At 67.6% G+C, this 229,438-nt stretch carries 214 protein-coding genes and 1 pseudogene (2 of these 215 only partly in view); 105 read left to right on the top strand and 110 right to left on the bottom strand.

The window, feature by feature from the left end; translation table 11 throughout:
* The 3 genes from xylB to DMB37_RS38885 form a co-directional block, all read left to right on the top strand.
* Positions 1-493, top strand: partial view of a xylulokinase gene (gene xylB / locus DMB37_RS38895; protein WP_135236997.1) — the 3' end only. Its footprint begins 971 nt before the window's first position; 493 of the gene's 1,464 nt are visible here — the last part of the coding sequence; its start codon lies off the left edge, out of view; the stop codon is at positions 491-493.
* A gap of 87 nt (positions 494-580) precedes the next feature.
* Positions 581-2,305 (top strand): amidohydrolase family protein, encoded by a 1,725-nt coding sequence (locus DMB37_RS38890; protein ID WP_135236996.1) that lies wholly within the window; start codon positions 581-583, stop codon positions 2,303-2,305.
* Positions 2,306-2,493: 188 nt separating this feature from the next.
* Positions 2,494-3,156 (top strand): maleylpyruvate isomerase family mycothiol-dependent enzyme, encoded by a 663-nt coding sequence (locus tag DMB37_RS38885; protein ID WP_135236995.1) that lies wholly within the window; start codon positions 2,494-2,496, stop codon positions 3,154-3,156.
* Here DMB37_RS38885 and DMB37_RS38880 read toward each other — a convergent pair.
* On the bottom strand, positions 3,153-4,583 hold the full coding sequence (locus DMB37_RS38880; protein WP_240772061.1) for a cytochrome P450: 1,431 nt from the start codon (positions 4,581-4,583) through the stop codon (positions 3,153-3,155). The two genes, DMB37_RS38885 and DMB37_RS38880, sit on opposite strands and share 4 nt — an antisense overlap.
* Between DMB37_RS38880 and DMB37_RS38875 the strand changes: the two genes are divergently transcribed.
* Positions 4,503-5,075, top strand: coding sequence for a maleylpyruvate isomerase family mycothiol-dependent enzyme (locus DMB37_RS38875; protein WP_240772059.1), 573 nt, complete (start codon positions 4,503-4,505; stop codon positions 5,073-5,075). The genes DMB37_RS38880 and DMB37_RS38875 overlap by 81 nt on opposite strands.
* A gap of 51 nt (positions 5,076-5,126) precedes the next feature.
* Positions 5,127-5,651: a DinB family protein gene (locus DMB37_RS38870; protein WP_135236992.1), complete on the top strand. Its 525-nt coding sequence runs from the start codon at positions 5,127-5,129 to the stop codon at positions 5,649-5,651.
* Positions 5,652-5,655: 4 nt separating this feature from the next.
* Here the strand turns inward: DMB37_RS38870 and DMB37_RS38865 are convergent, their stop codons facing one another.
* Positions 5,656-7,947: a LuxR C-terminal-related transcriptional regulator gene (locus tag DMB37_RS38865; RefSeq protein WP_240772057.1), complete on the bottom strand. Its 2,292-nt coding sequence runs from the start codon at positions 7,945-7,947 to the stop codon at positions 5,656-5,658.
* 114 nt (positions 7,948-8,061) lie between these two features.
* On the opposite strand from DMB37_RS38865, the gene DMB37_RS38860 reads away from it, so the two are divergent.
* Positions 8,062-8,877, top strand: a complete 816-nt coding sequence (locus DMB37_RS38860) for an ABC transporter ATP-binding protein (protein WP_240772051.1) — start codon at positions 8,062-8,064, stop codon at positions 8,875-8,877.
* 32 nt (positions 8,878-8,909) lie between these two features.
* Here DMB37_RS38860 and DMB37_RS38855 read toward each other — a convergent pair whose 3' ends face one another.
* Complete coding sequence (locus tag DMB37_RS38855; protein WP_135236990.1) at positions 8,910-10,274, bottom strand: cytochrome P450; 1,365 nt, start codon at positions 10,272-10,274, stop codon at positions 8,910-8,912.
* Positions 10,275-10,463: 189 nt separating this feature from the next.
* Here DMB37_RS38855 and DMB37_RS38850 point away from each other — a divergent pair, with 189 nt between their 5' ends.
* The 3 genes from DMB37_RS38850 (at position 10,464) to DMB37_RS38840 (ending at position 12,666) form a co-directional block, all read left to right on the top strand.
* A complete protein-coding gene (locus DMB37_RS38850) occupies positions 10,464-10,814 on the top strand; it encodes a YciI family protein (RefSeq protein WP_135236989.1) in 351 nt (116 codons plus the stop codon).
* Positions 10,815-10,829: 15 nt separating this feature from the next.
* Positions 10,830-12,104, top strand: a complete 1,275-nt coding sequence (locus DMB37_RS38845; protein ID WP_135236988.1) for an RNA polymerase sigma factor — start codon at positions 10,830-10,832, stop codon at positions 12,102-12,104.
* Between the two features lie 88 nt (positions 12,105-12,192).
* Entirely contained in the window at positions 12,193-12,666 is a 474-nt protein-coding gene (locus tag DMB37_RS38840; protein ID WP_135236987.1) for a hypothetical protein, read from the top strand.
* Here the strand turns inward: DMB37_RS38840 and DMB37_RS40880 are convergent.
* The 4 genes from DMB37_RS40880 to DMB37_RS38825 all read right to left on the bottom strand — a co-directional run bounded on the left by DMB37_RS40880 (position 12,660) and on the right by DMB37_RS38825 (position 14,648).
* Entirely contained in the window at positions 12,660-12,821 is a 162-nt protein-coding gene (locus DMB37_RS40880) for a hypothetical protein (protein ID WP_159080367.1), read from the bottom strand. The genes DMB37_RS38840 and DMB37_RS40880 overlap by 7 nt on opposite strands.
* Before the next feature lie 116 nt (positions 12,822-12,937).
* The gene (locus tag DMB37_RS38835; protein WP_135236986.1) at positions 12,938-13,702 is read right to left on the bottom strand and encodes an alpha/beta fold hydrolase; all 765 of its coding nucleotides are present in this window, start codon (positions 13,700-13,702) and stop codon (positions 12,938-12,940) included.
* A 71-nt stretch (positions 13,703-13,773) separates the two neighbouring features.
* Positions 13,774-14,283 carry a hypothetical protein gene (locus tag DMB37_RS38830; protein WP_135236985.1) on the bottom strand — a complete coding sequence of 170 codons (510 nt, stop codon included), beginning with the start codon at positions 14,281-14,283 and terminating at the stop codon, positions 13,774-13,776.
* Complete coding sequence (locus DMB37_RS38825; protein ID WP_135236984.1) at positions 14,280-14,648, bottom strand: hypothetical protein; 369 nt, start codon at positions 14,646-14,648, stop codon at positions 14,280-14,282. Before DMB37_RS38825 ends, DMB37_RS38830 begins: the two co-directional genes overlap by 4 nt.
* 21 nt (positions 14,649-14,669) lie before the next feature.
* Here DMB37_RS38825 and DMB37_RS38820 point away from each other — a divergent pair, with 21 nt between their 5' ends.
* Positions 14,670-15,284 (top strand): TetR/AcrR family transcriptional regulator, encoded by a 615-nt coding sequence (locus tag DMB37_RS38820; protein ID WP_135236983.1) that lies wholly within the window; start codon positions 14,670-14,672, stop codon positions 15,282-15,284.
* 80 nt (positions 15,285-15,364) lie between these two features.
* Here DMB37_RS38820 and DMB37_RS38815 read toward each other — a convergent pair whose 3' ends face one another.
* Positions 15,365-16,021: an HAD family phosphatase gene (locus DMB37_RS38815; RefSeq protein WP_135236982.1), complete on the bottom strand. Its 657-nt coding sequence runs from the start codon at positions 16,019-16,021 to the stop codon at positions 15,365-15,367.
* A gap of 200 nt (positions 16,022-16,221) precedes the next feature.
* Here DMB37_RS38815 and DMB37_RS38810 point away from each other — a divergent pair, with 200 nt between their 5' ends.
* Entirely contained in the window at positions 16,222-16,896 is a 675-nt protein-coding gene (locus DMB37_RS38810) for a PaaI family thioesterase (protein ID WP_135236981.1), read from the top strand.
* Between the two features lie 185 nt (positions 16,897-17,081).
* Here DMB37_RS38810 and DMB37_RS38805 read toward each other — a convergent pair whose 3' ends face one another.
* From DMB37_RS38805 to DMB37_RS38795, 3 genes are read right to left on the bottom strand one after another with little or no spacing between them, the layout of a single operon-like run.
* Complete coding sequence (locus DMB37_RS38805; RefSeq protein ID WP_370465439.1) at positions 17,082-18,245, bottom strand: sulfotransferase; 1,164 nt, start codon at positions 18,243-18,245, stop codon at positions 17,082-17,084.
* A gap of 40 nt (positions 18,246-18,285) precedes the next feature.
* Positions 18,286-19,062 carry an SDR family oxidoreductase gene (locus tag DMB37_RS38800; protein ID WP_135236979.1) on the bottom strand — a complete coding sequence of 259 codons (777 nt, stop codon included), beginning with the start codon at positions 19,060-19,062 and terminating at the stop codon, positions 18,286-18,288.
* Complete coding sequence (locus tag DMB37_RS38795) at positions 19,062-20,225, bottom strand: hypothetical protein (RefSeq protein WP_135236978.1); 1,164 nt, start codon at positions 20,223-20,225, stop codon at positions 19,062-19,064. The genes DMB37_RS38800 and DMB37_RS38795 overlap by 1 nt, the downstream gene beginning before the upstream one ends.
* Positions 20,226-20,320: 95 nt before the next feature.
* On the opposite strand from DMB37_RS38795, the gene DMB37_RS38790 reads away from it, so the two are divergent.
* From DMB37_RS38790 to cysC, 3 genes are read left to right on the top strand one after another with little or no spacing between them, the layout of a single operon-like run.
* Positions 20,321-21,253, top strand: coding sequence for a helix-turn-helix domain-containing protein (locus DMB37_RS38790; RefSeq protein WP_135236977.1), 933 nt, complete (start codon positions 20,321-20,323; stop codon positions 21,251-21,253).
* Complete coding sequence (gene cysD / locus DMB37_RS38785) at positions 21,250-22,182, top strand: sulfate adenylyltransferase subunit CysD (RefSeq protein WP_135236976.1); 933 nt, start codon at positions 21,250-21,252, stop codon at positions 22,180-22,182. The genes DMB37_RS38790 and cysD overlap by 4 nt, the downstream gene beginning before the upstream one ends.
* Positions 22,182-24,017 carry an adenylyl-sulfate kinase gene (gene cysC / locus DMB37_RS38780; RefSeq protein WP_135236975.1) on the top strand — a complete coding sequence of 612 codons (1,836 nt, stop codon included), beginning with the start codon at positions 22,182-22,184 and terminating at the stop codon, positions 24,015-24,017. Before cysD ends, cysC begins: the two co-directional genes overlap by 1 nt.
* Positions 24,018-24,145: 128 nt before the next feature.
* On the opposite strand, the gene DMB37_RS38775 is transcribed toward cysC, so the two are convergent.
* On the bottom strand, positions 24,146-25,051 hold the full coding sequence (locus tag DMB37_RS38775; protein ID WP_135236974.1) for a PHB depolymerase family esterase: 906 nt from the start codon (positions 25,049-25,051) through the stop codon (positions 24,146-24,148).
* Positions 25,052-25,561: 510 nt separating this feature from the next.
* On the opposite strand from DMB37_RS38775, the gene DMB37_RS38770 reads away from it, so the two are divergent.
* From DMB37_RS38770 to DMB37_RS38725, 10 genes are all read left to right on the top strand, one after another.
* Positions 25,562-26,683: a CaiB/BaiF CoA-transferase family protein gene (locus DMB37_RS38770; RefSeq protein WP_135236973.1), complete on the top strand. Its 1,122-nt coding sequence runs from the start codon at positions 25,562-25,564 to the stop codon at positions 26,681-26,683.
* A gap of 115 nt (positions 26,684-26,798) precedes the next feature.
* On the top strand, positions 26,799-28,595 hold the full coding sequence (locus DMB37_RS38765; protein ID WP_135236972.1) for an acyl-CoA dehydrogenase: 1,797 nt from the start codon (positions 26,799-26,801) through the stop codon (positions 28,593-28,595).
* Positions 28,596-28,630: 35 nt separating this feature from the next.
* On the top strand, positions 28,631-29,257 hold the full coding sequence (locus tag DMB37_RS38760) for a QsdR family transcriptional regulator (RefSeq protein ID WP_240772039.1): 627 nt from the start codon (positions 28,631-28,633) through the stop codon (positions 29,255-29,257).
* Position 29,258: 1 nt separating this feature from the next.
* Positions 29,259-30,251: a 1-aminocyclopropane-1-carboxylate deaminase/D-cysteine desulfhydrase gene (locus DMB37_RS38755; RefSeq protein ID WP_135236970.1), complete on the top strand. Its 993-nt coding sequence runs from the start codon at positions 29,259-29,261 to the stop codon at positions 30,249-30,251.
* Positions 30,252-30,446: 195 nt separating this feature from the next.
* On the top strand, positions 30,447-31,220 hold the full coding sequence (locus DMB37_RS38750) for a GntR family transcriptional regulator (RefSeq protein WP_135236969.1): 774 nt from the start codon (positions 30,447-30,449) through the stop codon (positions 31,218-31,220).
* Positions 31,221-31,448 (top strand): ferredoxin family protein, encoded by a 228-nt coding sequence (locus tag DMB37_RS38745; RefSeq protein ID WP_040734564.1) that lies wholly within the window; start codon positions 31,221-31,223, stop codon positions 31,446-31,448. It begins immediately after the preceding gene.
* Positions 31,449-31,460: 12 nt separating this feature from the next.
* A complete protein-coding gene (locus DMB37_RS38740; RefSeq protein WP_135236968.1) occupies positions 31,461-32,888 on the top strand; it encodes an ABC transporter substrate-binding protein in 1,428 nt (475 codons plus the stop codon).
* Positions 32,885-33,787, top strand: coding sequence for an ABC transporter permease (locus tag DMB37_RS38735; RefSeq protein ID WP_135236967.1), 903 nt, complete (start codon positions 32,885-32,887; stop codon positions 33,785-33,787). Before DMB37_RS38740 ends, DMB37_RS38735 begins: the two co-directional genes overlap by 4 nt.
* Positions 33,784-34,521, top strand: a complete 738-nt coding sequence (locus tag DMB37_RS38730; RefSeq protein ID WP_135236966.1) for an ABC transporter ATP-binding protein — start codon at positions 33,784-33,786, stop codon at positions 34,519-34,521. The genes DMB37_RS38735 and DMB37_RS38730 overlap by 4 nt, the downstream gene beginning before the upstream one ends.
* Entirely contained in the window at positions 34,518-37,205 is a 2,688-nt protein-coding gene (locus tag DMB37_RS38725; RefSeq protein WP_135236965.1) for a fumarate reductase/succinate dehydrogenase flavoprotein subunit, read from the top strand. The genes DMB37_RS38730 and DMB37_RS38725 overlap by 4 nt, the downstream gene beginning before the upstream one ends.
* Positions 37,206-37,249: 44 nt before the next feature.
* On the opposite strand, the gene DMB37_RS38720 is transcribed toward DMB37_RS38725, so the two are convergent.
* Positions 37,250-37,834 (bottom strand): NAD(P)-dependent oxidoreductase, encoded by a 585-nt coding sequence (locus DMB37_RS38720; protein WP_135236964.1) that lies wholly within the window; start codon positions 37,832-37,834, stop codon positions 37,250-37,252.
* A gap of 68 nt (positions 37,835-37,902) precedes the next feature.
* On the opposite strand from DMB37_RS38720, the gene DMB37_RS38715 reads away from it, so the two are divergent.
* The 4 genes from DMB37_RS38715 (at position 37,903) to DMB37_RS38695 (ending at position 42,239) form a co-directional block, all read left to right on the top strand.
* A complete protein-coding gene (locus DMB37_RS38715) occupies positions 37,903-39,369 on the top strand; it encodes a carboxylesterase/lipase family protein (protein WP_135236963.1) in 1,467 nt (488 codons plus the stop codon).
* Positions 39,370-39,439: 70 nt separating this feature from the next.
* Positions 39,440-40,471, top strand: a complete 1,032-nt coding sequence (locus DMB37_RS38710; protein WP_135236962.1) for a fused (3R)-hydroxyacyl-ACP dehydratase subunits HadA/HadB — start codon at positions 39,440-39,442, stop codon at positions 40,469-40,471.
* Positions 40,472-40,951: 480 nt separating this feature from the next.
* Complete coding sequence (locus tag DMB37_RS38700; RefSeq protein ID WP_135236961.1) at positions 40,952-41,614, top strand: molybdopterin-dependent oxidoreductase; 663 nt, start codon at positions 40,952-40,954, stop codon at positions 41,612-41,614.
* A 25-nt stretch (positions 41,615-41,639) separates the two neighbouring features.
* Entirely contained in the window at positions 41,640-42,239 is a 600-nt protein-coding gene (locus DMB37_RS38695; protein WP_135236960.1) for a DUF6508 domain-containing protein, read from the top strand.
* A gap of 1 nt (position 42,240) precedes the next feature.
* Here DMB37_RS38695 and DMB37_RS38690 read toward each other — a convergent pair whose 3' ends face one another.
* The 5 genes from DMB37_RS38690 to DMB37_RS38670 all read right to left on the bottom strand — a co-directional run bounded on the left by DMB37_RS38690 (position 42,241) and on the right by DMB37_RS38670 (position 47,559).
* Positions 42,241-43,140, bottom strand: a complete 900-nt coding sequence (locus DMB37_RS38690; protein ID WP_167769077.1) for a DMT family transporter — start codon at positions 43,138-43,140, stop codon at positions 42,241-42,243.
* An 8-nt stretch (positions 43,141-43,148) separates the two neighbouring features.
* A complete protein-coding gene (locus tag DMB37_RS38685; RefSeq protein ID WP_167769076.1) occupies positions 43,149-44,117 on the bottom strand; it encodes a fatty acid desaturase family protein in 969 nt (322 codons plus the stop codon).
* Between the two features lie 447 nt (positions 44,118-44,564).
* Positions 44,565-46,958: an excinuclease ABC subunit UvrA gene (locus DMB37_RS38680; RefSeq protein ID WP_135236957.1), complete on the bottom strand. Its 2,394-nt coding sequence runs from the start codon at positions 46,956-46,958 to the stop codon at positions 44,565-44,567.
* Positions 46,959-46,984: 26 nt separating this feature from the next.
* Positions 46,985-47,215 carry a hypothetical protein gene (locus tag DMB37_RS38675; protein ID WP_135236956.1) on the bottom strand — a complete coding sequence of 77 codons (231 nt, stop codon included), beginning with the start codon at positions 47,213-47,215 and terminating at the stop codon, positions 46,985-46,987.
* A gap of 53 nt (positions 47,216-47,268) precedes the next feature.
* Positions 47,269-47,559, bottom strand: a complete 291-nt coding sequence (locus tag DMB37_RS38670; RefSeq protein ID WP_135236955.1) for a hypothetical protein — start codon at positions 47,557-47,559, stop codon at positions 47,269-47,271.
* A 73-nt stretch (positions 47,560-47,632) separates the two neighbouring features.
* Between DMB37_RS38670 and DMB37_RS38665 the strand changes: the two genes are divergently transcribed.
* Positions 47,633-48,619 (top strand): LysR family transcriptional regulator, encoded by a 987-nt coding sequence (locus tag DMB37_RS38665; RefSeq protein WP_206055122.1) that lies wholly within the window; start codon positions 47,633-47,635, stop codon positions 48,617-48,619.
* Between the two features lie 5 nt (positions 48,620-48,624).
* Here DMB37_RS38665 and DMB37_RS38660 read toward each other — a convergent pair whose 3' ends face one another.
* Both DMB37_RS38660 and DMB37_RS38655 read right to left on the bottom strand, forming a co-directional pair.
* Positions 48,625-49,035, bottom strand: a complete 411-nt coding sequence (locus DMB37_RS38660; protein ID WP_135236954.1) for a VOC family protein — start codon at positions 49,033-49,035, stop codon at positions 48,625-48,627.
* Positions 49,036-49,040: 5 nt separating this feature from the next.
* Positions 49,041-49,490 carry a helix-turn-helix transcriptional regulator gene (locus DMB37_RS38655; RefSeq protein ID WP_135236953.1) on the bottom strand — a complete coding sequence of 150 codons (450 nt, stop codon included), beginning with the start codon at positions 49,488-49,490 and terminating at the stop codon, positions 49,041-49,043.
* A gap of 128 nt (positions 49,491-49,618) precedes the next feature.
* Between DMB37_RS38655 and DMB37_RS38650 the strand changes: the two genes are divergently transcribed.
* The 3 genes from DMB37_RS38650 to DMB37_RS38640 all read left to right on the top strand — a co-directional run bounded on the left by DMB37_RS38650 (position 49,619) and on the right by DMB37_RS38640 (position 52,370).
* Positions 49,619-50,368, top strand: a complete 750-nt coding sequence (locus DMB37_RS38650) for a DUF6882 domain-containing protein (protein WP_206055121.1) — start codon at positions 49,619-49,621, stop codon at positions 50,366-50,368.
* 199 nt (positions 50,369-50,567) lie between these two features.
* Entirely contained in the window at positions 50,568-51,860 is a 1,293-nt protein-coding gene (gene aspS, locus DMB37_RS38645) for an aspartate--tRNA(Asn) ligase (protein ID WP_135236952.1), read from the top strand.
* A gap of 165 nt (positions 51,861-52,025) precedes the next feature.
* Positions 52,026-52,370, top strand: coding sequence for a hypothetical protein (locus tag DMB37_RS38640; RefSeq protein WP_135236951.1), 345 nt, complete (start codon positions 52,026-52,028; stop codon positions 52,368-52,370).
* A 9-nt stretch (positions 52,371-52,379) separates the two neighbouring features.
* Here the strand turns inward: DMB37_RS38640 and DMB37_RS38635 are convergent, their stop codons facing one another.
* Positions 52,380-52,733, bottom strand: coding sequence for a hypothetical protein (locus tag DMB37_RS38635; RefSeq protein ID WP_135236950.1), 354 nt, complete (start codon positions 52,731-52,733; stop codon positions 52,380-52,382).
* A gap of 346 nt (positions 52,734-53,079) precedes the next feature.
* Between DMB37_RS38635 and DMB37_RS38630 the strand changes: the two genes are divergently transcribed.
* A complete protein-coding gene (locus tag DMB37_RS38630; protein ID WP_107656260.1) occupies positions 53,080-53,574 on the top strand; it encodes a phosphoribosyltransferase in 495 nt (164 codons plus the stop codon).
* 9 nt (positions 53,575-53,583) lie between these two features.
* On the opposite strand, the gene DMB37_RS38625 is transcribed toward DMB37_RS38630, so the two are convergent.
* The 3 genes from DMB37_RS38625 to DMB37_RS38620 form a co-directional block, all read right to left on the bottom strand.
* Positions 53,584-54,120, bottom strand: a complete 537-nt coding sequence (locus DMB37_RS38625) for a MarR family winged helix-turn-helix transcriptional regulator (RefSeq protein WP_135236949.1) — start codon at positions 54,118-54,120, stop codon at positions 53,584-53,586.
* Between the two features lie 285 nt (positions 54,121-54,405).
* Positions 54,406-54,567 carry a hypothetical protein gene (locus DMB37_RS40875; RefSeq protein WP_167769075.1) on the bottom strand — a complete coding sequence of 54 codons (162 nt, stop codon included), beginning with the start codon at positions 54,565-54,567 and terminating at the stop codon, positions 54,406-54,408.
* Positions 54,568-54,596: 29 nt separating this feature from the next.
* The gene (locus tag DMB37_RS38620) at positions 54,597-54,872 is read right to left on the bottom strand and encodes a hypothetical protein (RefSeq protein ID WP_107660396.1); all 276 of its coding nucleotides are present in this window, start codon (positions 54,870-54,872) and stop codon (positions 54,597-54,599) included.
* Between the two features lie 373 nt (positions 54,873-55,245).
* Here DMB37_RS38620 and DMB37_RS38615 point away from each other — a divergent pair, with 373 nt between their 5' ends.
* Both DMB37_RS38615 and DMB37_RS38610 read left to right on the top strand, forming a co-directional pair.
* On the top strand, positions 55,246-56,073 hold the full coding sequence (locus DMB37_RS38615; protein WP_135236948.1) for an SAM-dependent methyltransferase: 828 nt from the start codon (positions 55,246-55,248) through the stop codon (positions 56,071-56,073).
* A 96-nt stretch (positions 56,074-56,169) separates the two neighbouring features.
* Positions 56,170-56,526 (top strand): hypothetical protein, encoded by a 357-nt coding sequence (locus DMB37_RS38610; protein ID WP_135236947.1) that lies wholly within the window; start codon positions 56,170-56,172, stop codon positions 56,524-56,526.
* Here DMB37_RS38610 and DMB37_RS38605 read toward each other — a convergent pair.
* On the bottom strand, positions 56,523-57,542 hold the full coding sequence (locus tag DMB37_RS38605) for an NADP-dependent oxidoreductase (protein WP_135236946.1): 1,020 nt from the start codon (positions 57,540-57,542) through the stop codon (positions 56,523-56,525). The two genes, DMB37_RS38610 and DMB37_RS38605, sit on opposite strands and share 4 nt — an antisense overlap.
* Positions 57,543-57,663: 121 nt before the next feature.
* Between DMB37_RS38605 and DMB37_RS38600 the strand changes: the two genes are divergently transcribed.
* The 5 genes from DMB37_RS38600 to DMB37_RS38580 all read left to right on the top strand — a co-directional run bounded on the left by DMB37_RS38600 (position 57,664) and on the right by DMB37_RS38580 (position 60,770).
* Positions 57,664-57,999, top strand: a complete 336-nt coding sequence (locus DMB37_RS38600) for a hypothetical protein (protein ID WP_135236945.1) — start codon at positions 57,664-57,666, stop codon at positions 57,997-57,999.
* 47 nt (positions 58,000-58,046) lie between these two features.
* On the top strand, positions 58,047-58,775 hold the full coding sequence (locus DMB37_RS38595; protein WP_240772031.1) for a hypothetical protein: 729 nt from the start codon (positions 58,047-58,049) through the stop codon (positions 58,773-58,775).
* A gap of 110 nt (positions 58,776-58,885) precedes the next feature.
* On the top strand, positions 58,886-59,623 hold the full coding sequence (locus DMB37_RS38590; protein ID WP_240772029.1) for a hypothetical protein: 738 nt from the start codon (positions 58,886-58,888) through the stop codon (positions 59,621-59,623).
* A 119-nt stretch (positions 59,624-59,742) separates the two neighbouring features.
* Positions 59,743-60,072: a helix-turn-helix transcriptional regulator gene (locus DMB37_RS38585; protein WP_135236944.1), complete on the top strand. Its 330-nt coding sequence runs from the start codon at positions 59,743-59,745 to the stop codon at positions 60,070-60,072.
* On the top strand, positions 60,072-60,770 hold the full coding sequence (locus DMB37_RS38580; RefSeq protein WP_206055120.1) for a cation transporter: 699 nt from the start codon (positions 60,072-60,074) through the stop codon (positions 60,768-60,770). The genes DMB37_RS38585 and DMB37_RS38580 overlap by 1 nt, the downstream gene beginning before the upstream one ends.
* A 10-nt stretch (positions 60,771-60,780) precedes the next feature.
* Here DMB37_RS38580 and DMB37_RS38575 read toward each other — a convergent pair whose 3' ends face one another.
* Positions 60,781-61,794: a hypothetical protein gene (locus DMB37_RS38575; RefSeq protein WP_135236943.1), complete on the bottom strand. Its 1,014-nt coding sequence runs from the start codon at positions 61,792-61,794 to the stop codon at positions 60,781-60,783.
* Positions 61,795-61,840: 46 nt separating this feature from the next.
* Here DMB37_RS38575 and DMB37_RS38570 point away from each other — a divergent pair, with 46 nt between their 5' ends.
* Both DMB37_RS38570 and DMB37_RS38565 read left to right on the top strand, forming a co-directional pair.
* A complete protein-coding gene (locus DMB37_RS38570) occupies positions 61,841-62,506 on the top strand; it encodes a TetR/AcrR family transcriptional regulator (RefSeq protein WP_167769074.1) in 666 nt (221 codons plus the stop codon).
* 115 nt (positions 62,507-62,621) lie between these two features.
* The gene (locus DMB37_RS38565; protein ID WP_135236941.1) at positions 62,622-63,950 is read left to right on the top strand and encodes a cation:proton antiporter; all 1,329 of its coding nucleotides are present in this window, start codon (positions 62,622-62,624) and stop codon (positions 63,948-63,950) included.
* Positions 63,951-64,030: 80 nt separating this feature from the next.
* Here the strand turns inward: DMB37_RS38565 and DMB37_RS38560 are convergent, their stop codons facing one another.
* From DMB37_RS38560 to DMB37_RS38530, 7 genes are all read right to left on the bottom strand, one after another.
* The gene (locus DMB37_RS38560) at positions 64,031-65,083 is read right to left on the bottom strand and encodes an N-acetylglucosamine kinase (protein WP_107660393.1); all 1,053 of its coding nucleotides are present in this window, start codon (positions 65,081-65,083) and stop codon (positions 64,031-64,033) included.
* Between the two features lie 44 nt (positions 65,084-65,127).
* Complete coding sequence (locus DMB37_RS38555; RefSeq protein ID WP_135236940.1) at positions 65,128-66,417, bottom strand: 6-phospho-beta-glucosidase; 1,290 nt, start codon at positions 66,415-66,417, stop codon at positions 65,128-65,130.
* Positions 66,417-67,304: a carbohydrate ABC transporter permease gene (locus DMB37_RS38550; protein WP_135236939.1), complete on the bottom strand. Its 888-nt coding sequence runs from the start codon at positions 67,302-67,304 to the stop codon at positions 66,417-66,419. The genes DMB37_RS38555 and DMB37_RS38550 overlap by 1 nt, the downstream gene beginning before the upstream one ends.
* Positions 67,305-67,307: 3 nt before the next feature.
* Positions 67,308-68,324 carry a carbohydrate ABC transporter permease gene (locus DMB37_RS38545; protein ID WP_135236938.1) on the bottom strand — a complete coding sequence of 339 codons (1,017 nt, stop codon included), beginning with the start codon at positions 68,322-68,324 and terminating at the stop codon, positions 67,308-67,310.
* Between the two features lie 7 nt (positions 68,325-68,331).
* Positions 68,332-69,672 (bottom strand): ABC transporter substrate-binding protein, encoded by a 1,341-nt coding sequence (locus tag DMB37_RS38540; RefSeq protein ID WP_135236937.1) that lies wholly within the window; start codon positions 69,670-69,672, stop codon positions 68,332-68,334.
* Positions 69,673-69,709: 37 nt separating this feature from the next.
* Complete coding sequence (locus DMB37_RS38535) at positions 69,710-70,891, bottom strand: ROK family transcriptional regulator (protein WP_135236936.1); 1,182 nt, start codon at positions 70,889-70,891, stop codon at positions 69,710-69,712.
* A gap of 415 nt (positions 70,892-71,306) precedes the next feature.
* Positions 71,307-72,314, bottom strand: a complete 1,008-nt coding sequence (locus DMB37_RS38530) for an RDD family protein (RefSeq protein ID WP_135236935.1) — start codon at positions 72,312-72,314, stop codon at positions 71,307-71,309.
* Positions 72,315-72,703: 389 nt separating this feature from the next.
* Between DMB37_RS38530 and DMB37_RS38525 the strand changes: the two genes are divergently transcribed.
* Entirely contained in the window at positions 72,704-73,018 is a 315-nt protein-coding gene (locus DMB37_RS38525) for an NIPSNAP family protein (protein ID WP_135236934.1), read from the top strand.
* Here the strand turns inward: DMB37_RS38525 and DMB37_RS38520 are convergent.
* Positions 73,015-73,917 (bottom strand): aromatic prenyltransferase, encoded by a 903-nt coding sequence (locus DMB37_RS38520; protein WP_135236933.1) that lies wholly within the window; start codon positions 73,915-73,917, stop codon positions 73,015-73,017. The two genes, DMB37_RS38525 and DMB37_RS38520, sit on opposite strands and share 4 nt — an antisense overlap.
* Positions 73,918-74,080: 163 nt before the next feature.
* Positions 74,081-75,811 (bottom strand): DUF3556 domain-containing protein, encoded by a 1,731-nt coding sequence (locus DMB37_RS38515; protein ID WP_135236932.1) that lies wholly within the window; start codon positions 75,809-75,811, stop codon positions 74,081-74,083.
* Between the two features lie 325 nt (positions 75,812-76,136).
* Here DMB37_RS38515 and DMB37_RS38510 point away from each other — a divergent pair, with 325 nt between their 5' ends.
* Complete coding sequence (locus DMB37_RS38510) at positions 76,137-76,691, top strand: DUF4760 domain-containing protein (RefSeq protein WP_167769073.1); 555 nt, start codon at positions 76,137-76,139, stop codon at positions 76,689-76,691.
* Positions 76,692-76,930: 239 nt separating this feature from the next.
* Here the strand turns inward: DMB37_RS38510 and DMB37_RS38505 are convergent, their stop codons facing one another.
* Positions 76,931-78,541, bottom strand: a complete 1,611-nt coding sequence (locus tag DMB37_RS38505; RefSeq protein WP_135236930.1) for an alkaline phosphatase D family protein — start codon at positions 78,539-78,541, stop codon at positions 76,931-76,933.
* 151 nt (positions 78,542-78,692) lie between these two features.
* On the opposite strand from DMB37_RS38505, the gene DMB37_RS38500 reads away from it, so the two are divergent.
* Positions 78,693-79,772 carry an ADP-ribosylglycohydrolase family protein gene (locus DMB37_RS38500; protein WP_135236929.1) on the top strand — a complete coding sequence of 360 codons (1,080 nt, stop codon included), beginning with the start codon at positions 78,693-78,695 and terminating at the stop codon, positions 79,770-79,772.
* Between the two features lie 29 nt (positions 79,773-79,801).
* Here DMB37_RS38500 and DMB37_RS38495 read toward each other — a convergent pair whose 3' ends face one another.
* On the bottom strand, positions 79,802-80,200 hold the full coding sequence (locus DMB37_RS38495; RefSeq protein ID WP_370465280.1) for an NUDIX domain-containing protein: 399 nt from the start codon (positions 80,198-80,200) through the stop codon (positions 79,802-79,804).
* 122 nt (positions 80,201-80,322) lie between these two features.
* Here DMB37_RS38495 and DMB37_RS38490 point away from each other — a divergent pair, with 122 nt between their 5' ends.
* From DMB37_RS38490 to DMB37_RS38465, 6 genes are all read left to right on the top strand, one after another.
* A complete protein-coding gene (locus DMB37_RS38490) occupies positions 80,323-81,090 on the top strand; it encodes a thioredoxin domain-containing protein (RefSeq protein WP_167769072.1) in 768 nt (255 codons plus the stop codon).
* A gap of 77 nt (positions 81,091-81,167) precedes the next feature.
* Complete coding sequence (locus DMB37_RS38485) at positions 81,168-81,830, top strand: peptidylprolyl isomerase (protein ID WP_135236926.1); 663 nt, start codon at positions 81,168-81,170, stop codon at positions 81,828-81,830.
* An 87-nt stretch (positions 81,831-81,917) separates the two neighbouring features.
* Positions 81,918-82,706 carry a 2-phosphosulfolactate phosphatase gene (locus DMB37_RS38480; protein ID WP_135236925.1) on the top strand — a complete coding sequence of 263 codons (789 nt, stop codon included), beginning with the start codon at positions 81,918-81,920 and terminating at the stop codon, positions 82,704-82,706.
* 80 nt (positions 82,707-82,786) lie between these two features.
* On the top strand, positions 82,787-83,242 hold the full coding sequence (msrB, locus tag DMB37_RS38475) for a peptide-methionine (R)-S-oxide reductase MsrB (RefSeq protein WP_107656227.1): 456 nt from the start codon (positions 82,787-82,789) through the stop codon (positions 83,240-83,242).
* Positions 83,239-83,754: a peptide-methionine (S)-S-oxide reductase MsrA gene (gene msrA / locus DMB37_RS38470; protein WP_167769071.1), complete on the top strand. Its 516-nt coding sequence runs from the start codon at positions 83,239-83,241 to the stop codon at positions 83,752-83,754. The genes msrB and msrA overlap by 4 nt, the downstream gene beginning before the upstream one ends.
* Positions 83,755-83,903: 149 nt before the next feature.
* Entirely contained in the window at positions 83,904-84,062 is a 159-nt protein-coding gene (locus DMB37_RS38465; RefSeq protein WP_206055119.1) for a hypothetical protein, read from the top strand.
* On the opposite strand, the gene DMB37_RS38460 is transcribed toward DMB37_RS38465, so the two are convergent.
* Positions 84,059-85,309 carry an ROK family transcriptional regulator gene (locus DMB37_RS38460; protein WP_135236924.1) on the bottom strand — a complete coding sequence of 417 codons (1,251 nt, stop codon included), beginning with the start codon at positions 85,307-85,309 and terminating at the stop codon, positions 84,059-84,061. The two genes, DMB37_RS38465 and DMB37_RS38460, sit on opposite strands and share 4 nt — an antisense overlap.
* Positions 85,310-85,410: 101 nt before the next feature.
* Between DMB37_RS38460 and DMB37_RS38455 the strand changes: the two genes are divergently transcribed.
* Positions 85,411-86,934, top strand: coding sequence for a carboxylesterase/lipase family protein (locus tag DMB37_RS38455; protein WP_135236923.1), 1,524 nt, complete (start codon positions 85,411-85,413; stop codon positions 86,932-86,934).
* 180 nt (positions 86,935-87,114) lie between these two features.
* On the opposite strand, the gene DMB37_RS38450 is transcribed toward DMB37_RS38455, so the two are convergent.
* Complete coding sequence (locus tag DMB37_RS38450; protein WP_135238081.1) at positions 87,115-87,681, bottom strand: hemerythrin domain-containing protein; 567 nt, start codon at positions 87,679-87,681, stop codon at positions 87,115-87,117.
* Positions 87,682-87,804: 123 nt separating this feature from the next.
* The gene (locus tag DMB37_RS38445; protein WP_135236922.1) at positions 87,805-89,076 is read right to left on the bottom strand and encodes a sodium:proton antiporter; all 1,272 of its coding nucleotides are present in this window, start codon (positions 89,074-89,076) and stop codon (positions 87,805-87,807) included.
* Between the two features lie 349 nt (positions 89,077-89,425).
* On the opposite strand from DMB37_RS38445, the pseudogene DMB37_RS38440 reads away from it, so the two are divergent.
* A pseudogene (locus DMB37_RS38440) lies at positions 89,426-89,884 on the top strand (thioesterase family protein); the annotation flags it as partial.
* A 95-nt stretch (positions 89,885-89,979) separates the two neighbouring features.
* Positions 89,980-90,408, top strand: coding sequence for an SRPBCC family protein (locus tag DMB37_RS38435; RefSeq protein ID WP_135236920.1), 429 nt, complete (start codon positions 89,980-89,982; stop codon positions 90,406-90,408).
* A gap of 72 nt (positions 90,409-90,480) precedes the next feature.
* Here the strand turns inward: DMB37_RS38435 and DMB37_RS38430 are convergent, their stop codons facing one another.
* Positions 90,481-91,590 (bottom strand): NADH:flavin oxidoreductase, encoded by a 1,110-nt coding sequence (locus tag DMB37_RS38430; RefSeq protein WP_135236919.1) that lies wholly within the window; start codon positions 91,588-91,590, stop codon positions 90,481-90,483.
* Positions 91,591-91,822: 232 nt separating this feature from the next.
* Between DMB37_RS38430 and DMB37_RS38425 the strand changes: the two genes are divergently transcribed.
* Positions 91,823-92,269 (top strand): MarR family winged helix-turn-helix transcriptional regulator, encoded by a 447-nt coding sequence (locus tag DMB37_RS38425; protein WP_135236918.1) that lies wholly within the window; start codon positions 91,823-91,825, stop codon positions 92,267-92,269.
* Positions 92,270-92,537: 268 nt separating this feature from the next.
* Positions 92,538-93,143 carry a hypothetical protein gene (locus DMB37_RS38420; RefSeq protein WP_135236917.1) on the top strand — a complete coding sequence of 202 codons (606 nt, stop codon included), beginning with the start codon at positions 92,538-92,540 and terminating at the stop codon, positions 93,141-93,143.
* A 436-nt stretch (positions 93,144-93,579) separates the two neighbouring features.
* On the opposite strand, the gene DMB37_RS38410 is transcribed toward DMB37_RS38420, so the two are convergent.
* Positions 93,580-93,915: a hypothetical protein gene (locus tag DMB37_RS38410; RefSeq protein ID WP_370465279.1), complete on the bottom strand. Its 336-nt coding sequence runs from the start codon at positions 93,913-93,915 to the stop codon at positions 93,580-93,582.
* Positions 93,916-94,310: 395 nt separating this feature from the next.
* Between DMB37_RS38410 and DMB37_RS41120 the strand changes: the two genes are divergently transcribed.
* The 6 genes from DMB37_RS41120 to DMB37_RS40870 all read left to right on the top strand — a co-directional run bounded on the left by DMB37_RS41120 (position 94,311) and on the right by DMB37_RS40870 (position 97,667).
* A complete protein-coding gene (locus tag DMB37_RS41120) occupies positions 94,311-94,466 on the top strand; it encodes a hypothetical protein (RefSeq protein ID WP_206055118.1) in 156 nt (51 codons plus the stop codon).
* Between the two features lie 147 nt (positions 94,467-94,613).
* Positions 94,614-96,095 (top strand): phospholipase D-like domain-containing protein, encoded by a 1,482-nt coding sequence (locus tag DMB37_RS38400; RefSeq protein ID WP_135236915.1) that lies wholly within the window; start codon positions 94,614-94,616, stop codon positions 96,093-96,095.
* A gap of 69 nt (positions 96,096-96,164) precedes the next feature.
* Entirely contained in the window at positions 96,165-96,569 is a 405-nt protein-coding gene (locus DMB37_RS38395) for a GerW family sporulation protein (protein ID WP_135236914.1), read from the top strand.
* 118 nt (positions 96,570-96,687) lie between these two features.
* Positions 96,688-96,987, top strand: coding sequence for a hypothetical protein (locus DMB37_RS38390; protein WP_135236913.1), 300 nt, complete (start codon positions 96,688-96,690; stop codon positions 96,985-96,987).
* An 83-nt stretch (positions 96,988-97,070) separates the two neighbouring features.
* Positions 97,071-97,466, top strand: coding sequence for a hypothetical protein (locus DMB37_RS38385; protein ID WP_135236912.1), 396 nt, complete (start codon positions 97,071-97,073; stop codon positions 97,464-97,466).
* A 48-nt stretch (positions 97,467-97,514) separates the two neighbouring features.
* Positions 97,515-97,667, top strand: coding sequence for a hypothetical protein (locus DMB37_RS40870; protein ID WP_167769070.1), 153 nt, complete (start codon positions 97,515-97,517; stop codon positions 97,665-97,667).
* Between the two features lie 155 nt (positions 97,668-97,822).
* Here the strand turns inward: DMB37_RS40870 and DMB37_RS38380 are convergent, their stop codons facing one another.
* Both DMB37_RS38380 and DMB37_RS38375 read right to left on the bottom strand, forming a co-directional pair.
* Complete coding sequence (locus tag DMB37_RS38380; RefSeq protein ID WP_135236911.1) at positions 97,823-98,803, bottom strand: aldo/keto reductase; 981 nt, start codon at positions 98,801-98,803, stop codon at positions 97,823-97,825.
* Between the two features lie 2 nt (positions 98,804-98,805).
* On the bottom strand, positions 98,806-99,681 hold the full coding sequence (locus tag DMB37_RS38375) for a DMT family transporter (protein WP_135236910.1): 876 nt from the start codon (positions 99,679-99,681) through the stop codon (positions 98,806-98,808).
* Positions 99,682-99,810: 129 nt separating this feature from the next.
* Here DMB37_RS38375 and DMB37_RS38370 point away from each other — a divergent pair, with 129 nt between their 5' ends.
* The gene (locus tag DMB37_RS38370; RefSeq protein ID WP_240772017.1) at positions 99,811-100,239 is read left to right on the top strand and encodes an Lrp/AsnC family transcriptional regulator; all 429 of its coding nucleotides are present in this window, start codon (positions 99,811-99,813) and stop codon (positions 100,237-100,239) included.
* 14 nt (positions 100,240-100,253) lie between these two features.
* Here the strand turns inward: DMB37_RS38370 and DMB37_RS38365 are convergent, their stop codons facing one another.
* From DMB37_RS38365 to DMB37_RS38345, 5 genes are all read right to left on the bottom strand, one after another.
* A complete protein-coding gene (locus DMB37_RS38365; RefSeq protein WP_135236909.1) occupies positions 100,254-100,526 on the bottom strand; it encodes a hypothetical protein in 273 nt (90 codons plus the stop codon).
* Positions 100,527-100,586: 60 nt separating this feature from the next.
* A complete protein-coding gene (locus tag DMB37_RS38360; protein WP_206055117.1) occupies positions 100,587-101,429 on the bottom strand; it encodes a hypothetical protein in 843 nt (280 codons plus the stop codon).
* A gap of 6 nt (positions 101,430-101,435) precedes the next feature.
* On the bottom strand, positions 101,436-101,645 hold the full coding sequence (locus tag DMB37_RS38355; protein ID WP_135236908.1) for a hypothetical protein: 210 nt from the start codon (positions 101,643-101,645) through the stop codon (positions 101,436-101,438).
* A 60-nt stretch (positions 101,646-101,705) separates the two neighbouring features.
* Positions 101,706-102,653, bottom strand: coding sequence for an ADP-ribosylglycohydrolase family protein (locus DMB37_RS38350; protein ID WP_240772015.1), 948 nt, complete (start codon positions 102,651-102,653; stop codon positions 101,706-101,708).
* 64 nt (positions 102,654-102,717) lie between these two features.
* Complete coding sequence (locus DMB37_RS38345; RefSeq protein WP_135236907.1) at positions 102,718-103,587, bottom strand: LLM class flavin-dependent oxidoreductase; 870 nt, start codon at positions 103,585-103,587, stop codon at positions 102,718-102,720.
* Between the two features lie 198 nt (positions 103,588-103,785).
* Between DMB37_RS38345 and DMB37_RS38340 the strand changes: the two genes are divergently transcribed.
* From DMB37_RS38340 to DMB37_RS38325, 4 genes are all read left to right on the top strand, one after another.
* Entirely contained in the window at positions 103,786-104,358 is a 573-nt protein-coding gene (locus DMB37_RS38340) for a MepB family protein (protein WP_135238076.1), read from the top strand.
* A gap of 166 nt (positions 104,359-104,524) precedes the next feature.
* Positions 104,525-106,243, top strand: a complete 1,719-nt coding sequence (locus tag DMB37_RS38335; protein WP_240772007.1) for an FAD-dependent oxidoreductase — start codon at positions 104,525-104,527, stop codon at positions 106,241-106,243.
* A 30-nt stretch (positions 106,244-106,273) separates the two neighbouring features.
* Positions 106,274-106,873: a hypothetical protein gene (locus DMB37_RS38330; RefSeq protein WP_135236905.1), complete on the top strand. Its 600-nt coding sequence runs from the start codon at positions 106,274-106,276 to the stop codon at positions 106,871-106,873.
* A gap of 89 nt (positions 106,874-106,962) precedes the next feature.
* Entirely contained in the window at positions 106,963-107,409 is a 447-nt protein-coding gene (locus tag DMB37_RS38325) for a nuclear transport factor 2 family protein (protein ID WP_107656206.1), read from the top strand.
* Positions 107,410-107,416: 7 nt separating this feature from the next.
* Here DMB37_RS38325 and DMB37_RS38320 read toward each other — a convergent pair whose 3' ends face one another.
* Positions 107,417-107,671 carry a DUF6886 family protein gene (locus DMB37_RS38320; protein WP_370465278.1) on the bottom strand — a complete coding sequence of 85 codons (255 nt, stop codon included), beginning with the start codon at positions 107,669-107,671 and terminating at the stop codon, positions 107,417-107,419.
* Positions 107,672-107,739: 68 nt separating this feature from the next.
* Here DMB37_RS38320 and DMB37_RS38315 point away from each other — a divergent pair, with 68 nt between their 5' ends.
* Positions 107,740-107,937, top strand: a complete 198-nt coding sequence (locus DMB37_RS38315) for a hypothetical protein (protein WP_135236904.1) — start codon at positions 107,740-107,742, stop codon at positions 107,935-107,937.
* Positions 107,938-108,111: 174 nt separating this feature from the next.
* Here the strand turns inward: DMB37_RS38315 and DMB37_RS38310 are convergent, their stop codons facing one another.
* Entirely contained in the window at positions 108,112-108,507 is a 396-nt protein-coding gene (locus DMB37_RS38310; protein WP_135236903.1) for a nuclear transport factor 2 family protein, read from the bottom strand.
* A gap of 263 nt (positions 108,508-108,770) precedes the next feature.
* On the opposite strand from DMB37_RS38310, the gene DMB37_RS38305 reads away from it, so the two are divergent.
* Complete coding sequence (locus DMB37_RS38305) at positions 108,771-109,253, top strand: hypothetical protein (RefSeq protein ID WP_135236902.1); 483 nt, start codon at positions 108,771-108,773, stop codon at positions 109,251-109,253.
* A 4-nt stretch (positions 109,254-109,257) separates the two neighbouring features.
* On the opposite strand, the gene DMB37_RS38300 is transcribed toward DMB37_RS38305, so the two are convergent.
* From DMB37_RS38300 to DMB37_RS38250, 12 genes are read right to left on the bottom strand one after another with little or no spacing between them, the layout of a single operon-like run.
* Positions 109,258-110,046: an ABC transporter permease gene (locus DMB37_RS38300; RefSeq protein ID WP_107656203.1), complete on the bottom strand. Its 789-nt coding sequence runs from the start codon at positions 110,044-110,046 to the stop codon at positions 109,258-109,260.
* The gene (locus tag DMB37_RS38295; protein WP_135236901.1) at positions 110,033-110,992 is read right to left on the bottom strand and encodes an ABC transporter ATP-binding protein; all 960 of its coding nucleotides are present in this window, start codon (positions 110,990-110,992) and stop codon (positions 110,033-110,035) included. Before DMB37_RS38295 ends, DMB37_RS38300 begins: the two co-directional genes overlap by 14 nt.
* Positions 110,955-112,502, bottom strand: a complete 1,548-nt coding sequence (locus DMB37_RS38290) for an SDR family NAD(P)-dependent oxidoreductase (protein ID WP_135236900.1) — start codon at positions 112,500-112,502, stop codon at positions 110,955-110,957. Before DMB37_RS38290 ends, DMB37_RS38295 begins: the two co-directional genes overlap by 38 nt.
* Positions 112,499-112,747: an acyl carrier protein gene (locus tag DMB37_RS38285; protein WP_167769067.1), complete on the bottom strand. Its 249-nt coding sequence runs from the start codon at positions 112,745-112,747 to the stop codon at positions 112,499-112,501. Before DMB37_RS38285 ends, DMB37_RS38290 begins: the two co-directional genes overlap by 4 nt.
* Positions 112,737-114,485: an HAD family hydrolase gene (locus tag DMB37_RS38280; RefSeq protein WP_167769066.1), complete on the bottom strand. Its 1,749-nt coding sequence runs from the start codon at positions 114,483-114,485 to the stop codon at positions 112,737-112,739. Before DMB37_RS38280 ends, DMB37_RS38285 begins: the two co-directional genes overlap by 11 nt.
* Positions 114,486-114,487: 2 nt before the next feature.
* Positions 114,488-115,447: a BtrH N-terminal domain-containing protein gene (locus tag DMB37_RS40865; protein WP_167769065.1), complete on the bottom strand. Its 960-nt coding sequence runs from the start codon at positions 115,445-115,447 to the stop codon at positions 114,488-114,490.
* Positions 115,444-117,210, bottom strand: coding sequence for a fatty acyl-AMP ligase (locus tag DMB37_RS38275; RefSeq protein ID WP_135236897.1), 1,767 nt, complete (start codon positions 117,208-117,210; stop codon positions 115,444-115,446). Before DMB37_RS38275 ends, DMB37_RS40865 begins: the two co-directional genes overlap by 4 nt.
* Positions 117,207-122,846: a non-ribosomal peptide synthetase gene (locus tag DMB37_RS38270; protein WP_135236896.1), complete on the bottom strand. Its 5,640-nt coding sequence runs from the start codon at positions 122,844-122,846 to the stop codon at positions 117,207-117,209. Before DMB37_RS38270 ends, DMB37_RS38275 begins: the two co-directional genes overlap by 4 nt.
* The gene (locus DMB37_RS38265) at positions 122,839-125,808 is read right to left on the bottom strand and encodes a type I polyketide synthase (protein ID WP_135236895.1); all 2,970 of its coding nucleotides are present in this window, start codon (positions 125,806-125,808) and stop codon (positions 122,839-122,841) included. Before DMB37_RS38265 ends, DMB37_RS38270 begins: the two co-directional genes overlap by 8 nt.
* The gene (locus DMB37_RS38260) at positions 125,805-130,817 is read right to left on the bottom strand and encodes a condensation domain-containing protein (RefSeq protein WP_167769064.1); all 5,013 of its coding nucleotides are present in this window, start codon (positions 130,815-130,817) and stop codon (positions 125,805-125,807) included. The genes DMB37_RS38265 and DMB37_RS38260 overlap by 4 nt, the downstream gene beginning before the upstream one ends.
* Positions 130,801-134,103: a type I polyketide synthase gene (locus DMB37_RS38255; RefSeq protein ID WP_135236893.1), complete on the bottom strand. Its 3,303-nt coding sequence runs from the start codon at positions 134,101-134,103 to the stop codon at positions 130,801-130,803. Before DMB37_RS38255 ends, DMB37_RS38260 begins: the two co-directional genes overlap by 17 nt.
* 16 nt (positions 134,104-134,119) lie before the next feature.
* Positions 134,120-134,956: a type II CAAX prenyl endopeptidase Rce1 family protein gene (locus DMB37_RS38250; protein ID WP_135236892.1), complete on the bottom strand. Its 837-nt coding sequence runs from the start codon at positions 134,954-134,956 to the stop codon at positions 134,120-134,122.
* A gap of 637 nt (positions 134,957-135,593) precedes the next feature.
* Here DMB37_RS38250 and DMB37_RS38245 point away from each other — a divergent pair.
* Positions 135,594-137,006: an MDR family MFS transporter gene (locus tag DMB37_RS38245; RefSeq protein ID WP_135236891.1), complete on the top strand. Its 1,413-nt coding sequence runs from the start codon at positions 135,594-135,596 to the stop codon at positions 137,004-137,006.
* Between the two features lie 48 nt (positions 137,007-137,054).
* Here DMB37_RS38245 and DMB37_RS38240 read toward each other — a convergent pair whose 3' ends face one another.
* The 6 genes from DMB37_RS38240 to DMB37_RS38215 form a co-directional block, all read right to left on the bottom strand.
* The gene (locus DMB37_RS38240; protein WP_135236890.1) at positions 137,055-138,041 is read right to left on the bottom strand and encodes an endonuclease/exonuclease/phosphatase family protein; all 987 of its coding nucleotides are present in this window, start codon (positions 138,039-138,041) and stop codon (positions 137,055-137,057) included.
* A gap of 291 nt (positions 138,042-138,332) precedes the next feature.
* On the bottom strand, positions 138,333-139,085 hold the full coding sequence (locus DMB37_RS38235; RefSeq protein WP_135236889.1) for a hypothetical protein: 753 nt from the start codon (positions 139,083-139,085) through the stop codon (positions 138,333-138,335).
* A complete protein-coding gene (locus DMB37_RS38230; protein ID WP_135236888.1) occupies positions 139,082-139,291 on the bottom strand; it encodes a hypothetical protein in 210 nt (69 codons plus the stop codon). The genes DMB37_RS38235 and DMB37_RS38230 overlap by 4 nt, the downstream gene beginning before the upstream one ends.
* Positions 139,292-139,796: 505 nt before the next feature.
* Positions 139,797-140,057 (bottom strand): 2Fe-2S iron-sulfur cluster binding domain-containing protein, encoded by a 261-nt coding sequence (locus DMB37_RS38225; RefSeq protein WP_135236887.1) that lies wholly within the window; start codon positions 140,055-140,057, stop codon positions 139,797-139,799.
* On the bottom strand, positions 140,054-141,397 hold the full coding sequence (locus tag DMB37_RS38220; protein ID WP_135236886.1) for an oxygenase MpaB family protein: 1,344 nt from the start codon (positions 141,395-141,397) through the stop codon (positions 140,054-140,056). The genes DMB37_RS38225 and DMB37_RS38220 overlap by 4 nt, the downstream gene beginning before the upstream one ends.
* 3 nt (positions 141,398-141,400) lie before the next feature.
* Positions 141,401-142,420 (bottom strand): oxygenase MpaB family protein, encoded by a 1,020-nt coding sequence (locus tag DMB37_RS38215; RefSeq protein ID WP_135236885.1) that lies wholly within the window; start codon positions 142,418-142,420, stop codon positions 141,401-141,403.
* A 47-nt stretch (positions 142,421-142,467) separates the two neighbouring features.
* On the opposite strand from DMB37_RS38215, the gene DMB37_RS38210 reads away from it, so the two are divergent.
* Positions 142,468-143,133, top strand: a complete 666-nt coding sequence (locus DMB37_RS38210; protein ID WP_240771992.1) for a TetR/AcrR family transcriptional regulator — start codon at positions 142,468-142,470, stop codon at positions 143,131-143,133.
* 100 nt (positions 143,134-143,233) lie between these two features.
* Here DMB37_RS38210 and DMB37_RS38205 read toward each other — a convergent pair whose 3' ends face one another.
* Positions 143,234-144,679 carry an amino acid permease gene (locus DMB37_RS38205; protein ID WP_135236884.1) on the bottom strand — a complete coding sequence of 482 codons (1,446 nt, stop codon included), beginning with the start codon at positions 144,677-144,679 and terminating at the stop codon, positions 143,234-143,236.
* A gap of 449 nt (positions 144,680-145,128) precedes the next feature.
* Positions 145,129-145,956 carry an NADPH-dependent oxidoreductase gene (locus tag DMB37_RS38200; RefSeq protein ID WP_240771979.1) on the bottom strand — a complete coding sequence of 276 codons (828 nt, stop codon included), beginning with the start codon at positions 145,954-145,956 and terminating at the stop codon, positions 145,129-145,131.
* A gap of 140 nt (positions 145,957-146,096) precedes the next feature.
* On the opposite strand from DMB37_RS38200, the gene DMB37_RS38195 reads away from it, so the two are divergent.
* Entirely contained in the window at positions 146,097-146,867 is a 771-nt protein-coding gene (locus DMB37_RS38195) for a siderophore-interacting protein (RefSeq protein ID WP_135236882.1), read from the top strand.
* Between the two features lie 177 nt (positions 146,868-147,044).
* On the opposite strand, the gene DMB37_RS38190 is transcribed toward DMB37_RS38195, so the two are convergent.
* The 7 genes from DMB37_RS38190 to DMB37_RS38160 form a co-directional block, all read right to left on the bottom strand.
* Positions 147,045-147,779, bottom strand: a complete 735-nt coding sequence (locus DMB37_RS38190; RefSeq protein ID WP_135236881.1) for an HD domain-containing protein — start codon at positions 147,777-147,779, stop codon at positions 147,045-147,047.
* Positions 147,780-147,821: 42 nt separating this feature from the next.
* A complete protein-coding gene (locus DMB37_RS38185; protein ID WP_135236880.1) occupies positions 147,822-148,766 on the bottom strand; it encodes a GlxA family transcriptional regulator in 945 nt (314 codons plus the stop codon).
* Between the two features lie 53 nt (positions 148,767-148,819).
* The gene (locus DMB37_RS38180) at positions 148,820-149,455 is read right to left on the bottom strand and encodes a TetR/AcrR family transcriptional regulator (protein ID WP_135236879.1); all 636 of its coding nucleotides are present in this window, start codon (positions 149,453-149,455) and stop codon (positions 148,820-148,822) included.
* 10 nt (positions 149,456-149,465) lie between these two features.
* On the bottom strand, positions 149,466-150,611 hold the full coding sequence (locus tag DMB37_RS38175; protein ID WP_135236878.1) for an aromatic ring-hydroxylating dioxygenase subunit alpha: 1,146 nt from the start codon (positions 150,609-150,611) through the stop codon (positions 149,466-149,468).
* 162 nt (positions 150,612-150,773) lie between these two features.
* Positions 150,774-151,823, bottom strand: a complete 1,050-nt coding sequence (locus DMB37_RS38170; protein WP_135236877.1) for an ABC transporter substrate-binding protein — start codon at positions 151,821-151,823, stop codon at positions 150,774-150,776.
* Positions 151,824-151,826: 3 nt separating this feature from the next.
* Positions 151,827-152,714 carry an ABC transporter permease gene (locus DMB37_RS38165; RefSeq protein WP_135236876.1) on the bottom strand — a complete coding sequence of 296 codons (888 nt, stop codon included), beginning with the start codon at positions 152,712-152,714 and terminating at the stop codon, positions 151,827-151,829.
* Entirely contained in the window at positions 152,704-153,510 is an 807-nt protein-coding gene (locus DMB37_RS38160) for an ABC transporter ATP-binding protein (RefSeq protein ID WP_135236875.1), read from the bottom strand. Before DMB37_RS38160 ends, DMB37_RS38165 begins: the two co-directional genes overlap by 11 nt.
* Before the next feature lie 146 nt (positions 153,511-153,656).
* Between DMB37_RS38160 and DMB37_RS38155 the strand changes: the two genes are divergently transcribed.
* On the top strand, positions 153,657-155,345 hold the full coding sequence (locus DMB37_RS38155; protein WP_206055116.1) for a sensor histidine kinase: 1,689 nt from the start codon (positions 153,657-153,659) through the stop codon (positions 155,343-155,345).
* Positions 155,327-156,010, top strand: a complete 684-nt coding sequence (locus tag DMB37_RS38150; RefSeq protein WP_135236874.1) for a response regulator — start codon at positions 155,327-155,329, stop codon at positions 156,008-156,010. The genes DMB37_RS38155 and DMB37_RS38150 overlap by 19 nt, the downstream gene beginning before the upstream one ends.
* A gap of 179 nt (positions 156,011-156,189) precedes the next feature.
* Here DMB37_RS38150 and DMB37_RS38145 read toward each other — a convergent pair whose 3' ends face one another.
* Complete coding sequence (locus DMB37_RS38145; protein WP_135236873.1) at positions 156,190-156,756, bottom strand: carboxymuconolactone decarboxylase family protein; 567 nt, start codon at positions 156,754-156,756, stop codon at positions 156,190-156,192.
* A 64-nt stretch (positions 156,757-156,820) separates the two neighbouring features.
* On the opposite strand from DMB37_RS38145, the gene DMB37_RS38140 reads away from it, so the two are divergent.
* Positions 156,821-157,174: a helix-turn-helix domain-containing protein gene (locus DMB37_RS38140; protein WP_135236872.1), complete on the top strand. Its 354-nt coding sequence runs from the start codon at positions 156,821-156,823 to the stop codon at positions 157,172-157,174.
* Between the two features lie 130 nt (positions 157,175-157,304).
* Here the strand turns inward: DMB37_RS38140 and DMB37_RS38135 are convergent, their stop codons facing one another.
* The 4 genes from DMB37_RS38135 to DMB37_RS38120 form a co-directional block, all read right to left on the bottom strand.
* Positions 157,305-157,847 (bottom strand): LppP/LprE family lipoprotein, encoded by a 543-nt coding sequence (locus DMB37_RS38135; protein ID WP_135236871.1) that lies wholly within the window; start codon positions 157,845-157,847, stop codon positions 157,305-157,307.
* Positions 157,848-157,903: 56 nt separating this feature from the next.
* The gene (locus DMB37_RS38130; RefSeq protein ID WP_135236870.1) at positions 157,904-158,596 is read right to left on the bottom strand and encodes an HAD family phosphatase; all 693 of its coding nucleotides are present in this window, start codon (positions 158,594-158,596) and stop codon (positions 157,904-157,906) included.
* On the bottom strand, positions 158,593-160,149 hold the full coding sequence (locus DMB37_RS38125; RefSeq protein WP_135236869.1) for a mannitol dehydrogenase family protein: 1,557 nt from the start codon (positions 160,147-160,149) through the stop codon (positions 158,593-158,595). The genes DMB37_RS38130 and DMB37_RS38125 overlap by 4 nt, the downstream gene beginning before the upstream one ends.
* A gap of 689 nt (positions 160,150-160,838) precedes the next feature.
* The gene (locus tag DMB37_RS38120) at positions 160,839-161,801 is read right to left on the bottom strand and encodes a DUF998 domain-containing protein (RefSeq protein WP_135236868.1); all 963 of its coding nucleotides are present in this window, start codon (positions 161,799-161,801) and stop codon (positions 160,839-160,841) included.
* Between the two features lie 74 nt (positions 161,802-161,875).
* Between DMB37_RS38120 and DMB37_RS38115 the strand changes: the two genes are divergently transcribed.
* The 6 genes from DMB37_RS38115 (at position 161,876) to DMB37_RS38090 (ending at position 169,094) form a co-directional block, all read left to right on the top strand.
* Positions 161,876-162,925 (top strand): Gfo/Idh/MocA family oxidoreductase, encoded by a 1,050-nt coding sequence (locus DMB37_RS38115; RefSeq protein ID WP_135236867.1) that lies wholly within the window; start codon positions 161,876-161,878, stop codon positions 162,923-162,925.
* A 125-nt stretch (positions 162,926-163,050) separates the two neighbouring features.
* Positions 163,051-163,944: a bile acid:sodium symporter family protein gene (locus tag DMB37_RS38110; RefSeq protein WP_135236866.1), complete on the top strand. Its 894-nt coding sequence runs from the start codon at positions 163,051-163,053 to the stop codon at positions 163,942-163,944.
* Between the two features lie 111 nt (positions 163,945-164,055).
* Positions 164,056-165,945, top strand: coding sequence for a serine/threonine-protein kinase (locus DMB37_RS38105; RefSeq protein WP_135236865.1), 1,890 nt, complete (start codon positions 164,056-164,058; stop codon positions 165,943-165,945).
* 46 nt (positions 165,946-165,991) lie between these two features.
* Complete coding sequence (locus tag DMB37_RS38100) at positions 165,992-167,539, top strand: AMP-binding protein (protein WP_135236864.1); 1,548 nt, start codon at positions 165,992-165,994, stop codon at positions 167,537-167,539.
* Positions 167,540-167,577: 38 nt separating this feature from the next.
* Entirely contained in the window at positions 167,578-168,366 is a 789-nt protein-coding gene (locus DMB37_RS38095) for a M50 family metallopeptidase (RefSeq protein WP_135236863.1), read from the top strand.
* Between the two features lie 164 nt (positions 168,367-168,530).
* Positions 168,531-169,094: a type 1 glutamine amidotransferase domain-containing protein gene (locus tag DMB37_RS38090; RefSeq protein WP_135236862.1), complete on the top strand. Its 564-nt coding sequence runs from the start codon at positions 168,531-168,533 to the stop codon at positions 169,092-169,094.
* A gap of 56 nt (positions 169,095-169,150) precedes the next feature.
* Here the strand turns inward: DMB37_RS38090 and DMB37_RS38085 are convergent, their stop codons facing one another.
* Both DMB37_RS38085 and DMB37_RS38080 read right to left on the bottom strand, forming a co-directional pair.
* Complete coding sequence (locus DMB37_RS38085; RefSeq protein ID WP_135238073.1) at positions 169,151-169,624, bottom strand: gluconokinase; 474 nt, start codon at positions 169,622-169,624, stop codon at positions 169,151-169,153.
* 251 nt (positions 169,625-169,875) lie between these two features.
* On the bottom strand, positions 169,876-170,763 hold the full coding sequence (locus DMB37_RS38080; RefSeq protein WP_135236861.1) for a dihydrodipicolinate synthase family protein: 888 nt from the start codon (positions 170,761-170,763) through the stop codon (positions 169,876-169,878).
* A 110-nt stretch (positions 170,764-170,873) separates the two neighbouring features.
* On the opposite strand from DMB37_RS38080, the gene DMB37_RS38075 reads away from it, so the two are divergent.
* Entirely contained in the window at positions 170,874-171,794 is a 921-nt protein-coding gene (locus tag DMB37_RS38075; protein ID WP_135238072.1) for an LLM class F420-dependent oxidoreductase, read from the top strand.
* 22 nt (positions 171,795-171,816) lie between these two features.
* Entirely contained in the window at positions 171,817-172,683 is an 867-nt protein-coding gene (locus tag DMB37_RS38070; protein WP_135236860.1) for a class I SAM-dependent methyltransferase, read from the top strand.
* 108 nt (positions 172,684-172,791) lie between these two features.
* On the opposite strand, the gene DMB37_RS38065 is transcribed toward DMB37_RS38070, so the two are convergent.
* Positions 172,792-173,502, bottom strand: coding sequence for an alpha/beta fold hydrolase (locus DMB37_RS38065; RefSeq protein ID WP_135236859.1), 711 nt, complete (start codon positions 173,500-173,502; stop codon positions 172,792-172,794).
* Between the two features lie 131 nt (positions 173,503-173,633).
* On the opposite strand from DMB37_RS38065, the gene DMB37_RS38060 reads away from it, so the two are divergent.
* Entirely contained in the window at positions 173,634-174,233 is a 600-nt protein-coding gene (locus DMB37_RS38060; RefSeq protein WP_135236858.1) for a TetR/AcrR family transcriptional regulator, read from the top strand.
* A gap of 12 nt (positions 174,234-174,245) precedes the next feature.
* Here DMB37_RS38060 and DMB37_RS38055 read toward each other — a convergent pair whose 3' ends face one another.
* Together DMB37_RS38055 and DMB37_RS38050 are read right to left on the bottom strand one after the other, a co-directional pair.
* Positions 174,246-174,668: a LiaF domain-containing protein gene (locus DMB37_RS38055; protein WP_135236857.1), complete on the bottom strand. Its 423-nt coding sequence runs from the start codon at positions 174,666-174,668 to the stop codon at positions 174,246-174,248.
* Positions 174,669-174,714: 46 nt separating this feature from the next.
* Entirely contained in the window at positions 174,715-175,968 is a 1,254-nt protein-coding gene (locus tag DMB37_RS38050) for a YhgE/Pip domain-containing protein (protein ID WP_135236856.1), read from the bottom strand.
* Positions 175,969-176,214: 246 nt separating this feature from the next.
* Between DMB37_RS38050 and DMB37_RS38045 the strand changes: the two genes are divergently transcribed.
* Entirely contained in the window at positions 176,215-177,252 is a 1,038-nt protein-coding gene (locus DMB37_RS38045; RefSeq protein ID WP_135236855.1) for an alpha/beta hydrolase family protein, read from the top strand.
* Positions 177,253-177,490: 238 nt separating this feature from the next.
* Here DMB37_RS38045 and DMB37_RS38040 read toward each other — a convergent pair whose 3' ends face one another.
* Positions 177,491-178,168, bottom strand: a complete 678-nt coding sequence (locus tag DMB37_RS38040; protein WP_135236854.1) for a TetR/AcrR family transcriptional regulator — start codon at positions 178,166-178,168, stop codon at positions 177,491-177,493.
* A gap of 99 nt (positions 178,169-178,267) precedes the next feature.
* On the opposite strand from DMB37_RS38040, the gene DMB37_RS38035 reads away from it, so the two are divergent.
* Entirely contained in the window at positions 178,268-179,248 is a 981-nt protein-coding gene (locus DMB37_RS38035) for an SDR family NAD(P)-dependent oxidoreductase (protein WP_135236853.1), read from the top strand.
* A 403-nt stretch (positions 179,249-179,651) separates the two neighbouring features.
* Complete coding sequence (locus DMB37_RS38030) at positions 179,652-180,092, top strand: hypothetical protein (RefSeq protein WP_135236852.1); 441 nt, start codon at positions 179,652-179,654, stop codon at positions 180,090-180,092.
* A gap of 12 nt (positions 180,093-180,104) precedes the next feature.
* On the opposite strand, the gene DMB37_RS38025 is transcribed toward DMB37_RS38030, so the two are convergent.
* A complete protein-coding gene (locus DMB37_RS38025) occupies positions 180,105-182,084 on the bottom strand; it encodes a CocE/NonD family hydrolase (RefSeq protein ID WP_135236851.1) in 1,980 nt (659 codons plus the stop codon).
* Between the two features lie 350 nt (positions 182,085-182,434).
* Between DMB37_RS38025 and DMB37_RS38020 the strand changes: the two genes are divergently transcribed.
* A complete protein-coding gene (locus DMB37_RS38020; RefSeq protein ID WP_135236850.1) occupies positions 182,435-183,340 on the top strand; it encodes a dienelactone hydrolase family protein in 906 nt (301 codons plus the stop codon).
* A 451-nt stretch (positions 183,341-183,791) separates the two neighbouring features.
* Here the strand turns inward: DMB37_RS38020 and DMB37_RS38010 are convergent, their stop codons facing one another.
* The gene (locus DMB37_RS38010) at positions 183,792-184,691 is read right to left on the bottom strand and encodes a LysR family transcriptional regulator (RefSeq protein WP_135236849.1); all 900 of its coding nucleotides are present in this window, start codon (positions 184,689-184,691) and stop codon (positions 183,792-183,794) included.
* A 118-nt stretch (positions 184,692-184,809) separates the two neighbouring features.
* Here DMB37_RS38010 and DMB37_RS38005 point away from each other — a divergent pair, with 118 nt between their 5' ends.
* From DMB37_RS38005 to DMB37_RS37995, 3 genes are all read left to right on the top strand, one after another.
* The gene (locus DMB37_RS38005) at positions 184,810-185,931 is read left to right on the top strand and encodes a sorbosone dehydrogenase family protein (protein ID WP_135236848.1); all 1,122 of its coding nucleotides are present in this window, start codon (positions 184,810-184,812) and stop codon (positions 185,929-185,931) included.
* Between the two features lie 546 nt (positions 185,932-186,477).
* A complete protein-coding gene (locus tag DMB37_RS38000; protein ID WP_135236847.1) occupies positions 186,478-187,197 on the top strand; it encodes a hypothetical protein in 720 nt (239 codons plus the stop codon).
* A gap of 174 nt (positions 187,198-187,371) precedes the next feature.
* Positions 187,372-187,809, top strand: coding sequence for a DoxX family protein (locus DMB37_RS37995; protein ID WP_135236846.1), 438 nt, complete (start codon positions 187,372-187,374; stop codon positions 187,807-187,809).
* 223 nt (positions 187,810-188,032) lie between these two features.
* Here DMB37_RS37995 and hutI read toward each other — a convergent pair whose 3' ends face one another.
* The 5 genes from hutI to hutH form a co-directional block, all read right to left on the bottom strand.
* Entirely contained in the window at positions 188,033-189,190 is a 1,158-nt protein-coding gene (gene hutI / locus DMB37_RS37990; RefSeq protein ID WP_135236845.1) for an imidazolonepropionase, read from the bottom strand.
* Positions 189,178-190,482, bottom strand: a complete 1,305-nt coding sequence (locus DMB37_RS37985) for a formimidoylglutamate deiminase (RefSeq protein ID WP_135236844.1) — start codon at positions 190,480-190,482, stop codon at positions 189,178-189,180. The genes hutI and DMB37_RS37985 overlap by 13 nt, the downstream gene beginning before the upstream one ends.
* Positions 190,479-191,678, bottom strand: coding sequence for an allantoate amidohydrolase (locus DMB37_RS37980; protein WP_135236843.1), 1,200 nt, complete (start codon positions 191,676-191,678; stop codon positions 190,479-190,481). The genes DMB37_RS37985 and DMB37_RS37980 overlap by 4 nt, the downstream gene beginning before the upstream one ends.
* A 37-nt stretch (positions 191,679-191,715) precedes the next feature.
* Positions 191,716-193,368, bottom strand: a complete 1,653-nt coding sequence (gene hutU / locus DMB37_RS37975; RefSeq protein WP_135236842.1) for a urocanate hydratase — start codon at positions 193,366-193,368, stop codon at positions 191,716-191,718.
* A gap of 63 nt (positions 193,369-193,431) precedes the next feature.
* Positions 193,432-194,991: a histidine ammonia-lyase gene (hutH, locus tag DMB37_RS37970; protein WP_135236841.1), complete on the bottom strand. Its 1,560-nt coding sequence runs from the start codon at positions 194,989-194,991 to the stop codon at positions 193,432-193,434.
* 87 nt (positions 194,992-195,078) lie between these two features.
* On the opposite strand from hutH, the gene DMB37_RS37965 reads away from it, so the two are divergent.
* Positions 195,079-195,861, top strand: a complete 783-nt coding sequence (locus tag DMB37_RS37965; protein WP_135236840.1) for an IclR family transcriptional regulator — start codon at positions 195,079-195,081, stop codon at positions 195,859-195,861.
* On the opposite strand, the gene DMB37_RS37960 is transcribed toward DMB37_RS37965, so the two are convergent.
* Positions 195,858-196,658 carry an SAM-dependent methyltransferase gene (locus DMB37_RS37960; RefSeq protein ID WP_135236839.1) on the bottom strand — a complete coding sequence of 267 codons (801 nt, stop codon included), beginning with the start codon at positions 196,656-196,658 and terminating at the stop codon, positions 195,858-195,860. The genes DMB37_RS37965 and DMB37_RS37960 overlap by 4 nt on opposite strands.
* 251 nt (positions 196,659-196,909) lie before the next feature.
* On the opposite strand from DMB37_RS37960, the gene DMB37_RS37955 reads away from it, so the two are divergent.
* From DMB37_RS37955 to DMB37_RS37945, 3 genes are read left to right on the top strand one after another with little or no spacing between them, the layout of a single operon-like run.
* Entirely contained in the window at positions 196,910-197,377 is a 468-nt protein-coding gene (locus DMB37_RS37955; protein WP_135236838.1) for a MarR family winged helix-turn-helix transcriptional regulator, read from the top strand.
* A gap of 2 nt (positions 197,378-197,379) precedes the next feature.
* Complete coding sequence (locus tag DMB37_RS37950) at positions 197,380-197,802, top strand: organic hydroperoxide resistance protein (protein WP_135236837.1); 423 nt, start codon at positions 197,380-197,382, stop codon at positions 197,800-197,802.
* Positions 197,803-197,817: 15 nt separating this feature from the next.
* Positions 197,818-198,801 (top strand): zinc-binding dehydrogenase, encoded by a 984-nt coding sequence (locus DMB37_RS37945; protein ID WP_135236836.1) that lies wholly within the window; start codon positions 197,818-197,820, stop codon positions 198,799-198,801.
* A gap of 2 nt (positions 198,802-198,803) precedes the next feature.
* Here the strand turns inward: DMB37_RS37945 and DMB37_RS37940 are convergent, their stop codons facing one another.
* The 3 genes from DMB37_RS37940 to DMB37_RS37930 form a co-directional block, all read right to left on the bottom strand.
* The gene (locus DMB37_RS37940) at positions 198,804-200,357 is read right to left on the bottom strand and encodes an NAD(P)/FAD-dependent oxidoreductase (RefSeq protein WP_135236835.1); all 1,554 of its coding nucleotides are present in this window, start codon (positions 200,355-200,357) and stop codon (positions 198,804-198,806) included.
* Positions 200,358-200,480: 123 nt separating this feature from the next.
* Positions 200,481-201,188, bottom strand: coding sequence for a hypothetical protein (locus DMB37_RS37935; RefSeq protein ID WP_135236834.1), 708 nt, complete (start codon positions 201,186-201,188; stop codon positions 200,481-200,483).
* A gap of 81 nt (positions 201,189-201,269) precedes the next feature.
* Positions 201,270-202,202 (bottom strand): PDR/VanB family oxidoreductase, encoded by a 933-nt coding sequence (locus tag DMB37_RS37930; protein ID WP_135236833.1) that lies wholly within the window; start codon positions 202,200-202,202, stop codon positions 201,270-201,272.
* Positions 202,203-202,347: 145 nt separating this feature from the next.
* Here DMB37_RS37930 and DMB37_RS37925 point away from each other — a divergent pair, with 145 nt between their 5' ends.
* The 10 genes from DMB37_RS37925 (at position 202,348) to DMB37_RS37880 (ending at position 212,253) form a co-directional block, all read left to right on the top strand.
* A complete protein-coding gene (locus tag DMB37_RS37925) occupies positions 202,348-203,505 on the top strand; it encodes an acyl-CoA dehydrogenase family protein (protein ID WP_135236832.1) in 1,158 nt (385 codons plus the stop codon).
* A 53-nt stretch (positions 203,506-203,558) separates the two neighbouring features.
* On the top strand, positions 203,559-204,083 hold the full coding sequence (locus DMB37_RS37920; protein ID WP_135236831.1) for a YiiD C-terminal domain-containing protein: 525 nt from the start codon (positions 203,559-203,561) through the stop codon (positions 204,081-204,083).
* Positions 204,080-204,970 (top strand): alpha/beta fold hydrolase, encoded by an 891-nt coding sequence (locus DMB37_RS37915; RefSeq protein ID WP_135236830.1) that lies wholly within the window; start codon positions 204,080-204,082, stop codon positions 204,968-204,970. The genes DMB37_RS37920 and DMB37_RS37915 overlap by 4 nt, the downstream gene beginning before the upstream one ends.
* Before the next feature lie 9 nt (positions 204,971-204,979).
* On the top strand, positions 204,980-206,113 hold the full coding sequence (locus DMB37_RS37910) for an ABC transporter ATP-binding protein (RefSeq protein WP_135236829.1): 1,134 nt from the start codon (positions 204,980-204,982) through the stop codon (positions 206,111-206,113).
* Positions 206,114-206,158: 45 nt separating this feature from the next.
* Positions 206,159-207,532, top strand: a complete 1,374-nt coding sequence (locus DMB37_RS37905; RefSeq protein ID WP_135236828.1) for an ABC transporter substrate-binding protein — start codon at positions 206,159-206,161, stop codon at positions 207,530-207,532.
* Positions 207,529-208,392 (top strand): metallophosphoesterase, encoded by an 864-nt coding sequence (locus DMB37_RS37900; RefSeq protein WP_135236827.1) that lies wholly within the window; start codon positions 207,529-207,531, stop codon positions 208,390-208,392. The genes DMB37_RS37905 and DMB37_RS37900 overlap by 4 nt, the downstream gene beginning before the upstream one ends.
* A gap of 4 nt (positions 208,393-208,396) precedes the next feature.
* Positions 208,397-209,356: a carbohydrate ABC transporter permease gene (locus tag DMB37_RS37895; RefSeq protein ID WP_135236826.1), complete on the top strand. Its 960-nt coding sequence runs from the start codon at positions 208,397-208,399 to the stop codon at positions 209,354-209,356.
* Positions 209,346-210,158 (top strand): carbohydrate ABC transporter permease, encoded by an 813-nt coding sequence (locus DMB37_RS37890; protein ID WP_135236825.1) that lies wholly within the window; start codon positions 209,346-209,348, stop codon positions 210,156-210,158. Before DMB37_RS37895 ends, DMB37_RS37890 begins: the two co-directional genes overlap by 11 nt.
* Positions 210,159-210,367: 209 nt before the next feature.
* Entirely contained in the window at positions 210,368-211,540 is a 1,173-nt protein-coding gene (locus tag DMB37_RS37885) for a lipase family protein (protein WP_135236824.1), read from the top strand.
* Positions 211,537-212,253 carry a DUF998 domain-containing protein gene (locus DMB37_RS37880; RefSeq protein ID WP_135236823.1) on the top strand — a complete coding sequence of 239 codons (717 nt, stop codon included), beginning with the start codon at positions 211,537-211,539 and terminating at the stop codon, positions 212,251-212,253. The genes DMB37_RS37885 and DMB37_RS37880 overlap by 4 nt, the downstream gene beginning before the upstream one ends.
* A 63-nt stretch (positions 212,254-212,316) precedes the next feature.
* Here DMB37_RS37880 and DMB37_RS37875 read toward each other — a convergent pair whose 3' ends face one another.
* The 10 genes from DMB37_RS37875 to DMB37_RS37830 all read right to left on the bottom strand — a co-directional run.
* A complete protein-coding gene (locus tag DMB37_RS37875; RefSeq protein ID WP_135236822.1) occupies positions 212,317-213,321 on the bottom strand; it encodes an acyl-ACP desaturase in 1,005 nt (334 codons plus the stop codon).
* 99 nt (positions 213,322-213,420) lie between these two features.
* On the bottom strand, positions 213,421-214,803 hold the full coding sequence (locus DMB37_RS37870) for an acetyl/propionyl/methylcrotonyl-CoA carboxylase subunit alpha (protein WP_135236821.1): 1,383 nt from the start codon (positions 214,801-214,803) through the stop codon (positions 213,421-213,423).
* Positions 214,800-215,348, bottom strand: a complete 549-nt coding sequence (locus tag DMB37_RS37865; RefSeq protein ID WP_135236820.1) for a biotin/lipoyl-containing protein — start codon at positions 215,346-215,348, stop codon at positions 214,800-214,802. The genes DMB37_RS37870 and DMB37_RS37865 overlap by 4 nt, the downstream gene beginning before the upstream one ends.
* Positions 215,345-217,030 (bottom strand): acetyl-CoA carboxylase, carboxyltransferase subunit beta, encoded by a 1,686-nt coding sequence (gene accD / locus DMB37_RS37860; protein ID WP_135236819.1) that lies wholly within the window; start codon positions 217,028-217,030, stop codon positions 215,345-215,347. The genes DMB37_RS37865 and accD overlap by 4 nt, the downstream gene beginning before the upstream one ends.
* Positions 217,027-218,589: a PfaD family polyunsaturated fatty acid/polyketide biosynthesis protein gene (locus DMB37_RS37855; RefSeq protein ID WP_135236818.1), complete on the bottom strand. Its 1,563-nt coding sequence runs from the start codon at positions 218,587-218,589 to the stop codon at positions 217,027-217,029. Before DMB37_RS37855 ends, accD begins: the two co-directional genes overlap by 4 nt.
* Positions 218,586-220,661: a beta-ketoacyl synthase gene (locus tag DMB37_RS37850; RefSeq protein ID WP_135236817.1), complete on the bottom strand. Its 2,076-nt coding sequence runs from the start codon at positions 220,659-220,661 to the stop codon at positions 218,586-218,588. Before DMB37_RS37850 ends, DMB37_RS37855 begins: the two co-directional genes overlap by 4 nt.
* Positions 220,658-227,062, bottom strand: a complete 6,405-nt coding sequence (locus DMB37_RS37845) for a type I polyketide synthase (protein ID WP_135236816.1) — start codon at positions 227,060-227,062, stop codon at positions 220,658-220,660. Before DMB37_RS37845 ends, DMB37_RS37850 begins: the two co-directional genes overlap by 4 nt.
* 29 nt (positions 227,063-227,091) lie before the next feature.
* Positions 227,092-227,697 (bottom strand): SGNH/GDSL hydrolase family protein, encoded by a 606-nt coding sequence (locus DMB37_RS37840; RefSeq protein WP_135236815.1) that lies wholly within the window; start codon positions 227,695-227,697, stop codon positions 227,092-227,094.
* Positions 227,694-228,944: an NAD(P)/FAD-dependent oxidoreductase gene (locus DMB37_RS37835; RefSeq protein ID WP_135236814.1), complete on the bottom strand. Its 1,251-nt coding sequence runs from the start codon at positions 228,942-228,944 to the stop codon at positions 227,694-227,696. Before DMB37_RS37835 ends, DMB37_RS37840 begins: the two co-directional genes overlap by 4 nt.
* A 147-nt stretch (positions 228,945-229,091) precedes the next feature.
* Positions 229,092-229,438: the final stretch of a long-chain fatty acid--CoA ligase gene (locus DMB37_RS37830; RefSeq protein ID WP_240771978.1), read on the bottom strand. Its footprint extends 1,345 nt past the window's final position; only the last 347 of its 1,692 coding nucleotides appear in the window; its start codon lies beyond the right edge, outside the window; it ends in the stop codon at positions 229,092-229,094.

Here is a 229,438-nt window from a genome sequence, read left to right as displayed (position 1 = left end):
GCCCTATCTGTCCGGTGAACGGACCCCGAACCTGCCGCACGCCACCGGCAGCCTGCACGGTTTGCGTCCGGAAACCATGCGGCCCAGCCATATTGCCCGGGCCGCGTTCGAGGGCATGCTCTGCAATATGGCGGAGGCGCTCGATCATCTGCGCTCGCGGGGCACCGGTGTGCGGCGCATTCTCTTGATCGGCGGGGCCACCCGGTCCGCGCTGGTCGCCGAGATCGCCGCGCAGATCTTCGGTGTCCCCGTCACCGTGCCGCAGCCGATCGAATACGTCGCGCTCGGCGCGGCCAGGCAGGCGGCTTGGGCGCTCAGCGGTGCGGCGGAACCACCGGCCTGGCCCGCCCGGACCGCCGCCGAGATCCCGGCCCCGGACCTGCCCACTGTCGGCCGCCGAATCCGTACCGAATATCAACGGGCACACAACGACCTCTACGGCATGGGAGTGCCCGCGTCGCGGCAGCAGCGCCGCCGACGTGGTCATGCGTGATCGACCTCAACAAACACGGCGAACCCGTGCGACGATGTAGTCATTACCGGTAGTACCGGATACCGGCGGTTAGTCGAGGGAGCGCAGATGCAACCGTGTGACGTGGTGATTCGCGGCGGATCGGTCTTCGACGGTGCGGGTTCCGCGCCGCGCACGGCCGATGTCGGCATCAAGGACGGCAAGGTGGTTGCGGTCAGCGCCGAGTCGCTGCCCGATGGCGCACGGAACCTGGACGCCTCGGGCAAGTGGGTCATTCCGGGCATGCTCGACGTGCACACCCATTACGACGCCGAGGTGCTCGGCAGCCCCGGACTCGGTGAGTCGGTGCGCCACGGCGTCACCTCCGTGGTGATCGGGAACTGCTCGCTGTCCACGGTCTACGCCGAGGCCGACGACTGCGCGGACATGTTCGCCCGGGTCGAGGCGCTGCCCTGGGACGCGGTGCACTCGGCGGTCAAGGAGCACAAGACCTGGGACGGCCCGCGCGCCTACGTCGATTCGCTCGCCGCGCGCCCACTCGGCGCCAATGTGGCTGCGCTGCTGGGACACTCGGATATCCGGGTGGCAGTCATGGGTCTCGGTCGCGCCACCGACCCGCAGGTCCGGCCGACCGGCGATGAGCTCGATCGCATGCGGCGGATGCTGACCGACGCGCTCGATGCCGGATTCCTCGGCCTGTCCACGATCCGCAGCTCGTTCTCGAAGCTGGAGGGGGCGCGCTTCCCCACCAGGCAGCTACCGTCGACCTACGCGAGCTGGCGCGAGTACGCGGCGCTGAACGCTATTCTGCGGCAACGGAATCGGATTCATCAGAGCACGCCGAACCTCACCTCGCGGCTGGAGATCGCCCGCTACTTCGCACAGAGTGCCGGACGCTTCCGTAAGCCGCTCAAGACGACGCTCATCGCGGGCATGGATGTGAAGGCCGATCGCACCACGGCCCGCGCCGCGACCACCGCGGCGTGGATCGCGAATACCTTGGGCAAGGCCGCTTTCCGATGGCAGCATCTGCCCGTGCCGTTCGAGGTGTACGCCGACGGCGTCGATCTCGTTGTGTTCGAAGAGTTCGGCTCGGGGGTCGCGGCGCTCAACATCCGCGACGTGCTGAAACGAGGCGAGTTGCTGGCCGACGAGGACTACCGGAGGCAGTTCCGCAAGGACCTCGCGAAGAAGTACGGTCCGCGGGTGTGGCATCGGGATCTGTACGACGCCCAGATCATGGCTTGCCCCGAGCCCGAGGTGGTCGGCAAATCGTTCGGCGAGGTGGCCGACGAGCGCGGCATCCATCCGGCCGACGCGCTGCTCGATCTCGCCGTCGCGCACGGGGCGAAGCTGCGCTGGCGCACCGTCATCGCCAACGATCGCGACGACGTGCTCGACTGGCTGCAACGCTCCCCGCACGTCCAGGTCGGATTCGCCGATTCCGGTGCACACCTGCGCAATATGGCCTTCTACAACTTCGGCCTGCGCATGCTGGAGCGGGTGTACGAGCGCAAGTTCATGCCGATCGAGGCGGCGGTGCATCGGCTCACCGGTGAGCTGGCCGACTGGTACGGGCTGGACACCGGCCGCCTGCACGAGGGTGCGCGCGCCGATATCGCCGTGATCGACCCGGCCGGGTTCGACGGTTCCAGTGCCGCCTATGCCGAAGCCCCATTTCCCGGCATTGCGGGTCTGGAACGGATGGTCAACCGCAACGACCGCGCCGTCGCCGCCACGCTGGTCGGCGGGCAGGTCGTCTACGAGTACGGCACCTTCGCTCCCGGCTTCGGCAGCACCCTGCACGCCGGAACTTTCCTCACACCCGCCTGATCTCCTGCGCGACACGCCGGTGTGAAACGCCGAGAACCCACTCCGCTCCGTCGAGGCATACCATCACCCGAACGGGACAATCCCGACAATTCGCAGCTCAGTCCACCGCCGGGCACCGCTCGGCCGGACGACGGGCGCGGTCGGGTGGCATCTCACGGCGTGGGGGGAGACCACGGCGAGGAGACACAATGACCGATAGCGACGTGCGCAGGGCGATCACGGCCGAACGAACCGACCTCGCCGAAATTCTGACCGGCCTCGACGCCGACAGCTGGAACGCACCGACCCTGTGCCGCGGCTGGCGGGTGCGCGAGGTCCTCGCGCACATCACCCTCCCCTTCCGCCTCTCCGAACCCCGCTTCGCCTACGAAATGCTCAGAGCAGCAGGCGGTTTCAACCGCATGGCCGACCACGCCGCCCGCCTGGACGCCGCCGAGTTCACCGCCGAAGATCTCCTGAAATCCCTGTGGGACAACGTCGCCCACCCCTGGAAGCCGCCCGGCGGCGGTTTCGCCGCCGCCCTCGGCCACGACGTCGTCCACGGCCTGGACATCACCGTCCCCCTCGGACTCGACCGAAAAGTCCCCGAAGACCGACTCCGCCCGGTCCTCGACGCCATCAACCCCCAGTGCCTGAAGTTCTTCGGCGTCGATCTCGACGGCATCCAACTCCGCGCCGAAGACATGGACTGGCACTACGGCACCGGCGAAATCCTCTCCGGCCCCGCCCAAAACCTCCTCCTCGTCCTCTGCGGCCGCATCCTGCCCGACGGATCCCTACACGGCCTCAAAGCCAACCGCTTCACCCGCGCCGGCCAACGCGGCCGCCACCGCAGGCACCTCCCGGTCTAGACACCGAGGGTTACCGGCAACGCCTGTAGGCCATGTTCCCGGAACGAGGGACACCAGCGGATTTCCTCCCGTGGGATCGCCAGCTCGATGCGTGGAAAGCGGTGCAGGAGACTGCCGATCGCGATGCGAGTCTCCAAACGAGCCAGCGGAGCACCTAGGCAGTAGTGGATGCCGTGACCGAGTGCGAGATGCGCGTTGTCGGCTCTCATCAGGTCGAGGGTGTCGGGGTCGGGGACGAACGCAGGATCCCGGTTGGCAGACGCAGTACCGAGTAGGACGGTGTCCCCCGCGGGGATACGGACACCGCCGATGGTGATGTCCTCCGTAGGGAACCGACGGATGGCGAATTGGCTCGGATGGGCGTAGCGCAGCAACTCCTCGACCGCCGAGCTGCTCACCGCAGGCGCGGTACGCCGGAGCAGGGCGAGTTGCTCAGGGTTGTCGAGCAACGCTAAAACGGCCTTCCCGATGAGCTCGACGGCACTTTGGTACCCGGCCCAGAAAATGAGGAATGCCAGCGAAACCAGTTCGTTCTCGGTGAGCACCTCGCCCGCGTCGCGCACGGCGATCAGGTCGGACAGGAAGTCGTCAACGGGCGCGGCGCGCTTGATGGCGACCAGGTCCACGATGAATTGCTCCATGTTGACGATGGCTTGTTTCGCTTGCTGCGGGTCGTTCGGATCGGCGGCGAGCATGGTATTCGTCCAGGTACGAAATCGCTCGCGATTCTCGTTCGGAACGCCCAACAGATCGCTGATTACCGAGAGCGGCAACGGAGCGGCGAAGTCGGCGACGAGGTCGGACTGTGCGCGGTCGGCGATGCGGTCGAGTAAGACATCGACTTCGCCTTGGACCTTATCGTGAAGGCTCTCAATGCGTTGACGAGTGAAGGCGTGGGATACCAAGCGGCGCAGACGAGTGTGGTCGGGTGCGTCGAGGTTGAGCAGGTTCGCGTCCAATACCGGTGGCAGTTTGAAGCCGGTGTAGCCGGCCCGGGATGAGCGCCTGTCGATCGACAGGCGCGGATCGGTGTGCGCACGCCGCACATCAGCTTCCCGAGTGACCAACCACGCTTCCGCGCCACCAGGCAGCGCAATCCGATGCACCGGTGCACTTTCGCGGAGTTTGCGATGCACGACGTGCGGATCGAGGAGATAGTCCTCATCGAAGGGCGCGATGGGTGAAGTCAAAGCTCTACTCCCGGATAGCATGCGGCGGTCGGCCGGTAATTTACTCGTCCTCTGGCGTCTCGGAGCGGTAGGAGGGATGATCTCCGGCGAGGAGAGACGATGACCGATACCGGGGTGCGTAGGGCGATTACTGCTGAGCGGACCGAGCTTGCCGAGTTGCTGGCGGGGCTCGACGCCGAGCGGTGGGATGGGGCGACGTTGTGCCGAGGGTGGCGGGTGCGGGAGGTGGTCGCGCATATCACCATGCCGTATCGGTTGTCGGGGGCGCGGTTCGCGGTCGAGATGGTGCGGGCGGCGGGGAGTTTTCATCGGATGGCGGATCGGGTGGCGCGCCGTGATGCGGCGGAGTTGACGGCGGAGGACTTGTTGAAGTCGCTCTGGGACAACGTTGCTCATCCGTGGAAGCCGCCGGGTGGTGGGTTCGCGGGGGCGTTGAGTCATGACGTTATTCATGGGCTGGATATCACGGTGGGGCTCGGGCTGGGGCGGAAGGTGCCGGAGGACCGGTTGCGGATAGTGCTGGATGCGATCAATCCGAAGAGTGTCAAGTTCTTCGGGGTCGATTTGCAGGGGATCGAGTTGCGCGCCGATGATGTGGATTGGCGGTATGGGTCCGGCGAGGTGGTGTCCGGTGCGGCGCAGGATCTGCTGTTGGTGTTGTGCGGGCGCAGGCTGCCCGCCGGGACACTGCACGGGGCCGAGGCACAGAGGTTCACCCGGTCGGGCTAGCACGCGATAATCGCGGGGCGGCGATGACGGTGCGGCGTTAGAGTCAGCGGCGTGAACTGGATCGCGCCCGACCTCATCCGCACCGATGCACCGCGGATCGCCGACGAGCGGCCGATGTTGCAGGCCTGGCTCGATTTTCACCGGGACACGCTGCTGCTCAAGTGCGCGGGACTGAATGAGGAGCAGCTCAAACGGCGTTCCGCCGAACCGTCCACGTTGTCGCTGCACGGCCTGGTCCGGCACATGACCGAGGTGGAACGCGGCTGGTTCCGGCTCGCCGCCGCGGCCCAGCCGGTGCCGTACGTCTACGGCAGCGAAGACAACCTGGACGGCGACTTCGACGACACCGAAAACGCCGATCCCGCCACCGATTTCGCGGCACTGCGGCGCGAGATCGAACTGGCCGATGCCGCGGTGGCCGACCTGCCGCTCGACCACACTTTCAAGCATCCGAGGCGGCCCGACCTGGAGTACAACCTCCGCTGGGTCTACCTGCACATGATCGAGGAGTACGCCAGGCACAACGGGCACGCCGACCTGCTGCGCGAACGCATCGACGGCGCGACCGGCGACTGACCGGTCAGGGGCTGTGCCTGCTGACCCACGCCGCGATCTGGGCGCGCGAGGTGTAGCCGAGCTTGGTCAGGATGTGGTCGACGTGGCTCTCCGCGGTACGAATCGAGATGACCAGTTCGGCGGCGATGCGTTTGTTGCTGTAGCCGGCGGCAACCAATCGCGCCACGTCCCGTTCGCGGCGCGTGAGTTGTTCGACGGCAACGGATTTCGGCGGTACGTCGGCCTGCTCGGCGCCGAGGGCGTAGCGCACCGCCTCGTCGAGGCCGAGCGCGGCACCACTGTCGAAGGCGGCCCGGAACTCCTTGTCCCCCATGGCTTCGTAGACCTGCGATCGGACCTTGTCACCGACCACGTCGGTCATCGCGTGCGCGAGCCGCTGCGTGCTGCCGTGCCGCACGGTCGCCGCGGCACCCATCAGCCGAGCGGCACGGTTCAGGTCACCGCCGGCCGCCGCGACCCAGGCGAGCCCATCGAAGGCGGAGGCGGTCCACACGCACCGATCGAACAGTCGCAGTAGCTCGACCGCGCGCCGGAGCTCCTCGATCGCCTTGTCCTCGTGCCCGTTTCGCCAATGATTGGTCCCGACCGCCCACGAGGCGAGTCCGCCGAGCAGATGCGAACCGTGCTGGGTGGACTTCGCCAGGAACTGCTCGGCCAACGCCCCCGCACGCTCGTCCGCCAGCACCATCGCGCAGACGTAAGCAAAGGCCAGGCATTCCATCTCGGTACCGTGGTGCGCGCATGCCCGCGCCCGCACGGCCGCCTCCTCGGCGATCTCGAGCGCACGCACCGGTCCCGACTCGGCGAAGGCCAGCACCGCCGCCAGCAGCGTCGCCTCGACCAGCACCTCCTCGGCACCCAATTCCGTGGCTATCGACACACATTCGCGCAGATACTCGTTCGCCGACTCGGTGTCCGACAGCATGGCCGCGATGATCGACGCGGCGGTCAGCGCCCGCGCCCGGTCGCTGGTGCGCTCGGGATCTTTGCCGAGCGCGTCCATCAACCAGCGGTACCCCTCCAGCAGGAACCGATAGTGCTCCCAGAACGGCCGCAGCTCGGCGGCGATCTGTAACCCGCGGTGCGCGCCGTCCGGGTCGGCGAGCGCGAACTGTAGCGCCGCACGCAGATTCGCGTGTTCGCGGGTGACGTCCCGGAACCAGACGACGTCGGCCGCACCCCAGTATTCGGTGCGCCCGCGCTGCGCGACGCGGTGATAGTGATCGCGGTGCCGGATACGGACCGCGTACTCGTCGCCGTGCGCCGCGAGCCGCGCCAGCGCGAACTGGCGCAGTGGCTCGAGCACGGTGTAGCGGCCGGTGCCGTCGTTGTCGTGGCGATGGCTCAGCACCGACTTCTCGACCAGACCGGTCAGCGCGTCCACCAGCACGCCCGGCGGCTCCAGCACGCACACCGCCTCGGCGGCCGCCAGGTCGAAGCCGCCCGCGAACACGGCGAGCTGCTCCCAGAGGCGTTGTTCGTCCGGGGTGCACAGGTCGTAACTCCAGCGGATGGCGGCCTCGAGCGTCTGCTGCCGCTCCGGTGCCGTGCGCAGTCCGGTGGTGAGCAGGCGCATGGTGTCGTCGAGGCGTTCCAGCACCTGGTCGGGGGTGAAAGCCCGCAGCCGCAACGCCGCGAGCTCCAAGGCCAGCGGAATGCCGTCCAGCCGAAGGCAGATCCCGGCCAGCGCACCGAGATTGGCGGTGCTGACCCGGAATTCGGGATTCGCGGCGGTGGCCCGATCGATCAGCAGCCGCAGCGCCGCGTTGTCCGCGGCGTCGACCTCGCCGGAGTCCTCGTCCAGCTCGGGCACCGGCAGCGGCGCGATCGGCAGCACCTGCTCACCCAGCACGCCGAGCGGCTCCCGGCTGGTCGCCAGCACCCGCACCTCGGGCGTGCGCGCGATCAGCCGGTCGACGAGTTCGGCGCAGGCGTCGATGAGGTGCTCGCAGTTGTCGAGGACGAGCAGCAGGTGCTTGCCGCCGAGGTAATCGGTGAGACCGGCCAGCGGCGCGCTGGTGTCGTCGCGCAGGCCGAGCGCCTGGGCGACGCTGAGCGCCACCAGCTCACCGTTGTTGACGTGGGCCACCTCGACCAGCCACACCCCATCCGGGAAGGCGCGCCGCACCGTGTCGCCCACCCGCCGGGCCAGCCGGGTCTTGCCGACGCCGCCCGGCCCGGTCAGCGTGAGCAACCGCGTGCTGGACAGCAGTTTCCTGGCGGCGGCGACTTCACCGGCCCGCCCGACGAAGCTGGTCACTTCGGCGGGGAGGTTTCCAGTCACGTGCCGCGCCACGCCGATTACCTTCGCACGGACGACCGTGGCCCCCGGGCGTTTTGCCGGAAGATGCCGGGTGCGGCGGTGGTGTCCGTGCTGGCTAGACTGCCCCTTTCCGAAGGAGGTATGCACGTGACCGGCGCACCGGTGCTCGAACTGACGGATGTGACGTTCCGCCGCGAGGGCAAGAAGATCATCAACGGTATCTCGCTGACCGTGCGCGCGGGCGAACACTGGGCGCTGCTCGGGCCGAACGGGGCGGGCAAAAGCACTCTGCTCGGCTTCTGTGGCGCGGTCATGTTCCCCACCTCGGGCACGGTTCGGGTGCTCGGTGAACAGCTGGGCCGCGTCGAACTGCAACGCCTGCGCCATTCGATCGGGCATGTGAATCCGCGCCACCCGCTGCGTTATCCGCTGACCATTCGTGAGGTGGTGCTGACCGGTCTCACGGCGACCATCGACACCCCGATGCGCTGGACGCCGACGCCCGATCAGCTCAGCCGCGCCGATGCGATGATCGATACGGTCGGCCTCACCGGGAAGGCCGACAACACCTGGCCGACGCTGTCCCAAGGTGAACGCGGCCGCACGTTGATCGCCCGCGCGCTCATCGCCGAACCACGCCTGCTGCTGTTCGACGAGCCCTCCACCGGCCTGGATCTCGCTGCCCGCGAACAACTCCTGGAGACCATCGATACCCTCGGCGATACCCACCCAGAGGTCGCGTCGGTGCTGGTCACCCACCATCTGGAGGAGCTTCCGAGCACCACGACGCACGCGCTGCTGATCGCCGACGGCCACACCGTCGCCGCGGGTCTCGCGCGCGACATCCTCACCACCGAGAACGTCACCAGCGCCTTCGCGCATCCTGTCGAAGTCCGCTACGACGGCAGGTGGACCGCGCGTGCCGCACACGCCCGAGCCGTCTGGCCTGGCGAACAGCGCTGAGCCGCAAGCAGAACCGCGGGCACCAGAGCAGATCAGGTGACGCGTGGCGTGAGGTTCATCCGGATGTCATCGGCCGCCCACAGGACGAAGCGTTCGACGGGAACCACCGAATGCCCAGGGGCAAGCTCTAATCGGAAGCGCCGCAGCAGAACCGCGAGCACCAGTTGTGCTTCGACCATGGCCAGCGCGGCGCCTTCGCAGCTGCGCGGGCCGAGGCCGAAGGGGATGTACGCGAGCCTGGGACGTCCGGCCGATTCCGCTGCGGAGAACCGTTCGGGACGGAAAACCTCTGGCTGCGGCCAGTATTCGGGGTTGAGGTGCACGGCCCAGATCGGGTAGAAGATGGTGGTCCCGGCCGGGATCGTGTACTCGCCCACGCGAAGGTCTTCCGAGATTTCGCGGGCGCCGTAGGGGCCGGGCGGGTAGAGCCGCATCGATTCCTCGAGCACCATCTTCAGATACGTCAGGCGTTTGAGATCTGCGTAGTCGGGCGCGGGCCTGTCCCCTAGTACGTCGGCGAGTTCTTCGGCGACGCGGTCGGCGACGTCTGGGTGCTGCGCGAGTAGATACAAGGTCCAGGAGATCGCGACTCCGGTGGTGTGGTGTGCGGCCAGCATGGTCATCAGCACGGTGTCGCGGATCCGCGCCGGGGGTTGGCCGGCCGCGGCCAGTGCGGCGATCAGGTCGCTGCCGTCGGTCCGGTGCGCGTCGGTCTGCCGTGCGCTGTCCTGGTGCGCGGCGAGCACGTCGTTCACCGTCGTACGAAGAAAGGTCAAGGCACGCTGCGCGCGGGCACCGCGTTCGTCCTCGGTTCCCGGCAGATCGGCCTGATAAAGCCGAGCCAACTGGTCGGTCAGCACATCCTCGAAGGCCGACACGATCCGCCCGGCCTGCTCCGGCGAGTCCGCACCGGCACCGAGCGCGTAATCACAGATCATCCGCAGCGACAACTCACTCAGGTGCTGCTGCAAAGCAATCGGCCCGTCCGAGGCCGCCCACCGACCGGCCATGTCGCAAGTCAGCGCGACGAACTGCCCGAAATGCGCCTCGTGCGAACGCCGCCCGGCCAGCACCGACAGCAACACTCGCCGCCACGGTGTGTGCTGCTCGGCGGAGAACGTCTGCAAATTGTCCGATTCCTGCAGCGGCGCCAGGAACTCGAACAGCTTCTCGGGCCGCTTGTCGACCTTCGCGGTGGCCTCCAGCAGCACCGGATCGGCGATCGACACCGCCGTGTCCGCGCCGGGCAACCGGAAACGAACGACGGGACCGTAGTCGGCATGCAGTTTCAGCTGGTAGTTGTGCAGGCCACCCGCCGCCACGATCTCGGCGAGGCCGTCACCCGCGCCGCCGGGTCCGGGGATCACTGCGAAGGCATCGCCGCCACCAGGTTCCATGACATCCCTCCACCGCCATGCTCCCCGCCGCGAATGCTTCCCGCAATACCGCGGAAACCGTGGCCTGCCGTCCCGCACCGAAAATATTCGAGGAGAATTTTTCGCAGGAGTGTCGATCCGGGTGGTGGCCGTTCGATGCAGTGAGGTGAGGATCGGACGATCCTGACGACGACGAGCAAAGGACCCGAGATGCGCTACATGATGCTGATCCACCTCGACCCGACCACCGCGCCCGAGCCGGACGCGGCGCTGATGGACCGGGTGGGCAAGGTGATCGAGGAGATGACCAAGGCAGGCGTGCTGCTGGACACCAATGGCTTGAGCCCGGTCAGCGAGGCCACCACGATCAGGCAGTCCGGCGGCAAGCAGACCGTGCTCGACGGCCCGTTCACGGAGTCCAAAGAAGTAGTCGGCGGGTACTGCATCTTGCAGACGAAGACCAAAGACGAAGCGGTCGAGTGGACCTCACGCTTCCTCGACGTGCACGGCCCCGAGTGGGAGATCGAGGTCGAACTCCGGCAGATCGCCGAAGAGGCCTGATCGGCGCGGCGGACGATGAGCCAGGACCGGTCGCCCGAGCAGACCCACCGCGCCGTGGAAACGGTGTGGCGGATGGAATGGCCGCGACTGGTCGCGGGGCTCACCCGCGTCGTCGGTGATATCGACGCGGCCGAGGAGCTGGCGCAGGACGCGCTGGTCGCGGCGCTGGAGCAATGGCCACGCGACGGGGTGCCGCCTAATCCGGGCGGCTGGCTGATGCTCACCGCCAAGCATCGGGCGATCGACCGGATCCGCCGGAATCAGACCTTCGCCCGCAAGCTCGCGCTGCTCGGTCACCAGCTGGTGACCGAGCAGGCGCCGGAGGAACCCGAGCCGGACGCCGCCGTCGCGGACGATCTGCTCCGGATGATGTTCACCGCCTGTCATCCGGTGCTGCCGGAGCAGGCGCGGGTGGCGTTGACGCTGCGACTCCTCGGCGGCTTGACCACCGAGGAGATCGCCCGTGCTTTCGTTGTCGCGGAATCCACGGTGGCACAACGCATTGTGCGCGCCAAGCGCACGATCGCCGCGAAGCGAGTGCCCTATGAGGTGCCCGGTGGCGAGGAGCTGACCGCGCGGCTGGCCTCGGTGCTCGCGGTCGTCTATCTGATCTTCAACGAGGGATATGCGGCGACCGCGGGCGAGGATTGGATCCGCGTCGAGCTGTGCCAGGACGCACTGCGATTGGCCCGCATCCTGGCCGAGCTGCTGCCCGCCGAACCCGAGGTGCACGGGCTGGTCGCGCTGCTGGAACTGCAAGCCTCGCGACTGCCCGCGCGCACCGGCCCGGCGAATGATGTTGTGCTGCTTGCCGATCAGAACCGGGCACGGTGGGATCGGCTGTTGATCCGGCGTGGTTTCGCGGCGTTGGGGCGCGCCAACGCGGTCGCCAGGGAGCGCGGCCTGCTGCCGGGCAGTTACGCGTTGCAGGCCGCGATCGCCGCCGTGCACGCCATGGCGGCGACGCCGCAGGACACCGATTGGCGGCGCATCGCCGGGCTGTATGCCGTGCTCGCCGAACGCTTTCCGTCACCGATCGTGGCGTTGAACCGCGCGGTGGCGGTGAGCAAGGTGCACGGTCCGGCGGCGGGCCTGGACCTCGTCGACGCGCTCGCGGCGGGCGTGCTGGACACCTACCACCTCTACTACGCCGTGCGCGGTGATCTGCTCGGCCAACTCGGTCGGCACGCCGAAGCGGGTGCCGAATTCATCCGCGCCGCCGAGCTGACCGGTAACAAGGCCGAGCGCGCGCTGCTGCTCGACCGCGCGGAGGACAGCGGGGCCCGCTAGTTCGGTTGTAACGCCGCGGTAATCGCCACACCGCAATCGAGTGTGAGCATGCTACGAAACCGCTTACCTCCGAAAGGAATCCGGCCGCGTGCGACAGTTCTATCGAGCAGTGCTCCTGGACGACGACTACCGGCTGATCGGATATGTGGAGCCAGGTGCGCGGCTGGTGGAACACGCCTGGATCGGCAATCACAGCGTGCAGGGCATCGAACGGCTGCTGTCCGTGCCCGCCCGGGTGGTGTGGGCTCGGCGGCAGCTGGGCGCGGAAAATCTGTATGCGGCCGCGGCATCCGTCGCGGCGCTGCGGCCGCCGGAGCACGGCTGCACCGGGCGATACCTCCTCAACCACGATCAGCTCGGATACGTGGACAAGGCGGCCGCGGTGGAGCAGGCCGGGCGGCGGCGCACCCATCCGCTGCCGATTCTCACCGCCGCGGGTGGCGCCGAGCCGCACGCATTGGCAGGCACGTGGGCGCGCGACCGGATTTCGGTCAGCGACACCGTGCCGGACGGGTTCGAGTTGTGGAAGTTCGATGTAGCCGAACTTCACCAGTTTCAGTAAATAGTGGGCAACCCGCCGACGACACGCGGCATCTCGACGGTGTCGTCGATATATTCGGCGCGCACGTCGGCCAACCGGTCCAGGAACGCTTCCGCAGAGCCGAACTTCGCCGCGACCTGCGCCAACAGTTGCTCGGCTGGTTTCATGAAGTCCATGCGTTCAGCATGACTGGTCGGATGCCCAGCAGCGATACTGTTAGCACATAGTTTGCCCAAATATCTTGCGCCGCCGGGATCCTGCTACCGGATAGAAACGTTCGGGACACTCCCCCTCAGGCGCGGCGGATCGGCTGCCAGGTTCGGGCCGCGTCGGTCGTGAGGAAACTGCCGACGACGCGGTAGACCTCGGCGGGCTTCTCCACCACCAGCAGATGCGAGGTGCCCGGGATGATGGCGAGCTCGGAATCGGGGATGGCCCGATAGAGGGCGATCGTGTGCTCCAGGCTCATCGCGTCGTCGTCGGCGGCGATGACGAGGGTGCGGCTGGCGATGCCCGCGAGCTCCTCGACCGTCAGTGTGGGCTCGGCGCGCGCCATCGACAGCAGTTTCTCGGCGACCACGCGGAAGTGCTCCTCGCCGTCGGGCGACACCTCGCCGTACCGAGCGGCCAAGCGCCGCATCGGCTCTTCGTGCGCGAAACCGTCGAGCACGCCGGGCAGCAGGCCGTCGTGGTGGAAGTTGCCGCTGATCGAGACGAGCTTGCGGACCAGATCCGGCCTGCGGAGCGCGACCAGCAAGGCGACGACCGCGCCGTCGCTGTAGCCGACCAGATGCGCGGCGCCGCCGACGACCGTGTCGAGGAACGCGATGGTGTCCTGCGCCATCAGGTCGTAGGAGATCGGTCCCGCGACGTCGGGGGTGCGGCCGTGTCCGCGGCGATCCATCCGGTAGACGCGGAAGTGCTCGGCCAGTCCGGCGACGGCGGGTTCGAACGAGCGGGAGTCCACGAAACCGCCGTGCAGCAACAACACCGGCTCGCCGTCGCCGGTCTCGTCGTACCAGGTGCGGACGGCACCGAGCTGAACATCTTTTGCCATGGGCAGATCATCCTCGAACGTCGGCAGACCGCATGCACCAGACCCGGCGCACTGTGCAGCGCGACACAGTCCTATTGCAGTTCGACCCGCGGCTCGGCGCGGTCCTCGGCTTCGGCCAGCTCTTTCAGTGTCAACAGCTGTTTGCGCATCATGATGACGTCGCCGAAGGCCAACAGTCGTCCGATAATTCGCGGACCGCCCATGCGCACCCGGACCACCAGGCGAGTGCCGTCACCCTCGGGACGGACCGCGTAGGTGACGGCGATTTTCCCGGTGACCAGGGTGATGTGCTGGCTCAGCGCGAAGGAGACCAGGTCGAACTGGCCCATGAAGCGTTGTCCCACTTCGAGTTCCGCGAGCTGCGGATCGCGATTCCGTGGGCTGGGGCGGCCCCAGCGGTCGAGCAGGTCGTAACTGTATGGCGCGACCCGTAATTGGCAGAGCCAGGCATAGACCAGGCCGTGGGGTGCGTCGATGCTGATGGCTCGATCAGCTTGCACCCCGGTGGGTTGCAGGGCGTCGCACGGGAGTGGGTGTCCGCGCTCGGCGTCGGTGGCGCCCCAGACCAGTCCGGGGATCATGCGGCGGCCGCGATCTGGCGCAGCAGCCGGCGGACCACGATCTTGTGCCCGCCGCTGCCGACGACGAGCGCGCGGTAGATCTTGCCGTGCAGCCCAGGGAAATTGCCCCACGACTTCGCGCGGACACGGGTCTGGCTCGCCCCTTCGTCCTCCAGCTCGAAGACCAGGGCGTACTCCGAAAACCAGTGCCGCCCTTTCATCGCCAGCCGGGCGGGGACTTCCGCGGCCTCGAGTTCGAAGCCGCTCGGTACGGTGGACGGATCCGCCGGGTCCTTGCAGACGACTTTCAGCAGTGCCTGCCAGGCCCGGTCGCGATTCGCGTCGACGGATCTGGCATGCTCATCAATATAGGACAAACGCTCCATATAGAAGGAACGTACTAGTATATGGCACCTCCCCGCAAGCACGACACCGACGTGATCCTCGACGCCGCACGCACCCTGGTGCTCGCCGAGGGACCCCGCGCCGCCAGTGTCGCGGCGATCGCCGAGGCCAGTGGCGCGCCGGTCGGCACGCTGTACCACCGCTTCGGCAACCGCAACGGTGTGCTGACCGCCGCCTGGCTGCGCGCCCTCGAACGTTTCCAGAGCGGCGTACTCACCGCCGCCGAGCACCCCGACGCGATCGAAGCGGGCGTCGCGATGGTCCGCGCCGCCCTCACCTTCGGACGCGAACTACCCGACGACGCAAGGCTTCTCCTGAACCTGCGCCCCAGCGACCTCCTCGACGGCGGCCCCGACGACGACTTCCGCGCCCGCCTGACCACCATGAACGCCCCCCTCTTCGACCACCTCCGCCGCATCGCCACCGCCCGCTTCGGCCGTGCAGGCGACCGCGAAATCGACGCGATCAGCCGAGCCGTCGTAGACCTCCCCTACGCCGCCCTACGCCGCCACGCCCACGCCCCGACCCTCCCCGCCTGGCTGGACACCGACCTCCCCACCGCGGCCCGCACCCTGCTCGCCTCCTACCACCCGGACGAGTCGCCGACCGCGACCTGACGACAGCGCCACCCACGATTCGACGCCACCATGTCCCGCTCCACCCGACCACCCGCAAACGGGAAGCCGCGTCCCTGCGGTCAGGCCGGTTCGGTGACCAGGGTAGGGGTTAGTTCGTCCAGGTCCGTGATGACGTGAGTGGCGAGGGCCAGGGCGTCGGGGGCCGGTGGATATTCGGGGCGGGGGGCGGCGATGACGCGCATGCCCGCGGCGTGCGCGGAACGCATGCCGTTGCTCGAATCCTCTACTGCGGCACAGTCGGTGGGGCGTTGGCGGAGGAACGCGGCGACGGCGACGTAGACGTCGGGGGCGGGTTTGCCGCGGTCGACCTCTTCGGTCGAGAAGGTGACGGTGAAGAATTCGATCAGGCCGGTGCGTCCGAGCACGACGTCGATCAGCGTTCGCGGGGAGGAGCTGGCCACGCCGAGCGGCCACTTCTCGCTCATGCGTTGCACGGCGTCGATCGCGCCGGGTAGCAGCGGGACCTTGCGGTCGTATTGCGCGGCCATCCGCTCGATCACCTCGCGAGCCACCGTCTCCGGCGGTGCGTCGACGCCCAGATCGGTGCTGAGGTATTCCGACCATTCGCGGGTGCTCATGCCCATCAGCCGTTGCTGAGTATCGGGCAGCCACTGCCCGCCCCGCTCCGCGACATAGTCCCGGCGCACCCGCTCCCACACCGGCTCGGAGTCGATCAGTACGCCGTCCATATCGAAGACAACTGCCGTAATACCCATCTAATCAATGCCTTTCGCCAGCGGACTCGTCCTTGCGCCGAGCGGCCGAGCTGCGCCACCCACCTGCTGATTCTCGTCGCGTCACGCGATCGGTGATCGCGAACCAGCCTAGGCCACATCGCTCGTTTCGGGCCCGATCCGCCGATCCACCGGACGACCGTGCCGAGAGCATTCGGTGGGCAACCGATAACGTGTTCCGCATGAACGAACAGCAGGCCGGTGACTCGCTACCGAACGCGGAGCACCATGAGGGCGCGTTCCGGCCGATGACCGAGCTGATGAACGCGCACGACGACGGCACCATCGACATCACCAGGGGCGGGCCGCACTACGGGGAGTTCGTCGAGCAGGTGCGCGGACTGATGGATCGCGCGCGGCTCGCCTGCCCGTCGGACGAGCAGGCCCTGGAAACGATCGGCATTCTCAAGCAGCTGAACGACAAGCTGGACGCCGCGATCGTCGACGAATGGTCCACGCCGACCTGGACCCGCCACGATCTGCCCGCCCGCGGCAACATCACCCTGCCGCCGTTCGTCGTCGATCACGCCGACCGCGAGGGCGTCGACGCGCGCATCACCTTCCGCAACTTCCATCTCGGTGGCAACAATGCCGCACATGGCGGCCAGATCGCGATCGGCTTCGACGATCTGCTCGGCTTGGCCGCGGCCGTGCACGCCGGCGCGGTGACCAGGACCGCCTCGCTCACCGTCGACTACCGCTCCGTCACTCCGCTGAATACGGAACTGAAGGTCCGCGCTTGGGCCGAGCGCCAAGAGGGCCGCAAGGTCTATGTCCGCGCCACCCTGCACGACGGGGACCGCCTCTGCGCCGAAGCGCACGGCTTGTTCATCGTCCTCAAGCCCGGCCAGCCGTAACGCCGAGTGGCTGCGGCGTGCACCCTCGGAATTGCGCACGCTGCATCCATGCACGAGATGCTCTGATACCCAAGCTATTCCGAATTCGGGCCCGTGGGGCGACAGCAGCCGCCCACGGGCCCGAAAACTGCGCACCATGCAAGCATGCACGAAACGCCTTGCCTGACTTGTTCTCCGGATGACGCTCAGCGCCCCGGGAAGTGTGCCTCCCGATACGCCGCGAACCGTTCGTCGACTTCCTCGGCGGTGAGGCCGAAGTCGGCGAGGGTGTATCGGTGCGCGGGACGGGCGGCCCCGGAGGTGCTTTCGGCGTGCAGCGCCGCCATCGCCGCGGTCGCCTCCTCGGTCAGTGGCAGATCGAAGTGCCGGTAGATCGAGGCGACGGTGCCGATCGGGTCGGCGACGAAGTCGTCGTAGTCGACGTCCCAGAACTGAGCGGCATTGTGCTGCTTGCGGTCTGCCAGGAAACGATCGGCACCGCGGGCCCAGAGGTCGAGCTGGCTGGCGCCGACCACCGAGCCGCGGAACTTGTCGGACCAGCCCGCCGACGCCTGCTCGTTGAGACTGCACACCGAGGCGATGATGGTCCGCGGATCGCGATGCATCTGGATGACGAGCGCGTCCGGATACACCTCGAAAATGGCATCGAGTGCGAACAAGTGGCTGGGGTTCTTCAGCACCCAGCGCCGCCCGGCGTCCGGCAGGCCGATCAACTGCAGGTTGCGCCGATGCCTGCGGTAGGCCGGAGTCCAGTCCTGTTCGCGCAGCCACTCGGAGTAGCTGGGCAGGTAGCCCAGGCACTCGTAGGACACCGACATGGCCGACTGCCGCAGCAGCTGCCAGCACTCCTCCACCTGGTCGGCGGAGATGTGGTGCACGCCCATGAATTCCGGATGCTCCACGTGGTGCTGCTCGAACGCGGCTTCGATCCGCTGGTACACCGGATTGCTCGCCCACGTCTCGCGCGGCGGGCGCGGCTGCGGCATCTCGGTGAGCCACATCTCCAGGCCCTGGTGCGCCGGGTCCGCGTTGAGCAGCCGGTGCACCGCCGTCGTGCCCGACCGCGGCAGCCCGGTCACGAAGATCGGCCGCTCGATCGCCACCTCGGCGTGCTCCGGAAAGCGTTGCCACGCGGCCTCGCTGAGCAGCCGGGCGATCAGCGCCCCGCGCAGGAAAGCCCGATTCACCTTGTTGCCGAACGGCGTCAGCTCCGCATCCTTGGCATAGGACTCGAGCAGTACCTCGAGCCCGGTGCGGTAGTCGTCGGCCCCGAAATCGTCCAGCCCGACGACCTTGGTCGCCGATGCGTGCAGATCATCGATGGTCCCGACATCGTCCCTACCGATCAACGTCATCTCCTCAATAGTGGTGCGAGCCGGCCGCACCCGGTCAGTGGTGGTATTCGCCGCCGTTGACATCCAGACAGGCCCCGGTGATCGCGCGCGCCATCGGCGAGGCGAAGAACACCACGGCGTCGGCGATCTCGTCGGGTTCGGGCAGCTTGCGCAGGTCGATGGTCTTCGCCGTCTCGGCGTAGACCGCCTCGGCGGTGATGCCGCGCTGCTCGGCGAGGTAGTTGAAGTACCACTTCAGGTTGTCGGCCCAGATGTAGCCGGGGGCAATGGTGTTCACCCGGATGCCGCGCGGCCCGAGCTCGGTGGCCAGGCTCTGCGCCAGCGCGAGCAGGCTGGCCTTGGCCATCTTGTAGGGGCCGAAGGTTCGCCGGGAGTGCCGCAGCACCGCCGAGTTGATCATCACCACCGAGCCGTTGGTTTCGGCCAGCGCGGGGATGAACAGCCGCGTCAACCGCAGCGCCGCAAGCACATTGGTCTCGAAGCCGGCCCGCACCTGATCCAGGTCCACGTCGGCGAGGTCAACGATCGGCGGAATCGCGAAGGCGTTGTTCACCAGCGTGTCCACCCGGCCGAACGCATTGTGCGCGGCCGCCACCAGATTCGCCGCGGCCGCTTCATCGTTGATGTCGGTCGGCACCACGACCGCGCGCCTGCCGAGCTCGGTGATTTCCTTGGCCACCTCGGTGAGCCGCGACTCGGTTCGCGACGCGAGCACCACATCGGCGCCCGCCCTCGCACTCTGCACCGCGATGGCGCGACCGAGCCCGGGACCTACCCCGGAGACCACAACAACCTTGTCCTGCAACAACATCAGCCGAGCATCCTCTCCGCGACGGCGGCCTGCCGTACCGCGATTCGTGCGCGCCATTGGTCCGGCGTGACGCGCGCCTGGTCGTAGAACGGCAGGCGCTGCGCCAGTTCGTCGACCGTCACCACCTCGACGGTCGGCCCGTCCTCGGGCTTCATCTCGCGCGCCAGCCGCTGCCAGCGGAACTGGAGATAGCCGCGGTCGTGCCCGGTGCGTTCGATCCAGTTCGCCAGCCCCGGATCTCGCTCGCTGACCACCAGCCGGATCATCCCGTCGGGGTCCACGTGCGCCTGGTCCGCGGTGAGGCTGGTCTGGTGGTTGATGTAGTCCAGCGACAGGTACCACATGCTGCCGAGCTGGAAACCCTGATACGGGGCATCGGATTTCGGCACCGTGATGATCATCGCCTGGTCGTCGGTGAGCTCGTAGTGACCGGCCGAGGAGAACTGCGTGGTAAGACCGCCCGGCGTGGACCGGGGTTCGGTCATCGCATTCACCGGCAGGTTCAGGTAGAACCACTCCGGGAAGGCCAGGAAGGTTTTGATCCGGGAGATCAGCATCTTGCCCGCGACGCCGTAGCGCTTGGTCAGCTGGTCTTTCGTCAGCGGCGGCGGTGCGTCACCGATGCCGTCGACCCGCGCGATCCGGATCGTACCCGGCTTCTCGACGGCCCAGTCGCTGTAGACCTCCCGGACCACCAGCATCGCGGAGTCGGCGGCGAGGTGCACATAGCCCGGCCGGGCCTCGCCGGGGCCGAGTCGGAGTTCGTAGGAGCCGTCCGGCCCGACTTCCAGGGCACGGTCGTCGAAGGCGGTGAGGCTGTCCGGCACGTCCACCGGCGAGTAGTTCCCGTTCAGCACCTGGAAGCTCAAATCCCTGGTGGTGCCGCGCTTTCCGATGACCACATACTCCGCGTCCGGGCGCAGATACGAGTGGTAGTAGAGCGTGTCCGGGTTGTCCAGGCCCATCTTCGTGTACGGCCCGGTGGACTGGACGAAGAACGGGAAGTCTCGCTCATAGGCCCACGCCATCTGTAAGGCGGCGCGAATGCTGCCCGCCAGATAGTCGTAGCCCTCGACGAGGTCCTGCTCGGTGCGGATGTGCGCGGCTCCGGTGATGATCTGCTCGGCGGCGGCGATGGCATCCGCGAACGGCTGTGTCAGCAAAGGGTCTCCAGTGGATCGGCAGCGGTGTTCCAAATATGTACCGCTCTGGTACATTCCGTGTGAGGCAAGATTAGAACGTGTTCTAGGAGTGGTCAATGGTCGGCCGTAGATCCGCACCCACGGTGCGGGTGGTGCAGGTACTGGATTTCCTCGTCGAGCAGCGCGGCAAGCGGTTCGGCCTGTCCGAGCTGGCGCGGGCGCTCGACCTGGCGAAACCGACCTGCCTCGGCATCCTCACCGAGCTCACCGCGGGCGGCTACCTGGTGCGCGACGCCGACACGCTGACCTACGGCCTCGGACCCGCGCTCATCGCCGCGGGCCGGGTCGCCCAGGACAGCTTCGCCATCTCCGCCCTCGCCCGCACCGAGTTGGAGCGACTGACCGCGCGATACCGCACCACCTGCACCGCATCCGCCGTGGTCGGCGAGCAGATCATGGTCCTGGAGAGCACCGGACCGGGGATGGTCAAGGTCGGCGCGGCCTACCACTTCGCGCCGCCGGTCGGCCTGATGTACGTGCTGTGGGACACCGACGCGGCGTTCGACGCCTGGCTGGCCAAGCCCTCTACGGTGCCGTTGCAGCAGGACGAGGCGCGGCTGCGGCAGGTGGTCGCCGAATGCCGCGAGCGCGGCTATCTGGTGGAGAGCCTCACCGCGGCGGGCCGCAGGCTGTACTCCATGCTGGCCGGCTTCGCCGCCCACGATCTCCCCGATGAGCTGCGTGAACTGGTCGGTGAGCTGGTCACCAGCCTCGGCGAGCGGGTGTACCTCGGCACCGATCTGCGGCCGCGCAAGGAGCACCCGGTCAGCCTGCTCGCCGCGCCGACCTACGGCGGGGACGGCAGGCAGAACATGGTGCTGACCATGTATGTCGGCGCGTCCATCACCGGCGCCGAAATCGACCGGCGCGGAACGGCTCTGGTTGCCGCGGCGGACGCCGTGACCGCCGCGTCGGGCGGGCGCAAACCTGCCCTCAGCCCCGCCGAGCTGTTGCCAACAACCGAAACGTGTTCTAGTTTTGCGGTGTGAGCCAGTACGCGAAGTCGACGGCGAGCACCTACGAGCTGCCCCATCTGGACGTGCTCGAGGCCGAGTCGGCACATATATTCCGTGAAGTAGCGGCAACTTTCGAACGTCCGGTGTTGCTGTTCTCCGGCGGCAAGGACTCGGTGGTGATGCTGCACCTGGCGGCCAAGGCCTTCTGGCCCGCGCCGCTGCCGTTCCCGGTACTGCACATCGATACCGGACACAACTTCGACGAGGTGATCGCCTTCCGCGACGAGACGGTCGCGCGGTTCGGGCTGCGGCTGGTGGTCGGCAGCGTGCAGGACGACATCGACGCGGGCCGCGCGGTCGAGGAGACCGGACCGCGCGCCTCCCGTAACCGATTGCAGACCACCACACTGCTGCGGTCGATCCAGGAGGGCGGATTCGACGCGGTCTTCGGTGGCGCGCGCCGCGACGAGGAGAAGGCCCGCGCCAAGGAGCGGGTATTCAGCTTCCGCGACGAGTACGGCCAGTGGGACCCGCGCAGCCAGCGACCGGAACTGTGGAACCTCTACAACGGCAAACACCGTGCTGGCGAACATATTCGGGTGTTCCCGCTGTCCAACTGGACCGAGCTCGACATCTGGACCTACATCGCCGCCGAGGGCATCGACCTGCCGCCGCTCTATTACGCACACCGCCGCCCGGTGGTGCAGCGCGACGGAATGCTGTTGGCGCACACCCGCTTCCTGCAACTCCTCGACGGCGAGCAGCCGCACGAGACCACGGTGCGCTTCCGCACGGTCGGCGACGCCACCTGCACCGGCTGCGTGGAATCCACCGCCGCCACCCCCGCCGAGGTGGTCACCGAGGTGGCCGCGGCCCGGGTCACCGAGCGTGGCGCCACCCGCGCCGACGATCGAATCTCCGAGGCGGGCATGGAAGATCGCAAACGAGAGGGCTACTTCTGATGACCGCAACACTGCTGCGCCTCGCCACCGCGGGCAGCGTCGACGACGGCAAATCCACCCTCATCGGCCGGCTGCTCTTCGATTCCAAGACGATCTTCACCGACCAGCTCGCCGCCGTGGAGCGGACCAGCCGTGACCGCGGCGACGACTATCCGAACCTGGCCCTGCTCACCGACGGACTGCGCGCCGAACGCGAACAGGGCATCACCATCGACGTCGCCCACCGCTATTTCGCCACGCCCCGGCGCAAATTCATCATCGCCGATACCCCCGGCCACATCCAGTACACCAGGAACATGGTGACCGGCGCGTCCACCGCCGACCTCGCACTGATCCTGGTCGACGCCCGCAAGGGCGTGGTGGAGCAGACCCGCAGGCATGCGTTCCTGGCCAGCCTGCTCGGCATCCCGCACTTGGTGCTGTGTGTCAACAAGATGGACCTGGTGGACTGGTCGCAGGCCCGGTTCGAGGAGATCCGCACCGAATTCGCCCAGTTCGCCTCGAAACTCGACATCTTCGACCTGACCTTCGTGCCGATGTCGGCGCTGGACGGCGAGAACATCGTGCATCGCGGCGCGAGTATGCCGTGGTACGAGGGCACTCCCCTGCTGCACCACCTCGAAGAGGTGCACATCGCCTCCGACCGCAACCTCATCGACGCGCGCTTCCCGGTGCAGTACGTAACCCGCAGTCACGCACAGGATTTCCGTGGGTATGCGGGCACGGTGGCCGGTGGCGTGTTCAAGCCCGGGGACGAGGTCGCGGTGCTGCCTTCGGGTTTCACCACCACCGTCGAGGCCATCTGGGGTCCCGGTGGCAAGCCCGTCACGGAAGCCTTTCCGCCACAGGCGGTGACCATGCAGCTCGCCGACCACCTCGACGTGTCCCGCGGCGACATGATCTGCCGGCCGAACAACCGCCCCACCGCCGGACGCGATCTCGACGCGATGGTCTGCTGGTTCGCCGACGAGTCGCAGCTGACCCCCGGCGCGACCTACACCATCCGGCACACCACGCGCACCGCCACCGTCGAGGTGCGCACGCTGGACTACCGGCTCGACGTCAATACGCTGCACCGGGACGAGCAGGCGGAGTCGTTGTCGCTCAACGAGATAGGCCGCGTCCAGCTACGGACTCGGCAGCCGCTGCTGTTCGATCCGTACCGGCGCAATCGGTTCACCGGCAGCTTCATCCTGGTCGACGACACCACCAACAACACCGTCGGCGCGGGCATGATCACCGGCCCGAGCCTGCCGTCCTCGCGGGTGGTCTGGCACTCCACCGCGGTCGGCCGAGACGAGCGGGCGACCCGTGGCCTCACCGTGTGGCTGACCGGCCTGTCCGGTTCGGGAAAGTCCACGGTGGCAGTGGAACTCGAACGCCGACTGGTCGCGGCGGGTCGCCCCGCCTTCCTGCTCGACGGCGACAACCTGCGGCACGGACTGAATGCCGACCTCGGCTTCAGCGCCGCCGACCGGGTGGAGAACGTCCGCCGGGTCGGTGAGGTGGCCCGGCTCTTCGCCGAAGCCGGTGTGGTCGCGGTGGTTTCGCTGATCAGCCCGTACCGCGTCGACCGGGACCGTGTCCGTGCGACACATCTCGCGGCAGGCATTCCGTTCGTGGAGGTCTTTGTCGATACGCCCTTGGAGATCTGCGAAGCCCGGGATCCGAAGGGCATGTACGCCAAGGCGCGCGCGGGCGAGATCCGCGGCTTCACCGGCATCGACGACCCGTATGAGTCGCCCACCGAGGCCGAACTCGTGCTGCGTCCCGACGACGGCGATCCGGCGGCGATGGCGGCCACCATCCTCGCCCGGCTGTCGGGGCTCGACTGAAGAACACCCGGCAACGAGGAGGGGGCAGGCAGCGGATCGCTGCCTGCCCCCTCCTCGTTCGTGCTTCAGCTCAGCGAGCTTGGTGAGGATGACACACCAGCTGGTGGCGACCGAGGGCTGATCAGCGGTCATTTCGGGTGAGCCGCGAAGAACTCCCACAGCAGATCGGTCGCGTTCACCCCGGCGTCCGGCTCGGACAGTGTGCCCTGCGCCGCGCCCGGCCACCCGTGACCCATCTCGGGAATCCGGTAGACCTGGACCTCGCTGCCGTCGCCGCACCTGGCTGTCGTGCGGGTGATCCGCTTGGTCAAGGCTGCGGCCGGTTCCGCGGGCGCGCACGAAAGCCGCTGCTGCCACTGCGTGATTCCGGCTTCGAACTGGTCGTTGTAGCGGTCCCGGCCGCCGAGGAAGGTGATCACCGAAACCGGCACGGCCGGCTTGTATGCCGCTTCCTCGGTCTTCGCGCCGATGAAGCCGCCGCTGACCGGAGCGATGGCGGCGAAGGTACCGGGTAGTTCCACCGCGAGCTTGTAGGACATGTCGCCACCATTGGACATGCCGGTGGCGTAGACGCGCTTCGGATCGGCCTTCCACTCGGCGACCATCGCGGCGACAACCGTCCGGATGAAACCAACGTCGTCTTCCGTACCGCAGCAGATCAGGGCGTTGTACGCGCGGGAATACCCCTCTGGGTAGACGACGAGGAAGTTCTCCTTGTCCGCCTTGGCATTCAAGCCGGAGGTGGTGGCGATCTGGGCCGCAGCACTCGGGTAGGAGTGCATGGCAACTACCAGCGGCAGGGCGGCACTGTCCTGATAACGCGGCGGCGTATGCACCACGTAAGACCGCTGCTTACCACCGAATTCGAGGCGGATGGTTCGATCCTGATCGGTACTGCCAGTGGTGCTGAGTGGTGTCGACGGTGGCGGCTGAGCAGTCGGGGTGTCCTCCGGCGCGGACGAGTCCGTGCACGCCGAGATACTGAGCAGACAAACAACACTGGCGATGGCGGCGAAGCCACGAAGCCGACCCATCGAATCACTATGACACCGACGGCCGTTCCGCGAGGCGACTCGCCGTCGGGTTCCGGCACGTATTCTCGCGTACAGGGCGTCGGACGTTCGGAGACAGCAGGTTTCGGCGTCGTCGAGGCCGTGTGTCACCCCCGCAGGTGCGGGTGCGCGCGACGAAGATCTCGATAACCAGATCGGTGGTGGCGGATTCGCCGGCGTCCTCGGGGATGCCGGGGGCGATCCGCTCGGCGAGTGCTTTGCGGGCGGGGAGGTCGGCGCGGTCATGCTCTCCGTCGCGCTGCTGCGGATCTCGACCTACCTCGACATGGGTGACCTGTCGGCCGTCGCCCGTCTGGAGTTATTGCTCGGCGGGTGGCGTAGGCGGCACATGAGCGCTACGGTCACCCCCTTCCGAGCGCGACGGTCATTGGCGCTACCCCGGAGCAGGCCTAGCCTCGGGAACACCGATCCGGACGGGCGGGGTTCGGCCGTGGCCGCGTGCCCTCGTCGAGGACGACAGAGAGCGGAGACATGGGACCCCTGCACGGAGTGAAAGTCATCGAGATCGCCAGTCTCGCGCCAGGCCCGTTCGGCGCGATGATCCTGGCCGATCTCGGCGCGGAGGTGCTGCGCGTGGACCGTGGCGGCGCGCCCGGCGAGGGCATCGTCTCGCCGGAGGGTCCGTTGGATCGCGGAAAGCACAGCATCACACTGGATCTCAAGCAACCCGCGGATCGCGAGACGCTGCTCGGGCTCGCCGACCATGCCGATGTGCTCATCGAGGGGTTCCGTCCCGGTGTCGCCGAACGCCTCGGCTTCGGCCCCGCCGAGCTCGCCGCGCGCAACCCGCGCCTGATCTACGGCCGGATGACCGGCTGGGGCCAGGACGGCCCGCTGGCCCGCACCGCCGGGCACGACATCGATTACATCGCGATCTCCGGCGCGCTCGGGTTGGTCGGCCGCGCCGGGGAGCCGCCGGTACCGCCGGCCAATATGCTCGGCGACTATGCGGGCGGTGGCCTGCTGCTCGCGCTCGGTGTGCTCGGCGCGCTGTACGAACGGGAACGGTCCGGCAAGGGGCAGGTGATCGACGCGGCCATGGTCGACGGGTCCGCCCTGTTCACCGCGTCCATGCACGGGCTGCACCACCTCGGCCTGTGGAACTTCCCGCGTGGCGAGAACATGCTCGACGGCGGCGCCCCGTTCTACGACACCTACGAGTGCGCCGACGGTGGGTACCTCGCGGTCGGCTGCGTGGAGATCCCGTTCTACAACCAGATGCTCGCCATCCTCGGCATCGACGACCCCGAGCTGCCGTTCCAGCTCGACAAGAACGGCTGGCCGCAGCTCAAGGAGGTGCTCGGCGCGAAGTTCAAGGAGCGCACCCGGGACGAATGGGCCGAGATCTTCGCGGGTTCGGACGCCTGCGTCGCGCCGGTGCTGAGCCCGTGGGAGGCGCATGAGCATCCGCACAACAAGGCCCGCAACGCCTTCATCGAGGTCGACGGCGTGCTCCAGCCCGCACCGGCGCCGCGGTTCGACCGTACCCCCGTCGACGTCCCCGCGCCGCTCAGCTCGGACCCGGAGCAGGTGCGAAAGCTGCTGTCCGGCTGGGGTGTTCACGCCGACCATATCCAACGGGTGACCAGCTGATCCGAGTTCGACTCGAAGGCCGCTCCCGTCCGCTACCTTCGATCCATGGCCGACCCACTGCATCCGCGCGAACCGTAAGATACAGTGGTCGGCACATGTCTCGAAAGGACGGCTGATGCGTTCGACGCTGCTTTCCCGGCGCGATCTCGATTTCCTGCTCTACGAGTGGCTGAATGTCGAGGAGCTCACCAAACGTGGGCGCTACGCCGACCATTCGCGCGAGACCTTCGACGCCGTGCTCGAGCTCAGCGAGCAGCTGGCCACCAAATACTTTGCACCGCACAACAAACTCAACGACGCGAACGAGCCGACCTTCGACGGCGAACGGGTCACCATCATCCCCGAGGTGGCCACGGCGCTGGCCGCCTTCGCCAAGGCCGGATTGCCCGCCGCGGCAATGGATTACGACCTCGGCGGCGCGCAGTTGCCGGTCACCGTCGCACAGGCCAGCTACGCCTGGTTCCAGGCGGCCAACCCGGGCACCTCGGGTTACTCGTTCCTCACCGTCGCGAACGCGAACCTGCTGCTCAGCCATACCGGCCCGGAGTTCACCGAGCGGTTCGTCCGCCCGATGCTGGAGGGCCGGTTCTTCGGCACGATGTGCCTGTCCGAGCCGCAGGCCGGTTCGTCACTGGCCGACATCGTCACCCGCGCCGAACCGCAGGGCGACGGCACCTACCGGCTGTTCGGCACCAAGATGTGGATCTCCGGCGGCGATCACGAGCTCGGTGAGAACATCGTGCACCTGGTGCTGGCGAAGATCCCGGGCGGCCCGGCGGGCACCAAAGGCATCTCGCTGTTCGTCGTGCCGCGGTTCCTGGTCGACGACGACGGCGCGGTCGGTGAGCGCAACGATGTCGCGCTGGCCGGACTCAATCACAAGATGGGTTTCCGCGGGACCGTCAACACCGTGCTGAACTTCGGCGAGGGCCGCTGGACCCCCGGCGGCGCGGCGGGCGCCGTCGGCTACCTGGTCGGTGAGCCGCACCGCGGGCTGTCCTACATGTTCCACATGATGAACGAGGCGCGCATCGGCGTCGGCCTGGTCGCGACGGCGCTCGGCTACACCGGCTACCTCGAATCCCTCGACTACGCCCGCACGCGCACGCAGGGCCGAGCCAAGCTGCCCGCCGACCCGTCGGCACCGCAGCGGCCGATCATCGAGCACGCCGACGTCAAGCGAATGCTGTTGGCGCAGAAGGCCTACACCGAAGGCGCGCTGGGGCTGGTGCTCTACTGCGCCCGGCTGGTCGACGAACAGCACACCGCCGACTCGGACGAGGAGAAGCGGGCGCTCACCCTGCTGCTCGACATCCTGACCCCGATCGCCAAGAGCTGGCCCTCGCAGTGGTGCCTGGAGGCGAACAACCTCGCCATCCAGGTGCTCGGTGGTTACGGCTACACCCGCGAATACAACGTCGAGCAGCACTACCGGGACAACCGGCTCAACCCGATCCACGAGGGCACCCACGGCATCCAGGGCTTGGATCTGCTGGGGCGCAAGGTAACCCAGCAGGGCGGTGCGAGCCTGATTGCCCTCGCAGGCCGGGTGCAGAACACTGTGGCCGCCGCCCGCGCGGCCGGTGGCGAGGCGGCCGAGCTGGCCGGTCAGTTGGACGCGGCGTGGCAGCGGCTGATCGAGGTGACCGCGGGATTGTTCGCCGGCGGTGACGTCGAGGTCGCGCTGGCGAACAGCTCGGTCTACCTCGAAGCCTTCGGCCATCTGGTGCTGGCCTGGATCTGGCTCGAGCAGCTGCTGGCCGCCGCCGGGCACACCGGCGACTTCTACGACGGCAAGCGGCATGCGGCGCGGTATTTCTACCGGTTCGAGCTGCCCAAGACGGCACCGGCATTGGATCTGCTCGCCCGCCTCGACACCACTACCCTCGAGATGCGGGACGCCTGGTTCTGATTCGGTACACGCATGGGAGGATGTACCATTTTTCGATGACCACCCCGAGCCAGCGAACCACCCGCCCACCAGGACGACCGGCGTCGGCGACCCGCGAACAGGTCATCGCGCTGGCCCGACAGGCGTTCCTGGCCGGTGAACGGGTGGACATCCAGGCCATCGCGGCCGAGCTCGGACTCAGCCGCGCCTCGGTCTATCGCTGGTTCGGGTCCCGCGAGGGGGTACTCGGCACGGTGCTGGCCGGCGAGTTCGCCGCGCTGCTCACCCGCGCCGACGCCCGGCGGCGCTCGACCGGGGCCCGGCGCATCCTCGACGTGCTGTACCGGGTCAATCGCTGGATGACCGACAACGTGCCGTTCCGGCGGTACTTCGAGAACGAGCCGCTGTCCGGTCTGCGGATTCTCACCGCCAGCGACGGGCCGGTGCAGCCCTTGGTGGTCACCACCGTGCGCGAGCTCATCGCCCGCGCCGAGCGCGAGGACGGCTACCGGCCGCCGGTCGAACCGGACCTGCTCGCCTACGCGCTGGTCCGCCTCGGCGAGGCTTTCCTGTACAACGATAATGTCGCAGGCATCAGCGGGGATGTCGACCGGCTGCACGAGGTGCAAGCCGCGCTGCTCGGCATCCCCGAGGCGATCACGAGACCTGCCACGGGAAGCTGACATGTCGGACGCACTGCTGCACAAGCGTTTTCCTGAACTCACCGACTCGCTGCCGTATGTGCGGCTCGGTACCTCGCCGACCCCGATCCGACGGCTCGACGTCGGCACCGGAGTTCCGCTGTGGTGCAAGGACGACGGTCGCTACGGCGACGGCGGCTGGGGCGGCAACAAGGTCCGCAAGCTCGAATGGCTACTGCCCGAGGCGCATCGACGCGGCGCGCGAACGATCTTCACCGTCGGTGGCACCGGCACCAACTGGGGGCTCGCCACCGCACTGTACGGCCGCGAGCAGGGCATCGAGACCGTGCTCGCGCTGGTCGACCAGCCGATGGACGACCATGTCCGCGCGCAACTGCGGCGCCTGGAGAACTCCGGTGCCACAGTGCATTTCACGCACACCAAGCGGCGCACCCTACTAACGGCTCCGTGGTTGTACCTGCGGCACATGCGGGGCCGCAAGCGGCCCTACTACCTGCCGGTGGGCGGCTCGTCGCCGATCGGCGCGCTCGGCTATGTCGAGGGCGCGCTCGAACTGGCCGAGCAGATCGCCGCGGGTGCGGTGCCCGAGCCGAGCCACATCGTGACAGCCGTCGGATCCGGCGGCACCGCAGCAGGTTTGGCGCTCGGCCTGCGGCTGGCCGGGCTGAGCACCCGGGTTGTCGGCGTTGTAGTGAACGACGCACTCCCCCTCGATGCCTCGCACATCGCCCGCCTGGCCGGGCGCGCGGAGCGGCTGTTGCGTTCGCGCGGTGCCCGATTCCAGCCGATCGGCCTGCGCCCCGACGACCTGACCATCACCACGGACTGGCTCGGCCCCGGCTACGGCCACCCCACCCCCGCCGCCCACGAGGCGCAGACCCTCGCGACGCAGGACGGGCTCCAGCTCGAAACCGTGTACACCGCCAAGGCATTGGCGGCGGTCCTGCACCTCGATACCGCTGACTTTTTCGGTGCGGGGCCAGTGCTGTTCCTCAACACGTACGGTCCCCGGTAGCACGCACTCGTCTTCCGCATTCCGATCGGCATGATCCGAATCCGGTCCCGCCGCGCCAAGGTGGCGTATTGGCGTGCGGGCCGGACATTTCACCAGGTCGGAGCGAGGGAGCGCACGGCGCAATAACATCCCTTGATTTTCGCGCGGTCCCGCGCCGGGATTCGGGCCGCCGAATCCGCACTATCGTCGCTGTCCATGCAGGTCAGCGATGGAAAGGCGGCGGAACCCACGCCGATGCGGCGCTCGCGCGCCGATCAAGCGCGGCGGGTCGCCGATCTGCTCCGGCATCAAGTGCACGCGGGCGCGTTCGACGACGGGGTGCCGAGCGAACAACAGCTCGCGACAGAGTTCGAGGCATCGCGCAACACCGTGCGTGAGGCGCTCGCTCTGCTCAAGGACGAGGGGCTGATCGACCGGCTGCCGAAGGTCGGCACCCGGGTGGCGACCCGTAAGTACGACCACGGTCTCGACGCGCTGCTCGGCCTGCAGGAGACGTTCAAGGGTTACGGCACCGTGCGCAACGAGGTGCGGGCCGCCATGCACGTCACCGCGCCGGCCGCCGTCGCGCGCCGCCTACAGCTGGCTCCCGGGGAACGCGTTGTCTACCTCGAACGGCTGCGATACCTCGCGGATCTACCACTCAGCCTGGATCTCACCTACCTGGCGCCCGATATCGGCACCGAAATCCTCGGCCACGACCTGGCGCACACCGACATCTTCGTGCTGCTCGAGCAGATCAGCGGCCACTCACTCGGGCACGCCGAGCTCGCGCTGGAGGCGGTGCCCGCCGACCCGCACACCGCCTCCACCCTCGACATCCCCGGCGGCGCACCGCTGTTGATGCTCGAACGGCTGACCCACCTCGACGACGGCCGTCCGGTCGATCTCGAGTACATCCGCCTGCGCGGTGACCGAATCACCATGCGCGGCAACCTGACCCGAAGCACCCCCGAATGGAAGGTCCGCTAGATGGCACTCGTGAACCAGCGCACCGATATCCCCGTGACCATCGACGAATCTCTGTGCATTCAGGGCTGCACGCTGTGCGTCGAGATCTGCCCGCTCGATTCGCTCGCGATCAACCCGGAGAACGGCAAGGCCTTCATGCACGTGGACGAGTGCTGGTACTGCGGCCCGTGCGCCGCCCGCTGTCCCACCGGCGCGGTCACCGTCAACATGCCCTACCTGCTCCGCTGATCTGGAAGTCTGATGAAAGTACGCCTCGTTCCCCTCCTGCTCGCCACCGCGCTCACCCTCGCGGGCTGCTCACTCGAGAGTTCCGGCGACACCCCGTCCGGCACCGTCAAGGTCGTCATCGGCTATCAGTCCAAGACCATCAACACCGTCACCGCCGGCACCTTACTGAAGGCACAGGGGTATCTGGAACGGCGACTGCAACAGCTCACCGACCGGGGTGGTGCGAAGTATCACGTCGAGTGGCAGGACTACGACACCGGCGCGCCGATCACCGCGCAGATGGTCGCGGAGAAGATCGATATCGGGTCGATGGGCGATTATCCGTTGCTGATCAACGGATCTCGCACCCAGGCCAATGAGCGAGCCAAGACCGCGCTCGTCTCGGTGACCGGGTACAACCCGAAGGGCGCGCTCAATATGGTCGTCGTGCCGCCGGATTCGGCCGCGACGAGCATCAATGACCTCGCCGGGCAGAAGGTTTCGGCCAGCGTGGGCTCGGCCGGGCACGGCACGCTGGTGCAGGCGCTGACCCGGGCGGGCATCGATGCGAGCAAGGGGGTCGAGGTGCTGAACCAGCAGCCGCAGATCGGCGCGACGGCGCTGGAATCGCATCAGGTGCAGGCACTTTCGCAGTTCGTCGCATGGCCGGGGCTGCTGGTGTTCCAGAACAAGGCCAAACTGCTCTACGACGGCGCGGAACTGGGTGTGCCGACCTTCCACGGCGTCGTGGCCCGCCGGGCGTACACCGCCGAGCACCCGGAGGTGTTGCAGGCGTTTCTGGCGGCCCAGCTGGATGCGACCGCGTTCCTGCGGGACAAGCCGTTCGAGGCCGCGAAGATCGTCGCCGACGGTTCGGGGCTGCCACAGGAGGTTGTCTACCTCTACAACGGGCCGGGCGGAACGCATTTCGACACCACGCTCAAGCCGAGTCTGATCGACGCGTTCAAAGATGACGTGCGGTACCTGAAGTCGATCGGTGACTTCGCCGAGCTGGATATCGACGGCTTCGTCGACAGTACGCCGCTGCGCAAGGCGTTCGCCGAGAACGGGTTCGGCGACTACGACAGATCGATGGCGTCGACCGCCAATCCGAGTCAGGTCAGCGGCACCGATCCGATCTGCGGTCGGGCCGTGACGGATGCTGCCGCGGCGGGCGAGATCTGGCTGGATGGTGCCGAACGGCCGCAACCGGCTGCCGACGCGGTGTGCCTGCTGCGGGCGGTGCAGGTCGCCAAGGCGCAAGGCAAGGTCATCCGGGCCGCTTATCTCCCCGATGCCGAACTCGGTACGCGGTGGTTCGCCGACAAGGCGATCTGGGTACGCGACAGTGCCGCTTTGCTGCCGTTCACGACACCGGCTGCCGTGCACCGGTATCGGCAAGGGCATCCGGGCGCGGTCACTGTTTCTTATGAGCAAGCCGTCACGGAAGTTCGCGGATGACCACCGAAGCCCCGGCGACCAATGCTGCCACTGAGCGAACGCAAGCGCTTCCCGCGAATGCGGTAACAACTCCTGCTACCGGCTCGATCGACGACTACAGCACGGACACCGCACGCACGGGACTCCCCCTCTGGCGGTCCCGCGCGATCCGCGTGGCATCGGTCGCCGCCGCGGTCGGCCTGTGGCAACTGCTCACCGCCAACAACGTCCGCGCCGGACTGCGTTTCGACACGCTCCCCACCGTCACCGAGATCATCGCCGAATTCGGCGAACACCTGGGCTCGCACCAGTACTACCTGGACATCGCCCAGTCACTGATCCGGATCGTGACCGGCTTCGGTCTCGCGGCGGCGGTCGGCATCCTCGCCGGAATCGGGCTCGGCCGCTCCCGGCTGCTGGCCGACATCTTCGGCCCGCTCACCGAACTGGCGCGCCCGATTCCCGCGATCGCGCTGGTCCCGGTGGCGATCCTGATGTTCCCGAGCGACGAATCCGGCATGGTGTTCATCACCTTCACCGCGTCGGTGTTCCCGGTACTGGTCAGCACCAGGCATGCGGTGCGCGCGCTGCCGACCGTCTGGGAGGACGCGGTACGCACGCTGGGTGCATCGCGTGCGGGCGTCCTTGTGCGCGTGGTCTTTCCGGGAATTCTGCCCGGTGTATTCAGCGGTCTCTCGGTGGGGATGGGCGTGGCGTGGATCTGTCTCATCTCGGCCGAGATGATCTCGGGCCGGCTCGGCGTCGGCTATCGCACCTGGCAGGCCTACACCATCGTCGATTATCCGGCCGTGTTCGTCGGCATGATCACCATCGGCATCCTCGGCTTCGGCACCTCGGGAATCGTCGAGTTGACCGGCCGCAGAATCACCCGCTGGCTCCCCAGAGAGGTGTCCGCATGACCACGACCGCTCCGCTCGACACCATCGGAATGCGGCTGAGCCTCAACGGTATCCGGATCTCCTACGGTGACCGGACCGTCATCGATCAGCTCGATCTCGAGATCGCGCCCGGCGAAATACTGGTTCTGGTCGGCAAATCCGGCTGCGGCAAGTCCACCGTGTTGCGCGCGCTCGCCGGATTGCGGACCCCGCAGGCGGGCGCCGTGCTGGCCGATGACGCAACGGTCACCGGGCCCTCGGCCGAGCGCGCGCTGGTGTTCCAGGACGACGCGCTGCTGCCGTGGCGCACCGTCCGCCAGAACATCGAATTACCGCTGCGGCTGCGTGGCCTGCCGCGCGGCATCCGCAAAGAGCGGGTCGAGCATTGGCTGCGCGAGATCGGGCTGACCGGTTATGCCGACTTCCTGCCGCGGGATCTGTCCGGCGGCATGCGCCAACGAGTGCAGTTGGCGCGCAGCCTCGCCGGTGCGCCCCGCGCAGTACTCATGGACGAACCGTTCGGCGCCCTCGACACCCAAACCCGGGCGACCATGCAGCGCTTGCTGATCGACACCTGGCGCGCACACCCGACCACCATCGTCTTCGTCACCCACGATCTGGACGAGGCACTGCTGCTCGGCGATCGCATCGCCGTGCTCGGCGGCGGCACGCTCCGTGCGGTCGTCGAGGTGCCGAACCCGCGTCAGCAGGTCGACCGGCGCGCTGTGCGGGCCCGAATCTTGGAGAAACTGTGAACATTCCGGAGCTGTCCGATCGGATCCGGCTGGACTGCGATGTGCTCGTCATCGGCGGCGGCACCGCCGGCACCATGGCCGCGCTCACCGCCGCCGAGGCAGGCGCGGATGTGCTGCTGCTGGAGAAGGCGCACGTACGGCACTCGGGGGCGCTGGCGATGGGGATGGACGGTGTGAACAATGCCGTCATCCCCGGCAAGGCTGAGCCGGCGGATTACGTCGCCGAAATCACCAGGGCCAACGACGGAATCGTCGACCAGCGCACGGTGTATCAGACCGCGACCCGCGGCTTCGCCATGGTGCAGCGGCTGGAGCGCTACGGCGTGAAGTTCGAGAAGGACGAGTACGGCGAATACGCGGTGCGCCGGGTGCATCGCTCCGGTTCCTACGTGCTGCCCATGCCGGAGGGCAAGGACGTCAAGAAGGCGCTGTATCGCGTACTGCGGCAGCGGAAGATGCGGGAGAAGATCCGGATCGAGAACCGGCTGATGCCGGTCCGCGTACTCACCGACGGTGGACGCGCGGTGGGCGCGGCCGCATTGCATACGCGCACCGGTGCATTCGTGGCGGTCGGCGCCAAGTCGGTGATCCTGGCCACCGGCCCGTGCGGTCGACTCGGCCTGCCCGCCTCGGGTTATCTGTATGGCACCTACGAGAATCCGACGAACGCGGGTGACGGCTATTCGATGGCCTACCACGCGGGCGCGGAACTCAGCGGGATCGAGTGCTTTCAGATCAACCCGCTCATCAAGGATTACAACGGGCCGGCCTGCGCCTATGTGGCCAACCCGTTCGGCGGCTATCAGGTGAACGCACAGGGTGAGCGTTTCGTCGACTCCGACTACTGGTCGGGGGCGATGATGGCGGAGGTGAAGCGAGAGATCGAATCCGCGCGCGGCCCCATCTATCTCAAGGTTTCGCATCTGCCGGACGAGACGCTCACGACGCTGGAGGGGATTCTGCACACCACCGAGCGGCCGACCCGGGGCACCTTCCACGCCAACCGTGGGCACGACTACCGCACGCACGACATCGAGATGCACATCTCCGAAATAGGCCTGTGCGGCGGGCATTCCGCATCGGGCGTGTGGGTGGACGAGCATGCGCGCACCACGGTGCCCGGCCTCTACGCGGCGGGCGACCTGGCGTGCGTGCCGCACAACTACATGATCGGCGCGTTCGTCTTCGGCGATCTCGCCGGCGCGCATGCCGCGTCGACACTCGCCGAGATCGCGGCACCGGAGGTATTGCCCGAGGATCAACTGGCCGAGGCGCACGAGCTGATCTATCGGCCGCTGCGTCATCCGGAGGGTCCGCCGCAGCCGCAGGTGGAGTACAAGCTGCGCCGGTTCGTCAACGACTATGTGGCGCCGCCGAAGACCGCCGCCAAGCTCTCGATCGCGGTCGAGACCTTCGACCGGATGCGTGCGGAGATCGCCGAGATCGGGGCGCAGACCCCGCACGAGCTGATGCGGGCCGTCGAGGTGTCGTTCATCCGCGACTGCGCGGAAATGGCCGCCCGCAGCTCGCTGACTCGCACCGAATCTCGGTGGGGGCTCTATCACGAGCGGGCCGACCTGCCCGAACGTGACGATGTGGCGTGGCGCTACCACCTCAACCTTCGCAAGAACGCCAACGGCACAATGGAATTCCACAAGCGTCCCGTCGCGCCGTACCTGGTTCCTGTTCCCGGCCTCGACGATCTGACCTCCGCCGATGCCACGATCATCCCGGTGCACCAGCCCGCCCCACGCGGCGGCCGTGCGCCACAGCAGGCCGATGCGGTCGGCCCGATTCGGGAGACCGTCGCGCCCCCGTCGCCTCGCCACGTCGCGCTGCTCGCCCTCGATGCGCCGACCGTGTCGGAGTTGTCGAGTTACCTCACCGATGAAGACAGCGGCGTGCGGGTCGCGGCGATCTCCGTGCTCACCGAGAACACACCGGACGGGTTCGCGGCGGTGCTTATCGACGCGCTCGACGATGACGCTGCCTCGGTCCGCCGGGCGGCCGCGGCGAGCCTGCGGGAGCTCGTCGAGGTATTGCCCTCGCCAGTCGGGCTGTCCGACCGACTCGGGTCGCCGGATCCCGTCGTGCGTGCCACCGTCATCGATCTGCTGCGTGCGTTGCGCGCCGGGCCGGCACCGGACTATGTAGCGGCACTGTCGGATTCGGACCATCGCGTGCGGATCGAAGCGGTGCGCGCGCTGGTGTCGCTCGATGATCGGGCGGCGGTCGCTTCCGTGGCCGGTGACGACATCCGTGAGGTCAGGATCGCGGTGGCGCAGGGTCTGGCCGCCATCGGTGACGGCGGTACCGAGGTCATCCGGAGGCTGGCCGGGGACCACGATCCGCTCGTCCGTGCCGCCGCCCTCGCGGCATTCGCCGTGCTCGGCGCGGACTCGGCCGATATCACCGAGCTGTCTGCCGCACTGCGTCATTCGGCCTGGCAGGTCCGCGTCGGTGCGGCCCGTGGCCTGGCCGGTGGCGGCGCGGAGGCCGCCGTGCCCGTCTTGGCAGCAGCTTTGGGAGACCCGCATCTCGACGTTCGCAAGGCGGCGGTGCTCGCGTTGACCACCTGGCCGGACAGCAGCGAGGCGTTAGCGGCGCTGGAGCGGGCCGTCGACGATGTGGACGCCGATGTCCGTGCCTATGCGCGCCGCGCATTGCCGCAGCCTATCGCCTGACGCGGACAACGGATTCGCTGCGCCGCAGCGCGAGGCCCGGCGGGTTAGGCCACGTCGGCGACGATGATCACGCCGGTCGACGCCTCGAGTAGCGGAATGGTCCGTGCCGCAGCGTCGTATACGTGCACCCGAGGATGTGGTGGGTGCTGGTCTTCGTAATAGGTGCCGGGGCCGTAAAACTGGCCGTATTTCACGACGACACCGTCGATGTCGAGGACGGCGGCCTCGTGGTCCTGGATGACCTGTCCGCGGCCGCCCGCCGGTTCCCAGGCGATGCTCTGCGCCAGGAACCGCTTGGCTCCGGCGGCGCGGGCGGCGGCGATGAGGTTGCGGGTGCCCTCGGTGCGGATGCGTGCGTTCGCCTCGGCGCGGTCCGGGAGCAGGGTGGCGTCGTCGGGGAGATCGGTCAGCTGGTGCATCACCAGGTCGGGGCGGAAGTCGATGACGGCCGCGGTCAACGCGTCCAGGTCGTAGACGTCGCAGATCACCGGTACCGCCCCGGCGTCACGTACCTGGTCGGCTTTGGCGGCCGATCGGGTCATGCCCGCGACCTCGTGCCCGGCCTCTACCAGCAGCGGGACCAACCGTGTTCCGATGACGCCGGTCGCGCCGGCCAGAAAGATCCGCATCATTCCACCCTAGTGACCCGGTCCGGTGTGAGACGTTCAAGGTGTCGTCGGCGAGGTGAGGAATCTTGATGCATGCGTCAGTAGTCGCGCTATCCCAGGGCAAAGTCCGCGGCAATGCCACCGGGTCGGTGTCCGCTTTCCTCGGAATACCCTATGCGGCAGCGCCATTGGGTGCCGCGCTGTTTCAGGCGCCGGGACCCGCGCCCAGCTGGGATGGGGAACGGGATGCGACCCGCTTCGGGCCGACCGCGCCGCAACTGGGCTACCCGGAGCCATTGAGCTCGATCTTGCACAACCCGATCATCGACGGGCCCGAGTTTCTGAATCTCAATGTGTGGACCCCCGATCCGACGGCCTCGGACCTGCCGGTGATGGTGTGGATTCACGGTGGGGCCTTCCGGGTCGGCTCCAGCGCCGTCTCGGTGTACGACGGGCACGCCTTCGCCCGTGACGGCGTGGTGCTGGTCAGCATCAACTATCGCCTCGGGGCTATCGGTTTCGCGGCGATCGACGGGTACCCGGCCAATCGCGGTCTGCTCGACCAGATCGCCGCCTTGCAGTGGGTTCGCGACAATATCGCGTCGTTCGGCGGGGACCCCGAGCGAGTCACCATCTTCGGCGAATCCGCGGGTGCCATGAGCGTCGCCACGTTGATCGCCTCACCGTTGGCCACGGGTTTGTTCCAGCGCGCGATCATTCAGAGCGGCAACGGCACCATCGCCTCCACTCTCGAGGACGCGCGCCTGGTCGCCGCCGATTTCGTCAGGCGACTCTCGACTGCTCCTGAAGACGCCGATATCCCCGCGCTGCTCGAGGCAGAGCGAAATTTAGTGCTCGACTTCATGTTCCAACAGCTCCCCCGCCGTTGGGGCGAGTCATCCATTGCCGCAGGGTTGGGCATGATGGCTTTCGTTCCCACGATCGACGGCCACAGCCTCACCCAACTCCCCCTCGACGCCATCGCCGGGGGCGCGGCGCACGACATCCCGCTCATCGTCGGCAGCACCACCGACGAATTCCGGCTGTACACGGCGGCCGCGGGACTCACCGCCACGCTGACTCCGGAACTGCTCGCCAAAACGCTCGCTGCCCGAGGACTCGACCCCGCCATCGCCGACATCTATGCAGCCAACCGTCCCACCGCGAGCCCCGGCGACCTGCTGTCCGCCATCCTCACCGACTGGGCGTTCCGGCTCCCCGCAGCCCGCGTGGCCGAAGCCGCCGCCACCGCGCACGTCTACGAATTCGCCTGGCCCACTAGTCATCTGGACCTGCGCGCCTGCCACGCACTCGAAATCGCCTTCGTCTTCGACACGTTGACCGCCGAGGGCACACCGATGCTGGTCGGCGCCGACGTTCCGCCGCAGACGCTCGCCTCCGAAATGCACCACATCTGGGTCGATTTCGCGTACGGACGTACACCCTGCTGGGCTCCCTACGACGCAGGCACCCGGACCGTCATGACCTTCGACGCTCCGCGGTCCCACGCCGTGTCCAACCCGCGCGCCGACGAACTCGCGATCTGGCTCGATTGACCGCCAGTGGGTTCCGTGCTGCATGGGCCGTTTACGATGTGCGCGGGGATCTGCAACGAGGAGCGGCTTGATGGAAGCGACGTTCGATGTGGCCGCATTGGTCGGGCATCACTATCGTGCTGACGACTACTACGAGGTCGGCCGGGAGAAGATCCGCGAATACGCGCGTGCGGTGCAGGATTTCCATCCGGCGCACTGGAGCGAGGACGCCGCCGACGAGCTCGGCTACGCCGGTTTGGTCGCGCCGACCACGTTCGTCTCGATCCCCGCGATGCTGGCCAACCGCAAGCTCTTCGAGTCCGTCATCACCGGATACGACGTCTTCGTGCAGACCGATCAGGTCTTCGAGATGTACCAGCCGGTAGTGACCGGTGATCGGCTGACCAGCGATGTCGAGCTCGCGTCGGTGCGCCGCATCGCGGGCAACGACCTGCTCACCATCAAGAACACCTTCACCGACCAGACCGGGCGGGTCGTGCAGGTCATGCACACCACCGTCGCGGGCATCACCGGCAACGACGTCGCCGCCGGGATCGGCGACGCGATCGAGCGCGTGATCATGCACGGCATCGAAATCCCCTCCCGCGCCGCGGCCGCCGCGCGCACCCCCGGCGACTCCACCCGGACCACCGCCCCCAGCACGAGCCTGTCCGAGGTCTCCCGAACGCGACTCCCACGCACCACGATCCGTTTCGAGGATCTCACCGTCGGCGACGAACTCCCGCCCCGCACCAACCAACTCACCCGCGGCGACCTCGTGAACTACGCCGGTGTCGCCGGCGATGCCAACCCCATCCACTGGCACGACGCCATCGCCACCCTGACCGGCCTGCCCGACGTGATCGCCCACGGCATGCTCACCATGGGCCTCGGCGCCGGCTTCCTCACCGACTGGCTCGGCGACCCGGGCGCCATGACCCGCTACGGCGTCCGCCTCTCCAACTACACCGTCGTCGACGCCCGCTCCATCGGCACCGTCGAATTCACCGCCCGCGTCAAATCCCTCGACCCCGAAACCCGCTCCGCCGTCCTCGTCCTCGTCGCAAAATCCGCAGGCCGCAAAATCTTCGGCCTCGCCACGGCCGAAGTCCGCCTCGCGTAAGCCAGACGAAAGGCTGGGTTCAGCCGCGATGAGTGCAGACTTTCGCACTGACCGTATAGGCAGCGCCCTGCGCGGCGAAAACCCTACTGTGCTGCGGAGATTGGACGCCGGGTTTGCAGTACCCCCGCGAAAATTGGAGCGACGAGCGATACGCGCTCGGTCCGCGGCATTCCGCACTGCGGCAGGCAATCGCGGCCGAGCTGGACCGGACCGCACGCCGGTCATCCTGACCAGCTGGGGAACGAACCGAATGGTGGGCATACATCTTCGCCCGCGACAAACCGCCACGATACGACAGCACACCGGGCCGGATAGTCATCTCTCCGAAACATGACAAAGCCTAGTCCCCCTTCGACGAATCCCTAACTGCTCCACCCACGTTAGGTTTCTCACAGCGCACTGATAGGTGCCTATCGCCCAGAATACTCATAGCGCCCAACGCGTCCCGCATATACAACGTCGTATAGAACGAGGATCGACATGACACTTCCCCCGGGCCAACGAGCCGTCGACGGATTCCCGCGCTTCGGCACCCATCTGCATCACCCTCCGCCGCCGGTCCCCGCCGACCCCGCGATCGAGATCAGCGGACCCCTGACCGAGACCCTCACGCTGTCGGTGGCCGAACTCGCGAACATGCCGCGGAAGCAGCTCGATGCCGACTTCCACTGTGTCGCAGGATGGTCGGCCACCGGCCTGCGCTGGGAAGGAACCGCGTTCGAGCCCCTCTACCGCACGCGGATCGAACCGCTGCTCCAGTCCGGCGCGATCATCAGCCACGTTGTCTTCGAAGGCCTCGACGGCCACCGCGCGATCGTGCTGCTCGAGGACGCCCTGACCGCCGATGTGCTCATCGCCGACCGTCTCGACGGCCAGCCTTTGAACGGCGACCACGGCGCTCCCATCCGACTGGTCAGCCCCCACCAGTACGGCTACGTCAACACGAAGCACCTGTGCCGCATCGAATTCCACGCCACCGAGCCCGTGGATCCGGAACGCTGGTCCCCCCTCGCCGCCCACCGCAGAGCCCGCGTCTGGCAGGAGGAACGTCACCGCTACCTCCCCGGCCGCTTCGTGCGCCCCATCTACCGCACACTCATCGGCCCGATCCGCGCCCTGAGCGCCCGAGGCAGTCGCGAATGACCGCATGATCTGACAGGGTGTCACCGTGGCGGGATTGTGGAAACGACTGTTCGGCAAGAGCGCGGCAGAGGTCTACCCCGGCCACACCGTTGCGGAAACAGCGAGGATCAAGGCGCAGTTCGAGGAATTCAACCGAGAACGACAGCGCGCCGAGGCCGAATTACGCGCCAACCCCTACCATCCGGATCCCAGCGACAATCCCGCCATCGAATCGGCCCTGCGCGCCGCGCCCCAGGAAGCCTGGCACCAATTGTGGTCTGCCGTAGACGAAATCCACACCGAGGACCCGCAATCCCTGGGGAGCTGGCGGACGAATAGTCACGACGGCTCGTTGTGTATGCCCTACGTCCAGTACAGCGAAGCGGTCGATCGCATGACCCAGGCCGTCTACGCCGTCGGTGCCATCGTGGGCTTCGAGTGGATGAAATGGGACATGAAGAGCACGTACCCGGGCGGTCTAGGCCTAGAGACCGCTCCCGTCGCCGATGCCGCCCGGGTGCTCACCGCAGTGATCCGCGGCGAGCGCTTCGGCGACGGCATCATCCTCGCGGCGCTGAACGACGGCACCCTGCCTGCTGCTCTGCAACGGTTGCGCACCTGGTACGAGCAGCAGGCGATCGATTGACCTAGGGCGACCCCGCCGCGCTGACCTGCCGGGCCCCTCGGGCGGCGAGCACCACTCCGATACCAACTATCCCGGCGCCGACGAACCGCAGTGGCGAGCTTTCCGAGACGCCCAGCAGTACGCCGGTCACCAACGCGCACACGGGCACCACCCCGGCGAAGGCACCGGCGGTTTCCACCGGGATGCGATCCAGCGCCGCGTACCACAGGAGGAAGGCACCGGCCGACGCCACCACGGCGAGATAGAGGATCGCCGCCGATTCCCCCATCGTGGGCAGCCGGGCGGCCGGCACCTCGATCAGCACCGCGACGATTCCGCAGAGAACCGCGCCGGCGGTGGCGGCGTAGGTAGCCGTAGCTTTCGCTCCGATCTCCCGCACCAGCGGAATGGCCACGAGCGAGAAGGCGCACTCGCCCGCGAGGGCGCCCGCCGCGAGGAGCAGTCCGACCGGATCGGCTGCGGCACCGGACCATTGCACGACGACCGCGCCCGTGGTCACGATGCCCGCGGCCAGCACCGCCCGCATCGAGGGCGAGCGACGAGCCATGAGCGGACCTGCGAGGGCGAGCACCACCGGCACCGCACCGACAACCGCACCGACCACACCCGCATCGACCCGTTGCAGCGCCAGCACCAGGCAGATATTGAAGCCGGCGAGTCCGGTCGCCCCCAGCACACCGATCCTGGTGGCCTGCGCCGTGCTGACCCGAGGCAGCCGCCCCCAGAAGAGGGCGAACATCAACGCGGCGGCGATCCCGTACCGCACGGCTTGCCCGGTCATGATCGGGAACGCGGTCAGCGCCGTCGTCGCGGCTATCGCGGAGCCGACCGCGACACTGGAGCCCAAGGCCAGCAGCGTCCCGAGCCAAGCACCGGAGCGTTGCTCAGCGGCTCGGGACACACTGAGGCTCATACGATTTCGCTCGGATCCGCTGAACGCAGCGCGGTCACCGGGCAGCTCTGCGCGCATCCGGCCATCATCTCGCGGCGATGTTCGCAGAGTTCGGGATGACGGGCCCGGAGCTCGGCCAATCGTTCCGGCTGGAGCACGTCCTGCACGACCGCGGGTTGACACCGGTTGCGAGCGAACAGGAAACCGTCACAGTGGTGGGCGTCCTGGTAGGACGGTGTCGCCTGCAAGGTCTCGTGCAGCTGGCGAATCCGGTAGTGCGGGACCGCCGGGTACAGGTGATGTGCGAGGTGCCAATTGGAATTGTGCGGTGCGAGGAATTGCCGCACCAACCACGGCGCGTCCCAACTACGCGTCGCCTGCCATGGATTGTCCGACCGCAATCCGGCGTGATCGGCGATATCACTCCAGTACCGCAGAATTTGATAGAAGGTCACGTATGGGACCACCCACAGCAGCAGAAATTCCAGACCGGCACCGGTCACCAAGAAGGCTACGGACACCGCAAACAGGAAAAGGAATCGCAGGCGAGTTTCCTTACGATCCTCGTCTCGTCCGATGAGGTCCGCCGTCACCTGATACGGCACATGCGTCATCAAGAGCGGCTTCAACAGGTGCCTGCGCACGAATTGCTTCATATCGCGGGGATTCACCAGCCCGAGCCGCATATAGCCGAGTAATTTCGGATCGCGGCGATCGTCCCAGAGGTGACGGTGATGTTCGCAATGCGCACAGGTGTACGCCGACAATCCGGAGAAGATCGGCCATGCGATGAACACCCGCCCGAGCCACGTGTTGGCCGGCCCGTGACGAGTGAGTTTCAGGTGGCTGGCCTCGTGCATCAGGCTACGCAGCGCGCGCTGTCTGCCCGCGATGATGATCACCCCGGCCAGGTACACCAACGGTTGATAATCGAAGTGGACCACAACTACGGCCGAGCCGATGATGACCAGCCAGTCGGCCAACAATCCGAGCGGTCCGTGCCAATTGTCCCTGCTGTTATGGATATCTTTGACGGCTTCTTTGGTCTCCGGAGAAAGTTCCCTTTTGAAGCCACCACTCGACGGTCTCGAAGCTCGACATCTTTGCTGAACTCTGTCTTCTTGCGGCATTGCCGTATGTCCCCACTCGAATCACCACACGGCATCGACCCGGTCGACGCCGCGGCCGGATAGTGCAGGTCCAGCGAATTCCAGGCAGCCACGATAGCGATGTCCCCCGTGAATTGAACGCATTTCTCCCCGACTCCACCCGGCTGAATTACCAGAGCCCAGACTACGCCCGAGACATGTCATATGTCGAAGAAATAACGGCAATTTTCCAAAAACCGGCCGGTCGGCATTTACAAGCGACTCGACGGCTAACGCAACGGACCAGCGGAGCCGATATCGGCTCCGCCGGTCCGCGGTGCTGACTCAGGCGCCGACGTACTCGGCGAGGTGCTCCCCGGTGAGGGTGGAGCGGGCCGCGACCAGATCGGCGGGGGTGCCCTCGAAGACGATCTTGCCGCCGTCGTGCCCGGCGCCGGGCCCGAGGTCGATGATCCAGTCGGCGTGCGCCATCACGGCCTGGTGATGCTCGATCACGATGACCGACTTACCGGACTCGACCAGCCGGTCGAGCAGGGCGAGCAGGTTCTCCACGTCGGCCAGGTGCAGGCCGGTGGTCGGCTCGTCGAGGACGTAGACCCCGCCCTTGTCGGCCATGTGCGTGGCCAGCTTCAACCGCTGCCGTTCGCCGCCGGAGAGCGTGGTGAGCGGCTGGCCGATGGTGAGGTAGCCGAGCCCGACATCGACCAGGCGCTCGAGGATGGCGTGCGCGGCCGGAATACGCGATTCGCCTGCGCCGAAGAACTTTTCGGCCTCGGTCACCGACATGGCGAGCACCTCGCTGATGTCGCGGCCGCCGAGGTGGTACTCGAGCACCGAGGCGTCGAACCGCTTGCCCTCGCACACCTCGCAGGTGGTTTCCATGCTCGCCATGATGCCCAGGTCGGTGTAGATGACCCCGGCGCCGTTGCAGTTGGGGCACGCGCCCTCGGAGTTCGAGCTGAACAGCGCGGGCTTCACGCCGTTGGCCTTCGCGAACGCCTTGCGGATGGGTTCGAGCAGCCCGGTGTAGGTCGCCGGGTTACTACGCCGCGAACCGCGGATCGGTGTCTGATCGACCGCCACCACACCCGCCGAGGCCGGGATCGACCCGTGCACGAGCGAGCTCTTACCGGAGCCCGCAACGCCGGTGATCACACAGAGCACGCCGAGCGGGATGTCGACATCGACGTTCTGCAGGTTGTGCCGGTTGGCACCGCGAATCTCCAACGCGCCGGTCGACTTTCGCACCGTCTCCTTCAGCGCGGCCCGGTCGTCGAAGTGCTTGCCGGTGATGGTGCCGCTGGACCGCAGCCCCTCGACCGTGCCCTCGAAACAGACTGTGCCGCCGCCGGAACCGGCGCCCGGGCCGAGATCGACCACATGGTCGGCGATGGCGATCGTCTCCGGCTTGTGCTCCACCACGAGCACCGTGTTGCCCTTGTCGCGCAATTGCAGCAGCAGGTCGTTCATCCGCTGGATGTCGTGCGGGTGCAGCCCGATGGTCGGCTCGTCGAACACGTAGGTGACGTCGGTGAGCGCGGACCCGAGGTGACGAATCATCTTGACGCGCTGGGCTTCACCGCCCGACAGCGTGCCGGAGGGCCGTTCGAGCGACAGGTAGCCGAGACCGATGTCCACGAAGGAATCGAGGGTATGCACCAGCGAGTCGAGCAACGGTTTCACCGAGGGCTCGTCCAGCGCACGGACCCATTCGGCGAGGTCGCTGATCTGCATCGCGCAGAGATCGGCGATGTTCTTGCGCTTGATCTTCGACGAGCGGGCCTCCGCGCTGAGCCGGGTGCCGTCGCAGTCGGGGCAGGTGGTGAAGGTGACCGCCCGGTCCACGAATGCCCGGATGTGCGGCTGCATCGCCTCGCGGTCCTTGGACAGGAACGATTTCTGGATCTTCGGGATCAGGCCCTCGTAGGTGAGGTTGACGCCGTCGACCTTGACCTTGACCGGCTCTTTGTAGAGGAAGTCGTTGAGTTCTTTCTTGGTGTACTTGCGAATCGGCTTGTTCGGATCGACGAAGCCGGACTCGGCGTAAACCCGTACCGTCCAGAAGCTGTCGGATTTCCAACCGGGAATGGTGAACGCGCCCTCGGCGAGCGATTTGGAGTCGTCGTAGAGCTGAGTCAGGTCGATATCGGAGACCGAGCCCCGGCCTTCACAGCGCGGGCACATGCCGCCGGTGATGCTGAAGCTGCGCCGCTCCTTCACGGTCCGGCCGGCCTTCTCGATGGTGACCGCGCCCGCGCCGCTGATCGAGGCGACGTTGAACGAAAACGCCTGGGGCGAACCGATATGCGGCTTACCGAGCCGGCTGAACAGGATGCGCAGCATCGCGTTGGCGTCGGTCGCGGTGCCGACCGTGGAGCGCGGGTCGGCGCCCATCCGCTGCTGATCGACGGTGATCACCGTGGTCAGGCCTTCGAGCACGTCGACCTCGGGCCGGGCCAGCGTGGGCATGAATCCTTGCACGAAGGAGCTGTAGGTCTCGTTGATCAGCCGCTGCGACTCCGCGGCGATCGTGCTGAACACCAGCGAGCTCTTACCCGAGCCGGAGACGCCGGTGAACACCGTCAGCCTGCGCTTGGGGATCTCGATGCTGACATCGCGCAGGTTGTTCACCCGTGCACCGTGCACCCGGATCAGATCGTGGCTGTCGGCGGCCGGCAGCGCGGGCTTGGTGCTCTTCTTCTTCGTGGCGGTGGTCATGGTGTCTCCATCTAACCTGATCAGGACTATTGGGCGAGGTTCGGGCGCGCGGCGCGGCGCTTGGTGCGGTAGGGCTGCGCGAACATGTACAAGCCGGTGCCCATGAGCAAGAACAGTGGGGGCAGCGGCAGGTAGAACAGCCACATCGCGGTCTCGGTGAGGCCGAGGGCGGCGCCGATGAAGGCGACGATGACGGTCGTGGTGAAGATGATGGACAGCTGGCGGTGCAGCTGGCGGTTTCGCTTGCTCCAAGCCATGATGATCTCCTTTTCTGCGCACGGTCCGCAGGTCGTGCAGTGAATGTTTCGGTTTATCGATCGTCGAGGACTTTGCCGTCGACCACGCTGTGCTGGGTGGTCAGCGCCGCGGCCGCCGTCGCGAGGGGGCAGCTCTGCGCACTCGCCGTCGCGCCGCGCATGCCCTCGGCCGACTCCCAGCGCCAGATGTCGAGGTAGGACCCGTCTTCCTGGCGGATCAAGGTGGCGGCGGTGAAGGCCGCGTTCGCCGACCGAATGGCCCGCAGCACCAGCGTGCGCTGCTCGAGCAGCTGGGCCAGCTTGCCGGTCACGACGGTGTATCGGTGCGTGCGTACGACTGCCATCGTGTCGTGCCCTCTCGTCTCGGATCGGTTTTCCTTGTGACTCATAGTTTTCCGCCGCGGCAACCTGCGAACAATGAGCAATCACGAAACGACAGTTGCGCTCGGGGTTAACGATCGCAACGATGACGGAGTGGAATTGCGTGACATCGAGATCTTCCTGACCCTCGCCGAAGAGTTGCATTTCGGCCGTACCGCGGAGCGGTTGCATATTTCGACGCCCCGGGTGAGTCAGACGATCGCCAAGCAGGAGCGGCGAATCGGTGCGCCACTGTTCGAGCGAACCAGCCGCAAGGTGACCCTGACGCCGCTGGGCGAACAGCTCCGCGACGACCTGCAAGCCGGTTACCGCCGCATTCTCGACGGCGTCGAATCGGCGACGAACCTCGCGCGGGGCGGCCCGGACACGCTGACCTTGGGTGTGCTCGGCCCGATGTGGCAGGACCTGGCGCCGATGACCGCGCTGTTCCGTAACCGTTTCCCGCACGTCGAGTTCCGGATGCGCGAGGTGCGCATCGATGACCCGTTCGCGCTGATCCGCAGCGACGAGGTCGACGTGGCCCTGCTCGCGCTGCCCGTGCGCGAACCCGACCTGCGCGAAGGACCCGTCGCGTTCAGCGAGCCCATCGTGCTGGTCGTCGGGCGGACGCACCCGCTGGCCGGGCGCGCCTCGGTGTCACTGGCCGAGCTGTCCGGCTACGACGTCCTGCCGTCCGGGCTGCCGATCCCGGAGTATTGGGAAGAGTCGTTCTCGCCGCTGGCGCCGGACGCCCGCCCAGCCGGTGCGCCCTCCCCGACCCGCGAGGAAGTGTTGTGGTCGGTAACCTCGGGCGACGCGGTGGCCTTCGCGTGTGGGCAGGCGATCAAGTACTACGACCGTGGCGAGGCGGTGTACCTGCCGATCGACGAGAATCCCACGCTGAGCTGGGGTTTGATCCACCGCGCCGAGACCGCCAGTCGCTGGGGGACGGAGTTCGCGCGCATCGCGACCGAACTCGGGCCGATCGAACTGACCCTCGATCTCGATCCGTCCACCCTGCACCGGCTGCGTTCGGTGAGCTGACCGGCTCAGCTCACCTGCTGGATCCGGACCATGTTGCCCGCGGGATCACGGAAGGCACAGTCGCGGACACCGTACGGCTGGTCGGTCGGCTCCTGGACCACCTCGGCGTCGCCGGCCTGCAGGCGTTCGAAGGTGCCGTCGACATCCTTGGTTGCCAGCAGGATGCTGCCGTAGGTGCCCTTGGCCATCATCTCCTCGATGGTGCGCCGCTCGTCGTCGGTGATGCCGGGGCTGGCGGCGGGCGGGTACAGGACGATTGAGGTGCCCGGCTGCTCCGCCGGGCCGACCGTGATCCAGCGCATCCCGTTGTATCCGACGTCGTTGCGCACCTCGAAGCCGAGGATGTCGCGGTAGAAGGCGATGGCGGCTTCCGGGTCGTTCTGCGGGAGGAAGCTCGATTGAATGGTGATTGTCATGCTGATCAGGCTAATTCCGGTGCACTCGCCGGCGCTTCTCGATTCCTGATCGGTCTGGTGACCTGTTTGGCCACGCAGGACGGCATCCCCGCGGTCGCCTCCGCCGCCTCGCGCCGGTAGGTGCTCGGCGGCACGCCGACCAGCTCGGTGAAGCGGGTGCTGAAGGTGCCCAACGATGAGCAGCCGACCGCGAAACACACCTCGGTGACGCTGAGGTCGCCGCGGCGCAGCAACGCCATGGCACGCTCGATCCGCCGCGTCATCAGGTAGCTGTACGGCGACTCGCCGTAGGCGAGCCGGAACTGGCGGCTGAGGTGGCCTGCGGACATGTGCGCGTCCCTGGCGAGGGCCTCGACGTCGAGCGGCTGGGCGTATTCACGATCGATTCGGTCGCGAACACGGCGCAGCCGCGCGAGATCGCGCAGGGTCTGCGCTTCGTCGGGCTTGCTGGTCACTCGAATGATCGTGCCATGTCGTCTCGGAGTTGCCTAGCGCCCGCCTTCTTACCCAATTCGCCGGGGCGTGAAGGACGTCATTTCTATGGGGGTGCACCGCACCCGCCGGTAAGACAGTATCGGGGGTCGTGACCGCTTATCTTCACCACGAATCACCCACGCTCGAACAGTTACTCGACGATGCCGCACTGATGTCTTTCGAACATCAAGAGCACAGTATCGAGGTGCTGGGTGAGCATCGGTGGCAGGTGAGTTACGAACCGCCGCGGTTCGAGTTCTTCGGCGAAAAGCCGTTGGTGTGCACGCGATTTCATGTGCTCGGCACGGCAGCGCCCGGTCCCCGCAGTTGGCTGTGGAGTTGGGCGAACAACGACTGGTATCCGCCCGAGGTAACCGAGCTGGCCCGCTCGGTGCGCGATTACGGACTGCGGCACGGGATTTCGGCGCTGTGCACCGACGAGGTGCCGTTCGCGGAGTTGCCCGGCGCGCCCACCGACCCGAACCGAGCCACCTGGCTGATGGGCGAACTCGCCAAAGCGGTATCCGGCAGTTGGACCTGGTACAGCTGCGACGTCGGCGGCGGCACCCGCCTCGCCGTGCTCATCGAACACCCCGACCTCGCCCTCCCCGCCCCCGACCTGATGCACACCATGCAGGCACTCACCGGCGTCTTCAAACTCGACCTACCCGACCACAAACGCGCACTGCACAGCTATGCGATGCAACGCGGACTGACCGCCACGTTCGCCACCGACGGCTCGACAATGCGCATCGCAGGTCCGGGAATCGAAGTCGCCATCGCGTTCAACGAGCGCGGCCTCGTCACCGCGATGTCGTCATCGACCGGCGCCGAGCCCAGGGCCGTCCCGGCCGAATAATCACTGGCGCCGCCGAATCTGCTCGCTAAGCTCGCAGATATGCGGCGATGACGAGCGTGACGAACTTCGAGCCGCGTCGGCCGGTCACCGAGAATTCGACCAGTAGAGGCAGTGCGCATCGCGCTGCGAAGGTGTGGTGGCACCGCGACGGACCCGATCGCCCACACCTCCCGGGGATAGCAACCTGGAGGTGAAGCTGATGCCACGCACGCTCTGTTCGGCATTGCCGACAACACGCAAGGACGGCGGATCGGTGACCGTCGAGGGATGGATACACCGGCGCAGGCAGCTCGCGACCGTCACATTCCTCGTGCTGCGCGACCGATCCGGCCTCGCGCAGGTGGTGGTAACGGATCCACAAGTCCGAGAACAGGTTTCGGTGCTGCCGGAGGAGACCGTGGTCCGGGTGACCGGCACCCCGATCGGCAATGCGAAGGCACCCGGCGGCGTCGAGATCATCGAGCCGGCGTTTCTGCCACTGAGTGCACCGGCCGAGCCACCGCCGGTCGAGCTGTGGCGGCCCGGCCTCGGGGTCACCCTGCCGACCATGCTCGACCACGCCGCGATCAGCTGGCGCCATCCCGCCCGGCAGGCGGTGTGGCGGATCGCGGCCGCCTCGATGGCCGGGTTCCGCCGCCACCTGGACGAAGCGGGATTCACCGAGGTCACGACACCCAAGATCGTCGACCAGTGCACCGAGTCCGGCGCGAATGTGTTCGCGCTGGACTACTTCGGCGCGACCGCCTATCTCGCCCAGTCGCCGCAGCTGTACAAGCAGATGCTCACCGGCGTCTTCGAGCGGGTGTACGAGGTGGGGCCGGTCTTTCGGGCCGAACCGCACGACACCGCGCGGCACCTCGCCGAATATGTCTCGCTCGACGTCGAATTCGGTTTCATCCGCGACCATCGCGACGTACTCGGCCAGCTGCGTGACACACTCGCCGCGATGATCGAGGCTGTTCGCGAAAAGGCCGGTGCCGCAATGGTAACCGTGGGTGCCGAGGTGCCGGTGGTGCCCGAGCGGATCCCGATCATCCACTTCCGGGAAGCCCTCGAACTGGTCGGGGCGGCGCCCACCGAACCCGACCTCGCGCCCGAGCACGAACGCCTCCTCGGCACGTGGGCCAAGGAGCGGTTCAACTCGGATTTCCTTGCGGTAGAGGGTTATCCGGCGGTCAAACGCCCCTTCTACACGCACCCGCAACCGAGCGACCCGCGATGGACGAACTCCTTCGACCTGTTGTTCCGCGGACTCGAACTGGTGACCGGTGGCCAACGGCTGCACAACCACGCCGACTACCTCTCGGCGCTTGCCGCCCGCGGCGTGGACCCGGCGGCGTACGCCCCCTACCTCGCGGCTATGCGCCACGGCATGCCGCCACACGGTGGCTTCGCCATCGGTTTGGCACGGTGGGTCACCCGCTTGATCGGCGCGGACAACATCCGCTACGCGACCCTGTTTCCCCGCGACATTCACCGCCTCCGTCCGTGAGCCCGGCGGCAGCTGCCCACATCACGGCAGCTGCCGCCGAACGGACGGCGGTGGCGCGTTGCGTCTTTCGGCGCGAACCAGTCCCCTCGCCGCGATTTCGGCGGGTACGGTGGGGGCAGTGGGCTGGGCTTCGATGTCGCGGGGACCGCGGCGAAAGTGGGGAAAATGACGATCATCGGTAGGTCGGTGCGACGGCTGGAGCCCAGTGCGAAAGGCGTGCAGGTGTTCGGTGAGCCCTACGAGACGGCCGACGGGTCGACCGTCATCACCGTTACCAGGGTGGGTGGGGGTCCGTTCGCGGCGTCACCGCAGGGCATCTTCGTCATTCACAACGGCAAGGTGCACTGGGAAGCCGCGGTCGATGTCACCCGGGTGGCGTTGCTCGGTGAGTTCATCGGGTTGGTGGCGACGGTGATCACCACGCTGGCAATTCTGCGCCGACCGCCGTGGCCCGACGTGTCCGCTGCCGGAATGGCCGCGATGAAGCGCATGAAGTCCGCCTGGAAGTAATACGCACTCTCAGCGCATTTCATAGACGTAGCAACCGAACCCGTCGACTTTCGCAGGCAGCGCCGCTTCACCGAATCCGTTCTGGGATTCACCCTCACAGACGGCAACCATCCCGGGTTTCGGTTGCACACCGCGCTGGTGCAGTTTGAATTTCTGTTTGATCGGACCGGTCGCGGGCGCACCGTGCTCCGCTTGGCAATTCCCGGTGCCCTCCGCGCCGACGTCTTCGGGCTCCTCGATCTCGTCACAGACGTAGGTCCACGTCTCGTCCGCGCTGGCCACCGAGGCGAGGAAGGTCAGACCGGCGGCCGCCGCGACGAAGACGACTGCGAGGGCGGCGATCCGAGTCGGACTGATGCGCATGACAATCCCCATTCTCTCTGGATTCGGTCATTCGGCCGCGGTTCGCACGAGCACCGGCATGTGCGGATCGACGCGGCCAAAAGAATTCCGGATAACACGCGATAGCGCGAACCGTAGCGGAATCGAGCGACGGTTCGGCCGATTTGAAACCGGGTGTCGCGGGCGAATCGCTGCCCACCGAAAAGCAGGATGAAAACTCCAGCAAATACACACCGGCAAAGCCCATAAATCGCGGTCACAGACAAAACAATGTTTGCCGATACCGCGGACCGGGTACGTGCCGACGGCCACATCCTGGCTACTCGTATGCTCTGTGCGCAGTCGCATCGAGGGAGACGGAGCATCCATGGCGGATCGGGAAGTGCTGAGCTGGGAGTTGTTCGGTTCGGCGAGCCGGGAGTTGGCGACCATGATCGCGGACGACGGGTTCGAGCCCGATCTGATCCTGTCGATCGCGCGCGGCGGGCTGTTCGTGGCCGGCGCGCTCGGGTACGCGCTGGACGTGAAGAACCTGCACGTGATGAACGTGGAGTTCTACACCGGCATCGACCAGCGCCTCGATATGCCGGTGATGTTGCCGCCGGTGCCGCAGGCGGTGGATCTCGCCGGAGCCACCGTGCTGGTGGCCGACGATGTGGCCGACACCGGCGCCACCCTCAAACTGGTGCGCGACTTCTGCGAGCACCACGTCGCGGAGGTCCGCTGCGCGGTGATCTACCAGAAGCCGCGCTCGGAGGTCGATTGCGAGTACGTCTGGAAGCACACCGACCGCTGGATCAACTTCCCGTGGTCGACCGAGCCGCCGGTGGTGCAGCGCAAGGTCAAGGTGCTCGACGCGTAACCGGCGCGCTCAGGCTTCTTTTCGCGCCTCGGCGATCGCGTCCAACCGTTCGCCGAGCGCGTTGACCTGATCGCGGAGGGCGATGAGGTGCTCGATCGGGTAGCCGACCCCTTCCATCACCGACTCGATCATCTCCCTGGCCTGATGTTGCAGGGCGACACCGGCTTCGGTCGCGCGGAGCTCTACCGCGCGGCGATCGTGGATTCTGCGCACGCTTTCCACGAACCCGTGCGCCTGTAGTCGCTGGATCAGCGGCGAGACGGTGCCGTAGTCCAGGCTCAGCTGTTCGCCCAGTTCCTTCATCGTCATGCCGGGCCGTTCCCACAGCGCGAGTAGCGCAAGGTACTGGGGATAGGTGATGTGCATCTGCTCGAGAAAAGGCCGGTAAGCGGCGGTCATCGAGCGCGATGTGGAGTACAGGGCGAAGCACAGCTGATTCGCCAACGACAGCAGATCGGGATCGGAGTCCCTGGCGGTTGCGGTGGTGCCCGGCGCTGCGGCCGGTTCGACACGCACCGCGGAACTTGGATGCGCTACCTCGGGCATACCTGCACTGTACGCATTGCTACCGACGAATTTCGCATCGTCGGGCCGGGACGCCGGCTCCGTTACCGCGGTGTAGCCCATGATGATCCGCTATCGGTCCGCATCGCGCGATATTCCGCCGAGGTGCGGGACCGCCATACACGCGGGGTGCACTATCGCCGCCCGGGCTTCCGCGGCCGAGGCCGACCGCGTCGGCGTCGGGCGGCACTTTCCGCCCCCTCCGTACTCGAACCGCCGAGCCGACCTCGACGACCGCTCGCGCTCGGTGGTGCTCAGCACCGACGGTCACTCCCCCGGCGAATGGGTGGATACCGGCGAGGTCTTGTCGCAGATGCTGATCCGGATCGGCACCGCCGCGCCGGACCATGGCCGCGCCCCGACACCGAGGCGCGCACTGTCCGACGTATTCCACGACAGCACAATCGAATCCGGCTCAACGAGGGACATTTCGCCGAGCCGGTGGCCTCAGTATCCGATCAGATGACGGCGTTCATGATGGTGCCGGCGCTGGTCGCTACCGCGCCGCCCGCCATCGCGCTGGCGATCATCTTCGGCGATTGCAAACCGCCGCCGTTCCACTTCTCCCACGCGAATCGGCCGCCGCCGTAGGTGATGGCGGTGATACCGGACAGTTGGACCAGCCAGGTGAAGTAGCGACCCATTTGCAGCAATTTGTCCGCCAGCGGCGGCGCCTCCGGTGTCGGATTTCCGACCTCCGCGAGAACGGTGTCGTGTAGCGCGGCCAGAATCATGCTCACGTGCGTGCTCCTTTTCGCAGGGTGGGGTGGGCCGTCTCCTGCTTTCCGCTCGGCGCCGGAAAAACTCGTGACCTGCGCAATTCAACCCCATCAAGATCACGGATGCGGTGCGACACACCGCACGGCGACACACCGTCCGAGCGAGACGACCGCCCGGATCGAAGGCAGCCGGTGCGGTATCGAAGAAAGTTCGCCGAAACCGGATGGTTCCCCGAAAATCCACCCTCATCCGGCCGAAGCGCCGCATGCCAGCCATTCGCTGGAATATCCTTGGCGGGCAAGATTCGCAGTAGCAGTCGCCGTCCCATCGGCGACTCGGCGGTCACCGGGCCCGACTCTCCCGTGACCGCCACAGGAGGGAATCCCCATGTCGGACAGTCGTGCACAGACCCCCACCGCATTACCTACCAAGATCGATACGAGCGTCGCGCACGAAGCGCGAGTCTACGATTACTGGCTGGGCGGAAAAGACAATTACCCGGCCGACCGCGCGCTCGGCGACGCCATTGCCGGCCACATCCCCGCCATTCAGACCATGGCGCGCGCCAATCGGGCGTTCCTCGGCCGCGCGGTGCAGTATCTGACCAGCGAGGTGGGCATCAACCAGTTCCTGGACATCGGCACCGGCATTCCCACCGCGGGCAACACGCACGAAGTGGCGCAGCGGCTCGATCCGGCGGCCCGGGTGGTTTACGTGGACAACGATCCGATCGTGCTCGCGCACGCCCGCGCCCTGATGGCGAGCAAACCGCAAGGCAAGACGGCCTTCATCCATGCCGACCTGCACGACCCCGGCGCCATCCTGCGCAACGCGACCCTCGGCGCCACCCTCGATTTGACGCAACCGGTGGCCATCATGCTGGTAGCGATCATGATGTACTTCCGGGACAGCGACGATCCGCACGGCATCATCCGCAACCTCCTGGACGTGGTGCCGTCCGGCAGCTACCTCGTACTCACCCACCCCACCGCCGATTTCGACGAGCGCGCGATGGCCCGGGTGGCGGCCGCCGCGGAAGACGCGGGCATCACCTTCTACCCGCGCAGCCGCACCGAAACCGAGGCGCTGTTCGCGGGCACCGAACTGATCGAGCCGGGCGTCGTCCCGGTGGTCACCTGGCATCCCACGCCCGGCGAGGAACCGGTCGACCCGGAGTCCGCCTGGTACTGGGCAGGCGTCGGCCGCAAGCCCTGACCAGCGCGCCTGCGCTGAGCAGGCGATGTTTGGCCTGCGCCAGGTCGGCAATGCCGGGAAGACCCTAGGCGGACCCGAGACCGGTGAGGTGCAGACATGGTCAACGACGTGCGGAAACGCCAACGCGACCCCAAAACCTATCGCCGCGCCGCGACCTACGTCCTCATCGTCAACGCGGCCGCCGCCCTGGCCTTCGCGGTGGCGGCCATCTGGACGGCGAACCGCAGCGCGTGCGCCGCTGCGGACACCCTGCTCTGTGACACCGGCGCGAAAACCGCGATGCTGCTGGTGCCCACCGCGATCCTGCTGCTCGGCGGCGTCGGCGCGTTCATCGAGACCTACCTCGAGTGGCGGCGCGGCAAGGCCTGGCCGATCTGGCAGGGCGCGGGCTGGTTCCTGTTCATGGTGATGGTGGTCTACCTGGCGATCGGCGGCAGCACGGTCGCGCGCTAGTCGGCGACCTTGACGACCACCTTGCCGAAATTACGACCCTCGAGCATGCCGATGAACGCCTCGGGAGCGTTCTCGAACCCCTCGGTGATGTCTTCGAGGTAGCGGACGCGACCGTCGCCGACCCATTCGCCCATCTCACGCAGGAAGTCCGGGTACAGCTCGCGGACGAACTCGGTCTGAATGAAGCCGCGGACGGTGAGGCTCTTGACCAGGATGCGGCTGTAGAAAGCGGGCAGGCGGTCCGGGCCGTCCGCGTCGCCGGTCGTGTTGTAGTTGGCGATGAGCCCGCACACCGGGACGCGCGCGTAGGTGTTCAACAGCGGATATACCGCGTCGGCGACCGCGCCTGCCACGTTCTCGAAGTAGACGTCGATGCCATCGGGCACCGCCGCCTTCAGCTGTTCGGCGAAGTCGGGCGCGCGGTGGTCGATCGCGACGTCGAAACCCAGCTCGTCGAGCAGGGCCGCGCACTTGCGCGGTCCGCCCGCGATGCCGACCGCGCGGGCCCCTTTGATCTTGGCGATCTGGCCGACCGCCGAGCCGACCGGCCCGGTGGCGGCGGCGACCACGACGGTCTCCCCCGCCTGCGGCTGCCCGATCTTCAGCAGCCCGGAGTACGCGGTGAAACCGGGCATACCCAGCACGCCGAGCGCCGTCGAGACGGGCGCCGTCTCGGGATCGAGCTTGCGCACGCTGGTCGCGGCGACCACGTCGTGCGTCTGCCAGCCCGAATAGGCCAGCACCACATCGCCTTTCGCCAGCTCGGCGGCCCGGGAGTCGACCACCTCGGCCACGGTGCCACCGACCATCACGCCACCGACCTCGACCGGTTTCGCATACGACTTCGCGGCGCTCATCCGGCCACGCATGTACGGATCCAGGGACAGATACAACGTGCGCAGCAGCACCTGCCCTTCCTCGAGCGGCGGCAGCTCGGCGGTCTCGGTGCGGAAGTTCGCCGCGGTAGGCGCACCTTCCGGGCGGGAAGCAAGCACGATTCGCGTCGTCTCGACCATGGAATCGAGCTTAGACCCGAGCGCGTTCGCGCCCGGCCAAGCTAACGGCACTGCCGGTGCGGCCGATAGAGCGATTGTCGGACACCACGACACCGGCTCTTCCACGTCGAAGGGAAAAACCGTGAAATCAGCAATGAAACGCGCGCTCGTCGGTACCGCCGCTGCGAGTTTGCTCACGCTGGCACTCGCGCCCGCCGCCTCCGCCTACCCCGTCGGGCCGTGGGGCGTGGAAGGTCCGTGCAAGGGCCTGCAACCGAACGAATGTCCGTGGAGCCACTCGGACGACGGCCTGACCTGGTCGTATAAGGGCCACTCGTCGAACTACGACAAGCAGGGGAACTTCGTCTGCGGCACCGGCGACACGCCGCTGGACAACCTGTACTGCGACCCGATCATGCTCGCGGTGCGCGCCCTGCCCTCGCTGCCGATCGGCAAATGGCTGCACCCTGGTAGCTGAGCTCCACCTCTGTCTCGGATCCGACCACCTTGCTCGAGGAGTTTCTTTTGGCACGCCTACGTCGCACCCGCGTCGCATTCACGATGACCACCGCCACCCTGGCGGTCCTGCTCACCGCGGGCACCGCGGCCGGACGGCCGATCGGGCCGTTCGATGTCGGCGGGGCGATCGAGGTCGAGTACGACCAGGCCGGCGGTGGCGCGGTCTTCGGTGACCCGGTCATCCCCGAATCCGACGCGGGCCGCGGCGGCAAGTACCAGGCCTTCGAACGCAACTCCTCCATCTACTGGCACCCGGCCACCGGGGCCAACCAGGTCGGCGGCGCCATCCGCGACAAATGGGGCAACCTCGGCTGGGAGAACGGCTTCCTCGGCTATCCCGTCACCCGGGAAGCGGCGACGCCGTCGAAACCGGGTCGCTACAACCACTTCCAGGGCGGCTCGATCTACTGGTCCGTCGGCACCGCCGCGCACCAGATCGGCGGTGCGATCCGCGACAAGTGGGGCTCCTACGGCTGGGAGAACAGCCCGCTCGGCTTCCCGATCACCGACGAGGCCCCCGCCAAGAACAACGGGCGCTACAACCTGTTCAACGACGGCGCCATCTACTGGTCCGGTGCCACCGGTGCGCACGTCGTCTGGGGAGCGATTCGCACCACCTGGGAAGCCAGGGCAGGCGTGAACGGTGGCTACGGCTACCCCACCAGCGACGAATACGACTACCAGAACGGCAAAGCTCAGGACTTCCAGGGCGGCCGCATCACCTGGCAGCCCTGACCCGCCGCCGAGCTGTTCGGACCGGGGCGCGTGCGCGGAGGTCGAGTCGTCGTGCCATCATCGCCTACCGACGCTCCGCCCTGTCTCAGCACACCTGACTAGGAGTTCTCTTGGTTCGCCTTCGTGGTATCCACCGCACGTCCGCACCGCTGGCCACGGCCGCCGTCGCACTGGCGGTGCTCCTGACCGCGGGCACCGCGGCCGCGCGCCCGATCGGGCCCTTCGAGGTCGGCGGCGCGATCGAGGTCGAATACGACCAGGCCGGCGGTGGCAACGTCTTCGGCGACCCGACCTCGCCGGAGTCGGATGCCGCCGATGGTGGCAGGTTCCAGACCTTCGAACGCAACGCCGCCATCTATTGGCACAACGACACCGGCGCCCATCAGATCGGCGGACCGATCCTGGACAAGTGGCGCGCACTGGGTTCGGAGACCGGCGGGCTGCGCTACCCGGTGACCCGCGAAGAGTCGACACCGGCGAAGCCCGGACGCTTCAGCCACTTCCAGGGTGGTTCGATCTACTGGTCGGTGGGTACCGCGGCGCACCAGGTCAGCGGCGTGATCCGGGACAAGTGGTACGCCCTCGGCGCGGAGAACAGCCCGCTCGGGTTCCCGATCACCGACGAGGCCCCCGCCAAGAACAACGGGCGCTACAACCTGTTCAACGACGGCGCGATCTACTGGTCGCCGCGCACCGGTGCGCACGCCGTCTGGGGCGCGATCCGAACGAGCTGGGAGGCAAGGGCCGGCGCGGACGGTGTCTACGGCTACCCCACCGGTGACGAATACGACATCGAGGGCGGCAAAGCCCAAGAGTTCCAAGGTGGCCGAATCACCTGGAAGCCTTAACAATTCAATACCTGCCAGACTGAGCCACCCGAGCTGTCCGCCGGGTGGCTCAGTTGTTCGAGCACGACCCCGTCGATACACCCTTTTCTGAATACAGAAATTTCTGTACAGTTGGCGTCGTGGACACGACGCTGCACAGTGGCGCGCTCTCCCGGTTCGGGTACGCGCTGTCGGATTCGACTCGAACGCGGATCCTGTTGAGCCTGCGGACGGCGCCCGGGTACCCGTCCGAGTTGGCCGACCAGATCGGGGTGTCGCGGCAGATCCTGTCCAACCACCTGGCCTGTCTGCGCGGTTGCGGACTGGTGGTCGCGGTGCCGGACGGTCGGCGGAGCCGGTACGAGCTGGCCGATCCGCGCATCGGCCGGGCCCTCGACGACCTCGTCGGCCTGGTGCTGGCGGTCGATCCCACCTGCTGTGCCGCCTCCGAAACCGAGGACTGCTGCTGATGCCGGACCTCGGCACTCCCCTCTTCGCGCCGAATCTCACACGGCGGCAAGTATTGTCGCGACGCATCCGATGGTTCGTCGCCGCGACGATCAGCTACAACATCATCGAGGCGATCATTGCGCTCACCGAAGGGACGCGGGTTTCCTCGACGGCGCTGATCGGTTTCGGCCTCGACTCGGTGATCGAGGTGTCCTCCGCGGCCGCGGTGGCATGGCAGTTCAGCGGCCGGGATCCCGAAGCGCGCGAAAAGATCACGCTGCGCATCATCGCCTTCTCGTTCTTCGCCCTCGCCGGCTACGTCGCGGTCGACGCCGTCCGGTCGCTACTCGGCGTCGGCGAGGCCGAGCATTCGCCGATCGGGATCGGTTTGGCGGCAGCGAGTTTGGTGATCATGCCGGTGCTGTCCTTGGCACAGCGCCGCGCGGGACGCGAACTCGGATCCGCCTCCGCGGTCGCCGATTCCAAGCAGACCCTCCTGTGCACCTACCTCTCGGCGGTGCTCCTGATCGGCCTGGTCCTCAACAGCCTGTTCGGGTGGTCCTGGGCCGACCCGATCGCCGCACTCGTCATCGCGGCCATCGCGGTCAAAGAAGGCCGCAACGCCTGGAAAGGTGACACCTGCTGCCCCACACCATCATTCGTGGACCCGGCGCAAAAGCGAACCCCGGCGTGCGACTGCTGCGACGACGAGCGGTGACACCGGCTGGTCAACCTTCTGCCGTAGCAGGTGAACTCAGTCGCCGCCCCATCCAGATGTAGGCCGCGATGAGCGCGACACCGACGGCGCACTGAAAGGCAATGTTCGCGAGGCGTCCGTCCAAGGCAACCAGGAGCAGCCCGAACAGCGCCGCCGACAGGCCCGTACCGAAGCAGAGGGCGAGCTGGTGTCGCGGCGTCCACTCGCGCCGGGTCCACCGCCGCAGCACCAGCGCCACCGCGGCGGCGAAGGTCAGCGCGCCGACGGTCCACCACACGAACGAGATCGGGCCGCCGATGAACGCGGCCAGGAACAACACGAACCACACCGTGCCTGCCGCCACCCCGAACAGCGCGACCCGCTTGGGTTTCGGCACACGCCCGGCAAGCACAACACGTCCGTTGTCCCGGCATCGCGTACTCGCCCAGACGAGACCGGCCGCCACGACGATCGTGACAGCGGCATGCCCAAGCGGGAGCCTGAAGTCGGAGCGCAGCAGCGAGATCGTTACGAATAGGGCGGTGCCGCAGGCGAAGACAGCGGCGAACGCTCCAGCCGACCGTCGGGATAGCCACGGCGCGCGACTGCTGCGCGGAAAGACCAGATGGGCCGCTGCAATCGGCAGCAGCACGCTCCACACGACGTGGTATCCGGACACGACCACCGCCCAGAACCAGTTGACCCCGAACGCGTTTCCATGCACCGGCTCGCCGTCCATCCCGACGGGGTTGAAGATCGTCTGCAAGGCCAGCCCCTCCTCGATCAGCGCAAAGGCGCAGCCGAGCAACACAATTCCCCAGCCGGACAGCCGCCACCGTTGCGCGAGCTCACGGATCAACACCACGCCGGCACCGTAGAAGCAGGCGATGGCCACCACCCGCAGCGGCTGCACGAAATAGCTCAACCGCAAGGAAGCGCCGAGCACCTCGCCCAGCACGGGAGCGAGGACGAAAAGGGTGAGCACTGCGCGCCGGCGCTCGCGTGCACTACTGGCGATGGCAGCCGGACGTGAGGACGAACCCATGCCCCGACATTAACAGAGTGGCTACTCTATTAACTATGCTGAACATGTGCCCCGTCCCATCGATCCGCAGCGACACCAGGCCCGACGACTCGAAATCATCGACGCGGGGCTGACCGCCTTCGCCGAGCACGGCTATGCCGGCGCCACCACCGCGATCATCTGCCGCATCGCCGGGATCGGCTCGGGCACCTTCTTCCACTACTTCCCCACCAAGGACGCGCTGCTGGTCGCGATCCTCGAACACAACACCGTGGAGACCCGCGAGTTCTTCGAGCAGCAGGCCGATCCGGACGATCCCCGTCGGCTGGTCCTCGGCTACGTCGAGCACGCCGCCGCCGGGCTGCTGGATCCGCGGGCCGCCGGATTCATCTCCGTCGTCGGCGGCCTGACCCACCGACCGGAAATCGCCCTGGCGCTGCGCGCGGACGACGAAACCGCCCGTACCGCACTGCAAGCCGCCGTGCGCGCCGCTCAGCAGGTTCGGCGGGTCCGCGGCGACGTGACGGCCGAACGGCTCGCGGAATGGATCCTGCTGCTGCTCGACGGTTTCGCCGCCAGGGTCGTCACCAGCGACGGCTTCGTCGCCGAACAGGAAGTCGACATGCTGAACGAACAGGCGGCACTCCTGCTCGACGGTCCGCGGGCATCCGAGGACCGTCGTCTTGCCCCAGCCCGCCGCGCTGACCACGGCTCGGCACCGATCAGCTTGTAGGCCTTGGCAATCCACCGCTGCGTCCGGTGGCCGGTGCGGGTGATCCGGTCGTGCGCGGCGGGATGCTTTGGGAGACTGCGCTTATCCGATACCGCACGGTCGGCAAGGAGAGCGTATGTCCACGGATACGGTGGGATCACTGACTTTGGCGTTGTTGCTGCTGATCGCCTGCGCCAATCTGTTCGGCCAACTCGCCGCGCTGCTGCGGCAGCCCAAGGTCGTCGGCGAGATCGCGGCGGGCATTCTGCTCGGCCCGTCGCTGTTCGGTCTGCTGGCGCCCGATACGGCGGCGCGGATCTTCGGCAACGGCGGCGACGACCCCTCCACGGTGGTGATCGGCTTCCTCTACCACCTGGGTTTGCTGTTGCTGATGTTCGTCTCCGGTGCGAGCGCCCGGAACGTGCTCGGCAAGGAGAATTGGAAGCCGACCGCCTGGATTCTGGGTCTCGGTACGCCGCTGCCGTTCTTCCTGGCCCTCGCGGTGGCCCCGCTGCTGCCGCTGGAGGATTTCATGGGCGACGCGGGCAGCGAGCCCGCGGTGATCCTGGTGTTCGCGGTCGCGACGGCGGTCACCTCGATCCCGGTGATCACCAAGATCTTCTACGACCTGGGCATCCTGCACACCCGCTTCGCCAGCCTCATCCTCGGCGCCGCCGTCGTGGAGGACATCGTGCTCTGGGGCGTGCTGGCGCTGGCCACCGCGATCGCCTCGGCCACGGTGGCCGCGGGCGGTGACGCGCTGGCCGAAACGGTGTCGGTGCATGTGGTGGCCAATGGTTTGTATGTGCTGGTCGCGATGACCGTACTGCCGCCGTTGCTGCGCAGGCTCAGCCGCGCCCGGTGGAACGTCCTCGCCGCACACACCCCGATCGCCTGGATCATGGTGGTCGTCCTCGGCTACGTCAGCGTCGCGGCGGCGCTGGACGTCACGCTGGCCTTCGCCGCGTTCCTCGCGGGCTTCGGCATCGTCGGCGGCATCAAAAGCACCGAGCACCAACGCTTCCGCGTCCCGCTGGAGGCGATCGAACACGTCTCCGCGGCGGTGTTCATCCCGATCTACTTCGCGGTCGTCGGCTACCGGCTCGACTTCACCAAGGGCTTCTCGCCGGTCATGCTGATCGCGTTCCTGCTCGGCTCCTCGGCGGTGGTGCTGCTGTCGACCGGGCTGGCCGCCCGGCTGGCGGGCTTTCGCCGCCTCGACATCGTCAACCTGGCGGTGACGTGCAATGCCCGCGGTGGGCCCGGGATCGTCTTGGCCAGTGTCGCGTTCGACGCGGGCATCATCAACGCCCCGTTCTTCACCACGCTCGTCCTCACCGCCGTGCTGACCTCCCAGGCCTGCGGCGCGTGGCTGGACTTCGTGCTGCGCAAGGGCTGGCCGCTGCTGTCCAGCGAAGGGGCCGAGCAGCAGCGCAAACCACCACACCAGTTCGTGCCTGAGTGAGCCAACCCGACTTATGCTGCGTCACAATGCATTAGACCGAACGTAGGCTGGACCGCCCGATTCACCTGGCGGTCCAGCGTTCAAGCAGGCTGGCCCATTTCGCTCGGGAACTCAGGCCGACCATCGGACGCGGACAGCGTCGGATAGGCGGAGCGAAGCCGTTGGCGGGCAGCCGCGGACGCACCGAGATGATCGAGCCCGAGCAGCGCGGCCCCGAGAACCGGTGGGGCAACGACGATTCGAGGCTCGGCCAGCGGTGCGACCTCGGCAAGCCGGGCCTTCACGTTCTCGACCAGTAGCGGCTGGCGCGCCGCGAGGACACCACCACCGAGGATCACCGGGGTCGGCGTATCGAGCAGATCGAGCTTGCGCAAGGCGACCAAGGCAAGCCGGGTGATCTCATCGGCCTGCCGATCGATGAGCCGCAGCGCGGTCGGATCCCCGGCCTCGGCGGTGGCGAACAGCACCCGGACCAGCTCGTGCAGCCGCTGCTCCGCGAGCTGGCCGAGATGGATTGCCTCGGCGACCGCATTGGCACCGGCGAGCCCGAAATACGCACCGATAGCGGCGGATAGCGCGGTCGGCTCGCCGCGGCCGTCCTCGGCCCTGGCCGCGTGCCACATCGCCTCGGCCGCCATGCCGCCGCCACCGCCCCAGTCGCCGGTGAGCACACCGAGCGCCGGGAAGCGGGCGGTGCGGCCGTCCGGCAGCAGCCCGGCACAGTTGATGCCTGCACCGCAGACCACCGCGACCCCGCGCGGCCCGTCGGTGCCCGCGCGGAGCAGACCGAAGGTGTCATTGACGACGCCCACCGTCAAACCCCAAGGGCGCGCGGCGATCGCGGCATGTAATCGCTGCTCCTCGATGGGCAGATCGACATTGGCCATGCACGCGCTCACCCGGGTGGTGAGAATCCCGCCGCGGGTCAATCCGGCCTGCCTGGCCACCGATTCGACCAGCGGCGTGAGCCCCTCGATCGCCTGACGGGCCCCGGTGCGGTGCGGTTGGTAACCGCCGCCACGCGCGGCGCCGAGCACCGACCCGTCGATCCCGACCAGCGCCACATCGGTCTTGCTGTTGCCCGCATCGATGGCGAGGACGCCCGGAATCTGCTCGTTCTGTGGGATTTTCATCAGACGCTTCCCCCGCCAACAGTTCACGGTGTTTTTCGGCATGATCACGCCCAGCCCAGGTAGGCGCGGTTATGCGCGATCAGCCGATCGGTCAGCTGGTCGGCCAGCTCGTTCTGGCCGATCAGCGGGTGCGCTAGTAGTGCGCGGAAAACACGGTCGCGACTGCCTTCCAGCGCGGCCTGCACTGCGAGTTGCTCGTACGCGGTGACGTGCGCGATCAGGCCCGCGAAGAGCGGTTCGATCGGGTGCTGCGGCAGTGGGCGCACCCCTGCGGCGTCCACCGCCGCAGGCACCTCGATCACGGCATCGTCGGGCAGGAACGGCAGGACGCCGTCGTTGCGGGTGTTGACCACCTGGACCGTGGTGCCGCCGCCGGTGCCGAGTAGCGCGGCGAGCAGCTGTACCGCAGCCTCGGAATAGAAAGCGCCGCCGCGCTGTCCGAGCAGTTCGGGCTTGGTGTCGAGGGTGGGGTCGGCATACATGTCCAGCAATTCCCGCTCGATGGCCGCCACTTCGGCGGCCCGTGAACCGGTGGTCGCGGACTCCTCGACCACCACGTCGTGCTGATAGAAGTAGCGCAGGTAATACGACGGGACGACGCCGAGCCGCTGGATCAGCGCCAACGGCAGCCGCACGTCGGCCGCGATGTCCGCGCCGAAGTCGGCGAGGAGCTTGGGCAGCGCCTCATGGCCGGTGCCCGCGCCGGGGTGGTCGAGCACGGTGACCCCGCGCACCCAGGTGAGGTGATTGAGGCCGACGTGGTCGAGCAGGATCAGCTCCGGGTCGACACCCAAGTGCGCGGCGAACTTTCGCTGGAACCCGATCGCGACATTGCACAGACCGACGGCCTTGTGTCCTGCCGATTGCAGTGCGCGAGTGACGATCCCGACGGGATTGGTGAAGTCGATGATCCAGGCGTCCGGGTTGGCCCGGCGCACCTGCTCGGCGATGTCGAGCACCACCGGGACAGTGCGCAACGCCTTCGCCAGACCACCGGCCCCGGTCGTTTCCTGTCCGACGCAACCACATTCGAGTGGCCAGCGTTCGTCCTCGTTGCGGGCGGCCTGCCCGCCGATACGCAGTTGCAACAGCACGGCATCGGCACCGTCGACCCCGTCGGCGACCGAGGTGGCCGTGCTGACCGTGGCCTGGTGTCCCTGTTTGGCGAAGATCCGGCGGGCCAGCCCGGCGATCAACTCCAGCCGGTCCGCGGCGGGGTCGATGAGGACGATCTCACCGATCGGGAGCGTGTCACGGAGCCGGGCGAATCCGTCGATCAACTCCGGCGTGTAGGTGGAACCACCACCGACTATGCAAAGTTTTAATGCGCGCATCAGCCTTTGACCCCTGTCAGTGTCACGCCTTCGATGAAGGCCTTCTGTGCGAAGAAGAAAAGGAGGATCACCGGCGCCATCACCAGCAGGGTGGCGGCCATGGTGAGGTTCCAGTTGACGTGGTGGGCGCTCTTGAACGACTCCAGGCCGTAGCTCAGCGTCCAAGCGGCCGGGTTCTCGCTGGCATAGATCTGCGGCCCGAAATAGTCATTCCAGCAGTAGAAGAACTGGAACAGCGCGACCGCGGCGACGGCGGGCTTGGCCATCGGCAACACGATCCGCAGCAGGATGCGCACTTCACCGCAGCCGTCGATGCGAGCCGCCTCCAGGTAGTCGTCGGGGATGGTCAGCAGGAACTGCCGCAGCAGGAAGATGGAGAAGGCGTCACCGAAGGCCAGCGGAATGATCAACGGCCACAGCGAGCCGGTGAGATGGAACTGCTTGGACCAGATCATGTACATCGGGATGACCGTCACCTGCGGCGGCAGCATCATCATCGAAACAACGGCCATCAGCGCGAGATTGCGACCGCGGAAGCGAAACTTGGCCAGCGCGTAGGCCACCGGGATGCTGGAGAGCAGCGTCAGCGCGGTGCCTGCCGCCGCGTACAGCAGGGTGTTGCGCCACCAGGTCAGGAATCCCGGCGTCTCCCAAACCTTTACGTAGTTTTCCCAGTGCCACGAGGCCGGCCAGAGGTCGGCGGTGAGTGCCTGCCGGTCCGACATCACCGAGGTGAGCAGCACGAAGGCGAACGGCATCAGGAACAGCAGCGCGGCGGCGATGGCGAGCGAGTGCACGGCAACCCAGTGCAGCGCGTCCTTGCGGCGGGCACCCCTGGCTTCGGCGGTCGGCATGGTGGGCACCGGGCGGGCGGGAGTCATGGTCATCGCTCAGTCCTCCTGCAGGAAGCCGGATTTGCGCCGCAGCAGCAACGCGGTGAACGCCATCGAGATGGCGAACAGGATCACGGCGACCACGCACGCGGAGCCGATATCGAAGCGCTGGAAACCGAGGTTGTAGACCATCTGCGGCAGCGTCCAGGTGGAACCGTGCGGGTAGCCGGGTACGAACGGCTCACCGGAGTTGCCCGCCTTGCCGCTGGCGACCTTCCCCGCCACGATCGCCTGCGTGTAGTACTGCATCGTCTGGATCACGCCGGTCACCACGGCAAACAGCACGATGGGCGTGATGTTCGGCAGCGTGACGTACCGGAACCGCTGCCACGGACCGGCACCGTCGAGCTCGGCCGCCTCGTACTGCTCCTTGGACACGTCCAGCAGTGCCGCCGTGAAGATGACCATCAGATCGCCGATGCCCCACAGCGCGAGCATGGTCAACGCGGGCTTGGACCACTCGGGGTCGGTGAACCAACCCGGCTGCGGCAGACCGATTGTGCCGAGCAGGTGGTTCACCGGGCCGGTCCCCGGGTTCAGCAGGAAGGCGAAGGCCATCGTGGCCGCCACCGGTGGCGCGAGGAACGGCAGATAGAACACCGTGCGGAAGAAGCCGAGTCCGGTCTTGATCTTGGTGACCAACAGCCCGATACCGAGTCCGAAGGCCGCCCGCAGCGTCACCATCACCAACACCAGCCACAGGGTGTTGCCCAGCCCCTTCCAGAAGAACGGGTACTTGTCGAGGACGTAGTTCCAGTTCTTCAGGCCGGTAAAGGTCGGCGCGGCGAACCCGTCGTACTTCATGAAGGAGAAGTAGAGGGTGGACAGCAACGGATAGGCGAAGAAGAAGCCGAACCCGATCAGCCACGGCGCGAGAAATGCCAAGGTGCGCAGAGTCCTCCGGCGGCGCTTGTGTTTCAGTGCCGCCGGAGCGGGCCGTTTCGATGCCACCCGGGTAGCGGGCTCGAGCGTCGGCTCGAGTGCCGCCGGGACGGACGTGCTCGACAGTGCCATCGCTACATCACTTCGCCTGGTCGATCGCCTCGTCGATTTCCTTCGCGGTCGCGGCCAGTCCCGCGGCGAGGTCGACCTTGCCCGCCTCGTAGTCGTAGCCGAAGTTGTTCAGCGAAAGCTGGTACGCGCCACCGTTGATGCTGGCCGGCGTGGTCGAGGAGTTGGGGTTCTTCGCGATGTCGATGAAGGTCTTGAAGTTCGCATCGGCCGTCAGCTTCGGCGAATCCAAGGCCTCGTTGGTGCTCGGCACGTTATGGATAGCATTGGCGAAACTGACCAGCGCATCGGTGTTCGTGGCCAGGTACTTCACCAATTCCCAAGCCGCGGTCTGCTTTTGGCTCGACTTGGCGACGCCGATGATGGTGCCGGTCTGGTAGCCGCGGCCGTAGGTCTCGGCCTGGTCGTCGGGCACCGGGAAGGGCGCGGTGGCCCACTCGAAGCCCACCGGGAATTCGGCCAGCGACGCGGTGCGCCATTCGCCGTCGAGCGACATGGCCACCTGGCCGGTGTGGAAGGGGTTCTTGGCGCTGAACTCCTCGCCGAAGGTGGTGCGGTACCGCTCCAGCTTGTCGTACCCGCCGAGCTTGCCGATCAGATCTTTTTGCCAGGAGAACATCGCGGCGACCTTGGGATCGGTGGCGATGTTCGACTTACCGTTCGCGTCGAAGTATGTCGCGCCGTACTGGCCCAGGTAGTGCGTGGGACTGGTCTCGTAGCCGTGGTAGTTCGGCATGAAGCCGAGCTGTTTGTAGCCGTCACCCTCGGCGATGGTCAGCTTCAATGCCGCGGCCTCGAACTCACTGAATGTCTTCGGTGGCGAGGTGATTCCGGCGGCAGCGAAAGCGGTCTTGTTGTAGTACAAGCCATAAGAGTCGCTGAGCAGCGGCAGCGCGCACTGGTTGCCTTGGAACCGGCTGTACTCGAGCATGGCGCGCGGGAAGGTCGCGGCGGGGTCGATGCCTGACTTCTTCAGGAAGGGGTCGAGATCGGCCCAGACATTGGCGGAGCAGAACTTGCCGACCGAGTCGGTGGTGAAGGAGGAGACCGCGTCCGGCGCGTCCCGGCCGCCGGCCCGCAGCGCCTGTTCGAGCTTGTCGTCGGCGATATTGGCGACCGCCTTGACGCGGATGTTGGGGTGCAGTTTCTCGAAGGCGGCGATGTTGTCGTTGATCGCCCTGACCTCGTGGTCCTGACTCCAGCCGTGCCAGAACGTGATGGTGACTTCTTTGCCTTGGTCGGAGCCGTCGCTGCCACCGGTGGAGCTCTGCCCGGTACAGGCGGTGACGAACAGCGCGGCGGACGCGCATGCGGTGAGGGCGGCGAGGATGCGGCGTGTCGTTCTGCGCATGTGCGGTTCTCCTGGGTACTGCTCGAGGTGCGGTGGATCAGTGAGTCGAGAACACGGTGTCCCTCGTGGTGGCCAAGGCGCGTTCCAGCGCTCCGTGTAGTACGGGCGACCCGGGTACGGTGCTGGCGCGCACCGCGGGTCGTGCGAAGGTGAGTTCGGTCAGGGCGTCCTCGACCAGCGCGGCCAGCCGTTCGCCGCCGGCCCGTGGCACGTCACCGCCGAGGATCAGCAGCTCCGGGTCCACCACCGAGACGATCGAGGCGATCCCGAGGGCCAGGCGGCTGGCGAACTCGACCAGGAACGCATCGCCGGACCCCGGCGTCTCCAGTGCCTCGGCGACCACCCGCGCGGCCGTCGGCGCGGACAGGCCGTGCTTCTTCGCCAACGCCAGAACCGCTGGGGCTCCGGCCAATTCCTGGAAGCCGCCGGAATTCTTGCGGCGGACGTCGTGCACGATCGGCGCGCCGGGCAGTGGCATGTAGCCGACTTCGCCTGCGCCGCTGTGGAAGCCGCGGTGCAGCCGACCGGCGATCACGATCGCGGCGCCGACACCGACGCCGGTCCACAGCAGCACGAAGTCCTCGCTGCCCTGCGCCGCGCCGTGCGCCTGCTCGGCGATGGCGGCGAGGTTGACGTCGTTCTCGACCGATACCGAGCAGCCGATGGCCGCCTCCAGTTCGGCGACCAGTCGCGGGGAATGCCAGCCGGGAAGGTGTGTGGCGTAACGCAGTTTTCCGGTGGCCGGGTCGAGCGCGCCGCCGATACCGATGACCACCTCGCCGCAGACCCCGTCGCCGATCTCGGCGAGGGTGACCGTCTCGGCGACCGCCTCGCCCACCCTGGTGATGGTCTCGGCGGCGGGCCAGCCCTTGGTGGCGACCTCGTGTTCGGCGAGCACCCGACCGGTGATGTCGGCGACGGCGATGCGGATCCGATAGGCGGTGACGTCGAGCCCGGCCACATACCCTGCCGTCGGATTCACCTGGTACAACTGGGCATTCGGCCCGGGCCCACCCGGCATGGTGCCGACCGGGACCACCAGTCCGGCCGCCTCCAATCGTGACAGCAGCTGGGAGGCGGTCGGCTTGGAAAGGCCGGTGAGCGTGCCGATTTGGGTGCGGGACAGCGGGCCGTTGGCGAGCAGCAGTTCCAGCGCGGCGCGGTCGTTGATCGCGCGCAACAGGCTGGGCGTGCCTGCGAGGGTCTGGCGCGTATTCACGTGACGCCCCTCCCCTCACCGCGACCGGTGAACTATTAGGAAAGTTTCCAATTACTGTGAGGAGGGACACTATGTCCGGTTCGTCTGGCTGTCAATCGCTGTCCGCGTGGCGGATACCCACACGTCACGTGTCGGACGCCGCCGTTGACCTCAACCATCGTTGCGGATCCAGGGTCGTTTCCGAACGAACGACACCGAAGGGCTGCCCCGGAAATTCGCGAAGTCGCAATCGGCACAACAGATCTCGCTGCAGCAGCGGACTTCTACCGGAACGTGTTACGCCTTCCGGTCACTGCGGAGCGTTCGGAATTTCCCCAGATGATTTCGAGCTCGCCTCAGAACTGGGTACGCGCATCGACGCACCCAGGAGGGCGGCAAGCTCATGCTCACCTCGGCGGCGCACATCGAAAGCTGATCAGCGGCGTCGCCGCGCGAAGGTCGCCCGCAGATTGGTGCCGACCTTCTTGGCTGTGGCCTGAGCTTGCTGTCCACGTTCGGAATCGAGCAACTGCCGGACGGTCTCGCCGGTGTGTTTGCCCGCACTCTGACTCAGGAGACGCAGCTGCGTCGCCTGAGTCGACGCACGCAGCTCGCGGAAGCGTTCGTCCTCGGAAAGGTGTTGGGCGTGTTGCTTCATGGCCTGCGAGACGGCCTGCACGCGTTCGAGGCCGAGTTGCGTGCCGCGATCGATGATCGCCGTGTCCTTGGCGGCCCGCCATGACTTTTGGTACAGGCCCGCGCGGACGACCGTGGTGCCCGCGATGTGATCGATCACGGTGCGACGGCTCGCGCTCGCCATCGGGGCCGCGTTGAGCACCAGCGCGAGGACGGCGACGTGCCAGAGGGCAAGTGACAGCACGAACTTGCCTGCGAGCAGGGCGATGCAGGCGGCGGAGTACAGGCCGACATCCACCACGGTGCTCGCCAGTGCCCGGCGGGCCGACTGCCACTTCCCCAGCCTGCCGCGGGGACCGGCGAGTGCGTGAACTCTGATGTCCAGCAAGAACTTTCCGAGCGTACGACCCTTCCAGAGCAGGCAGGCGAAGTGATACACGAACACGATCAGCACTAGCGCGAGGAACGCCTCGGTGATCAGTAGCAGGACTTCGCCGAAGACGTCCCAGCCGAACGCCCTACCCGCGCCGCCCCAATCTCCGTTGGCGCGGAACAGGTTCCAGCCACCCGACTGGGCAAGGCCGGGCCAGCCGGACAGGTAGTCGGCGATCCGGTAGTGCGTCACCGAGCCGAGCAGGACCGCCGCCGCCACGATCACGGCGAAGTCGACCGCCCACGCGACTATTCGCCGGTTCGCCGGTGCCGTTTCGGGCGTGGGGGTGGGCTCGGCCATGATGTGCACCTCTTCGCAATACCGGCTGCGCGAGTCCGGAAATCCGCGCGCCGGCGCGTTCTTCTTGCGTCTCACAGACTCCTCGGACGAGGCAGGTCGCACAATCGGCCGAACAGCCGACAGGACTGAGACTCGCGCGCTTGCCCTGGGTTAGGCGGAGACTCGCGTCGAGGAGACGGGGCGGACGTCCACGGCCACCCGGCGGCGCGGGGCAGCACGGCGCTGCGCCAAATGCGCGGCCACCACCATGGCATGCGCTGCGATCACGACGGCTGACGCAGTACCGATTCCCACCAGCAGCAGAACCACGACAGATACCGATCCTTCCGAAGCACTGTTTCGACGGCGCGCACTGTGCGTCGCCCGACGGGCTGTATGCCCCGGGTTCAGTAGGCCAAACAGTGTGTGACCCACGACACAATGCCGCGGCAACTTGGCGGCCGGTGCGGTCGTAGCCTGGGGCCATGATCACCTGTGTTGTGGAGTATGTGATCGATCCCGCGAAGATCGACACGTTCGAGCGGTTCGGCCGCCGGTGGATGGAGCTGGTCGAGCGGCACGGCGGCACCCATCACGGCTATTTCCTGCCCGCGGAAGGCGCCAGTGACAAGGCGATGGCCTTGTTCAGCTTCGCCGGCCTCGGGGCCTACGAGCAGTATCGGGCGCTGTTCGGCGTCGACCCCGACTTCATCGAGGCCGATCGCATCCGCGATGAGAGCGGCTGTGTGCTCCGCTACGAGCGCACCTTCATGCGGCCGCTGCTTCCCGGCAGCGGCTAGTCCCGAGTGACCTGCGGTTCGGTGCCGCCGGGGAAAGCCGGACGTTGGGCGGCGAGATACTCGGCCTGGATCTTGTAGTAGCGGGAAGTGGCGTCGTAGGCGGTGTAGAACACGAAGCCGCGGGTTTCCGGGTCGGCGAAGGGGGCTTCCTCGACGAAGCGGGCCAGTACCGGGTCGAGGTGGGTCGGGAAGGTCGTGGCGGTGCAGCGCAGCGGGAAGCAGATGCGTTGCATGCGTGGCGAAGTCCAGGAGAACGTGCGGTACAGGTTGAAGGTGCGGCCGAGCAGCGCCAGTTCCTCGTCGGTGGCCGGCACGAAGTCGAGGTCGGCCAGGATCGTGCTGATGTCGGCGGCGGTGAGTTGGCCCGCTTCGAACACCTGTGAGTACAGGTTCATCGTGCGGGCGGCGAAATCCACGCCGAGGATGCCGATTCGGCCGCCGTAGCGCGACAGGTGCGCGGCGTGCGCGCGGGCGGATTCGGGCATGCCGGGGAAGGCGAGTATCCGCTCCACACCGACGAGTTCGGGGAAGATCAGCCAGATTTTCTCCACGCCACCGGCGAGCGCTACATCGACGCCCGCGCGCACGGGCAGGGCCGCACAGATCTCGGCCAGCAGCTGTTCCATCGGATGGCCGGTGTAGGTGAGCAGTCCGGCGTCACGCAGGGTCTGGATCAGCTCGGTCGGTTCGCCGGGGTGCATCACCCGTGCGTTGACCTGCCGTTCCGGGACCGGCTGTGTGGTGGTTCGCACGGCGACGAAGGAGCCGGTCCACAGATCGGACAAGGTATCCAGCACCGGATCCATCACCGCCGGGTCGTAGCGGGCCTCGGCGATGCGCGCGTATGCCCGCAGGTCTTGCCGGAAGCGATCGAGAGTCGGAACGGCGGATGTGCGCATGAGTCACCTCGAATACCTAACCGCCACAGGCGGTCCGCAGCCGCCGATGGCTCAGGAACAAGAATGTCGAACACAATGCCTTGGGCACAGGATAGTCGCGTGGTGGCGCGGGGTCCGAGTTTTCTGCGGTATTGCTGCGACGACGGCTGCCGCGGTCCGGCGATCAGGCCGGACCGCTGTGACGGACATGGACGGGCACGTCGTCGGCCCACGGCTGCCGGGTCACCATGTCGGCGACGTAGACGACCCCGCGCTCGAACTCGCCGGTGGCGGCGTCGACGAGCCGATACTCCTGCGTCCCTTGGTGAATCGGCTGGGCGTCGAGCAGCACGACACGCACCTCGCCGGGCTCGAACCGGCATCGCTGCTGCATCGCCGCGATGAGTTGCTCGTTGTGCATGTGGCCGTCGCCGAAGTTCCAGCCGAGCGCGGTGCTGCAGATACGCTCACCGTCGGTGATGGTGTACTCGTCCTCGCGCCCGGGTGGCATGGCTCGATGCACGAGGGTGAACAGCGCGCGGCCGTGAGTGTTCATGGCGCGGAAGGCATATCCCATGAACATCGGGATCTGCGCCCGATCCTTGCCGTAGAACCGCTCCAGCTGTGCCTGCGGCATACTGGCGATCGCGACGATGCCGCTGCTGATCTTCGCGGCGGCCGACGGTTTGATGCACCACAACGTCGTGTCCCAGTTTCCTGCGTAGTAGCGCATGCCGGGCAGGAACGAGATCTTGCGCGGGAACAGGTTTCCGGCGATGACGATGCCGGCGATCACCAGGAACAGCACCGCCACCGGTAGCGGATTCTGCAGGCCGCCGAGACCGAGGTCGGCGTGCGCGACGAACAGCACCAGCACGCCGAAGATCATGAAGACGTTCCACTCCAGCGGCACCCCCATGGGAATGGCGGTCAGGATCATCAGGTGGAAGCCGATCATCGCGATCGCCGCGATCGTGGTCGGCAGACCACCGTGCGAGAAGAACAGCACCAGCGGGGCGCACATCTCGACGGCGGTGCCACCGTGGGCGAAGATGCGGGACAACCGCCCTGGGCGCAGATCGTCGGGGAAGTTCTCGAAAAACTTGCGCTTCAGCGACTTTCGCCGGAAGACCGGACTGTTGGACATCATGGTGGACACCACGAACGGGAAGTGCTTGTTCAGCTTCGAGGTCGCCGCGCCCATCCAGATCACCACGAAGACCACCTTCGCGGCGACGATCATGTCGGCGCCGGTGAACAGGAAAGTGACTGCCAGCGTGGCATACACCTCGCCCCGCGCCGCCAGGAAGATCACCTTGTCGCGCAACCCGATGATTGCGAGCAGGCCGAGCACCGCCGCGACTTGCCAGACCGGCAACAGTCCCACCGTCGTACCCAGCTCCGGTACCGGGCCGGTGCCGTTGGACAGCACCGCGATCGACGTCATCACCAGCAACGCGGCGTACAGCGCGACATCCACCGGCGTGCGCGTGGTGCCCCTGGTCAACGGGACCCGCTCAGGCCACGGCGGCAATCGAATCGTCTTGGGCCGCAACCAATACAGGATCGAACCGAGCGGCGGAAAGAACCTGTTGTTCAGCGGCCCGAACCCACACCCGAGCCCGACCACCTCGAACAGCAACGTATACAGCACGACCTTCTGGAAGACGACCGGCTCCGACCACCAGTCCCCCACGCTCGTGAACCCATCGATGCCCTTGGTGGACAACACGATCAGCCAGCCACCGAGCACATACAGGCACACCTTGCCCGCATAGAACAGATGCAGCACGACCGGCGTCCCGAACCCCACCTCGGCCCAATGCCGAGCCATCGGCCGAATCCGTTCGCTCCGAGTGCCTTTGCTCCACTCCGCCATATCGACCACCGGCAGGTCGGGTTCCAGAAACCCCATCGAGCACTCTCCGATTCGACGACACCGAGGCACCCACCCGAATCAGGGACCTCGCGGTCCTTCGATACGTTGACAGGTCAGCAATGCCGTGTCAACGGTCCGTCCCAAGATCAGCCCGCCCTCCTGGACAGGTGATCACGGGGAACTGAGGCTGTTGCCCACTCGACCGATGCCAGCACCATTTCCCCATGATCAATCGACCAATAGGCTCGACCGGCCGATCCTTACGAGCGCGATGTCGGTCGTTTGCACGACTGACCGCAGAGCCCCTCGAACGGACAATTGACCGATGGGATCGGTGTCCACCTACGAAGCCGCGAGCCTCGTGCTCGGCGCGGGAGCCCTCGTTCTCAATACCGCGGTCTTCGGCCTACTCATCTGGCAGCTGAAACTGCTCCGCCGCCAGGTCGCCGATTCCAGCAGATCGCTCGATCTGGCCACCAGCGAGGCGGCAGCCGAGAACGTCCGACAGCGAAAGCAGACAACCCTGGATTTCATCGGCACAACAATCGAGAAGCAACACGATCTGTTCGGACGGTTGAAGACCGATGCGCAGTTCATGGAGAAGGCCAGCGATCGCGACACCGTCGAGTACTTGGTCGTCCGCGACTACCTGAGCTACCTGGAAGACCTCTCGGTTGGCGTCAATATGGAGGTTTTCGATCGCGAGGTTGTCGACCGCAGCATCGGTGGCCGGATAATCCGCGTATGGTTCGAGCTTTACGGCGACTGGATCCAGCGCGAACGGACAGATCTCGACAGCGATCGCCTTTACGAGGAAGTCGAAGCCCTCGCGAAATCGCTGAAAGCGTCCCGCGATGCAGCCGACAGGTCACGAGTTCCTGCCGAGGCGTCCCGCGCGGCGATACGCACTCGATGAGCCGACCAGTCACGCAAAGTCGGACATAGCATTCCCTTGCCAGAGCCGGGTCTTCCAGCAGCCCCCTCGCCACAGCGGCGCTCCAGAATCGTCCGGCGGGACAGATGATCATGGGGAACTGAGGCTGTCGCCCGCTCGACCGACACCAGCACCAAATCCCCATGATCAAATGACCAGCTGGGCCCTGTGTCCAAGTCGGGCGGAGGCGCTGGATGGGACTTCGACACAGGGCGTAGGGCCTAGCGGCGGTGGTCGCCGAGAGGGAGGTCCAGCTCCGCAACTTTGATAAGGCTGTGGTCTGGGCGGGCGGATTCCAGGGTGAATCTGGCGGCGCGGCCGGTGATGTGGAGGGAGGCGATGGAGTTGCCGAAGTGGGGGCCGGTGACTTTGTGCCAGTGGACCGGGTCGGGTGAGATGCCGCGGCGGGCGGCGTGGTGGCGCAGTGCTGCGGCAATGGGGGTGGCCCAGGAGAGGGCGAAGGCGGGGCGGAAGATTTTGGGTGGGTCGTTGTGGACCGGCGAGCACACCAGTTGCAGCACTTCGGATTTCGTCGGTTGCGCGTAGGTGGCGCGGGCGGCGTAGCTGTGGTGGACGTCGCCGGACAGCACGCAGATGGTGCTCGGCGCGTCGGGTGCGGTGCCGAGCCGGTGGATCAGTCGAGCCAGCCGTTCGAAGGAGGCGCGGAAGGCCGGCCAGTGCTCCAGATCGGCTGCCTGCCTGACCTTCTCACCGAGTCGCCCGCGCCAGCCCGGTTGGCTCGCCGCGCGCTCGTTGAGCGATTGCAGGTAGCTGAGCGCGTGCGGCATCAACCAGGGCAGCGACGAGCCGATGAGCAAGTGGTCGTAGTCGCCTGCGGCGTTCTCCTCGATCCAATCGAACTCGTCGGAGCCGACCATGAGCCGCTGACCGTCGAGGATGCGTCCGCTGCGGGTGTCGATCACCAGCAGCCGGATCCGGCCGAAGTCGCGACGGTAGCTCCAGCGGGTGGGTTTGCGGCCGTCGACCTCCTTGTCGGCCTCCTCGGCGAAGTCCTCCAGCAGATCCTGCACGTCGACGCCCGCCTCGGTCACCTTGCTGTACAGCAGGTTTCGCGTGAGCTCGTCCGGGCCCAGGTTGCCGATGTGCTGATACACCCAGTACGACGCGAGCCCCGCGCGAATGCGCTTGCGCCACCACGGCTTCGCCGCCATCCGCTCCCGCCAGGTCCGCGAGGTGTTCCAGTCGTCGCGCACGTCGTGGTCGTCGAAGATCATCGAGGTCGGCACGTTCGACATCAGCCAGCGAATCTCCGGGTCCGACCACGACTCGTGGTACAGCTCGGCGTACTCGCGGAACGACACCACCTCCCCCGCCGGCTCCTGCCCGCCGCGCCGCTGCGCCAGCCACTCCTGCATCCGAGGTGTCGGCTCGTCGGCGTACACCTGATCCCCGAGCAGCAGCAGCGCATCCGGCCACTCCTGCTCGGGCAGGCCCTGCATCCGCATCGCGTACGCGTCCAAGGCGTCGGGTCCGAGCTTGTCCGCTGTCATCTCTTCGGGAGTCGCCTTGGCCGCCCGGCACGAGCCGAAAATGATCTTCTCGACCGCTTGCGTGCGTATCCGGCACGGCGGCAACGGGGACGCCGGTTCCGGCCAGGCGACCACGCCGTCCAGCGCCACCTGGTAGGGAATGGACGCGTCAGGTTCCAGCCCGTCGACGACTACCAGCGCGAAATGCTGCTCCCCCACCTGAAATGTCCGCGCCCGCCGACCGAGTACGTCCACTTCGCACGCACCGTCCGTCTCTACCCAGACCGTCGCCGAGGTCGCATCCACATGCCGCAAAACCGGGCCCAAAACCAACTCAGCCATACCAGTCGACGTTACTTCGTTAAGCGCCACCGAGGTTGGCAAGTGAGTTCAGCGGATACCGATCTGCTGCCCCGTAAGCGTCCCGCGATCGACGCGCCCACTGATGTGACAGCGCGACACCGACCGACTCGGTCGGTAATGATGTTGTCTCATGGTGGATTACGCGATGATTTTCGACCGGGTTCGGGGATCTCTGCTGGGTGGGGCGGTCGGGGACGCGTTGGGGTGGCCCATCGAATTCCAGACGCTGACGCAAATTCGCGACCGATACGGCGCGGACGGAGTAACGGGTTTTCTGCCGCAGCACGATGACGGTGCGCCGCAGCAGATTACCGACGACACACAAATGACCTTGTTCACGGCGGAGGGTTTATTGCGGTCGGTGCCGGGCGCCGACCCCATGCCCGCGCTGCGCCGGGCGTATCTGCGCTGGTTACAGACTCAGCAGGCGGAGGGTCCGGCGGCCGACAGTGATGGCTGGCTGGTGAGTTTGCCGTTTCTGCACGCGGTGCGGGCGCCGGGGAACGCGTGTATGTCCGGGCTCCGCAGACAGGCGCTGAGTTATCTTGCGCCGGAGCCGTTCGGCGCGAACGGGCCGGTGAATTCGCACTCCAAAGGTTGCGGCACCGTCATGCGGTCCGCACCGTTCGGGCTGGCCGGGATGGGGCCCGAGCATGCGTTCACGACCGCGGCGCGGGCTGCGCAGTTGACCCACGGACATCCCACGGGTTACCTCGCCGCAGGTGCGTTCGCGGCACTGGTCGATCGGGTGGTGAGCGGGATCGAGTTGCCGATAGCGGTGCGGGAGACCATTGCTCAACTCACCGACATTCCGGAGAGTGCGGAGACAATCGACGCGTTGACGCGAGCGGTCACGTTGGCCGAGGACGCGCCCGCCGCCGAACAGGTCGAGCAGATAGGCGGCGGATGGATCGCCGAGGAGTGCCTGGCTATCGCGGTGTACTGCGCCGTGCAAGCGGCCAGGACCGGCGATGTGCGCGCGGCACTTCTGCTGTCGGTGAACCACTCCGGTGACTCCGATTCCACCGGCGCGGTGGCCGGGAACCTGATCGGTGCGATGCACGGTGTCTCCGCGCTGCCGATGGACTGGGTGGCCACGGTGGAGGGGCGCGACGTGCTGATTCAGGTGGCCGATGACCTCGTCATGAACTTCGGCGTCGGCGATCGGTCCGCACTCGCCGCGCGATACCCGCTCGATGAGGGGCGATAACTCGCGCTGTCGAGCAATACTCGGTCCGCCTACCAGTCGACCGCACCGAGCTCGTGCAGCCTGCGGAACACCAGCATCGACCCGGGCGCCACATGCTCCATCGCGGCGTACTCGCTCACCGTGAAGTACCGCAGCTCCGCGATCTCACTGGTCGGCTGCGGGTCACCGTCGAGTTCCGCGGTGAAGCACGTCATGTGCAGCTGGGTGCCGGACGCGTGCCCGTACGCCTCGGCCAGGAACACCCCGAGCTCGTCGCAGGACACGATGCCGACGCCGAGCTCCTCCCTGACCTCGCGATGCAGTGCCAGTTCGGGCGTCTCGCCGGGGTCGATCTTCCCGCCCGCCATGTAGAAGACTTCCTTGCCGATCGATCGCGCCTGCAGCAGACGACGATCCCTGACGTGGGCCAACGCGGCTGTGCGAATCACCGGCCCCACCCTACTTTTCCGGCTCGGGAGCGGGTCGACCGGTCGGCGCCCCAAACCCCATCGGCAACCATTAGGGTGGCGGAACGAAACTGTTCGAGCGGCGAGAAGCACGGGGGCACATAGTGAACACCACGCAGGGCGACTGGTCGAGCCTCCCGTCGGAGTCGCAGCGCGCCGCGCACAATCGCAAGGTTCTCGTCGGATTGGTGACAGGCGGTGTGCTTTTCATCCTCGTCTCGGCACTGTGCGTGGGGATCGTTGCGCAAGATCTGACCAAGGATGTCGTCGGTACGCCGAAGCCGGTGCAGAACTCCGCGCAACTCCCGGGTGCCCCCGCGGGCGTCACCGATACCGGTGCGGTCCGGGTCGGCGATCCCGGCGCGAAAGTCGTGGTCCGTGTCGTCGCCGACTTGCAGTGTCCCGCATGCCAAATGTTCGACCGGGCCAATGCCAGAGTCCTCCAGGAGGCGGCGGCCAGCGGTTCGGCCATCGTCGAATACAACGTCATCTCGTTCCTGGACCGGGCCTCGACCAATCAGTACTCGTCCCGGGCGGGCAACGCGTCGTTCTGCGTGGCCGAGGCGGACCTGTCGAAGTACCAGGGGTGGCTGGTCGCGATGTTCGACAACCAGCCCGCCGAAGGCGGTGACGGCCTGGCCGACGACCGGCTGATCGAGATCGCCAGGGAGTCCGGATACGCCGATGCCACAGTGGCCCAATGCATTACCGAGCGCAAGTACGACTCGTACCTGCGGGTGAAGACCAAAGAGGTACTGGCGGGCGGAGTCAACTCCACCCCGTCGGTGTTCGTCAACGGTCAGCAGGTCGCCGACGCGGAGCATCTGTTCGCCCCCGACGGTCTCGGTCCGCTGATCAGCGCCACGCGGTAGTAGCCGGTCGAACAAGAACGTGCCCGAATTGCGGCTTTGCCGAACTTGTTTCGGTGAGATCCGCTAGCTTGCTCGCTATGAACTCACGCTGGGGCGCCGCGCTCGCCATCTCCGTCCTATCGTTGTCCGGCCTGGTTGCCGGCGCTGCCCCGGCCTCGGCAGGCCCGCCCGTGGTGACGTGCGCTTTCACGCCGACCCCGGACAATCCGGCGGCCCGCCCGGTGCTGCCACCGCCGCCGGTCGCGCTGGCCGTGGGCACGATGGACGTGACGTTCCAGTTCAACTACGGCCCGGTGACCGTGCGACTCGACCGCGCGGGCGCCGCCCCGTGCGGCGTGCAGAACATGGCGAGCCTGGTGCTGCAACGGTTCTACGATCAGAGCCAATGCTGGCGGCTGACCGACAGCGCCCGTCTCGGCGTCCTGCAATGCGGCGACATCTACGAGGTGGAGAAGGGCGGTCCCGGTTACCAATTCCCCGATGAGGTCGACGGCACCGAAACCTACCCGCGCGGCACCGTAGCCATGGGCAACCAGGGGCCGGGTACCAATGGCAGCGAATTCTTCATCGTGCACTCCTTCGCCAATATTCCGGCGAACTACTCGGTGCTCGGGCAGGTCGTGCGCGGCATGGACGTGCTGGATCGGATGGTCGCCGCCGGCATCACGCCCACCGAGCGCGGTCCGCGCGACGGGCTGCCTGCCGAGCCGGTGGTGATCACCAGCGCCCACCTCGGCTAGCCGGTTCGCGTTGCCCCGCTGCCGAGCTGATCGGTTGGTGCAAGCAGGTTGTGTAAGCCACACTGGTCTGCTGACAGAGGGGCGTGCATGGCGGATATTCCGGAGTGGTCGAAGCAGCTTCCGTGGGGAGTTCGGATCGAGTGGGGCTCGGCAGGCGCGCGAGCGCTCGGGCCCGATAGTGCAGCGCTCGTCGTGATCGATGTGCTGTCGTTCACGACTTCGGTGTCGGTTGCGGTCGAGGCTGGGACGCGGGTGTTTCCCTATCCGTGGCGCGACGAGACAGCCGCGGCGTTCGCGGCGAGCCAGGGCGCGCGGCTGGCGGTCGGACGTAAAGCCGCGTCCGCACAGCAGCCGTGGTCGCTGTCTCCTGCGGCGTTGCAGCGGGCACCCGCCCCGGCCCGGCTGGTGTTGCCCTCGCCGAATGGGTCGGCTATTTCGGCGTCCGTCCGTGGCGTGCCGGTGATCGCGGCCTGCCTGCGGAACGCGTCCTCGGTCGCCCGGTGGATCGTCGAGCAAGGTTGGGGCACTGCGGAGCGGCCGATCGCGGTGATCGCCGCGGGCGAGCACTGGCCGGGACACAACGTGCTGCGGCCCGCGATCGAGGACTGGCTCGGCGCTGCCGCGGTCATCTCGGCCCTCGCCGAGCACGGCGCCGGGCCGCTGTCGCCGGAGGCTGCGGCGGCCAAGACTTGCTATGACGCGACCGACGACGTGCCACGGCTGATCGCCGAGTGCGCCTCCGGCCGCGAGTTGGCGGCGATCGGGTTCGCCGACGATGTCGCCGTCGCCACCGAAATCGACGTGAGCAAGACGGTTCCGGTGCTGGTCGACGGCTCATTCGTCGACGCGTCGGCCCTCGACGCGGCACACTGGTGACGCAAGTGTGACGTCCCGCTGGGCGGGGACTTTCCGAACCGGGTCGCGGGTTATACGTGGGGCCGATATGAGGAGGTCATGTGGCACAGGAATACAACAGGAATCCCGCGGCCGTCGCCGCCCTGTCACCTGAGCAGTACCACGTCACCCAGGAGAACGGGACAGAACGGGCGTTCACCGGCGAGTACTGGGACAATCACGAACCCGGTATCTACGTCGATGTGGTGTCCGGTGAGCCGTTGTTCGCGTCGGTCGACAAGTTCGACAGCGGATCGGGATGGCCGAGTTTTACCAAGCCGATCGACGCCGGGAACGTGGTCGAGAAGCGGGACTTCAGCCATCTGATGATTCGCACCGAGGCGCGTTCGGCGCACGGCGGCAGCCATCTCGGGCACGTGTTCACCGACGGGCCGCGCGAGGCAGGCGGCCTGCGGTATTGCATCAATTCCGCGGCACTGCGTTTCATCCACCTCGATAACCTCGAGGCGGAAGGTTACGGACAGTACCGGACCCTGTTCACGAAGGAGGACGCGTGACCGACACACGCAAGGCGATTCTGGCCGGCGGATGCTTTTGGGGCATGGAGGACCTGATCCGCAAGCAGCCGGGGGTGTTGTCGACTCGGGTCGGCTACACCGGCGGGAAGAACGACAACCCCACCTATCGCAACCACCCGGGCCATGCGGAAGCCGTGGAGATCATCTACGACCCGGCGCAGACCGACTACCGGGCGCTGCTGGAGTTCCTGTTCCAGATCCACGATCCGACCACGAAGGACCGCCAGGGCAACGACATCGGTACCAGCTACCGGTCCGCCATCTTCTACCTCGACGAGGAGCAGAAGCGGATCGCGCTGGACACCATCGCCGACGTGGACGCGTCGGGGCTGTGGCCCGGCAAGGTGGTCACCGAGGTGACCCCGGCGAGCACGTTCTGGGAGGCCGAGCCGGAGCACCAGGACTATCTGGAGCGCTACCCGGACGGATACACCTGCCACTTCCCCCGTCCCGGGTGGAAATTGCCGAAGCGGGAGACCGCCGCACAGTAGTCGCGGGTCGAAACACCTTCGGGCACAAGTCAACCAGCTGAGAACAACCGACTGCGCCACCTTCAGGGGTGGCGCAGTCGCTGTCTATTGTTAGCGCAGGAACGTTGCTACTGCTCAGCGTCGACGAGACCCAATGATCCCATGCGGGATTGACCATCACCCGGCTGCGGGAGACCGAGCTGCTGCCCTGGCCCAGATTCGAACGCATGATTCGCGATGCGGACAGCGGATGGTGGCGACTCCCTCCTGCTGACGCCCGCATTCCGCTCCTGTACGCCGTGGCCGCGACCAAGGCCGGGGTCCCCTAGCTCGCGGGAAACACCGAACGGTTCGAGGCCGCGACGCTGCGCGGGACGGTGGTGGGGTCGGAGAGGGCTACGCGGCGGGCGAATTCGATGACGCCGAGGAGGGTGGCGTCGGTGCCGAGGCAGGCGGGGATGACGGCTGGTTCGATGTCGGGGACCAGGGCTCGGCGGCCGGCGAGCTGGTGCCGGATCGATGGCTCCAACCATGGAAACCATTGCGCGAGTGTGCCGCCGAGGATCACTTCGTCGATGTCGAGCAGGGCGGTGATGGACAGTATCGCGGTGCCCAAGGCCTGTCCGGCGAGATCGGCTGCCGCGCGGGCGCGTTCGTCGCCGCGGTCGAGTGCCTGGGTCAGCTGGTCGGTGGCGGGGCCTAGTCCGTTGCGCCGCAACAGATCACCGAGGCCGGCGGCGGTGAGCAGCGCCTCGGGACCCGCGTAGCAGACCAGGCAGCCGTGCGCACCGCAGGCGCAGGGCGGACCGTCGATGGCGACGGGCAGGTGGCCCGGCTCGCCGGCGATGCCGTGGCTGCCGGTGTGGATGCGCCCGTCCAGCACCACTCCGCCGCCGATGCCGGTGCCCGCCGCGATGTAGACGACGCCGCGCGGTCGCCGTGGCTGCGCGTGGTATTCGGCCAGGGCGGCGGCGTTCGCATCGTTGATCACGTCGATCGGGCACGTCCTCCCCGGCAGCCGGGCGGCGATCAGCGCACGTAGTCGGACGGGGCGCAACCAACCGAAATCCGGTGCGACGAGCACGGTTTGCGCCTCATCGGCGGCGACCGGCCCCGCCATCGCGACCGCGACGCGCACCAGTTCCGCGCCGGGTGGCGCCGCCGCTTCGGCCCGCCGGACCGCGGTGGCGACCGCGTCCGCCATGGTGGCGGGCACGCCTGCGGCACTGTGGTGCGGCACGGCGTCCTGCCACACGATCGTGCCCGCGAGATCGGCGACGGCCACGCGGAGCTGTTCGGCGCTGATCTGCACCGCGACGGTCACCGCACGGCGCGGGACAATTCGGAGCAGGCGGCGCGGACGCCCGCGGGCGCCGCTGGTCAGCACACCGTCTTCGCGCAGCAGCCCGCGGGCTGTGAGGTCGGCCACCAGGGTGGTGACCGACGCGTGCGACAGGCCGGTGGCCACGGCGATCTCGGTGCGCGCGCAGGGCCCGTGTTCGGCGACGTGGCGCAGCACCGAGCCAAGGTTGCGGCGGCGGACGGCCACCGAATCGTGTGCCGGACTTGTCTCCACAATCCAACAATAGGCTGGTCACGAATTTTTTCAACCGTTGACTTATTTCCGGCGCAACCGCGAACATGCCTTGGTCAACCCACACACGAATCGAGGTCGCAATGCCCCACCTGACCCGCCGGACGGTGCTGCTCGGAGCAGGCGCGCTGGCATTGGCCGCCGCGTGCTCGTCCGAGCGCGCTCCGTCGGAGGTCGTCCAGACGACATACGGTCCGGTCCGGGGCAGCCGACGCGACACCGGCATCGCGTTCCTGGGCGTGCCGTTCGCGAAGCCGCCGGTCGGTGAGTTGCGGTTCGCCGCTCCGGTACCGCCCGCGCCGTGGACCGAAACGCTGGAGTGCACCGCGTACGGGCCCACCGCCCAGCGCCGATCGATGGGTGCGGTGACCACCATCCCGGAGCCGAGCATTCCAGGTGCGGCCATCCTCAACCTGAATGTCTTCACTCCCGACCCGTCGGCGCGCGGGCTGCCGGTGCTGGTGTGGATCCACGGCGGCGGCTTCGTCGCGGGCAGCCCGGCCAGCCCCTGGTACGACGGCACCGCGTTCAATCGTGATGGCGTGGTGGTGGTTTCGGTCGGTTATCGGCTGGGCATCGATGGCTTCCTGAGCCTGGACGGCGCTCCGGACAATCGAGCGGTGCTGGACTGGATCGCTGGTCTCCAGTGGGTTCGCGACAATATCGCGTCGTTCGGTGGCGATCCGGCTCAGGTCACCATCGCCGGTCAGTCCGCGGGCGGCGGGGCGGTCTGGGCGCTGATGGCCACGCCGTCCGCGCGTGGCCTGTTCCGTGCGGGCATCAGCGCCTCCGGGGCGGTGACCCAACCGAACGATCTCGCCGCGGGCCGCGCCGTCGCCGAGTTGTTCACCCGGCGCACCGGGGTGCCCGCGACGGCGGCCGCGTTACGCGCGCTGTCCGAGGACAAGGTGCTCGATCTGCAGGACGCGCTCCAGGCGCCGGGGCCGGGCAGCGAGAGCGTGCCGATGCTCGGCTTGGCACCGTTCGCCGACGGCCGGCTGATCCCCGACGCGACACCGGCGATGTTGAGCAACGGTGCGGGCGGCGACATTCCGCTGCTGCTCGGCTTCACCAGGCATGAATTCAATATGGCGGCAACCATGCTCGCGCAGAATCCGGAAGCGGCGGCCGCCAGCCCGCTCGCGCTCGCCGGTCGAGGCGCCGACATGGACGCCTACCGTGCCGCCTATCCCGGCGCGGACCCGACCCAGCTGGCTGGTCAAGCCATCAGCGACAGCATCATTCGGGGACCGTCGTATCAGGTCGCCGAAGCACGCGCCGGACTGAACCTCCCGACCTGGCTGTACGAATTCGACTGGACCTCAACGGCTCCCAGCTATCGCGGGCTGGCAGCGCATTGCTTGGACCTGCCGTTCGAGTTCGATCTGCTGAAGGCTCCCGGCGTCACCGACGTGGAGGGCGATGCACCGCCGCAAGCACTGGCCGACGCCATGCACGCGTCCTGGGTCGCCTTCATCAAAAACCGTGACCCGGGCTCGAATTGGCCCCGATACACACTGGACAAGCGGCAGACGATGATCTGGTCCGATCAGAGCCGTGTCGAACCCGACCCATTCGCTGCGCAACGCCGGATCTGGACATCGTGATACCCGAGCACAGAGTTCAGCGGCGGAGAAGTCTTCGGTCGATGCGTCGCCGCCTGCGCAGCGCCACGACAACCACCGCAGCGAATCATGCAGTGGCCGTTGCCTGCTGAACAACGTGAGCGGCGGTTGGGCTGCAGTGCCGCGACCGCCGCTTGTGCTACCTCCTAGCGAAAGGTGTTATTACTGACGCGGTTTCGAGATTGCGTCGCGGACACGGTCGAGCACTGCGGCGAACGGTCCCGCGAACATGTTCGCGGGTGCGGACTCCACACCCGGGTGCGGCCGGGTCGGCGCGGTCTTCTCGGCGAATTCGACAACGCCGCGCATCCGCTCCAGGTCGTCCTGGTCGAGCTGGGTGCGCAGCTGCTTGAATTCTTCGCTTTCCTCGTGCCCGGCGTGGTTGAGTACCGCGTCGCGCAGGGCAGCGAGTTTCACGCCGAATTCCGGTGCGTTCACATTCATCTTGTCGAGTTCGGCCAGTGCTTGCTTGGCCTTGTTCTCCTCCTGCAACCGGGCGTCCACGATGGCGTCGCCGTTGTCGAGCGCACGGCGAGCCCGCGGGTGGACGATCTCCTCCTCGGCGGTCTCGTGGACCGCGAGCAGCCGACGCAGCTCGAAGAACTTCTGCTCCCGTTCCTCCGGGGTCACCGCCGCGGCGGTTTCGGTGAACAGCTGACGAATCCGATTGTGTTGTTCCACTAGGAAGTCGATGACATCCGCAGTGCTGTCGATGCGTTGTGTCGCCATGGTTGATACCTCCTGGTCGGCCTGGGTGGCCGGGCTGATAGCCACCCATCGACGCCCTACCCGGCTTGCCGGCGCACAAACGACAGGGAACAAGGTCGTTCAGCTCGCACGATTCCGACCGCGTCAGGCACTCTCCTTGCCGCGGATGTTCTCCAGATGTTTCATCACCCAGCCCGCGCTGGCACCGTGGACGAGCACGGACAGGACGATCGTGAATGCCGTGATCGCCCACAGGGCCTCGGCTTCGGAGGAAAGGTCCGCCTGGGTCAGGCCGTAGGAGACGTAGTAGATCGAGCCGATACCGCGGACGCCGAAGAATGCCGTGACGGCGCGCTCTTTCGGCGCCATCTCGTCGCAGCGCTGCAATGCCAGCCACCCGGCGAACGGCCGGAAGACGAAAACGAGCAGTACACCGAGTGCGACTCCTTGCCAGGACAGCGCGGTCAACAGTCCGGTGGTCAACGCCGCTCCGAGCAGCAGCACTACCAGCGTCAGGACATGTTCCAACTGTTCGACCAGGCTGTGCATCTGTTCGTGGTATCCGCTGTCGCGCTCGATCCGTCGCATGGCGATCGCGCACGCGAACACCGCGAGAAAGCCGTAGCCGCCGACGAGTTCGGTGAGCCCGTAGACCGCGAACACCGCGGCCAAGGCGGCGATCGGTTCGCCCTGGTCGGCGAGTCGTGCGTTCTCGATGGGGAATCGGAACAAGCCGCGCCCGAGCAGGTCCCCCACGATTGCCCCGAGGACGGCGCCGACCGCGATCTTGCCGAGCAGTTCCCAAGCGAACCAGCCGGCGAACCAGTTCTGCACCGAGCCGTGGGTGGCGAGGAAGATCGCCAGGTAGACGAAGGGGAAGGCAAGGGCATCGTTGAGGCCCGCCTCCGACGTGAGCGCGAACCGCACTTCGTCGTCCTCCTCGGCGGAGCTCGCGCCGCCGGGCGTCGGCCCCTCCACCTGCACATCCGAGGCCAGCACCGGGTCGGTGGGCGCCAGCACTGCGGCGAGCAGAACGGCGGCGGCAGGCGTCAACGCCGCCGCCCACCACCCGAATACCGCCACGGCCGCGATGCACAGCGGCATCGTGATCAGCAGCAGCCGCCAGGTGGAGCCCCAGGTACGCCAGTGCAGCGGACGGTCGATGGCCAGCCCGACACCCATCAGCGCCACGATCACACACAGCTCCGCGACGTGTTCGATCACGGTCGGATGGGACAGCGGCGACACCGCCCGCAAGCCGGTCGGCCCGATCACCAGTCCGCCGACCGCCCCGACCCCCAACATGAGCATCGGCGCGGTGATCGCCCGATCCTTGAAGAGCCGAGGCAGCGTCGCCGCCAACAACAATGCGACTCCGGCGATCAGATACGCACGTTCGATATCGAGCTCGTTCATCGTTGTTGCCACGCCACTGCACAAGCACCTGTCGATCGGAGCAGAAAATCAAGATCTACCCGGTCGATGTCGTCCGAAACTCCGGGCACACTCGTTCGCGAGCGACTGCACCAGTCCGGCGCACGCCGTTCGACGGTCGCGTGATTCGACAGCACAAGCTGATGTGGTTTTGACTCGGCGGCCATGCACAAGTGCTCAAAACGCCTTCCGCAGGAAACGAATTCGGACATGGCAGGCAAGGCGTCGGCTGTACCAAGCAATTGCTTGGTTGTAGCCTGAGCCTCGTAACTGCTGACAGCGCGGGGAAGGTGGCGGTGTGTGATCCCTCGAATGTGACGTCGATACGGCGTGGATCGATATCAACAATCACATGAACGCCCAGCACTACGGGATCGTGGTCTACCGCGCCCATGCCGCGTTCACCGACGCGCTCGGCCTCGGAGACGAGTACGTCCGGACAACCGGGTTCGGGAAGGTCGTCGTGCAGTCCGCCATGACTTACGAACGAGAGGTGCTGCACGGGTCACGGCTGGCCGTCGATTCCTGGCTGCTGGGGGTAGATGCCAAGCGGCTGCACTTCTTTCATGAGGTGCGCAATCTCGGCGACCGGACACGGGTGGCCGTCTCCGAACAGCTGGACCTGCACGTCGACCTCGGGACGAGGAGAACCGCGGCGATGCCGGACGACGTCCGCGCCCGGCTCACACAGTTCACCGCCGAACAGCGGGAGGCCGGTGGCCATCCCGAAGGGACCGGGCGCAGGATCAGATTCCCACGAATCGTCGATGCCGCTCAACCCGAATCATGATGGTGCCGTGAGGCAGACCACATCGCGCGATGTCACGGTCGAGGGCCGAGTGGTGTCCAAGAGTCATGTCCGGAACAACGCCAAGAGGGATCGATATGGAAACCATCGTTGTCGAACGCACCATCGCCGCACCGCTCGAGAAAGTCTTCGAGTGGTGTGCCGACACCACGAATTACGAACGCACAGCTTGGGTGTTGCGTGACAAGCTCACCCGCCCGGGCGAAGGCGCGGCGTACGGGGTCGGCGCGATCCGGCGGCACACCTGGCTGATCGGTCACTTCCATGAGCGAATCACCAGCTATGACCCACCACATTCGTTCGAGTATGTCGTCGACCGCAGTTTTCCGCCGATACCGCACAAGGGCGCATCGATGACGTTCACAACAGTGCCGGGCGGGACCGGGGTGGCTTGGACCACCGCCATCGATGCGGGTCCCCTCGTAGGCAGGATCGCCAGAACCGTGGTCGGCCATGTGTTCGGGCGAATCCTCAACGCCTGCAACAAGGAACTTGCCAGCAAGTAATAGTCGATGCACTGCATCCCTGCCGACGGTCCATCGAGTTCGCCCAGCGAGCGAGATGGGTAAAGGCTGGGATCAGTTGAGGGACTTCAAGACTGCGCGATCGAAAGCGATCGTCTCATCGAGGCGGCCTTGCAGCGCCTTGGTGGCCCAGTCGGGATTGGCCAGCAGTGCCCGGCCGACGGCGACGAGGTCGAACTCGTCGCGCTCGAGGCGATCGAGCAACTGATCGATGCCCGCCACGCCGGCTTGCTTCTGCCAGCCGCCGGAACCGACGAACTCCTGGTCCAGCCCGATCGAGCCGACGGTCATCGTTGGCTTGCCGGTGAGCTTCTTGACCCAGCCGGCCAGGTTGAGGTCGCTGCCGTCGAACTCGGGTAGCCAGTATCGGCGGGTCGAGGCGTGGAAGGCGTCCACACCCGCGTCGACCAGTGGCGACAGGAGCTGATCCAGTTCGCCCGCGCTCTCCGCGATCTTGGCCTCGTAGTTCCCGGACTTCCACTGGGAGAGCCGGAAGAAGAGGGGGAAACCGGGAGAGACGGCGGCACGCACGGCCTCGACGATCTCTACGGCGAACCGGGCCCTGGACGCCGGGTCACCGCCGTAGCCATCGGTGCGCTGGTTGGTGCCGCTCCACAGAAAGCTGTCGATCAGATAGCCGTGCGCGCCGTGCAGTTCGGCACCGTCGAAGCCGAGGCGCTCCGCCGCGGCCGCCGCCTCGGCGAAGGCGGCGACCGTCTCGTCGATATCGCGCTGCGTCATGGCTTTTCCGGTCGCATCCCCGGTCAGCCCCACCCCGGACGGGCTTTCGGCGGGCGGCTCGGTCGCGGTGCGCGCCACTCCCGTGTGCCACAGCTGCGGAATGATCTTGCCGCCCGCGAGGTGCACCTGCTCGACCACGTGCGCCCAGCCGGCGAGCGACTGCCCACCGTAGAAGTGCGGCACGTTGTCGTAAGCGCCGGCCGCGGCCCGGTTGATATACGTGCCCTCGGTGACGATAAGACCCACATTGTTGGCCGCCCGGCGGGCGTAGTACTCGGCGACGTCGGTTCCCGGAACGCCGTCCGGCGACATATTTCGCGTCATCGGGGCCATCGCGATCCGGTTCGCAACGGTCAGGTCGCCGACCGTGAACGGGCGATCCAGCAACCGCCGGATCCGAGTGGTGTCTACTACCGAGGTCATATCGTCTCCGAAATCGGCGCCGAGCCGGTGCCAGCACCGTCGGCGGCCGCAGTCTGTGGAAGAGCAGGGTTAACGGGGGCGCTCGAGCCGCCAGATAGTTGAGCAACTCAAGCAACTTCTCGACAGTACATCCGAGAGTGTTTGATTTTGTCAAGCATTCTGTCGAGCGTCACGGGCGTAAGCATCCGTCGAGAAACTTGAGTTCATCAAGTATTCGGCATACCTTTGCACTGTGCCACGCTCCTCGCCACCGGTCGCGCCGACCGCCCTCGATGTCATGGCGACCCTCGCGGAGTTCTGCCGCGTCTACCAACAGGACTTTCTCGCCGCGGCACAGGGGTTGGATCTGACCTACAGCCAAGCCAAGCTCCTCTTCCTGCTGGCCGAACCGCGAGCAATGCGCGATCTGGCCGAAGCTTTGTCCTGTGACGCATCGAACATCACCTTGCTCATCGATCGATTGGAGCAGCGTGGACTGGTCGAGCGGCACATCGACCAAGCCGATCGCCGCGTGAAGAAGGTCGTTGCCACCGCCGAGGGCACCGCGATCGCTCAGCAGGTGCGCGAGCGGATGCACGGCGTCCGCGCGGCGCTGGAAACCCTGACGCCGGCACGCCGGCGCAACCTGCAGGGCATCCTCGAGCAGCTACATGCCCATATGACAAGCAGCCCGGACTGAACCCTCCCTGCCCCCGCACCCAAAAGCCTTGCAGTGCAAACAATTAGGCAGCGCTGTTCTGCTTGAAACGACGGTTGGATGCCGCCGAATACGGTGACCCCAGCCAGCAAAATGCGTTGTGATGAAGGTGTATCCCATCCATGGCAGGTGCGGCTCCGAATCAGGTCTGTGTCGATCCTGCGTTTCGGGCGTGTGGTCGGCCGTCCTGAGTTCGGCGCTATCAGCGGAGGTTGGAATGGGATCTCGTATGCGGAGGATGTGCACGGCATTGGCGATGACCGCGGCGGTGCTGTGCACCGGGATCGGTGTCTCGGCGCCGGCGCACGCGAAAACCCCGTGGGAGGGCAAGTGCACTGGCGCGAACGCTTGGGAAGCGGCGGAGAAGGAGTTGATCATCCAGGCGTGTCAGCGCGCCTACAGCGCCGCCGCTCGCGCATGGGCGATCGTACAGAGCGAGACCGTCACCGACGCTCTCGCCGAGGGTCTCGCCGCGCGTATGATCGAGAATGAAGCAGGCCCCGACGCCATTCAGGAACTCCGTCAGAAGCTCGGCGAATACACCCTAGGGGCTTCAAAACACGCCGATGACGCCGACGACAAAGGCACCGACGCCAACCATGCCGCCGAATACGCCGCCGGTGCCGCCGCCCTCACCGCCGAGCTCGTCGATCTCGTCATGCAAGTCAACGCCGCCATCGACCTCGACGGTGCCCGCGCCGCCGCCGACGCCGCCGCGAAGGCTATGGAGGAGCCCACGAATTCGGCGCTCGCCGACAAGGCGGCGGAGGCTGAGGAGAAGGCTGTCGACATGACGAACAAGAGGCTGGGCGTTCCTGAGCTGGTGCGGATCCCGCGACTCACCCCAGCGGAGTAATCGAAACGCGCCCCCTCGACGACCCTGCGTGCCGATGGCCTTTTGCGCCAGGCAGGTCCGACCTGCCGACTACGTGTGTCGAGTTCGGCCCGCTCGATCCCCACGGGACGCCTTGGCGTAGCGGGGTTCAGCGTGGCCGCGACTCGGCCTCCGCTGGGATGGCGGCGTCGAGTAGTGCTCGTGCGGCTGCTCGCGCATATTCGGCACAACCGGTGTCGTTGAGGACCATCGAGCGACTCGCGGCGCCATCGGCCAGCAGATGGATTACGCACCGTCGCCGACCTGGCGGAGCTGATCGTGGTCCGTTCGTTGTTCGGAGGCCCTCGACTCGACGGGGTCGCACGCCAGGCCACGACCGCGACGAAGACGGTCTATAACCCGGCGAGTACACCCCGGTCGGCGACCCCGTCGTGGAGAATGCGCCGGCTCCGCATTGCTAGTGCCCGACTTGGTCGGTCAGGGAAAGTCCTTCCTTGGCCTTGATTCGACGATGCTCGAGCAGGAGCCAGCCCGAACCACCCAGCAGGGAGACTGCGCACACGATCGCGCCGATCGTCGCCCACCCACGGAAGCCGGACCCGGCCGCGGTGAGCGTCGCACCGAGTGCAGCGATACCCACTACCCACAACAGGATGCCGGGGATGTTGTAGCCGTCTTGTATCCCTTCCCCAGCGTGGCTGCGCGAGGTCCGTGTCGCATCGGAAGAAAAGCCGTCGGACTCGCGGTCACGCGAGGCCGTGTCGTTCTCGTATATTGCGTCGAGGTTAGCCATCTGATAGCTCCTTCGGTATCTATCCCCCTGGCGTGCTTTCCCCAGCTCCGATCGAGCAAACCCGACGGACCACAGCCGTGGGGAGATACTGCTTACAGTGAGTCCGTACTGCTGCGCCGGATCAGCCGCTGGCGAGCATTACCACGAGAGTTGTAGAAGCCGAAGGTTTGCCTGTGTCCCACGTCGGCCACACGGCAACGGCAACGGCATACCGGCTGTCGGCCCCGTTCGCACCAACGGGGACCGATGTGCGAAGGCAGCGGCCGGTGGATCGGCGTGCTCAGGTTGCGGTCGCGTCCAGGGATTCGCTACCCACCGCCCATGTGGGACCCGGACCTCCCCGACGAGATCATCCCCGTGCCCACTGCCGACGCCGAAGCCATGGCACGACGATCGTGACGGAAGAAGGGCTGTTCACCGGAGCCTCCCCCGGCGTCAACGTCATTGCGGCCATCGAACTCGGGCAACGACTCGCCCCCGACACCAACATCCTGGTGGACTCCGGCCTGAAATACCTCAGCACGAACGTGTTCCGAAAAAGTGAGGTCTGAAACAGATCAACCCGGCCCGGCACCGCGCAGGCCGCGCCAGAGGACTGCGTCCTCGCCGCGGTACCTGAATTCTCGGCTGTTACCAGTACTCTGAATCGTTCACCTGCGGGAACGGGTGTCCGGCCGGACGGGAGAACTGACTACAGCATGAGCGACGAGCAACAAATCCTCACCCCCGGCGACACCTGCTGGCAGATCGCCCGGGCCGATCGGCTGGCGTGCATCGTCGATGCGGCAGACTATTTCCGCTATGCCAAGTCCGCGATGTTGCAGGCCCGCAAGCGCATCGTGCTGATCGGCTGGGACTTCGATACCCGGATCAAGTTCGAACCGCAGGGCAAGACCCTCGAGGGACCTGATCGGCTGGGCAGATTCTTGTCCTGGCTGCCGAAAGTGCGACCGGAGCTCGAGATCTATCTGCTGAAATGGAATGTGGGTGCGTTCGCCGCGATCAGCCGCGGGATGACACCGATCTTCGTCGTCAATTGGATCACCGATCGACGGCTGCATTTCGAAATGGACGGCGCGCACCCGCTGGGCTCGGCGCACCATCAGAAGATCGTGGTGATCGACGACGCGCTCGCCTTCTGCGGCGGCATCGACATGACCGTCGACCGCTGGGACACCAGCGACCACCGCGACGACAACCACTTCCGCACCAAGCCGAACGGCAACCGGTACGGACCATGGCACGACGCGACCACCGCCGTCGACGGTGCCGCGGCGAAGGCGATCGGCGAATTGGCCAGGGCCCGATGGCAGGCGGCGACGGGACAGCAATTGGCCGCGGTCGACGAAATCACCGGGGACACACCGTGGCCGGACGGGCTGGAGCCGACGATGCGGTCCGTGGATGTCGGTATCGCGCGGACCTTCCCCGAGCTCGCCGACCGCGCCGAGGTCAGGGAGATCGAGGCGCTGTATCTGGCGGCGATCGCGGGCGCCACGCGGTCGTTGTACATCGAAAGCCAGTACCTCGCCTCACGCACCCTCGCCGAGGCGATCGCCGCGCGGCTGCGCGAGCCGAACGGTCCGGAGATCGTGCTGGTGCTGCCGCGGCACGCCGACGGCTGGCTCGAACAACAAGCGATGGACGGTGCTCGCCGCCGCCTACTGCATCTGTTGTGGCAGGCCGACACCGAGAACCGGCTCGGCGTCTACTACCCCGTCACCGACGCCGGCGCCCCGATCTATGTCCATGCCAAGGTGCTGGTGATGGACGATCGACTGCTGCGGGTGGGATCGTCGAACCTCAACAACCGTTCGATGGGGTTCGACACCGAATGCGATCTGGCCGTCGAGGTTACGCCCGCCACCGCGAACGGTGACCAGCTGCGCGAGACCATCCTCGGCATCCGGCGCCAGCTGATCTGCGAACATCTCGCTGCCGAACCCGCCAAGTTCGACGCCACCCTCACCGAGACGTCGTCGCTGCTGCACACCGTCGAGGCGTTGCGCGGCGACGGCCGGACCCTGATGCGATTCGAGCCGGCGACCGTCGAGAACGAGGACAGTCCGCTGGCGGAGAACGAACTGATGGATCCCGAACGCACGCCACCGAGCCTGTGGGACAAGCCATTACTGAGCCGGGGTATCCGCAGATTCAAGGCAGCGGGGGCGGCGCGCTGACAACTTCCGCTGTCGGCTGTCGGTTACTGTTCGGTGGAAGGCGGCGACGGTTGGAGAGGGTTCACGGCAATGGAGGCAGCACAGGAGCCCTACCCCTCGTTCAGTGCGATCGACAAGGCGGACGTCGCGGCGATCTCTGCGGGACTGCGTCAGAAAGAGGCGGGCGTTCTCGGTGAACAGGCCTATGCGGCAACAGTTTTCGGCGAACCCGTCACTGCCGAGGGCATCACCGTCATCCCCGTCGCCCGCGCACGCTTCGGATACAGTCGCACCGGATCCAGCGACGGAGCCGAAGGCGGCGGCGCAGACGTACGCGCCATGGGCTACATCGAAATCCGCGACGGCACTGCCCGCTACCGTCCGATCGGCAACCGAGGGAGCCGAGCCATCACAGCACTGATCGGCCTCGCCTCAGGACTCGCCGTCTCGAGGATCATTCACGTCCTGCTCAGGGATTCCCGCCCACGGTTCTGATCAAGTCCGCTCGTAGCTGAAGTCCGATTTTCCGCAGCAATCGCTCGCGAATTGATCCCTCGTTCAAATCGGCTGGCTGGCAAAGCTTCCCAATGCCCAGGGGACGAGCATCGGCGATATGGATGTCTTCTCCGGAAACGCCATCAAGGACGGGCGAAAGGTCGGACGCGGGGGAGGCACTTGCCAAGCCATCCATGTCGACGGGGAAAAGGTCACTACGCAGTGCTTGCTCACGATGCAGCTCGAGAGCGGCTCGGTCACGATGCAGGCGCTGTGGGTGCGGGGCTCGAGCCCGCTCGACATGGCCATCACCGGTGGAACCGGCTCCTACCTCGACGCTGAGGCAATGTTCGCTTCTGGAACATCGGGACACCGAACGAAAGAGTGCGCGCCGAAATTATCCGTTGATGGCTCCTGACACTTGCGCAGCCTCTGAAGGCCGTCGCCGCAGCCCCGACCGACCCACCCGCGCCGCCGACAGTACCGTGCGATGCTGCCGAGGTGGAGATCTGGGAGCACGACGGCAACCTGTACGAGGTCAGCTCGTACTACTGCCTGCCCGAGGACGCTTGGACCTATGCACTGCAAGGGATTACCGGTCCGCCCGGCACCGGGCCGCACCTCGATGTCAGCGTTGCGGACATGACTCCCGACGAGGGCCCGTTCGCCCCGAAGTCTCAGCACCACGGTGCGGTCAGCTTCGGGCCGGGGTCGATCCCTTGGCTGGTCCTGCGCCGGTTCCGCGACCAGGTGCAGACCTCAGGAGACATCTTCACCACGAGCCGACCAGCCGAGGTCGTCGGCGATATCCGGCGGACCAACAATGCCTGGCACTACGGGGACCAGCGATTCGAAGTCAACTCGTTCTACTTCAGCGATCGCAATGCATGGTGCTAAGAACTCTGTGTTCCGGGTCCGGATCCCGACGCCAACAACTACCTGGACGTGCTCGTCCCGGATCTCACGCCGAACGGCCCGTTCACTCCGGCCACGGTCGACCGGGTGGTGCTGACCCCGCACGGCGAGGTGAAGCTTCCCTGGCCCCTGTTCATCCACTTCATGACGGCACTGGAGTTGGCCGAGGACATCGCGACCTAGGCTCCGTTCCTCACCGCCGACAGCGCCTGCGCACCAACCACCTTGCGGCACCATCGACTGAGATCGCGGACCACAGTGCATCTTCCGTCCCGGCTATTCGCGCGCCGGCGAAGCGAACACGCGAACCTCAGTGCGAACGCCGTTCCACGCCAACGCTATTGGTGGCCGAGTACGGGGTGCGGCCGATAGGGCGCTTGCAGGGTCGCAATCTCCGTCTCGCTCAACTGGATCGGCATCGCGGCTATCGCATCCGCGAGGTGCCTCGTCTTCGTCGCTCCGATGATCGGCGCGGTTACCCCGGGGCGGCCCAGTAGCCAGGCCAAGGCGATCTGGGCGGGTGGGAGGTCGCGTTCGGCGGCGACCTTGCGTACCGCGTCGACTATGTCGAAGTCGTCGTCGGTGTACATGGTGTCCGCGATGGGGTCGGTGCCGGAGCGCACGGTGGTCAGGGCGCCGCCGCGTTCGCGGGAGCCGGTGAGTAGTCCGCGGGCCAGGGGGCTCCACGGGATGATGCCGACGCCCTGGTCTCGGCAGAGTGGGATCATTTCACGCTCTTCTTCTCGGTAGGCGAGGTTGTAGTGGTTCTGCATCGAGATGAATTTCGTCCAGCCGTGCGTCTCGGCGACGTGCTGCGCCTTGGCGAACTGCCAGGCGAACATGCTGGAGGCGCCGAGGTATCTGGCTTTTCCGGCGGTGACGACGTCATGCAGGGCGTGCATGGTCTCCTCGATCGGAGTCTCGTTGTCCCAGCGGTGGATCTGATACAGGTCGACGTAGTCGACGCCGAGCCGGTCGAGCGATGCGTCGATGGCGGACATGATGTGCTTGCGGGACAAGCCTTTGTCGTTCGGGCCGGGGCCCATCGGGAAGTAGACCTTGGTGGCCAGCACGTAGTCGTCGCGGCGGGGAAACAGCTGGGCGAGCAGCCGACCGGTGATCAGCTCGCTGGCCCCGTCGGAGTACATGTCCGCAGTGTCGAAGAACGTGACGCCCGATTCGACGGCCTGCCGGACGATCGGTGCCGCGGCATCCTCGTCGAGCATCCAGGCCCACGAGTCGGGGCTGCCGTAGCTCATCATGCCGAGGCAGATTCGGGACACGGTGAGACCGGAGGTGCCCAACCGGAGGTACTCCATCGCTACTCCTTGCTTTCTTGGTGGATCAGGACACCGACGGCGATCAACGCGATGCCGGTCAACTCCTGGAGGGCGGGGATCTGGGTGAGCACCACGATCCCGATCACCGTCGCGACGGCGGGCAGGATGCTCAGCATCAATGCGAAGGTGTGGCGCCGTAATCGGGCCATAGCGAGCTGGTCGGTGACGTACGGGATGACCGACGAGCAGACGCCGACGCCCACGCCGGCCAACAGCGCCGCCGGGCTGGTGAGAGCGGGGACTGCCGCGCCGAGACAGAACGGTGTCGCGACGACTGCGGCGATCAGCATCGCGGCGGCGAGCTGGTCGACGCCGGACAGTCCCCCGCCGGTGTTCGCGATCCGGTGGCCGAGGAGCACATAGAGCATGAACAGCGCGCAGTTCACGAAGGCGAAGACGAAACCCCATGGCGCACCGGTTAACTGGACATCGACCAACGCGACCACCCCGGCGATGGCGAGCACGAGGGCGATCCCGTTGCGGCCGTTGCGTACACCGATCGCGGCGAGCACGATCGTGCCGAGGAATTCGATCGCCCCGACGGTGGCCAGCGGTAGCCGCTCGATGGCCAGGTAGAACGTCGCGTTCATGGTCGCGAGCACGACACCGAGCCCGAGCAGTACCCACCGCTGCTCCGGCGTGAGCCGACGAACGAGCCGCCACGGCCTGCGCCATACCGCGAAAACCACTGCGGCAGCAGCGATTCGCAGCCAAGCCACGCCCAGCACGTCCACGCGGGCGAACAGCAGCACGGCGAAAGCCGGCCCCAGATAATGGAAGATCGCGCTGATGCCGAAGTAGGCCGACGCCGGTACCCGCGGTGTTCGCCGCGTAGCGAGCCCGGACGGTGTTGTCATGCGGAGTATCTTCCTAAGAAATACTCCCCGCCGGAATGGCACTATCCAGGAAGAGGAAGTGAGTTGGCTGGAAAATCAAGGCACAATGGCCAAGATTCCTTAACCGAACGATCGCGGCTGCTGGACGCGGTGAACGTGCAACTGCTCAACGAACTACACGCCGATCCACGGCTGTCCATGTCCGAGCTCGCCCGCCGCGTCGGTATGTCGGCGCCCGCGGTCACCGAGCGGGTGCAGCGACTGGAACGCGACGGCGTGATCACCGGCTTCCGGATGGAGGTCGACCCGGCCGCCCTCGGCATGCCGGTGGCCGCGCTGGTGCGCATCCGCCCCGGCCCCGGCCAGCTCCCGAAAATCGTTGCAGCGGCCCGAGATACACCGCAGGTGGTGCAGTGCTTCCGCATCACCGGCGAGGACTGTTTCCTGCTCCAGGTGCACGGGCCGTCGATCGCTCAACTCGAGGAAATACTCGACAGGTTCCTCATGTTCGGGCAGACGACCACGTCGATCGTCGTCGCCGAGCCGGTACCGCGCCGGCCGTTGCCCATCCCATCCTGAACCCGCAGGCCCGGTCAGTGCGGAATGCGGCAGTGCGGACGTGGCTTCGGGCGTGCCGACAGATGTGCTTCGATGACCTGCACCACCTGGTAGGCGCGCTCGGTATGCGCGAGCAGCGGTAAGTACTCGACGCTGCGGGCGAGCGCAGGCAGATCGATGGTCAGGTACATCGCCATCAGTGGATTCACGAACAGTTCGGTGCCGTTGGTGCGGGCTGTGGCGTGCACGTCACCGAACTCGCCGCGCAGCGCGTCGGCGATCTGGGAGTGAACAATGCTGGGCCGCAACGGCGTATCGGTGACGGAGTGCCGAACGGCGGCAAGGTATGCCGCGGCGCCGGCGGTGCTTCACCAGCCGCCCTCGAAGAAGGCCAGCAGGGCGGGGGCCGAGTCTGTGGCGGTGGACGTGTTCACCACGGCGATGACGAGCGCGGCCAGCGACACCACTGTGAAGAGGGCGCCGAAGGAACCCCACGTGCGTCTGGTTCGGCTGTCGGAGGAGTCCGTTCGCTTGAACGCGGTCCATGACGCGATGCTTATGGCGAGGAGGATGAGGGCCGCGACGGCGGCGATAACGGCCATCGCCAGGTGGTAGCGGGCGAAGTCGCCGATCATCGCGTCGAGGGCAGGCGGGGTTCGGCCACCTGCGCTAAGGGAGTCGGCGAGTTGCAGCCGGATTTGGTCGAGCGTGTCGGCGAGTGCGCCATCGGGTGCGCCTGCTGTCAGCAGTGGTAGCAGTGACGAAAAGGGGGCTACCGCACCCTGGATGTTGGCCATTACCAGCACTGATGAGCCGAGTGCGAGCAGCGTGACCAGTGCGCCGGCCGATGCGAAGGCGAGGCTGTTTCGCCTACCACTCAGGAATGCCCGCCAGAGCAAAACGGCGAGTGCGCCGAGCACGACCAGCAATACAGCCGCGATCAAGGCTTTGACCACGTGGTAGCGGAACCAATAATCGACAACGTTGGATAAGGCAGGCGGGAAATCCCGGTCGCCGGAACCCCAGTACTCGACGAACGCCACGCGAAGAGTCGCGCGAAGGCTGCTTTCATCGCCGAAGTCGCTCGAGCCGTTCGCCGCCAGCTTGCCCGGAGCGGCGATGAAAGCGGCCACCAGACCCACGGCGAGCGCGACGAGCAGGGCGACCGAAGGACCGGAGATGCCAGCGGACCGCGAAGCGTTTGCGTACACGCGTGCCTAGACCAACTCGATCTCGTCGAATCCGACGGTCAGACTGTGCCGCCGCTCTCGCAGCACATTTCCTTCCCGGTGGACCGCGCCCTCACCGAAGTCGATGCGCAGCTTCGCGGTCCGGGCGTCGACCGCCCGCACGACCGCGCAGACACCGCTGAACGGCCCTTCCGGGAAGTAGACGACATCACCTGGCGCATATTCGGTAAACCCCACGTCGTCAGAGTAATCCAAGTCAGGAGTCGGCAGCGGGGACCCGCAGATCAGCCGAGCACCTCAGGACGCACCGGTCAACCAGCTCCGAACGCGACCGATGCCGGAGTGTTTGCGTCGGCGCGGCGGATCGAACCAGTCGGGCAACGGTTCGCGCGCGGCGAGCCAGTACTGCGGCACTGCGGCGGTGCCCGTGTAGGCGGCGACGATTCCGCCGACGATGGCGCTGGTCGTGTCGATATCTCCGTCTGCCGCAATGCATGTCGTAATCGCGGTCCGATAGTCGTGCAGATGTGTCGCGGCGACCCACGTCGTGAACGGCACAGTGTTCTGCGCGGTGACCCGAGAGCCGTTGCCCAGTTCGGCCGCGGCCTCGCCGACGGAGGCACCGAGCAGGGCGCGGGCACGATGAATCAGGCGGGTCGTCTCGCCGTCGTCGAGGTGGTCTAGGACGGCGGTGATGAACTCCGCTGGCGTGGGCCGTGTTCCGCGCAACCGGGCATGCGCGGCTTGCCCGGCCGCGAGCGCAACCGCGACCGTGCCGAGGACACCTTCACGATGCATATGGGTCACCTGCGCCGACCGGACCGCTTCGGCGACAATCCTTTTCGGGTCACCGGCGTAGAAGGCACCCAGCGGGGCGACCCGCATGGCTCCACCGTTGCCACAGGAACCCTGGTTGTCGTACGCCGCGCCGGACACTTCCCGCCAGTGCGCGCCCTCCCGAATCCGACGCAACGTGCTGACGGCTATGAAGCCGTACTCACGGCGCGGGTCGAACCTTCGCGCGAAGGCAGCGGCCAGCCGATCCTGGTCGATGCCGCCGTGGCGGCCGAGCTCGGCGACCACGGAGCAGGCCATTTCGGTGTCGTCGGTCCATCCCCACGGGCCGGCCGGGAGATTGTCGGTGCCGAGATCCGGAATCGACCGTCGCATGACGGGGAATTCCGCACCCAACGCGTCCCCCACGGACAACCCGTCCAGTGAATCCAGCATCAAGTCGATATGCATCGCGTTCGATGGTAACCGTGGCGGTGGCGGAGGTCGGCGTGCACCTGGACTGAGAGCCCGTCCGTCAGAGCGTCGGTGGCCCCTGGTTGATGCGCCGCATGATCGGTGCGAGTCGGTGCAGAGCCTCGGTGGTCATCAGCTGACGTTCATCCCACCAGGTCGCGCCCGCCTCGGCGAGTGGCGCAATCAGGTCCCTGGCCTTATCCGGATCGCCCGGACTGACGCCGCCGACTACGACCTCGAATGGCTTGTCCTGGTGTTCTTTTCGATGTTCGTGCACATAGGTGACGACATCACGCAGCTCATCGACGGGCGGCACATGCCCGTGGCTCGCGCTGGTGAACAGGGGAACGACGCCGTCCCAGCGCGCGGCTCGGCGGAACGGGCGCCGACGGGGCCAGAACCCGCCGATCCAGACCGGCGGGCGGGGCTGTTGAGTCGAGGCAGGCAGCAACGTGACGTCTCGGACCTCGTAATGCTTGCCGAGATGGTCGACTCGCTCACCGGACCAATAGCGCTGCAGCAATTCCAGGCCTTCGTCCAGACGCTCGGCGAGCACGACGGGATCGGTCGGCTCGCCGAAGCTGCCGAATTCATCCGCTACCGGGCCACCGAGGCCCGCGCTGAAAATAACCCGGCCGCCGCTGAGCGAGTCCAGAGTCGCCACCTGGCGGGCGAGTTGTTCCGGCCGTCGCCGAGCCACCGGAGTAACCAGCGCACCCAGCCTGATCCGGGATGTCGCCAACGCTGCCGCAGTGAGCAGCATCCACGGATCACCGAACGGCTGCCCCCGCCGTTCCACCTTGTCGTGCACCACGTGGTCCCAGATGAACAGCGCGTCCCAGCCCGCCTGTTCCGCCGCGACGGCCGCCGTCGCGACCGTCCTGGCATCGGCGAAGTCCCCGAAGTTCGGAATGTTGATCGAGAAACGCATACCGGAATAGTGCTAGCCCGCACCCATCCCTGGCAATGGAATTGAACGCCGCGACAGCGCTACTCGCCCGGAATGGGAGTATTCCCCCGCGCCGGCGAAGCAGGGCGCGACTGCTGGACCAGCTTCGAGAAGGTCCGGCTCGGCCATTGCGGCCCGCCGAGTTCTGTCGGTGGCCCATGCCAAGGTGGCCGCGTGATCATGAACGGCGAGCACGCCACCGACCTACCGCCCGCCGACCTGACGCCATGGTCGACGACCGTCGTCGACGGCGACCTGCACATGGCGAAAGTACTCGTGTACGACCCCTGCGGGTTCGTCTGCTCACCACCGCTCCCCGAAGCCGAGAGCGCCGCGTACGCCGCTCATTCGTTCACCGTCGACGGCCGCTCGATCCGGTTCCGCGCGGCCAAGACGACCCCCACCAAAGTCGGGCAATTCGTCACCGTGTGGAAGCGGTCCCCGGGTGGGCCGATCCAACCCTTCGACCGCACCGACCCCGTCGACCTCTTCGTCATCAGCACTCGGGAGCGGGAGCAGTTGGGCCAGTTCGTCTTTCCTGCGCACGTGCTGCACGAGCGTGGGGTCCTCGCGTCGGCGGGCGGCGGCGGGAAACGGGCGTTCCGCGTCTATCCGCCGTGGGCGCACACCACCAACCGTCAGGCGGCCGGCGCGCAGGCATGGCAGCTGGAGCACTTCCTGCCGCTGCACCGTGACAAACCGCTCGATGCGGCGCGTGCCCGGATGCTCTATCACCGATCTGCGAAAAGTTGACTGGCAGTGCGCATCTGCCACGAATCGCCCTTGCCACCGGCCGGGGAGCCGAGTTCGCCGGTGCGGCCTGCGGATTCGGGTACCGTCTGCGGCCGTCATGGCAGAGCGGCTCCACGGTGCGGGAGGTTGGGGATTGGCAGAGAGTGCAGTTTCGCGGCGCCGTCTGATGCGCGGAACCCTGGGGGTCGTCGCTTCCGGCGCTATTGCGGCGACGGCGTGCGCGCCGGCCGCTTCCGAGAACGCCGGGCGTGACCGTAGTGCCGTGCTTGCCCGGCAGCTGCTCGGGGTCGACGAGAACGGAAACGACCGCACGCTGGACTATCTGAAGATCCTCATCGATAACGGTCTGCCCGCGACGGATCGGCGCAAGAAGATCATTGTCGTCGGGGCAGGACCGGCGGGGTTGACTGCGGCAAATCTGCTGGCCGAGGCCGGGCATCAGGTCACGGTGTTGGAGGCCAACGGGAATCGAACGGGTGGGCGAGTCAAGACATTTCGTGGAGTATTCACCGATCCTGCGCTGCACGCCGAGGCGGGGGCGATGCGGTTGTCCAGTGCGCACCCGATGGTGTTGGCGCTCGCGGACAAGCTCGGGGTGCCGCGCAGGCCGTTCTACAACTCCGACGTGCTCGTGGAAACGCCCACTCCCCCGACTCCCCCGGTGTTCTATCGATCGCGCACCGGCGAGGAGTGGTCCAATGGGCCGAGGCAGCGTTATGTGCCGCCGCCCTCGGCCGGGCGCGGTCTGCTCCGGGTCAACGGAATCACCACCACCCGAGGCGAATACGCCGCGAATCCGGGCGCGGTGCACGCGGGCTTCGGCTGCGGATTGGCGACCGCGAGCCGGCAAGCCCTCGGTGCCGCGTTGCGTCAGGTCGCACTGTTGGACGACCAGCCGATCGAGCGGCAGGTCGAGGGGTGGACCGAGTTGCTGCACACCTACGAAAACCATTCCCTGCGGCGCTATCTCAGGGAGCAGGGCTGGCCGAAGGAACGCATCGAGGCGGTCGGCACACTCGAGAATCTGACCGCCCGGCTGCGGCACAGCGTCGTCTTCCCGCTCGTCGATCACACGCTCGTCCCGCCCGATGCGACCTACTGGGAACTGGCGGGCGGCATGGCCTCGCTCACCGATGCCCTGACCGCGCGACTCGGACCCGCCATCCTGATGGGCAAGCGAATGACCCGGCTGGAACAGACCGAGCACGGCGTACGGGTCTGGACCACCGGCGAGACCGGCGACGAAAGCTCCGACGGTCAGCCGATCGGTCCGGTCGAGTCGTTCGAGGCCGATTACGCGATCGTGGCCATCCCGCTCTCCGCCGCCCGGTTCTGCACCTTCGACCCGCCGCTGTCCTACGGCAAGCGCCGGGCCATCATCGAACTGCACCACGACGCGGCGACGAAAGTCCTGCTGGAGTTCAAGACTCGCTTCTGGGAGCAGGGGCCGGGCGGGTTCCGCGGCGGCCGCTGCATCACCGATTCGCCCAGCCGGAACCTCTATTTTCCCTCGCACGTCGAGGATTCCGACGGCGGCGTGGTACTGGCGTCCTACACCTTCGCCGACGATGCGATGCGCTGGGATTCGCTCACCGAGGGCGAACGCATCCACTTCGCGATGGCCGGGCTGCGCGAACTGTTCGGCCCGCGGGTGGACACCGAATTCACCGGCGTCGGCCTGACCCAGAGCTGGGTGCGCGCCCGCTACGCACTCGGCGAGGCCGCCATCCCCACCCCCGGCCAACTGCACGACCACCACGGCGCCACCCGAACGGTCGAAGGCAGAACACATTTCGCCGGCGACCACACCAGCCTCGACACCGCATGGATCCAAGGCGCCCTGGAAAGTGGCGTGCGCGCCGCAGTCGAGGTCCATCGACGCTGAGCACGTGGCCGCTGTCGTATTGTCGGCAGCGTGAGTCCGGAGACGCCCGATGTCCTCGAACAGAGCCGGGAACGGAGCAGGCAAGCGCACGAGATCCTCGGCCGGTTGCGGCTTTTCGAGCGCTGGCAGGAGTTCGGGTCGCCGGTCCTGGTGGGCGCGGTGGCCTGCGAGTTGGCGCTGGCGCCGGACATCGACGTCGAGATCTATTGCGACACACCACGGATCGAGGATGGCTTCACCGTGTTGCGGGACTGCGCGATGCTCGACGGGGTGCGTAAGGCGCGGTTCGGTAACCACCTGGACGACGCCGACGAAGGGCTGTACTGGCGGCTCGACTACCGCGCCGCCGACGGCACCGACTGGAAGATCGACATGTGGGCCCTGGCCCGTAACCATCCCGGTCCTTGCGCCGCGCAACTGGTGCGTCCGCTGCGCGACGCGCTGACTCCGGAAACCCGGCGCGCGATTCTGGAGCTGAAGTCGCTGATGCAGCGCGGAGCGATCCCGCGGTGCCCGTCCATCGACGTCTACCGCGCCGTCATCGACGGCGGGCTTCGTTCCGGCAGCGACCTTTCCGAGTGGGTGACGGCGCACCCGCGCAGCGACCTCACGTTCTGGCAGCCCGGTTAGCGGCCTGCCGAATCTGTCGGTGGGTTCTGGCAGGGTGGGTTTCGACCAAACGTGCCCGCTGATCGGTTCGGCGGGGAAGCAGGAGGGGAATGATGACCGACATCGCGAACGGGACGGACGAGGCGCAGATCCGAGGCGTGATCGATAAGTGGGTGGCGGCGTTCCGGGATCGCGACGTGGACGCGGCCATGGCGATCCACTCCGCGGACACGGTGTCGTTCGATATCGTGCCGCCGCTGCGCTTCGTCGGAACGGACGCCTATCGCAAACCGTGGGAGGAGACGTTCCAGAACTTCGCCGGCCCGATCAATTTCGAGATCCGCGACCTGGACATCACCATCGGCGGCGACCTCGCCTTCAGTCGCAGCCTCAACCGGATGATGGGCACCATGGCCGACGGCCAGCAGACCGACCTCTGGTTCCGCTGGACCGCCTGTTTCCAGAAGCGCGACGGGCAGTGGCTCATCGTGCACGACCACACCTCGGCACCCACGGACTTCGCCACCGGCGCAGCGGTCCTCGACCTCACCCCATAGGACCAGCTCAGGCCCGAGGTCGCGCCGCAGGCAACCGGATGCCACTGAAACCCAGCGAGCTGGCGGTCGCGGCATCCCAGAAGTCCCACAGATTCGGCAGGATGCGCAGCTGAATCCCGGCTTCCTCATGCAACTTCAGCAGATCGCCGACCCTGCGCGGCGGCGCCAACGGCTCGACCGGCACCGTCGCCACGTGCGCGTGCGATACCGGGGAGCCGAAGTGTCCGGATCGGCGCGGCAGACAATCGAACTGGTGCAGCAACTCGGCGGCGGCGGTTGCGCACGGCGTGGCGGCGAAACGGTGGGGCGGTGTGGCGCGATGGGGACTGTATGCGTACCGACCTCACTTGCGGTGAGCGGCGGCAAGCCGTACGACGGCTGGTCGCCGTGTGCCATCTGATGAATCAGCTGGTCGACTTGGCGGAAGGGGGGTCGTCGGAGGCGTTGATCGCGCAGGCGCATGCGACGCGCCGACTATTACAGGATCTCGTTCTCGACATGGTGGCGACGGCCGACTCCGACGGCTGAGGCGACCAGATCGCCGATATTGCTTCGGCGTGCCGTCAATCCAGACGGGGGACCAGACCGAACGTAGATGTGTAGGCATCGATGTTTCGGAATGAGGTCACCATGACACACCCGCGGTTCGGTCCAGCCCGGCTCGCAGCGACGTCCGCGTCCGAAGAGCCGTCGCGGCGCACCTCACTCGGCCAAGGCCGTGCGCCAGCACCAGGTGTCGGTGTACTGGTGCAACGCACTGAGCTTCCCGTCCGAAACGTGCCAGACGTGCGCGAACTCGGCATCCACGGCCTTGCCGGTCGCGCGCGCCGTGCCGCGGTAATGCCCGGTGACGATCACGGCATTGTCCTGCGCCTCGTACCAGGTCTCGGCGAACGGCGCGATCTCGAAGTCACCGAACACCGGCCCCCACACTCCGTTCAGCGCGGCCATCGGACCCTCCGGCGCGGTGTCGGTGACGCTCGGCATCCCGGGTGCGATGCGAGCCGTGAACCGCGGGTGCAGCGCGTCGAGGATCGCGGCCGCGTCGTCGGATTGTGTTGCCAGATAGAACTTTTCTACTACTTCCCGATTGCTCATGACTCGATATTAGAGGGATCGTTCTATATCGGCCAGCGGGGTGGCGGTGATTCAAGGCACAACCAGGCGCGCCGCGAGATCGGTTGCGTAGCAGGCTATGACCGGCGACGCGACCGCAGCATTCGCGCGGCGTTTGCGGTGCCGCGCTGACATCGTGCGGCTATCATTTAGTTAATCGTTCGGTATACCGGGGGTCGGGTGGTAGCCGAGAGCAGCTCGGCGAGTCATGACAAGGCAGGGGTTGAGTGGCCACGATCGCGCAATTGAGGGCAATTCTCGCGGTGCTGCATATCGACCCAGGCGAGATGGATGTCCCCGCGCACAACGACACCGCGGTCGAACGCGCCAAGCTGGCGGCGCTGCTGCAACGGGTCTTCAGCAGCGAACTGCGCAGCGCGGTCACCACCGCGCCGGACCAGAACGAGCTGGCCAGGCGCTGGACCGCGGCGAGCACCCAACCCGCGCTGGACGGCGAAAACGCCACCGAGCAGGCCCATTTCGACGCGCACTGGCTGCACAACCGGATCGACGCGCTGGCCCCGCGCGACACCTCCGACCAGGCCCCGGTGCTGCTCGACGCCGCGGCCAGGGCCGCCGAGGCCGCGCAGGTGCTGCTCTCACTGAGCAGCGGCAACCCGCACGGCGACGGCACCGAACCGCTCTGGCAGACCGCGCTCGACGACCTGGCCTCCGCGTTTCACCTGATCAACGACGAACACAACGCGATCACCCAGCCGATCGAGTAGCGCGTCAGCTCCGGCCGACCTTGCTGTGGTTGAGCCGGAACTTGAACAGGGCGACCAGTCCGCCTGCCACGCCGACGGCGAGCAGGATCAGGCACGGCTTGACGATGTCGCCGAAGCCGGCGCCGTGCAGGATGACGTCCTGATATCCCTTCAGCGCCCAGTACTGCGGCGTGTACGGCGACAACGCGCGCGCCCAGGCGGGCAGGGTGTCGCGCGGGGTGATCGTGCCCGCGAGACCACCGATGGCGAGCGAACCGACCTGCGCCATGATCGCGAGCTGATCGATGGTCCGGCACAGCGAGACGAGCGCGATGCCGAATCCCCAGGTCGCGACGGCGAGCGACGCGGTGAGCGGAACGAGCAGCCAGGTCGATCCCTTGCTGTGCAGGTCCCACAGCGTGAATGCGACCAACCACAGGAAGGTCAGCTGGAACACCGAGAACAGCACGGACGGGAAGGACTTCCCGAGGATCACCTCCACCGCGCGCACCGGCGCGGCCCGCAACCGATCCCAGGTCCCCCACTCGTGTTCGCGGAAGAACGAGGCGCCGAGCAGCGTCGTGATGAAGAACGCGAACAGCACGATCGTGCCCGGTCCCGACTGCTCGATGCCGGTGGCGTCGAAGTATCCGGTCAACCGCAGCTGCGCCCGGTTGGCGGGTGTCAGGAACGCCATCATGCCGATGGGCAGCACCATCATCACGATCAGTTGGGCCGGGTCGGAACGAATGCGGCGCAGATCCGCCCAGGACAACGCGCGTACCCGATCGACGGCAGAGTCATGCAACAGCATCTCGGATTCCTTCCACGGGCTGGTCGACCGCGTCCTGCGCCGCGCGCATGATCGCCAAGTAGGCGTTCTCCAGATTCGGGTGATGGATCTCCGCGGCCAGCAGCTGGTCGGTGTCGGTGTCCAAGGTGGCGAACAACTGCGCGAGCAGCTGTCCCGGTGTGCTGGTCGGGATGTTCAGTCGTTTCGACTCCAGCACCGCGGCGCCGGGCGCGGCGAGGAACCCGCCGAGGCTCGCGGGGATGGCCGCCGAGAACTCGAGGCTCACCGCGGCCTGCGCGTACTCCTCCACCAGATCCGCGGCACTGCCCTGCGCCAGGATTCGGCCCTCGTGCAGCACGACGACACGCGCGTCGAGCACCTCGAGTTCGGGCAGATAGTGCGTCGCGTACACCACGGCGGCACCCTGGTCGGCCAGGTTGCGCACCTCGGCAAGCAGGTCCTGGCGCGCCGAAACATCGGCGCCGACAGTCGGTTCGTCGAGCCACAGCACATCCGGCTCGTGCAGCAACGCCATCGCGGTGTGCAGTCGCCGCTGCTGGCCACCGGAGAGCTGATGCGCCCGGGTCTGCAGGAAAGGCGTGACGCCGAGCCGCTCGCCGACCTCGGCGATGCGCGCGGTCAGGTCCTTGCGGCCGACGCCCATCAGCCTGCCGAAGAAGAGGAGGTTCTCCGCGGCGGTCAGCGTCGGGTACACGCCGAGTTCCTGCGGCGCGAGACCGAGCTTGCGCCGCGCCTGGCGTGGCTTGCTGCGGATGTCGATGCCGTCGATGCGTACCGTGCCGGAATCGGCGGCGGTCAGACCGGCGACGATCGAGGCCGTCGTGGTCTTGCCCGCACCGTTGGGGCCGAGCAGTCCGACGATCTCGCCGGGCCGCACGGTCAGATCGATACCGGTGAGGACCTGTTTCTTACCGTACGACTTGTTCAGGTCGGCGATCTCCAGCATCCCGCACCTCCTCACTCAGAATTGGCCATGGTGCGCCCCAACCGGCGGCGCCGAGCACCGAGACTTCCCCGGCGACAACGTCTTGCGCGGAGAACGCGTTGACGATGTCGGCGGCGACCGGTGCGATGGGATTGCTCACGGCACGTCCGCCCGGCGTGTTCGTCAGGTCGGTCCACAGCCGCGGTGGCCGCACCACCACGACGTTCCAGGGATGGTGTCGCGCAACGTATTCCGCGAGACCCTCGACGGCCGCCTTGGCCGCCGCGTAGTGCGGCCACCAGCGCGGCGGCGCGAGTACCGCCTCCGAGGAGATCATCACCACCGTCGCGCCTTTGCGGAGCCGGGGCACGCACACCGAGAGCGGGGCGAAGACCAGCCGGGTGCTCGCCGCCATGAACTGTGCGGCGGTCTCGACCGCGTCCGGTGCCAGCGGCAGCGTCGGAATGGCCGGTGCGGCAAGCAGAACCACGCCGTCCAGGGGGCCTTCCGGCAATGCCGCGCCCAATGCGTACCCGTCGCTGGCGTCGGCGAGCACCGGCCACAAGCGATCCCGGTAGGCGTGCGAGGCCGCCGCGAGCACCTCGGGCGCCCTGGTGCAGCTCACCAGGACGCGCGCGCCCTGACTCGCCAAACCCAGTGAGACCGCGGCGCCGAGTCCGCGACTGCCGCCGACGACCAGGATGGTGCGTCCGGCCAGCGCATCCGACGGCGGCAGCACCGCGGCGAGTTCGGCCGGGTCCGGACCGGGCACCGACTCTCTGATCAGACTCTGCACGGTGACATCGGCGCTGGCGCCGCAGCGCATGCCCGCACGCAAGGTGACCAGCCCCGATCGCCGGTCCACCTCGGGTTCGGCGGTCTCGAATGCCACCGCGCCGGAGCCGGATCCGTGCAGCACCACGGTGCAGGCGACGAGCAGGGCATCCCGGCCGGGCGTGCACATGCCGGTCCAGTAACTGGCCCAACCGAGCACCGCCGCAACATGTTCGGGAACACGACCGCCGATCACCCGCGACACGAGTCCCGCGATGAGCGGATAGTCCACCGAGTACGACCCGCGCTCCTGGCTGGGCGACTGCGCGGAATCCCCTGCTACATCGGCCAACCCGAGTACCCGTGGGGCATCGCGGCGCGGCTCGTCCTCGGCGGCGGGACCGCACCACGGCAGCACCGAGCCGAGCCTGCACCGGATGCCGACCACCTCGATGCCGCCGAAGCTGACCCGGCCGCGAGCCTCGCTCTCCGACACCGTCCAGTCGACCTCGTAGCGTCGACCGGGAATCGTCGGCTGCCGGAACGTCGCCCGGATATCGCGCACCGCCATCGGATCGGTGGTCTCGGCCAGTGCCGCCAAGGCGAGGGTGACCACCAGCGCGCCGTGCGCGACCGGCCTACCGTACGGCGAGCGGTGGCCGAAGTCGTTGTCCACGTGCAGCGGGTTCCGATCGCCGACCGCAGCGGCGTAAGTGGCCACGTCCGTGTCGGTAACCCGGAACACCCGGCTGTTCATGACACCCGCTCCTGCCGTGCGGCCGCCACGGTGGCGGCGATCTCGGCCAGCGACGGCTCCGAGGTGAGCGTGCGCTCCGGAAGTTCCACGCCGAAGGCGCGTTCCACCGCGTAGACCAGCCGCACCTGGGCGAGCGAGTCCCAGGTGTCCATGTCCGCGCGGACCGTGTCGGGGCCGTGTGCGGCCGGCTCGCCGACCACCTCGGCGAACAGCTCGAGCAGCTGTTCCATCAGATCAGTAGCCATGTTGAATCTGCGCCTCTCGCACATGCGGGCTGCGTGCGGGCACGCCGCCCGAAAGGTCGTAACCGAACACCGACCCCTGCTCGGACTCCGCCTCCAGCGCGAAGCCGTGCCCGGGGTACAGATCGCGCACCAGCGCGTTGCGGGCGGTCGGGAGATACCGGCCCACCAGTCGCGAACTGCCCTGTGCCAGCGCCCATTCGGCGGCGGCGGCCAGCAGATTGTTCTCCACGTTCCGCCCGATCACCCGGCAGCTGAGCAGCAGCGTGTCGATCTCGACGGTGCCGCCATCGCCTATAGCCTCGGCAAGCAGCACACCGACGATGCCGTGATCGGCGAAGCGGTCTCGCAGGCGCAGCGTGGCCGCGAACCACTGGGGGTCCTCGGCGATCTTGCGGACCTGGGTCTGGGTGTGCCTGCGGGTGGTCAGGTTGAACTGGTTGGTCTTGGCGATCAGCTGCGCGGCCCGGTCGAGGGTGGTGCTGTTGATCGGCTCGATGGTGGCCACCATCTCCAGGCCTGCCAGGAACTCGTCGAGGTTGTCCGTCGCGGTCCGCTCGGCGGCGGCGAGGGCCTGGTAGGAGCGCTGCCTGGTGAAGTCTTCACTGGACAACGAGCCCGGGTGCAGCCACGGCAGCGCCGCCAGTTCGGGGGCGAATTTCGCGGCAGAGGCGGGCAGGCACAGGGCGCGCACCTCCGGGTGTGCCGCGGCGACCTGGGCGCATTCGGCGGGATTGTCGTCCACGAAGACGAAGCTCGACAGGCCGAGCCGGATTTTGTCCGAGATTTCTTGCAGCTGTTCGGATTTGGGACGCCAGTCGGCGACGATGTGGGTGAAGTCCTCGACCCGGAGCACCATGCCCGGCGCCTCCGCGATGGCGCGCAGCGCGAGGTCACGATCGTTCTTGCTGGCCACGGCGAGCAGCACGCCGCGCTCGGTCAGTGCGCGCAGGTAGCGCTGGAAGTCGGCGAACGCCTCGCCGTCCGCGCCGGTGCCGACGCGAATGCCGTCGATGCCGTCGTCGCCGAGGATGCCGCCCCACAGGGTGCCGTCCAGGTCGACGACCACGCAGCGCGCCGAACGGCCACGGTCGGCGGCGATGGTGTCGGCGATGGCCGCGGCGAGCCACGGCAGGCTGTCCGGTGCGTACGGCTGGCGGACGCGGTACCAGCTGCGCGGGTCTTCCCACTGCCGCAAGCCGACCTGGGCGGCCAGCTGCTCGACGTCGACGAAAAGCACTCGGCCCGCGGCATGTTCGGCAAGCCGCGCGTTGACCTCCCGTACCCGATGGGACAGCGATTGCGGCGCGCGCCAGGCCGCCGGTCCGTAAGCGTCCACCGCGGGCGGCGCGAAACCGAGCTGGACGACCCGGACACCGGAGCGCGCGGCCGCGTCCCAGAGGCCGACCCAGCGGTTGACGGTCTCGTCCACCGCGCCGGTGATGTCGTGATGGGTACCGGCCAGCACCACGTAATCGCCCTCGCGGAACGGTGTTTGCGGCGCGAGCAGCACCTGCTCGACCTGGCCGAACGGGAAGGACAGCAGTTCCGGCGTCAACCCGGCCCTGGCGCCTGCCACCGGCAGCAGTTCGGCGAGGAAGTCGGTGGTGTAGGTGGCCAGCAGTGCCATCCGCACCGCGATGCCGGGCGTACCGGGCTCGCGCGCAAGCGCTTTCGCCCGCTGCGTCCACGTCACATAGCCGTCGGCGGGTGAAAGCTGCACTGCCACATCGGTTGCCATGACTACTCCCCCTCCGTGCGGGGACGGTGCGCGAAGGCCAGGTGCTTGCCTTCGAATTCGGCTAGTGACAGCAACGTTTCGGCGATATGTGCGGTGTGCGCGGTGCGGCCCGCGGCGGCGCGCATCCGGGCGTGCATCAGCAGCGGCGGCAGCTTGCGCCATTGCGTGACCGCGCGTTCCCAGTGATCGCGACCATCGGCATCGAGCAGCTCGGGATCGAGATCGGCCGCCCACAGCAGCAGTTCGCGCTGGCGGAGTGCTTGCCATAGATCGTCGAGCTGCGTGAAATCGTCGGGTGTCGCGGCGAACTGGTAGCGGCTGGCCAGTGCCACCAGTGCGTCGCCGCCGACGAGACGGTCCTCGCGCGGCGATAGTGGCGCGACCGGATGGGATTCGAGCCACCGGTAGGTCCGGCCGGCATGGATCGCGTTGGAACCGGCCATCGCCCGTTCCCGCAGCAGTGCGACGGTGTCGTCCGCGCCGAGGCCCACCGACCAGTCGCGCAGCTCCGCCGCCGAGAGCACCGGAACCCGTTGCCCGGCTTGCTTGCCGAGCTCGGTGGTCATCGTGAGCGGATCCTCCACCACCCAGCCGTCGAGAGTCTCGACGATGGCCAGCCAGTGCGGGGCGTGCCAGCGCTGGTAACCGTGCTGCCACGGCAGGTGGAAGATGTCGGCGAGCAGCACCACCGAGCCGCGCTCGGCCACTTGTTCTTCAAGGGCGTGGTAGGCCGTTGCCCAGTCGTCCGTGCCGTTCACCCGAAGGCCGAGGGCGGGCAGCGGCGGCGTGGCGTCGTGCTCGAACAGCAGCAGGTCGTCCTCGGCGGGGCTCACCGCGAGTGTCGGTCCGCCCGCGAGCAGCGGCCGCCACCACCGGGTTTCGCCGCGGGCCACGAGCGCGCTGGCCAACGCCGCGGTGAAGCAGGTCAGCTTGTCGCCGTGCGGGGCGAGGGCGGTGGTCACTTCGCACCCGGCAAGCGGAGCGTGCCGTCGAGGTAGGCGGTGCGCGAGGCCGAACGCTGGATCTTGCCGCTGGACGTGCGCGGTATCGCGCCGGGGCCGAGCAGCACCACCTCGTGCACGCCGACGTCGTGAATGGTGAAGATGGCCTGGCGCACCGAGTTTCGCAGTTCTTGCGCGGTGGCTTCGTCGTCGCTGGGGATCCTGGCTTCGATCAGCACCACGATCTTCTCCTGCACACCGACCTCGACGGAGAAGGCCGAGCAGCGACCGGGCAGCACCAAGGGGTGTGCCTGCTCGGCGGCGTCCTCCAGATCCGGCGGGTAGTAGTTGCGGCCGTCGATGATGATCAGGTCCTTGAGCCGGGTAGTCGGATAGACCTCGCCGTCGTGCAGGAAGCCGATGTCGCCGGTGCGCAGGTAGTACTTGCCGTCGCGCGGCGCGAGTTCGCCGCGGAAGGTGTGCTCGGTCTCCTCCGGCCGGTTGTAGTACCCGGTGCAGACGGCCGGGCCTGCGACCCAGATCTCGCCGAGCCGGTCCTCGGGCAGCGGCTCCCTGGTCTCCGGATCCACGATCTGGATGGTGGTGCCCGGTGCCGCGGCACCGCCGCTGACGATGCTTGCGCCGTCCTGCGCGACCACCACCTGACCCGAGGCGAGCGCCGCGCGGTCCACCGTGAGCGTCTGCACGCCGGACAGGGTCCGCCAGTTCACCGACACGATCAGGGTCGACTCCGCCAGGCCGTACCCGGCGATCAGGGTCGAGCGCGCCAGGCCGTGGTCGGCGAAGGCGGCATGGAATTTCTCGATGGTGCTCACCCGCACCGGCTCCGCGCCGGACAGGGCGTACCGCCACCGGCTCAGGTCGATGCCGTCGAGCTCCTTGGGGCCGATACGTTCGGCGCACAGCTCGTAGCCGACGTTCGGCGAGGCCGCGAAGACCTGCGCGGGGTGGTCGCTGATCGCCTGCAGCCAGCGCTGCGGCCTGCGCAGGAACGACGTCGGCGACATCTGCACCACGCCATGGCCGTTGATGATCGGCATGATCACCCCGACCATCAGGCCCATGTCGTGGAACAGCGGCAGCCAGCTGACGAAACCGACCTCCTCGTCGGCGGAGATGCCGACGTGGTACATCATTTCGTAGACCTGCCTGGCGTTGTCCAGCAGTCCGCGATGCGGCACCATCACCCCGGCGGGCGTGCGGGTAGAGCCAGAGGTGTATTGCAGCAGAGCGATCTGCTCGCGGTCCACCAGCACGGGTTCCCAGTCGATCGCCAGCTTCTCGTCCACCTCGCCGGTGGTCACGATGAGGCGGGTGGTGTCGGTCGGCGAATTGTCCAGCCAGGCAGTCACATTGGCCAGCGCACCGTCGATGGTCACCAGGCAGGCCGGGTCGGCGTCGACACAGACCGCGTCGATGCGCCCGTTGGAGTTGTGCGCGCTCGGCGGATACAGCGGCACCGCGATGATCCCGGCGTAGAGGCAGCCGAAGAACGCCTTCACGTACTCCAAGCCAGGCGGCAGCAGCAGCACCGCGCGGTCGCCGGGGCGCGCGACCTGGAGCAGCGTGGCCGCGTATGCCCTTGCCGCACGGTCGATCTCGGCGTAGGTCAGCGACTCGGTCTCGCCGTGCTGGGACGATGAATCCGGGTAGTGCAGGAAGCTGTACGCGACCCGATCCGGTCGGCGCGCGGCCTGGTTCGTCAGCGCGCGCACCAAGGTGTCGTACTCGAGCGCGCCCCCGGTGAGCAGTGTTGTGGTCATACTCCGACCTCCTGTGGTGACGGCGCGGCGAGGAAGCCGACCTTGCGGAAGTAATCCAGGTAGCGGATGAACAGGTCACGCGAGACCGGCGGGCACTGCACGCCGACCCGATCCAGTGCGGTGACGGCCTGGTCGACGTCGAACTGGATCAGCGGGGTGAGCCCGCCGTTGGCGCTCAGCAGGCTCAACACGCTGAAGGACGCCGATCCAGGGCCCGCGCTCGCGGCGTGCGCGGCGATCGCGGCACGCCACTGGTCGAGAGCGACCAGGCGCACCGGCCAGCCGCTTTCGCGCAGCCAGCCGATCGCGTCGGTGAACGTGCACGGCTGTGGGTTGCGCAGGTGGTAGATGTGCGTGCCTGGTTCGGCGTTGCGGGCCAGTTCGACCATGGCCGCGCCGGTGAAGTCGGCGGGCGCCAGGTCGACGGCGAAGTCCACCTCCGGCGCGAGACCCACCTCCTGGCTGGCCTTGACGAGCAGCCAGAAGAAGTCGCTGGTCTGGCAGGCGCCGGTGCGGCTGTCGCCGCCGATGCGGCCGAGCCGGAACACGCTCACCGGCAGCCCGCGCTCGCCCGCCTCGGTGACCAGCCGTTCGGCCACCCACTTGCTCTGCAGGTAGCCGAGCGACAGCTGGGTGGGATCCTGGGCGGGCAGCGGTGCCGCGACCCGGCCGTCGACCGCGTCGCCGGGACCGAGCACATACAGCGAGGACACGAAATGCAATGGGGCACCACTGGTTCGGGCCAGCGTGATGAGCTCCTGGGTGCCCTGGATGTTGGCCGCCGCCAGCACCCGGTACGGCAGCGCGAAGTTCACCTGCGCGCCGTTGTGGTAGATCGCGTCGATGGTGCGCCCCAGCAGCAGGAACTGCTTCTCGGACAGCCCGAGTCGTGGCTCGGCCAGGTCGCCGAGGACCGGGATCACCCGGTCGAACGCCGCGCGCGGCAGCTCGTAGCTGTCGAAGGTGGCGGCCAACCGCGCCAGCCCCTCTTCTTTGCTGTCCGCCCGCACCAGGCAATGCACGCGAGAGTCGGTGCGTGCCAAGAGTTCATGGAGCAGGAAGGCGCCGACGAAGCCGGTCGCGCCGGTGAGCAGCACCTCGCCCGTGCTGGGCGGGGTGGCGGTCCACGGTGCGGCGGGCCACGATTCGAGCGCCGTGGCCACCTCGGCCTCGAGATCGATCGTCTCCTCCGCCGCGGCCTCCCCGGCCAGCAGGGCCACCACGCCGGCCACGGTCGGCCGGGCGAACAGCGAGCCCAGCGGAATGTCCTCGCCGAAGGTCTGTTTCAGCCGCAGGATCAGCTGCGCCGCGAGCAGCGAGTGGCCGCCGAGGTCGAAGAAGTTGTCCTCGCGGCCCACCCGCGGGATGCCGAGGACGTGGGCGAAGACGCCCGCGACCCGCTGTTCGAGCGGGGTGCGCGGCGGCTCGTACTCCAAGGTGTTGCGGCGCAGGACCGGGGCGGGCAGTGCGCGACGATCCAGCTTTCCGTTGGTGGTCAACGGGAATTCGTCCAGCACGAGCACCGCGGCGGGCACCATGTGCTGCGGCAGTCGCCGGGCCAGGTGCGCACGCACATCGACGACCAGGTCATCACGTGCCTTGACGCGCAACGGATCCGAGATGACCAGATCGTCCGGCCATTCGGCGTCGCGGGCCGCCGGGATGGACGGCAAGGGGACCTCCCAGCCGGTCACCACGACGTCGTACCGGCCGCCGGGGCGGCGCAGCGCCTCGAAGCGGTACGGCAGCCGATCGGCGAGGGCCAGGTAGTCCTCCGGGCTCACGCCACCGGAATCGGCGAGGGCGGCACGGATCTGGCCCGCACCGGCCCGGCCACGCTGCAACTCGGCGACCACCGCCAGTGGCCCGGCCACCCGTGCGTCGAGGACATCGGCGATCAGCACCGCCGCGGGGCGGTCGCGCTCGAGCAGGTCCGCCAGCTGCTGCGGCGTCGTCGATGCGTCGAGCAGTTTCGGCCGCACCGGTAGCCCGCGCTCGCCCGCGTACAGCACCGCGTCATACCGGAATCGGGACATCTCGTTGAGGTGCTCGCCGCGCTTGAGCCGGATCCTGGAGCCGGTCAGCGTGGGGTGCGCAGCCACGAAGTCCTCGAAATATTTTGGCGCGATCACCAATTCGGCGTCCCGGTCGAGCGCGGCGCGCACGGCAGGCGCGAGCTCGGCGGCACCGGCGGACGGCGCGTTGGTCGCCTCTACGGTCGCGTGGAACGACTCGCTGAGCGTGAGGTCGCGGACGTCGCCGACGAACAGCACCCCTTCGGGGGCGAGCAGGCCGGCCACCGAGTCCAGTACCCGGGTCAGGTAGTCGGCGCTCGGGAAGTACTGCACCACCGAGTTGATCAGGATGAGGTCGTACGGGCCCGCGACGTCGTAGGGCAGTTCGTCGGCGGCACACAGGTCCAGCCGGACGTGCTCGAGGTCCCGGTTGCCCGCGACGATCTTGATCCGCACGTTCTCGATGGCCGAGGCGGAGACGTCGGTGGCGTCGTAGACCGCGCACTGCGGTGCGAGCCGAGACAGCAACAGGCCGGTGCCGCAGCCGATTTCGAGGACGCGCTGCGGGGCGAGCGTACGCACCGCGGCCACGGTGGCCTCGACCCATTCCCGCATGTGCTCCTCGGGGATGGCGGCGTTGGTGTAGGAGTCGTTCCAGCCGGAGATATCGAAATCGGCGGCACCGTCGTGCCCTTGGCGGTAGGTGCTGTTGAAGACGATCTGCCAGTTGGCGACCTGATCCTGTTCCGCCTCGGCCGCGTCGGCGGCCGCATCACCCGGCGTGAAATAGGCGACCAGGGACAGGTTTCCGCCGGTGTCCTTGCGCGCCAGCACCACCGACTGGTCGACGCCGGGGTGTGCGGTGATCGCGGCCTCGATCTCGCCGAGTTCGATGCGGAAGCCACGCACCTTGACCTGCTGATCGATCCGGCCGAGGTATTCGAGGTCGCCGTCGGCCCTGCGGCGGGCGAGATCACCGGTCCGGTAGACCCGGCGTCCGCCGAGCACCGGGCTTGCCACGAAACGCTCCGCCGTGAGGTCGTCACGGTTCAGGTAGCCGCGCCCGACGCCGGGGCCGGCGACCAGCATCTCCCCCGCCACACCATCGGGCACCGGGCGCCCCGCCGGATCGACGATCAGCACGCCCAGATCGGGCAGTGGAACACCGATCAGGCTGCCCGCGGCCGACACCACATCCGCGCGGGTGAGCTCGCGATAGGTGACGTGCACGGTCGTCTCGGTGATGCCGTACATGTTCACCAACCGCGCGGACTCGCCGTAGCGGTCGAACCATGGTGTGAGCGTGGACAGATCGAGCGCTTCGCCACCGAAGATCACCCAGCGCACCGACAGCTCCATGCCCGGCGCGTTCTCCAGCGCACGCAGCAGTTGGGTGAACGCCGACGGGGTCTGGTTGAGCACCGTGACCTGTTCGCGCGCAAGTAGTTCGGCGAACTCCGCGGTGGACCGGCTGACCGAGCCGGGAACCACGACCAATCGGCCGCCGTACAGCAGCGCGCCCCACATCTCCCAGACGGCGAAGTCGAACGAGTACGAGTGGAACATCGTCCACACGTCCTGCGGGCCGAAGTCGTACCAGCGCCGGGTGGTGGCGAACAGGCGAACCACGTTGGCGTGCTCGATGACCACACCCTTGGGGACGCCGGTCGAGCCCGAGGTGTAGATCACGTAGCACGGGTCGTGCGGTTCGGCCGTCGCCAACGGCAGATCGGGCACGGTCTCGTCCGGTGACTGGTCGATGAGCAGCAGCTCGGGCCCCGATTCCGGCGCCGAGACCAGCGAGCTGTGGCTGATCACCAGCCGCGCACCGGAATCCGCGATCATGAACTCGATCCGGTCGGCCGGATACATCGGGTCGAGCGGCACATAGGCGGCGCCGGCCCGCAGCACCGCGAGGATCGCGACGACCACCTCGGCGGACCGCTCGAGGTGGATGCCGACGAACGAGCCACGGCCGACACCGCGGGCACGCAGGCGCCGCGCCAGCCGATCGGCGGCGGCCGCCAGTTCGGCGTAGCTCAATGCGCTGTCGCCGAAGGTGAGCGCCACCGCGTCCGGGGTCTGGATCGCCTGTGCCGCGAAGAGTTCGTGCAGCGTCCGGGCGGGCTCGGTGGCGGGCTCACTGGGCAATGCCGCGGCCAGCGCGCGTTCCCGCTCGGCCGGCTCGAGGAAGTCCAGCTCCGGCAGTGCGGTGTCGGGCTCGGCGACCACGGCGGTGAGCAGGGCGACGAAGTGCCGGGCGATGGCGGCGACGGTGGGCTCGTCGTAGAGGTCGACGTCGTATTCGAAGGCGCCGACGAGTTCCGCGCCGACCTGGCGCAGGGTCACCAGAACGTCGAATTTGGTTGTGCCCGAATGGACTTCGACGTATTCGGCGCTGAGGCCGGGGATCGCGAGTTCCGGGAGCGCGGTGTTCTGCAGCACGACGGCCGTGCGGAACAGCGGCGAGTGGCTGAGTTCCCGATCGGGCCGCACATGCTCGACGACGAGGTCGAACGGCGCCTCCTGGTGGTCGAACGCGTCGAAGACGACACGCTGTTCCCTGGCGAGCAGCTCGCGGAAGGTCGGCGCACCGGACAGATCCGTCCGCAGGGCGAGCGCGTTGACGAAGAACCCGATGAGCGGCTCGATCTCCGGCCGGTTGCGGCCCGCGATCGGCGTGCCGACGGTGATGTCCTCCGCGCCGGTGTAATAGCGAAGCAGCGCTTTGAATCCCGCCATCAGCGCGATGAACAGGGTGGCCGGGCGATCGTTCACCCTGACCTCGTCGGCGAGGTGCCGCAGCCCCGACAGCACCGGCGCCGGGATGGTGAACGGCACTCTGGCACCGCGGTTGTCCGGCTCGAGCGCGCGCGGGCGGTCGGGGTGGAAGGTGACCAGCGGCGGTTCGTCGCCGAGCACGCCGCGCCAGTAGTCGAGGTCGGCGCCGAACTTGTCCTGCTGGGCGAGATCCTGGAGCCACGTCGCGTAGTCGGGGTATTGCAGTGGTAGAGCGGGCAGTTCGGGCTGGTGCCTGCCCGCGGTCAGATCGGCGTAGGCCGACATCAGTTCGGTGGCGAACACCCCGAGCGACCAGCCGTCGGAGATGATGTGGTGCATCGCGACCGCGAAGATCGAATCGTCCTCGCTCAACCGCACCAGCAGCACCTCCACCAGCTGACCGGAAAGGTCGAACACCGTCCGGCTGAACTGCTCTACCTGCGCGATCGCGTCGGCGAGCGGCTGCTGCGGATCCAGCTGCGCCGGGGACACCATGGTCATCGGCAGCGGGGCCACCGGCCCGACCACCTGCACCGGAACACCGTCGCGCACTTCGATGCTGGTGCGCAGCGACTCGTGCCTGGCCACGACCAGCGACAGCGCGCCCTGCAGGGCCGCGACGTCGAGGTGGCCGCGCAGGCGCAGCGCCAGCGGCATGGTGTAGGTCGCCCGATCCGGGAACAGCTGCTCCAGGAACCAGATCCGCTGCTGCGCGGCCGAAAGCGGCGCGGCGGCAGTCGGATCGGGGCGGCGCGGGATGCCCGCCCGCGGCGTACCACCGGCGGCCCAGCGGCGCAGCAACGCGCGGCGCGACGCTCCCGAATCGACGAGTTCAGGCATTGTTGCTCCGTTCTTCGGCCGCCCCCGGCTGCTCGAGCAGTTGCTCGACCTCGCTGTCGGACAGTTCGTCCAACCGCTGCATCAGATGTGCGGCGATGGTGTCGGCCATCCCCGCGGCCGTCGGCGCGGCGAACAGCTCGCCGAGGGCGAGTTCCAACGGGAAGACGGCGCGCAGCTGGGTCGCCACGTGCACCGCGAGCAGCGAATCGCCGCCCGCCTCGAAGAAATTCGCGTCGTGGGCGATCTGCTCGACACCCAGCGCCGCGCACCACACCGAGACGACCCGGTTACGCACCGAGACCACGAAGTCGTCCTCGTCGTCTGCTGCGGTGTCGTCGCTTGTCACCGGCGGCGCCGGGGCGGGTCGCTCGGTGCCGAAGCGCCGGGTGGGTACTGCTTCCGGCGGGTCGACCCAATAGCGTTTGAGGGCAAAGGGATACGTCGGCAAACTGACGGTGGCCGGTGTCTCGCCGCCGTAGATGGCGTCGAAATCGACCGTGACACCGGACAACCAGAGTCGCGCCGCCGCGTCCACGGTCGCGGACTCGGCCGAGCCCGTGCCGAGGCTGCCGACCGTCGCCGCCGCCCGATCGGCGGTGCGCAGGAACGAGACCAGCGACTTGCCCGGGCCGACCTCCAGCGCGACCGTCCCCTGGTGCCTGCCGACCAACCCGATGGCGGCCTCCCGGAAGCGCACCGTGCTGGTCATCTGCCGAGCCCAGTAAGCGGGGTCCACCGCCTGCTCGGCGGTGATCGGCGCGCCGGTGACGTTGGACCAGAACGGGACCTGCGGAGCCTGCCGCGGCACGCCACGCACGAGCTCCGCGAAGCGGGCCGCGGCCTCGTCCATGAGCGGCGTGTGGAACGCGTGCCCGACGGGCAACAGCGAGTTCGGGACACCCTCCTCCGACAGCTCACCGGCCAAACGGAACAGCGGCGCGGGTGCGCCGGCGACGACGCAACGCGTGGCGGAGTTGTCGGCGGCGAGCCACACGTCCTCCGGCAGGCGAGCCGCGATGACGTCCACGCCCTTGGAGACGGCGAGCATGCCGCCGGGCGGTGCCGCCGCCATGATCCGGCCCCGCTCGACCACCAGGGCCAGCGCGTCGGGCAGCTCGAAGACGCCCGCGAGGGTGGCGCAGACCAGCTCGCCGAGACTGTGGCCCAGCAGTTCCCGTGGTTCGGCGCCGAACTCGCGCCACATCTCAGCCAGTGCGTATTCGACCGCGAACAACGCGACCTGAGTCTGTTCGGTGCCGTCGCCGGTGCGTACCGCGGACTCCAGGTCGAAGTCGGCGCGGTCGCGCAGGATGTCCGCGCATTCGCGGAATCGGTCGCCGAATTGCCGGATGCTCGCGGCGAGTTCGAGGACGGCGGTGCCCAGTGCGACACCCTGGCCGGGGAACAACCAGGCGAGTGCGGGGGACGGTATGGCCTCCCCTGCCGCGGGCTTACCGAGCGTGGCTGCGGCCTCTTCGGTGGTGCTCGCCACGACCATGCGGCGATGCGGGAAGGTACGGCGGCCGTGCGCCAAAGTGTGTGCGACCGATGCCAGCTCCGCGTCGGTGCCGCGCAGGTGCTCGCCGAGCCGGGCAGCGATGCGGTCGGCGTCCCGGGCGGTACGGCCCGAGATCAACAGTGCGCGCGGTCCGGGTTGCACGGCGGCTGGTTTTTGCGTCGGCGGCTGCTCCACGATCACATGGGCGTTGGTGCCGCCGATACCGAAGGCGCTGACGCCTGCCCGGCGCACGTCGTCGGGCCAGGTCCGCAGTTCGGTGTTGACGAAGAACGGGCTCGCCGCGAAATCTATTTCGGGATTCGGTCGGGTGTAATGCAAACTCGCCGGAATGCGCCCCTCGCGCACGGCGAGCACGGCCTTGATAAATCCCGCGACGCCGCCCGCCGAATTGAGATGGCCGACATTGGCTTTCACCGAGCCGAGCGCGCAGTACTGCGTCGCATCGGTGTGCTCGCGGTATGCCGCGCTCAGCGCCGACACCTCGATCGGGTCGCCGAGTTTGGTTCCGGTGCCGTGCGCCTCGACGTAGCCGATGGTGTCGGCGCCGATGCCGGCCGCCGACAACGCCTCCCGGATGACGGCGCGCTGGCCCGCGATGCCGGGGGCGGTGTAGCCGATCTTGTTGGCGCCGTCGTTGTTCACCGCGGAGCCCAGGATGACGGCGTGGATGTGGTCGCCGTCGGCGATCGCGTCGGTGAGCCGCTTGAGCACGACAACGCCGACACCCGAACCGAAGACGGTGCCGCCCGCGTCTGCGTCGAACGCCCGGCAGTGACCGTCCGGGGAGAGGATCGAGCCTTCCTCGTAGATGTAGCCGGCCTCCTGCGGCACCTGCACGCTGGCACCGCCCGCCAGCGCTACGTCGCACTGGAAGTCGAGCAGCGCCTGCGCGGCCTGGTGCACGGCGACCAGCGACGTGGAACACGCCGTCTGCACGGCGACGCTCGGCCCGGTCAGGTTCAGCTTGTAGGACACCTTGGTGGCCATGTAGTCGGAGGCGTTGCCGTGCAACGCGTGCAGCTGCGAGCTGGGGCTCTGGAACACGCTCGCGTGCCCGACCAGGTTGCGCAGCAGATAGGTGCTGAGGCCGGCGCCCGCGAAAACGCCGACCGGCGTGGGATTTTCGGCCGCGATGTGCCCGGCGTCCTCGAGGGCCTCCCACGCGCACAGGGTGAACAGGCGATGCTGCGGGTCGGTGAGTTGCGCTTCGCGCGGGGTCATTTCGAAGAACTCCGCGTCGAACTTGTCGGCGTCGGCGAGTAGCGCGCCCGCGTGCACGTAACCGGCGGGCGGGTCGGCGGGCATGGCCTCCGGCGCGAGCGGGCGCACCGATTCGCGGCCCTCGCACAGGTTGCGCCAGTACTCGGTGACGGTGTCCGCGTCGGGGAAGCGGCACGCCATGCCGATCACCGCGATCCGGAACTCGCTGTCGTCGTGGGTCATCGCTGGCTCCCAACGCTGTCGGGCCGGGTCTCGGTGGCCTGGCGGTGTGCCCGGCGGCGGGCCGCGGCCGCGCGGCGGTCCTGTCCCCGGTCCGTGTCATCCTGCGGGGCCGCTCGCCCGGCCAGCGCCTTCGCCAGCCCGTCGACGGTCGGTGCGGCGAACAGGTCGGTCATCGCCAGTTCCACGCCGAGGCGGCGCTCGAGCAGGCCACGCACCCTGGCCAGCGCCAGCGAATGGCCGCCGAGGTCGAAGAAGTTCTGCCCGAGGCCGACCTCGCGGTCGAGCACCTGCGCCCACACCTCGGCGACGATCCGCTCCAGCTCGGTCCCCGGCGGGGTGAACACCGGTGCGGCGGCCGGGGCGATCTTCGGCAGCTCGGCGCGGTCGAGCTTGCCGGTGAGGCCGCGCGGCAGGTTGTCGAGGACCATGTAGGCCGACGGAATCATGTAGTCCGGCAACCGAGTACGCAGGAACGCCGACAGCTCCAAGTAGTCGGGCTCCAGCGGGCCGTCCTGGGTGAGGTAGGCGACCAGCCGCGGCACGTCGGCCGCGGTGTCCAGCACCACCGCCGCCTCGCCGACCGTCGAGTGCGACCGCAGGAAGGTCTCGGCCTCACCCGGTTCCACCCGGTGGCCGCGAATCTTGACCTGCCGGTCCTTGCGGCCGACGAACACCAGTGTGCCGTCGGGCAACCGCCGCGCCAGGTCGCCGGTCCGGTAGTACGGAGTGCCGTCGGAGCCGGTGCCGAAGACCTTCTCGGTGAGTTCCGGCCGGCTCCAATAGCCGATGGCCACGTGCGAGCTGCGCAGGGCGATCTCACCGTAAACCTCCGTGGGGCGGCCACTTTCGTCGACCAGGTCCACCTCGACGCCCTCCACCGGGTGCCCGATCGGCACCCCGGCGCGGTCCGCGTCCTCGGGAGTGATGATGTGCTGCAAGGCGACCGAGCATTCGGACGGCCCATACAGGCTCACCAGTCGGCAGGCCGGTGTGAAGTGCTTGCCGAAGTCGACGACGTCGCCGCGGACCACCTCTTCGCCACCGAGCGCGACCAAGCGCAGGTCGGCGGGTACCCACGGCCCGTCGGTGTCGCTCAGCAGGTAGCGGAAAAGTGTTGGGGTGCAGTGCAGCACGGTGACCCCGGCGCGTTCGATCTCCTCGCGCAGGCCCGCGGGGCCGAACAGATGCGGGTCGATCACGTACAGCTCGGCCCCCGCCACCGCGGCGCCGAACGAGTTCAGCACGCCCGCGTCGAAGGTGTAGCGGGCGGGCGCGGCCACGACGTCGTCCGGACCGATGCGCAGTCGCCGTGCATAGGTGACCGCGTGGGCCAGCGCGTTACCGCGGCTCTGCGCCACGCCTTTCGGGCGGCCGGTCGAGCCGGACGTGTGCAGGATGTAGGCGAGGTCGTCGGCGCTGATGTGGGATTTCGCCCAGGTCGACAGGTCGTTGGTGAGGATCGTGCTCACGGCGGGGTCCGGTTCGGCACGCCCGGAGACCGGGAAGACGTGCGCCCCACCGGCGATCGAACGGCCCAGCTCCGCCAGCGACGGATCGCACAGCAGCGCGGAGACGTCGGCCTCCTCCATGATCTCGACCAGCCGGGCCTGCGGCGCGCGCGGGTCGAGCGGGACGTAGGCGACGCCTGCGCGCAGGGCCGCCCAGACGGCGACGAAACTCTCCGGCGTGTGGTCGTAGAGCAGCGCGACGCGGCTGCCGTCGAGGCCTGCGCCGATCAGCTTCTTGGCGATGACCGCGGTGATCGCGTCGAGCTCGGCGAAGCTCGTGCTGTGCTCGCCCGCACGCAAGGCCGGGGCGCTGCCGCGCAGGTCGATCACGGTGTCCAGCCGGTCGATCAACAGCTCGTCCGGCGCCGCCTCGGGCACCATCGCGGTACCCGGCAGTGCCCAGACCGCCTCGGCGACAGCCTCGTCCGGGTCCGCGAGGCCGATCGCACCGACGCGCTGATCGGGTTCCGCCACGATGCTGGCGAGCGCCGTCGCGTAATGCCGCAGTGCCCGAACGGCGGTCGGTGCGTCGTAGAGGTCGGCGCTGTATTCCAGGGTCAGCTTGGTCGGGCCGTCGGTCTCGTCGACTGTGAGATCGAAGTCCATCTTGGCCGTCGTGCGAGGGGCATCGACGAGCTCGACCTCGAGGTCGGCCATATCGAGAGACGGTGGCGGCGTGTTCAAGTAGTTGAACATGACCTGGGCCAGCGGGGTGCGGCTCATGTCCCTGGTCGGCACCATTGCCTCGATGACCTTCTCGAACGGCAAGTCCTGGTTGGCATGTGCGGACAGGACCGTCTTGCCGACGCGGGCCACCAGTGCGGTGAAGGTTTCTTCCGGATCGACCTCGGTCCGCAGTGCCAAGGTGTTGAGGAAGCAGCCGACCAGTGGTTCCACCGCCGACCGGGTGCGTCCGGCGATCGGCGAGGCCACGATCAGATCCTGTTGGCGGGTATACCGATTCAGCATCGTGTAGAAGGCGGCGAGCAGCACCGCGAAGGTGGTGACGCCGCTGCGGGCGGCGAGCGCCCTGACCTCGGCCATCACCTGCGGGTCGACCGCCAGCCGCGCGACCGCGCCGCGGGAGGTGCGCCGGGCCGGCCGTGGCCGGTCGCCGGGGATCTCGGTGACCGTCGGGTCGGCCAGTTCGCTGCGCCAGAACTCCAGTTGCCCGTCGAGCCGGTCGGCATTGCCGCGCTGCCAGGCCGCGTAGTCCGCGTACTGCACCACCAGCGGCGGCAGCGGCGCGGCCAGGCCGGCGACCGCTGCGCGGTAATGTGCCGAAACCTCTTGGCTCAGTACGGCAACGGACCAGCCGTCACAGACGATGTGATGCAGCGCGATGGCCAGAAAATACTCGTTCGGGGCCGACTTGATCAGGTGGTAGCGCCAGACCGGGCCCTCGGCCAGATCGAACGGGGCACGGTAGATGCTCGCCGCGAGCTCGGCCTCGGCGTCGCCGCGCTGCTCGGGTGGCAAGGTGCTGAGATCCGTGAACTCCAGCGGCCGTGCCGAATGCGGGCGGACCACCTGACGCAGCTGACCGTCCTCGGTGGTCCGGTACACGCTGCGCAGCACCTCGTGCCGCTGTTCCACCAGCGCGAGGGCCTGCTCCACCGCGGCGACGTCGAGCTCACCGCGCAGCCGCAGGCCGCCGGGCATGATGTAGGTGGCGTTGCCGGGGTCCAGGGTCTCCAGGAACCACAGGCGCTCCTGGGCGTAGGACACGGCAAGCAGCTCGCCGTCCGCGCGCGGCGCGGCCTGCAGCGGTGGCAGCGAATCCTGCTCCGCGGACGCCGATTCGATCAGCCGGGCGGCCGTCACGATCGTCGGGCTCTCGAAAAGCTCACGCAGCGAGACACTTACGCCGAACTCGTCGAGGATCTGGGAGATCACCCTGGTTGCCGCGAGGGAGGTGCCGCCGAGCAGGAAGAAGTCGTCGTGGCGGCCGATGTCGGTGCGCTCGAGCGCCTGTGCCCAGAGGGCCGCGAGGCGGGTTTCCCGCTCGCCGATCGGGGCCTCGAAAGCGACCTCTGCGGATTCGGCCGAATCCGTCTCGGCCGCTTCGTCGTTCATCGTGTACTCACGCACCGGCAGTGCGGCGAGCAGGTCATCGACCGGGGTTTCCGGTGCGGTGGCCGCCGCGGCGGCGAGGGTCAGGAAGTCCTGGGCCAGGTCGGCTGCCGCCGCCGCATTGAGCAGCTTCGCGTTGTAGGTCAGGTGGCAGACCAGCTCCGAGCCGGTCTCGGCGACGTGCATGACCAGGTCGTAGAGGGTGGCGCCGGTGTCGATGGTGTGCCATTCGACGGTCAGGCCCCACTCGCTCAGATCGGGGCGCTCCAGCACCTGCTGCACGAACAGGGTCTGAAAGATCGGGCTGAAGGCCGGATCCCACGGTCCGCCGACGGCCTCGACGATCTGCTCGAACGGGACGGTCTCGTCGTCGTAGGCCGCCATCGCGGTGTCGCGGGTGCGGTGCAGCAGCTCGCGGAAGGTCTGCCCGGTCGCGAGATCGGCGCGGACCGGGACGGTGTTGACGAAGTGCCCGATGGTTTTCGCGAGCTCGGTGTACGGGCGGGCCGCCATCGGGATGCCGACGCAGAAGTCACGCTGGCCGGTGCGGTGCGCCAAAGTCAGTTCGTAGCAGGCCAACAGGAGCACGAACGGTGGCACACCGTTGGCCGCGGCACACGCGCGGACAGCGTCGGTCACCTGTCGAGGGAACGACGTCTCGACGCGCGCACCGGTGTTGCCCACGCGCCGCGGGCGGCGACCGATGGACAGGTCCAGCGGCGGGGCGCCACGCAACAGTGCGGCCCGGCGTTCGACCGCCGCCGCTTGCGTTGCGGGCGCGGCATGTTCGGCACTCCACACGGCGTAGTCGGCGTATTGACGCGGCGGAACGGGCAGGATGCTCTCCGCGTCGTGCCGGGCGGCGCCGTAGGCCGCCCACAGTTGATCGATCAGCAGTGCGATCGACAATCCGTCCAGCACGAGGTGGTGCGCGACGACTGCGAGGATCCACTCCTGCTCGGCCAGCCGGATCAGCGCCCACCGCACCGGCGGCCGGGCCGCCAGGTCGAACGGGGCGCCTGCGAGGGATTCGAGCAGCTGATCGACCGCCGCCGCCCGCGCCTTCGCGGGTACCAAGCGCAGGTCGGGCGTCTGCCAGTCGGCGCCCGTGGCCTCGACGACCTCGGCCCGCAGGCCATCCGGCGCCTCCTTGAAGACCGTGCGGAAGGCATGCTGCTGGTGGGTCACCGCGTCGGCGGCCGCGTGCAGTGCCGCGACATCGAGCGGTCCGGTGATCCGAATGCCGAGCGGCACATGGTAGATCGCGGCGTGACCGGCCAGCTGCTCGTGCAGCCAGATGCCACGCTGGGCGGGCGTCACCGGGAACGGCCCCGCGCCCTCGCGCAGCGGAACGGTGGTGGTGGAGATGCCCGCGGCGCGGCGTTCCCGCAGGCGCGCCAACGCCAGGCTGCTAGCCGGTGAGTTCATGATCGCTCTCCAAAAGGGCGGCATCGGCCTGTTCGACCATCAGCTCCTCCAGCGCCGCGGCCACCTGGGCCACGGTCGGCTCCTGCAACATGCGCCGGAGCGCGAACTCGATCTCGAAGAGTTCGCGGAGTCTGCGAACGAACTGGGTGGCGGCCAGCGAATGCCCGCCGATGCGGAAGAAGTTCTCGAACACGCCGACCTGCTCCAGACCGAGCAGCTCGGCCCACATCTCGGCGACCACCTGCTCGTATTCGGTACGCGGCGCGACGTAGTCGACGTCGGCGGTGAACAGATCCGTCGTCGCGCGCGACACGGGGGCGGCGTCGACGCTCGGCACGCCGCCGACGATCCGATACGACTTGCGCTCGAACGGATACAACGGCAACCGGGCCTGCGGCCGCCGCACCGCGTCCACGCCCGCCCAGCGCACCTCGTGCCCGCGGACATGCAGTTCGCCGAGGGCGGCCAGCATCACCGAGAGGTCGTCCACGTCGCGGACCAGCGACGGCACCGCGACCCCGGCCCGGTCATGGTGGCGGAGCAGGCTTTTCAGCATGCCGTTGAGCGCGGGGTGCGGGCCGATCTCGAGGAACGAGCCGACGTTGGCGTCGATCATGGCGCCCACCGCCTCCGCGAACTGCACCGGGCGCACCACCTGGTCGGTCCAGTAGAGGCCGTTCAGTTGCGCGCCGTCGACCCGGCCGCCGGTGACCGTCGAGAAGAACGGGATGCTGCCCTCGCGGGGTTGGATGCACGGCATGTCCGCCGCGAATTCCGGCAGGCAGTCGCGCATCAGCGGCGAGTGGAAGGCGTAGCGGCCGGGCAGGCGGCGGGTCATCACCTGCTCGCCGTCCAGCCGGGCCAGGAAGCCGTCGACGGCACTCGTGTTGCCCGAGATCAGCGTCCACTTCGGTCCATTGGTGCCGGCGAGGTAGACCCGTTGCGGCAGTTCGAGTTCCGCGGCGGGCAGGTTGACCACGGCCATGCAGCCGTTGTCGCGAAGGCGCGCAGTAGCTTTGGCCCGAGCCGCGATGATCTGTGCCGCGGTCCGCAGATCGATCGCACCGCTGACGTGTGCGGCGGCGACCTCACCGACGCTGTGTCCTACCACGGCGGCGGGGGTGATCCCCCACGATTGCCACAGCGTCGCAAGGGCGACCTGGAGGGCGAACAGCACCGGCTGCGCCGTGCCGGTGTCGGCGAGAGCCTCCTCGTCCCGGCCCCGATCGAGCACGGCGAAGGTGGACCAGCCGAGTTCGACGCGCAACTCGCGATCGACCGCGAGCAAGGCGTCACGGAATACCGGCTGGTGCCGAATCAGCTTGCGTCCCATGCCGACCCACTGGTTGCCCTGGCCGGTGAAGACGAAGCCCACCTTGCCAGGCCCACTGCGCGGCACCCGGCCCGCGGCGGCGCCGAGCGGCAGCGAACCGCCGGAGATGGCGGTGAGCTGCTCGGCCAGGTCCGCGTGGTCCCGCGCGGCGACGGCCACCCGGTACGGATGCTGGGCCCGGCGCGCGGTCGAGGTCTGCGCCAGTTCGGCGATCGGCGCTGCCGTGCCGTCGCGCAGCATGTCGATCCAGCTGTCGACCAGGTCGAGCGTCGATTGCTCGCTGCGGCCGGAAATGCTGACCAGGTATGGCTTCTCGGTTGCCGCAGGGCGTGCCGCCGGTGCGGGCGGGCCGGTCAGGACGGCGTGCGCGTTGGTGCCGCCGAAGCCGAAGGAGCTCACGCCGGCCAGCGCCCGCCCGCTGCGGTGCGGCCAATCCTGGTTCGCCGCAGGCACGTCGAACGGCAGCTCATCGAAAGCGATGTGCTTGCTCGGCGATTCGAAGTTCAGGTTTGCGGGCACCTGCCCGTGGTGCAGCGCCAAGGCGGTTTTCACCAGCCCTGTGATGCCCGCGGCGGCCTCCAGGTGGCCGACCACCGTCTTGGCCGAGCCGACGAGGAATTTGTCTTCGCTACCGCGGTTTTCGGCGAAGACGGCGCCCAGTGCGCGGGCCTCGATGGCGTCGCCGAGGATGGTGCCGGTGCCGTGCGCCTCGATGTACTGCACGTCGCCGGGGTGCACACCGGCCCGTCGATAGGCGCGGCGCAGCACGTCGACCTGGGACTGGTAGCTGGGCGCGGTCAGCCCGTTGGTACGGCCGTCCTGGTTTATCGCGGAGCCGAGCAGCACCGCGTACACGCGATCGCCGTCCTGTTCGGCCTGCGCCAAAGGCTTCAGTACGACGGCGGCACTGCCCTCGCCGCGGACATATCCGTCGGCGCGCTCATCGAAGGTCTTGCATCGCCCGTCGGCGGCCATCATGCCCGCGTCGGCCAGCGACTCGGTGACCCGCGGGTCGAGGGTCATGTTCACCCCGCCGACCACGGCGACATCGCAGTCGCCGTCGTGCAGACTGCGCAGCGCCATGTGCAGGGCCACCAGCGACGACGAGCAGGCGGTGTCCACGCTGACGCTCGGGCCGCGCAGGTCGTAGAGGTAGGACAGCCGGTTTGCCGCGATGCTGCTGGCATTGCCGGTGACGGCGGCGATCGGCATCCCGGACTCGGCGGCCTCGCCCATGCCGCGCGCGTAGTCGCCCGCGGTGATGCCGACGAAGGTGCCGGTCGAGGTGCCGGCCAGCCGTTCTACCGGCACGCCCGCGTCCTCGAAGGCGTCGGCCACGGTCTCCGCGAGCAGACGATGCTGGGGGTCCATCGCCGCGGCCTCGGCGTCGCCGATGCCGAAGTAGTTGGCGTCGAACGCGTACGGGTCGTCGAGGAAGGCGCCGAACCAGGCGCGGCGACGCTCGCCGCGCGCGCCGCCGGACGGCGGCCAGTCGTGCCGAGCGTCCGGCGCTTCGCCGACCAATTCCCGGCCGTGCCACAGGGTTTCCCACAGCTGCTCGGGTCCGCGCAGGCCGGGGAACGAGCAACCGATGCCGATGATGGCCACCGGTTCCTGCGCGGTGTTGTCCCGCACCGGGCGCGCCCCGACTTCGGGCTCCCGATCCCGGGCATCCGGCGCGACCGGTTCGGTGCTGTCCTGCGCCGCCGCGAGCCCTTCGGCCAGGGCGTGCACGGTCGGATACTCCCAGGGCAGATCCGGCGGGAGTGGTTTACCCATCCAGGTGGAAATCTTGCCCACGAATACCAGCGCCACCGCCGAGGTGAGCCCGAAACTCGCGAAGGGCTCACTCAGCGCGACGTCATCGGTGGCAATGTCCAATAGATCCCCGAGTGTTTCGGTGAGAAACAAACTGATCTCGTCGGCCGTCCGACGGGCCATTTCTGCAGACATCTAAGCACTATCCCTACTACGTAGAAACAGAAGTACGTGGCTCGACTGAATTTTCAGTATTGTCCGCGACGGCGGGGACATTGTGGTCACTCAGGGTTTTCCCGGGAATTTCGGACAATCCACGCGCCGCCAGATTCCGGCGAGCCTGGGCCAGCGGGAATGCCAGCACGCGCAGGTCGTGGAAGAGCTTCACCGCGATGGTCGGCCAGATCGCACCGGTCAATTTGTAGGTGAGCGCCAGCGCGACGCCACCGAATATCACCTGGGCGGAGACGGCAGGCCGGAATCCGTGCCGCAGACCATCGATGACGCCACCGGCAACGATGATCAGGATCCAGAACGGCAGGTCCGGCCAGAGCAGCGCGACCGCGTAGATGGTGAAGCCACGGTAGACGACCTCCTCGGCGGGCGTGCTGAAGGAGTTCGCCAGCCACCAGAACCGCTCGATGGAGGTCTCCGGCGTGATGAAGACGACGTACTCGATCTTGCTCGCGATCCAGTCCTTGCCGCGCTGCCCGCCGAGCAGCGGAATCAGCACGGGGCCAAACAGATACGAGACGTAGATGGTGACGATGGCCAGGCTGATGATCTTCTCCGCGAGCGAGAAGCCGCGGAAGACGCTGAAGTCGAAGTGGGTCAGTCCGAGCTCGTGTACCGAGGTGCCGCTCACCGCGAAGCCCACCAGGATGACCGCCAGCGTGGCCCAGGTGCGGAAAACGCCGCCCTGGTACAGGCGCACGCGCGCGTCGGATCGCTCACCGAATTCACGCGTGAAGACGCGGACCGAGAATATCTCGAAGAATGGCTCCGCGAAGACGAGATAGACAAGCAGAATTATGCAGAAGATTTCCATCGGGAGGCCCCGTTCACTATCCGGTCGGGTCGGTATCTAGCTTGAATGGATTGGGGTCGTCCGCGCCCTCACGCTTAGGACAACGATTCATTTCGACGCTGAGGAAAACATCAGTGAAATGCTCAACTGCCCGAGCCTTGACACCACCTACCTAGAGCGTCGTCCTGAACACATCGGCAGACAGTACAACCGTACTGAGATGACTGTCTACAGCTTCCACCTGGAAGCGCCTGTGAGCTGAGACACCGGATTTATACGGAGTAAGGACCTCCGCATGCAGTAGGGGTGGAACGTCCTATTCGCGCCGTTTTTTCGCCCGATTTCAGCTGGTCGGCCAAACGTCGTTAACCATTCACCGCATTGCATTCAACTACCGGCAACATTCGGCGCGGTTCGGCGGAACGTCGCGTCACGTCAATTTGATTGCCAATTGTTTGCCGGAGATGTGCGGTGGTCCAACTCCGTATGTACGGCAGTCCAACATCGCCGGTCTCGGCCGCAGGGTGCCCGCTGCCCGCTCCCACCGCCTTCCCCCGCGCGGCGGTCCCGAGGGATGGGAAAATTCCAGGCGGGAATAGCTGACATCGCGATACGTTCGTGATGATGGTTAGTCGAACAAACGAAAGGGGCCGCGCGCGTGGCGACCGAGACAGTGGCATCGTCCGTCGGCTTCCGATCGGAGCGAGGTGCCATCCTCGGCGCGCTGATGCTGTCGACCGGTTTGGTGGCGTTGGATTCCACCATCATCGCCACCGCGGTGCTGACCATCACCAGCACCCTCGGCGGCTTCGCCCAGTTCCCCTGGCTCTTCTCCATCTATCTGCTGGCGCAGGCGGTCACCGTGCCGATCTACGGCAAGCTCGCCGACACGGTCGGGCGTAAGCCGGTCCTGATGTTCGGGATCGCGGTGTTCGCGCTCGGCTCGCTGCTGTGCGGGCTGGCGACCAGCATGCTCGGGCTGATCATCTTCCGCGCGGTGCAGGGCATCGGTGCGGGCGCGATCCAGCCGATGACCATGACCATCGCGAGCGACCTCTACACACTGACCGAGCGGGCCAAGGTGCAGGGTTACCTGGCGAGCGTGTGGGCCATGTCGTCGGTGGCCGGGCCGCTGCTCGGCGGCGTCTTCGCCGATTACCTCAGCTGGCGCTGGATCTTCCTGATCAACCTGCCGCTCTCGGCGGTGGCCGCGTGGATGCTGCTGCGCAAGTTCACCGAGAGCGCGCCGCGCCGCAAGCAACAGGTGGACTATCTCGGTGCCGCGCTGTTGACGATCGGCGCGGGCGCGCTGATCCTCGGGTTGCTCGAGGGTGGACAGGCCTGGGCCTGGGACTCCCCCGCGAGCATCGGCATCTTCGTCGGCGGGGCGGTGTTGCTCGTGCTGTTCGGTCTGGTCGAGCGGCGGGCGGCCAATCCCATTCTGCCGCTGTGGGTGTTCACCCGGCGGGTGGTCATCGCGAGCAGCCTGGTCTCGGTGCTGGTCGGCGCCATCCTGGTCGGATTGACCACCTACGTACCGACTTTCACGCAGGGCGTGCTCGGGACCGGCGCGCTCGTCGCGGGGCTCACCGTCGGTGCGCTCACCCTCGGCTGGCCGATCGCCGCGTCCCAGGCGGGAAAGGTGTACCTGCGCATCGGGTTCCGGGCGACCGCGCTGATCGGCAGTGGGCTGGCGACCGTCGGTGCCGCGACCACGCTTCTGATCACCGAGGACTCGACGTTGTGGCAGGTCGCGGGGTCGTGTTTCGTGATCGGCGTGGGGATGGGCCTGGTCGCGACGCCCACCCTCATCGCGGCGCAGACGAGCGCGGACTGGACCGAGCGCGGTGTGGTGACTTCGGCCAATATGTTCGCGCGCTCGATCGGTAGTGCGGTGGGTGTCGCGGTCTTCGGGGCGATCGTGAACGCGCGGATCGGCGACACCGATCATCCGGTGCCCGCGATCCTGTCGTCGGCGGTGCATCTGGTTTTCATCACGGTGGCGGTAATGGCGGGTGTGATGGTGCTGGCTGCGGCGTGCATGCCGAGCCGGAAGACCGTCGTCAGCTAGGCCCGGTGTCGAAGTCCAGCCGGATGGGACTTCGACGCAGGGCCTTCGTCAGGCGAACTCGAAGGTCGCGACGATCGGTGCGTGGTCGGACTCGGGGAACTTCTTGTCCGTCGCGAAGTCGGCCGACTCGTCGTGCAGCAACTCGTTGTGGATCTCCGTGCCGCGGTAGTGGGCCAGCAGATTGCGGGTGACCAGCAGATGGTCCAGCATGTAGCCGGTGCCGTGGTGGAACAGCGAGTAGCGCGCGGATTCGGGGATGGTGTTCTCCAGCGGCACGAGCACTCGGCCGGCCAGCGCGCCGTTGCCGGTGTCCTCGACATTGCCGAGGATCGCGACCAGCGGCACCTCGTCGGTGGTGGAGTTGAAGTCACCGGCCACCACGATGCGAGCGTTCGGGTCCTCGTCGAGGATCTGGTCGACCAGGCGCCGGACCTCCACGGCCTGACTCATCCGCTTCATGTCGGACAGGAACGAACCCTCGGCCGCCGCGCCCGCGTCGCGCCAGGTGAAGCGGTCCAGCTTCTGGCCGGTGATGTCGGTGGCCAGTTTCGACTTCAGGTGGACCACGATCACGTGCAGCGGGGCGCCGAGCAGGTCCAATTCCACGTGCAGGATCGGGCGTTCGATGCCGATCTTCTGCGGTTGCAGCGCAGGGGGATTCGCGGTCAGCACCTGGTAAACCGGGGCGGCGACGAGATCGTTGAGCAGTTGGGCGCGAGCGGTGACCGGCAGCGAGGTGACCACCGCGAGATTGCGTTCGTCGAACACCTCACCGTTGGCCTTCTCCGTCGACACGACATTGTGGCCGGCCAGTGCGGTGCCCTGGAGGAGTTCGGCCAGGGCGAGCAGCGATCGAGGTTGTCCGGGGCGCTCCTGGCCGTTCACCTCCTGCAAGCACAGGACGTCGGCGCGGAGACGGTCGATCTGCGGGCGCATCACGGCGATGCGGTCGGCGAGGGTGGGCTCGAACGGGGTGGGGTTCGGCGTCTCGTCGAAGTTTTCCAGATTGAACGTCGCGATACGAAGGGTGACCATGGCACACATCCTCATCAGGCCCCGACGATTCCAACAGCTCTATTCTCGTACTGCTTGGCGGGCGGAGCGTACGTAGTCGACTACCTGAAAATCCCCGGCCCCGGTGGATTCATGATCAACGGTACCTAGTGGCGGCACAGTGCGAGTGGCGCCGCCGTCAGGTACCGCTCGGCGCGGGTCGGGTCGACATGGCGGCGGCGTGCGGGTGGGGTGCGGTCATGTCCGGTCGGTGCAGATCTCGAGAAGGGGTGCTGATCCGGGAAGGGTGCGCCAGCTTGGGGGTGGTCCGGGTTACGTGGGGCGGCGGTCGGCGATCTCGGCGAGGGCGCGGTCGCGGAGGTCGGGTGGGAGTTGGTCGGCTGCGGCGCGGACCGTGGCGAGGGCTGGGGCGGGCAGGCCGTCGAGGGTGCTGCGATATTCGTCCCAGAGGTCGTGTTCGGCGGCGGCGCGGAGCATTTCGGCGAGCTTTGCCTCGGAGACCGAGGCGACCAGGCGTGCCAGGTGTTCGGCGTCGTCCACGAGGTAGGCGGCGTGCAGCAGGGCGGCGCCGTCGAGGGCGGCTTGGGCGGCGCGGGCGGCGGCGTCGGAGATGACGGCCATCAAGTCGCCGAGGGTGATCCAATCTTGCCGGCGGGCAAGGAGTTTGCCGACGGCGACGATGGTGTCCGTCGGTAGGTCGGCGATGAGGTAGGCGGAGCGGCGGGCGTCGAGCAATGGTGCAACCTCGGCGAGGAAGTCGACGGGCAGACGCTTGGCGACGTCGACTGCGTGCGACGGCTCCAGCACTCCCGCCATGCGTGCCGCGAGCAGCGCGTTGCGGTTGCGGGCGACCAGCTTCGCGATGACCTGGGCGGGGATCACCTTGGCCGCGGCAGCGACCTTGCGCAACCCGCCGGATTGGCTCTCGAACAACAGGTCGGCGATCTGGAAACGGAAGTCTCTGAGGTCGGTCGCGGGCACGTCGGCGAGATAGTCGAGCCGGTCGACGGGCACGCCGAGTGTGCGGGCGAGCTTGGTCAGCTGAGCGCCCGCCGCATCGGTCACAGCCCCGCCGCCTTCTTGACCGCGCCGCGCAGGAACCGGGGCACGAAATCCAGCAACGAGTACGCAGCGGTTTCCAAATCGGCCGCCTGCTTGCGCCTGGCCGCCACCACCACCGTGGCAAGCTCGGCCTGCACCTCCGGCGCCAGCCCGGCGATCCCCGCAGGCAGTTCGCCCGGCACCAACTCCGCCAACGTCTTGGTTGTCATGTTCCTACCTCCGCCGCTCGACCCAGCACCGAATCGCCCCCGACCACGCTTCCTGAGGCCCGGCCTTTGCACGCAACGCTACTGTGCAGAGAGCCTGCACGCCGCGCGCCAAGCCATGATCACAACCGCCGCGCACCCGTGCAACCCACCACCGCGCGCCAACACGATCTCGGCACGTGCCAGCACAACCTGTCGGCGTGCGCCTGCGCAAACCCTGCCAACACGCGCCGGTGTAACCCTCACCTGACGATTCGGCGTTCGGGACTGCAGAGCGGAAGCGCAGCGCTGCTGGACTGAAGCCGGATCGGCTGTGCCGCAACGGCCTTGACATGCCAACGTTACGTATTCACCCACGCGGGCCGATGCAACCCGGCGGCGCGAGCGCCCACGCGAACCTGGCCGACGTAACGCCTCAGTGCGCCCAGCGCGCACCTGAGCGCACCGAACGGGCGCGGCTGTGGAGTCGCGAGTCTGTCGCCGCCCGCTGAGGCCCCGGCTGCTCTGGCTATAGGTCGAGGACCAAGTGGGTAAGGGTGCCGGGGGCGGTGGTGCAGAGGCGGAATGGGCGCGGGTAGCGGTCGGGACGGGTGCCGGTTCCGGACAGAGCGACGGTTTCGCAGGTGCCGCAGATGCCTGCCCGGCACATCGAGTCGACGGCGACGCCTTCGTTCTCCAAGGCCTCGAGCACGGTCAGTGCGGGTGGGACGAGCACCGTGCGGCCTGATCGGTGCAGTTCGACTACGAGCGGTGGGGGTTGGTGGGTCATCGGATCGGGCAGCGGGCCAGTCCGGTGGCCGAGTGGTCGTGTTGGTCGTAGGGGGTGCCGTAGATGCCGACGCGGGCGGCGAGGAGCTTGGCGATCTTGGTGTTGCGCCGCCAGACCGGGTCGTCGGCGGCCGCGCGGCGCTGCATGCGGCTGTGTGCGCCCGGGAGTGCGTCGTCGAGTGCTCGGAGGCGGACGTCGAGTGCCGCGGCGACGCCCGTCAGCGTGGCCCACGGTTGGACCGGTACGTCGCGTAATGCCGTACTGCGGAGCAACTCTCGGACGAGCGACTCGCTACTGAAGTATGTCAGCAGGCCGAGCACCGGTGCCGTCGCTTGCACTTTCAGCCGATCAACGAGGCCATTACCACCGGCGAGGCGGTGGGTGGCCGCACCAGCCATGTCGGCCGTCCACTCCGGTGCGACACCGGCGGTCGCGACCATATAGTCCGACATCTCCATGCCTTCGCGGGCGGTACGCGGGATCAGTTCGTCCGCGACACCGAACACGTAGGCGATGTAGGCCCAATAGTGCATCACCGCATCCAGCTGCCGCTCAGTGCATTTGCGGCCGTGCGCGTGGTCGAAGCACATCGGCGACAGTCCGAAGGTGACCGCCGCCCCCATCATGGTGCTGTTGGAGATGGGGTTGCCGTGGTCGGCGAAATGGTCCGCGCCCCAAGCTCGGCGCAGCCCGGCGCGCACCTGGGCGTGCATGAGTCGCACGCGCACAGTGTCTTTGAAGACCGGTGACCAGCGGTCCATGCCGCCGCGCACCGTCACGTTGCGGAACCAGGTGGAGGTCTCCAGGTTTCGCCGATAGGGATCATTGACGAACCGGCCGGTGGCCCCGGTCGCGGAGGCGACTTCGGCGCCGACGAAGGTGCCCATGAAGTCCTGCACGCCCATGGCGAGTTTGCCGGAGGTGGAGACGTTGATCCACAGTTGGCGGCCGTGTTCCCAGAGGTCGGGGTCGTACCAGTCCGGTGGGTTGTCGAGCGTGGCGAACAGCGCGGCCAGTTCCGGCGGCGGATCGTCGAGGGTATCGATGCCGTGGTCGAGCGCGTGCTCGAGCAGGCGCCTGCCCTCCGCCGTGCCGATCCGGCCGAACGCGGCGACGAGCCGGTCCATCGGTTCGTCGCCCTGCCAGAGATGGTCGGCCATCAGCCGGGTGCGCGGCGTTTCGGCCGGGACCGGGCGCACATCGAGCCACGGCGACAGTATCGATTTCCTTGGCTCGTACCATAATTCGGAGGCGACGGCGCGCGGCGGCGGTGGTCGCAGCGGCATGCCCGGGCGGTAGTAGTAGTCGTTGGGGTGTGCGGCGGTATTGACGTCCAGCATCGGTCAAAATCCTGTCAGTTGCCGGAATTTCGTGGCGGGGGTCGACCCGTGATCGGCGTGGACCGGGCAATAATGTTTGGGGTCGTCGCGGTGCTCGGTTGCGGGCCAGAGCAATTCGGGCGCCTCCGGCGGCGGCAACGTCGCGGGTCGCAGGCCGCGTTCGCGGCGGCGCCCGGCCCGGATGCGCGGGAAGAAGTAGCGGATCTCGTCCGGTGTCACCCGGTTCATCGCCGTGAACAGCGCGCACCAGCGGTCGAACCAGAACTGGTCGCGGCGGGTCCAGGTGAAGCCCATGGTGCGCCGGATCGCCGGGTCGCACAGGCCGACGGTGACGAACTGATAGAACCTGGCGCCGAACGGGCGAACCATCTTCTCCCACAGTGGTTTCGGCAGCATGCCCAGCACCGGGAACGGCGGTACCGGAGCGTTCTCGGCGAGGCGGTAGACATCCCATGCGGCCTGCGTCGGCTCCAAGACGTTGTCGCACATGTCGTTCCAGTAGTCCTGGAACCTCGGCCAGCTCTTCGGGACCACCCGCATGCTCATCCCGTACATCTCGTACCACTGGTACTGCTCGCGCCACAGCTGTTCGCGTTGCGCGGGCGAGAGGCCGCCCATGAACAGCTCGCCGGCGCGCAGGGTCTGCACGAAGAACACCGCGTGCGCCCAGTAGAAGGTGCCGGGATCGAGGGCGTGGTACCGGCGTCCCTGTGCGTCGGTGCCCTTGATCGTGCGGTGGTAGTTCACGATCTCGCGTGCGGTCTGCTGGGCCCGCGGCCCGTCGAAGACCACGCCGACGATCGGGTACGCCGACCGCAGCACCCGCTGATAGAACTCGTCCTGGATCTCGGAGTGGTACTCCACGCCCGCGCCGAGGCCGGGGTGCATGTTCTGCACCATGCCGAGGAACAGTCCGCTGGGCGCGAAGTAGAGGGAACCGAAGATCCGCCAGGTCAACGAGTCCGGACCGAGTGGCACGGGCGCACTGGGGCTCTCGTGCACGACGTCATTGTGTGCAACCATGAAACGATGCTGACACGAATAAATACTCGCGTTCAATTCGTCTTCTGATGCCACCGAAGACGCGGAAAACGCCGCAGCAGCAGCGCTCTCGCGCCATGGTGGCGCGCATCATCGATGCCGGGCAGACCGTGCTCGTCGAACACGGCTACGACGGCGCGTCCACCAATCGGATCGCCGACGCCGCGGGCATCAGTCCCGGTTCGCTGTACCAATACTTTCCGGGCAAGGACGCCATCGTCACCGCGGTGATCGACCGCTACAACAGCGAGGTGGCGACCCGGGTGCACAGCAGCGTGCTCGCGCAGTTGCACGAGCCGCCCGAAACCGCTGTCCCGGCAACGATTTCCGCGCTGCTCGACGCGCTGGGCAGCCATCCGGCGCTGCTGCGCGCGGTCATCGAGCAGACACCGCGGCTCAGCGGGGACAACACCGTCTTCGCCTTCGAGCAGCAGATCGGCGACCTGGCCCGGGTCGCGCTGACCATGCACCGGGACTCGCTGCCCGACGATGTGGACTTCGCGGCGGCGTCCTGGATGCTGGTCCGCACGGTCGAGCACCTGGCCATCCGGTACATCCTGGATCAGCCGCCGGTCTCCCGCGAGCGCTTCCTGGCCGACATCACCCGCCTGGTGCTGAACTTCTTCCTTCCCGCGCCGGGCTTGCTACCTGCACAAACCTCGAAACAGCGGCGATCACGAGCAGAACGCGAGTAACCCAGACAGTTGAGCCGAGCCGCACACATCCTGATTTCCCGCATACGGAATCGGATGCGATTCGGTATGCGGGAAGTCGAGAGGTGTGCGGCTGTCGCGGCTAGCGGGCGGCGGACTCGCGCGCGGGATCCGTTGCGTCGCCGGACTTTCCGAGGCGGGTCAGGGCGAGGTAGCCCGCGGAGACCAGCACCGCCCAGACGACGCCGACGACAACGGCGGTGCGGCCGCTCTCGGTGAAGAAGAGCAGAACGACCACCAGCGCGAGGAACGCCAGCGCCAGCACCGTCGTGTACGGCGCGGCGGGCAGGCGATAGTCCGCCGCGGGGAGCTCACCGCGGGCCACCCTGGCGCGGTAGATCAGGTGACAGACCAGGATCATGCCCCACACGAAGATGATGCCGATGGTGCTCACCGACGTGATGTAGGCGAACGCCTTGTCCGGGGAGATGATGTTGACGATCACGCCGATGACCATCATCGCCGCCGACGCCGAGATGCCGACGTAGGGCACGTGGCGCGAGCTCAGCTTGCTGAGCGCGGACGGGGCTTCGCCGTGCAGCGACAGGGTGCGCAGCATGCGGCCGGTCGAGTAGATGCCCGAGTTGCACGACGACAACGCGGCCGTCAGCAGCACGAAGTTGATGATGCCCGCCGCGCCGGGGATGCCGATCTGCTGGAACACCTCGACGAACGGGCTCTTTCCCTCCTTGAACGTGCGCCAGCTGGACACCGACATGATCACCAGTAGCGCGCCGACGTAGAACAAGCCGATGCGGAACGGCAGCGTATTGATCGCCTTGCGCAGGGTCTTGCGCGGTTCGCGCGCCTCACCGGCGGTGACGCCGACCAGCTCGACGCCGACGTAGGCGAACAGCACGATCTGCAACACCAGCAGCGACTGCCCGAAGCCGTTCGGGAACACGCCGCCGTCGGCCCACAGGTTGGTGACGGTCGGGTTCGCGGCGTGGCCGAAACCGATGGTCAGCACGCCGATACCGAGCAGGATCATGCCGATGATCGCGGTGACCTTGATGGCGGAGAACCAGAACTCGCCCTCACCGAACAGCCGCACCGAGATCAGGTTCGCCGCGAACATCAGCGCGAGCACCACCAGCGCCGTGATCCACGGCTTGATGTCGAACCAGTACTGCACGTACTTGCCCGCCACGGTGATCTCGGCCATGCAGGTGGCTACCCACACTGCCCAGTACGACCAGCCGGTGACGAAACCCGCGTAGCGGCCGAGGAATTCGTGCGCGTACTCGGCGAAACTGCCGGAAACCGGGCGATAGGTGAGCAACTCCCCCAGCGCCCGCATGATCACGAAGATCGCCAGGCCCGCGGCCAGGTAGGCGAGGATCAAGGCCGGTCCGGCCTTTTCGATCGCGCCGCCCGCGCCGTAGAACAGGCCGGTGCCGATGGCGCCGCCGATGGCGATCATCTGAATGGTGCGCGGGCTCAGGCCGCGCGAATAGCCCTCCGAGTCCCCGGTGCCGGTCGAATCGTGCGTTCCAGCGTCCGATAAATGACTGTCGGCGGCTGTCATAGTGCGGTCCTTCTCTCGTGCGGCAACGACGCGGCGCCCGGGATCGTCGGTCGGTGACCCCGGACACATGACATGGGATCATCGCATGTTCTGGGATCGATCAGCACGTCACGCTACCGGTCCCGGTGGGCGCTGGCGTAGTTCCCGGCGGGCGATGAAGAGAACACCGCAGGTCAGGCGCCTCGCTACGCGCCAGGCAGAGCTATGGGATCAGCACTGCTGGGGATCGGTGCGTGGCTGATCTTCGGGGGCCAGCGGTGGTGGGGCCTGCCGAACAGGGATAGCGCACGAGCCACCGGGTCGTGCTGGACCCCGCAAAGGCCATCACCTGTCACGCCCGGCGCTCGGTCATCCCGTGACAGACGCTGGACGATCCCGGCCCCGACGCGTGCAATACCGCAGAGCGCAGCTGCTTCGACAGTGCGGCGGAGCTCGCGCGAGACGGGCGGTCACTTCAGGTGGAAGCCGTGATTCTCCAGCGACTCGCGCAACCGGTCGCGACCACCGAGTCCAGCCACCGAGCCAAGCCGGGCCAGTACACGTTCGGACCAGGAGTGCGAGAGTTGTTGCTCGGCATAGAATTCGGCGATTCTAGCTTCATAGTCGGCGACGTGTTCGCGCTGCCCGGCGAGGTCGTAGGTCTCGTGATGCAGTACCGCAGCCTGGGGCAGCCGCGGTTTGACCCTGGCATCCTCGGTCGGATCGGGGTGGCCGACCACGAGCCCGAAGACCGCGAACACCTGCGGGGGCAGCTTCAGTTCCGCCGCAACGTCTTCCGGGTTGTTGCGCAGCGCCCCCAGATACACGGTGCCGAGCCCGAGGGATTCCGCGGCGACGACCGCGTTCTGCGCGGCGAGGGCCGCATCGATGAATCCGACGTAGCTGGATTCGAGGTAGTCGGCGCCGTCCAGCGCGGCGTTCCGGTCGTCCGCGAGCTGCCGCACGCGCGCGAAATCGGCTGTCCAGACCAGCAATACGGGCGCTTGCCGGATGTGCGCCTGATTGCCCGACAGCGCCGCGAGCCGCGCTTTGCGTTGCGGGTCGCGCACCGCGATGACGCTCCACACCTGCAGATTCGACGAAGTCGGCGCGGACTGGGCGGCCGAAATCAACAGGCGCAGTGTGTCGTCGGACACCGGGTCGGCCAGATAGCGCCGCACCGAACGATGCTCGTGCAACACCTGCAATACCTCGTTCCACCGGGCGGGTTCGGTAGGCTCGGGGTCTCGGTAACGCTGCTGCACCAGGTGGGTCGGCGTCGGCACGGTCTGGGTCATGCTCGTCATCCTGGACCGCCGCGGCGGGTTCGTCAGCGGTTGCTCGCACGATGAGCCGAACACCGCATGATTTCGTTCGAGATCAACTCGGAGTAGGGTAAGTAAGGTAACCCTAATTGTTGATAGTGGGAGGACTACCTATGGCCAGACCCCGCACCACCCTCACCGTGCAGCACACCGAGTGGCTCAGCCCGCACCTCATCCGGGTGCACCTCGGCGGCCCCGGCTTCGCCGCGTTCCAGACCAACGAGTTCACCGATGCCTACGTCAAGTTCATCTTCGAGCGCGACGGCATCGAGGTGCTGCGCACCTACACCGTCCGCTCGGTCGATCGGGACGCAGGCCAGATCGCGGCCGACTTCGTGTACCACGGCGCCGAGGGCATCGCGGGACCGTGGGCCGCGGCGGTCCAGCCCGGCGAGACCATCGATATGTACGGCCCCGGCGGCGCCTACTCCCCCCGCGCCGACGCCGACTGGCACCTGCTGGCCGGTGACGAGGCGGCACTGCCCGCGATCGCCGCCGCATTGGAGGCCATGGACCCGGCCGCCGTCGGCTACGCGTTCGTCGAGGTCGCCGGCCCCGACGACGAGCTTCCCTTGCAGAAGCCCGCGGGTATCGAACTGACCTGGCTGCACCGCGGCACCCAATCGCCGGGTGAAGTCCTCGCCGAAAGCGTCCGCAAGGCACCCTGGCGCGACGGACAGGTCCAGGTCTTCATCCACGGCGAAGCCCAGGCCGTCATGCACGACATGCGCCGCTACGTCCGCCGGGAACGCGGCGTCACCGCCGAATGGGCCGCCTCGATCTCCGGCTACTGGCGCCGCGGACGCACCGAAGAGGGCTTCCGCGAGTGGAAGGCCGAGCTCAAGGCGAAGGACACCGTCGACGCCGCACCGGCGAGCAGCTGACGACTACACCGACTCGAGTGGGGCGCCCGACCGGGCGCCCCACTTTCACGTCGAGCGACGGTGGGTCACCGTATCGCTTGCGACGTCGGGGCAGGCAGGAGCGCGACTGTGATTTGTCCGTGGACGCCTACCGCTGCAAGCAGTCGAGTATCACCTTCCCGGTCTATCGCGCTCCGATCAGTCGTGCCAGCCGCTGGAGGACACGATGTCGTCCCAGCTCAGTTGGGCGATCTCCGGATGGCGCAGCCGGAGTATTTCCCCCGCAAGGCTGGCCGGCGGTGCCTTGCGGGGGTCGGCCAGGGCTTGGGCTTCGATGGTTTCGGTGAGGACTCGGGTGCCACCCAGGCGGGGATACGCGGCGTGGACCTGGTCGGCGTAGCCCGGGGGCAGGTCCGTAGGGCTGCCGGCTACGTCGATGCCGATCCCTTCTACCGCCAGCCAGGATTCCGCTGGGCGGCGACGGCGGTAGACGGGGGAATCGGTGAAGCCGGTGGTGTGGGTGGCGATGGCGTCCCAGATGGTGTCGACCCGGGTGTCGGTGACGCCGTTGGCTTCGAGGAACAAGGCGGCTTGGTCCGCGCCGTCTATCTCGAATCGCTGGTCGCTGCTGGGGGTTTCGGCAAGGCCGACATCGTGCAGGACGCAGATGAGGTACATGGTCTCTTCGTCGTAGTCAGTGCCGGGGCGTAGGCCGTGCCGGTCGGCGACCGCGCGGGCAAAGAAGAATCCGCGCACGCTGTGGTTGCGTAGGGCTGGGGTCAAGGTCCGGTCGATCAACGCGGTTGCCTTGTCCGCCAACGGGGTCGACGGTAGTGGAAGCGGGTTCGGTTGGCCCGCTGCGGATGTCTGCGACAGCGCGGCGGCGGTTCCGGCGATTCCCACGCCGATGGCGGCGCGACGAGATAAGGACATGACTGAACTCCTTGGTACGGATCGGATTTCGAAGGCGTGAAGTCAGGGAGCGGTGGTGCGGAATCGACTCCGGTAGTCGCTCGGTGTCGTGCCGAGCACCTCGACGAAGGTGCGGCGCAGGGTCTCTTCGGATCCGAAACCGCTGCGCCTAGCGATAGCGGCGATCAGTTCGTCGCTCGTCTCCAGCAGTACTTGCGCGGCTTCCACGCGCACCTGCTTGACGTACTGCGCGGGCGTCATACCGGTTTCCTGCCGAAACAGCCTGCTCAGGTGGCGTTCGCTGAGCGCGGCACGGCCGGCCATGGCGGCCAGGCTGTGGTCGGCCGACAAGTCCGCGACGACGGCATCGATGGCCTTGCGCAGGCCACTGCTGCGTGGCATTCCGATGCCGGCGCGCACACTGAATTGCGCTTGCCCGCCGGGACGGCGCAGGAACACCACCAGATGTTTGGCGAGCGAGCGTGCCACCTCGACGCCGTGGTCCTCTTCCACCAGTGCGAGCGCCAGATCGATACCGGCGGTGACGCCCGCCGAGGTGATCACCGAACCGTCGCGGACAAAGATGGCGTCCGCGTCGACCTCGACGGCCGGGAACTGTTGCGCCAGTTGATCACAGGCCAACCAGTGCGTCGTCGCCCGGCGACCGTCCAGCAGTCCGGCTTCGGCAAGGACCAGCGCGCCGGTGCAGACCGAGGCGATCCGCCGCGCGACGGTACCGGCCACCCGCACCGACCGCACGAGGTCGGCCGGAACCTGCTGTTCCGGTGCGTATCCGGGAACGAGCAGCGTATCGATGGAACCCGTCAAATCCTCGATGGCACACGAAACACCCAGCGGCACACCGACGTCGGTATACACGTCCCGTCCATCCGGCGACGCGAACCGCACCCGGTGCCCGGCCCAGTGCAACACCTGAATCGGCCCGGCAACGTCGAGCAGCAACACACCCTCGGATACCGCGACCACCACGTCACCACTGGACTCCATGAACCCAGTCTCGATCAGCCGGGAAATGTCCACAAGGACACGTACCCCACAGATCAGGCCATCGAGACCGGTTCGGTCACCACCAGCTCGTCCGCAGCGCGCTCGACCTCGGCTAGTCGACCGGGCTCGGCGAGCAGCCCGATCAGCGCGAACTCGACGATCTCCGCAGGGCTGACCGAGATCTCCGGCAGCGCCAGCGCGTCGAACAAGGCCTGAACCAATCGGGCTCCGGACACCGGATTCATCGCCCGCACATCACCTTCCCGCTGCCCCGCCTCGACCATGGCGATAACGACCCGGTCGAGCCGCGAGACGAGCTCCAGCTCGTCGACGAACCGTTCCCGCTGCAGTTCCGGCGAGGTGAGGATGGAGGCGAGGACGTAAGGCGAGTCCTGCAGGTGCTGCAGCGTTTCCCGCAGCCAACGGTGCAGCTTGACCACGGCGGGCGCGGACACGCCAGCCAGTTCGTCGGCCAGCGCCAGTGGCCGTTCCAACCCGAGCCGGACCAGCGCCGCGAGGATGTCGTCCTTGGCGGAGAAGTGCTTGTAGATGGCGGGCTGCTGCACCCCGACCGCGGCCGCGATGTCGCGGGTGGAGGTGGCGGAGAAGCCGCGCACCGCGATGAGCTCGGCGGCAGTGCGCAGGATGCGTTCGGCCGCCGGGCTCGATCGGGTGGTTTCCGCGGGCATACGGTTCAGGTTAACGGCCGTTCGGTTCGTCGCTGAGCATTGCGTGCGCCAGGTTCCGATAAAACGCGAGCACGCCCGGCTGTTCCTTCGGGCTCAGGTGCCCGCGTTCGGCGAACCGCGAGGAGACGCCGCGCTGGACGGCTTCCAGCCCGAACCGATCCTCGTCGTTGATCATCGCCGTGGCCGCCTGCTGGGTTCTGGTCACCGCCTCGGACACACCGACCAGCTCGGGCATGGTGAGCACGCCGCCGACCACGTGCACCCGATCGATGGCCGTCGGCAGGAAGCTGAACCAGACGATCTGGTCACCGGTCCCGATGAAGGCGCTGGACGGGAAGGTCAGCAGCACCATGCCGTTGGCCTGCTGAACCTCGTTGAGCGTCAACACCTCCGGCTGCACCGACGCGGCGAACGGAATCCTGGCGTGCAGCACCCACGGCGAGTACTGCTCGACGAACATGTCACTGCCGCCGGGCATGAACGGCTCGAGCGTCTCCCGGTGCAGCCCGATGACGTGATAGTTCTCGTGGCCGTTCTCCATCACGCTCTTCCAGTTCGTCTGCCACTCGTAGGACCAGCCGTCGACCTGCACCATCTCGTTCAACCGGTAGTTGGCGAACTGGTGTCCGGCCAGGTCCAGGTGGGCACCGATCGGGTCGGCGTCCGCGTCGAGATTGACGAAGACCAAGCCGTTCCATTCCGCGACCGCGAACTGCGGCAACCGGCAGTCCTTCGGCTCGAACTGCTTGTTGCCGCTCATGTATGGCGCGCCGCGCAGCCGCCCGTCCAGTCCGTACTTCCACAGGTGGTACTGGCAGGTGAAGGCGTCGGTACGACCCGCGCCGGGTTCGACGAGCGGCATCAGCCGATGTCGGCAGATCGGTGACATCGCATGCAGCGCATCATCTTTCGCGCGGGCGACGACCACCGGTTCGCCGGCGATGGAGACAGCGACGTAGTCACCCGGGGTGGCGAGTTGACCGACGTGCGCGACGAGATACCAGCAGCGGGTGAAGATCCGCTCGCGTTCCATTTCCCACAGTTCGGGCGAGGTGTAGGCGCTCGGCGGCAGGGTGAGCGCGGGCGGATCGTCGTCGCGGTACTGCTGCAGTGCCGCGAGAACTTCCGCGGTGCCGGATGTGATGAGCGTAGACATACTGGACCTCCCTGCGTGGTTATCGTTCGATAACCTCTGCAGTCAGGTTATCAAACGATAACCATCCGTCAAGGGGTCGTCGGCGGCACGCGAAGTCCGACCACGAACAGCAGGTCCCGCGCTCCATCGACACCGGAGCGCGGGACCTGTACAGCTACTGCACTATTGGTTGGTCCGCAGTGCCTCCTCCACGAACTTCGTCGTGTACGTCTTGTCCAATTCGATCCGGTCACGCACCGGCGCCACATTGCGCGAGTACTTGCCGAGAATGTTCAAAACGTTCTGTGCCCCTTCGGCTTTCATCAGTCCGTCACCGTTGAACATGCCGATCGAGTCCCGAATCGACTGGACGTAGAGGTCCTTTCCGGCGTTCGCGTACTGCGGCGGCATCTTGGCGGCGATCTCCTCCGGGGTGTGCCGCTTGATCCACTGCAACGTCTGCACGAAGGCCGCCGCCAGCTTGCGGACGATATCCGGGTGCGATTCGACTGTCTGGCAACGCATGTACAGCGAGGTCGCCGGGTACAGCCCGCCGAGCGCCGCCCGGGTGCCCGCCTCGGTGCGCATGTCGACCAGGATCTCCGCTTCCCCCGAGTTGACCATCTGCGCCACCGTCGGATCGGTGGTCATGCCCGCATCGATGCCGTTGTGGTTCATGCCTGCGATGAACGTCTGTCCCGCGCCGGCCCGCACCCGGGTGTAATCCTTGGTGGTCATGCCCTCGATCCCGGTGAGCGCCTGGGTGAGGAAGTCGGTCGACGACCCGAACGAGGTGACACCGAGGTTTCGGCCGCGCAGATCGCGCACCGATTTGATGGTGCCGGCATCAGCTTTGGCCACCAACTCCACCTCACCCGGCACGTCGGCGAACTGCACCACCGAGGTGAGGCACTGGTCCTTGGCCTGCAGGTCGACGGTGTGATCGTAGAAACCGACCACCGCCTGCACATCGCCGGTCAGCAACGCGGTTTCGGCGTTGGCGCCGGACTGCTCGCCGAGCAGCGAGACGTCGATATCGTTCTTCTCGAAGAAACCCAGCTGCTTGGTCAGCATGGCGGGCAGGTAGATCACCTTCTCCAAACCGCCGACCATGATGGTGATCTGCGGTCGCCCGCCCGACATCGGGATGGTGCGCGAATCACGGCACCCGGTGACCGTCAGCAGCGCCGCTACGGCGAGGACGACGATGGCGGAGTTCTTGATATACCTCATCGCTCAGATCCCGTGGCTCGACTGTGCCTGCGAGGGACGCCATTTCAGCAGCTTGCCCTCGGCCATGCCGATCCCCCACTCCGCGAGCAGCGCGATCACCGTGATGATGATCATGCCCGCGTAGATGCCCGCCGAGTCGAACGTGCCCTGGGCGTTGCTGATCAGCAGGCCCAAACCTTTACTGGCACCGGCATATTCGCCAACCACCGCGCCGATCAAGGCGAAGCCGAAGGCGGTGTGCAGGCTGGACAGGATCCAGGTGGTCGCGCTCGGCAACACAATGGCGGTGAGCACCTGACGCTTACCGGCGCCGAGGATGCGCGCGTTGTTGATGACGTTGCCGTCCACCTCTCGCGCGCCGGTGAACGCGTTGAAGAACACCGCGAAGAACACCAGCACGACCACCGTGGCGACCTTCGAGCTGAGCCCGAGACCGAACCAGATGATGAACAGCGCCGCGAGCACGATGCGCGGAACCGCGTTGAGTGCCTTGATGAACGGCGCGAGCACGTCGGCCCAGTACCGGCTGCGGCCGAGCAGGGTGCCCAGTACCACGCCCGCGACCGCGCCGATCAGGAAGCCGAGCACGGCCTCCTGGACGGTGGTGAAGATCTGCAGCCAGATCGAACCGAATTGCGTTCCCTCGGTGAACCATTCGACCAATCGGTCCCAGATCAGCGACGGCTTCGAGTAGAAGAACGGATCGATCCACAGCGTGGCGGTGAGCTCCCACGAGCCGAGCCACAGGGCGACCAGCGCGACGCGCAGGCCCCAGGTGCGCAGCCGCACGCGCCGGGCGTTGGTGCGCACCCGCGCGAGGATCTGCTCCTCGGTCTCGTTCTCCGGCACCGGCGCCGGGACGGCATCCTTTTCTAGGACGTCATGCGACACGGGAGGCTCCCTTGGCTCGAGCCGCATCGACCTCGTCGCGCAGCGTTTCCCAGATTTCTTTGTAGATATCGCGGAACTCGGTGGTGAGCCGCACTTCTTCGACGTTGCGCGGGCGCTCCAGCGCGACGGGGAAGTCGCCGCACACGGTCGCCGGGCTCGCCGTCATCACGATCACCCGGTCGGCGAGCACGATCGCCTCTTCCAGATCGTGGGTGACGAAAATGACCGCCGCGCCGGTGCCCGCCCACACGCGCAGCAGTTCGTCCTGCATGAGCTGGCGGGTCTGCACGTCGAGCGCGCTGAACGGCTCGTCCATCAGCAGGATCTCCGGGTCATTGACCAGGGTTTGCGCCAACGCGACACGCTTGCGCATGCCGCCGGACAGCTGATGCGGATAGTAGGTCTCGAACCCGGCCAGGCCGACCTTGTGCACCCACACCGAAGCCTGCTGCCGCGCATCGGCTTTCGACGCACCCCGCAGGCGGGGACCGAGGGCGACGTTGTCCAGCACGGTTTTCCACGGCAGCACCGCGTCCAGCTGGAACATGTAACCGATTCCGTCCGGGATGCCGGTGACGTCCTTGCCGCGCACCAGCGTCCGGCCGGCCGAGGCGGGTTCGAGGCCGGATACGAGGGACAGGGTGGTCGACTTACCGCAGCCGGTCGGGCCGACCACGGCGACGAATTCGCCGGGGCGGACCGCAAGGTCGAGGTTCTGCACGGCGGTGTGGATGCCGCCACCGGTGCCGGGGAAACGCTTCGTCGCGCTCCGCAGCTCGATGAGTGGGTTGGTCATGGTGTAGCTCCTGCGAGATCGAGGTAGAGCGAACGTACGTGGGCCGGGTCACACCGCGGAGCTTGTGCGCACAAGCCGTGCAAAGTGCCGATTCGCTAGTTCTGCGCATTCTGCTCACGCTCGGCGCGGTGGTCTATGCTGCGGCAATGGCCACTGAGGGCGCGCGGGCCGTGCGATTGAGGACGCAGGTTCTGCTGTTGCAGATCGTGGTGGTCACCCTCACCCTCGGCGTCGCCTTCGCGGTTTTCGGCTACCTCAGCGACCAACGGCTGCGCGACGGATACGGGCAGCGGGCCCTCGCGATCGCGCGCACCGTGGCCGCCGATCCCGCGGTGCGCGACGAGGTGACCCGGTACGCGCCAGGGGCGATCAGCGCCGACCCGCTGCTGCGCGCCCGGCTCGCCGCCGGACCGCTGGAACGGATCGCCGTCGACACGACGGAGCGGACCGGCGCCTTGTTCGTGGTGATCACCGATGATTCCGGGATCCGGCTGGCGCATCCCGACGCGGCGCGGCTCACCGAGCATGTGAGCACCGATCCCTCCGGTGCGCTGGCCGGGCGCGAGGTGATCGCCGAGGAGCGCGGCACGCTCGGCGACTCGGTGCGGGCGAAAGTGCCGGTGCTCGAGCCTGATTCGGACCGAATCGTGGGCGCGGTGAGCGTCGGCATCTCCACCGAGGCGGTGCGTGATCAGTTGCTCGACGACTTGCGGACCGCCGGTTTGCTGGTCGGCGCCGCGCTTTTGGTGGGGATCGCGGGATCGATGCTGCTGGCGCGTCGTTGGCGCGGGCTGACGCTCGGGTTGGAGCCCGCGGAGCTCGCTGAGCTCGTGCGTGGCCAAGCCGCAGTGTTGCACGGCATCGGGCGCGGCGTGCTGGCGGTCGATTCTTCTTGGCGCACAACGTTTGTCAATGATGAGGCGCGCAGGCTGCTCGGGATCGATGCGGAGATCGGGCGGCCGGTGGACGAGATCGGGCTGACGCCACGGGTACTGGAGGTTTTCCGTGGGCTCGACGAGCAACCCGCGTCGGCTACGGTCGGGTCACATATCGTCGTGGTGGCCGCGCGGCCGGTACATCGGGACCGGCGCGACCTGGGTGCGGTGCTGACCGTGCGTGATCGGACCGACGTGGAGGCATTGACCCGTCAGCTCGATGCGGTGCAGTCGATGAGCACGGTGTTACGTGCGCAACGGCACGAGTTCTCCAACAAGATGCATTTGATCAGCGGGCTGTTGCACGGTGGGCGGACCGAGGAGGCGTCGCGGTCGATCGACGAGATGATCGGTGCGGGGCCGCTCGGTGCCGCCGCGCCCGGTATCGACGCCATTCACGACGCCTATCTCCAAGCGTTTCTCGCGGCCAAGGCGGCGCATGCGCGGGAGAGCGGCGTCGAACTGGTCCTCGGGCCGAACACCTGGGTGGACGGCAGCCTGGTCGATCCCGTCGACGTGACGACCGTGCTCGGTAACCTGCTCGACAACGCGATCGAGGCGGTGCTGGCCTCGGACAATCCGGTCAAGCAGGTGGAAGTCGAACTGGTGCAGGAAGATTCGACGCTGCACATCGTGGTGGCCGACAGCGGCGACGGTGTCGCGCCGGAGCTGATCGATGTGCTGTTCACCGAGGGCACCTCCACCCGCGACAGCCGTGACGTCCCCGGCGGACGCGGTGTCGGTCTCGCGTTGATTCGCCAGATCGCCCGCACGCACGGCGGCGACGTCCGGCTGGCCAGTCCGCACGGCGACACTCCCCCGCTGACCGGCGCCGAATTCAACGCCCGCATTCCCGAAGTGCTCGTAGACAGCAAGGTGTCATGGCCCCATCAGATTTGACTGTTCTCGTCGTCGACGACGACTTTCGCGTCGCCAACCTGCATGCCGGAATCGTCGACTCCATCGCGGGTTTCGCCGTCGCGGGGACCGCCAACACCTTGGCCGCGGCGCGTGCGGTGCTGGCGGCGGGCCCGGTCGACCTGGCTTTGGTCGACGTGTACCTGCCCGACGGTTCCGGCATCGACTTCGTGCGCGAATTACGCTGCGACGCAATGGTGCTGACCGCCTCCACCGACAGCACCGCGGTCCGCGCCGCCCTCTCCGCCGGTGCGCTCGCCTTCCTCGTCAAACCCTTCCCGCACACCGAACTCGCCGCCCGGCTGGCCGCCTACGCTCGCTATCGCCGCATCCTGACCACCCCGCAGGTGGACAACGCCCGCGTCGACGCCGCCCTGCAAGCCCTGCGCCCCACTACCACCGCAGGCACCCCCACCACCGTCGCCTCCCCCACCAAAGACCTTGTCCTGCACTCGATCCTCGAAGCAGGCCACCCCCTCTCCGCCGCCGAGGTAGCCACCGCCATCGGCATCTCCCGCGCCACCGCCCAGCGCTACCTCGCCACCCTCGTCGGCACCGGCACCCTCCGCATGAGCCTGCGCTACGGCAGCACCGGCCGTCCGGAACAGGAGTACTCGGCGGCAGTCAGCCAGGCCAGATCCGAGTAGAAGCTGCCCGGATCGTCCCGGGAAGCGGCGAGCTCAGGGTCCGCGCAGAGGTATTCGGCTGCGGGAGGACAGATTCGAGTGAGGGCCACCCGGCATCACGCCGCACGTGGCGATACCGAGTCCCGCAGAAGTGTTCGGCGGCGGTCGGCCAGACCAGAACCGAATGGGTCCTGCGCAGATTACACAGGGAAGCGGCGGGCCCACGTTTCGTGGTCGAGGCGGGCGGTGTTGATCACCGTGCCGAGTAGGCGGTACCAGCCGGTGGTGGTGATCAGTTCGAGGATTTGGTCGTCGCGGTAGTGGCTGGTCAGGTCCGGCCAGAGGGTGTCGGAAATTGTTGCGGTGTCGTGGAGTTCGTCCACCAGTCGGATCAGGGTGGTGTCGTTGACCGACCACGCCGGGTGGTCGGGGTCGCCTACGGTGGCGTCGATCTGTTCGGCGGTCAGGCCGACGTCGGGGGCTTGGCGTACGGCGTGGATGCCCCATTCGTACTCGGCGTTCGCGCGGGCGCAGGTGCGGAGGATGACGATCTCACGGTCGCGGGGTGGGACGCGGCCGTGGCCGAGGATGCCCGCACCGAGGGGGCGCATTCGGCTGAAGAGGTCGTCATGGCGTGCGAGGGTGCGGAACAGGGCCAGGGGTTCGATGGCCGAGCCGGGCGGCATCCACTTACGGAGTTGCGCCTCGATATCAGGAGCGTACGGCGGGGTCAGGGGTGCGATGCGCGGACGGGATTCGGTGCTCATGGTCGATCCTCATATCGGACGGCGTTGTATTCTTGCTTCGGAAACAAGAGCAAGGATGGTGGCAATGGTAGCTTCGGAATCCGAAGCGGGCAAGACTCCGGCCGTCGGCGGGCCGGTGCGCGGGTCACAGACCGGGCGTCCGATCATGGTGCTGCTGGATCTGCTGGGCAGGCGGTGGGCACTGCGGGTGTTGTGGGAGTTGCGCGACGGGCGCGCGGTGACGTTCCGGGAGTTGCAGGCGCTGTGCGGCGGCGTATCGGCCAGCGTGCTCAACGATCGGCTGCGGGAACTCCGCGAGGCGGGGGTGATCGCCGCGGAACCGAACGGCTACCAGCTCAGCGCGGACGGCCTGGATCTCGTCGCGGCGCTTGCGCCACTACAGGTGTGGGTGCAACGCTGGCCAGAGCCGGAACCCTGAGCCGCGCAACACCATTGCCGCACATCAGTAGGAGTGCCGCGCACCGCGCCGGATGCGACACATCGAGCCGGATGCGGGAGCTCGTGTGGTACAGGCGCAGCACGCCACGTCCAGCACACCAACCGTACGACTACTTCGGCGGCGTGCCGATCATCCGCACTTTCTGCCCCTCCCAACGGAATTGGACATGGGTGACGGTGCCGTCGGGGCAGGCGTTGCAGCTGCCGGGCGTCTTGTAGGCCAGGCCGACGGTGTCGTCGGTGGTGCGGTCGACGTCCAGTGACGTGAACCCGTGCGCCTGCGGCGTCGCGGTCCCGATGTAGGCGCCCTTGTGAAACAGCAAGGCATGGTTCGGCGAACTTCCCGTCGCCCCTTGCACCGTGATGATCACGGCCGACAAGGTGGCGCATGGATCGAAGTTCCCCTCGAAACCACGCGGATCGGTGGACCACGGCGCGTGCGTGACCGGCTCGGCGGGCAACGCGGCGATGGCCGACTGGATCACCGGCGCCGAAAGGTCGACACCGCACCGGACGGGCGCGCCCGAGGTGGTCGGCGCGGCATTGCGCACGCGGGTCTGCGATGACCCACTGTCACCGTCGGCGGCGCATCCGGCGACCGCCACCACGATTCCGGCACACACGACGAAGACAGGTCGAGCTATCCGCACCACGAGAGATCCTTTTCAGGTCCGCCGACAGATTCAGAGTTAGCTCGGAACAGTCTCGCCTATGCGGTCGACGCGGTCGAGGCCGCATTGGCGACCGCGAGGTATTCGATGACCTGATGCAGATCCGGGTACAGCCGGTGCGCGAGCCTGCGGGACTCCTCGGTCGGCTGCACCAGATCGGGAACGAGGATGCAGCGCAGGCCAGCGGCGCAGGCAGCACGTAGGCCGTTGGTCGAATCTTCCAGTGCGAGTGTGGTTTCCACCTCGCCGCCGAGCGCCGCCATCGCCTTGAGGTACGGCTCGGGGTCGGGCTTGCCCTTGGTCACGTCCTGACGCGTCACGACCACGTCGAACCGGTCCGCGATGCCGGCCAGTTGCAGGTGGTGGTCGGCGCGCTCCCGCGACGACGACGTCGCGATCGCCTTCGGGACGCCTTGCGCGTCGAGCGCGTCGAGCAGCGCCACCGCGCCGGGCTTGGTGGTCAGCCTGCCGCCGTCGACGAGCCTGCGCAGGTGTACCTCGTGCAGGTCGAAGTACTCCTCCAGCGGAAATCCGCGACCATACGCGGCCGCGGCGAGCGTGCGGCAGCGGTCGGCGGGCACGCCGATCATGCTGCGACAGAACTCGGGTGCCATCTCGTAGCCGAGCTCGGCGCCCGCGGAGACCAGCGACTCCATGGCCAGGCTCTCCGAGTCGATGAGCAACCCGTCCATATCGAACACTACTGCGCGAACCGGGTTTTCGGCGTTCACCCGATGCTCCCTTCCGATTGCGGCGCCAACCGGCGCCGGACCGCGGCCGCGACACCGTCGCGGGTCATTTCGGCCAGGGCGTCACCGACCTGCCGCTGCACGTTCTCCAGTTCCGGTAGCGTGCCGAAAATATCGGTGCGCTGCAAGAACGCCTGCGCACAGCGATGCGGGTCGGCGTCGACCAGCACCGCGAGCGAATCTTCCCTCGGGTCGATCAGCTCCATCACCGCGTCGGGGGCGTGGCTGGCAGTGAACCACCGTATCCACGCGGCGATCAGCAAGGTCGCGCCGGGGGTGGGCCTGCCTGCGGCGATGTTGTCGCGCAGGGCGTCGACGACCCGGGGCATCATCTTGTCCGAGCCGTTGCGGCCGATGCGCGTCATGTCCTGAGCGATGGCCGGATTGCGGAAGCGGCGCATCAAATCGTCTACGGTCCTGCGTAATTCGGGGGTCGACAGGGCCAGCGTCGGTCCCTGTTCGTCCAGCATGAACTGGCGGGCCAGTGCCGCCAGTGCCGGATCGGCCGTCGCGTCGGCGATGGTGCGGTGGCCTGCCACGCCACCCAGGTACGCGAGCAGCATGTGCGTGCCGTTGAGCAGGCGAAGCTTGGCCAGCTCGTAATCCTTGACGTTGGCGACGAATTGGGCGCCACCGAGTTCCCACTGCGGGCGCTCGCCGTCGAAGTCCTCGATGGTCCAGGTCATGAACGGCTCGGCCGAGACCGGTGCGAGGTCCTCGATGCCGCCGAGCCAGTTGCGGGCGACCGCGGCGTCGGTGGGCGCGGTCGGCTGCACGATGCGGTCCACCACGCTGTTCGGGAACTGCACGTGCCTGGCGATCCACTCGGCGAGATGGTCGTCGCGCAGCAAGGCGAAATCGATGACCGCACGGCGCAGGGTGCTGCCGTTCGCGCACAGGTTGTCGCAGCTGATGATCACCGGCGGGGTGCTGCCCCGCCGCCGGACCAGTTCGAGACCCTGCGCGAGCATGCCGATCGGGGTGATCGGCCGGGTCGGGAACCGGACATCGTGGCGGACGCCGGGGCAGTCCACCTCCAACCGGCCGGTGACCGGCGATACGCAGTAACCGCTCGCGGTGACGGTGAGCGTGACGATCTTGACGCGCGGGTCGGCGATGCGCTGCGGCACACCGATCAGATCGGTCGGGGCGTGCACGGCCTCGGTGATCGAGCCGACCACCTCCACCCGCGCCGCACCGTCTTCGTGCAGCAGCGTGGTGTACAGGTGGTCCTGCGCCCGCAGCGCGTCGACGACCGTCGGGCGGTTGATGGCGACGGCGGTGATGCCCCAGCGCGGATCGCCGGTCTCGTTCATCGCATGCTGGGTTGCCAGGGCCTGGTGCGCGCGGTGGAACGAGCCGCAGCCGAGGTGCAGGATCCCGGCGGTCAGGCTGCGCGGGGCGAAGCCCGGCCTGGCGACCGAGACGGGGAGTCGGGTGAGCATGTCGGTGGACAGGCGCGGCACCACCTTGCCCGGTATCCGGGACGTCAATTCTGTCCGAGTTTTCTTCGCCGTAATCAGCGGCACACGCATGTGCGGCCTCCGTTGGGTCTACAGAAGGTGCGATACAGAACGCCTTATCAGCATTGACTAAGCGACATTTCAAACGTAGGTGAGGTCGGCCAGTATTTCGACAGCAAACCTCAGATCCAGCAACTGAAGGCACGTTGCAGCAGGTCACTGGGTGTATTGCAAATATTCCGTAAAGCTCCACCTCAGAGGCCACGAATTGGCGGTAACTAGCGGGAATACGCATCGCCGAAATGCATACTCGTGACGTCTGTCACGCAGACTTATTTCCGTTTTGCCCGTTAGGAAACGCTTTAAGATTACTCACAGATTTGCTGAGTAATTGCCGATATTCGACAGGAGAATACGGTGTAAACACAGCCGCTACGGGCCGGTGCGGTCATGAGATGCACTGCGGTGGACCTATTTCCGAATGGAACCATCTACCTGCCTGCTGCCTCGCAGGGTCGCAAGGTGGGCGCGGTCGTAAGCAAGACTAAGGTTGCTTCACTGTTGCCGACGGGCGATAGTGAGGCAGACCGCCACTCGGTGTCCGTCTCGGCCGACCATCGCGCTGCATCGGCCATCGCCAGGCATATCGGCCATCGTCAGCCATGTCGGCTCATCGCCCGTGTGTCGGCACGTCGGCCGCGCACCGTGTCCAGTCGGCACAGATTCGGGAAGTCGCTAGACGGCGCGCCCGACCACCGCCGCTAGTTCGACATATGTGCAGCCCGTCGCATTGCCCAGACCACAAGCAGACAGGCTGCGATCCCGAACAAGCCGTTCGACAGCAGATCGATGAGCACCGATCCACCGCTCTCGGGCTGCATCGGGAATGAGATCCACACATACGTCAGCGTCGCCCCCACGGCGAGCGCGCAGGTGTGCCGCTCGGTCCACCCGATCCGGCGCGACCACCGCACCACCGACCAGGCCCCGAGCCCCACCGCAGCGAACCACACTCCGACGCCGACCCACCCGCGCCAATCGGACGAAACCAGGATGGCACTGGAACCCACCAGCGCGGCGAGCCCGACCAGCCATGACGCGGGTGGCTCGCCCACCGTCCGGTCGACGCGTTCAGGCACGACCACTGAGGCGGCGACGACCAGCAGCACGATCACCACCGTGACCGAGCCGATCTGCCAGGGCGAGGCGACGAAGTGCTCCTCGCTGTAGTTGCCGTAGCAGACCAACACCGAGCCGGCGACGAACAGCGCCGACGTGACCGTCAACCCGATTCGCCCGAGCCACAGCGTGTTTCGCCGCTCACCGGCGATCGCTTCGACCAAGGCGATCGGCACGCAGATACTCCAGATCGTGTGCAGCGACAACACCTGCTGGGTCAGCGCGACACTCATCCCGACCGCCGGGATATATGTCGCCCCGGTCAGCAGGTCCTGCTGCGCGTACGAGTCGTTCCACAGCAGCTGATCGACCGGCCCCTCCTCGAACAGCGCGTACGCGGCCGCCAGTAGCACCATCGTCGGCCAACCCCGGGTGCGCCTGCCGATCTCACGCACCAGCAGCGCGCCGCACCCGTACATCGGCGCCAGCAGCAGGCCGAGCGGCAACTCCGACACGGTCAGATTGCCGAGCAGGAATTCACCGATGAACGGCGCCACCACGAGCAGGCCGAGAACCGGCGCCCATCGAGTCGCGTGGCCCCGCATGACAGGCACGCTAGTCAGCGACGGCCGCTCGGGGCATGACCCGAATTCCTGGGACGATCCGCTAGCGTCGAGGCATGACGCTAGAGGTCGCTGTCCTCGGGTACGGGTTGGCCGGGTCGGTTTTCCACGCGCCGCTGATCGCCGCCGATCCGCGGCTGCGGGTGGCGGTGGTGGTCACCTCGTCGGCCGAGCGGAAGGCGCAGGCCGAACGGGAGCATCCCGGCGTGCGGGTGGTCGCTACCGCCGACGAACTGTTCGCGGATCCCGCTGGGATAGATCTCGTCGTCATCGCTACGCCCAACCGGACGCATGCGCCGCTGGCCAGGCAGGCGTTGGACGCGGGCCTGCCGGTCGTGGTGGACAAGCCGTTCGCGGTGTCGGTCGCCGAGGCCGAGGAGCTGGTCGAGCGAGCCGAGCGAGCCGGGCTGGCACTGACTGTTTTTCAGAATCGTCGCTGGGACGGCGACTTCCTGACCGTGCGCGCCCTCACCGAAGCCGGTCGGCTCGGGCAGGTGCGGCGCTTCGAGTCGCGCTTCGAACGCTGGCGTCCGGTGCCGAAGGGCGGCTGGCGGGAGCTGGGCGGCGCCGCCGACGGCGCGGGGCTGCTCTTCGACCTCGGCAGCCATCTGATCGATCAGGCGCTGACCCTGTTCGGGCCGGTGGAATCGGTGTACTGCGAACTGGATCAGCGACGCGAGGGCGTGCAGACCGATGACGACGCCTTCCTCGCGCTGACGCACACCTCTGGCGTTCGATCTCACCTCTGGATGAGTGCCGTTGCGCCGCAGCTTGGTCCGCGATTTCGAGTGCTCGGTTCCCAGGCGGGGTATGTCAGCTACGGTCTGGATCCGCAGGAAAGCACGCTGCGCGCTGGGCGCCGTCCGGATGACGGCAAGCCTTGGGGCACAGTCGAATCCGAGCACTGGGGTGTCTTCGGCGCCGAGCCCGCCGTCGAACGGGTCCCCACCATCGCGGGCGACTACCCGGCTTTCTACTCCGCACTTGCTACCGCTCTGCTCGACGGCGGGCCCGTCCCGGTCGACCCGCGCGACGCCGTCGCCACACTGCGCGTGCTGGAGTCCGCACGCCGATCTGCCGCCGACGGCGAGATCGTCACGGCGTGAATCGGCGGCAACCTTAGAGCTCAACCCTCGGTATTTGGACTGGCGACGCGCGCCGTGGATCGATAACGTCGTCACTCGGTGTCGGCTGCGTGTGGGCCGGCCGCTCGGCTGAGGAGGAGATCCCCGTGGGTTCAACGATTTTCGCGGTGTTCCTGCCGCTGGCCCTGGCCTTGGTGATGTTCGGGCTCGGATTGACCCTGGCCGTCGACGATTTCGCCAGGGTGCTGCGCTATCCGAAAGCCGCGCTGATCGCGCTGCTCTGCCAGATGGTGCTGCTGCCCGCGGTGTGCCTCGGGCTGATCTATCTGTTCCGCCTCGAAGGGGCGCTCGCCGTGGGCATGCTGTTGCTCGCCGCGTCACCGGGCGGACCGTCGGCCAATCTGTTCAGCCACATCGCGGGCGGCAATGTGGCACTGAACATCACGCTCACCGCGATCAATTCGGTGCTCGCGGTGTTCACCATGCCGTTGATCGTCGCGTTCGCGTTCAGCCGATTCATGGACGGCGACGGGTCGTTCGGGCTCCGGCCGGACAAGTTCGCGCAGGTGTTCGCGATCGTGCTGGTGCCGGTGGCGATCGGTATGTGGGTACACCGCCGGTTCACCGCCTGGGCCGAGCGGATGCGCGGCAACGTCAAGATCCTGTCGATCGTGGTGCTCGCGCTGGTCGTGCTCGCCGCCGTGGCGAAAAACTTCAGCACGCTCACCGAGAACATCGGCAAGCTCGCCTCGCTGAGTCTGTTGTTCGCCGTGATCAGTCTGGCCGTGGGGTATTTCGTGCCACGGCTGTTCGGGATCGATGCCGATCAGGCGATCGCCTCGGCCATGGAGATCGGGATTCACAACGGTGCGATCGCCATTGCCATCGCGAGTTCGGTGCTGCACAACGGTGCGATGGCGGTGCCGGGCGCGGTGTACGGCGTGCTGATGAACATCCCTGCGGCGATCGCGGCCTTCCTGCTGGCCAGGTACGTGCGGCACGAGCGGCCTGCGCCGATGTCGACCGCAACGGCCGCTTAGGAGCAGAGCGAAGCCGCGTAAGCCCCTGGTCAATCGGGCGACTGGACCAGACAGCGTGGCAAGCGGTAGGTAACCTTTCGATGTTCGACACTCGAAGGGAGCCGCATCGCGATGCGACCGCTCGGCGCAGACGATCCGACCCGGATCGGCGACTACCGGCTACTCGGCGTGCTCGGTGCGGGCGGCATGGGCCGGGTGTATCTGGGACGCAATGCCGGTGGGCGGACGGTTGCGGTGAAGGTGATCAGGCCGGACCTGGTCGGCGACAACGAGTTCCGGGTGCGCTTTCGCCGCGAGGTGACCGCGGCGCGACGGGTGGGCGGGCGGTTCACCGCGCAGGTCCTCGATGCCGATGTCGATGCGAACCCGCCGTGGCTGGCGACGGGTTACGTGGCGGGTTTCTCACTGACCGAGGCGGTCGAGGAGTACGGGCCGTTCACCGAGAGCTCGCTGCTGGTGCTCGCGCACGGACTGGCCGAGGCCTTGGTCGCCGTCCATGCGGCGGGGCTGGTGCACCGCGACCTCAAACCGTCCAATGTGCTGCTCGCCCTCGACGGGCCCAAGGTGATCGACTTCGGCATCGCGCGGGCGATCGAGGACAGCCAGCTCACCACCACCGGAAAGGTCATCGGCTCACCGGGATTCATGTGTCCGGAACAGGTGACCGGTAGTCCGGTCGGCCCGGCGAGCGATGTGTTCGCGCTCGGCGGCGTGCTGGTGTTCGCGGCCACCGGGCACGGGCCGTTCGGGGTCGGCGAGATGGTGCAGATGCTGTGGCGGGTGGTGTACGAGGAGCCCGAACTCGACGGGGTGCCGGATCGACTGCGGCCGCTCATCGCCGCTTGCCTCACCAAGGACCCCGCCGCGCGCCCGACTCCCGAGCGGATCATCGCCGACCTGCAAGCCCTCGGCATTCCCGGCCGTGGCGGTTGGCTGCCCGGTCCGGCGCTGGAGGAGGTCAGCAGGCGCGCAGTGGAGTTGCTCGATCTGGATTCCGGCCCGTTCGACGTGCCTGAGGCGCTCGGCAAGACGGACGTGGATTCGGCGCGCGCCGCCGACACGGTGGCCCAGGCGTTTCTGGACCCGAATGTGCGGGCCGCCACCAGTCTTCCCGGGTTCGGGCAGGCGGAACTGGCCCCGCGCTCGGGGTGGCAGGATGCCGCTGAGCCGCCGGGTGCAGCGCGTCCGCCGGGACGGCCGGGTTCGCCGCAACAAACGGCGCAGACCCCGAACCCCGCAGGGCAGACAGCACATACGCCGGGGCAGGCAGCGCACCAGTCGGGTCAGACCCCGTACCCGTCAGGACAGACGACGCACCTGACAGGACAGACCACGCCTTCGCCGGGGCAGACGACACACCTGTCGGGACCTAGCGCGCAGTCGCAAGGACACACGACCTTCACGGCCGGGCAGCCCGCGTACCCGTCCGACCAGTCGTATTCCCGTGGCCCACAAGATGTTTCGACCAACCCGCCGGACGCTCAGCACCCCGCGGCCCGCCCGGCAGCACGCCCGAAGCGGCGCGCCGCACTGATCGCCGCCGCGCTCGCCCTGTGCCTCACCGTCGCAGTCGCCGCCTTCGTGATCACCAAACAGATCGCCCGCGGACCCGGTGGCTCCGCCACCCAATCCACCGACTCCCCCGGCACTCCCGCCGCCGACGTCCCGGACGCGTTCATCGGCGAATGGAAGGGCGTGGTCGAGGACAAACTCGGTAGCTACGACATCGTCTTGACGCTGAACGAGGGAGCGCTCGGCACGGAAATCGGCAGTTCCGCCAACACCGGAAATGTCATCGGGCTTAAATGTGGTCGAGCGGAAACACTCACGGATGCGTCGTCGGACACACTCACGCTGATCGCCCGACTCACCGAGGACGGCGGCGGCTGCAACGACGAAGGGGCGACCACCACCGTCCGGCTACAGTCCGACGGCACCTTGTCGTACACCACCCACGGAGTACTCGGCGACATGACGGGAACCCTCACCAAAACCTCGTGACCCGCTTGTGCTACGAGGTTGCTGACGGAGTGGCAGACTGCGAATCATGGATGATGCTTCATCGACCCCGACCATCACTTGCGCGGGACGCGTCCGGTCGCAGGCCGAGACGCACCAGCGCGCGGGACGGCTGGCGGCCGCGCTCGCGGAGGCGGGAGTGCAGCCCGGGAACCGCGTGGCGATCATGGTCCGCAACGACATCGAGTTTCTCGAGGTGTCCCTGGCCGTCGCGGCGTGCGGGGCGAACGCGGTGCCGATCAACACGCGCTGGCAGGTGCCCGAGGTCGCGCACGTGCTCGGCGACAGCAACGCCTGCCTGGTGGTCGCGCACACCGAGTTCATCGATATCGCGGAACGGGCTGTGCCGCAGGATGATACGACCATTCTCGAGATCGCGATGCCGCGCGAGATGCTCGCCGAGGCCGGCCTGGACGCGGCGCTGGCCGAGCCGACCGGCAGGCATCCGACCCTGGAACAGTGGATCGCCGGCCACCCCGAACCGCTGGGCCGCATCGAGGGCGCGCGCGACGATTCGACCGGACTGATCTATACCTCCGGCACCACCGGACGCCCCAAAGGTGTACTGCGCGAACGGATGACGCCGCACCAGTGGTTGACGATCGCGGGCAGCGCGGCCAAACGGCTCGGGCTCACGCCGCGCGGGCAGGCGGTGATTCCGGGACCGCTGTACCACGCCAGCCCGAACGGGATCGCGACGCTGGCGATGCGGGTGGGCACCAACCTCACCATCATGACGCGCTGGGATGCCGAGCAGTTCCTGCGGCTGGTCGACCAGCGCCGCATCAATCAGGCCAAGGTCGTGCCGACCATGCTGTCCCGGCTGCTGTCGCTGCCCGAGGACGTGCGCGGTCGCTACGACGTGTCCAGCCTTACCCACATCATTCACTCGTCGGCACCGTGCCCGCCTGCGGTGAAGCGGGCTGCGATCGACTGGTTCGGGGATGCGCTGATCGAGTACTACGGCTGTGCCGAGGCGGGCACCATCACCTGGATCTCCGCCCGAGAGTGGCTGGCGCATCCGGGTAGCGTCGGCCGCCCGGCGGACGGTGCGGCGGTGGTGGTCGTCGACGACGCGGGCGAGCCGCTGCCCGCGGGCGAGACCGGTCGGGTGTTCGTGCGCGGCGCCGATTACTGGCCGAGGTTCCGCTACCTGCACGACACCGACGAATCGGCGAGCCCGGTGCCGGGTTTCCTCGCCGTCGGCGACCGCGGTTATCTGGACGATGAGGGGTTCCTCTATCTCACCGGGCGGTCCAGCGAGCTCATCATCTCCGGCGGGGTGAACATCTATCCCGCCGAGATCGAGAACGCGATCATGTCGCTGGACGGTGTCGAGGATGTCGCGGTGTTCGGTATCCCGGACGCCGGTGATCTCGGCGAAGCCGTTGCCGCGCAAGTTGTTCCGCGTCCCGGTGCGGAGCTCACCGAGGAAGGCATCCGCGCGGCGCTGGTCGGGCAGCTCGCCTCTTACAAGGTGCCGAAGGCGTTGCGGATCGTGGCCGAACTCCCCCGCGACGACGCCGGAAAGATCTACAAGCGCCAGCTCCGAGCGGAGATGTCGGCCGCCGGTTGAGGCGCGCCCGGTGCGGCGGTAACCGTTAGAGTGCGGCGGTGGACAGAGCCGAATGGGTCGAGCGGGGCACCTCCATCGTCGACCGCCTGACGACAACCCAAACCCAGCCGCCATGGTGGCTGGTGGCAGGCGCCGGGGTGGTGGCGCTCGTACTGGTCGGGTACACCCCGCTGTGGCGGTTCACCCGCAATATCGTGACCATCGCGCACGAGGGTGGGCACGCGCTGGTCGCGCTGCTCACCGGGCGCAGGCTCAACAGCATCCGATTGCATTCGGACACTTCGGGTCTCACCGTGTCGAGCGGAAAACCCTACGGGCTCGGCATGATTCTCACGACGATGGCGGGCTATCCCGCGCCGCCGCTGCTCGGGCTGGGGTTCGCCGCGCTGCTCGGCGCGAGCAGGATCACACTGATGCTCTGGACCGCCATCGCGCTGCTGGCCGGAGTGTTGATCATGACGCGCAATGTCTACGGCATGCTGACCGTGTTCGCGGTCGGCGCGACCGTGTTCGCCGTGTCCTGGTTCGGCACCGACACGTTGCAGGCGGGTTTCGCCTACCTCGGCGCCTGGTTCCTGCTGCTCGCGGGCGCACGACCGGTGCTCGAACTGCAGCGCGGACGCTCCCGGCAGTTGCGCAGCCGCTACCAGCAGGACGTCGCCTCCGACGCCGACCAGCTCGCCCGCCTCACCCACCTGCCCGGGCTGCTGTGGGTCGGGCTGTTCGGGGTGGTCGCGGTGGGCTCGCTGCTCGTCGGCGCGGGGCTGCTGATCTCGGATATCTCCGGGGTTTGCCTGCCGAGTCCGTCCGGCGGGACCTGCACGTGATCACGACCCGTCTGCGTAGCCCGGCCTGCGCTAGAGCCTGTGGTCCGCGTCGCAGCGCCGACGTGGCCGTCGCGGTGCTTTCCCGACTCAGTGGGCTCTGACGGGTTTAGCCTTCCGTTTTCGCGGCACGCCTACTCCTGGGACGAACGAAAGGAGTAGTCGGCATGTCGGACGAACTGAATGGGACGCGCGTACTGATCATCACGTCGAACACGGGTGTAGAGCGCGATGAGCTGCTGGTACCGCAGCGGGAGCTGAAGGAAAAGGGTGCCACCGTCGTGCATGCCGCGCCCAAGAACGAGCAGGTACAGACGTTCGAGCACGACACCGAGAAGGACGTCACGGTACAGCCGGATTCGGCGTTCGATGAGGTCGAGGTCGAGGACTACGACGTGCTGGTGGTGCCCGGCGGCACGGTCAACGCCGACAAGTTGCGTGTGGAAGACCGCGCGGTCGAACTGGCCAAGGGGTTCGCCGCGGCGGGTAAGCCGATTGCCGCGATCTGCCACGGGCCGTGGTTGCTCGTGGAGGCCGGGCTCACGCCTGACAAGACGCTGACGTCGTACTTCTCGCTGCGCACGGATGTGAACAACGCCGGCGGACGGTGGGTCGATCAACCGGTGGTGCGTTCCGCTGAGGACGGGTGGGCGCTGATCACCTCGCGCAATCCTGATGATCTCGCCGACTTCTGCGGGGCGATTGCCGAGGAGTTGACGGCGAAGGTGTAGATCGGACGGCGTGCTCGGGGCGCCGGCCGCGTCGTCGCGCGCGTCCGGCTGCCGCGTCACCCGTGCAACGCTGTCGCCGTCTCCCGTGCCAGCTCCGCCGGATCTCGGGTCGCGTCGACTGCGGTGCCGCGCTCGTCATCGGCTAGTGGTTCGAGCGCGGCGAGCTGGGAGTCGAGCAGACTCGACGGCATGAAATGTCCGGTGCGGGCGGCCATTCGGTGTGCGAGTTCCTCGCGGGGCGCGGTGAGATGTAGGAAAAACGCGGTGGGTGCTGCGGCACGCAGTCGGTCACGGTAGGCGCGTTTGAGCGCCGAGCAGGTGATGACGCCGCCGTGCTCGCCGCGCTCGGCCATCCATGCGGCGACCTCATCGAGCCAGGGCCACCGATCGGCGTCGTCCAGCGGGATTCCGGCCGCCATTTTCGCCACGTTCGCCCTGGGGTGGAAGTCGTCACCCTCGGCGTATTCGACGCCCAGTTCGGCGGCTACCGCGCGGCCGACGGTCGACTTGCCGGATCCCGACACCCCCATCACCACGACGACAGGCAGGTCTCGGTCCGGCACATCGGCTCCTTTGCTCGTTGCACACCGCCTGCGAGTGGTGCGCCATGTCCGATCCGACAGTAGCGCGAGCGCGACGCCGTCTGGTCGGGCACGTCAGCACTACGACCGGCACGCCCCGGCACGCCGTCACTTCGACCCATCCGGCAGGGCAGGCCGGCACTACGACAACCCGGCCTGAACGGGTGGGTGGGTACTACCGCAGCCGGCTCGTTGCCGCCTTATCGTGCAGCCGCAGCGATCAGTTCGGCGATCGTGCGGCGGGTGTCGTCATCCACCGGCAGCAAGGGCGGTCTCGGGTCGCCGACGTCGATGCCGAGTGAACGCAGTCCCGCTTTGACGGTTCTCGGTAGTCCGTCACGGGTCAACGCGGTGAGCAACGGTTCCAGTTGTCCGAAAAGCTTTGTCGCCAACTCGCTATCGCCTGCTCTCAGCAGTCGCCACACCTCGGTGATCCGCTCGGGCACCAAACACGCTGCGGCCGTGCACCATCCCGCCGCTCCGGCGTCGAATGCTTGCAACGCGAGCCGATTACTGCCGTTGAAGAACGGCAAGCCCGCCCCACCGAGCTCCGCGATCCGGCGCATCCGCGCGATATCACCACTGGATTCTTTGATCATCGTGATGTTGTCCACACCCGCAACAAGATCCACCAGAAACTCCGGCGACATATCGATGCCGCTGGTGCCGGGATTGTTGTACGCCATGACCGGCAGCGCCACCGCATCGGCCACGGCGGTGAAGTGCCTGCGCAGCTCATCCTCGGTCAACCGCCAGTACGCCACCGGCAACATCATGAGGGCCGTGGCACCGAGCCGTTCGGCGAGCCGGGCGCGCGCAATCGTTCCCGCCGTGGTCAACTCCGACACCCCGACCACGGTCGGCACCCGCCGGTCGACCTGCTCCACACAGATCGATGCCACCGCCGCCCACTCCTGGTCGTCGAGGTACGCGCTCTCCCCCGTACTCCCCAGCGGCGCAACAGCATCCACTCCGGCCTCGACCAGCCGATCCACCAGCGCCCGCAGCACCTGCTCATCGACCTTGCCGCTGTCCGCACTGAACGGCGTCACCGGATACGCCACAATCCCCGAAACGAAATCACTCATCGCCACTCTCCAATCCTCACCCATCCTCGCGGTGGTGAACTTCATAGTGCGGGATGAGCCGCAACCCCCGGCCGTACCGGATGGAAACGTCCTCGGGCACCATGGTGATCATGGACTTGCGCATCTTCACCGAGCCGCAGCAGGGTGCGAGCTACGACACGTTGCTGACCGTGGCCAAAGCCACCGAGGACCTGGGATTCGACGCGTTCTTCCGGTCCGACCACTACGCCGCGATGGGCGGCGCGGATGGCCTGCCCGGCCCCACCGATGCCTGGATCACCCTCGCCGGGCTGGCCAGGGAGACCAAGCGGATCCGCCTGGGCACGCTGGTGACCGCCGCAACGTTCCGGCTGCCCGGACCGCTGGCGATCCAGGTCGCCCAGGTCGACCAGATGTCGGGCGGCCGGGTGGAGCTTGGGCTCGGCAGCGGCTGGTTCGCCGAGGAGCACGCCGCCTACGGAATCCCTTTTCCCGCAGATAAATTCGCTCGGTTCGAGGAGCAGCTCGCGATCATCACCGGCTTGTGGTCAACCAAGCCGGGTGACAAGTTCGACTTCGACGGCGAGCACTACCAGCTGACCAATTCCCCCGCGTTGCCGAAGCCGATGCAGGATCCCGTGCCGGTGCTGATCGGCGGACACGGCGCGACTCGCACGCCACGGTTGGCCGCGCAGTACGCGACGGAGTTCAACATGCCGTTCTCGTCCATCGAGGACAGCGCCGCCCAGTTCGGGCGGGTCCGCGCGGCCGCCGAGGCGCGGGGACGCCGGGCCGACGACCTGATCTACTCGAACGCGCTGGTCGCTTGCGTCGGCGCCGACGATGCCGAGGTGGCGCGGCGGGCCGCGGCGATCGGCCGCGAAGTGGACGAGCTCAAGACCAACGGGCTGGCCGGTTCGCCGGCCGAGGTGGTCGACAAGATCGGCCGGTACGCCGAGATCGGTGCACAGCGGATCTACCTGCAGATTCTGGACCTCGCCGACCTCGACCACCTCGAATTGATCGCCGAACAGGTCCAGGCGCAGCTCTGACCGCGGCGAGATCGGACGCCCCATGGAGACCGGACAGCCGAGCCGGACGGCCCTGGCCACCGCGTACGCCCGCGCCTACCACCAGGTCGCACCCGAGCCACGGGTGCTCACCGACCCGTTGGCTGCGGCGATCGCCGGGGTGCGTGCCGAGGAACTGAGCGAGGCGGCAGTCGCCCCGCCCGGCGAATCGGCGGCCGATGCCGCTCTGCAACGGCTACGACGCCTGTGTTTGGCGGCCCGGTCCCGCTTTGCCGAGGACACCATCGCCGACGCGGTGGCCGACGGGGTGCGGCAGGCGGTGAGCCTGGGCGCAGGCCTGGACACGTTCGCCTACCGCAACCCGCATGCCGGACTGCGCGTTTTCGAGGTCGATCATCCCGCGACGCAGACGTGGAAGCGTATGCGGCTGGCCGAGGCCGCGATCGAGGTCCCCGGTTCGCTGACCTTCGCGCCGGTCGACTTCGAAACCGCCACGCTCGCGCAGGGTTTGGCGGCGGCGGGCTTCGCACGCGACGAACCCGCCGTCTTCCTCTGGCTGGGTGTCGTGATGTACCTGGCCCCGGACACAGTCCGGGGCACCCTGCGCTACATCGCCGAGCACGCGGCCCCGGTGCGTGTGGTCGCCGACTACATCGGCCCGCCGTCGGCGGCCGCGCCCGAGTATCGGGCGGCACTCGCGGCCAGGGCGGAGCGGGTCGCCGCCCTCGGCGAGCCGTGGCTGAGTTACTTCACCGCGCCCGAGATGGCGGCGGAGTTGCGTGCCGCGGGCTTCACCCACATCGACGACCGCAACTCGGCGGACGTGCTCGCCGACTTCATCGGCCGGGCCGAGCTCGGCCCGGACCCGGATCTGTTGAACTCCCGCATCGTCCGCGCCGGCCGCACCTGATCGACGATCAAGCGGCGCATGGTCGCTCATCGGCCAGGCGACGAAGCGGCGGACCGAAACGGGCCCGGGTGGTAGCCGGGTGCGCGCTCGACGGTGCGCGCACACCGGCTACTCCGCAGCGCCGGCAATGAGTCCGCTGAGGGCTTCGGGCGCACCGAGCATGGCCGCGTGGCCGGTGGGGACTTCGATGGTGGTGGCGTTCATGCGGGCGGCCATGAGCCGTTGGCCCGCAAGGGGAATCATCTGGTCGCGGGTGGCGAGGGCGTAATGGCTGGGCAAAGTCTTCCAGGCGGGTGCGCCGGCCGGTTCGAGCATGGCGGCCAAGGCCAGCGGGCGCTGGGTCACGGTGAGGACAGCGGCGGTGTCGGGGTCGGCATCGGGTGCGAAGGCGGTGTGGAAATGCGCCGGGTCGATGGTGAGTTCGATGTTGGGCGGGCCTTGCGGGTCGGGGCCGGGCAGTGGACGGGCCTGGGTGATGTGCTGGGCCGCGCCGCCGAACTTCTCGTCGAGCGCTGCGGCACTTTCGCCCTCGTCGGGGGCGAAGGCGGCGATGTAGACCAAGCCGGTGACCGAGTCGGCACCGGTGGCGGCCTGGGTGATGACCGCGCCACCGTAGGAGTGGCCGACCAGCACTATCGGGCCCGCAACAGCTTCCAGCACGGATCGTAGGTAGTCGGCGTCGTGGCGCAGGCCGCGTAGCGGATTGGCGGGGGCGAGCACGGTGTGGCCACGGCGAATCAGGTTGGCGGCGACGGAGTTCCAACTGCTGGTGGCATCGGCGAAGGCACCGTGGACGAGAACAATGGTTGGCTTGCGCATGGGAGGTAGCCCTCTTCTGGGGGAGCGAAACGGGGAAAGGGGTCGGCGGGACTTCTCGCCGGATATGTTGATGCTGTTAACATAAGGTGCAATGGGAACGCTGTCAACATTTGAAGGTAGAGTGCGTCCGCATGGCGGAATCTGCACGGAAGGGTTATCACCACGGGGATTTGCCGAATGCGTTAGTGGAGGCCGCGATCGAGCTGGCGCGGGCGGGCGGGCCGGAGGCGATCGTGTTACGCGAGGCTGCACGACGAGTGGGCGTCTCGGCGACCTCGGCGTACCGGCACTTCGCCAACCATCAGGACCTGATCATCGCGGTGAAAGCGCATGCGCAGCAAGAACTCACGCGAGCAATGGCGTCGGAGCCGGTGGCATCCGAGACCGAAGCCGGCGCGCAGGCACTGGCGCGGTTGCACGCGTTGGGCCGAGGGTATGTGCGCTTCGCCCAGACCGAGTCGGGGTGGTTCCGGTCCGCGTTCACCCACGAGGTTCCGACGGTGAGGTCTTCGGAGTCGTTTCGGTTGCTGACGGATGCGCTCGATGGACTGGTCGCCGCCGGGGTATTACCGGCGTCTCGGCGGCCGGGTGCCGAGACGCCGGTATGGGCAACCATTCACGGGATCGCCACACTTTTGGTCGACGGCCCGCTGGCTTCGCTGCCCGCGAGCGAGCAGCAGGAGACCATTGCGCGGACCCAGCAGTTCATCACCCGCGCCCTGATCGGATAGCCCGTCGATCGGTCAGTGGTGGCGGTCGCGATGACGGTCGTGCCGTTCGCGGCGGCGCTGACCACCGTCGTCGCGGGTGCGCGCACCCTGCGGGTCGGTGATCAGCACTCCGCCCCAGACGACTCGCCCCGTCACATGCAGCAACGGCATGCCGGGGTCGCCGCGATGCTCCCCGGTGACGGTGACTCCGGCACCGCCGGCGACGAGCTCGTTCGCATCGACCGCCCAGTCCGCGGGCACGATCAGGGTGACCTTGCCCGCCTGGCAGCTCACCCGGACCTCGACCTGTTGATGCGGGCAGTCGGCGGCGGTGAAGTCCAGCAGAATCGAGCCCATGGTCGAGGTCACGGTGATCGAATCCGGCACCTGCCAGCGGCCGGTACGCGAAACCGAACCCCAGGTGCTGCTCAGCGCGAGCGGCGGGATAGTGGACATGACAGACTCCTAGTCGAACTGGTTGCACTACAAAGGAATTCGATGTTCACGCGGTTTGCAGGCCGCGTTCGTGGGCACTGATCCTGGCCCGGCCGGAGCGGTCGTAGAAGCTGGTGAGCGCTATCCCGGCCGCCAGTCCAGCCACCAGCCACACCGCGACCGCGAGCACGCTGCGGGTCAATGTCGTTGCGGGCGTATCGAACACGAGGTCTCGGACACCGTCGGTGATGTACCGCATGGGCAGCACCTCGCCCAGCCAGCGGAACGCCGCGGGCAACAGCTCGGGCGGGTAGGCGCCACCCGAGGACGGCACCCCGAATACCAGCAGCACCACCGTCGCCAGCAGCGCTCCCGGTGAACCGAACACCGCGAGCAGCACCAGCGGCAGCACGCCGGCCGTCGTCACGGCCAGCACCGAGAACGCCCACAACCCCAGCGGTGCGACGGTCGGCATGCCGAGCCCGGCCACCGCGACGGTCTCGATCACCGAGGCCGCGACCACCGCACAGCCCGTCATCAGCGCGGTCTTGGCGAGCAAGGTCTGCACCCGCCCGATCGGCAACGGAGCATGGGTCGCTCGCGTGTGCAGAAACTCGCGCGGCGTGAATCCCAGTACCCCATCGACGCCGGAGTGCAGCAACTGTGCGATGAGGAATCCGGTCAGGATCAGCACCAGCGTGTAGTAGAAGGCCGCCATCCCGCCCGCGGTGTGCGCGGGAGCGGGGGCCAGCGGCACGGTCACCACCGTGATCGGATTCGCCACAAGCACCCGCGCCGGGCCCGATTCGGCAGCGGCACCTGCGGGCAGGTGGGCGACGAGTTCGGTCCCCAAGGCCCGCGACAGCTGTGCCAGCACCTGCTGAGCCACCCCTGTCGCGGTGCCGGTCGCCGCCGGTCCCGCGATCGGATTGGTCAACAGCGTGACCGTGACAGCCGCCGATGGCTGACGCGGATCGGTCAACGCCGCCAGGCGCGCACTGAAATCCGCCGGAATGATCACCGCGGCATAACCGTCGCCCATGGACAACAACCGGCGGGCGTCGTCCTCGCTGTCGGCGAAGATCCACTGCGCCGCACCCGAAGCCGGCCCGGACCGGACCTGCTCGGTGAGAACCGCTGCGGCCGAACCATTCCCAGCCGCGGTATCGGCGTCGACCCAAACAATCGGGATCCGGCCCGCTGGTGCATCGGTGTCGAGCACCCCACCCAGATAACCCAACGACAACACCAAACCCAGCACCGCCCCGAACACGGTGAACACCCAGATCTTCGGACTACGCAACAACGCCGTGGCACGCATCGTGATCCCACTTCTCCTCGATCAGCGCCCGCGGGAAGCGAGCAAGTTCGGCTCGGTCCGCCGAGCGATGCGAACACCGTTAACATATTGCACGATGTGAACGGCGTCAACATGGAGGGTTGTGCAGGCCGTCACGAGAAACGACCGCACCCGCCGATCAGCGAGTGCGAGCACCGGTGAAATCGGGGTCCGCATCGGGGTGGTTCCCGATGCGGGCGCAGTCGGCAGATCCGTAGCGTCGACGGCATGTTCGATCTGGTTCGTCGCCGATTTCGTAAAGGCGCAACGCTTTTCGCATTGACCGCGACCTTCGCGGCGGCGGCGTGCACGTCATCGACGACCGTGCCCGAGCGGCCGGGCGCGGGTCGCAGCGGGGACATCGAGACGGTCGCACAGCAGCGCCTCGACGAACGGACAGTCGATCTCACGGTGCGGTCGGATGCCCTTGCACAGGACACCACGATTCGACTGCTCACCCCACCCGGCTGGCACGATCGCACCCCGGGGCGCACCTGGCCGGTGCTGTACCTGCTCCCCGGCGGCGACGGCGACCACACCAGCTGGACCACCGACACCGACATTGCCGGCATAGCGCAGCTCCGAGACGTCCTGATCGTGATCCCGGGAATGCCGATGTTCGGGTTCTACACCGACTGGGCCGTCGGCGAGCCGAGAATCGAGTCCTTCCACCTCGACCAGATGATTCCGCTGCTCGAACGCGACTTCGGCGCGAGCCGGAAGCGGGCGATCGCGGGTATTTCTCAAGGGGGTTACGGCGCACTGAAATACGCCGCCCTGCGGCCCGGTATGTTCGGCGCCGCCGCCAGCTATAGCGGCTGGCTGCACCCGGTCCGACGTCCAGAGGTGGTGCTCGGTGCCGCTACCTTCCTCGATATCGACGGCTCCGCGTTGTGGGGTGACCCGGTTCGCGATCGAGCGCGCTGGATGGCCAACGATCCCTACTATCTGACTGACAAGCTGGCCGAGATCCCTCTCTATCTATCCAGCGGTGACGGCTCCCCCGGCGAATTCGACCCCTCGAACCTGCCACGCGAATCCCTCTTCCCTGAAATCGACAGGCTCGCAAGTGAATTCCCCGCCAGCATGGTCGACCCGACCGAGGCGGTCATGGGCGAAAGCACCCGACTGGTCGCCGACCGATTGCAGGCATTGCACGCCACCGTGACCACGCACCTGACCGCAGGCACCCACAGCCCGCCCTACTGGCAGGACAACTTTCACCGCTCGCTGCCGATCCTGCTCGATGCGCTCGGGATCCGATAGCAGTAAGCGAGCAGCTCCGTCCGGAACAGTTCGATCCGACGATCGAAGCCTTCTTCCCTCGTCATCACGCCTCATCTCCACTGCTGCCGCAAGCACCATGCCGGCGACTGCATTGAATCCCGCTGCGGACGAATCGACCGCCACGCGGGTCGCCGACCTGGCCACAGCTGACCTCCTCGTCAGGCACTGCCTGAATGTGGTGGAAGTCAGGGATGTCGGTGTCCGAACCCGATGTCGGTCATCGGCGGGTGTGGACTGTTTTTGCTGTATAGGCCGGTGGCGCGGCGTGCCCGGTGGAGTCGGGCGCGTCGAGCGATTCCACGTAGCGCAGTGCGATCTCAGCGGCGTGTTGCATTGCGGCTCGGGTCCGTTCGGGTGGCTCGCCGCGTTGCAGGCTGGCGACGGCGGCGGCGCTGACGGCACCCGCTAGCGCACCGACGATGCCGGCCGCGGTGACCTCGTTGAGCGTGTCCGGGTACGCCTCGCGCAGCGCTGCGGCGATTCGGGTTTGAGCGGTGAACATGGTGTGCAGCACGCGCGCCTGAACGGCGGGTGTGGTGACTATCAGCCGGGCACGAAGCGCCGCGAGTCCCTTCGGCAGGTCACCGGCGGCGGCGTTGGCGATCATGTTCTTCGTTGCCTCGGCCAACACCTCGCCCATCGGCGCGTCGGGTCGCCGTCCCTCGATGGTCTGCACCGCCAGGTCGATCCGCGTGCCGCCATCGGCCAGCAGCACGTCTTCCTTGGTGGGGAAGTGCAGGAAGAACGTGCGCTTGCTGACATCGGCGGCTTCCGCGATGTCGGCCACGCTCGTCTGGTCGTAGCCCTGGTCGGTGAACAGGCGGACGGCCGCGTCCACCAGCGCCTGCCGGGTGAGCCGCTTTTTTCGTTCCCGACGTCCAACTTCATCTGGCACCAGGCGAGCATAATGCACCATACAACTTAATACACCTAGATTATTAGTATACTGAGTGCACTCATATCGAGCGGTAAGCATTGCAAGAGGAGACGTGTCGTGATCAGTGAATTGACCGGACGGACGGTGCTGGTGACCGGTGCCGGGCGCGGGATCGGCCGGGCGGAGGCGCTGTACCTGGCGGCCAGGGGTGCGAACGTAGTCGTAAACGACCCCGGCGTGGACATCGATGGGCGTGGGGGCGACGAGGGGGTGGCCTACAAGGTGGTCGCCGAAATTCGCGCGCGGGGCGGGCAGGCGGTCGCCGACACCGGCAGCGTTGCCGATTGGGCGGACGTCCAGCGCATGGTCGAGCGGGCAATCACGGAGTTCGGCGATCTGCACGCAGTGGTCAACAACGCTGCGATCGAGGTCAACAAGGGGCTCGAGCGGCTGACCGAAGCGGAGTTCGACGAGGTTGTCGCGGTCAAATTGAAAGGAACCTTCGCGCTGAGTCGCTGGGCCACCGCATACTGGCGCCGACGGGTGGACGACGGCGTGCGTACCGACCGCGCCATCGTCAACACCGCCTCGGGTTCCGGCCTGCTCAACCCACTGCCCACGCAGACGAACTATGCGGCAGCCAACGCCGGAGTCGCGGCCATGACCACCGTGCACGCGCTCGAACTGCGGCGGCTAGGGGTCCGGGTGAACTGCGTCAGCCCATCGATGGTGCGCACTCGGCTGACGAACTCGGTGCCCGGTATGGACCAGACGCTGACAGACGGAGAACCGGACCCGAGGGATCCCGCCGTGGTGGCTCCACTGGTCGCATACCTGGTAAGCGAGGGTTGCCCACTGACCGGACAGGTCCTGTCGGTACGCGGCGGCTCGATCGCGGTCAACCACGGCTGGTCGCGCGGCGCGCAGATCAATAAGGATGGCGCACTCTGGACGGTTCCCGAGCTCGCGGAAAATCTGGCGGAACTGCCACTGGAGGACCCGTTCGACCGGTTGGCGATCGCACTCGGCGGCGCCTTGGGCGTCCATGGCCGCGACGAATTCGAGAAGATGGTCAACGCCGAACTCGATAACAGCTGAGCAGCGCATCCCGCGGCAACGAGCAGACGACGAGCGCTTTACCGACGCGGCCAATCGGTCATCACCAGTGAGGTAGCTGGTGGTGCCGCCCGGCTGATCTCGTGTCCGCGGCACCTGCCAGCACCGCAGCCGCGGCCAGGGCCACCAACCACCGCGCCGCGCGGCACTCATGTAGTCGGCAGCCAGGTCCCGGAGCGTCCCGACGAGTAAGTCCGGAGCCCGTGGAAAATGGGTCTGCAGGGACGCTCTCACAGCTGATACGGTCACGCGACCGCAGACCGTATCGACCCTGGGGCGACAAGTGAGCGACCACACCGCACCCCCACCCTTGTGGTGGCGGTTGACCACCGTTGCGATTATCGTTGCGACAGTTGCCCTTTGCCTCGCCCAGCTGTGGGGTGAGATGTCGATAGAGTCGCTCCGCTACTGGCTCTACACGTTGATGTTGTTCTTGGCCGTCGGCCTGGCCTGCTTGGCGACCGGACTGGCCGGTGCATTGCTCTATCGCTCCTGGCGGCTGAGCCTGATCGCACCGGCGGTGGCGATACTGAGCATTGCCGTGGGGTTCACCGGCATACCAGGCAAAGTCGGCTGGGCCCTGTCGAAGGATGCGTTCGAGCACGCAGCAGTTACGTGTGCCCAGGCGAAAGACACCAGACTTGGCGTCATTCGGGTCACCACAATCACCAAACGTGACGGGGGCTGCCGTCTGTACACCCACGGTGGTCTGATCGACCCCGTGGGGTTCGCCTACTTCCCTGACCGCACCCCGGTCACCAGCAGTCCGGAGGACAGCTACACACACCTCGAGGGCCCCTGGTACCGCTTCTATGACGGCTTCTGAGCACCGCCGGCCTCACCCCAGCGGCCGGTCGGTCGGCAGGTTCACGAAGCTCGGCGCGGCCGGATCCAGGTGCAGGGACTGTGGTTTGAGTTCGGTGTTGTTGAGCAGGGGCCGGAAAGGCAGGCCCTTGGGCGAGTTTCCGGCGAAGACGTCAACGCGTAGTCGATGTCCGGGCTGGAGTACGGCTTGGATCGGGATGACGGCGATGTCGAGGGTGACGGGTTCGCCGGGCACTACCGGCAGCAGGCTGTCGAGGGTGATCGGGTTGTAGGTGGCGGTGTAGTCGCCGTTGGGTGAGCGGGTGCTTTTCGCGTCGTCCACGGCGCGCATCGACGCGGTGAGCTGGCCGGTGCTCAGGACGGTCGACGTTCCCTCGGGGGCAACGTCGTTCACGGTGACCGCCCAGTATCCGTCGGTCGCGTCGTGCACGGTGTTGAGGTGCACGTTGATCGGGCCGGAAAGGGTGGTCCGATCGGTGACCGGCAGGCTGGTGAAGGTCAGCGCGTTGCGTTCGGCGATGCGAGAGTCCTTGGCGCACATGTCCAATACCGCGGTGATGCCTGCGGCGCCCTGGGCGGTGTCGCGGGAGCAGACGGCGGTGAGGCCGGGGGCGACGGTCAGTGTGCGCGGTGCGTCGGGCTTTGTCGCGGACAAGGATCCGTCGTGCACGCTTTCGGCGGTGCCGCTGGGCTCGGCGGACAGATAGACCCGTCGATGGGTCATGTCGGTCTGCGGGAACTGTTTCATGGTGACCCAGCCGCCGCCCTGCTCCCAGACGGTCACCGGACCGAATCCGTCGATGCCGTGGTCGATGTCCTTGAGCCACTTGTCGAACCACACACGCTGCAAGACGTCCAGTCGCGCGGGGGCGCCGGGCAGGCCGGTGCCCGCGCCGGGATTCGCGTGGTAGGTGTCGCCGACCAGTAGGCGTTTCTTGTCGGCAGGCAACGGGATTGCGTTGTAGAGCGTGGTCGCGCTGTTGGCGAAGATATCGTGCCAGCCGCCATAGACGAAGGTGGGCACCGTGATTCGTTCCGGACGGCCCAGAATGGCTTGCCGGAAGTCGCTGTCGTCGTCCAGCGCGGCGGCCAGCGTCTGCGGGATCTGGTCGAGCGACGGCGTGAACAACGCCTGGGTCAGCAGGTCGACGTTGGTGGACGGATCGGCCATGCGGTCGCCCAACCAGCGCCAGTCGAAGGTGCCGTCGAGCATCGAGCGCACGTCGGGGATCAGCTTCGACTGGTTCACATTGCTCAGCCAGAGCGGCAGGAAGGTGGTGCCGACACCGCCGCCGGGCGCGACGACGTCGCGCATCAGGTCGCTACCCGGTTCCACCGGGAAGATGGCTTTCAGTGCGGGCGGGGCGTTCTCGGCCGCGCGGAGCTGGTTGATCCCCGCATAGGAGCCGCCGGTCATGCCGACCCTGCCGGTGGACCACCGCTGGACCGCCGCCCACTCGAGCACTTCGCGGGTGTCCTGCTGTTCACGGGCGCCGAGGGTGTCCCAGGTGCCCTGGGAGAAGCCGGTGCCGCGCACATCGGCGACGACCAGCGTGTATCCGCTGCGAATCAGGTTGCGGTCGAGGCCGAGGACGGTCTGCACGGTGCCGCCGTCGAGCGCGTGTAGTAGATCGCCGAAGCCGCTGATCGGCGTACCCGAGAGGTTCACCCGGCGCAGCGAGTCCAGGACGAGCGGCTGCAGGCCGGGTGCGGCCAGCGCCGAGTCGACCAGGTTCGCGATCAGTTTGGTGTACGGCGTGAGGTTCACGATGGTCGGCAGTGGACGCTGTTCCACCACGCCGTCCGCGTTCACCGGGCGGTAGACATTCGCCTTCAGCACCACGCCGTCGCTCATCCGGATCGGCACATCCCAGTCGATGTGCACGTCGGCGTACGGCTGCGGGCCGTCGTGCAGTGCGGTCCAGCGCTCACTGTGCGTGCCGGGGTGTGCCGCGGCCGAGCCCACCGCAAACCCGCCGCCGATCACTACCATCGAAAGGACCGTCGCCAGTCGAGCCGCGCGGACAAACCGTTGTGCCACTTGCTGCCCCGAAAACATCCTTCTCCTCGACCGATGTGCCGCTTATTGATTGGGCTCCGCAATGTCGAGGCACAACATAGCAATCTGTTCGCAAATGTCCGGGAGGTACGGCCCGGTCGGTTTGTCGGGTTGTCGCGGGACGGCTATCCGGTTGTGCGATATCGCATTTGCCCGAATTCAGCGTGGAGATACCAAGCGGTTGGGTTTAAGAATGTCGCCGGGCCGACACCGCTGCGCGGCTCAGTCGCGCCGTTGCCCGCAAAGCCACGCAGGGTGCCGCGGCGGGGGCCTACCTTGGTGGCATGACGCCGCTGCAGCGCTATATCGCGGAAGAAATCGCAGCCGATCACGCCGACGGCCTGGTGAATCGCCGGGAGGCGCTACGCCGCCTCGGGCTACTCGGTTTCGGGGTTCCCGCGGCGGCCGCCTTGCTCGCCGCCTGTTCCAGTGGGGACAACGACCAGCCCGCCAGCTCGCAACCGCCCACTCCCACAACGACATCCGCGCCGCCAGGGTCGAGCGCCGCGCTGCCGACCACGCCGATCACCTTTCCTGGACCGGACAATCGCGAATTACAGGGTGCCTGGGCCGGGAGTCCGCAGCCGCGCGGCGGCGTGCTCGTCATCCATGAGAACAAGGGCCTCACCGACCATATCCGTTCGGTGGCAGGGCGATTCGCCGGAGCCGGATACTCGGCCCTCGCCATCGACCTGCTCTCCGCGAAGGGCGGCACCGCGACGTTCACCGATCCGGCGGCCGCGACCGCCGAGCTCAGCAAAACCCCGCAGCAGCAGCTGCTCGCCGACCTGCGCGCCGGTCTCGACGAACTCGGGCGGCGGGTGCCGGGTAAGCAGCTCGGTGCCACCGGCTTCTGCTTCGGCGGTGGCCTGGTCTGGCTCCTGCTGACCGCCGGTCCGTCCACCCTCGCCGCTGCCACTCCGTTCTACGGGCCATTCCCTGACAACGGCGATTTCGCTGCTTCGAAAGCCGCAGTGCTCGGGGTCTACGCGGCGAAGGATGCTCGCATCGATGCCACCCGGCCCGCCGCTACGGCCGCGCTCGAGCGGGCAGGCACTCCGCACGAGATCTGGGTCGCGCCGAACGCCGATCACGCGTTCTTCAACGACACCGGGCCCCGCTATTCGCCGGCGGCCGCCGAGGAGGCTTGGCGGCGGGTACTCGGTTGGTACGGAACACATCTGGGCTGATCGAGCAGCCGGTCACCGGCCAGGTAGCCTTGGATCGGTGCGAGGTCTGGCGCAGCAACGCCGAGGTAGCCGTCGGAGCGGTCCGGCACCAGCGTGCCTGGACCAGCTGGATCGATGTCGTAGATACCGAAGGCCGAGCCGACGGTAGAGGTGGCGTCGCTGGCACCTACTACCAGCGACCGCCGACGAGGTGTCCGAACTGACGCGCTTGCCGGCATCGAACCACAGCGAAAGCGTGGGGCCGGCGCGCCTTGCTCGCCTGCGCCCGAGCGCAACGGCGTCCATTGTTATTGCTGCGTAACCGATTTCGCCGAGCAGTTCGACGGTGGCGGCGAGGAGCGTCTGTTCGCGTTCCGCGCCGCTGACCACAGATCCCCCAAGTGAACGGTACGGTGTCGTTCTCTTCGGCGCTAGCGCAAGACAACCGATCGGCATGAGGCCGACCGCGCGATTACCGAGCTTGATCGCCGAGAGCGACGTCCCGGCACGCCGCCAGCAGCGGCTGCAACCGCTCCATGGCGTTGTTGCGTACGGCCAGCACCGTGGGCAGCGCGAGCACGCCGGGCGTGCAGACCGGCAGGAAAGCCACCCGGCTGCTGTGCAGCAGGCGAGCGTGCGGGGCATACAGGACGGTCCAGCCTGCGGCGCCTGCGCCGAGCGCGGCGAGGGTGTCCTGGATGGATACCTGCTCGGGACCGAAGACCGGCTCGAATCCCGCCTTGCCGCAGGCGGTCAGCACGAGATCGTCGAGCAGGGCGTTGTTCTGCCGGTTGGTCAGGTAGAGCGGCAGCTCGGCGAGCTGGGCGAGATCGACACACCGGTCGGCGGCCGAGGGATGGTCGGCGGGCAGCGCGACGACCAGTTCGTCGTACCACACCGGGATCTGCTCCACGCCCTCCGGCGCGGTCACCTCGCCGCGCAGAAAGGCCGCGTCCCATTCGTATTCGGACACTTTGCGCAGTCGCTGGCCCAGGGCCGCCGAGGTCAACTCCACCTTCACACCCGGTGCGTGTTGTTTGAGCGCGACGAGCAACCGCTCCAGCCGTTCGCCCATCCCCCGGCTGGTCCCGATGCGCAGCACGGTCGGCGGGGTGAGGAAGTCCGCGACGCTGGTCCGCGCGCGCTTCTCCGCCGCGAGCACCTTCTTCGCGGCAGGCAGGAACGCCGCCCCGGCCTCGGTGAGCCGGACGCTACGAGGCGAGCGTTCCAGCAGCACGACACCGAGCTCGCGTTCGAGCCGGCCGAGCTGCTGGCTGACCGACGATTGCACAATCATCAGTCGTTCCGCCGCCCGGCCGAAATGTAGCTCCTCGGCCACCGCGACGAAATACCTCAGTTGACGAAGTTCCATGACCTCAACGTGGTTCGGGGACAAGACTGGGTCAGGCTACCGCCCGTGCTGCGCGGCCAACCGATGCGGCTTCTTCCCGCGCGCCGCGGGCCTTGGAAATGGTGTCGGAGGTGCCCACATGGGTATAAGGAATGTCAGGTTCGCGCGTCGTCGCGCGGTCGGTGCGGTGGGCACCGTATTTCTGGTCGTCGGCGTGCTGTGCGGGTGCGACAGCGGCGACCGGACCGAGCCCGCTCCCCCGACGGTGCACAGCACCGCGCCCAGTGTGCCCTCGGGCGCGCCCGATCTCGCAGTCGCGGAAGAGATCGCGCACGGCATCGAGGTGCCGTGGGGGCTGGCCTTCCTGCCCGACGGCAATGCCTTGGTGGCCGAGCGGGATACCGGGCGGATTCTGCGGATCGGGCCGGGCCACCCGCCGGAACAGGTGTACCAGGTGCCCGGCGTCGTCGCGCGCGGTGAAGGTGGCCTGCTCGGATTGGCGTTGTCACCGCAGTACAACGAAAACCGTTACGTCTACGCCTATTTCACCGGCGACACCGATAATCGAATCGTACGATTCCGGCTCGATGGACGGCCGGAAGTGGTGTTCGACGGGATTGCCAAGGCCGGCAATCACAATGGTGGGCGGATCGCGTTCGGACCGGACGGGATGTTGTACGTCGGGACCGGCGACGCGGGACAGACCGCGCGGTCGCAGGATCCGACGAGCCCCAACGGGAAGATTCTTCGGCTGACGCCGGAAGGAAAACCCGCGCAGGGTAATCCGACCCCGGGATCGCCGGTATACAGCCTGGGGCATCGCAATGTGCAGGGACTCGCGTGGGACCGCACCGGGCGGTTCTTCGCGGCGGAGTTCGGGCAGAACCGATTCGACGAGATCAATCTGATCGAGCCCGGACGCAACTATGGTTGGCCTGCGGTCGAGGGGAAGGGCGGCACGGATCGCGGATACGTCGAACCGTTGACGACGTGGACTACCGCGGAGGCGTCACCGTCCGGCATCGCGATCGCCGGGGACACACTCTATGTCGCAGCGTTGCGCGGTGCCCGATTGTGGACCGTGCCATTGCGCGACGGCACCGTCGGGCGCCCCCGAGATGTGCTGCAGGACAGATACGGTCGTCTACGCACGGTCATGGTCGCGCCCGACGGAGCACTGTGGCTCACCACCTCCAACACCGATGGGCGCGGTGATCCAGGCCCGAATGACGATCGCGTCCTTCGCTTCCCGGCTCGGTGAGCACCAGGACTCCTGGCCGACAGACTGTTTCGTGCTTCGACACGGCGCGCCCATATGCGAAATAGCCGAGGATATACCGAATATTCCCCACTTGAATTGCCGGTTATTCGATGCATAGTAATTGCTGCCCGAAGCGCGTAGGCTGAGTTCACTGCTCCAGCCAGCGACATCATCAATGTTTCCGTTGCTGGCAGATGAGTCAAAGCGTGGATGACTGTACGAGTGTGTCAATGTTTTCGATACTCTATCGAGACGCAGCACGGACATACGCCGCAGAAAATTGTTCCCGAAGTTCCTCAACGGCAACAGGTTTCATGGACCGGCTGAAATCGTACCGATAAACATTCCCCGCTGAGTCTCGATCTCCAACGCTGACGAAGACGGCGAATCAATGACTTGTCGATTAATCGACGAGCCGGTGAATACGCCGTGGCGCGCGTACTCGCATTCCTCCGAGTCGAACCGGAGGCATAAAAGCTCGCCATCTCGGCCGGTGCCGATACATCGGCCTCAGCGCATCAGCGCTTCAGCAATCGGAGTACGACCATGAATACGACACTCACCACACGCACCCGCATCGCTGCCCTACTGGGTGGACTCGTGCTGACCACCGGCACCATGATCGCCGTGGCACCACCGACGTTCGCGGCTGCCTGCGTCACCGTCCACGGCGCGAACGGCGCACCGGGCACCCCGACCAATCCAGCAGGCGGTGCGGGTGGGAACGGCAGCGCCGGTGCCAAGAACTGTCCAGGAGGTAACGGCGGCAACGGCGGCAACGGCTACGGCGGCGGAGCCGGTGGTGCGGGCGGCATCGGCGGCACCGGCGGACTCGGCGCCTCTGGCACCGGAGGGTCCGGCGGTACCGGCGGGCTCGGCGGCCCGACCGCGGGCTCAGGCGGTGCGGGCGGCGCAGGCGGCAACGGCGGCGCGGGCGCAACCGGCGGCTCCGGCAGCGCAGGGGCGGCAGGCGGTGCGGGCGGCCTCGGCGGCAACGCTCTTGCCGTTGCGACCGGTGGCGCGGGCGGCCGTGCGGGCAACGGCGGCAACGCCACCGGCACCAACAACAACGGTGGTGCGGGCGCTCGTGGTGGCAACGGCGGCAGCGGTGCCGTCGGAACCGGCGGAGCAGGCGGCAACGGTGGCAACGGCGGAGCCCAGGCCGGCACCGGCACCCTCGGCGCGTGCGGCAGCGGCGGCAACGGCGGACCGGGCTTGGTCGCAGGGGCGCCAGGCTCCGACGGCAGCGGCAGCGGCGTCTGCTGACGCAAACCCACCCCTGAATACAGCGGGCCCCACCACGCGATCGCGCGGTGGGGCCCGCCTTCATCCGAGGCGGTGCGAAAAATTTTCGCGGACAGCGATTAGTTCTCGCGCGGGGCTCCGTCCTATCCGTTGAACGCGCTTCCAACCCAGCGCGACCGACCAGAAGGACCAGAAATGACCACCGCGAACCCCGCCGCCAACTTCTCCGCCAACGCCACCTACCGCCCGGGCAAGGTCCGCGACCGCGTGCTGTGGACCCTGCAGATCCTGCTCGGCCTGTTCTTCATCATCGCTTCCGGCGGGCCGAAGCTCGTCATCCCGAACACCCTGATGGAGAACGCTCCCGAGAATCTGACCATCCCCATCGGACTGCTCATCTTCATCGGCGTTGTCGAGGTGGCGGGCGGAATCGGTCTGATGGTGCCGCGGCTCAGCGCCTTGGCCGCCGCGGGTCTGTCGGTGCTCACCGTGCTCGCCGCCGCGACGCAGGCTTTCATCGCCGACAAGCCTGCGATGGCGATCTTCCCGCTGGTGCTTGTCGCGATCTTCGCTTGGATCGCCTACGAGCGCCGCGCCACGATCACCGATCTGCGTAACTCGCTCTCGCGGTGACACATCCATAAAGCACGACCGGCGATCGGTGGCCTACCCACCGATCGCCATTCGTGCGTTCTCGGATCGATCGCCGTCGGGTTGGCGGCGACCGATCCGGCGGCCATCTGGTCCGCGGTGCACCGGCCGGTTTCGGGCGCCGCGCCAGGTGGCCGTTGTCGCGTCCGAGCGTGCTGCTTCGTTAATAATCCCGTTGGGCGGGAGGGACATCGGCCGCGACAGTTCAGTCGAACATCGGTACGCGGACTGCTCGGCCCAGCCGCCAGACCGCGTAGGTCAATGGCACTCCTGGGCGGTAAGCCAAGTGGGTGACCGAAGGGGCGTCGAGGACCTGGAGGTCGGCTCGGGCACCGACCCGGATGACGCCGACGTCGTCGCGGCGCAGTGCCCGCGCGCCGCCCGCGGTGGCGGCGTGCACGGCTTCGGCTATCGAGAGTCCCATCTGTAGCACGGCGGTGGCGACGCAGAAGGCCATCGAGGTGGTGTAGGAGCTGCCGGGGTTGGCGTTGGTGGCGAGTGCGACGGTGGCGCCCGCGTCGAGCAGGGCACGGGCTGGGGCGAGGCGCTGTCTGGTGGACAGGTCGCAGGCGGGTAGCACGGTGGCGACGGTGTCGGAGGCGGCGAGTGCCTCGATGTCCTCGTCGGTCAGGTAGGTGCAGTGGTCGACGCTCGCGGCGCCGTGGCGCACCGCGAGTTGGACGCCGGGGCCCTCCCCCAGCTGATTGCCGTGCACGCGCAGGCCGAGGCCGTGGGCGTGCGCGGCGCGCAACACCCGATCGGACTGGTCCTGGTCGAAAGCGCCTGTCTCGCAGAAGACGTCGGCCCAGCGCACGTAGGGGGCGACGGCGTCGAGCATCTCCCCGCACACCAGGTCGACGTAGGCGTCGGCGTCCATGTCGGACGGGACGAGGTGCGCGCCGAGGAAGGTGACCTCGTCGGCGGCGGCCGCGGCGAGCCGGGCGGAGCGGAGTTCGTCGGCGACGCTGAGCCCGTAACCGGTTTTGGTTTCCAGGCAGGTGGTGCCCTGGCGGCGGGCTTCGGCGAGGTGGCGAGCCAGGTTGACCGACAGCTCGTCGTCCGAGGCGGCCCTGGTGGCGGCGACAGTGGTGGCGATGCCGCCCGCGCGGTACGGCCGTCCGGCCATTCTGGCCTCGAATTCGGCGGTGCGGTCACCGGCGAAGACGAGATGGGTGTGGCTGTCGACCCAGCCCGGCAGGGCGGCGCGGCCGTCGAGGTCGATGCGATCGTCGGCGGCGGGTGCGTCGGCCGCCGGGCCGATCCAGGCGAAGCGGTCGCCGTCGAGCACGACCGCGGCGTCGTGCAGCGGGCCGTCCTCGGTGTTGGTGGTGAGTTCGCCGATACCGGTGATCAGGGTCGACACAGTGCCTCGATTTCTTCGCGCAACACGGTTTCCGGGCGTTCCACTCGCAGGTGCCGGTGCTCGGACACGACGAGGCGGCCCGCGACGAGCACCGAGCGGACGTCGCTCGCGGTCGCGGCGAACAGGGCGGCGGCGGGTGCGGTGCCGGCCGTGCGAATGGAGTCGAGATCGATGGTGACCAGATCGGCGGCGGCGTCAGGGGCGATCCGGCCGACCTCGGGCCACCCGATGGATGCGTGGTCGGTCGCGGCGCGGTAAAGCTCTGCCGGGGTGAAACGGCCACGAGCCCGGCTGGCTAGGCGCTCGTCGAGTTCGAGGGCGCGCCACTCCTCGAAGGCGTCGATCACCGCGTGGCTGTCGGTGCCGAGGCACAGGCCTACGCCGGCGTCCGACAGCGCGCGGGCCGGCCCAATGCCGTCGCCTAGGTCGCGTTCGGTGGTGGGGCAGAAACACGCGCGGCTGCCGCTGTCGGCGAGCAGGGCGACGTCGTCGGTCGTGAGGTGGGTGGCGTGTACCGCGACCGTCTGCGGGCCGAGCAGGCCCGCTTCGGCCAACAGTGCGGTCGGTGTACAGCCGTGTGCGGCGAGGCAATCGGCGTTCTCGGCGGGCTGCTCGGACAGGTGGACGTGCACCGGGCGGCCCTCGGCCGCGCCGGCAATTACCGGCAATGCCGCCGCGGGCACCGCACGCACGGAGTGCGCGGCGACGCCGGTCCGCACCAGCTCCGGTTTCGGCGCGAACGCGGCGGCGCGTTCGGCCCACGCGGCTACCGCGCCGTCGCTGAATCGAAGTTGATGCTCCCCCAGCTCGACACCGAATCCTCCTGCGAGATAACAGGTATCGAGCAGGGTGAGGCGGATACCGGCGTCCTCGGCGGCTGCGGCGAGTGCCGCGCTCATCGCGTTCGGATCTGAATACCGAGCGCCACCGGCAGCGTGATGCAGGTAGTGGAATTCGCCGACACTGGTGTATCCCGCCAGCACCATCTCGGCGTACACCGCGCGCGCCAGCCGGTAGTAGGAGTCCGGATTCAGTTGGGCGGCAACGGCATACATGCGTTCCCGCCAGGTCCAGAACGTGCCCTGGTCGTGCTGCGTGCGTCCGCGCAGCGCACGGTGGAAGGCATGCGAGTGCGCGTTGGCGAACCCGGGAATCGTCAATCCGGGCAGCACCGTGCCGGTCCGATCAGCGTCGCGGGTCACCGACCGGATCACCGCCCCGTGCACCTCGATCGCCACCGCCGCGGCCGGTCCGTCCGGCAGCCACGCGTGTTCGGCCCAGTAGACGGTCATCCGGCCAGTTCCTCGAGCACCCGTGCGAGACTCTGTGCGCCGCTGTCGATGTCGGCGGGCTCGGCGTACTCCTCGGGGGCGTGGCTGATGCCGGTCGGGTTGCGCACGTACAGCATGCCGGAGGGGACGTGCGCGGCGAGGATGCCCGCGTCGTGGCCCGCGCCGGTCGGCAGCGCGGGTACCCCGCCGAGCACCTTGTCCATTCGGCTCCGCAACGTCTCGTCGAAAACGACGTCGTCCGAGTAGGACTCCTCGGTGACGGTGAGCTCACACCCTTCCGCCGCAGCGGCCGCCCGCGCCGCTTCGGTGATGTCCTCGACCAGTGCCGCGGTGCGGCCCTCCCCCGAAACACGGGCGTCCAGCCACAGATCGACGGTGGACGCGATGACATTCGTGCCGCCGGGAGTAGGCACCAGCCTGCCCACCGTGGCGCGCGCGTCGGTCATCGCGGCGGCGGCCCGGCGCGCGGCCGCCACGACCGTCGCTGCGGGCAGCATCGGATCGTGCCGATCGGCGAGCCGGGTGGCGCCCGCGTGATTTCCCTGCCCGGCGAAGGAGAATCGGTAGCGCCCGTGCGCGATGATGCTGCTGCCGGTGGCGACCGGGCTGTCCAACTCGATCAGCCCGCGCCCCTGCTCCACGTGCAGTTCCACGAAACAGCCGATCTGGGCGAGTGATTCGGGATCGGCACCGAAACGCTTCGGATCGTGGCCTGCCTTCACGGCCGCTTCGGCGAGCGTCACGCCGTCGGTGTCTCGCAGGTTGCGCGCCCGATCGGCGTCGATGGCACCGGTGAGCAACCGGGAACCGAGGCACGGCACGCCGAAGCGGCCGCCCTCCTCCTCCGCGAACACCAGCAGGGCGAGCGGCTTGGCCGGGGTGAAACCCTTGCCCTGCAATATCTCCACCGCCGCGAGCGCGCTGGCCACGCCGAGCGGACCGTCGTAGGCGCCACCACCGGGCACCGAATCGAGATGGCTTCCCGTGACGACCGCGGCGCTGCCTGGATTTCCCCACCAAGCCCAGATATTGCCATTGCGGTCGGTATTCACGTCCAACCCGCTGTCGAGTGCCTGGTCGATGAACCAGTCGCGCAGCTCGAAGTCGGCGTAGTCATAGACGTGCCGGGAGTAGCCGCCGCGCCGGGCGTCTCGTCCGACACCGGCGATCTCGCCCATCAGCTCGTTCACGCCCACCGCGTTGCTCCTGTCGTGCCGTGCTCGCCGGTGTGGTTCACGGCGCCTCGTGCATGGGAATGCGGACACCGCGCTCGGCGGCCACCGTGGTCGCGCGCTCGTACCCGGCGTCGACGTGCCGGATCACGCCGGTGCCCGGGTCGTTGGTGAGCACCCGCTCGATCTTCTGCGCGGCCAGTTCGGTGCCGTCGGCCACGCAGACCTGCCCGGCGTGGATGGAGCGGCCCATGCCGACGCCGCCGCCGTGGTGGATGGACACCCAGGTCGCCCCGGACGCGGTGTTGAGCAGCGCGTTCAGCAGCGGCCAGTCCGCGATCGCGTCGGAACCGTCGGCCATCGACTCGGTCTCGCGGTACGGGGAGGCGACGCTGCCGGAGTCGAGATGGTCGCGCCCGATCACCACCGGCGCCGAAAGCTCACCGCTGGCGACCATTTCGTTGAATCGCAGGCCGGCCAGGTGCCGTTCGCCGTAGCCGAGCCAGCAGATGCGGGCCGGGAGCCCTTGGAAGGCAACACGTTCGCTCGCCATCCGGATCCAGCGGCGCAGCGACTCGTTCTCCGGGAACAGGTCGACGATGGCGCGGTCGGTGGCGGCGATGTCCTTCGGGTCGCCCGAGAGGGCCGCCCAGCGGAACGGGCCCTTGCCCTCGCAGAACAGCGGGCGGATGTAGGCGGGGACGAAGCCGGGGAAGTCGAAGGCCCGCTCGCAGCCGCCGAGTGCGGCCTCGCCGCGCAGTGAGTTGCCGTAGTCGAAGACCTCAGCGCCCTTGTCCAGGAAGCCGAGCATGGCGTCGACGTGCTCGGCCATCGATTCGCGGGCCCGCTCGGTGAACTCGTCGGGCTTCTTCGTCGCGTAGTCGGTCCAGTCTTCCACCGCGATGCCGCGCGGGAGGTAGGCGAGCGGATCGTGCGCGGAGGTCTGGTCGGTGACGATCTCGGGATCGAGACCGCGCGCGAGCAGCTGCGGCAGCACCTCGGCCGCGTTGCCGATCAGGCCGACGGACAACGCTTTTCGCTGCCTGCGCGCGCTAGTCACCCGCAGCACCGCGTCGTCGAGGTCGGTCGCGATCTCGTCCAGGTAGCGTTCCTGCACCCGCCGCTGGGCCCGGGCCGGGTCGCATTCGATGACCAGCGCGACACCGTCGTTCATGGTGACCGCCAGCGGTTGCGCGCCGCCCATGCCGCCGAGGCCCGCGGTCAGCGTGAGGGTGCCCGCGAGGGTGCCGCCGAAGCGCTTGTCCGCCACCGCCGCAAAAGTCTCGTAGGTGCCCTGGAGGATGCCCTGGGTGCCGATGTAGATCCACGAGCCCGCGGTCATCTGCCCGTACATGGTCAGCCCGAGCGCGTCGAGCCTGCGGAACTCCGGCCAATTCGCCCAGTCGCCAACGAGGTTCGAGTTCGCGATCAGGACCCGTGGCGCCCACTCGTGCGTGCGGAACACGCCGACCGGTTTACCCGACTGCACCAGCAGCGTCTCGTCGGCCTCCAGAGTGGTCAGACTCTGCGTGATCGCGTCGAAGCTGGCCCAGTTCCTGGCGGCCTTTCCGGTGCCGCCGTACACCACCAGATCCTCGGGCCGCTCGGCCACTTCGGGATCGAGATTGTTGTGCAGCATCCGCATCGCCGCCTCGGTCTGCCAGCTCTTGGCAGTGAGCTGCGCACCGCGCGCCGCCCGGACTATCCGACTCATAGAACCAACCTCCGATGAAATTTCGCCGCGAGCGGGGCAGCGCCGCGGCAGATGTCTGAAAAGTCAGGAACCGTTCGAGGACGCCAGGTGCGGGGCGACCGCGCGGGTGAGTTCGCCGGAACGGATGAGTGTCTCGGCCGCGGCGATCTCGGGAGCGAGATGGCGGTCCGGGCCGGGGCCGTCGACCTCGGTGCGCAGCAGCGCTCGGGCGGCGGCGGTGGCGGGGGCCGGACGCAGCGGCGCACGGAAGTCCAGTGCCCGTGCGGCCGTGAGGTATTCGACGGCCAGCACGGTGGTCAGGCCGTCCACCGCGGTGCGCAGTTTGCGGGCGGCGGACCAGCCCATCGACACGTGGTCCTCCTGCATCGCGCTGCTCGGGATCGAGTCCACCGACGCGGGCACCGCCAGGCGCTTGAGCTCACTCACCACGGCGGCCTGGGTGTACTGGGCGATCATGTGCCCGGAGTCGACACCGGGGTCGGCGGCCAGGAACGCCGGAAGGCCGTGCGACCGTGCGACATCGAGCATTCGGTCGGTTCGGCGCTCGGCCATGCTGGCGACGTCGGCCACCGGGATGGCGAGGAAGTCGAGTACGTAGGCGACCGGGGCGCCGTGAAAGTTGCCGTTGGATTCCAGCCGGCCGTCCGCGAGCACCACGGGATTGTCTACGGCGGCGGCCAATTCGCGATCGGCGACCAGCTCGGCGTGCGTGACGGTGTCGCGGGCCGCGCCGTGTACCTGCGGGGCGCAGCGCAGCGAGTAGGCGTCCTGCACCCGATTGCAGTCCGGCCCACGGTGACTGGCGACAATCTCCGAACCGGCCAGGGCGGCGGCGATCCGCGCCGCCGAGCGGGCCTGGCCCGGGTGCGGGCGCAGCGCCTGGAGGTCGGCGGCGAACACCCGGTCGGTGCCGAGCAGCGCCTCCACGCTCATGGCCGCGGTGAGGTCGGCGATGTCGAGCAGCATGTGCAGATCGGCGAGCGCGAGGGTCAGCATGCCGAGCATGCCGTCGGTGCCGTTGGTCAGCGCCAGCCCTTCCTTCTCGGCCAGCACCACCGGCTTGATGCCGTTGGCGCGCAAAGCCGTTGCCGCGTCCGACACCTTTCCAGCGGCATCGATGACTTCGCCCTCGCCCATCAGCGCGAGGGCCACCGCGGCCAGCGGCGCGAGGTCGCCGGAGCAGCCGAGCGAGCCGTACTCGTGCACGATCGGAGTGATGTCGGCATTGATCAGCGCGGCGAGGGTGGCCGCGGTCTCCGGGCGGATCCCGGTGTGGCCGGTCGCCAGGGTGCGCAACCGCAGCACCATCAGCGCGCGAACCACCTCGCGCTCGACCGGGCGGCCCGCCCCCGCCGCGTGCGAGCGGATCAGCGAACGCTGCAGGGCCGTGCGGCTCTCCTCGGGGATGTGGCGGGTCGCCAGCGCGCCGAAGCCGGTGGACACGCCGTAGGTCGGCACGGCGCCCGCGGCGAGCGCGTCGACGTGCGCCCGCGCCGCGGCCAGCCGGTCCTCGGTGGCCGCACTCAGGTGGACCTTGGCGCCGAGTCGCGCGACAGCGACGACCTGCTCCCCGGTCAACGGTCCGTCGAGGGCGACGGTCGGTAGCTGTGCAGTTTCGGGCATGGGCACCATTCCACCGTCGCGGCGGGCAGTGGAGAATGAGGGTCGGTCCGAATCTGTCTGATATCCAAGACTCGCCGAGGAGATGGCATGGGAACGAGCAGCGACGTCCCGGCGTTGCGCCGCGGCTTGGCGGTGTTGCAACTACTCGCGGGCCGGGCCGGGCCCATCTCCGCCTCGACGATCGCGCGCGAACTCGGGCTGCCCCGGTCCACGACATACCACCTGCTCGGCGAGCTGGAGGCGGCCCGATTCGTCACCCGGCTGCCCAGCGAGCGCCGCTACGGGCTCGGCATCGCCGCGTTCGAACTCGGTTCCGCGTACCTGCGCCACGATCCGCTGGAGCGGCTGGCCGGGCCGTTGCTGCGCGAACTGGTCGAGGAGGTCGGTCACAACGCGCACCTCGGGGTGCTGCACGGCAACGAATTGCTGTATCTCATCAAGGAACGCCCGTCGCGGCCGGAAACCCTGGTCACCAATGTGGGTGTGCGGCTGCCCGCGCATCTGACGGCCTGCGGCCGGGCGATCCTCGCCTACCTGCCTGCCGCGCAGATCCGCGCGCTGTTCCCGTCGGCGTCGTCGTTCGTCCGCCGTACCGAGCGCGGACCCAACTCGCTGGCGTCGCTGCGCAGCATCCTGGCCACCGAGCGCAAGCGCGGGTGGGCGTGTGAAGACGGCCATGTGACACCGGGTTTCGCCTCGGTCGCCTATCCGGTGTTCGATCACAACCAGCGTCCGATCGCGGCGATCAGTGTCACGCTGCGCCATCACTGCGCGGCCACGCCGTGTCCGGCCGACTGGGCGCCGCTGGCCGGGCGGGTGCGGGTCACCGCGGACAGCCTCACGCAGCGCATCGGCGGCCGGACCGCCTAGGCCTTGCGGCCGACGCCGCCCCATGCGGCCGACGGCGGTTCCGTGTTCGCGGCCTCGGGATCGTCGGGGTGCCAGTGATTGACCGGGACGATGCCGGGCGGCACGAGTTCGAGATTCTTGAAGACTTCACGGACCTGGTCGACGCTGCGCACGTAGTACGGAACGGCGCCGGTTTTGGAGTAGTAGTCCGAAAGGCGCACCAGCCGCGGATCTTCGTTGGTGCCCTCGTACATCGCGAAATAGCTTCCGGACGGAATGGCTTCCTGCAGCGCGGCGGTGATCCGGATAACGTCGTCCCAGGTGCGTGCGTGGCCGAGAACGCCCATGAACATCACGGCAATCGGTTTGTTGAAGTTCAGAATATTACGCGCTTCGGTGACCACCTGATCGGTGTCGTGGAAATCCGCTTCGATCAGCGCGGTCACACCTTCATCGGTGGTATTGATCAACAACGCGCGAGCATGGGCGAGCACGAGCGGATCGTTGTCCACGTAGACGACCTTGGATTCCGGCGCGACACCCTGTGCGACCTCGTGTGTGTTCTGCATGGTGGGCAACCCGGTGCCCACGTCGAGGAACTGGCGGATGCCGCACTCGGCGGCGAGGTAGCGCACCATGCGGATCAAGTACTTCCGCGATTGCCGCGCCATGGTGCCGATTTCGGGATACACCGATTCCCCCGACTCACCGGCTATCCGATCCACTTCGTAAAAGTCCTGACCACCGAGCCAGTAATTCCAGATTCGTGCGGAATGCGGTACATCGGTGCGGATCAGCCGATCGCTTTCGCGGACCATGATGCGGCTCCTCGAGAGGTGGTACTTGCGGCTGACTGTACAAGCGTCCAAGGGCCCGCGTCGGCGATTTACGACATAAACACCGAAGAGTCAGATTGGACACGAGTTGCGCGTTCCGCCGAACGCGCGGAGGGCGCTTCTCGCCAGCCCAGTGGGCTCCGACACTCTACATCTTTCAGCGTTCCCGTCGGTGACCGGGAACACAGTGAGGTCGGTTGTGCACAATATAATTGTGGACTACGTTATTGGACATGACCGATCATCTGACCCTCGATGAGCAGATCTGCTTCCCGCTGTACGCGGCATCCCGGGCGATGACGGCGGTCTACCGGCCGAAGCTGGAACGACTCGGGCTGACCTACCCGCAGTACCTGGTGATGCTCGCCCTGTGGGAACGAGACGGGCGTAGCGTCGGCGAGGTGTGCCAGGCGCTCGCGTTGGACTCCGGCACGCTGTCTCCGCTACTCAAGCGGCTGGAGGCTGCGGGCCTGGTGCAGCGAAGGCGCTCAGCCGCCGATGAACGTCGCGTCGATATCCAGCTCACCGAACGCGGGCGCGAGCTGCGGGCCCAGGCCCGCGACATACCGGCCGAAATGGCTGCGGCCTGCGGCCTATCCATGGACGAGTTCCTGGCGCTGCGCGAAACCCTGCGCAGGCTCACCGCCGCGCTGGCGGCCGCCGGGAACGAACTGCCTGCTTCATCGAACAAAGGAGAATAGACATGCAGATCCTCTACACCGCGGAAGCACTGGCGACCGGCGACGGCCGCAACGGCCACGCCCGCACCACCGACGGCAAGGTCGACGTTGACCTCGCCGCGCCCAAGGAAATGGGCGGCAGCGGCCAGGGCACCAACCCCGAGCAGCTGTTCGCGGCGGGTTACGCGGCCTGCTTCCACTCGGCGCTGCGGCTGGTCGGCAAGCAGGCCAAGGCGAACATCGACGACTCCGCCGTCGGCGCCAAGGTCGGCATCGGGCCGAACGACGCGGGCGGGTTCGCGCTCGCGGTCACCCTCGAGGTGTCGCTGCCGCATCTGTCCCGCGAGGAAGCCCAAGCCCTCGCCGACAAGGCACACCAGGTGTGCCCGTACTCCAACGCCACCCGCGGCAACATCGACGTCAACGTCGTTGTCGCCGAAGACTGAACGAAGGAGCAGAGCATGCGTGCGGTAGTCATCGAAAGTTTCGGCGAGCCCAAAGACGTACTGACCACGGCGGAACGGCCGCTGCCCGAACCCGGCGAGGGTGAGGTACGGCTCGAGCTGGTCCTCGCGCCCATCCACAATCACGACCTCGCAATCGTGCGCGGGGTGTACGGCTACAAGCCGCCGCTGCCTGCCATCCCGGGGACCGAAGGGGTCGGCCGGGTCGACGCGCTCGGTGCCGGCGTGACCGGATTGACTGTCGGGCAACGGGTTACCGTGTCCGGCGCGCAGAACGTCTGGGCCGACTACTTCGTCGTCAAGGCCGGTCAGGTGGTGCCGGTGCCGGATGCGGTGTCCGACGAGACCGCCGCTCAGCTGCTTGCCATGCCGCTCAGTGCGCTGATGCTACTGGAGGATCTCGAGGTGGCCGTGGGCGATTGGATCGCGATCAACGCCGCGAACGGCGCGGTCGGGCGGCTGGTCAATGTGCTTGCGCGGCAACGCGGTATCAACGTGCTCAACCTGGTGCGCGGGCCGAAATCGGTGGATGCCTTGCGCTCGGCAGGCTTCGAGCCGGTCTTCGACACGGAGGCCGAGGGCTGGCGGGACGAGGCCGTTGCCGCAACCTCCGGCGCGCCGATCGTGCGTGCGGTCGATCAGGTCGGTGGGCGGGCGGCCAGCGATGCGATGGCCTTGCTGGCGCCCAAGGGGCAGCTGATCTCGTTCGGTGCGCTGTCCGGTCAGCCGTTGACGCTCGGCCCCGGCGAACTCATCTTCAAGCAGATTGTGGTCAAGGGCTTCTGGGGTTCCAAGCGGATCGAGGAGACCTCTGCCGAGGACCGCAGGCGGTTGATCGGCGAACTCGTGTCCGCGGCGGCGCAGGGGGTGCTCCGGCTCGATGTCGAAGCCACTTACGCGCTGGACTCGGCGGCCGACGCGGCCGTGGCCACCGAGAGCCCGGGACGCAGCGCGAAGATCGCGCTGGCCCCGAAGGTCTGACGCTACGGGTGCGGTTCGAGGACGGCCATGGCGGCATTGTGACCGGGGATGCCGCTGACACCGCCGCCTCGGACCGCGCCCGCGCCGCACAGGAACACATTGGGGTGTCCGGTCGAGACACCCCACCGCACGGCGGGATCGGTAGCGTCGTCATCGGCGCGGTAGGGGAAAGCCAAGTCGCGGTGGAAGATATGGCCGCCGGGTAGACCTACCTCCTGCTCGAGGTCGAGTGGGGTCTTCGCCTCGACGCACGGTGCACCGTGCTCGTCCACGGCCAGACATTCGCCGATCGGCTCGGCGAGCACCGAATCCAGCTGGGCGATGGTCGCTTTCACCAGTTCGGCCTTCACACCCGCTGGATCCTTGGCGAAAAGCTTTGCCGGTGTGTGCAATCCGAACAGGGTGAGGGTATGGGCGCCCTGCGCGGCCAGCTCCGGTGACAGGATCGACGGGTCGGTCAGTGTGTGACAGTAGATCTCCGACGGTGGCGCGGACGGAATCCGGCCGATCGCGGCCTCGCCGTAGGCCCGGTCCAGCTGCGCATAGGACTCGCCGATGTGAAAGGTCCCGGCGAACGCTTCCCTCGGATCCACCGAACTATCCCGCAGCCGGGGCAGTCTCGTGAGCAGCATGTTGATCTTCAATTGCGCGCCTTCGGGTTTCGGCTCCGCTGGCGTGCCGAGCAGCCGGGCGAGTTCGTGCGGTGCGGCGTTCACCAGCACGTGCCCCGCGCCGACCACCCCGTCCGGATAGCTCACTTCAGCCGCGCGGCCGTCGGTTTCGATCCCGGTGACCGGGCAGTCGGTGACAATTTCCGCGCCCGCGGCGCGGGCCGCGTCGGCGAGCGCATCGGTGAGTGCGCCCATGCCACCCACCGGCACATCCCAGTCCCCCGTGCCGTTACCGATCACGTGATACAGGAAGCAGCGATTCTGGCGCAGCGTCGGATCGTGCGCCTGGGTGAACGTGCCGATCAACGCGTCGGTGAGCACGACACCGCGCACCGTGTCATCGACGAACTCCGACTCGATGAGCTCCCCCAGCGGCCGTTCGAACAACGCGGCCCAGGCGAATTCGTCGTCGACCACTCGACGCAGCTCTGCGCGCGACGGCAGCGGTCGCGTCAACGTGGGAAACACTCGCTCTGCCAGCCGTCCCGTCCTCGCGTAAAACCGCTGCCACGCAACGAAATCCTGATCCGAACCGGTGAGCCGCACAAAACTCTCGCGCGTACGCTCCGCCGACCCGGTATCCACGAGCAACCCACCCGCCCCCACCGGCGTGTACGACGAGATCCGCCGCCGCCGCGTCACGAAGGCCAACCCCAGCTCATCGATGATCTGCCGCGGCAACAAACTCACCAGGTACGAATACCGGGACAACCGCGCGTCCACCCCATCAAACACCGCAGCCGACACCGCGGCACCCCCCGTACGCGCCTGCCGCTCCAGCACCAGCACCGACCGCCCGGCCCGCCCCAGATACGCGGCAGCCACCAACCCATTGTGACCACCACCCACAACCACCACGTCATACGACGACCGAGTCGGCTTCATCCGTCCTCGATAGCACGAATCCCGCCGATCGACACCCGCAACACCGCGAAACCCCGCCCGGTCACCAAGGACCGGGCGGGGTCGAGTGTCCCCGGCGAACGCCGCGGGGATCTACCGAATTACCTACTTGGCCGGAGCCGGCGGCGGCATCGGCGGCTGATTGATCGTGGCGAAGTACTGGATCGCCGCACCGATCGCGACCGGGGCGGTCACCAGGATCTGGCCCGCGACAGTGCCTAGCGCACCGACGGCGATGATGCCGCCGAGGCAGCCGATGGCAGCAGCCGGGATGAACGGGCCGAACAGGCCGATGATGGTGGCCGAGGCCGCAGCAGCACCGAGGATGCCGCCGAGCACACAACCGACCGCCGCGCCGCCCAGGCCACCGACCAGGGTGCCGATGGTCGCACCCATCGAGATGGTGCTGGTCATCCGGCTCCAGGCCGCCTGCTCACGGTCGTAGTCGGTCTTCCACGGCGCCTTGTCCTCGAACGGCAGCGCGACCGGCTTGTAGGTCGCCTTGTCCATCTCGAACTGCGGGGTCAGCGTCGCGGTGCGATCGGAGATGTTCGCCGCGATCGGGAACTCGAACTCGTCGACCCGGAACTTCAGCGGGGTGCCCGCGACCACGTCGCCGTTGGCGGCCTTGATCTTGAACACGCCGTCCTCGACGACCATCGAGCCGGCATCGGTCTTGATGATGGAGGTCTGGTTCACCGCCTCAGCGGTGAAGTTGATCGCCTCGTCTTCAGCGGGCTGTGCGGCGGCAGTGCCGGTGGCAATGCCGACTGCGGCAGCCACACCCGCGGCCACCGCAACAATTTTCCTCATCGATACTTTCTCTCTTTTCGAATTTTCGGGGGACGGACGCGCGGTGCGCGCCCCATACCGGCCGCGGACCGCGGCGGCAGGTCAGAGGTCTAGGACGAGCACGTCCGACCTCGCACGCGAGACACACAGCATCATGGTGTCGCCGCGGCCCTGCTCCGCAGCGGTGAGTAGCGAATCTCGGTGGTCGATATCGCCTGCGAGAACGGCTGTTTCGCAGGTGCCGCAGGTACCTTCGCGGCAGGAGGTGACGATGCCGATGCCGGCGCGCTCCAGTACGTCGGCGATGGACTGGTTCGCGCCGACTCGGAAAGTTCTTCCGCTGCTTGCCAATCGGATCTCGAAGGTCTCGTTCGGCGCGAATTCCATCGGGCGCGGGACGAACCGTTCCAGGTGCACCGGCATCCCGCGGCGCGCTCCCTCGGCTTCCACCGCGGCGAGCAAAGGCTCGGGGCCGCAGCAATAGACGGTGGCGTTGCTGTGCTCGGCCAGGATGTCGGCGATGGGCAGTAGGCCGTGCTCGTCTTGTGGTAGCAGCCGCGCGGACGGATAGGTGTTCGTGAGCTCGTCGGCGAAGGCCATGTGGCCGCGGGACCGGCCGCCGTAGTACAGCGACCAGCGCGCGCCTGCGGCCTCGGCGGCGGCCACCATCGGCATGATGGGGGTAATTCCGATGCCGCCCGCGAGGAACACGTAACTCTCGCGCTCAACGAGCTCGAAATTGTTGCGCGGCATCGACACTCGCAGCACAGTACCTGGTAGCGCGGTACTCTGCAGATGTTGCGAGCCGCCGCGCCCGGCCTGCTCGTGCAACACCGCGATGCGCCAACGATCAGTCACCGCCGGGTGACCACACAGCGAATATTGCCGGACACCCGCGGCCCCTACTTCCACATCGATATGCGCACCGGGCGTCCAGCTCGGCAACTCGCCGCCGTCGGGTGCGACCAATTCGAGTGAGAACACTCCCTCAGCCTCGTCACCGCGCGCCGACACCTGTACCGGAAACTCTGTCATCTCGTCCCCTCACCTGCGGTCGTCCTCTCGCTCACCGTCTCGGACATCCGCTGGCTACGGGACGGACGAATCAGCAGTCGATTCGCACAATCGACGTTGACTATCGCCGCCGACGCCGCTGGGGCCGCGCCCTGAAACTTGCGCCATGACGACTGTGGGGCAATTGGTGGACAAGACCACCCGGTTCATTCGTGACCAGGTCGTTCCGGTGGAACGCGAGGTCATCGTCGACGGGCGGGTGATGGACGACGCACTGCGCCTCGACCTGCAAAAGAAGGCCAAGGAGGCGGGCGTGTTCGGGCCGCTGTCGGACCCGAAGTACGGCGGGCTGGGCCTGGATACCCGCGCCCAGGCCCAGGTGCTGGAGGCGGCGGGTGCCAGCTTGCTCGGGCCGATCGCGGTGAACGCCTGGGCGCCCGACGACGGCAACATCCATCTGCTCGCCCACATAGCGAATGCCGAGCAACAGGAGCGCTACCTCGCGCCGCTGGCGTCCGGGGAGGTGCGCTCGGCGATCGCGATGACCGAGCCCGCCCCCGGCGCCGGTTCCGACCCCGGCATGTTGCAGACGGTCGCCGAGGAGACCGACGGCGGTTGGGTCATCAACGGCGCCAAGCATTTCACCACCGGCGCACAGGGGGCCGCGTTCACCATCTGCGTCGCGCGCACCGGCGACGGGCCGACGATGTTCCTGGTGGACCAGGACAACCCGGGTCTGCGGATCGGGCGCCGGATGCCGACGCTCGACCACACCAGCGCCCCGGGCGGACACTGTGAGGTCACCTTCGTCGACTGCCTGGTGCCGGACTCCGCGGTGCTCGGCGAGGTCGGCCAGGGACTGGTGCTCGCGCAGGTGCGGCTCGCCCCGTCCCGGCTGGTGTTCTGCATGAACTGGCTCGGGCTCGCGGTGCGCGCGCACCGGCTCGCCATCGAACACATCAGCACCCGAACATCTTTCGGCATCCCGATCGCCGAGCACGGTCTGGCTCAGGGTCTGGTCGCCGACAACGAGATCGACATCGCCGCCGCGCGCGGCGTGATCCGCACCGCCGCGGAGACCATCGACGCACAGGGCCCCACCTCGTCGCAGGCGCGCCACGACGCGTCGATCGCGAAAACCTTCGTCTCCGAGGCGGTCTGGCGGGTGCTCGACCGCGCCGTCCAGCTGCACGGCGGCCTCGGGGTCTGCGAGGACTACCTGGTCGCCCGATTCCTGGTGGAGGCGCGGGCTTTCCGTATCTACGAGGGGCCGTCGGAAGTGCTGCGCTGGTCCATCGCTCGCCGTGCGCTGCGCAATCGCTGACGCCACTGCGCCATCGCTGCAAGACACCGCGTAATCGCTGAAGGGAGAACCGCATGACCACACGAGAGCTCGCCGGCTTCGCCGCCGCCTACCCCGAACTCGACGGTGCCGCCGTCGACTACGAATACCTGCGGGCCGTGTCGCAGGACATGGTGCCGTTCGGCCGCCACGTCGGCACCCGGATCACCGAGATCAGCCCGGAGCGGGCCGTCGTGGAGATCCCCACCGTCGACTCCGTTCGCAATCACATGGGCACCGTGCACGCGGGCGCCCTGTTCACCGCCGCCGATATCGGTGGTGCGGCGGCGTTCGTCGGCGCGGCCGCGCCCCGGCTGTCCACCATCGAGCGCCTGGTGCTGCGGGCAGGCACGGCGTCCTACCGCAAGCCCGCCATCGGCCGGATCCGCGCGATCGCCACCGTCGACCAGCGTGAGCTCGCCGAGGTGCTTGCCGCGACCGCGTCGAATCGGTTCGAGTTGTCCGGCAAGGCCGCACTGGTCGATGACAGCGAGGTGGTCGTCGCGAAGTTCACCTTCGACTACGTCTGCGATGTCACGATCCCGGAGGCCGACCGATGACGACGGCGGCCAAGAAGGGCGCCGAGTTCGCGGCGCTCGAATCGACAACGGTCTCGACCTCCGACGGTGTCACCTTCACCGTCCGTTTCCTGCCTGCCAAGAAGGCCGACGCACCGGTGGTGCTGATCCTGCCCGCCATGGCGATGAAGGCGAAGAACTACCTGCTGCTGGCGAAAGAGCTCAATGCCCAGGGGCTTTCGGTCGCCACCTGCGACCTGCGGGCACACGGTGAGGCACAGCCCGAACTCGGGCTGCATCGCGACTTCGGTTATCGGGAGATGCTGGAGATCGATATGCCCGCGATCGTGGCCGCGGTGCGGCAGCGTTTTCCGGACGCGCCGATCCACCTGTTCGGCCACAGCCTCGGCGGGCAGGTGGCCTTGCTGTTCGCCGCCGCTGAACCCGAGAGCGTCGCCGGGGTGACCGTCATCGGCACCGGCACCGTGTTCTGGTGGGCGTTCGGCCCGCGGCGCTGGTTCGAGGCGCTGAGTCAGATCCAGTGGATCGGGCTGGTTTCGCGCTGGAAGGGCCACTGGCCGGGCGGTGTGCTGATCCCCGCGCCCATGCCGGGCGGCGTGATGCGCGACTGGGCGATGCACTCGCTGACCAGCTTCTACCGGCCGAAAGGTACGGCGCGCAAGTACAACTCGCTGCTGCGCGACATGACGGCGCCGGTATTGGTCATCTCGCTGTCCGAGGACGTGCTCGGCCCGAAGTCCAATGTCGACTTCCTGGTCTCCCGGATGCCGAACGCCCGCGTCACCCAGTGGCACATCGACGAGGACTCGCCGGTCGCGCATCGCGACCACTTCACCTGGGTCAAGGATTCCCCGGCGATCGCGGCCCGGGTCGCGACCTGGATTGTCGCCGGCGAACTGCCCGGCTGAGGAGAACTGGTGGCAAGACTGCGAATTGACAAGGTGTCGAAACAATTCGGCGCCACCTACGCGGTGCGTGAGGTGAGCCTCGACATCGCCGACGGCGAGTTTCTGGTGCTGCTCGGGCCGAGTGGGTGCGGCAAGTCCACGCTGCTGCGGATGATCGCGGGCCTGGAGGAGCCGACCGACGGCCTGATCCTGTTGGACGACACCGACATCACCCACCGCGCGCCGCAGCAGCGCGATCTGGCGATGGTGTTCCAGAGCTACGCGCTCTACCCGCATCTGACGGTCGCCAAGAACATCGGCTTTCCACTGCGCGCCAGGCACACTTCGCGCTCGAAGATCACCGAGCGGGTGGCCGAGGTGGCCGCCGTGCTCGGGCTCGACGAGTTGCTGCGCCGCAAGCCCGCCGCGCTCTCGGGTGGCCAGCGACAGCGAGTCGCGTTGGCCCGCGCGATGGTTCGCGATCCCGGTGCGTTCCTGATGGACGAGCCGCTGTCGAACCTGGACGCCAAACTCCGCAGTGCGACCCGCGCGGAGCTGATCGCGCTGCACCGCAGGCTGGGGGCGACGTTCCTGTACGTCACCCACGATCAGGTCGAGGCGATGACCATGGCCGACCGGATCGCGTTGCTCAACGCGGGGCAGGTGGAGCAGGTCGGCACGCCGACCGAGCTGTACGACCGGCCGCGGTCCACCTTCGTCGCCGGGTTTCTCGGCGCCCCGCCGATGAACCTGTTCCCCGGGGCGGTCACCGAACGAGACGGCCGGCTGTTCCTGGTGACCGAGGGCATTGACGTCGAATTGGCTATCACCGCTGCCGGTTTCGGGGCGAACCTCGAGGTGATCGCGGGCATTCGACCCGAGCAGTTGCGCATCGACGCGACCGCCGCACACATCCGCGGCCGGGTCACCATGGTCGAAAACCTGGGCAGCGAGGAACTGATCCACTGCACCACCGGCGACCACACGCTCTGCGTCCGCGCGCCGCGCCCCGCCGACGTTCATGCCGACGACAGCATCGGGCTGCGCGTCGATCCCGCTCACCTCCACCTGTTCGATCCCGCTACCGGCCTGCGCATGACATGGCAAGAGCCGCAGCGTGATTCGGTATCCGACAGCGTCGAGGAACCCGTAGCTGTCGCCTGACTCGTGACAACGCCGTCCGACACCCCCAATAATGAGGAGAACACCGTGAAACGCACCGCGCCCATCTTGGGCATGGTGTTCGCAACCACCGTCGCGCTCAGCGCTTGCGGCGGACTCGGGAGCACCAGCACCGATTCGAACTCCAGCACCGCGCAGATCCCGGACCTGACACCGGATCAGCAGGTGTCCATCGTGTTCGAGTCCTACAACTACGGGCTCGCGGGCGCGTGGACCGATACCTTCAACACGCTGATCGCCGACTTCGGCAAGAAGTTCCCGAACATCAAGGTGACGGCGCAGAAGCCGCAGGGCAACAGCCCGAACCCGGCCACGGACACGATCTCCAGCATCCAGAACCAAACGGTCGCGGGCGCCCCGCCGGACGTCGCGCAGCTCGGTTTCAGCGACCTGGACTACACCATCCATCAGCTGGGCGCCAAGCCGCTGGACACGCTGGTCTCCCAGCAAGAGGTGCAGCGCAACTTCGACGGGGCCCAGCACCCGTACGCGCCGAAGGCCAGAACCCTCGCGGATTGGGACGGCCATACCTACGGCGTGCCGTTCGTGTTCTCCACCCCGGTGCTGTACTTCAACGCCTCGCTGTTCACCGCGGCCGGGCTCGATCCCGCCAAGCCGCCGAGCACCTGGCAGCAGGTCGCCGAGGCGTCGGCGGCCATTACCGGTAAGACCGGCAAGGGCGGCATCTACGTCGACTGCCTGACCAAGACCGCCAAGGACTGGTGCTTCCAGTCGCTGGTCCGGTCCAATGGCGGTCGGGTGATCTCCGAGGACCGCAAGACGCTGACCTTCGCCGACGCGCCCGTGGTCGAGGTCGCGCGGCAGCAGCAACAGCTCGTCGAGGCGGGCAGCATGCCCAAGCTGAACCAGAAGCAGGGTTACGAGGCGTTCGCGCGCGGCGACATCGGCATGATTCTGGAGACCAGCGCGATCCAGGGCACCTTCACCACCGGCGCCAAGGACAAGTGGGACCTGCGTTCGGCGCCCATGCCGAGCTTCGGGGCCAAGCCGACGGTGCCGACGAATTCCGGGGCCTCCCTGCACATCCTGTCCAACGACCCGGCCAAGCAGCGGGCATCCTGGGAGCTGATCAAGTACCTCACCAGCGAAGCCGCCTACACCAAGATCTCGCAGGGCATCGGCTATCTGCCGCTGCGCACGGGGCTGATGGACGATCCGAACGGGCTGAAGGAGTGGTCGGCGAAGAATCCGCTGCTGGCCCCGAACGTCGCGCAACTGGCGACCATGGAGCCATGGATCTCCATGCCCGGCAACAACTATCTGCAGATCCGCGACGGCATGATGGACGCGGTCGAGGCGATCGTGTTCCAGGGCAAGGAGGCCCAGTCCACCCTGAGCGCCGCCCGTGAGCAGGCCGCCAAACTGCTGCCCGCGTCATGAACCCGCCGGTCACGATCGTCCAGCTCACCGACACCCACATCCGGCCCGCCGGGGAACGGGTGCACGGCAAGGTCGACACCTACGAAAACCTCACGCACGTACTGCAACAGCTGCGGGCCTCACAGCAGCGGATCGACGCGCTGGTGCTCTCGGGTGACCTGACCGACAACGGGTCGCCCGAGGCGTATCGGCGGCTACGCGACGCAGTCGAGCCGGTGGCCGCCGAGCTCGGCGCGCAGACGGTGTACGTGATGGGCAATCACGACGACCGCGCGGCCTTCGGCACCGAACTGCTCGATATCGATTCCGCCACAGCAGATCCCGACTTCACCCACGATCAGGTCACCGACGTCGCGGGGCTGCGGGTGATCGCGCTGGACAGCACCACCCCGCGCCGCCACGACGGACGGCTGGAGCCCGAACAGCTGGACTGGCTGGCCGAGCAGCTGCGGCAGCCCGCGCGGCACGGCACGCTGCTCGTGCTGCACCACCCGCCGATCCCGTCGCCGATCGCAGCCACCGAGTATCTGCGGCTCGAACAGCCGGAACTGCTCGAAGAGGCGCTCGCGGGATCGGATGTGCGGCTGATCATCTGCGGGCACAACCACCTGACCGGTGCGGCCGCGCTCGGCGGCATCCCGGTGTGGATCGGACCGGCGCTGTCGTATCGGATTGATCCGATCGCGCCGATCGGGCGGCACCGCGGACTGCTCGGATTCGGTTACAGCCGTATCGATCTGCTCGGCTCGACCCTGGTCGCCACCGCGATCGAGGCCACCCCGGCCGAAACTCTCTACGACAGAACGGAACAGGACGTGCTCGAACAGCTCGCCGCGTTGGCCGCGGCGGAGGCCGGGTAGGTCGATGTTCGTTCTCGACATCCCCCGCGCCACCGAGGAAGTGGCCGCGCCGGTCGCTGCCCCGGCGCCGCCGCGGCGCCTCGCCCGGTTCCGCCGGGCGGGGCGGTTCGTGGTGCCGTACCTGTATCTGGCGCCCGCGCTGTCCTTGCTCGTCGTCTGGACCTACCGACCGCTGGTGCAGGCGTTCGAGCTGTCCGCCTACTCGTGGAATCTGCTGCCGACCTCGCCGATGAAGCCGGTGGGTACCGCCAATTACGAACGGCTGATGGAACTTCCGGCGTTCTGGAATTCGCTCGGTCGCACCGGTGCGCTGATCGTGGGCATGCTGCCGTTCACCGTGCTGCTTCCGGTGCTGATCGCGCTGGCGAGCCAGCGGGTGCAGGGGCGGGCGCGGACGATCTATCAGGCCTTCATCTTCGTGCCGTTCCTGGTGGCTCCTGTTGCGGCAGCGGCTGTTTGGCGGTGGCTGTTGCATCCCGGCAGCGGGTTCGTCGATCAGCTGCTCGGCTCGGAGCGCAACTGGGTCTACGACGTGAGCACCGCGCACCTGGTGATCATCGGTATCACCGGCTGGCAGTTGCTCGGGTTCTCGGTGCTGGTGGTGTGGGCCGGATTGGCCGGCATCAGTGGCGATTACGACGAGGCGGCGCGGGTGGACGGCGCGAGTCCGGCGCAGATCCGGCGCTGGATCACCCTGCCGCTGCTGTCGCCGACGGTGATGTTCCTGGTCCTGACCAGCGTATTGCTCAGTCCCATCCTGACTTTCCCGCTCATCGACTCGATGACGCAGGGCGGTCCCGCGCAGGCCACCACGAATATCTATTACCTGCTGTGGGACTACGCCTTCCACAGCTTCGACGCCGGGCTCAGCGCGGCGGCTGGTGTGCTGTTGTTCGCCGGATTCGGCGTGATCGCCGGGATCCTGGTGTGGATCTCGGAAAAGGTTGCCTTCCATGATGATTGATCGACTGCGCAGCGCGGGCAGCCATCTGCTGCTCGCGGTGACCGCCGTGGTGTGTATTTTCCCGATCTATTGGCTGTTCGCGACGTCGCTGCGCAGGCCGGAGGACGTCACCTCGCTGTCCCCGATCCCGTGGCCGATCTCGTTCGCCAACTACACCGACGCCGCCGCGAAGGTCGATGTGCTCGGTTTGATCGGCAACACCTTCATCATCGCGGCGCTGTCCGCGGCGGGGCAGCTGCTCGTGGCGCTGCTGGCCTCCTACGCGTTCGCGATGTACACGTTCCCGTTCCAGAAGGTCTTGTATCTCGCGTTCGTCGGCACCTGGCTCGTGCCGTTCCAGGTGACCATGCTGCCGAACTACGTGCTGCTCACTCAGCTGGGCCTGATCAACTCGCTGATCGGCGTAGTGCTGCCGACGCTGTGCTCGGCGCTGGCGGTGCTGCTGCTGCGTCAGCACATGGCGAGTTTTCCCAAGGAGCTCGTCGCCGCAGCCAAGATCGACGGACGCTCGTCCTGGTCCATCCTGTGGACCGTGGTGGTCCCCAATCTGCGGCCCGCGCTGGCGGCGCTCGGCATCCTGCTGTTCATCAATGCGTGGAACGAGTACTTCTGGCCCGCGGTGGTGCTGCGGCAGTCCAACAGCGTGCTCCAGCTCGGGTTGCGTAGCTTCATGGGCACCGAGGGTGATCAGTGGGGACCGATGATGGCGCTGGCGAGCCTGGCCTGTCTGCCCGTGCTGGTGCTGTACCTGTTATTGCAGCGCCACATCGTGAACGCCTTCGTTCGGTCGGGGCTTAAGTAGTTTCAGCTGGTCGGTAACGAATCGATAGGCAAACTGAGATTCCGGTCACTCGGCGGTGCGGAGACCGCGATCACAGGACATCCTGATCTTGCTGGACTGTCACGGCAGGTGCGTCGACCGGCGCCGAGCAGCGCGGGCCCGACGCACGGCGGTGACTATGCGGGGGATCAGAGAACGGTGCGCGGCAGAGTCGAAGGAGCGAATGGAACGTGCGTCCGAAGAGAGCATTGACGTGGGTTTCGCTGGCGGCGGCCGCGGTGCTGGTCGCCGCGAGTTGCGGGTCTTCCTCGGATACCGCGGCCGAAGCGCCACAGCAGCCGGGCACGCTGCTCGCGCAGCGGCCGCTTACCAATGGTGGCCCCAAGATCTCGGCGGCCGCAGAGTCGGCGACCTATTTCCGGTACGTCTCGACCTCTCCGGACAACACACCGATCGAAGTGTCGGGTGCGGTGTACTTACCGAAGGGCACCGCACCGGACGGGGGCTGGCCGCTGGTCGCCTACGGGCACGGCACCTCCGGGGTTGCGACTGGCTGCGCGCCGACCAGTGATCCCGGGCTGTTCGGCAACGACGTCACGGTCGCCAACCTGCTCGACGCCCACAAGGCCGTGGTGATGACCAACTATCAAGGTCTCGACGGCCCCGGTTCGGCGCCGTATCTGCATGCGCAGTCCTCCGGATACGATGTGCTCGACTCGGTCCGGGCCGCGCAGCAGTTGGGCCTGCCGGTGTCCAAAGAGGTTGTGCTCGTCGGGTTGTCCCAGGGTGGGCGGGCCACCGAGTCCGCGGCGGAGACCGCGAAGACCTACGCGCCCGAGCTGAAGATCCTCGGTAATGTGCTGCTGTCCCCCGCCCTGCGCAGCGAACTGGCGCTGGCCGCGCAAACGCAGACGCTCACCATCGGTCAGTATCTGCTGCTGCCCTACCTGGTGGCGGCGGTCCGCTACGACAACCCGGACTACTCGTACGACAAGGTCCTGCACGGACCGCTGCTGTCCGCGGCGCCGCGGCTCGAAGGACTCTGCACCGGGCAGTCCACGCTGAAGGACTTCGCTGTCGGCCAGGCGGCGACACCCGCGGCCGCGCAGTTCGTCGACGATGCGGCTCGGCAGGCGCTCGCCGACTACGAAGCCGCGGGCAACCTGCCCAAGATCGCCACGGACATTCCGACTTTCATCTCGCGCGGCGACAACGATGACCTGGTCAACACCGCGTGGGGTAATCAGGCCGTCGCCGATATGTGCCGGCTCGGCATCAACCTCGTCGACCACGTACTCCCGGGCGGGCACGAGGCTTGGCGGGCCCGCGGCGATCTGGTGACCGCGTGGATCAACGACCGCTTCGCGGGTGCGCCCGTGCCGGCCACCACCTGCCGCGCATGACCGGCCGGTTGAAAGCCGGTGCGGCGCTACTAGTCCTGACCGTCACCTATTACATCGCCCAGCTCGTCGTCGGCAACCGATGGCAGGAACCGCACTCCTACAGCTGGTCGGAGAACATGATCAGCGATCTCGGTGTGCCCGAATGCTTCGGTGACATGGCGCAATACGGCGCCACGACACCCCGCTACATCTGCTCACCGTGGCACACTCTGATGTCCGCGGAGTTCGTGCTGCTCGGCGTGCTGATGCTCGGGGCGGCGCTACTGCTGCTGCCCTTGCTGCCCAAAAGCCCCGCCGGACGGGCGATACCCTACTTGGCCGTGATCAACTGCGTCGGCATCGTCCTGGTCGGAACCTTTCCCGGCAGCGCAGGAGAGGTCCCGGGCGGCAATCAACTCCGGGCGGTCCTCCATCCGGCGGGTGCCTACCTGGAGCTGCTATCCGGGCTCGCGATCATGCTCGTGGTGGCTCGCCTCTACCGAACCTATCGCGCTTACACCGCAGCAACTCTCGCGCTGATCGTCGTCACCGTCTTCGGCATGGTCGCCAGCCTCGCCTCGGACCACCTCGGCCTCGGCGCAGGCACCGCCGAACGCCTCGCCATCGACCCGTTCGTTATCTGGCGAGTCCTCACCGGCGTCGTCCTGATCGTCGCCCTGCCTCGCTTGCAAGGCCCGGGCCAGGCGGTCCAGCCTTCGAGCGCTGCGGCTTGAGGGTGTAGCACTCCACCTGCCACAGGCGCCCGCGCCTGGTCCGCGCACCCGACCGCTGCTGATTCAGCGCAGCGTGGTGGTGAGTGCCGCCGAGTCGCGCTTGCTGGCCTGGCGCGCGGCGATGCGATCGCGGCGCTCCTCGAACTTGAGCATGTCCCGCTCGTACTTCGCGAGGTACTCCGCCAACTTTTCGCGGGTCTGCTCGCCGGCGGCGGTAAAATCGTTGCGCTCGAAGATCTTCCAGATGCGCAGCACCGGCATCACCACGTCCTCGAGGTGCTGGCGCATGTCGTAGATGGCGTGCTTGGCCATCAGCGCGCCATAGCGGCGGAAGTTCGGGTTCTCCGCGCCCGGCATCTGGAAGTTCATCAGCGTCAACGCGATCGCCTCGATCGCCTGATCGGGCGCGAGGTCCAGGGCAGCACCGCACATGTTGCGGTAGAAGATCATGTGCAGGTTCTCGTCGGCGGCGATGCGCTGGAGCATCTTGTCCGCGATCGGGTCGTTGCACACCCGGCCGGTGTTGCGGTGGCTCAGGCGAGTGGCGAGCTCCTGGAAGGTCACGTAGGCCACGCCGAGCAGGAACCCGGCATCGGGGACCTCGCTGGGATCGATAGTGCCGTACTTGGCGACGGCCAGCGGATCGAAACCAGTGGTCATCGCGATCATTCGCGCGTTCTCCAGCTCGACCGGGTCGACGCCGCGGGTGACCACCAGGTAGTCGCGCATCACGATGCCGTGCCGGTTCTCCTCGGCGGTCCAGCGGCCCACCCAGGTGCCCCACGCGCCGTCCTGCGAGAAGTTCTCCGCGATCACCCGGTGGTAAGAGGGCAGGTTGTCCTCGGTGAGCAGGTTGGTGATCATCGCCGCCTTGGCGACCTCGGACAACTGCGACTGGCTGGGGTCCCAGTCGACACCGCCCATGGCGGCGAAGTTACGGCCCTCGTCCCACGGCACGTAGTCGTGCGGGTGCCAGGCCTTCGCCATCGACAGATGTCGATGGACGTTCTCCTCGGCGACGGGCTCGAGCTCCGTGAGCAGCTCGAGCTGGGTGAGATTTCTCCCCATTTGCGTTACCCCTCAGACGTTTTGGCTCACCTGGCGCTGGCTCGAACACGACCGCCAGCGCGACAACCTCCGCGAGCCTACGGATCCGTAGGTGGCAATTCAACTGGCCATCCTGATGCCCCCAGAACTGGTGGCAGTGCCGATGAGTGCGGTGTCGTGGGTGGCGGCGCGGAAGCGCGGGTGGTCGAGGATGTCGTGCAGAAACTCGGCGGTCGTGGCGATGCCTTTACCGGTGATCCGGGTTTCGGCCAGGGCACGGCGCATGCGGGCGATGGCGGCGGGGCGGTCCGGCGCCCAGACGATGATCTTGGCGAGCAGGGAATCGTAGTGCGGTGGGATGGCGTAGCCGGGGCCCACATGGGTGTCGATGCGGACGAACGGGCCGCCGGGCAGGACACACTCGGTCAGCGTGCCGGGAGCGGGCGCGAATTCGCGGGTCGGGTCTTCGGCATTGATGCGGCATTCGATGGCCACGCCGCGCGCGGTGGCGGATTCGGTGGACAGGGTCAGTGGTCGCCCCGAGGCAATGTTGAGCTGTTCAGCGACGAGATCGATGCCGGTGACCATCTCGGTGACCGGATGTTCCACCTGGAGTCGGCAATTCACCTCCATGAAGTAGAAACGGCCCTCCGGATCCAGCAGGAACTCGAAGGTGCCCGCGCCGACGTAACCCACGGCTTGCGCGCCGCGCACAGCGGCGGCTCCGATGCGCGCGACCAGTTCGTCGGACAGGCCGGGAGCGGGCGACTCCTCGACGAGCTTCTGGTGGCGGCGTTGCAGGGAGCAGTCTCGCGCTCCCAGGTGGACGACCGTGCCGTGGCTGTCGGCGAGAATCTGCACCTCGATGTGCCGGGCGGAGTCGAGGTAGCGCTCGACGTAGAGCCTGCCGTCGCCGAAGACGGCGGTGGCGTTGGCGCGGGTCTGCTGCCACGCGCCCGCGAAATCGGCTGGATCACGCACGACCCGCATGCCGCGGCCGCCACCACCCGCGACCGCCTTGATGATCACAGGGTACCCGATGCCGTCGGCGAGAGCCTGTGCCTCCTCGGCAGTTTCGAGCGGTTCGCGGCTGCCCGGTAGCAGCGGCAGTCCGGCCGCAGCCATGAGCGTACGTGCGCTCGATTTGTCGCCGAGTTCGGCCATGACTGCGGCGGGCGTCCCGACGAAGACGAACCCCTCCGCGGCACAGACCTCCGCGAAATCCGGGTCCTCGGAAAGGAATCCGTACCCGGGGTGGATGGCGTCCGCGCCGGTCGCCTTGGCGGCCTCGATGATCGCCGGGATGTAGGAGTAGCTGCGTTTGGCGGGACCGGGGCCGATCCGGACCGCTTGATCGGCCAGGCGTACCGCCGCGGAATCGGCGTCCGGGACCGAGTACACCGCGACCGTGTCGATGCCGAGTTCGGCACAGGTCCGGATGACTCGGACGGCGATCTCACCGCGATTGGCAATGAGTACCTTGCGGATCGCCCGGGTACTCATCGCACCACCTCGAGCACAAGCAGGGGTGCGCCGTGTTCGACCGCTTCGCCGTTGTCGACGAGGAATTCGGCCACCCGGCCCTCGCGGGTCGCGGTCACCGGAATCATCAGCTTCATGGCCTCGACGATGCCGATCTGCTGGCCAGCGCGCACCGGGTCGCCCTCGGTGACGAACGGTGCGGCACCCGGCTCCGGGGAGCGGTAGAAGACGCCGACGGTTTCCGAGACAATGGTGAAAGTAGTGGCGTCCGTCATTGTTTCGCTCGGCGCAGAGCCAGGTGCGTCGATCGGCGGCGGTGTCGCGGCCGCCGGCGCGGACGCTGCATCCCAGCTGATCCGCAGCATCAGTGGACCATTGGCGACCGTCACCGACGTGGGTGCCGTCTGCGCGCGCACGGACAGCGCGTGCCTGGACAGCACGGCGAGTGCATGATCGGCGTCGGTCGCGGGCAATGCCGGGCCGACGGGCTCGGTTGCCACGGACATCGGCGCGTCGATCTCCCGTTCGCCACTGCTACTCGAGTCGCGATGCGTCGCGGTGTTCATGACATCTCCTGATGATTCGTGGGCAGGCCGAAGGCCCGGAAGCGCTTGTGGCGCTGGTCGAGTAGTTGCCGGACGGGCAGCGCACCGAGTCCGGCGACGGTATGCCGCAGCGCCTGACGCAGGTGGGCGGCGGCAGCGGCCGGGTCACGGTGTGCGCCGCCGTCGGGTTCCGGCACGACCGCATCGGCCACGCCGAGTTCGAGCAGGGAGGTCGAGTCGACCCGTAGCGCCGCCGCCGCCCGCGGAGCGGCGGACGCGTCTTTCCACAGGATCGACGCACACCCCTCCGGGCTGATCACCGAGTAGACCGCGTTCTCGAGCACCAGCACCCGGTCGGCGACGCCGAGGGCGAGCGCTCCCCCGCTGCCGCCCTCCCCGGTCACCACGGCGACCATCGGAACAGGCAGTCCGGCAAGTAATTTCAACGACTCGGCGATCGCGACCGCCTGGCCCTGCTCCTCCGCTGACACGCCAGGGTAGGCGCCCGCGGTGTCGATCAGGGTGATCACGGGAATACCGAGCTTCGCGGCCAGCCGCAGCACCCGCGCGGACTTCCGATAGCCGCCAGGAGTCGGCATCCCGAAGTTGCGCTTGGACAACTCGGAGGCGGTGTGGCCCTTCTGTGTTCCGATCACGACCATCGGCGCGCCGTCGAGGCGGGCCAGTGCGGTGATCATCGCCGGGCAGTCGGTGGAGAGCCGGTCGCCGTGCAGCTCCACGAACTCATCGAACGCCGCCGCCAGATAGTCCAGCGTCGTCGGGCGTCCCAATTCCCTTGCCGCACGGACGCTTTGCCATGCGTCCCGGATGGGCAGCTTTGCCGGATCCGTCCGCACCGGTGGTGTGGCCGCCACGAACTCGATCCGGCGTGGACTGTCCGCGGCCAGGGCGAGCAGCCGGGCCAGCCGGTCACGCAGCGCGGAGCGGTGGCAGATCATATCGACCACGCCGTGGTCGATCAGGAACTCCGCGGTCTGAAAGCCCGCAGGCAAGGTTTCGCCCATGGTCTGCTGGATCACCCGCGGGCCTGCGAAACCGAGGCGGGCACCGGGTTCGGCGATGATGATGTCGGTGGAGGTGGCATAGGAGGCCGCGACGCCGCCGTAGGTGGGGTCGGTGATCACCGAGATGGTGAGTACACCGGCATCGTCGAGATCGCGCAGGGCCTGACTGGTTTTGGCCATCTGCATCAGGGCCAGGATGCCCTCCTGCATACGCGCACCACCGGACGCGGTGACCAGCACGAGTGGCACGCGGGTGGACAGCGCGGCTTCGGCGGCGGTGGTCACCGCCTCCCCTACTGCCGTGCCGAGACTGCCGCCGAGGAAGCGAAAGTCCATGACCGCCAGCATGACCGGGGCGCCGCCGATGGTCGCGCGCACGCAGCTGATGCCGTCGGCCATACCGGTGCGGCGCTGCGCCTCCGCGTGCCGTTCGACATAGCTGCGGGAGTCGCTGAACCCCAATGGATCTCGCACCGTCGCGACTGGTTCGACGCGCTGGGCCGAGTCCTGATCCACCAGCGAAGCTATCCGCTGGTCGGCTGTGAGCACGCCGTGACCGTCGCAGTCCGGGCAGACACGGCCGGCCCGATCGTAGCGCTTCGCGTAGATCATGGTGCCGCAGGACGGGCACACCGTCCAGGAGGTCCGGGTGTCCGGCCCGGTTTCGAGTGTCGTCATCGTTGCTCCATCGGTCGCGGAACGAATCGGGTGCAGCTGGCGGGTAGTCGTGCGCCCGCCGTGCGCAGCTGGGCAATGCGCGTGAGATAGGCGGCGCCGAGCATCATCTGGTCGGCGATGTCGGCGACGTGCCGATTGCTGAGCGCCGCCAGATAGGTGCCGGCGACCCAGTTGTTGAAACCGCCCATCGCGGGTCCGCTCCACACCTGGTAGTCGGCGACGCGGTCGGCTTCGCCACGAATGCTCCAGCCGGAGGACAGACCCAGATACCACCGGAACACCAGGGCCATCTTGCGTTTCGGATCCTCGGCCGCGCCGACCAACTGCGCCGGGTCACGCTCGGTGAAGTAGCCGACGCAGTCCTGCCACACCGCGTCCAGCGGCCGCCGGAACAGCGTGGCCTCGAGCTCGCGGCGCAGATCCGCCGGGATGTCGTCGAGGCCGGCGTAGGCGCGGTAGGTATCGTACAGCCGCTGTGCGCGGGCGGCGAACATAGTTCCTCGGCGCAGCACCTGCACCTGCACGCCGAGTTCGAACATGTCGGAGGACGGCGCCATCGTGCAGTCGGCGAAATCCGCTTGGGTCAGTAGTTGTTTGGTGGTGTCACACTGGGCGGCCTCGCGGGTGGCCTGGTTGATCGAGCCGGTCACCACGTAGGCGGCGCCCAGGGCGAACGCCGCGGCGGCAGCGGCCGGTGTGCCGATGCCACCCGCGGCGCCGATCCGCACCGCCGCGGCGGCGGGCAGGGTGCTCCGATCGCGCGCGGCGATCAGTTCCGGCAGCAGTACCAGCAGCGGCCTGCGGTCGGTGTGCCCGCCGGAGTCGGCCTCGGCGGTGATGTCATCGGCCATCGGCACCCGCTCGGCCAGCCGCGCCTGCTCGGCCGTCACGTCACCGGCCTCTACCAGCCGACGCAGCAGCTTCGCCGGTGCCGGGCGCAGAAACGGCTCGGCGACCTCGACGCGGGACACCTTGGCAATCAGCCGGTTCCGGACCTCGAGCTGGCCATGCCGATCCGCTCCGAGCCCGGCGACCCGGTAGCGGACGACCTCGGCGGTGAGGCCCATGAAGGCCGAGGCCTCCACACATCGCACCTGATGGCGCAGACAGGAATCGACGATCGCCCGCTCCAGCGCCGGTTCGGACGGACTGTGAATGAGATTGCAGGCGAACGGCTTTCCCTGCAACGTAGTGCTGAGCTCGGCCAGTGCCGCATCCACCGCGGCGGGCGTCACGCCTGCGGCGCCGTAGGAGGCGAGGTAGCCTGCCCGTGCCATCGCCGAAACCAGTGCCGGAGAGGCGATTCCGTTGGCCATCGCCCCGGCCGCGTAGGCGGCACGGACGCCATGGGTGGCGTGGAACTGTTTGTCACCGAGCAGCTCCGGCGGCAGCGGAGCGACCGCCGTGAGCACCTCCGAGCGGGCGACGATGCTCTCGTCCGAGGTCGCACCCACCCGGCCGTCGTGGCGCACGATCCAGCACGGCCGCCGCACGTCGAGCAGCAAGGCGGTGATGTCGTCGGCGGTCTCCGCGAGGACGCCCATCCTCGATGTGGTCATCGGCCGTCCTCTCGCTCGCTGAGTTCGACCGCCAGGTCGATGAGTTCGTAGATACGCAGGCCGGGCTTCCACAGCGAGCCGTCCACAATGACGGTGACGCCGTGTGCGGTGCGCCGCACCTCCTTGATGTGCGCCTCCAGTTCCACCGTGCCGTCGGTGGGCAGGAACTGGCCGCGGTAGCGCCAGCTGAAGGGGATGCCGGCGGGAATGCGGAAGACCGGATCGCTGAGCTCGTCGGCGAATCCGGCGTCGAGCAGCCACTCCTGGACCGCGTGGATGACCGACTCCACGCCGAGCGAACCGGGGATCACCGGGTCGAGATGGAAGTGCCGATCGAAGCACCAGTCCGACGGGTCGATCGCGCGCAGCGAATGCAGGTAGCCCGCTTGGTATTTGCCGCCGCCGTCGACCACGTCGATGTGGGCGATCAGGGCCAAGGTCCGGCGGGCACACAGCTGGGCGTGCGAGTCGGCGCGGCGCGTGGCCACATCGATGATGCGAGTCGGCGCGTCCGGGTGTTCGTCGAGCCAGGTCGGTGCGGACTGTCCGGCGTCCAGGCCGGTCTGGTTCGCCAGTGCTTCGTCGCTGAAGTAGCCGAACATGGTCTCACCGGTGTAGAACGGTTCGCCGTCCACGCTCAGTGTGTAGTCGAACGTCTGTAGCGATGAGCCGGGCAGGATGGTGGTCGACAGCAGCCGGGACGCCTGCTCGATCGTCTTGTCGCGCAGGTCGATCTGCCGCAGTACCGTCGCCGTGCCGCCGAGGTTGCGCAGGCTCAGGGTGACGCCGGGCTGCGTGAGCGTCGGGCCTGCGTAATAGCCCATCAGCAACGCGGCCTGTAGTGAGGTTTCCATGTAGACGAAGTGCGGCATGGACTCGTTGGCGGTGTCGCCGTAGTACCAGGAATCGGCGGGTGAGTCGTACTCGGTGCGGTACGCCGCGCTGTCCAACCGGCCTCGCGCACCGTCGAACTCGCGCACCCGGTCGACGAGCAACAGTCCGCCGGAGGGCAGGCGGGTTGCCCGGACGCCGGTGTACGCAGCGAATTCCGGGCCCATGGCGATGCTTTGATCGCCGCGGGACAGGTGCGTCATGTGGAACTCGTTGAGCAGTACACCCGATGCGGTTTCACCCGGGCCGACGCCGGTGCCCGCGGGCTCGACTGCCGTGACGGTGACCTGCAAGTCCTCCTGCGTACCAGAGATACTCGCCGTTGCGGTGACGTGTGGTCGTGGGATCAGGTCGAGCTCGGTGACGACGAGCTGCACCGTTCCGGTGGACAGCCCGGCGGGCGAACCACCGACCTGCGCGGCCAGGGTGCTTCCGGACAGGCACAGTGGCAAGCCGGTGAACAGGGCGAACACCTCCGCCGCCTGAACCGCCGCCGCGCGTACGTTTCCATCGAATCGCGCGACAACGCGACCTTTTCCCCCGCTGCCCCCGCGCAATTCGATCGTCGTGACCTCGGTGAGCACCAGCGGACCAGCCGTGGCGAGCCTCGCCACCGAGGTGACACCGGGGCGCTGATGGTCGGTGCCGAAGACACCGACGACGTCGCCCTCGGTGAGCCGCAGCAGCGCGGCCGCATCCAGGCCGGCACGTCGGCTGCGGGCCAGCGGCTTGAACGCCGATTCAGATGCGATGACAATTGGTTCGGCGTCCAGCACGGCTGAACCGGCGGATGTGATCGCACCGAGGGCCGCCGGCCGCAAGGTTCGTTGCCACACTGCGCGCTGCAACGCCACCTGGGCCGCCAGTGCCGCGCGGTGGGCGGTAACCACGCCGGTTCGAATCTCACTGAGCGGGTTCGGTACTCGGGCACTGTCGACAGCTTGGGTCGACTCGGCAATGCGCCGGTCAGCTGCCGCAGCGGTCCGGTCAGGCATCGCCGTGGAGGTCGGGTGGCTCTCGGTCGCCGTCGCACCGGCCACCGGTTCGAGTTCCCCGACGGCCGAATCCTCTTGCGGCGGCTCGTTTCGCAGCGAACGAGGGGTGCGCGCACCGTCATCGCCCCCCGCTGGGCCACCGCCCACCGGATCGAAGGCGATGCCGTCGAATTCGAGGACCGTCATGACATCCACCGCCGCACCGAGGTCTGGAACTTCGCGGTCAGGTCCGGTGTCGTCACCACGGTGACGTCCGAGAAACGTTGCAGCACTGTGCCCTCCATCGTTGTCGCAGTGGCGTCTATGTGGGCGTCGACCCGTCCCGTGCGCGGGTCGTGCACAGTGAGCAGGAAGGGCTCGTCCGCGGGCAGCGGACGGTAGTAGTCGGCTCGGCCGACTCCGAGGGGCAGGCAGGCGCCGCCGAGGAGGCGGTGACCGAGAACCGGGGGGCCCTGCAGGATCAGGTCGGCGAGGACCGGGTCGTGCAGGCGGCCCGCGTAGGCACCGTCGGCCACTCGCGCTGCCGGGAGCGAACATTCGAACACGACGGCGTCGGCGGTGGCCCGCAGCAGGCGCAGACCTTGTAGCGCCGGGGCGTGAAACTGGATGGCGTCGCGGTAGATATTGCGGTCATCGGCCGGTCCGCTCGGGATCGGATGGAACGGCGGCTCATCGGTTTCGGTGGCGAGCAACAGGGTGGCGCGGAAGTGCAGGACCTTGTCGCCGCGGATGTTCGCTTCGATCACCGTCCGGCCCGCCTCGGCTTTTCCTGGGGCCAGTTCCAGCTCCAGTTCCGCCACCGGGTGGTCGAACACGATTCCCTTCAGGACCTGGAAGTCCCTGGCGCCGACCACGGTCTGTCCGACCAGGCTGCGCTCGGCGAGGTTGATCATCGCGCCGAGACCAAAAGTGGCCGGCAGCACGATGTGGTCGCCGATGCGGTGGGCCTGGATGATCGGATCGTCGGTGAGCCCGGTGAGGTCCCGGGTCGCGCACACCGGGCCCGGCTCGACGGCGGTGTCACCGGACAAGCCGTTCGCGGGGCCGACCAGGACCACGACGTCCTCGCGGTGGTCCGCCGTGAACTGCTCGGTGAACGCCGCCGCGCCGACCTCGGGGGCGAGCAGTGCGATACCGCGGCTCAGGAAGTGACCGCGGAGCGCGGGCGTCACCATGCCGCCGTCCCAGGCGCCCCAGTCGATCGCGGTGACATGGCAGTCGGGATGATGCCGCCGCCAGCTCACCGCGAACCGGGACAGCGCCTCGTTCGCGGCCGCGTAATCGGCCTGGCCCGCGTTGCCGAACAGGCCGGCCACCGAGGTGAACAGCACCAGGTGCCGCAGTTCGCCGAGGGCGGCGAGTACGGTGGCCAGTCCGGCGATCTTGGGCTCCAGTACTCGCGCGATGGATTCGGCGGTCTTGTCCGTGATCATCGAATCCGCCAGCACCCCGGCCCCGTGCACGACACCGGTAATGGTGTCTCGCCACGGCGCGAGTGCGGCACGAACCGCGTTCTCGTCGGTGGCATCCACCGCGAGATACTCGGCTCGCGAACCCAATTCGGTCAGCGTCGCCCGAATCTCCCTGGCGGCCAGCACCTCGGCGCACGCGCGCTCGATCTCGCGAGGTTTCGCGCCGGTACCGGCCAAGGCACGGACTGCTGCGGGCTTGAGTTCGGCCTCGGAAACGCCTGCCGCCCAGTCGGGTTCGGGGTTCAGCTGCGAGCGACCGAGGAGCACGAACCGCGCCTCGCATCGCTGCGCGAGCGCCGTGACACAGGTCGCCGTTACGCCTCGTGCGCCGCCGGTGACCAACAGGACATCCGCCGCCGACAGCAGGCTCGGCTGCTGCTCGGCGCCGGGCCGCACGATGGTCACGGATGCGGCAGGTGCGTAAGCGCTCGGCATCAGCGTCCACCGCTGACCTGTCGCGTCGATCCCGACTTCGACGGTATCTCGTGCCGCGTCGAACAATTCGGCCGTCACGAGACCGGCGAGCTGTTCCGGCGTGCGGGCCGGGTCGAGGTCCAATGCGCGGCAAAACAGCGACGGCTGCTCGGCCGCAAGCGTTTTCACGATGCCGCCGACTCCGCCGAGCAGGGCGCTCACCGGGTCAGCCGAGCCCGCGAAGCCGAGCTGACCGTCGAGGCGGGTGACCGTCACGAAGCCTGCCCGCTTGTCCGTCTGCCGCAACAGCGGCACGGCCTGACCGGCGGCCAGGATGGTCGCACCGATCCACCGCTGGGCCGAGTCCCAGTCGGCGGAGCCGCCGACGAGAACGAGGCAGACATCTACCGACGTGAGTTCCGGCAGGTCCCCCGAGCCGTCGACTCGGTGGACCACCCAGCCGAGCGCACCGAACGCGGATTCGAGTGCGGCACAGTCCGGCTCCGCCGCGCCGGTGAGATCCAGCAGCGCGACCGTAGCACCTTCCCGGTAGGGCGCGTCAGCGCGGTCCAGCGTGGGCAGGGTGATCAGTTCGACGGCGTGCCGCGGCGTTTCGGCCGCGGCCTCAGCTTTTGGGTGGACATCACCGCCCACCGACGTGGCGAGCTCGTCGACGATCTGATCCATAGTGCGCAGCGTGCCCAGCTGTTCCGGGCCGAGGCTCGGTAAGTCCGGAAACCGTTCCTGGAGTGCGCCGATCACCTGGACCCGCTTGATCGAGTCGACGCCGAGATCGGCCTCCAGATCCATCGACGGATCCACCATCTCGACGGGATAGCCGGTCTTCTCGGCCACCACTTCTTGGAGTGCGCGGCGCAGGATGTCACTGGTAGGCGAACCCGTAGCGATCGATGCCGCAGCAGCTTCAGCCGGTGCCGAGGGGGCAGGGAGGCCGGACTGGTTCGTTCCGTTCTGAGCGGATGCTGCTCCATTCGGACTGGCCGAGACTCCGTTCGGCTCAGGCTCGCCGAGCACGCTCGCGATCTGATCGAGCGTACGCAGCGTGCCTAGCTGCTCCGGGCCGAGGTTCGGCAGGTGCGGGAAACGTTCCTGGAGCGCGCCGATCACCTGGACCCGCTTGATCGAGTCGACGCCGAGGTCTGCTTCCAGATCCATCGACGGGTCGACCATCTCGACCGGGTAGCCGGTCTTTTCCGCTACCACCTCCTGCAACGCCTGCCGTAGCGCCTCGGCCGAGACCTGGCCGTTCGCTTCGGCCGATTCGGTGTGAGAACCGTGACCGTTGCGCTGCGGCTCCGGGACATTCTGTGCCGCAGCAGTTTCCACTGGCCGGCGGTCCGTTGCTACCGGCGCCACAACGCTTGCCACCGGCTGACGTTCGGCCGCTACCGGGGCAGTGGCGAGCGGCTGACGCTCCGGTGCCGACTCGATCGCGGGCTGCCGAGCGGAGGCCACCCGACGAGTAGCCGGGGCCGCCACCCGCGCCGTCGGTGCGAAACCGCTTTCCAGCTCGGCCAATTGCGCGAGCACATCGCTGGCCCGCGAATGGCTTTCGCTGATCGCGACGCCGTGATCCTTGACGGCTTCGATCGCACGTACCGTCGCCTCGTCGAGCGACCCGTTGCCGAGCACACCGGCGAGTCCGCGAGCCATGTCCAACTGTCCGTCGAGGAATTGGCGGTGCGTCTGTAGGTGCTGCACGAGCGCACTGTCCAATGCGTCCGCGCCTGGATCGTAGGACTGCGGGGATTGATACACGGTGGTCTCCGTTGATTCGGTGAAAGTTTGCGCCAAGGCCGGTGTTTCAGGCCGGTGATCGACCACGGTGTCGATAGGTGCGGTAGTGGTGGACGTCGCCACGCTGACCCGGTAGCCATCGTCGAGCGCCGCGGCATAGGCCGTACGCCGGCTCTCGGGCACGTACTCGGGCGCCGACATCGTCACGGTCATCGGGCGACTCGGCGTGTGGCGCACCGCGACCGGTGCCGCATGCCGGTTGATCCCGTGCAGGCCGAAGCCGAGCACGGCCAGCCGCACTGCGGCCCGGACCAGCGCGAGATCGCTGTTGCCGATCGGGCCGGAGTCCGTCGGAATGGCGACCACGTCGTCGCCGAGGGTGCGCCGCACCAGGGAGGTGAGCACCTGTTTCGGGCCGAACTCGACGAACACCGTGCAACCCGCCGCGCGCATCGCCGTCAATGCCGCCGCGAATTCGACCGGCTTGCTGAGCTGTTCGGTGAGCAGGGCACGGTTGGCCGCGACGTCGTCGCCGTAGTGGGCGTCCGGGGTGTTCGCGTAGACGGGTGCGTTCGGCACACCGATGGATACCGTGGCGGTGGCTTTCGCGAACGCCGCCACCGCGTGCGCGACATAGGGGGTATGGAACGCGCCGGAGACCGGCAGCGCCCTGGTCGCCACGCCACGCTCGGCGCTGCGCGCGACCACTGCGGCGACACCCTCGGTGCCGCCGCCGATGACGACCTGGTCGGGCGCGTTGTCGTTGCAGATCCACACGTCCTCGACACCGGCGATCAGCTCTTCGGCGACGGCCCTGGAGGCGCCGAGGGAAACCATCGTGCCCGCTTCGACACCTTCTTCTGGCGTCATCGCCACGCCGCGCGCCCTGGCCAGCTCGAAGAACTCCTCGGTGCCGAGTGCGCCTGCGGCCCACAGCGCGGTCAGTTCCCCGAAGCTGTGCCCGAGATAGCCGTCGGCACGGAACCCGTACCCGGTCAGTGTCTGGAACTGCCCGGCCGACAGCGCACCGATCGCGGGCTGTGCGAATTCGGTGCGGCGCAAAGCGGTTTCCTGCTCCCGCGCGGTGTCCTCGTCGAACGCGGGCGGCGGGAAGACGACCGATGACACCCGGGTCGGTGCACCGGCGAACGCGGTGTTGGCCGCATCGAATGCCGCGCCGACCACCGGAATGTTCAGTGCCGCATCCAGTCCCATGTCGACGTACTGGCTGCCCTGCCCGGCGAACAGCGCGCCGACCTTGCGGTCCGCCAGCGCGGCGGCTCGGAAGTACACGCCCTCCGGGTGATCCCACGCCGCCGCGTCCGGCCTGCGCACCAGCTCGTCGACGGCGAGTGCGCGCAGATGCTCGGCGTTGTCGTCGTCCACCGACACGAAGCCGATGCGCGCGTGGCCTTCCGGAATGTCACCACCGTCGACCGGGCCGACACTGCGCACCGCGTCCATCAGGGCGGCGACATCGGGGGCGTGCCAGAGGTGTGCCTGCGCGGTCCGGTGCAGCACCGCCTCGGTGCGGGCCGCGTCGGCTTCCTCCAGCACCACGTGAAAGTTGGTGCCGCCGAAGCCGAATGCCGAGGCGGCGGCCCGGCGCACCGGGCGCTGCGGGTCGCGGATCCACGGACGGGTGCGGGTATTGACGTAGTAGGGGGCGTCCGGGGCGGCGATCTCCGGATTGGGCGCCGACACATTGATGGTGCCGGGCAACACCTTCTGGTGCAGTGCGAACGCCAGCTTCATCAGGCTCGCCGTGCCCGCGGCACCCTTGGTGTGCCCGATCTGCGACTTCACGCTGCCGAGCGCGGCGAACCTCGGCTCCGAAGTGGCGTCGGACAGCAGGCCTTTCAGCGCGGTGAGCTCGGTCTTGTCGCCGACCGGTGTGCCGGTGGCGTGCGCCTCGATGAGCGCCACATCGGCGGGCGAGCACTCAGCGTCGGCGTAGGCCCGGTCGAGCGCCACCCGCTGACCGCCGGCGCGCGGCGCGTAGATGCTCTTGGCCCGGCCGTCGCTCGACGAGCCGAGACCGCGGATCACCGCGTAGATCCGATTGCCGTCGCGTCGGGCGTCTTCCAGCCTGCGCAACGCCAGCATGGTGATGCCCTCGCCGAGCAGGGTGCCGTTGGCGTCCGCCGCGAACGGGCTGATCTGCCCGCTCGACGACAGCGCACCGACCTTGCTGAAGCACAGGTAGATGAAGATGGTGTTCTCGGTGTCCACGCCGCCGGTGATCATCATGTCGGCCCGGCCGTCCTGCAGCTCGGCGATGGCCGTCCGCAGCGCCGCCAGCGACGCCGCACAAGCCGCGTCGACCGTGCAGTTGATGCCGCCCAGGCCCAACCGGTTCGCGACCCGGCCCGCCGTGATGTTGGCCAGCAGACCGGGGAAGGAATTCGCCTCCCACGGCGCGAACGCGGCGACGAACTTGTCCGCGATCGCGTCCGCGTCGGTATCGGACAGTCCGACCGAGCGCGCCGCCTCCTTCAACACCGGCGTGGACAGCCGTGCGGCCAGCGGATGCATGAGCGGCACGGGGCCGGTGGTGCCGAGCACCACGCCGGTCCGGCCTGGGTCATACCAGGGGGAATCCACGGCACCGGCATCGATGAGCAGATCACGCGCCACGCCGAGGCTCAGCGTCTGCATGGTGCTGGTCACCTCGAGCTGATTCGGCGGCAGGCCGAACTCCAGCGGGTCGAACTCGATATCGGGCAGGAAGGCGCCGCGGCGCGAGTACGTCTTGTCCGGGGCGTCTTGATCGGCGTCGAAGTAGTCGTCGAGGCTCCATCGGGACGTGGGCACCTCGGTGGTGCAGTCCACGCCGTCGACGATGTTCTGCCAGTACTCACGATGGTTGTGCGCATTGGGCAGCAGCCCGGACATCCCGACGATGGCGATCGGGTTGCGCGCCAGGCGTCTGTCGTCTGTCACGAAAGTTCCTCTCGAACCGGATGGAAAGATCAGGCGGCGACGGTGGTCGCTGTGCGCGACGCGATGAGCTCGGCCGCGCCCGCGGCGAACAGGTGGTGACCGAGCGAGCTCGGGTGCAGGCCGTCGGCGGTCCACACCTCGGGCAACGCCCAGTCCGGCTGGGTCGCGATATCCAGCAGCAGGGTGCCGGTGTCGGCGGTGACATCGACGAGCACGGTATTGGCGAAGTCGAACCGGGCGCGCAGCAGCGCACGGAAGTTGTCCGGCACCGGCAGCCGGGCCGGGATGTCCGGGTAACTGGCGGTGAAAACCGTTGCGCCGCTTGAGCGCAGCGTTGCGAAGATGGTGGCGAGGTTGCGTTCGAAGCGGTCGGCGTCGAAGTCGCTGACCAGATCGTTGACCCCGACGACCACCCCGTAGAGCGCGGCCCTGGCCGAAACTGCCCGGCGCAGTTGCTGTTCCACCACGACGGTCGTCGTCGCGCCGTGCACGCCAAAGTTGCGCACCGCGGCGGGGCGCAGGCCGAGCTGGCCACCCAGCCTCGGTACCCAGCCGCGGTAGCCGCCCCCGGCCGCGGCGTCGCCGCGGCCCTCGACAAAACTGTCCCCCAATGCCGTCAGGCCGGGGATGCTCATGCGATAACCCCATCCTTGGTGACATGCCTTGCGGCCATGGGGAAGTCGACCTTCTCGTACAGGTCGGCCAGCTCCTGCTCGCCGAAGTACTTTTCCGGCGAGTAAATTCCGGCGATGAGTCCGAAGAAGCCCTTCGTGTACTCCGCGTCATAGCTGGTGGCGCGGAACACCGAGTCGTAGTAAGGGGTCAGCGTCAGCTCCGAAATGCTCAGCGTCAGTTCGTAAGTGCTGGCGCTCTGGATGTCGCGCTCACGCTCGTACTCGGCGAGTACCTCGGCCATCGGACGGGCGCCGGACAGGCCCTCGTGGACCAGGTCGGCCAGCAACTGCGCGGACTTGAACGCGTCGGTGATGCCCCAGCCGGTGAACGGATCCTTGTGGTAGCCCGCGTCACCGACGAGCGCCCAGCCGGGACCGAACGAGCGGCGACGGTAGTTGTCCGGGTACAGCATCGGCCGGAACTGCTCGACCCGCTTGCCCGTATCCTTCAGGCGCGCACCGAGTTCCGGGTCGATCTGGGAGACGATCTCCTGCACGCCCGCGTCGGGATCGGTGCGGAACTCGCGGAACCGGTCCCGCTTGCGCATCACCGCGACGAGCGAGAGTCCGTCATTGGTCGGCCAGGCCGCGAACTGCTGCTCACCGAAGCCGGTGCGGTGCTGCATGCCCCAGTCGACGCCGTCGTAGTAGGAGTAGTAGATGAAGCACGCCGCCGGGGACCCCTCGTACACCTCGGCGCCGACTGCCTTCGCGACCGTCGAGTTCGAACCGTCGGCCCCGATCACCAGCTTGGCGCGGAACTCCTGCTCGGCGCCGTCGCCGACCTGGCCGCGCAGGCCAACCACCTGGTCGCCGTCGAAAACCAGGTCGTTGACGGTGAATCCGTTGATCACCTCGGCGCCCGCGTTACCGGCCGCGTCCACCAGGATCTTGTCCAGCACGGTGCGGCGCGGGCAGTACACGGCGTCGATGCCGTCGGCCGACACATCGGCGAAGCCCTTGATGACGATGTCGGTGTAGGAGAAGTTCAGGTGACGGATCGGCGGGGTGCCCGACGCCACCACCTCGTCGAGCAAGCCCCACGACTGCAGCAGCCCGAGACCGGCCTGGTGGATGTAGTGGGTCGAGGGGGTGTCGCTGGGGAAGGTCGCCCGGTCCACGGCGAGGACCCGGTAGCCCTGCCTGGCGAGCAGCATGGCCAGCGGAGCACCCGCGACCCGAGTTCCGACAACAATGACGTCGTACATGGTGGCATCACTTTCCGGTAGTCGAATACTGAAATCGAGTCTGTGGCCGACCCAGGGGGAAAACCACCGGAGGCAGCCGTATTTCATCGGGCGATCGGCGTGGGCTATCTACGCAGTCCGATGACGGCCGCACCCGATCGGGTAGCGCTATAACGCGGGTTGGCGCGCCCGGTAGAGGTAATCGATATCGGCCGCATACGCCGCCGCGATGGCGGCCCGGCGCAGTTTTCGTGAGGAAGTCAACAATCCGTCCTCGACGGTGAAATCACCGTCTACGATACGGAATGCTCGAATGGACTCGGGCCGGGAGACAAGGGAATTCGCGTCGTCGATCGCGGACTGGATGGCGGCGGTGAGATCGCGGTCGGCGGTATTGTCGCGCCAGCGCAACACCTGAATCGGATCCAGCGTCACCAGCGCGGTGACGAAGTCGCGGCCGTCGCCGATGACCATGCAGTTGCTCACCAGCGGATGCAGCCGCACCCGGTCCTCCA

Origin of the sequence: Nocardia sp. CS682 (assembly GCF_004634405.1) — a bacterium.
GTDB classification, from domain to species: domain Bacteria; phylum Actinomycetota; class Actinomycetes; order Mycobacteriales; family Mycobacteriaceae; genus Nocardia; species Nocardia ninae.
This window is presented reverse-complemented; position numbering and strand designations above follow the sequence as displayed.

Bases quoted from the DNA above. Each gene is read 5' to 3' on its own strand.
- DMB37_RS38715 (WP_135236963.1), top strand. From the start codon at position 37,903: ATGCATGCGTCAGTAGTCGCGCTATCCCAGGGCAAAGTCCGCGGCAAT.
- DMB37_RS38815 (WP_135236982.1), bottom strand. From the start codon at position 16,021: ATGGGTATTACGGCAGTTGTCTTCGATATGGACGGCGTACTGATCGAC.
- DMB37_RS38030 (WP_135236852.1), top strand. From the start codon at position 179,652: ATGTCGATAGAGTCGCTCCGCTACTGGCTCTACACGTTGATGTTGTTC.
- DMB37_RS38830 (WP_135236985.1), bottom strand. From the start codon at position 14,283: ATGATCCCCGGACTGGTCTGGGGCGCCACCGACGCCGAGCGCGGACAC.
- DMB37_RS37915 (WP_135236830.1), top strand. From the start codon at position 204,080: ATGACGACGGCGGCCAAGAAGGGCGCCGAGTTCGCGGCGCTCGAATCG.
- DMB37_RS38160 (WP_135236875.1), bottom strand. From the start codon at position 153,510: ATGACCAACCCACTCATCGAGCTGCGGAGCGCGACGAAGCGTTTCCCC.
- DMB37_RS38335 (WP_240772007.1), top strand. From the start codon at position 104,525: ATGCGCGGAACCCTGGGGGTCGTCGCTTCCGGCGCTATTGCGGCGACG.
- DMB37_RS38845 (WP_135236988.1), top strand. From the start codon at position 10,830: ATGAGCCAGGACCGGTCGCCCGAGCAGACCCACCGCGCCGTGGAAACG.
- DMB37_RS38400 (WP_135236915.1), top strand. From the start codon at position 94,614: ATGAGCGACGAGCAACAAATCCTCACCCCCGGCGACACCTGCTGGCAG.
- DMB37_RS38125 (WP_135236869.1), bottom strand. From the start codon at position 160,149: ATGCGTGTGCCGCTGATTACGGCGAAGAAAACTCGGACAGAATTGACG.
- accD (WP_135236819.1), bottom strand. From the start codon at position 217,030: ATGACGACACTCGAAACCGGGCCGGACACCCGGACCTCCTGGACGGTG.
- DMB37_RS38010 (WP_135236849.1), bottom strand. From the start codon at position 184,691: ATGGAACTTCGTCAACTGAGGTATTTCGTCGCGGTGGCCGAGGAGCTA.
- DMB37_RS37995 (WP_135236846.1), top strand. From the start codon at position 187,372: ATGACCACCGCGAACCCCGCCGCCAACTTCTCCGCCAACGCCACCTAC.
- DMB37_RS37875 (WP_135236822.1), bottom strand. From the start codon at position 213,321: ATGGGGAGAAATCTCACCCAGCTCGAGCTGCTCACGGAGCTCGAGCCC.
- DMB37_RS38340 (WP_135238076.1), top strand. From the start codon at position 103,786: ATGAACGGCGAGCACGCCACCGACCTACCGCCCGCCGACCTGACGCCA.
- DMB37_RS38615 (WP_135236948.1), top strand. From the start codon at position 55,246: ATGTCGGACAGTCGTGCACAGACCCCCACCGCATTACCTACCAAGATC.
- DMB37_RS38665 (WP_206055122.1), top strand. From the start codon at position 47,633: ATGAGCAATCACGAAACGACAGTTGCGCTCGGGGTTAACGATCGCAAC.
- DMB37_RS38000 (WP_135236847.1), top strand. From the start codon at position 186,478: ATGAATACGACACTCACCACACGCACCCGCATCGCTGCCCTACTGGGT.
- DMB37_RS38080 (WP_135236861.1), bottom strand. From the start codon at position 170,763: ATGAGTGATTTCGTTTCGGGGATTGTGGCGTATCCGGTGACGCCGTTC.
- DMB37_RS38345 (WP_135236907.1), bottom strand. From the start codon at position 103,587: ATGCGTTTCTCGATCAACATTCCGAACTTCGGGGACTTCGCCGATGCC.
- DMB37_RS38480 (WP_135236925.1), top strand. From the start codon at position 81,918: ATGGCGGATATTCCGGAGTGGTCGAAGCAGCTTCCGTGGGGAGTTCGG.
- DMB37_RS38260 (WP_167769064.1), bottom strand. From the start codon at position 130,817: ATGAACTCACCGGCTAGCAGCCTGGCGTTGGCGCGCCTGCGGGAACGC.
- DMB37_RS38270 (WP_135236896.1), bottom strand. From the start codon at position 122,846: ATGCCTGAACTCGTCGATTCGGGAGCGTCGCGCCGCGCGTTGCTGCGC.
- DMB37_RS38760 (WP_240772039.1), top strand. From the start codon at position 28,631: ATGACCACCCCGAGCCAGCGAACCACCCGCCCACCAGGACGACCGGCG.
- DMB37_RS37870 (WP_135236821.1), bottom strand. From the start codon at position 214,803: ATGAGTACCCGGGCGATCCGCAAGGTACTCATTGCCAATCGCGGTGAG.
- DMB37_RS38300 (WP_107656203.1), bottom strand. From the start codon at position 110,046: ATGCTGTTGCATGACTCTGCCGTCGATCGGGTACGCGCGTTGTCCTGG.
- DMB37_RS38170 (WP_135236877.1), bottom strand. From the start codon at position 151,823: ATGAGGTATATCAAGAACTCCGCCATCGTCGTCCTCGCCGTAGCGGCG.
- DMB37_RS38075 (WP_135238072.1), top strand. From the start codon at position 170,874: ATGGACTTGCGCATCTTCACCGAGCCGCAGCAGGGTGCGAGCTACGAC.
- DMB37_RS38825 (WP_135236984.1), bottom strand. From the start codon at position 14,648: ATGGAGCGTTTGTCCTATATTGATGAGCATGCCAGATCCGTCGACGCG.
- DMB37_RS38020 (WP_135236850.1), top strand. From the start codon at position 182,435: ATGACGCCGCTGCAGCGCTATATCGCGGAAGAAATCGCAGCCGATCAC.
- DMB37_RS38435 (WP_135236920.1), top strand. From the start codon at position 89,980: ATGGAAACCATCGTTGTCGAACGCACCATCGCCGCACCGCTCGAGAAA.
- hutH (WP_135236841.1), bottom strand. From the start codon at position 194,991: ATGCCCGAAACTGCACAGCTACCGACCGTCGCCCTCGACGGACCGTTG.
- DMB37_RS38205 (WP_135236884.1), bottom strand. From the start codon at position 144,679: ATGACAGCCGCCGACAGTCATTTATCGGACGCTGGAACGCACGATTCG.
- DMB37_RS38540 (WP_135236937.1), bottom strand. From the start codon at position 69,672: ATGCGCAGAACGACACGCCGCATCCTCGCCGCCCTCACCGCATGCGCG.
- DMB37_RS38115 (WP_135236867.1), top strand. From the start codon at position 161,876: ATGACGCTAGAGGTCGCTGTCCTCGGGTACGGGTTGGCCGGGTCGGTT.
- DMB37_RS38525 (WP_135236934.1), top strand. From the start codon at position 72,704: ATGATCACCTGTGTTGTGGAGTATGTGATCGATCCCGCGAAGATCGAC.
- DMB37_RS38220 (WP_135236886.1), bottom strand. From the start codon at position 141,397: ATGCTGGACGTCAATACCGCCGCACACCCCAACGACTACTACTACCGC.
- DMB37_RS38455 (WP_135236923.1), top strand. From the start codon at position 85,411: ATGCCCCACCTGACCCGCCGGACGGTGCTGCTCGGAGCAGGCGCGCTG.
- DMB37_RS38380 (WP_135236911.1), bottom strand. From the start codon at position 98,803: ATGGAGTACCTCCGGTTGGGCACCTCCGGTCTCACCGTGTCCCGAATC.
- DMB37_RS38660 (WP_135236954.1), bottom strand. From the start codon at position 49,035: ATGACAATCACCATTCAATCGAGCTTCCTCCCGCAGAACGACCCGGAA.
- DMB37_RS38720 (WP_135236964.1), bottom strand. From the start codon at position 37,834: ATGCGGATCTTTCTGGCCGGCGCGACCGGCGTCATCGGAACACGGTTG.
- DMB37_RS38350 (WP_240772015.1), bottom strand. From the start codon at position 102,653: ATGCATATCGACTTGATGCTGGATTCACTGGACGGGTTGTCCGTGGGG.
- DMB37_RS38390 (WP_135236913.1), top strand. From the start codon at position 96,688: ATGGATGTCTTCTCCGGAAACGCCATCAAGGACGGGCGAAAGGTCGGA.
- DMB37_RS38185 (WP_135236880.1), bottom strand. From the start codon at position 148,766: ATGGAGTCCAGTGGTGACGTGGTGGTCGCGGTATCCGAGGGTGTGTTG.
- hutU (WP_135236842.1), bottom strand. From the start codon at position 193,368: ATGAGTCGGATAGTCCGGGCGGCGCGCGGTGCGCAGCTCACTGCCAAG.
- DMB37_RS38735 (WP_135236967.1), top strand. From the start codon at position 32,885: ATGACCACCGAAGCCCCGGCGACCAATGCTGCCACTGAGCGAACGCAA.
- DMB37_RS37865 (WP_135236820.1), bottom strand. From the start codon at position 215,348: ATGAACACCGCGACGCATCGCGACTCGAGTAGCAGTGGCGAACGGGAG.
- DMB37_RS38855 (WP_135236990.1), bottom strand. From the start codon at position 10,274: ATGGAACCTGGTGGCGGCGATGCCTTCGCAGTGATCCCCGGACCCGGC.
- DMB37_RS38520 (WP_135236933.1), bottom strand. From the start codon at position 73,917: ATGCGCACATCCGCCGTTCCGACTCTCGATCGCTTCCGGCAAGACCTG.
- DMB37_RS37955 (WP_135236838.1), top strand. From the start codon at position 196,910: ATGACCGATCATCTGACCCTCGATGAGCAGATCTGCTTCCCGCTGTAC.
- DMB37_RS38190 (WP_135236881.1), bottom strand. From the start codon at position 147,779: ATGTCCTTATCTCGTCGCGCCGCCATCGGCGTGGGAATCGCCGGAACC.
- DMB37_RS38680 (WP_135236957.1), bottom strand. From the start codon at position 46,958: ATGACCACCGCCACGAAGAAGAAGAGCACCAAGCCCGCGCTGCCGGCC.
- DMB37_RS38175 (WP_135236878.1), bottom strand. From the start codon at position 150,611: ATGTCTACGCTCATCACATCCGGCACCGCGGAAGTTCTCGCGGCACTG.
- DMB37_RS38155 (WP_206055116.1), top strand. From the start codon at position 153,657: ATGGCCACTGAGGGCGCGCGGGCCGTGCGATTGAGGACGCAGGTTCTG.
- DMB37_RS37895 (WP_135236826.1), top strand. From the start codon at position 208,397: ATGTTCGTTCTCGACATCCCCCGCGCCACCGAGGAAGTGGCCGCGCCG.
- DMB37_RS38555 (WP_135236940.1), bottom strand. From the start codon at position 66,417: ATGCGCGCATTAAAACTTTGCATAGTCGGTGGTGGTTCCACCTACACG.
- DMB37_RS38485 (WP_135236926.1), top strand. From the start codon at position 81,168: ATGAACTCACGCTGGGGCGCCGCGCTCGCCATCTCCGTCCTATCGTTG.
- DMB37_RS38770 (WP_135236973.1), top strand. From the start codon at position 25,562: ATGGGACCCCTGCACGGAGTGAAAGTCATCGAGATCGCCAGTCTCGCG.
- DMB37_RS38225 (WP_135236887.1), bottom strand. From the start codon at position 140,057: ATGACCCACCAACCCCCACCGCTCGTAGTCGAACTGCACCGATCAGGC.
- DMB37_RS38255 (WP_135236893.1), bottom strand. From the start codon at position 134,103: ATGTCTGCAGAAATGGCCCGTCGGACGGCCGACGAGATCAGTTTGTTT.
- DMB37_RS38790 (WP_135236977.1), top strand. From the start codon at position 20,321: ATGGTCGGCCGTAGATCCGCACCCACGGTGCGGGTGGTGCAGGTACTG.
- DMB37_RS38295 (WP_135236901.1), bottom strand. From the start codon at position 110,992: ATGCTGGAGATCGCCGACCTGAACAAGTCGTACGGTAAGAAACAGGTC.
- DMB37_RS40880 (WP_159080367.1), bottom strand. From the start codon at position 12,821: ATGGACTTCATGAAACCAGCCGAGCAACTGTTGGCGCAGGTCGCGGCG.
- DMB37_RS38150 (WP_135236874.1), top strand. From the start codon at position 155,327: ATGGCCCCATCAGATTTGACTGTTCTCGTCGTCGACGACGACTTTCGC.
- DMB37_RS37985 (WP_135236844.1), bottom strand. From the start codon at position 190,482: ATGACCGTCTACTGGGCCGAACACGCGTGGCTGCCGGACGGACCGGCC.
- DMB37_RS38625 (WP_135236949.1), bottom strand. From the start codon at position 54,120: ATGCCCGAGGTAGCGCATCCAAGTTCCGCGGTGCGTGTCGAACCGGCC.
- DMB37_RS38775 (WP_135236974.1), bottom strand. From the start codon at position 25,051: ATGGGTCGGCTTCGTGGCTTCGCCGCCATCGCCAGTGTTGTTTGTCTG.
- DMB37_RS37945 (WP_135236836.1), top strand. From the start codon at position 197,818: ATGCGTGCGGTAGTCATCGAAAGTTTCGGCGAGCCCAAAGACGTACTG.
- DMB37_RS38045 (WP_135236855.1), top strand. From the start codon at position 176,215: ATGTTCGATCTGGTTCGTCGCCGATTTCGTAAAGGCGCAACGCTTTTC.
- DMB37_RS37965 (WP_135236840.1), top strand. From the start codon at position 195,079: ATGGGAACGAGCAGCGACGTCCCGGCGTTGCGCCGCGGCTTGGCGGTG.
- DMB37_RS38545 (WP_135236938.1), bottom strand. From the start codon at position 68,324: ATGGCACTGTCGAGCACGTCCGTCCCGGCGGCACTCGAGCCGACGCTC.
- DMB37_RS38310 (WP_135236903.1), bottom strand. From the start codon at position 108,507: ATGAGCAATCGGGAAGTAGTAGAAAAGTTCTATCTGGCAACACAATCC.
- DMB37_RS38120 (WP_135236868.1), bottom strand. From the start codon at position 161,801: ATGCGGGGCCACGCGACTCGATGGGCGCCGGTTCTCGGCCTGCTCGTG.
- DMB37_RS38765 (WP_135236972.1), top strand. From the start codon at position 26,799: ATGCGTTCGACGCTGCTTTCCCGGCGCGATCTCGATTTCCTGCTCTAC.
- DMB37_RS38055 (WP_135236857.1), bottom strand. From the start codon at position 174,668: ATGTCCACTATCCCGCCGCTCGCGCTGAGCAGCACCTGGGGTTCGGTT.
- DMB37_RS38500 (WP_135236929.1), top strand. From the start codon at position 78,693: ATGGTGGATTACGCGATGATTTTCGACCGGGTTCGGGGATCTCTGCTG.
- DMB37_RS38285 (WP_167769067.1), bottom strand. From the start codon at position 112,747: ATGGCTACTGATCTGATGGAACAGCTGCTCGAGCTGTTCGCCGAGGTG.
- DMB37_RS38820 (WP_135236983.1), top strand. From the start codon at position 14,670: ATGGCACCTCCCCGCAAGCACGACACCGACGTGATCCTCGACGCCGCA.
- DMB37_RS38025 (WP_135236851.1), bottom strand. From the start codon at position 182,084: ATGGTAGTGATCGGCGGCGGGTTTGCGGTGGGCTCGGCCGCGGCACAC.
- DMB37_RS37880 (WP_135236823.1), top strand. From the start codon at position 211,537: ATGACCGGCCGGTTGAAAGCCGGTGCGGCGCTACTAGTCCTGACCGTC.
- DMB37_RS38850 (WP_135236989.1), top strand. From the start codon at position 10,464: ATGCGCTACATGATGCTGATCCACCTCGACCCGACCACCGCGCCCGAG.
- DMB37_RS37930 (WP_135236833.1), bottom strand. From the start codon at position 202,202: ATGACAGAGTTTCCGGTACAGGTGTCGGCGCGCGGTGACGAGGCTGAG.
- DMB37_RS40875 (WP_167769075.1), bottom strand. From the start codon at position 54,567: ATGTCCCTCGTTGAGCCGGATTCGATTGTGCTGTCGTGGAATACGTCG.
- DMB37_RS37855 (WP_135236818.1), bottom strand. From the start codon at position 218,589: ATGACCACATCGAGGATGGGCGTCCTCGCGGAGACCGCCGACGACATC.
- DMB37_RS38610 (WP_135236947.1), top strand. From the start codon at position 56,170: ATGGTCAACGACGTGCGGAAACGCCAACGCGACCCCAAAACCTATCGC.
- DMB37_RS38755 (WP_135236970.1), top strand. From the start codon at position 29,259: ATGTCGGACGCACTGCTGCACAAGCGTTTTCCTGAACTCACCGACTCG.
- DMB37_RS38745 (WP_040734564.1), top strand. From the start codon at position 31,221: ATGGCACTCGTGAACCAGCGCACCGATATCCCCGTGACCATCGACGAA.
- DMB37_RS38375 (WP_135236910.1), bottom strand. From the start codon at position 99,681: ATGACAACACCGTCCGGGCTCGCTACGCGGCGAACACCGCGGGTACCG.
- DMB37_RS37835 (WP_135236814.1), bottom strand. From the start codon at position 228,944: ATGTACGACGTCATTGTTGTCGGAACTCGGGTCGCGGGTGCTCCGCTG.
- DMB37_RS38580 (WP_206055120.1), top strand. From the start codon at position 60,072: ATGCCGGACCTCGGCACTCCCCTCTTCGCGCCGAATCTCACACGGCGG.
- DMB37_RS37960 (WP_135236839.1), bottom strand. From the start codon at position 196,658: ATGGTCCGCGAAAGCGATCGGCTGATCCGCACCGATGTACCGCATTCC.
- DMB37_RS38275 (WP_135236897.1), bottom strand. From the start codon at position 117,210: ATGACCACAACACTGCTCACCGGGGGCGCGCTCGAGTACGACACCTTG.
- DMB37_RS38180 (WP_135236879.1), bottom strand. From the start codon at position 149,455: ATGCCCGCGGAAACCACCCGATCGAGCCCGGCGGCCGAACGCATCCTG.
- DMB37_RS38710 (WP_135236962.1), top strand. From the start codon at position 39,440: ATGGAAGCGACGTTCGATGTGGCCGCATTGGTCGGGCATCACTATCGT.
- DMB37_RS38230 (WP_135236888.1), bottom strand. From the start codon at position 139,291: ATGACAACCAAGACGTTGGCGGAGTTGGTGCCGGGCGAACTGCCTGCG.
- DMB37_RS38105 (WP_135236865.1), top strand. From the start codon at position 164,056: ATGCGACCGCTCGGCGCAGACGATCCGACCCGGATCGGCGACTACCGG.
- DMB37_RS38430 (WP_135236919.1), bottom strand. From the start codon at position 91,590: ATGACCTCGGTAGTAGACACCACTCGGATCCGGCGGTTGCTGGATCGC.
- DMB37_RS38750 (WP_135236969.1), top strand. From the start codon at position 30,447: ATGCAGGTCAGCGATGGAAAGGCGGCGGAACCCACGCCGATGCGGCGC.
- DMB37_RS37850 (WP_135236817.1), bottom strand. From the start codon at position 220,661: ATGACGGTCCTCGAATTCGACGGCATCGCCTTCGATCCGGTGGGCGGT.
- DMB37_RS38740 (WP_135236968.1), top strand. From the start codon at position 31,461: ATGAAAGTACGCCTCGTTCCCCTCCTGCTCGCCACCGCGCTCACCCTC.
- DMB37_RS38085 (WP_135238073.1), bottom strand. From the start codon at position 169,624: ATGGGGGTGTCGGGATCCGGCAAGTCGACCGTCGGCCGCGCGGTAGCC.
- DMB37_RS38210 (WP_240771992.1), top strand. From the start codon at position 142,468: ATGCCACCGAAGACGCGGAAAACGCCGCAGCAGCAGCGCTCTCGCGCC.
- DMB37_RS38885 (WP_135236995.1), top strand. From the start codon at position 2,494: ATGACCGATAGCGACGTGCGCAGGGCGATCACGGCCGAACGAACCGAC.
- cysC (WP_135236975.1), top strand. From the start codon at position 22,182: ATGACCGCAACACTGCTGCGCCTCGCCACCGCGGGCAGCGTCGACGAC.
- DMB37_RS38890 (WP_135236996.1), top strand. From the start codon at position 581: ATGCAACCGTGTGACGTGGTGATTCGCGGCGGATCGGTCTTCGACGGT.
- DMB37_RS37890 (WP_135236825.1), top strand. From the start codon at position 209,346: ATGATGATTGATCGACTGCGCAGCGCGGGCAGCCATCTGCTGCTCGCG.
- DMB37_RS38445 (WP_135236922.1), bottom strand. From the start codon at position 89,076: ATGAACGAGCTCGATATCGAACGTGCGTATCTGATCGCCGGAGTCGCA.
- DMB37_RS38005 (WP_135236848.1), top strand. From the start codon at position 184,810: ATGGGTATAAGGAATGTCAGGTTCGCGCGTCGTCGCGCGGTCGGTGCG.
- DMB37_RS38145 (WP_135236873.1), bottom strand. From the start codon at position 156,756: ATGAGCACCGAATCCCGTCCGCGCATCGCACCCCTGACCCCGCCGTAC.
- DMB37_RS38195 (WP_135236882.1), top strand. From the start codon at position 146,097: ATGGCCAGACCCCGCACCACCCTCACCGTGCAGCACACCGAGTGGCTC.
- DMB37_RS38200 (WP_240771979.1), bottom strand. From the start codon at position 145,956: ATGACCCAGACCGTGCCGACGCCGACCCACCTGGTGCAGCAGCGTTAC.
- DMB37_RS37940 (WP_135236835.1), bottom strand. From the start codon at position 200,357: ATGAAGCCGACTCGGTCGTCGTATGACGTGGTGGTTGTGGGTGGTGGT.
- DMB37_RS38090 (WP_135236862.1), top strand. From the start codon at position 168,531: ATGTCGGACGAACTGAATGGGACGCGCGTACTGATCATCACGTCGAAC.
- DMB37_RS38550 (WP_135236939.1), bottom strand. From the start codon at position 67,304: ATGACCATGACTCCCGCCCGCCCGGTGCCCACCATGCCGACCGCCGAA.
- DMB37_RS37925 (WP_135236832.1), top strand. From the start codon at position 202,348: ATGACGACTGTGGGGCAATTGGTGGACAAGACCACCCGGTTCATTCGT.
- DMB37_RS38560 (WP_107660393.1), bottom strand. From the start codon at position 65,083: ATGAAAATCCCACAGAACGAGCAGATTCCGGGCGTCCTCGCCATCGAT.
- DMB37_RS38565 (WP_135236941.1), top strand. From the start codon at position 62,622: ATGTCCACGGATACGGTGGGATCACTGACTTTGGCGTTGTTGCTGCTG.
- DMB37_RS38575 (WP_135236943.1), bottom strand. From the start codon at position 61,794: ATGGGTTCGTCCTCACGTCCGGCTGCCATCGCCAGTAGTGCACGCGAG.
- DMB37_RS38835 (WP_135236986.1), bottom strand. From the start codon at position 13,702: ATGGCAAAAGATGTTCAGCTCGGTGCCGTCCGCACCTGGTACGACGAG.
- DMB37_RS38640 (WP_135236951.1), top strand. From the start codon at position 52,026: ATGACGATCATCGGTAGGTCGGTGCGACGGCTGGAGCCCAGTGCGAAA.
- DMB37_RS38395 (WP_135236914.1), top strand. From the start codon at position 96,165: ATGGAGGCAGCACAGGAGCCCTACCCCTCGTTCAGTGCGATCGACAAG.
- DMB37_RS37900 (WP_135236827.1), top strand. From the start codon at position 207,529: ATGAACCCGCCGGTCACGATCGTCCAGCTCACCGACACCCACATCCGG.
- DMB37_RS38215 (WP_135236885.1), bottom strand. From the start codon at position 142,420: ATGGTTGCACACAATGACGTCGTGCACGAGAGCCCCAGTGCGCCCGTG.
- DMB37_RS38620 (WP_107660396.1), bottom strand. From the start codon at position 54,872: ATGATTCTGGCCGCGCTACACGACACCGTTCTCGCGGAGGTCGGAAAT.
- DMB37_RS38800 (WP_135236979.1), bottom strand. From the start codon at position 19,062: ATGTTGTTGCAGGACAAGGTTGTTGTGGTCTCCGGGGTAGGTCCCGGG.
- DMB37_RS38050 (WP_135236856.1), bottom strand. From the start codon at position 175,968: ATGCGTGCCACGGCGTTGTTGCGTAGTCCGAAGATCTGGGTGTTCACC.
- DMB37_RS38505 (WP_135236930.1), bottom strand. From the start codon at position 78,541: ATGGCTGAGTTGGTTTTGGGCCCGGTTTTGCGGCATGTGGATGCGACC.
- DMB37_RS37840 (WP_135236815.1), bottom strand. From the start codon at position 227,697: ATGAGCATCCCCGGCCTGACGGCATTGGGGGACAGTTTTGTCGAGGGC.
- DMB37_RS38240 (WP_135236890.1), bottom strand. From the start codon at position 138,041: ATGGTCACCCTTCGTATCGCGACGTTCAATCTGGAAAACTTCGACGAG.
- DMB37_RS38670 (WP_135236955.1), bottom strand. From the start codon at position 47,559: ATGGCAGTCGTACGCACGCACCGATACACCGTCGTGACCGGCAAGCTG.
- DMB37_RS38810 (WP_135236981.1), top strand. From the start codon at position 16,222: ATGAACGAACAGCAGGCCGGTGACTCGCTACCGAACGCGGAGCACCAT.
- DMB37_RS38880 (WP_240772061.1), bottom strand. From the start codon at position 4,583: ATGCGCGACCACCTCCCGCACCCGCCACCCTCGGCACAACGTCGCCCC.
- DMB37_RS38605 (WP_135236946.1), bottom strand. From the start codon at position 57,542: ATGGTCGAGACGACGCGAATCGTGCTTGCTTCCCGCCCGGAAGGTGCG.
- DMB37_RS38675 (WP_135236956.1), bottom strand. From the start codon at position 47,215: ATGGCTTGGAGCAAGCGAAACCGCCAGCTGCACCGCCAGCTGTCCATC.
- DMB37_RS38410 (WP_370465279.1), bottom strand. From the start codon at position 93,915: ATGGCTAACCTCGACGCAATATACGAGAACGACACGGCCTCGCGTGAC.
- DMB37_RS38730 (WP_135236966.1), top strand. From the start codon at position 33,784: ATGACCACGACCGCTCCGCTCGACACCATCGGAATGCGGCTGAGCCTC.
- DMB37_RS38325 (WP_107656206.1), top strand. From the start codon at position 106,963: ATGATGACCGACATCGCGAACGGGACGGACGAGGCGCAGATCCGAGGC.
- DMB37_RS38065 (WP_135236859.1), bottom strand. From the start codon at position 173,502: ATGCGCAAGCCAACCATTGTTCTCGTCCACGGTGCCTTCGCCGATGCC.
- DMB37_RS38280 (WP_167769066.1), bottom strand. From the start codon at position 114,485: ATGGCAACCGATGTGGCAGTGCAGCTTTCACCCGCCGACGGCTATGTG.
- DMB37_RS38060 (WP_135236858.1), top strand. From the start codon at position 173,634: ATGGCGGAATCTGCACGGAAGGGTTATCACCACGGGGATTTGCCGAAT.
- DMB37_RS38250 (WP_135236892.1), bottom strand. From the start codon at position 134,956: ATGGAAATCTTCTGCATAATTCTGCTTGTCTATCTCGTCTTCGCGGAG.
- DMB37_RS38070 (WP_135236860.1), top strand. From the start codon at position 171,817: ATGGAGACCGGACAGCCGAGCCGGACGGCCCTGGCCACCGCGTACGCC.
- DMB37_RS38140 (WP_135236872.1), top strand. From the start codon at position 156,821: ATGGTAGCTTCGGAATCCGAAGCGGGCAAGACTCCGGCCGTCGGCGGG.
- DMB37_RS37935 (WP_135236834.1), bottom strand. From the start codon at position 201,188: ATGAGGAAAATTGTTGCGGTGGCCGCGGGTGTGGCTGCCGCAGTCGGC.
- DMB37_RS37950 (WP_135236837.1), top strand. From the start codon at position 197,380: ATGCAGATCCTCTACACCGCGGAAGCACTGGCGACCGGCGACGGCCGC.
- DMB37_RS38700 (WP_135236961.1), top strand. From the start codon at position 40,952: ATGACACTTCCCCCGGGCCAACGAGCCGTCGACGGATTCCCGCGCTTC.
- DMB37_RS38630 (WP_107656260.1), top strand. From the start codon at position 53,080: ATGGCGGATCGGGAAGTGCTGAGCTGGGAGTTGTTCGGTTCGGCGAGC.
- aspS (WP_135236952.1), top strand. From the start codon at position 50,568: ATGCCACGCACGCTCTGTTCGGCATTGCCGACAACACGCAAGGACGGC.
- DMB37_RS38265 (WP_135236895.1), bottom strand. From the start codon at position 125,808: ATGACCCACGACGACAGCGAGTTCCGGATCGCGGTGATCGGCATGGCG.
- DMB37_RS38450 (WP_135238081.1), bottom strand. From the start codon at position 87,681: ATGGCGACACAACGCATCGACAGCACTGCGGATGTCATCGACTTCCTA.
- DMB37_RS37920 (WP_135236831.1), top strand. From the start codon at position 203,559: ATGACCACACGAGAGCTCGCCGGCTTCGCCGCCGCCTACCCCGAACTC.
- DMB37_RS38315 (WP_135236904.1), top strand. From the start codon at position 107,740: ATGCGTACCGACCTCACTTGCGGTGAGCGGCGGCAAGCCGTACGACGG.
- DMB37_RS38290 (WP_135236900.1), bottom strand. From the start codon at position 112,502: ATGAACAGCCGGGTGTTCCGGGTTACCGACACGGACGTGGCCACTTAC.
- DMB37_RS38100 (WP_135236864.1), top strand. From the start codon at position 165,992: ATGGATGATGCTTCATCGACCCCGACCATCACTTGCGCGGGACGCGTC.
- DMB37_RS38515 (WP_135236932.1), bottom strand. From the start codon at position 75,811: ATGGGGTTTCTGGAACCCGACCTGCCGGTGGTCGATATGGCGGAGTGG.
- DMB37_RS38635 (WP_135236950.1), bottom strand. From the start codon at position 52,733: ATGCGCATCAGTCCGACTCGGATCGCCGCCCTCGCAGTCGTCTTCGTC.